209 protein-coding genes, 1 tRNA gene and 1 pseudogene (2 of these 211 running past the window's edge) are annotated in these 229988 nt (G+C 66.8%); 111 read left to right on the forward strand and 100 right to left on the reverse strand.

Annotation, left to right across the window (positions count from 1 at the left end; genetic code table 11):
* Positions 1-37, forward strand: partial view of a PAS domain-containing protein gene (locus GGR33_RS12320; protein WP_183505500.1) — the final stretch only. Its footprint begins 521 nt before the window's first position; 37 of the gene's 558 nt are visible here — the last part of the coding sequence; its start codon lies beyond the left edge, outside the window; it ends in the stop codon at positions 35-37.
* Between the two features lie 148 nt (positions 38-185).
* Entirely contained in the window at positions 186-1211 is a 1026-nt protein-coding gene (locus tag GGR33_RS12325; RefSeq protein ID WP_284212127.1) for an alpha/beta hydrolase, read from the forward strand.
* A 71-nt stretch (positions 1212-1282) separates the two neighbouring features.
* On the opposite strand, the gene GGR33_RS12330 is transcribed toward GGR33_RS12325, so the two are convergent.
* The 6 genes from GGR33_RS12330 to GGR33_RS12355 all read right to left on the reverse strand — a co-directional run bounded on the left by GGR33_RS12330 (position 1283) and on the right by GGR33_RS12355 (position 6305).
* Positions 1283-2605: a COG3904 family protein gene (locus GGR33_RS12330; protein ID WP_183505504.1), complete on the reverse strand. Its 1323-nt coding sequence runs from the start codon at positions 2603-2605 to the stop codon at positions 1283-1285.
* 200 nt (positions 2606-2805) lie between these two features.
* Positions 2806-3561, reverse strand: a complete 756-nt coding sequence (gene cobF / locus GGR33_RS12335; RefSeq protein ID WP_183505506.1) for a precorrin-6A synthase (deacetylating) — start codon at positions 3559-3561, stop codon at positions 2806-2808.
* A gap of 2 nt (positions 3562-3563) precedes the next feature.
* Complete coding sequence (locus GGR33_RS12340) at positions 3564-3923, reverse strand: hypothetical protein (RefSeq protein WP_183505508.1); 360 nt, start codon at positions 3921-3923, stop codon at positions 3564-3566.
* 503 nt (positions 3924-4426) lie between these two features.
* Entirely contained in the window at positions 4427-5272 is an 846-nt protein-coding gene (locus GGR33_RS12345) for a metallophosphoesterase (RefSeq protein ID WP_183505510.1), read from the reverse strand.
* Entirely contained in the window at positions 5272-5871 is a 600-nt protein-coding gene (locus GGR33_RS12350; protein ID WP_183505512.1) for a cation efflux transmembrane domain-containing protein, read from the reverse strand. Before GGR33_RS12350 ends, GGR33_RS12345 begins: the two co-directional genes overlap by 1 nt.
* Before the next feature lie 209 nt (positions 5872-6080).
* Positions 6081-6305, reverse strand: coding sequence for a GCG_CRPN prefix-to-repeats domain-containing protein (locus GGR33_RS12355; RefSeq protein WP_183505514.1), 225 nt, complete (start codon positions 6303-6305; stop codon positions 6081-6083).
* 335 nt (positions 6306-6640) lie between these two features.
* Between GGR33_RS12355 and croR the strand changes: the two genes are divergently transcribed.
* The 3 genes from croR (at position 6641) to crtI (ending at position 9719) form a co-directional block, all read left to right on the forward strand.
* Positions 6641-7114 carry a 3-hydroxybutyryl-CoA dehydratase gene (croR, locus tag GGR33_RS12360; protein ID WP_183505516.1) on the forward strand — a complete coding sequence of 158 codons (474 nt, stop codon included), beginning with the start codon at positions 6641-6643 and terminating at the stop codon, positions 7112-7114.
* A gap of 85 nt (positions 7115-7199) precedes the next feature.
* The gene (locus tag GGR33_RS12365; protein ID WP_183505518.1) at positions 7200-8021 is read left to right on the forward strand and encodes a TrmH family RNA methyltransferase; all 822 of its coding nucleotides are present in this window, start codon (positions 7200-7202) and stop codon (positions 8019-8021) included.
* Positions 8022-8144: 123 nt separating this feature from the next.
* On the forward strand, positions 8145-9719 hold the full coding sequence (gene crtI, locus GGR33_RS12370; protein ID WP_183505520.1) for a phytoene desaturase family protein: 1575 nt from the start codon (positions 8145-8147) through the stop codon (positions 9717-9719).
* Between the two features lie 12 nt (positions 9720-9731).
* Here crtI and GGR33_RS12375 read toward each other — a convergent pair whose 3' ends face one another.
* Positions 9732-10001: a hypothetical protein gene (locus GGR33_RS12375; protein ID WP_183505522.1), complete on the reverse strand. Its 270-nt coding sequence runs from the start codon at positions 9999-10001 to the stop codon at positions 9732-9734.
* A gap of 163 nt (positions 10002-10164) precedes the next feature.
* Between GGR33_RS12375 and GGR33_RS12380 the strand changes: the two genes are divergently transcribed.
* From GGR33_RS12380 to GGR33_RS12395, 4 genes are all read left to right on the forward strand, one after another.
* On the forward strand, positions 10165-11703 hold the full coding sequence (locus GGR33_RS12380) for a phytoene desaturase family protein (RefSeq protein WP_183505524.1): 1539 nt from the start codon (positions 10165-10167) through the stop codon (positions 11701-11703).
* 56 nt (positions 11704-11759) lie between these two features.
* Complete coding sequence (locus GGR33_RS12385; protein ID WP_183506028.1) at positions 11760-12515, forward strand: lysophospholipid acyltransferase family protein; 756 nt, start codon at positions 11760-11762, stop codon at positions 12513-12515.
* Entirely contained in the window at positions 12515-13645 is a 1131-nt protein-coding gene (locus GGR33_RS12390) for a glycosyltransferase family 2 protein (protein ID WP_183505526.1), read from the forward strand. The genes GGR33_RS12385 and GGR33_RS12390 overlap by 1 nt, the downstream gene beginning before the upstream one ends.
* Positions 13646-13788: 143 nt before the next feature.
* Entirely contained in the window at positions 13789-14391 is a 603-nt protein-coding gene (locus GGR33_RS12395) for a DUF805 domain-containing protein (RefSeq protein ID WP_183505528.1), read from the forward strand.
* A 2-nt stretch (positions 14392-14393) separates the two neighbouring features.
* Here GGR33_RS12395 and cutA read toward each other — a convergent pair whose 3' ends face one another.
* The gene (cutA, locus tag GGR33_RS12400; protein ID WP_183505531.1) at positions 14394-14720 is read right to left on the reverse strand and encodes a divalent-cation tolerance protein CutA; all 327 of its coding nucleotides are present in this window, start codon (positions 14718-14720) and stop codon (positions 14394-14396) included.
* Between the two features lie 92 nt (positions 14721-14812).
* Between cutA and GGR33_RS12405 the strand changes: the two genes are divergently transcribed.
* On the forward strand, positions 14813-15583 hold the full coding sequence (locus GGR33_RS12405; RefSeq protein ID WP_183505533.1) for an NAD kinase: 771 nt from the start codon (positions 14813-14815) through the stop codon (positions 15581-15583).
* An 18-nt stretch (positions 15584-15601) separates the two neighbouring features.
* Here GGR33_RS12405 and GGR33_RS12410 read toward each other — a convergent pair whose 3' ends face one another.
* Positions 15602-17197, reverse strand: a complete 1596-nt coding sequence (locus tag GGR33_RS12410) for a DUF2336 domain-containing protein (protein ID WP_183505535.1) — start codon at positions 17195-17197, stop codon at positions 15602-15604.
* The gene (locus GGR33_RS12415) at positions 17194-18372 is read right to left on the reverse strand and encodes a lytic transglycosylase domain-containing protein (protein WP_183505537.1); all 1179 of its coding nucleotides are present in this window, start codon (positions 18370-18372) and stop codon (positions 17194-17196) included. Before GGR33_RS12415 ends, GGR33_RS12410 begins: the two co-directional genes overlap by 4 nt.
* 129 nt (positions 18373-18501) lie before the next feature.
* Between GGR33_RS12415 and GGR33_RS12420 the strand changes: the two genes are divergently transcribed.
* Positions 18502-19113, forward strand: coding sequence for an aldolase/citrate lyase family protein (locus GGR33_RS12420; RefSeq protein WP_183505539.1), 612 nt, complete (start codon positions 18502-18504; stop codon positions 19111-19113).
* Positions 19114-19116: 3 nt separating this feature from the next.
* Here GGR33_RS12420 and GGR33_RS12425 read toward each other — a convergent pair whose 3' ends face one another.
* Positions 19117-20121, reverse strand: a complete 1005-nt coding sequence (locus tag GGR33_RS12425) for a UDP-3-O-acyl-N-acetylglucosamine deacetylase (RefSeq protein ID WP_183505541.1) — start codon at positions 20119-20121, stop codon at positions 19117-19119.
* Positions 20122-20267: 146 nt separating this feature from the next.
* Here GGR33_RS12425 and GGR33_RS12430 point away from each other — a divergent pair, with 146 nt between their 5' ends.
* From GGR33_RS12430 to GGR33_RS12445, 4 genes are all read left to right on the forward strand, one after another.
* Positions 20268-21692: a protein adenylyltransferase SelO gene (locus tag GGR33_RS12430; protein WP_183506031.1), complete on the forward strand. Its 1425-nt coding sequence runs from the start codon at positions 20268-20270 to the stop codon at positions 21690-21692.
* A gap of 104 nt (positions 21693-21796) precedes the next feature.
* Positions 21797-22714, forward strand: a complete 918-nt coding sequence (locus GGR33_RS12435) for an alpha/beta hydrolase (RefSeq protein WP_183505543.1) — start codon at positions 21797-21799, stop codon at positions 22712-22714.
* The gene (locus GGR33_RS12440; RefSeq protein WP_183505544.1) at positions 22711-24198 is read left to right on the forward strand and encodes a flavin-containing monooxygenase; all 1488 of its coding nucleotides are present in this window, start codon (positions 22711-22713) and stop codon (positions 24196-24198) included. The genes GGR33_RS12435 and GGR33_RS12440 overlap by 4 nt, the downstream gene beginning before the upstream one ends.
* A 59-nt stretch (positions 24199-24257) precedes the next feature.
* Positions 24258-24530, forward strand: coding sequence for a hypothetical protein (locus GGR33_RS12445; protein WP_183506090.1), 273 nt, complete (start codon positions 24258-24260; stop codon positions 24528-24530).
* Between the two features lie 84 nt (positions 24531-24614).
* Here the strand turns inward: GGR33_RS12445 and GGR33_RS12450 are convergent, their stop codons facing one another.
* Positions 24615-26786, reverse strand: a complete 2172-nt coding sequence (locus tag GGR33_RS12450; protein WP_183505547.1) for a glycosyltransferase family 2 protein — start codon at positions 26784-26786, stop codon at positions 24615-24617.
* Between the two features lies 1 nt (position 26787).
* Complete coding sequence (locus tag GGR33_RS12455) at positions 26788-27693, reverse strand: class I SAM-dependent methyltransferase (protein ID WP_183505549.1); 906 nt, start codon at positions 27691-27693, stop codon at positions 26788-26790.
* A 141-nt stretch (positions 27694-27834) separates the two neighbouring features.
* Here GGR33_RS12455 and GGR33_RS12460 point away from each other — a divergent pair, with 141 nt between their 5' ends.
* The 3 genes from GGR33_RS12460 (at position 27835) to GGR33_RS12470 (ending at position 30926) form a co-directional block, all read left to right on the forward strand.
* Positions 27835-28740, forward strand: coding sequence for an aldo/keto reductase (locus GGR33_RS12460; protein WP_183505551.1), 906 nt, complete (start codon positions 27835-27837; stop codon positions 28738-28740).
* Positions 28730-29455, forward strand: a complete 726-nt coding sequence (locus tag GGR33_RS12465; RefSeq protein ID WP_183505553.1) for an NADPH-dependent F420 reductase — start codon at positions 28730-28732, stop codon at positions 29453-29455. Before GGR33_RS12460 ends, GGR33_RS12465 begins: the two co-directional genes overlap by 11 nt.
* Positions 29456-29567: 112 nt before the next feature.
* A complete protein-coding gene (locus GGR33_RS12470; protein WP_183505555.1) occupies positions 29568-30926 on the forward strand; it encodes an NTP/NDP exchange transporter in 1359 nt (452 codons plus the stop codon).
* On the opposite strand, the gene GGR33_RS12475 is transcribed toward GGR33_RS12470, so the two are convergent.
* Complete coding sequence (locus GGR33_RS12475) at positions 30865-31995, reverse strand: sterol desaturase family protein (RefSeq protein ID WP_284211850.1); 1131 nt, start codon at positions 31993-31995, stop codon at positions 30865-30867. The two genes, GGR33_RS12470 and GGR33_RS12475, sit on opposite strands and share 62 nt — an antisense overlap.
* A 661-nt stretch (positions 31996-32656) precedes the next feature.
* Between GGR33_RS12475 and GGR33_RS12480 the strand changes: the two genes are divergently transcribed.
* The 5 genes from GGR33_RS12480 to GGR33_RS12500 all read left to right on the forward strand — a co-directional run bounded on the left by GGR33_RS12480 (position 32657) and on the right by GGR33_RS12500 (position 37555).
* The gene (locus GGR33_RS12480) at positions 32657-33445 is read left to right on the forward strand and encodes a Crp/Fnr family transcriptional regulator (RefSeq protein ID WP_183505558.1); all 789 of its coding nucleotides are present in this window, start codon (positions 32657-32659) and stop codon (positions 33443-33445) included.
* An 84-nt stretch (positions 33446-33529) separates the two neighbouring features.
* Positions 33530-34321, forward strand: coding sequence for an ABC transporter ATP-binding protein (locus GGR33_RS12485; protein WP_183505560.1), 792 nt, complete (start codon positions 33530-33532; stop codon positions 34319-34321).
* On the forward strand, positions 34321-35199 hold the full coding sequence (locus GGR33_RS12490; RefSeq protein ID WP_183505562.1) for an ABC transporter permease: 879 nt from the start codon (positions 34321-34323) through the stop codon (positions 35197-35199). The genes GGR33_RS12485 and GGR33_RS12490 overlap by 1 nt, the downstream gene beginning before the upstream one ends.
* Positions 35200-35264: 65 nt before the next feature.
* Entirely contained in the window at positions 35265-36227 is a 963-nt protein-coding gene (locus GGR33_RS12495; protein WP_183505564.1) for an ABC transporter substrate-binding protein, read from the forward strand.
* A gap of 5 nt (positions 36228-36232) precedes the next feature.
* Positions 36233-37555, forward strand: coding sequence for an amidase (locus tag GGR33_RS12500; protein ID WP_246413053.1), 1323 nt, complete (start codon positions 36233-36235; stop codon positions 37553-37555).
* 45 nt (positions 37556-37600) lie between these two features.
* On the opposite strand, the gene GGR33_RS12505 is transcribed toward GGR33_RS12500, so the two are convergent.
* Positions 37601-38104, reverse strand: coding sequence for a DUF192 domain-containing protein (locus GGR33_RS12505; RefSeq protein WP_183505568.1), 504 nt, complete (start codon positions 38102-38104; stop codon positions 37601-37603).
* A 15-nt stretch (positions 38105-38119) separates the two neighbouring features.
* Complete coding sequence (locus GGR33_RS12510) at positions 38120-38713, reverse strand: cold-shock protein (protein WP_210301986.1); 594 nt, start codon at positions 38711-38713, stop codon at positions 38120-38122.
* Between the two features lie 298 nt (positions 38714-39011).
* On the opposite strand from GGR33_RS12510, the gene GGR33_RS12515 reads away from it, so the two are divergent.
* Positions 39012-40031 (forward strand): acetyltransferase domain-containing protein, encoded by a 1020-nt coding sequence (locus tag GGR33_RS12515; RefSeq protein ID WP_183506035.1) that lies wholly within the window; start codon positions 39012-39014, stop codon positions 40029-40031.
* Between the two features lie 20 nt (positions 40032-40051).
* On the opposite strand, the gene efp is transcribed toward GGR33_RS12515, so the two are convergent.
* Positions 40052-40618 (reverse strand): elongation factor P, encoded by a 567-nt coding sequence (gene efp, locus GGR33_RS12520; RefSeq protein ID WP_183505570.1) that lies wholly within the window; start codon positions 40616-40618, stop codon positions 40052-40054.
* 234 nt (positions 40619-40852) lie between these two features.
* On the opposite strand from efp, the gene epmA reads away from it, so the two are divergent.
* The 5 genes from epmA (at position 40853) to GGR33_RS12545 (ending at position 45776) form a co-directional block, all read left to right on the forward strand.
* Positions 40853-41908: an EF-P lysine aminoacylase EpmA gene (gene epmA, locus GGR33_RS12525; protein WP_183505572.1), complete on the forward strand. Its 1056-nt coding sequence runs from the start codon at positions 40853-40855 to the stop codon at positions 41906-41908.
* Positions 41905-42963, forward strand: coding sequence for a lysine-2,3-aminomutase-like protein (locus tag GGR33_RS12530; protein WP_183505574.1), 1059 nt, complete (start codon positions 41905-41907; stop codon positions 42961-42963). The genes epmA and GGR33_RS12530 overlap by 4 nt, the downstream gene beginning before the upstream one ends.
* The gene (locus GGR33_RS12535; RefSeq protein ID WP_183505576.1) at positions 42963-43583 is read left to right on the forward strand and encodes a glutathione S-transferase family protein; all 621 of its coding nucleotides are present in this window, start codon (positions 42963-42965) and stop codon (positions 43581-43583) included. Before GGR33_RS12530 ends, GGR33_RS12535 begins: the two co-directional genes overlap by 1 nt.
* A 92-nt stretch (positions 43584-43675) precedes the next feature.
* Positions 43676-44485 carry a YdcF family protein gene (locus GGR33_RS12540; RefSeq protein ID WP_183505578.1) on the forward strand — a complete coding sequence of 270 codons (810 nt, stop codon included), beginning with the start codon at positions 43676-43678 and terminating at the stop codon, positions 44483-44485.
* Between the two features lie 103 nt (positions 44486-44588).
* Entirely contained in the window at positions 44589-45776 is a 1188-nt protein-coding gene (locus tag GGR33_RS12545) for an AAA family ATPase (protein ID WP_183505580.1), read from the forward strand.
* Positions 45777-45780: 4 nt separating this feature from the next.
* On the opposite strand, the gene GGR33_RS12550 is transcribed toward GGR33_RS12545, so the two are convergent.
* The 4 genes from GGR33_RS12550 to GGR33_RS12565 all read right to left on the reverse strand — a co-directional run bounded on the left by GGR33_RS12550 (position 45781) and on the right by GGR33_RS12565 (position 47615).
* The gene (locus GGR33_RS12550) at positions 45781-46050 is read right to left on the reverse strand and encodes a DUF3253 domain-containing protein (protein ID WP_183505582.1); all 270 of its coding nucleotides are present in this window, start codon (positions 46048-46050) and stop codon (positions 45781-45783) included.
* Positions 46040-46753, reverse strand: coding sequence for a DUF599 domain-containing protein (locus GGR33_RS12555; RefSeq protein WP_183505585.1), 714 nt, complete (start codon positions 46751-46753; stop codon positions 46040-46042). Before GGR33_RS12555 ends, GGR33_RS12550 begins: the two co-directional genes overlap by 11 nt.
* Positions 46754-46855: 102 nt before the next feature.
* On the reverse strand, positions 46856-47134 hold the full coding sequence (locus GGR33_RS12560) for an acylphosphatase (RefSeq protein WP_183505587.1): 279 nt from the start codon (positions 47132-47134) through the stop codon (positions 46856-46858).
* A gap of 49 nt (positions 47135-47183) precedes the next feature.
* Entirely contained in the window at positions 47184-47615 is a 432-nt protein-coding gene (locus GGR33_RS12565) for a gamma-glutamylcyclotransferase family protein (protein WP_183505589.1), read from the reverse strand.
* Positions 47616-47761: 146 nt separating this feature from the next.
* On the opposite strand from GGR33_RS12565, the gene GGR33_RS12570 reads away from it, so the two are divergent.
* Positions 47762-48556, forward strand: coding sequence for a DUF72 domain-containing protein (locus tag GGR33_RS12570; protein ID WP_183505591.1), 795 nt, complete (start codon positions 47762-47764; stop codon positions 48554-48556).
* 138 nt (positions 48557-48694) lie between these two features.
* Here the strand turns inward: GGR33_RS12570 and GGR33_RS26260 are convergent, their stop codons facing one another.
* The 5 genes from GGR33_RS26260 to GGR33_RS12590 all read right to left on the reverse strand — a co-directional run bounded on the left by GGR33_RS26260 (position 48695) and on the right by GGR33_RS12590 (position 52622).
* Positions 48695-48820: a hypothetical protein gene (locus GGR33_RS26260; RefSeq protein WP_281381158.1), complete on the reverse strand. Its 126-nt coding sequence runs from the start codon at positions 48818-48820 to the stop codon at positions 48695-48697.
* A complete protein-coding gene (locus tag GGR33_RS12575) occupies positions 48817-49062 on the reverse strand; it encodes a hypothetical protein (protein WP_183505593.1) in 246 nt (81 codons plus the stop codon). Before GGR33_RS12575 ends, GGR33_RS26260 begins: the two co-directional genes overlap by 4 nt.
* Entirely contained in the window at positions 49059-51062 is a 2004-nt protein-coding gene (locus tag GGR33_RS12580) for an acetyl-CoA carboxylase biotin carboxylase subunit (RefSeq protein ID WP_183505595.1), read from the reverse strand. Before GGR33_RS12580 ends, GGR33_RS12575 begins: the two co-directional genes overlap by 4 nt.
* Before the next feature lie 144 nt (positions 51063-51206).
* The gene (locus GGR33_RS12585; RefSeq protein ID WP_183505597.1) at positions 51207-51650 is read right to left on the reverse strand and encodes a hypothetical protein; all 444 of its coding nucleotides are present in this window, start codon (positions 51648-51650) and stop codon (positions 51207-51209) included.
* Between the two features lie 294 nt (positions 51651-51944).
* Positions 51945-52622 (reverse strand): L,D-transpeptidase, encoded by a 678-nt coding sequence (locus tag GGR33_RS12590; protein WP_183505599.1) that lies wholly within the window; start codon positions 52620-52622, stop codon positions 51945-51947.
* A 180-nt stretch (positions 52623-52802) separates the two neighbouring features.
* Between GGR33_RS12590 and GGR33_RS12595 the strand changes: the two genes are divergently transcribed.
* The 3 genes from GGR33_RS12595 to GGR33_RS12605 all read left to right on the forward strand — a co-directional run bounded on the left by GGR33_RS12595 (position 52803) and on the right by GGR33_RS12605 (position 56603).
* Positions 52803-53732, forward strand: coding sequence for a histone deacetylase family protein (locus GGR33_RS12595; protein WP_284211844.1), 930 nt, complete (start codon positions 52803-52805; stop codon positions 53730-53732).
* A gap of 154 nt (positions 53733-53886) precedes the next feature.
* Positions 53887-55392: a DUF1800 domain-containing protein gene (locus GGR33_RS12600; RefSeq protein WP_183506037.1), complete on the forward strand. Its 1506-nt coding sequence runs from the start codon at positions 53887-53889 to the stop codon at positions 55390-55392.
* 23 nt (positions 55393-55415) lie between these two features.
* Positions 55416-56603 (forward strand): DUF1501 domain-containing protein, encoded by a 1188-nt coding sequence (locus tag GGR33_RS12605; protein WP_183506039.1) that lies wholly within the window; start codon positions 55416-55418, stop codon positions 56601-56603.
* Positions 56604-56706: 103 nt separating this feature from the next.
* On the opposite strand, the gene GGR33_RS12610 is transcribed toward GGR33_RS12605, so the two are convergent.
* The 5 genes from GGR33_RS12610 to GGR33_RS12630 form a co-directional block, all read right to left on the reverse strand.
* Entirely contained in the window at positions 56707-57375 is a 669-nt protein-coding gene (locus tag GGR33_RS12610; protein WP_183505603.1) for an HAD-IA family hydrolase, read from the reverse strand.
* A gap of 175 nt (positions 57376-57550) precedes the next feature.
* Positions 57551-58630, reverse strand: a complete 1080-nt coding sequence (ribB, locus tag GGR33_RS12615; protein WP_183505605.1) for a 3,4-dihydroxy-2-butanone-4-phosphate synthase — start codon at positions 58628-58630, stop codon at positions 57551-57553.
* 17 nt (positions 58631-58647) lie between these two features.
* Entirely contained in the window at positions 58648-59757 is a 1110-nt protein-coding gene (aroC, locus tag GGR33_RS12620) for a chorismate synthase (RefSeq protein WP_183505607.1), read from the reverse strand.
* 72 nt (positions 59758-59829) lie between these two features.
* Complete coding sequence (locus tag GGR33_RS12625; RefSeq protein WP_210301987.1) at positions 59830-60801, reverse strand: lysozyme inhibitor LprI family protein; 972 nt, start codon at positions 60799-60801, stop codon at positions 59830-59832.
* Positions 60802-60866: 65 nt separating this feature from the next.
* Positions 60867-62003 (reverse strand): anhydro-N-acetylmuramic acid kinase, encoded by a 1137-nt coding sequence (locus GGR33_RS12630; protein WP_183505611.1) that lies wholly within the window; start codon positions 62001-62003, stop codon positions 60867-60869.
* A gap of 121 nt (positions 62004-62124) precedes the next feature.
* Here GGR33_RS12630 and tyrS point away from each other — a divergent pair, with 121 nt between their 5' ends.
* Positions 62125-63402, forward strand: a complete 1278-nt coding sequence (tyrS, locus tag GGR33_RS12635) for a tyrosine--tRNA ligase (protein ID WP_183505613.1) — start codon at positions 62125-62127, stop codon at positions 63400-63402.
* Between the two features lie 117 nt (positions 63403-63519).
* Here the strand turns inward: tyrS and GGR33_RS12640 are convergent, their stop codons facing one another.
* Positions 63520-67020 (reverse strand): YhdP family protein, encoded by a 3501-nt coding sequence (locus GGR33_RS12640; RefSeq protein ID WP_183505615.1) that lies wholly within the window; start codon positions 67018-67020, stop codon positions 63520-63522.
* A 143-nt stretch (positions 67021-67163) separates the two neighbouring features.
* On the opposite strand from GGR33_RS12640, the gene GGR33_RS12645 reads away from it, so the two are divergent.
* Both GGR33_RS12645 and GGR33_RS12650 read left to right on the forward strand, forming a co-directional pair.
* Positions 67164-67631 carry a peroxiredoxin gene (locus GGR33_RS12645; protein ID WP_183506041.1) on the forward strand — a complete coding sequence of 156 codons (468 nt, stop codon included), beginning with the start codon at positions 67164-67166 and terminating at the stop codon, positions 67629-67631.
* 82 nt (positions 67632-67713) lie between these two features.
* The gene (locus GGR33_RS12650) at positions 67714-69057 is read left to right on the forward strand and encodes a M23 family metallopeptidase (RefSeq protein WP_183506043.1); all 1344 of its coding nucleotides are present in this window, start codon (positions 67714-67716) and stop codon (positions 69055-69057) included.
* 81 nt (positions 69058-69138) lie between these two features.
* Here GGR33_RS12650 and prfB read toward each other — a convergent pair.
* Positions 69139-70267, reverse strand: a protein-coding gene (gene prfB, locus GGR33_RS12655; RefSeq protein WP_183505617.1) for a peptide chain release factor 2 whose coding sequence is annotated in 2 segments (ribosomal slippage) — positions 69139-70197 and positions 70199-70267 — 1128 coding nt in all. Because the reading frame shifts where the segments join, the coding sequence is not laid out codon by codon here.
* A 1142-nt stretch (positions 70268-71409) separates the two neighbouring features.
* On the opposite strand from prfB, the gene GGR33_RS12660 reads away from it, so the two are divergent.
* Positions 71410-71811, forward strand: a complete 402-nt coding sequence (locus GGR33_RS12660) for a ribosomal maturation YjgA family protein (RefSeq protein WP_246413056.1) — start codon at positions 71410-71412, stop codon at positions 71809-71811.
* Between the two features lie 146 nt (positions 71812-71957).
* A complete protein-coding gene (locus GGR33_RS12665) occupies positions 71958-72512 on the forward strand; it encodes a hypothetical protein (protein ID WP_183505619.1) in 555 nt (184 codons plus the stop codon).
* Between the two features lie 397 nt (positions 72513-72909).
* On the opposite strand, the gene GGR33_RS12670 is transcribed toward GGR33_RS12665, so the two are convergent.
* Both GGR33_RS12670 and GGR33_RS12675 read right to left on the reverse strand, forming a co-directional pair.
* A complete protein-coding gene (locus GGR33_RS12670; protein WP_183505621.1) occupies positions 72910-74580 on the reverse strand; it encodes a lysine--tRNA ligase in 1671 nt (556 codons plus the stop codon).
* A gap of 124 nt (positions 74581-74704) precedes the next feature.
* Positions 74705-75694, reverse strand: a complete 990-nt coding sequence (locus GGR33_RS12675) for a transporter substrate-binding domain-containing protein (protein WP_425488778.1) — start codon at positions 75692-75694, stop codon at positions 74705-74707.
* A gap of 118 nt (positions 75695-75812) precedes the next feature.
* Between GGR33_RS12675 and GGR33_RS12680 the strand changes: the two genes are divergently transcribed.
* Positions 75813-77648: a glycosyltransferase family 2 protein gene (locus GGR33_RS12680; RefSeq protein ID WP_343068495.1), complete on the forward strand. Its 1836-nt coding sequence runs from the start codon at positions 75813-75815 to the stop codon at positions 77646-77648.
* On the opposite strand, the gene GGR33_RS12685 is transcribed toward GGR33_RS12680, so the two are convergent.
* The 11 genes from GGR33_RS12685 to GGR33_RS12735 all read right to left on the reverse strand — a co-directional run bounded on the left by GGR33_RS12685 (position 77555) and on the right by GGR33_RS12735 (position 92390).
* The gene (locus tag GGR33_RS12685) at positions 77555-78145 is read right to left on the reverse strand and encodes an SCO family protein (RefSeq protein WP_183505622.1); all 591 of its coding nucleotides are present in this window, start codon (positions 78143-78145) and stop codon (positions 77555-77557) included. The two genes, GGR33_RS12680 and GGR33_RS12685, sit on opposite strands and share 94 nt — an antisense overlap.
* A 142-nt stretch (positions 78146-78287) precedes the next feature.
* A complete protein-coding gene (gene cysG, locus GGR33_RS12690; RefSeq protein WP_183505624.1) occupies positions 78288-79742 on the reverse strand; it encodes a siroheme synthase CysG in 1455 nt (484 codons plus the stop codon).
* A 46-nt stretch (positions 79743-79788) separates the two neighbouring features.
* Entirely contained in the window at positions 79789-82476 is a 2688-nt protein-coding gene (locus GGR33_RS12695) for a nitrate reductase (protein WP_183505626.1), read from the reverse strand.
* 188 nt (positions 82477-82664) lie between these two features.
* The gene (locus GGR33_RS12700) at positions 82665-84269 is read right to left on the reverse strand and encodes a sulfite reductase subunit alpha (protein ID WP_183505628.1); all 1605 of its coding nucleotides are present in this window, start codon (positions 84267-84269) and stop codon (positions 82665-82667) included.
* A complete protein-coding gene (locus GGR33_RS12705) occupies positions 84266-86071 on the reverse strand; it encodes a NirA family protein (protein ID WP_183505630.1) in 1806 nt (601 codons plus the stop codon). The genes GGR33_RS12700 and GGR33_RS12705 overlap by 4 nt, the downstream gene beginning before the upstream one ends.
* 12 nt (positions 86072-86083) lie before the next feature.
* Positions 86084-87334 (reverse strand): NAD(P)/FAD-dependent oxidoreductase, encoded by a 1251-nt coding sequence (locus GGR33_RS12710; protein WP_183505632.1) that lies wholly within the window; start codon positions 87332-87334, stop codon positions 86084-86086.
* 177 nt (positions 87335-87511) lie between these two features.
* A complete protein-coding gene (locus GGR33_RS12715; RefSeq protein ID WP_183505634.1) occupies positions 87512-88309 on the reverse strand; it encodes an ABC transporter ATP-binding protein in 798 nt (265 codons plus the stop codon).
* Between the two features lie 11 nt (positions 88310-88320).
* A complete protein-coding gene (gene ntrB / locus GGR33_RS12720; protein ID WP_183505636.1) occupies positions 88321-89190 on the reverse strand; it encodes a nitrate ABC transporter permease in 870 nt (289 codons plus the stop codon).
* The gene (locus GGR33_RS12725; protein ID WP_183505638.1) at positions 89190-90479 is read right to left on the reverse strand and encodes a CmpA/NrtA family ABC transporter substrate-binding protein; all 1290 of its coding nucleotides are present in this window, start codon (positions 90477-90479) and stop codon (positions 89190-89192) included. The genes ntrB and GGR33_RS12725 overlap by 1 nt, the downstream gene beginning before the upstream one ends.
* A 322-nt stretch (positions 90480-90801) precedes the next feature.
* A complete protein-coding gene (locus GGR33_RS12730) occupies positions 90802-91806 on the reverse strand; it encodes a CmpA/NrtA family ABC transporter substrate-binding protein (RefSeq protein WP_183505640.1) in 1005 nt (334 codons plus the stop codon).
* The gene (locus GGR33_RS12735) at positions 91803-92390 is read right to left on the reverse strand and encodes an ANTAR domain-containing response regulator (protein ID WP_183506049.1); all 588 of its coding nucleotides are present in this window, start codon (positions 92388-92390) and stop codon (positions 91803-91805) included. The genes GGR33_RS12730 and GGR33_RS12735 overlap by 4 nt, the downstream gene beginning before the upstream one ends.
* 315 nt (positions 92391-92705) lie before the next feature.
* Between GGR33_RS12735 and GGR33_RS12740 the strand changes: the two genes are divergently transcribed.
* The 8 genes from GGR33_RS12740 to GGR33_RS12775 all read left to right on the forward strand — a co-directional run bounded on the left by GGR33_RS12740 (position 92706) and on the right by GGR33_RS12775 (position 103998).
* Positions 92706-93332: a hypothetical protein gene (locus GGR33_RS12740; protein WP_183505642.1), complete on the forward strand. Its 627-nt coding sequence runs from the start codon at positions 92706-92708 to the stop codon at positions 93330-93332.
* Between the two features lie 137 nt (positions 93333-93469).
* Complete coding sequence (locus GGR33_RS12745; RefSeq protein ID WP_183505644.1) at positions 93470-95344, forward strand: glycoside hydrolase family 15 protein; 1875 nt, start codon at positions 93470-93472, stop codon at positions 95342-95344.
* 22 nt (positions 95345-95366) lie between these two features.
* Positions 95367-97442: a transketolase gene (gene tkt / locus GGR33_RS12750; protein WP_183505646.1), complete on the forward strand. Its 2076-nt coding sequence runs from the start codon at positions 95367-95369 to the stop codon at positions 97440-97442.
* A 240-nt stretch (positions 97443-97682) separates the two neighbouring features.
* The gene (locus GGR33_RS12755) at positions 97683-100505 is read left to right on the forward strand and encodes a bifunctional transaldolase/phosoglucose isomerase (RefSeq protein ID WP_183505648.1); all 2823 of its coding nucleotides are present in this window, start codon (positions 97683-97685) and stop codon (positions 100503-100505) included.
* Positions 100506-100668: 163 nt separating this feature from the next.
* Positions 100669-101679 (forward strand): phosphogluconate dehydrogenase (NAD(+)-dependent, decarboxylating), encoded by a 1011-nt coding sequence (gnd, locus tag GGR33_RS12760; protein ID WP_183505650.1) that lies wholly within the window; start codon positions 100669-100671, stop codon positions 101677-101679.
* Positions 101680-101688: 9 nt separating this feature from the next.
* Positions 101689-102420 (forward strand): 6-phosphogluconolactonase, encoded by a 732-nt coding sequence (gene pgl / locus GGR33_RS12765; RefSeq protein WP_183505652.1) that lies wholly within the window; start codon positions 101689-101691, stop codon positions 102418-102420.
* A gap of 154 nt (positions 102421-102574) precedes the next feature.
* Positions 102575-103078, forward strand: a complete 504-nt coding sequence (locus GGR33_RS12770) for a hypothetical protein (RefSeq protein ID WP_183505654.1) — start codon at positions 102575-102577, stop codon at positions 103076-103078.
* Positions 103079-103197: 119 nt separating this feature from the next.
* On the forward strand, positions 103198-103998 hold the full coding sequence (locus GGR33_RS12775) for a DUF1194 domain-containing protein (protein ID WP_183505656.1): 801 nt from the start codon (positions 103198-103200) through the stop codon (positions 103996-103998).
* On the opposite strand, the gene GGR33_RS12780 is transcribed toward GGR33_RS12775, so the two are convergent.
* From GGR33_RS12780 to GGR33_RS12790, 3 genes are read right to left on the reverse strand one after another with little or no spacing between them, the layout of a single operon-like run.
* Positions 103995-104588 (reverse strand): DsbA family protein, encoded by a 594-nt coding sequence (locus GGR33_RS12780; RefSeq protein ID WP_183505659.1) that lies wholly within the window; start codon positions 104586-104588, stop codon positions 103995-103997. The two genes, GGR33_RS12775 and GGR33_RS12780, sit on opposite strands and share 4 nt — an antisense overlap.
* Before the next feature lie 12 nt (positions 104589-104600).
* Complete coding sequence (locus tag GGR33_RS12785; RefSeq protein WP_183505662.1) at positions 104601-105695, reverse strand: 2'-deoxycytidine 5'-triphosphate deaminase; 1095 nt, start codon at positions 105693-105695, stop codon at positions 104601-104603.
* 43 nt (positions 105696-105738) lie between these two features.
* Complete coding sequence (locus GGR33_RS12790) at positions 105739-106197, reverse strand: hypothetical protein (protein ID WP_183505664.1); 459 nt, start codon at positions 106195-106197, stop codon at positions 105739-105741.
* A gap of 114 nt (positions 106198-106311) precedes the next feature.
* On the opposite strand from GGR33_RS12790, the gene apaG reads away from it, so the two are divergent.
* The 3 genes from apaG to speG all read left to right on the forward strand — a co-directional run bounded on the left by apaG (position 106312) and on the right by speG (position 108498).
* Positions 106312-106704: a Co2+/Mg2+ efflux protein ApaG gene (apaG, locus tag GGR33_RS12795; RefSeq protein WP_183505667.1), complete on the forward strand. Its 393-nt coding sequence runs from the start codon at positions 106312-106314 to the stop codon at positions 106702-106704.
* Between the two features lie 61 nt (positions 106705-106765).
* On the forward strand, positions 106766-107932 hold the full coding sequence (argE, locus tag GGR33_RS12800; RefSeq protein ID WP_183505669.1) for an acetylornithine deacetylase: 1167 nt from the start codon (positions 106766-106768) through the stop codon (positions 107930-107932).
* On the forward strand, positions 107929-108498 hold the full coding sequence (gene speG / locus GGR33_RS12805; RefSeq protein WP_183505672.1) for a spermidine N1-acetyltransferase: 570 nt from the start codon (positions 107929-107931) through the stop codon (positions 108496-108498). The genes argE and speG overlap by 4 nt, the downstream gene beginning before the upstream one ends.
* A 61-nt stretch (positions 108499-108559) precedes the next feature.
* Here the strand turns inward: speG and GGR33_RS12810 are convergent, their stop codons facing one another.
* From GGR33_RS12810 to GGR33_RS12825, 4 genes are all read right to left on the reverse strand, one after another.
* On the reverse strand, positions 108560-109645 hold the full coding sequence (locus GGR33_RS12810) for a hypothetical protein (RefSeq protein ID WP_183505674.1): 1086 nt from the start codon (positions 109643-109645) through the stop codon (positions 108560-108562).
* 215 nt (positions 109646-109860) lie between these two features.
* Positions 109861-110475, reverse strand: a complete 615-nt coding sequence (gene eda / locus GGR33_RS12815) for a bifunctional 4-hydroxy-2-oxoglutarate aldolase/2-dehydro-3-deoxy-phosphogluconate aldolase (protein ID WP_183505676.1) — start codon at positions 110473-110475, stop codon at positions 109861-109863.
* Positions 110476-110604: 129 nt separating this feature from the next.
* Entirely contained in the window at positions 110605-112428 is a 1824-nt protein-coding gene (edd, locus tag GGR33_RS12820) for a phosphogluconate dehydratase (RefSeq protein ID WP_183505679.1), read from the reverse strand.
* A 125-nt stretch (positions 112429-112553) separates the two neighbouring features.
* Positions 112554-113582 carry an Hsp33 family molecular chaperone gene (locus GGR33_RS12825; RefSeq protein WP_183505682.1) on the reverse strand — a complete coding sequence of 343 codons (1029 nt, stop codon included), beginning with the start codon at positions 113580-113582 and terminating at the stop codon, positions 112554-112556.
* 285 nt (positions 113583-113867) lie between these two features.
* Here GGR33_RS12825 and GGR33_RS12830 point away from each other — a divergent pair, with 285 nt between their 5' ends.
* Genes GGR33_RS12830 through GGR33_RS12840 form a run of 3 tightly spaced genes read left to right on the forward strand, consistent with a single transcriptional unit; the run spans position 113868 to position 114956 of the window.
* Positions 113868-114197 carry a hypothetical protein gene (locus GGR33_RS12830; RefSeq protein ID WP_183505684.1) on the forward strand — a complete coding sequence of 110 codons (330 nt, stop codon included), beginning with the start codon at positions 113868-113870 and terminating at the stop codon, positions 114195-114197.
* 1 nt (position 114198) lies between these two features.
* Positions 114199-114675, forward strand: a complete 477-nt coding sequence (locus GGR33_RS12835) for a DUF3828 domain-containing protein (RefSeq protein WP_183505687.1) — start codon at positions 114199-114201, stop codon at positions 114673-114675.
* A complete protein-coding gene (locus GGR33_RS12840) occupies positions 114672-114956 on the forward strand; it encodes a hypothetical protein (RefSeq protein WP_183505690.1) in 285 nt (94 codons plus the stop codon). The genes GGR33_RS12835 and GGR33_RS12840 overlap by 4 nt, the downstream gene beginning before the upstream one ends.
* A gap of 15 nt (positions 114957-114971) precedes the next feature.
* Here the strand turns inward: GGR33_RS12840 and gmk are convergent, their stop codons facing one another.
* The 7 genes from gmk to GGR33_RS12875 all read right to left on the reverse strand — a co-directional run bounded on the left by gmk (position 114972) and on the right by GGR33_RS12875 (position 123095).
* On the reverse strand, positions 114972-115643 hold the full coding sequence (gmk, locus tag GGR33_RS12845) for a guanylate kinase (protein ID WP_183505693.1): 672 nt from the start codon (positions 115641-115643) through the stop codon (positions 114972-114974).
* A 148-nt stretch (positions 115644-115791) separates the two neighbouring features.
* Positions 115792-116667 carry a YicC/YloC family endoribonuclease gene (locus tag GGR33_RS12850; protein WP_183505696.1) on the reverse strand — a complete coding sequence of 292 codons (876 nt, stop codon included), beginning with the start codon at positions 116665-116667 and terminating at the stop codon, positions 115792-115794.
* A 141-nt stretch (positions 116668-116808) separates the two neighbouring features.
* The gene (gene mltG / locus GGR33_RS12855) at positions 116809-118215 is read right to left on the reverse strand and encodes an endolytic transglycosylase MltG (RefSeq protein WP_183505699.1); all 1407 of its coding nucleotides are present in this window, start codon (positions 118213-118215) and stop codon (positions 116809-116811) included.
* 141 nt (positions 118216-118356) lie between these two features.
* Positions 118357-120144 (reverse strand): hypothetical protein, encoded by a 1788-nt coding sequence (locus GGR33_RS12860; protein ID WP_183505702.1) that lies wholly within the window; start codon positions 120142-120144, stop codon positions 118357-118359.
* Between the two features lie 14 nt (positions 120145-120158).
* Positions 120159-121373 (reverse strand): glycosyltransferase family 87 protein, encoded by a 1215-nt coding sequence (locus tag GGR33_RS12865; RefSeq protein ID WP_183505704.1) that lies wholly within the window; start codon positions 121371-121373, stop codon positions 120159-120161.
* Between the two features lie 13 nt (positions 121374-121386).
* Positions 121387-122091 (reverse strand): class I SAM-dependent methyltransferase, encoded by a 705-nt coding sequence (locus GGR33_RS12870; protein ID WP_284211522.1) that lies wholly within the window; start codon positions 122089-122091, stop codon positions 121387-121389.
* Positions 122092-122105: 14 nt separating this feature from the next.
* On the reverse strand, positions 122106-123095 hold the full coding sequence (locus GGR33_RS12875) for a glycosyltransferase family 2 protein (protein ID WP_306484323.1): 990 nt from the start codon (positions 123093-123095) through the stop codon (positions 122106-122108).
* Positions 123096-123285: 190 nt separating this feature from the next.
* On the opposite strand from GGR33_RS12875, the gene GGR33_RS12880 reads away from it, so the two are divergent.
* Positions 123286-124788: an NAD(P)/FAD-dependent oxidoreductase gene (locus tag GGR33_RS12880; RefSeq protein WP_183505707.1), complete on the forward strand. Its 1503-nt coding sequence runs from the start codon at positions 123286-123288 to the stop codon at positions 124786-124788.
* A gap of 47 nt (positions 124789-124835) precedes the next feature.
* On the opposite strand, the gene GGR33_RS12885 is transcribed toward GGR33_RS12880, so the two are convergent.
* The 8 genes from GGR33_RS12885 to GGR33_RS12920 all read right to left on the reverse strand — a co-directional run bounded on the left by GGR33_RS12885 (position 124836) and on the right by GGR33_RS12920 (position 131830).
* Complete coding sequence (locus GGR33_RS12885) at positions 124836-125672, reverse strand: alpha/beta fold hydrolase (RefSeq protein WP_183505709.1); 837 nt, start codon at positions 125670-125672, stop codon at positions 124836-124838.
* Between the two features lie 247 nt (positions 125673-125919).
* On the reverse strand, positions 125920-126081 hold the full coding sequence (locus tag GGR33_RS12890; protein WP_183505712.1) for a hypothetical protein: 162 nt from the start codon (positions 126079-126081) through the stop codon (positions 125920-125922).
* Positions 126082-126190: 109 nt separating this feature from the next.
* Entirely contained in the window at positions 126191-127453 is a 1263-nt protein-coding gene (gene fabF, locus GGR33_RS12895) for a beta-ketoacyl-ACP synthase II (RefSeq protein ID WP_183506055.1), read from the reverse strand.
* A 95-nt stretch (positions 127454-127548) separates the two neighbouring features.
* The gene (locus GGR33_RS12900; RefSeq protein WP_147045707.1) at positions 127549-127785 is read right to left on the reverse strand and encodes an acyl carrier protein; all 237 of its coding nucleotides are present in this window, start codon (positions 127783-127785) and stop codon (positions 127549-127551) included.
* A 271-nt stretch (positions 127786-128056) separates the two neighbouring features.
* Complete coding sequence (fabG, locus tag GGR33_RS12905) at positions 128057-128797, reverse strand: 3-oxoacyl-[acyl-carrier-protein] reductase (RefSeq protein WP_183505715.1); 741 nt, start codon at positions 128795-128797, stop codon at positions 128057-128059.
* 11 nt (positions 128798-128808) lie between these two features.
* Positions 128809-129741 carry an ACP S-malonyltransferase gene (fabD, locus tag GGR33_RS12910; RefSeq protein WP_183505717.1) on the reverse strand — a complete coding sequence of 311 codons (933 nt, stop codon included), beginning with the start codon at positions 129739-129741 and terminating at the stop codon, positions 128809-128811.
* A gap of 136 nt (positions 129742-129877) precedes the next feature.
* A complete protein-coding gene (locus GGR33_RS12915) occupies positions 129878-130474 on the reverse strand; it encodes a carbonic anhydrase (protein WP_246413058.1) in 597 nt (198 codons plus the stop codon).
* A 282-nt stretch (positions 130475-130756) separates the two neighbouring features.
* Positions 130757-131830 (reverse strand): HD-GYP domain-containing protein, encoded by a 1074-nt coding sequence (locus GGR33_RS12920; RefSeq protein WP_183505723.1) that lies wholly within the window; start codon positions 131828-131830, stop codon positions 130757-130759.
* Positions 131831-132127: 297 nt separating this feature from the next.
* Here GGR33_RS12920 and rpoZ point away from each other — a divergent pair, with 297 nt between their 5' ends.
* The 4 genes from rpoZ (at position 132128) to GGR33_RS12940 (ending at position 136644) form a co-directional block, all read left to right on the forward strand.
* Positions 132128-132541 carry a DNA-directed RNA polymerase subunit omega gene (gene rpoZ, locus GGR33_RS12925; protein ID WP_183505725.1) on the forward strand — a complete coding sequence of 138 codons (414 nt, stop codon included), beginning with the start codon at positions 132128-132130 and terminating at the stop codon, positions 132539-132541.
* A gap of 175 nt (positions 132542-132716) precedes the next feature.
* Complete coding sequence (locus GGR33_RS12930; protein ID WP_183505728.1) at positions 132717-134963, forward strand: RelA/SpoT family protein; 2247 nt, start codon at positions 132717-132719, stop codon at positions 134961-134963.
* 73 nt (positions 134964-135036) lie between these two features.
* On the forward strand, positions 135037-135627 hold the full coding sequence (gene pyrE, locus GGR33_RS12935; protein ID WP_183505731.1) for an orotate phosphoribosyltransferase: 591 nt from the start codon (positions 135037-135039) through the stop codon (positions 135625-135627).
* Positions 135628-135972: 345 nt separating this feature from the next.
* Positions 135973-136644 carry a LabA-like NYN domain-containing protein gene (locus GGR33_RS12940; protein WP_183505734.1) on the forward strand — a complete coding sequence of 224 codons (672 nt, stop codon included), beginning with the start codon at positions 135973-135975 and terminating at the stop codon, positions 136642-136644.
* 4 nt (positions 136645-136648) lie between these two features.
* Here the strand turns inward: GGR33_RS12940 and GGR33_RS12945 are convergent, their stop codons facing one another.
* The 3 genes from GGR33_RS12945 to dapA form a co-directional block, all read right to left on the reverse strand.
* Positions 136649-137218, reverse strand: a complete 570-nt coding sequence (locus GGR33_RS12945) for a peroxiredoxin (RefSeq protein WP_183505737.1) — start codon at positions 137216-137218, stop codon at positions 136649-136651.
* A 45-nt stretch (positions 137219-137263) separates the two neighbouring features.
* The gene (smpB, locus tag GGR33_RS12950; RefSeq protein ID WP_183505740.1) at positions 137264-137737 is read right to left on the reverse strand and encodes an SsrA-binding protein SmpB; all 474 of its coding nucleotides are present in this window, start codon (positions 137735-137737) and stop codon (positions 137264-137266) included.
* A gap of 78 nt (positions 137738-137815) precedes the next feature.
* Positions 137816-138712: a 4-hydroxy-tetrahydrodipicolinate synthase gene (dapA, locus tag GGR33_RS12955; protein ID WP_183505743.1), complete on the reverse strand. Its 897-nt coding sequence runs from the start codon at positions 138710-138712 to the stop codon at positions 137816-137818.
* Positions 138713-138896: 184 nt separating this feature from the next.
* Here dapA and GGR33_RS12960 point away from each other — a divergent pair, with 184 nt between their 5' ends.
* Positions 138897-141239, forward strand: a complete 2343-nt coding sequence (locus GGR33_RS12960) for a lytic transglycosylase domain-containing protein (RefSeq protein WP_183505744.1) — start codon at positions 138897-138899, stop codon at positions 141237-141239.
* Between the two features lie 18 nt (positions 141240-141257).
* Here GGR33_RS12960 and GGR33_RS12965 read toward each other — a convergent pair whose 3' ends face one another.
* Both GGR33_RS12965 and GGR33_RS12970 read right to left on the reverse strand, forming a co-directional pair.
* Positions 141258-142520, reverse strand: a complete 1263-nt coding sequence (locus GGR33_RS12965; RefSeq protein ID WP_183505746.1) for a Zn-dependent hydrolase — start codon at positions 142518-142520, stop codon at positions 141258-141260.
* A 32-nt stretch (positions 142521-142552) separates the two neighbouring features.
* A complete protein-coding gene (locus GGR33_RS12970) occupies positions 142553-143032 on the reverse strand; it encodes a DUF2721 domain-containing protein (protein ID WP_183505748.1) in 480 nt (159 codons plus the stop codon).
* A 43-nt stretch (positions 143033-143075) separates the two neighbouring features.
* Between GGR33_RS12970 and GGR33_RS12975 the strand changes: the two genes are divergently transcribed.
* A complete protein-coding gene (locus tag GGR33_RS12975; protein WP_183505750.1) occupies positions 143076-143591 on the forward strand; it encodes a hypothetical protein in 516 nt (171 codons plus the stop codon).
* On the opposite strand, the gene GGR33_RS12980 is transcribed toward GGR33_RS12975, so the two are convergent.
* From GGR33_RS12980 to GGR33_RS26545, 7 genes and pseudogenes are all read right to left on the reverse strand, one after another.
* Positions 143569-143853 carry a hypothetical protein gene (locus GGR33_RS12980; protein WP_183505752.1) on the reverse strand — a complete coding sequence of 95 codons (285 nt, stop codon included), beginning with the start codon at positions 143851-143853 and terminating at the stop codon, positions 143569-143571. The two genes, GGR33_RS12975 and GGR33_RS12980, sit on opposite strands and share 23 nt — an antisense overlap.
* The gene (locus GGR33_RS12985) at positions 143850-145790 is read right to left on the reverse strand and encodes an OmpA family protein (protein ID WP_210301988.1); all 1941 of its coding nucleotides are present in this window, start codon (positions 145788-145790) and stop codon (positions 143850-143852) included. Before GGR33_RS12985 ends, GGR33_RS12980 begins: the two co-directional genes overlap by 4 nt.
* A gap of 189 nt (positions 145791-145979) precedes the next feature.
* A complete protein-coding gene (locus GGR33_RS12990) occupies positions 145980-147611 on the reverse strand; it encodes a porin (RefSeq protein WP_183505756.1) in 1632 nt (543 codons plus the stop codon).
* Between the two features lie 424 nt (positions 147612-148035).
* Positions 148036-149853: an ABC-F family ATP-binding cassette domain-containing protein gene (locus GGR33_RS12995; protein ID WP_183505758.1), complete on the reverse strand. Its 1818-nt coding sequence runs from the start codon at positions 149851-149853 to the stop codon at positions 148036-148038.
* A 43-nt stretch (positions 149854-149896) separates the two neighbouring features.
* Complete coding sequence (locus tag GGR33_RS13000; RefSeq protein WP_183505760.1) at positions 149897-150121, reverse strand: hypothetical protein; 225 nt, start codon at positions 150119-150121, stop codon at positions 149897-149899.
* Between the two features lie 175 nt (positions 150122-150296).
* On the reverse strand, positions 150297-150611 hold the full coding sequence (locus GGR33_RS13005; protein ID WP_183505762.1) for a polyhydroxyalkanoic acid system family protein: 315 nt from the start codon (positions 150609-150611) through the stop codon (positions 150297-150299).
* 133 nt (positions 150612-150744) lie between these two features.
* A pseudogene (locus GGR33_RS26545) lies at positions 150745-151026 on the reverse strand (septal ring lytic transglycosylase RlpA family protein); the annotation flags it as partial.
* Positions 151027-151708: 682 nt separating this feature from the next.
* Between GGR33_RS26545 and GGR33_RS13015 the strand changes: the two are divergent.
* Complete coding sequence (locus GGR33_RS13015) at positions 151709-152914, forward strand: site-specific DNA-methyltransferase (RefSeq protein ID WP_183505764.1); 1206 nt, start codon at positions 151709-151711, stop codon at positions 152912-152914.
* A gap of 57 nt (positions 152915-152971) precedes the next feature.
* Here the strand turns inward: GGR33_RS13015 and mutY are convergent, their stop codons facing one another.
* A complete protein-coding gene (gene mutY / locus GGR33_RS13020; RefSeq protein WP_183505766.1) occupies positions 152972-154216 on the reverse strand; it encodes an A/G-specific adenine glycosylase in 1245 nt (414 codons plus the stop codon).
* Between the two features lie 137 nt (positions 154217-154353).
* Here mutY and GGR33_RS13025 point away from each other — a divergent pair, with 137 nt between their 5' ends.
* The 12 genes from GGR33_RS13025 to GGR33_RS13080 all read left to right on the forward strand — a co-directional run bounded on the left by GGR33_RS13025 (position 154354) and on the right by GGR33_RS13080 (position 162285).
* Complete coding sequence (locus tag GGR33_RS13025) at positions 154354-154704, forward strand: DUF1428 domain-containing protein (protein WP_183505768.1); 351 nt, start codon at positions 154354-154356, stop codon at positions 154702-154704.
* A 124-nt stretch (positions 154705-154828) separates the two neighbouring features.
* A complete protein-coding gene (locus GGR33_RS13030) occupies positions 154829-155317 on the forward strand; it encodes a DUF721 domain-containing protein (protein WP_183505770.1) in 489 nt (162 codons plus the stop codon).
* Positions 155318-155411: 94 nt separating this feature from the next.
* A complete protein-coding gene (locus GGR33_RS13035) occupies positions 155412-156065 on the forward strand; it encodes a DsbA family protein (protein WP_183505772.1) in 654 nt (217 codons plus the stop codon).
* A gap of 168 nt (positions 156066-156233) precedes the next feature.
* The gene (locus GGR33_RS13040; RefSeq protein WP_183505774.1) at positions 156234-156599 is read left to right on the forward strand and encodes an AtpZ/AtpI family protein; all 366 of its coding nucleotides are present in this window, start codon (positions 156234-156236) and stop codon (positions 156597-156599) included.
* A gap of 114 nt (positions 156600-156713) precedes the next feature.
* Positions 156714-157499, forward strand: a complete 786-nt coding sequence (locus tag GGR33_RS13045; protein WP_183505776.1) for a F0F1 ATP synthase subunit A — start codon at positions 156714-156716, stop codon at positions 157497-157499.
* 54 nt (positions 157500-157553) lie between these two features.
* A complete protein-coding gene (locus tag GGR33_RS13050) occupies positions 157554-157781 on the forward strand; it encodes a F0F1 ATP synthase subunit C (RefSeq protein WP_007566773.1) in 228 nt (75 codons plus the stop codon).
* Positions 157782-157893: 112 nt separating this feature from the next.
* Positions 157894-158475 carry a F0F1 ATP synthase subunit B gene (locus GGR33_RS13055; protein WP_183505778.1) on the forward strand — a complete coding sequence of 194 codons (582 nt, stop codon included), beginning with the start codon at positions 157894-157896 and terminating at the stop codon, positions 158473-158475.
* Positions 158476-158507: 32 nt separating this feature from the next.
* Entirely contained in the window at positions 158508-158993 is a 486-nt protein-coding gene (locus GGR33_RS13060) for a F0F1 ATP synthase subunit B family protein (RefSeq protein WP_183506059.1), read from the forward strand.
* 67 nt (positions 158994-159060) lie between these two features.
* On the forward strand, positions 159061-160110 hold the full coding sequence (locus GGR33_RS13065; protein WP_183505780.1) for a saccharopine dehydrogenase family protein: 1050 nt from the start codon (positions 159061-159063) through the stop codon (positions 160108-160110).
* Positions 160111-160331: 221 nt separating this feature from the next.
* A complete protein-coding gene (locus tag GGR33_RS13070; RefSeq protein WP_183505782.1) occupies positions 160332-160520 on the forward strand; it encodes a DUF1192 domain-containing protein in 189 nt (62 codons plus the stop codon).
* An 80-nt stretch (positions 160521-160600) separates the two neighbouring features.
* On the forward strand, positions 160601-161527 hold the full coding sequence (locus GGR33_RS13075) for an ABC transporter ATP-binding protein (protein WP_183505784.1): 927 nt from the start codon (positions 160601-160603) through the stop codon (positions 161525-161527).
* Complete coding sequence (locus GGR33_RS13080; protein ID WP_183505786.1) at positions 161524-162285, forward strand: ABC transporter permease; 762 nt, start codon at positions 161524-161526, stop codon at positions 162283-162285. Before GGR33_RS13075 ends, GGR33_RS13080 begins: the two co-directional genes overlap by 4 nt.
* Here the strand turns inward: GGR33_RS13080 and GGR33_RS13085 are convergent.
* The 4 genes from GGR33_RS13085 to GGR33_RS13100 form a co-directional block, all read right to left on the reverse strand.
* A complete protein-coding gene (locus GGR33_RS13085) occupies positions 162282-162698 on the reverse strand; it encodes a hypothetical protein (RefSeq protein ID WP_183505789.1) in 417 nt (138 codons plus the stop codon). The genes GGR33_RS13080 and GGR33_RS13085 overlap by 4 nt on opposite strands.
* A gap of 274 nt (positions 162699-162972) precedes the next feature.
* Complete coding sequence (ada, locus tag GGR33_RS13090; protein ID WP_425488779.1) at positions 162973-164079, reverse strand: bifunctional DNA-binding transcriptional regulator/O6-methylguanine-DNA methyltransferase Ada; 1107 nt, start codon at positions 164077-164079, stop codon at positions 162973-162975.
* Between the two features lie 128 nt (positions 164080-164207).
* Entirely contained in the window at positions 164208-165134 is a 927-nt protein-coding gene (locus tag GGR33_RS13095; RefSeq protein WP_183505792.1) for a DNA-3-methyladenine glycosylase family protein, read from the reverse strand.
* A gap of 106 nt (positions 165135-165240) precedes the next feature.
* Positions 165241-166191, reverse strand: coding sequence for a histone deacetylase family protein (locus GGR33_RS13100; RefSeq protein ID WP_183505794.1), 951 nt, complete (start codon positions 166189-166191; stop codon positions 165241-165243).
* Positions 166192-166377: 186 nt separating this feature from the next.
* On the opposite strand from GGR33_RS13100, the gene GGR33_RS13105 reads away from it, so the two are divergent.
* From GGR33_RS13105 to GGR33_RS13115, 3 genes are all read left to right on the forward strand, one after another.
* Positions 166378-166454, forward strand: a tRNA-Met gene (locus GGR33_RS13105).
* Positions 166455-166968: 514 nt separating this feature from the next.
* Positions 166969-167313: a hypothetical protein gene (locus tag GGR33_RS13110; RefSeq protein WP_183505797.1), complete on the forward strand. Its 345-nt coding sequence runs from the start codon at positions 166969-166971 to the stop codon at positions 167311-167313.
* A gap of 6 nt (positions 167314-167319) precedes the next feature.
* Positions 167320-167913 carry a hypothetical protein gene (locus tag GGR33_RS13115; RefSeq protein WP_183505799.1) on the forward strand — a complete coding sequence of 198 codons (594 nt, stop codon included), beginning with the start codon at positions 167320-167322 and terminating at the stop codon, positions 167911-167913.
* 101 nt (positions 167914-168014) lie between these two features.
* On the opposite strand, the gene GGR33_RS13120 is transcribed toward GGR33_RS13115, so the two are convergent.
* Both GGR33_RS13120 and GGR33_RS13125 read right to left on the reverse strand, forming a co-directional pair.
* Positions 168015-168845, reverse strand: a complete 831-nt coding sequence (locus GGR33_RS13120; protein WP_183505801.1) for an FkbM family methyltransferase — start codon at positions 168843-168845, stop codon at positions 168015-168017.
* A gap of 142 nt (positions 168846-168987) precedes the next feature.
* A complete protein-coding gene (locus GGR33_RS13125) occupies positions 168988-169938 on the reverse strand; it encodes a hypothetical protein (RefSeq protein WP_183505803.1) in 951 nt (316 codons plus the stop codon).
* An 18-nt stretch (positions 169939-169956) separates the two neighbouring features.
* Here GGR33_RS13125 and GGR33_RS13130 point away from each other — a divergent pair, with 18 nt between their 5' ends.
* The 6 genes from GGR33_RS13130 (at position 169957) to GGR33_RS13155 (ending at position 177283) form a co-directional block, all read left to right on the forward strand.
* Positions 169957-170430, forward strand: coding sequence for a hypothetical protein (locus GGR33_RS13130; RefSeq protein WP_183505805.1), 474 nt, complete (start codon positions 169957-169959; stop codon positions 170428-170430).
* Between the two features lie 573 nt (positions 170431-171003).
* Positions 171004-171981, forward strand: coding sequence for a UDP-glucuronic acid decarboxylase family protein (locus tag GGR33_RS13135; RefSeq protein WP_183505807.1), 978 nt, complete (start codon positions 171004-171006; stop codon positions 171979-171981).
* A complete protein-coding gene (locus GGR33_RS13140) occupies positions 171981-172763 on the forward strand; it encodes a WecB/TagA/CpsF family glycosyltransferase (protein ID WP_183505809.1) in 783 nt (260 codons plus the stop codon). The genes GGR33_RS13135 and GGR33_RS13140 overlap by 1 nt, the downstream gene beginning before the upstream one ends.
* 451 nt (positions 172764-173214) lie before the next feature.
* On the forward strand, positions 173215-174216 hold the full coding sequence (locus GGR33_RS13145; protein ID WP_183506063.1) for an NAD-dependent epimerase/dehydratase family protein: 1002 nt from the start codon (positions 173215-173217) through the stop codon (positions 174214-174216).
* A 174-nt stretch (positions 174217-174390) separates the two neighbouring features.
* Complete coding sequence (locus GGR33_RS13150) at positions 174391-175863, forward strand: exopolysaccharide biosynthesis polyprenyl glycosylphosphotransferase (protein ID WP_183505817.1); 1473 nt, start codon at positions 174391-174393, stop codon at positions 175861-175863.
* A gap of 130 nt (positions 175864-175993) precedes the next feature.
* Positions 175994-177283 (forward strand): glycosyltransferase family 4 protein, encoded by a 1290-nt coding sequence (locus GGR33_RS13155; protein WP_183505819.1) that lies wholly within the window; start codon positions 175994-175996, stop codon positions 177281-177283.
* A gap of 51 nt (positions 177284-177334) precedes the next feature.
* On the opposite strand, the gene GGR33_RS13160 is transcribed toward GGR33_RS13155, so the two are convergent.
* Positions 177335-178594, reverse strand: a complete 1260-nt coding sequence (locus tag GGR33_RS13160) for a right-handed parallel beta-helix repeat-containing protein (protein WP_183505821.1) — start codon at positions 178592-178594, stop codon at positions 177335-177337.
* Positions 178595-179557: 963 nt separating this feature from the next.
* Here GGR33_RS13160 and GGR33_RS13165 point away from each other — a divergent pair.
* Positions 179558-181735 (forward strand): GumC family protein, encoded by a 2178-nt coding sequence (locus GGR33_RS13165; RefSeq protein WP_183505823.1) that lies wholly within the window; start codon positions 179558-179560, stop codon positions 181733-181735.
* Between the two features lie 223 nt (positions 181736-181958).
* Positions 181959-183251 (forward strand): lipopolysaccharide biosynthesis protein, encoded by a 1293-nt coding sequence (locus tag GGR33_RS13170; protein WP_246413060.1) that lies wholly within the window; start codon positions 181959-181961, stop codon positions 183249-183251.
* Positions 183252-183295: 44 nt separating this feature from the next.
* Here GGR33_RS13170 and GGR33_RS26420 read toward each other — a convergent pair whose 3' ends face one another.
* Together GGR33_RS26420 and GGR33_RS13180 are read right to left on the reverse strand one after the other, a co-directional pair.
* A complete protein-coding gene (locus GGR33_RS26420) occupies positions 183296-184642 on the reverse strand; it encodes an O-antigen ligase family protein (RefSeq protein ID WP_183505827.1) in 1347 nt (448 codons plus the stop codon).
* Between the two features lie 97 nt (positions 184643-184739).
* The gene (locus tag GGR33_RS13180; protein WP_183505829.1) at positions 184740-185945 is read right to left on the reverse strand and encodes a glycosyltransferase; all 1206 of its coding nucleotides are present in this window, start codon (positions 185943-185945) and stop codon (positions 184740-184742) included.
* A gap of 492 nt (positions 185946-186437) precedes the next feature.
* Between GGR33_RS13180 and GGR33_RS13185 the strand changes: the two genes are divergently transcribed.
* The 3 genes from GGR33_RS13185 (at position 186438) to GGR33_RS13195 (ending at position 190554) form a co-directional block, all read left to right on the forward strand.
* Positions 186438-187532, forward strand: a complete 1095-nt coding sequence (locus tag GGR33_RS13185) for an NAD-dependent epimerase/dehydratase family protein (RefSeq protein ID WP_183505831.1) — start codon at positions 186438-186440, stop codon at positions 187530-187532.
* Between the two features lie 236 nt (positions 187533-187768).
* A complete protein-coding gene (locus tag GGR33_RS13190; RefSeq protein WP_183505833.1) occupies positions 187769-188926 on the forward strand; it encodes a DegT/DnrJ/EryC1/StrS family aminotransferase in 1158 nt (385 codons plus the stop codon).
* Positions 188927-189198: 272 nt separating this feature from the next.
* Positions 189199-190554 carry a UDP-glucose dehydrogenase family protein gene (locus tag GGR33_RS13195; protein ID WP_183505835.1) on the forward strand — a complete coding sequence of 452 codons (1356 nt, stop codon included), beginning with the start codon at positions 189199-189201 and terminating at the stop codon, positions 190552-190554.
* A gap of 243 nt (positions 190555-190797) precedes the next feature.
* Here the strand turns inward: GGR33_RS13195 and GGR33_RS13200 are convergent, their stop codons facing one another.
* Entirely contained in the window at positions 190798-191916 is a 1119-nt protein-coding gene (locus tag GGR33_RS13200) for an AraC family transcriptional regulator (protein ID WP_183505837.1), read from the reverse strand.
* Positions 191917-192194: 278 nt separating this feature from the next.
* Between GGR33_RS13200 and GGR33_RS13205 the strand changes: the two genes are divergently transcribed.
* Together GGR33_RS13205 and GGR33_RS13210 are read left to right on the forward strand one after the other, a co-directional pair.
* A complete protein-coding gene (locus tag GGR33_RS13205) occupies positions 192195-194228 on the forward strand; it encodes a right-handed parallel beta-helix repeat-containing protein (protein ID WP_183505840.1) in 2034 nt (677 codons plus the stop codon).
* Positions 194229-194338: 110 nt separating this feature from the next.
* On the forward strand, positions 194339-196102 hold the full coding sequence (locus GGR33_RS13210; protein ID WP_183506065.1) for a type I secretion system permease/ATPase: 1764 nt from the start codon (positions 194339-194341) through the stop codon (positions 196100-196102).
* Here GGR33_RS13210 and GGR33_RS26425 read toward each other — a convergent pair.
* The gene (locus GGR33_RS26425) at positions 196083-196313 is read right to left on the reverse strand and encodes a hypothetical protein (RefSeq protein ID WP_343068516.1); all 231 of its coding nucleotides are present in this window, start codon (positions 196311-196313) and stop codon (positions 196083-196085) included. The genes GGR33_RS13210 and GGR33_RS26425 overlap by 20 nt on opposite strands.
* Between GGR33_RS26425 and GGR33_RS13215 the strand changes: the two genes are divergently transcribed.
* Positions 196261-197514, forward strand: a complete 1254-nt coding sequence (locus tag GGR33_RS13215) for an HlyD family type I secretion periplasmic adaptor subunit (RefSeq protein ID WP_343068514.1) — start codon at positions 196261-196263, stop codon at positions 197512-197514. The two genes, GGR33_RS26425 and GGR33_RS13215, sit on opposite strands and share 53 nt — an antisense overlap.
* A 26-nt stretch (positions 197515-197540) precedes the next feature.
* On the opposite strand, the gene GGR33_RS13220 is transcribed toward GGR33_RS13215, so the two are convergent.
* On the reverse strand, positions 197541-198404 hold the full coding sequence (locus tag GGR33_RS13220) for a LuxR C-terminal-related transcriptional regulator (protein WP_183505844.1): 864 nt from the start codon (positions 198402-198404) through the stop codon (positions 197541-197543).
* A gap of 518 nt (positions 198405-198922) precedes the next feature.
* On the opposite strand from GGR33_RS13220, the gene GGR33_RS13225 reads away from it, so the two are divergent.
* Positions 198923-200209, forward strand: a complete 1287-nt coding sequence (locus GGR33_RS13225; protein ID WP_183505846.1) for a polysaccharide biosynthesis/export family protein — start codon at positions 198923-198925, stop codon at positions 200207-200209.
* A gap of 310 nt (positions 200210-200519) precedes the next feature.
* Here the strand turns inward: GGR33_RS13225 and GGR33_RS13230 are convergent, their stop codons facing one another.
* A complete protein-coding gene (locus GGR33_RS13230) occupies positions 200520-201305 on the reverse strand; it encodes a LuxR C-terminal-related transcriptional regulator (protein ID WP_183505848.1) in 786 nt (261 codons plus the stop codon).
* 1085 nt (positions 201306-202390) lie between these two features.
* Between GGR33_RS13230 and GGR33_RS13235 the strand changes: the two genes are divergently transcribed.
* Positions 202391-202828, forward strand: coding sequence for a hypothetical protein (locus tag GGR33_RS13235; protein WP_183505850.1), 438 nt, complete (start codon positions 202391-202393; stop codon positions 202826-202828).
* A gap of 128 nt (positions 202829-202956) precedes the next feature.
* On the opposite strand, the gene GGR33_RS13240 is transcribed toward GGR33_RS13235, so the two are convergent.
* The 4 genes from GGR33_RS13240 to GGR33_RS13255 form a co-directional block, all read right to left on the reverse strand.
* Positions 202957-203199, reverse strand: a complete 243-nt coding sequence (locus GGR33_RS13240) for a DUF6894 family protein (RefSeq protein ID WP_183505851.1) — start codon at positions 203197-203199, stop codon at positions 202957-202959.
* A gap of 683 nt (positions 203200-203882) precedes the next feature.
* Entirely contained in the window at positions 203883-204089 is a 207-nt protein-coding gene (locus GGR33_RS13245) for a hypothetical protein (RefSeq protein ID WP_183505853.1), read from the reverse strand.
* Positions 204090-204525: 436 nt separating this feature from the next.
* The gene (locus GGR33_RS13250) at positions 204526-205449 is read right to left on the reverse strand and encodes a response regulator transcription factor (RefSeq protein ID WP_183505855.1); all 924 of its coding nucleotides are present in this window, start codon (positions 205447-205449) and stop codon (positions 204526-204528) included.
* On the reverse strand, positions 205442-208813 hold the full coding sequence (locus tag GGR33_RS13255; RefSeq protein ID WP_284211538.1) for a hybrid sensor histidine kinase/response regulator: 3372 nt from the start codon (positions 208811-208813) through the stop codon (positions 205442-205444). Before GGR33_RS13255 ends, GGR33_RS13250 begins: the two co-directional genes overlap by 8 nt.
* Before the next feature lie 326 nt (positions 208814-209139).
* Here GGR33_RS13255 and urtA point away from each other — a divergent pair, with 326 nt between their 5' ends.
* The 16 genes from urtA (at position 209140) to ureG (ending at position 224857) form a co-directional block, all read left to right on the forward strand.
* Positions 209140-210399, forward strand: a complete 1260-nt coding sequence (gene urtA / locus GGR33_RS13260) for an urea ABC transporter substrate-binding protein (RefSeq protein WP_183505857.1) — start codon at positions 209140-209142, stop codon at positions 210397-210399.
* A 96-nt stretch (positions 210400-210495) separates the two neighbouring features.
* Complete coding sequence (gene urtB, locus GGR33_RS13265; protein ID WP_183505859.1) at positions 210496-211422, forward strand: urea ABC transporter permease subunit UrtB; 927 nt, start codon at positions 210496-210498, stop codon at positions 211420-211422.
* Positions 211423-211432: 10 nt separating this feature from the next.
* Positions 211433-212602: an urea ABC transporter permease subunit UrtC gene (gene urtC, locus GGR33_RS13270; RefSeq protein WP_183505861.1), complete on the forward strand. Its 1170-nt coding sequence runs from the start codon at positions 211433-211435 to the stop codon at positions 212600-212602.
* Between the two features lie 7 nt (positions 212603-212609).
* Positions 212610-213395 carry an urea ABC transporter ATP-binding protein UrtD gene (urtD, locus tag GGR33_RS13275; RefSeq protein ID WP_183505863.1) on the forward strand — a complete coding sequence of 262 codons (786 nt, stop codon included), beginning with the start codon at positions 212610-212612 and terminating at the stop codon, positions 213393-213395.
* A gap of 5 nt (positions 213396-213400) precedes the next feature.
* Positions 213401-214147 carry an urea ABC transporter ATP-binding subunit UrtE gene (urtE, locus tag GGR33_RS13280; RefSeq protein ID WP_183505865.1) on the forward strand — a complete coding sequence of 249 codons (747 nt, stop codon included), beginning with the start codon at positions 213401-213403 and terminating at the stop codon, positions 214145-214147.
* A gap of 10 nt (positions 214148-214157) precedes the next feature.
* Positions 214158-215213, forward strand: coding sequence for an alpha/beta fold hydrolase (locus tag GGR33_RS13285; protein WP_183505867.1), 1056 nt, complete (start codon positions 214158-214160; stop codon positions 215211-215213).
* A gap of 106 nt (positions 215214-215319) precedes the next feature.
* The gene (gene fmdA, locus GGR33_RS13290) at positions 215320-216549 is read left to right on the forward strand and encodes a formamidase (RefSeq protein WP_183505869.1); all 1230 of its coding nucleotides are present in this window, start codon (positions 215320-215322) and stop codon (positions 216547-216549) included.
* Positions 216550-216551: 2 nt separating this feature from the next.
* Positions 216552-216881, forward strand: a complete 330-nt coding sequence (locus GGR33_RS13295; RefSeq protein WP_183505871.1) for an FmdB family zinc ribbon protein — start codon at positions 216552-216554, stop codon at positions 216879-216881.
* Positions 216882-217070: 189 nt separating this feature from the next.
* Positions 217071-218441, forward strand: a complete 1371-nt coding sequence (locus GGR33_RS13300; RefSeq protein WP_246413061.1) for a carbohydrate porin — start codon at positions 217071-217073, stop codon at positions 218439-218441.
* Between the two features lie 76 nt (positions 218442-218517).
* Positions 218518-219570, forward strand: a complete 1053-nt coding sequence (locus GGR33_RS13305) for an aliphatic amidase (RefSeq protein WP_183505875.1) — start codon at positions 218518-218520, stop codon at positions 219568-219570.
* A 261-nt stretch (positions 219571-219831) separates the two neighbouring features.
* Positions 219832-220626, forward strand: a complete 795-nt coding sequence (locus GGR33_RS13310) for an urease accessory protein UreD (RefSeq protein ID WP_425488782.1) — start codon at positions 219832-219834, stop codon at positions 220624-220626.
* A 64-nt stretch (positions 220627-220690) separates the two neighbouring features.
* Positions 220691-221311, forward strand: coding sequence for an urease subunit gamma (locus GGR33_RS13315; protein ID WP_183505879.1), 621 nt, complete (start codon positions 220691-220693; stop codon positions 221309-221311).
* Positions 221312-221313: 2 nt separating this feature from the next.
* Positions 221314-223041, forward strand: a complete 1728-nt coding sequence (ureC, locus tag GGR33_RS13320; RefSeq protein WP_281381159.1) for an urease subunit alpha — start codon at positions 221314-221316, stop codon at positions 223039-223041.
* A complete protein-coding gene (locus GGR33_RS13325; RefSeq protein WP_183505881.1) occupies positions 223041-223523 on the forward strand; it encodes an urease accessory protein UreE in 483 nt (160 codons plus the stop codon). The genes ureC and GGR33_RS13325 overlap by 1 nt, the downstream gene beginning before the upstream one ends.
* A 31-nt stretch (positions 223524-223554) precedes the next feature.
* Positions 223555-224232 carry an urease accessory protein UreF gene (locus tag GGR33_RS13330; protein ID WP_183505882.1) on the forward strand — a complete coding sequence of 226 codons (678 nt, stop codon included), beginning with the start codon at positions 223555-223557 and terminating at the stop codon, positions 224230-224232.
* A 10-nt stretch (positions 224233-224242) separates the two neighbouring features.
* Positions 224243-224857 carry an urease accessory protein UreG gene (ureG, locus tag GGR33_RS13335; protein WP_183505884.1) on the forward strand — a complete coding sequence of 205 codons (615 nt, stop codon included), beginning with the start codon at positions 224243-224245 and terminating at the stop codon, positions 224855-224857.
* Between the two features lie 272 nt (positions 224858-225129).
* On the opposite strand, the gene GGR33_RS13340 is transcribed toward ureG, so the two are convergent.
* Together GGR33_RS13340 and nikR are read right to left on the reverse strand one after the other, a co-directional pair.
* Positions 225130-227202 (reverse strand): TonB-dependent receptor, encoded by a 2073-nt coding sequence (locus tag GGR33_RS13340; RefSeq protein WP_183506071.1) that lies wholly within the window; start codon positions 227200-227202, stop codon positions 225130-225132.
* Positions 227203-227373: 171 nt separating this feature from the next.
* On the reverse strand, positions 227374-227820 hold the full coding sequence (gene nikR, locus GGR33_RS13345; RefSeq protein WP_183505887.1) for a nickel-responsive transcriptional regulator NikR: 447 nt from the start codon (positions 227818-227820) through the stop codon (positions 227374-227376).
* A gap of 306 nt (positions 227821-228126) precedes the next feature.
* Here nikR and GGR33_RS13350 point away from each other — a divergent pair, with 306 nt between their 5' ends.
* The 3 genes from GGR33_RS13350 to GGR33_RS13360 all read left to right on the forward strand — a co-directional run.
* On the forward strand, positions 228127-229197 hold the full coding sequence (locus tag GGR33_RS13350) for a PAS domain-containing sensor histidine kinase (RefSeq protein ID WP_183505889.1): 1071 nt from the start codon (positions 228127-228129) through the stop codon (positions 229195-229197).
* Positions 229194-229814, forward strand: a complete 621-nt coding sequence (locus GGR33_RS13355) for a response regulator transcription factor (protein ID WP_183505891.1) — start codon at positions 229194-229196, stop codon at positions 229812-229814. The genes GGR33_RS13350 and GGR33_RS13355 overlap by 4 nt, the downstream gene beginning before the upstream one ends.
* A gap of 133 nt (positions 229815-229947) precedes the next feature.
* Positions 229948-229988, forward strand: the beginning of a protein-coding gene (locus tag GGR33_RS13360) for an amidohydrolase family protein (RefSeq protein WP_343068508.1). 1261 nt of this gene lie beyond the right edge of the window; 41 of the gene's 1302 nt are visible here — the first part of the coding sequence; the start codon lies at positions 229948-229950; its stop codon lies beyond the right edge, outside the window.

Genomic DNA, 229988 nt, shown 5'->3' on the forward strand with positions numbered 1-229988 from the left:
CCGCCTCGTGCCCGATGCCGGCGACGTTCGGCACTGACGCCGCATCGAGCAGCGGGTCCATCCCAGGACTACCGGCTTGGTCTGGTCGGCTGTACACCAGAGCGAATGGTCAGGCCCCGATCAGAGGGCCGGCTCCGGAGGTTCATATGCCGAAACGCTGGTCGAGGGTCTTTGTAGCGGCTGCCGTGTCGAGTGGCCTCTGGCTCGCCATGGCGGCGTTCGCACCAGCTGTCCGGGCCGAAGCCTCGGAGATCGTCACCGAGGAGATGATGGTCCCCGCCGCGGACGACGGCATCAGCCTCTACGTTCGCAACAAGCACCCCGCGGGAATGTCCAGCTTCCGACCGGAGCGGACTCTGCTCTTCGTGCACGGCTCGACCTACCCGGCCGAGACCTCCTTCGACTTACCGCTCGGCGGTCGCTCCTGGATGGAGGAGATCGCAGGACAGGGCTACGACGTCTACCTCGTCGACCTGCGCGGCTATGGGCGCTCGACGCGCCCGCCCGAGATGTCGCAGCCTGCCGAGGCCAACGGACCGATCGTTCGCACCAAGACGGCGGTGAAGGATGTCGGCAGCGCCGTCGACGCCATCCTCAAGCGCCGCGGCCTCCCGAAGCTCGACCTGATGGGATGGTCTTGGGGCACGACCATCATGGCGAGCTACACGACGCAGTATCCCGACAAGGTCTCACGTCTCGTCCTCTATGCCCCGCAATGGCTCCGCACATCGCAGGGTCTGATGACGACGGGCGCGGGGCCCCTCGGCGCCTATCGCTCGGTGACGCGGCAGACGGCGCGCGACCGCTGGCTGTCCGGCGTTCCTCAGGACAAGGCGGCGGGCCTCATCCCGGCGAGGTGGTTCGAGCAATGGGCCGACGCGACCTTCGCCACCGATCCGGACGGCGCGAAGGCCGAACCAGCCGTGCTGCGCGCGCCCAACGGCACCATCGCCGACGCCAAGGACTATTGGTCCTCGAACAAGCCGGTCTACGATCCCGCCAAGATCGTGGTCCCGACGCTGCTGATTGGTGCGGAATGGGATCGCGACTGCCCGGCCGCCCTTCGCCAGGCACTCTTCCCGCTGCTCGTGAATGCGCCGACCAAGCGCTACGTCGAGCTCGCCGAGGGCACCCACACGATCCTGATGGAGAAGAACCGGCAGGAGCTTTTCCGGGCCGTCCAAGCCTTCCTCGACGAGGGCTCCCGCTAGGATCATGCTGCGCCTTGATTGAACCAATCAAGGCGCCGAAAGTAACGTCGATACAATGACTAGCTTATGCGCTAAGGCGCCGCCGAGGCTTCCAGGGACGGGCGCGGCGCGGCGGCGGGAACGATCAGGCCGCGCAGCGCCGCAGCCGCCACGTGCCGGGGGAGCGACAAGGCCTTCGCATAAACCGCACGCAGGGATGCGCAATCGGCGGGGGCCGAGGCCAGCATCGGCCGCAGTACGTCTGCGGCGAGTGCCATGGTGTCGGGCGCAGGGCTTGCGTCCTCTCTCTGCGCGAGACTCCGAAGGATCAGGGTGCGCAGTGCGAGGTCCGCCGCCGCGTCCTGGCCCTCGCCCGCATGAAGGGCCTGATGGGCGAGGACGAGGTCGGCATCGGTGCCGATGGCGGTGCAGGTCGCCGGGCTCGTCCCGGCCATCTCCATGGCCTTCAGGAGATGGCGGCCGAGGGCGACGATGCTGCGGTCGTCGGCGTTGCGCATCGCCCGCGAGACGGCGCGGGCGGCGAGCCGCTTCAGGCCCTCGAAGGCCTCGGCCTCGGAGCGGCCGCTGCGATAGCCGTCGAGATACCAGGCGGCGATGCCGTCGACGATCTGCGGCGCCCGCTCCTCGAAGGCCTGAAGCAGGTCGAGGTTGCGCAGCACGGTTGCGCGGGCATGGGCCGCGTCGTCGCCGTCGTCGAGGGTCGAGTCGGGGAAATGCCCTGCATCGACGATCCGGTTCGCGACATGGGCCGCGATCAGCCGGTCGGCATCGGGAAACCACATGTCCGTCGAGGCGACGTCGAGCGCGGCCTGGGCGAAGTCGGGCGTGACTCCTGCCGCGACGTAGGCGGCGCGCTCCGGCGATCCGTCCGTGCGGAAGGCCTGGCCGAACAAGCCGGCCTCGTAAGGAGCGTGGAAGCCGAGCCGCGAAGCCGGCATGATGAAGCGCTCGCGCCCGCGCACGAAGGCGAGCGTGCAGGCGGAGACGCAGTAATCGGGCACGTAGGTGGCGATCCCGTGCCGCGCGATCGCCGCGCCGATCGCCTCCCCTTCGTCGACGAGGCCGCCTTCGCTGGTGAGATGGATGCGGGTGACGCGCGGGTTCTCGGCGAGCAACTGCGCGAGCCGGTCGCCAGCACCCTCGGTCAGCTCTCCGGAGAGCCGGATATCCGTCCCGCCGGGGCCGAGCACGATCCGGGTCTCGGTGGCCGGGAGGTCGGTGCCGAGCCGCGATTCGAGCTCCAGCGAGAGCCGGGCGTAGATGCCCAATAGGCCGGTCTCGGCCGGTCCCAGCCCACTGCGCAGATGCGCCTGGACCACGCTCGCTGCGCCGAGGCAACCGAGCGCGATTCCCGCCAGTCCCAATCCGCATACGACGCGCCAGGCTCTCGCCATGACCTGCCCCCAGATGGCTCGATGGTCGCCAAGACCACGGCCAGTCTTCATTGCTGCATCGGCTAAGCAAGGGCCGCGCCGCGACGTTTTCGCGGCCGGACGCACGTCGTGGATGGGCTGTGTCGACTGAGATACGTTTTATCAAACGAACAGATCGTTCTACATGAGGGCCGAGAGAAGATCGCTTCGACGGCGGGCCCTTATGTCGCAGGCCGGCTTAGGCGATAGATGTCCATGATCCAGCCGTGGCGCACCCTCGCCTCTCGGCGCGTGGTGCGAATCAGCTCCGCCACGTCGCCGAGCCGGCCGCTGACCAGCAACTCGTCGGCGGTGCCCAGATAGGCGCCCCACTGGATGGTCAGGTCCGGGTCGAGCCCGTCGAAATCCACCTTGCCGTCGAGCATCACCACGGTCGCGCCGTCCGCCGACAGGTCTTGGGCGAGGCGGCGCCCCGTGGTGATCGTCACCGGTTCGCCGATGCCGTTGAGCGGGATCTGGTGGCCGGCGGCGAGCGCCTGGACGCTGGTGATGCCGGGGATGACTTCGCAGTCGAAGGCGAGCCGGCCGCGGGCGCGGATCCGCGCGATGATCCTGAGCGTGCTGTCGTAGAGCGAGGGGTCGCCCCAGACGAGGAAGGCTCCGCTCTCGCCCTCGCCGAGATTCGTCTCGATCAGCGTTTCGTAGAGTTCGGCCCGGGCCGCGTGCCAGTCGTCGACGGCCACGCCGTAATCCGCGGGCGAGCGATCGCGCTCGGGGTCCGAGGCCTCGACGAAACGCGGCGGTTCACCCTCGATGAAGCGCTCGCAGATCTCGCGGCGGATGCGCAGCAGCTCGGCCTTGGCGTCGCCCTTGTCGATCAGGAAGATCGCATTGGCCGCATTCAGCGCACGGACCGCCTGGAGAGTGACGTGCTCGGGATTGCCGGTGCCGATCCCGATGACGAGCAGTTTTCGCAAGGTCAGCGGCCGAACCAGGAGGCGACCGGATCGACGACGTAGGAGGCTGCCGACGAGATCCAGGCAAGCGCGCGGGTGGTCAGGCCACGCTTGTGCGCGCCGTCGGACGCGGCGGTGCGCGCCGACAACTCGGCGGCGACATAGGCATCCTCCTCCGTCTTGCAGGCAGCGAGGGCCGCGCGCTCGGCGGCGCGCTTCTCGATGCTCGGCGCCTGACCGGAGAAATGCTGGCGAACGCAGCGGTGCCAATCCCCACGCAAGCGATCGAGCCCGGCCTGCTCCTGCGCCAGCACGGGCGAGCCGGCGAGCCAGCCTGCGACGACGAGGGACGCAAGGGGGACGGGCAGTTTCGAGCCTCTCATGACAGGCCTCCTGCGATCCGATGGATCAGCACCGAGAGCCGGCTGGTGTTCCCGGCTTGTTCTCAGATCCATGAGAGCAGGCAGTACGTGATTTGGGTAACGAAGGCTGTAACCCGGATGCGTCAGCCGATCCCGGGATGAGCCAGTGCGCGGGCGTGCCGCGTCAGCCCACGAGCGCCGTGACGCAGGTGCCGAGCAGCGTCACTAGGCCGATCATCACGATGAACCTCAGATCCTCGAAGCGCTCTCTCATGACCCTCTGCCCTCTCCTCGAGCGGCACGCTGGCAACCGCTCATCAAGCTCAATGACCGGTTAGCGGTTTTGCTAAAGTTGCCCCGTGCGCTTCGTCACCAGAACCCACATGGGACTGGGACGAACACTTCGAAACACGGTTGCCGAACGCTGAATCACGGCTTTGGTTACAGCGGTATCCGCACAGATTACTCCCACTCCCCTCGCCTCATCCTGAGCGTCGCAGAGCTTGGGTGAGATCGTCGCGCCCCTACCCCACCTCAACCCGCACTTCGGGCGAAAACGTCTTACCTTCCACGGGGTTGGCCACCCAGCGGGTGCGGCCGACGCGCAGGTCGTGGCCCGCGTGGAAATGACCGGAAATCCAGGCCTGTGGACGCAACTCGTCGGGCAGATCCTCCAGCACCGACGTCGCGTAGAAAGCCGGCACCCACCAGGGCACGCCGGGTGCATCGCGAAACGCGTCGGCGGCGAGCGGGCTCGGCGGGTGATGGGTCACGGCGACCGTCGGGCCGACATGCGGCTCGGCCAACGCTGCCAGCAGAGCCGCCTTCTGTGTGAGATGCGCCCGCATGGCGTCCTCCGGCGACCAGGACGAGCCGTCGGCGTTGCGGATCGAACCGCGATATTCGCGCGAGCCGGTGACCGGGTCGGTCATCCGCGCAGCCGCGTAGGCCACCGGATCCTCCGGGCGATCGGGCGTGTCCGAGTTCAGCCAGCGCCCGGCGAGCGACCAATCGCTCCACAAGGTCGTGCCGACGAAGCGCATGCCGTCGATCACGACGCTCGCCGCATCCTCCAGCAAGTGCAGGCGGGTTCCCTCGCCAGCCAGACGCGCGACTTCGGCGCGCAGGGCGGCGAGCAATTCCGGCGCGGTGCGGCCGTCGCCGGTCGGGGCGTAATGCTCGTGGTTGCCCGGGACCAGAACCACGGGCCGGCCCGCAGCGAGCGCCAGCACGGCCGCGAGCCCCTGTTCGGGATGGCCCTCGAACAGGTCGCCGGCGCAGACCAGGACGTCGAATGGGGCCGAGGGCCGAGGGATCAGGTCGGGCCGGCGGCGTTCGAGATGCAGGTCGGAGATTGGAAAGAGCTGCATCACGCGTCCGCCGCAGCCCGACGCTCAGCGCGCGCGGCTTTGAGGATGTCGAAGGCGGAATCGGCGTTCAGGATCGCGATGCCGATGCCGACGAGGAGATCCGGCCAGGGCGAGAGCGTCGCCGCGGTGGCGAGACCGGCCAGGATGATCGCGATGTTCGCCGCCACGTCGTTACGGGCGGAGAGATAGGCCGCCTTGGTCAGGCTGCCGCTCCCGCCGCGGTGGCGGGCGAGCATGACGGCGCAGACGAGGTTGACGAGAAGCGCGCCGAGCCCGGTGAGCGTCAGCGGTAGGGGGGCGGGCGGCGCCATGTCCGCCACCTTGTTCCAAGCGGCCCAAGCGGCCCCGATCGCCGGCACCAACAACATGAAGGCGAGCCCCGTGCCGAGCCGCGCCCGGTTGCGCAAGCTCCAGCCGAGGCCGGCGAAGATCAGGAGGTTGATCGCCGCGTCTTCGAGGAAGTCGAGGCTGTCGGCGATGAGCGAGACCGAGCCGATCGTCAGCGCGACGGCGATCTCGATGCCGAAATAGGCGAGGTTCAGACCGGCGACACGGACGACGACCGGGCGTAGCTCGGCCGCGGAGCCCTGTGCGTCCATGGAGGCTTGCCTCGTCCCGGCGGCGCCAGCGCCGCCGGGAGGCCCCTAGAGCAGGCCGCGAAAAAGTGGAAACGGTTTTTCGCTGAGAGCCTGCTCTGGCTGATGGAATCGATCGTCTTGTCCGCGTTTCGATGGAGTCCATCGAAACGCAGTATGATCGAGCGGCCAGGCCGCCTGGGAGCAATCGCGCTCCGGCGGCGTGGGCTTACTTACCAGCGGCGCCAGCCGGGACGACCGTAGCGGCGCGGGCCGTAACCGCCGTAGTAGCGCGGGCCGGGCCGCGGGCCGAAGAAGCGCGGGCCATTCGGGCGGCAGACGCCGTAGGGGTTGGGATGGAAGCCGGGGCCGCAGCCGAACCTGGCTTCGGCGGCGCCGCTGCCGGCCAGCACGGTTCCGAGGGCCAGCAGCCCCAAACCAGCGAATTTCCAGGTCATTTCGTTCTCCTCGATGATGGCCACGGACCGGGGCCGACAGCGCCTTGCGCCTGCGCACTCCCGGCCCGTGTCTCCGGCAGTCGCCGTCGTCCGGAAACCGCCGGGCAGGCACATGGTTCGGTCGGGCGCGAAGTCGAGGGCTTGACGGCCAAGCTTCTTCGCAAGCGACCGTGCCACCTGGGAGCCGATCCGCGATCCGCGTAGGACTGCGCAATCATGCGCGAATGAAGCCGCGGCGTCGTACGAATGGCGCACTGGATTTGCGAGGCATCATGTGCGAGGCCAAAGCTTTGCCACGCTCGCATTCTTCGCGGCGGCACAGGAGACACTCAGCGATGTTGCCCGAACTTCGTATTCTGTATTTTGAGGATCTGGAGGTCGGGCTCACGGAGACGCTGAAGAAAGAGATCTCGTCCTCCGACGTGGTGGGCTTCGCCGAGATCACCGGCGACCGCAATCCGATTCACCTTTCCGAGCACTTCGCCGCGCGCACGCCCTTCGGGGCCCGCATCGCCCACGGCCTCTACACGGCCGGTCTCATCTCTGCGGTGCTCGGCACCCGCCTTCCCGGCCCGGGGGCCGTCTATATCAGCCAGACGCTCAACTTCCGGGCACCGGTGCGCATCGGCGACACGGTCGAGGTGATCGTCGAGGTGGCCGAGTTGATCCCCGAGCGACGCCGCGCCCGCCTGTCCTGCACCTGCAAGGTCGGCGACGAGGTCGTGCTCGACGGCGAGGCCCTGGTGAAGGTGCCGAAGAAGGAAGAATCCGACCCGGCCAGCATGCGCATGGGCGGCGGTAGGGCCTGATTGGGCTTCATCATCCGCCGTCATTCCGGGGCTCGCTTCAGAGAGAACCCGGAATGACGGTGGAGGAGAAAAGGCATCCGCCAGGATGAGCCTAAGCCCCGAAATCTTCATCGACGATCCCGCCGACCCGCGGCTCGCGCCCTACGCGGCGATCCGTGAGCGGGATCTCGTCGGGCGGCAGGGGCGCTTCATCGTCGAGGGAGAGGTCACCCTGCGGCTGATGCTGTCGGCCGCCTCGCGGTTCCGGACCGAGTCGATCCTGCTGCTTCCGGAGCGCGTGGCCGGCCTCGCCGATCTCCTCGGCGCCCTGCCCGATCCGCCGCCGGTCTATTGCGCGGCGCGTGCGATGATGAGCGCGGTGGCGGGCTTTCCGATCCATCGTGGCGTGCTCGCCGTCGGCCTGACCGGGACGCCGCCGGAGCCGGATGCGCTGATCCCGGCACTGCCCGAGCCGGCGACGGTCCTCGCCCTCGTCGGGTTGACGAACCACGACAATGTCGGCGGCCTCCTCCGCAACGCCGCTGCCTTCGGGGCGGATGCGGTGCTGCTCGACCCGGAGACCTGCGATCCGCTCTACCGTAAGGCGATCCGCGTCTCGGCCGGCGCGGCGCTGACTGTGCCCTTCGCCCGCGCGGCCAGCGCAGATGCGCTGCTCGATCTGGCGGAGCGCCACGATCTCGTGCCGCTGGCGATGACGCCGGGCGCCGAGCACGACATCGCCGATGCCCCCCTGCCCGCCCGCGCCCTGGTTCTGCTCGGCAGCGAGGGGCCGGGTCTCGCCCCTGCGCTGATGGCGAAAAGCCGGACGATCCGGATCGGGATGGCGCCGGGCTTCGACTCGCTCAACGTCGCCACCGCCGGCGCCATCGCCCTGCGCGAACTCTGGCGGGCGCGCCGCAGGGTCTGACGAGCCGGCGAGAGGCTGCAGCCGAGCGTTGCGTTGTGCGCGACATTGCGCTGCAATTGCCGCAGGGCGGACCGGGACCGAGATCACGCAGGCGAAGGTTGGCTTCGAGGAGGGCGGACGACGTTGCTTCAATCTGGTGAGGGGTTGCGGAGCCTGTCAGGCCGTCGCGTCGCGGTGGTCGGCGCCGGCCCCGGGGGCCTCGCCACCGCCCTCCTGCTCGCCAAGGCTGGCCTCCACGTCACGCTGTTCGAGCGCGACGAGGCGGTGGGCGGGCGCACCAAGACGGTCGAGGCGCCCGGCGGCTACCGCTTCGACATCGGGCCGACCTTCTTCCTCTACCCGCAAATCCTCGCCGACATTTTTTCCAGTTGCGGCGAGCGGCTCGAGGATCACGTCGAGATGCGGCGGCTCGACCCGATGTACCACCTGCTCTTCGAGGGTGAGGACGGGCTGTCGGGCGAGATCCGCGCCACCAGCGACGAGGGCCGGCTCCAGGCCGAAATCGCGCGCATCGCGCCCGACGATGCCCGCAACCTCCCCGCCTTCTTCGCCGAGAACCGGACCAAGCTCGACCGGTTTAAGCCGGTGTTGGAGCAGGCCTTCGATCGCTTCTGGTCGATGGTAAGCCCGGCCATGCTCACGGCACTGCCCCATCTCCATCCGAGCCGCAGCGTCGATGGCGACCTCAAGCGCTACTTCGCCGATCCGCGGGTTCGCCTCGCCTTCTCGTTCCAGACCAAATACCTCGGGATGAGCCCCTTCCGCTGCCCGAGCCTGTTCACGATCCTGTCGTTCCTCGAATACGAGCACGGGGTCTATCACCCGGTCGGCGGATGCGGCGCGGTGTCGGAGGCGATGGCCGGGCTCGCCCGGCGGCTGGGCACTGACATCCGCCTCGGCGCACGGGTCGAGCGCGTACTCTTCGAGGGCCGGCGCGCCTCGGGCGTGGTGGTTGACGGCGAGACTTTCAACGCCGACGCGGTGGTGCTGAATGGTGACTTTGCCGGAACGATCCGCGACCTCGTGCCGGAGACGCATCGCCCGCGCTGGCGCGACCGCAAGGTCGAGACGGCGCGTCTCTCCTGCTCGACCTTCATGATGTATCTCGGCATCGAGGGCGCGATGCCCGAGGGGCTCGGGCACCACTCGATCCTGCTCGCCAAGGACTATCAGCGGAACATCGCCGAGATCACTGGCGGCACGCTGTCGATACAGCCCTCTCTCTACGTGCAGCATGCCGGCTTCACGGATGGCGGCATGGCGCCGCCCGGCCATACCGCCCTTTACGTTCTAGTGCCGGTACCGAACCTGCGCTCGGGCATCGACTGGGAGCGCGAACGGCCGGCCTATCGGGCGTTGGTGCTGGAGCGGCTCAAGCTGCTCGGTCTCACTGATATCGAGAGCCGCATCCGCTACGAGCGTGTGCTCGACCCGCGCGACTGGCGCGAGGAGTTCGCGGTTCACGAAGGCGCGACCTTCAACCTGTCGCACGACCTCGGGCAGATGCTTTGGTTCCGCCCGCATAACCGGTTCGGGCCGGGGCTCTACCTCGTCGGCGGGGGCACGCATCCAGGCTCTGGATTGCCGGTGATCTACGAGGGCGCGCGGATCTCCGCACGCCTCCTCATCGAGGACCTCGTCGGCGCGAGGGCACCTGCCCTCCGGGAATTGCCGGACACCTCGCCGCTGGCGACGTGAGGGGCCGTGCCGCTACTTCGTCCCGCAGCCGATGCAGATGCCCTTCATGATCTTGTCGTCCCGCTTCATCTGATCGCTGCGCGCCTCGCGGGACTCGGCCCGGTCTGGAGCGGCGGCCGCGCCGGGCGGCTTGGTCTGGCCGACGGCGCTGGTGTTGGGGGCGGTCAGGGTGGATGCCGGCCCTCCGCCGGTCCCGGTCTGGTCGACGGATTGGGCCAGGGTTGGTGCAGCCGTCGAGGCGGTGATCAGAAGGAAGGCAGCGGCGATGGATCGCGCGGACATCGGAAACTCCTCGTTTCTTCCATCAACGTCCGAGCGCGGCGGGAAAGTTCCTGCACCCCCGGTCTGATGCGCGGCGGAGTCTCGCGTTGACCGGTTCGATTCCGTTTCTAGCTTCGCGTGAGTGCCCGGCCGATCGGCCGGGCTCGAAGGGGTGGCCTCGACCATGAGCAGCGGTTCTTCGGTCGCGGTGATCGGCGGCGGTTTGGGCGGTCTGGCCTCGGCCTGTGTCGCGGCGGCGCGTGGACATCGCGTCACGCTCTACGACAAGAATCCCTGGCTCGGCGGCAAGGCGGCTGTGCTGCACGAAGGCGGTTTCCGCTTCGACATGGGGCCGACGATCCTGACCGTGCCCCGCGTGCTGGAGCGGATCTTTGCCGAGGCCGGCCGCAGCGTGCACGATGCCTTGGATCTGCGCCGGCTCGATCCGCAATGGCGCTGCTTCTTCGAGGACGGCTCCCGCATCGACCTCGTCGAGGACGTCGAGGCCATGGCCGCGTCGATGGACCGTTTCGCCCCCGGCCAAGGCGTCGGCGACGGTTACAGAAAATTCCTCTCGATCTCCGAGACGCTGCACGGCGTCAGCGAAAGATTCTTCTTCTGGAAGGCGGTGCAGGACCTCTTCGACACGATCGACATCCGCGCCAACATGAACCCGGCGACTTTGCGCGACGTGCTCTCGCTGCGCATGCATTCCACCGTTGCCGGCACGATCCGCGGCAAGGTGAAAGATGCCCGGCTCGCGCAGATGCTCGACCATTTCGTGCAGTATGTCGGCTCCTCGCCCTACGGCGCGCCGGCCGTTCTCTGCGCCATCGGACACATGCAGGTCTCCGAGGGTGTCTGGTATCCGATGGGCGGTACCCGCGCGGTGGCGGAAGCCTTGGCGAAGCTCGCCACCGATCTCGGCGCGACGATGCGGCCGGCCGAAGAGGTGAAGGGCCTCGACATTCGCGACGGCGTGGTGCGGGGCGTCCGCACGGCCGAGGGGACCACCGCCTACGACGCCGTGATCTCCAACATGGATTCCGTGCGCACCTACCGCGAGCTCGTCGGCGGCGATGTCGGCAAGGCTTACGACGCCAAGACGTTCGAGCCGGCCTGCTCGGGCGTGGTGCTCTATCTCGGGCTGAACCGGCGCTACGAGCATCTCGGCCATCACGACTTCGTCTTCTCCCGCGACCCGGAAGAGGAATTCGACTTCATCTACCGGAAGGGCGAGCCGGCCCCGGATCCGACTGCCTACCTCGCGGCGCCTTCGCGGACCGATCCCTCCGTCGCGCCCGAAGGCGGCGAAGCGCTCTACGTCCTGGTGCACACGCCATATCTGCGCCCGCACCACGATTGGCAAAAAATGTTTCCGGCCTACCGGCAGGTGATCCTGGACAAGCTCAAGCGCTGCGCGGGCATGCCCGACATCGAAGAGCGCATCGTCGTCGAGCGGCACCTGACGCCGCAGGACATCCACGAGCGCTATCACGTGCTGAACGGCGCGATCTACGGGCTCGCCTCGCACGGGCGGATGATGGGTGCCTTCAAGCCCGGCAACCGGTCGCGGGAGGTGAAGGGCCTGTATCTCGCGGGCGGCGCCGCCCATCCGGGGCCGGGCATGCCGATGGTGATGATGTCCGGATGGATCGCCGCCGACGCCCTCGACTCCGACCTGAAGGCGGGCGCCCGGCCGGATCTGCGCAGGAGCGCGTGAGCACGCCGTCCCGTCGCGCTCCCGCCCCGATGCGCTCCGAGCGCGTCTGGCGCTTCATGGCAGCGGTGTTCGCGCGCTTCCTGCGCCGGCACATGAACGCCCTGCGGCTGGCGCGCTGGGGCGCGCCGCGTCGGGTCGATCATCCCGGACCGCTGGTGATCTACTGCAATCACCCCTCCTGGTGGGATGCCGCGGTGCTGATCCTGCTGGCCGACCGGCTGTTTCCGGGGCGGCCGATGTTCGCGCCCTTCGATGCGAAGATGCTGGAAAGATACGGCATCTTCCGCCGGCTCGGTGCCTTTCCGGTCGACCTCGAGTCGCGCCGCGGGGCCGCGCAGTTCCTGGTCTCCGCCCGCGCGGTGCTGGCTGAGCCGGGTCATATGCTCTGGATCACCGCGCAGGGGCGCTTCTCCGACGCGCGCAGCCGTCCGCTCGATCTGCGGCCCGGCATCGCGCACCTCGCCGAGATCGCGCCAGAGGCGCTGTTTCTGCCCCTCGCCCTCGACTACGCCTTCTGGGACGAGCGTGGCGCCGAGGCCTGCTGTGCCTTCGGCGAGCCGATCGCCGCCCGCGATCTGCTGCGGCTCAGCCGCGGCGAGCGGTTGGCCCGGCTCGAAGCCGGGTTGACGGCGACGCTGGACGCGCTCTCCGCCGACGTCATGGCCCGCGATCCCGCCCGGTTCGTGCCGGTCATCGAGGGCGCGCGCGGGATCGGCGGGGTCTACGACCTCTGGCGCCGGGCCGTGGCCCTGGCACGTGGCCGGCGCTTCGATCCGGCCCACGGCGCGGCAGAGGCCGAGCGGAACCCGTGATGCTCTCCCTCGCCCTCCTCTGCCTCGTCCTGGCGCTGCTGCCGGCGGTTCTGGCCGCCGTGAACATCCGGTGCCTCGCCGCGCCCGAGCCGATGCCGGGCGCGACGGGGCTCGTCTCGATCCTGATCCCGGCTCGGAACGAGGCGGCGATCATCGCCGGCACCGTCCGCGCGGCGCTGGCGAGCGAGGGCGTCCCGATCGAGGTGCTGGTCGGCGACGATCACTCCACCGATGCGACGGATGCGATCGTGAGCGAGATCGCGGCGCATGACACACGCGTGCGGCTCGTGGCGGTACCGGCCCTGCCGGCGGGCTGGACTGGCAAGAACAACGGGTGCGCCGCCCTCGCCGCAGCCGCACGGGGCGAGCGCCTGCTGTTCATCGATGCCGACGTGACGCTCCACCCTCATGCCGCCGCCGCGCTTTCGGCTCATGCCGAGCGCAGCGGCGCGGCATTGGTCAGCGGCGTGCCGCGCCAGGTGATGCGGAGCCTGGGCGAGACTCTCACCGTTCCCGCCATCAACTTCCTGCTGCTCGGCTTCCTGCCGATCCCGCTGATGCGGCAGCGTCCCGATGTCTCGCTCGCGGCGGCCTGCGGCCAACTCGTGATGGTCTCGGCCGAGGCCTATCGTCAGACCGGCGGCCACGGCGCGGTACGCGCCTCGTTGCATGACGGCGTGAGCCTGCCCCGCATGCTCCGGGCGGCGGGTTTTCGGACCGACCTCGTCGCGGGAACGACCTTGGCCGATTGCCGGATGTATTCGCGGTTCGGCCAGGCATGGGCTGGCTTCTCCAAGAACGCCCACGAGGGCATGGCGACGCCGCGCGCCCTGCCCATCTGGACGATCCTGCTCTTCGGCGGTCATGTGCTGCCCTGGTTTCTGCTCGCGGTGGCGCTGGTTGCAGGGTTGCCGGCGGTCGCGCTGACGGCGCTGGCCGCGGGCCTCGTCTCCCTCGGAACGCGGGCCGCGATCACACGGGCTTGCGCCGAACCGCTCGCGACGATCCCCCTGCACCCCTTCACGATCGCCATGGCGCTGGCGATCCAATGGACGGCTTTGTCGCGGGCGGCGCGTGGCAAGGCGCCGACGGCGTGGAAGGGCCGGAGCTATCCGGTTGGACCACGCTGAAGCGGGCCGCAGCGATCCCGTCGAAGCCGGTCGCGATGGTCCGCGAACCCGTCGAAACGCGACCTGAAGCCCCGTTTCGACGATCGGATTAAGCAAGCCGTCCCATCCCGCGATCACGCTTCGTCGCGATGATGGGTGGCGCGATGTTTTGGGCTTTGTTCGGATTCAGCGGGCGATTGGGCCGCCTCGCCTTTTTCGGCTGGAGCATGATCGTCGCCTCGGTCGTCGGGGTCGGCGTCGCTCTCGCGGCGTTGGGTTTCGTCGCCGGCCTCGCAAAAGGCTCCGGCGATACGCTCGTCGGGACTGGGCTCTGCGTGGCCGTCGGCGTGATCCCGATCGTCTGGATGACCACGGCACTCACCACGAAGCGCCTGCGCGATGCTGGTTTTCCTCCGAGGCTCGTGCTGCCTTTGATGTCGGCTTTTTCCGCCTACGAGGCGATGGTGTTGTCACCGCAGACAGGTGGCGACGCCCTGCTCTCCGGCATCCTTGACGGACATCCGGCCGGCCTCGCGGTCAAAGGCCTCTTCGCAGGGGTCCTGCTGTTTTGGCCGAGCGCGGGGGAGACAGCCGAAGGGGATTCCGGGGCCAAACGGCGAAAGGGCGAGGCGTCGTGGCACGAGCGTGCGCTCCGCATCGCCTCCGAGCCGCTGCCGCCGCCGGAACCGGTACGCGTGATCCCGGGGCCTGCCTCCGCCCCCGCATCGCCCGTCCGCACGTTCGGCCGTCGCGGCGTCGTAGGCTGACGTCAGTCCGCGCCGCCGGTCTCGGCCAGGATCCAGGCCGCCGTATCGGGATCGGCGCCGCTGACCGGCAGATGCAGGATGATCGGCGTCTCGTAAGGATGGCGGGCCTTGAGCGCCGCGCTCAAGGGCTCCGCGAGGCCTTCGCGAGTTTTCAGGATGGCCACCACCTCGTGCCCGCGCTCGATCGCGCCTTTCCAGGCATAGACCGACTCCATGCCAGGCAGCACGTTCACGCAGGCCGCGAGCCGTTCGCGCACGAGCGCTTCGCCGATGGCGAGGGCCGTCTGCGTATCCGGCAACGTGGTGTAGACGAGGAGCGGGCGCTCCATGCTATGCCTCTCTTCCAAGATGCGTCCGGCCGCGAGTGAGACCTCGCGCCTTCCCGGCGTCAACAAGGTTCGAAGGCGGATCGACGGTTTCGATGGCGTCGCGTTTCTCCCGGATCGCCTTCGTCGCGAGCCCGACGCCCGATGCCCGCGAGGCGGCCGAGGCGTTGATGCGCCGCTACGACCACGTCACGCCTGAGGAGGCCGACGTTGTGGTGGCGCTCGGCGGCGACGGCCTGATGCTCCAGGTGCTCCACCGCTTCATGGACGGATCCAAGCCGATCTACGGCATGAACCGCGGCACCGTCGGCTTCCTCATGAACGAGTTCCGTGAGGACGCGCTGATCGAGCGGCTGGAGAATGCCCAGCGCAGCGTGATCCATCCGCTCTCCATGGTCGTCACCGACACGGAGGGTCGCACGCACACGGCGCCGGCGATCAACGAAGTCTACATGCTGCGCCAGACCCACCAGACGGCGAAGCTCCGGATCTCGATCGACGGCAAGGTGCGGCTGCCGGAACTCATTGCCGACGGCGTCCTCGTGGCGACGCCCGCCGGCTCCACCGCCTACAATTTCTCCGTCGGCGGTCCGATCCTGCCCCTGAACGCGCAGCTTCTCGCCCTGACGCCGATTTCCTCGTTTCGGCCGCGGCGCTGGAACGGCGCCCTGCTGCCGAACCACGCGCGCATCCACGTCGAGGTGCTGGAGGCTGCGCACCGGCCGGTGGCGGCGGTGGCCGACCACACCGAGTTCCGTCGGGTCCGTACCGTCGAGACCTGGCTCGACCACGACACCGACCTCGTGCTGCTGCACGATCCCGGCCACAGCCTCGACGAGCGGATTCTTCGCGAACAGTTCGGCTGATCGCGTCTGGCCGTGCGGTCAGGCGGCCATACGGAGTCGGTCTGTCCGGTAGCTCGCCATGATGCTCTCGGAGATCAGGCTCTCGACCAGGTCCGGGCCGTCCTGCGCGACGGGTTCGCGCGAGGGAACCGCCACGAGCATTGGCACCTGGGTCGTCTCCTCGGCCGCTGTCACGAGTTCGACGGCCGGCGCTTTGCCTTGGTCCGGCACGGGCTCGCGACTTGCCAGGAAGCTCGCCATCAGTGCGTCGGAGAGCCCGTCGAGCACGGCATCCGTCGTCTCGGCCTGGCGGCGCTCCTGCTCTGCGCGATAGCTAGTGATGATCGCTTCGGGCAGTTCGTCGAGGACGCGGGAGATCCTGTCCGAGACGGCCGTCTCGTCTGCCGATGGCATCGCGGGAATGGCCACGGCCTCCGGCAGGAAGCCGGCGCTGCGGCGATCGTCGGCCTCGATGCGCAGCATCTGCTCGCGCTCGGGCTCGTCCGCGAGAGAACGGGCGTGCTGGCGAGCCTCTTCGCGAGCGGCTTCGGCCTCGAAGCGGGCGAGCAGCGCCATCAGGCTGCGGCTCTCGGCGAAGGGCATATCCTCGCAGGCCGTCAGAGCGCGCTCGATCATGCGACGCGCCAGTCGGGCGCCCTCGATCTCGGCGCCGCCGGTCGCGGCCTCGCGCCAGGCCGAGAGCGCCGCCTGGATCGCCGGCAGCAACAGGCTGGGCAGTCCGGCACGGCGGTGCAGGGCGGAAAAGCCGGCGCCGCGCGGCTCGAACATCAGCCCCGCGACCCGCGCCCGGCTCAGGCCCGAGAGATCGGCGAGCGCGGCCTCGGCGAAGGGCATGCGCAGGGTCAGGATGGCGCGCAGGATCAGGCCGGCATTGAGCTGTCCCTGCGCCCGCACGTGGGAGACCAGCCGCGCCAGGCCGGCCTCGCCCGCCTCGTCGCTCAACGACAGGGCGGCGCAGTCGCGCGCCTCGCGATGGACGCGATCGCCGCGCTCGCGGCTGAGCCAGCCGCTGGCGAGACCGAACGAGGACAGGGCCTCGGCGACGCGCGCGGCGAGCGCATGGCGTACCTCGATGCCGATGCCGGGCCGTGCGAGCAGTGCCTCGCGCAGGCGGGCGTCGTCGCCGTGGCGCTCGACGATGCGCAACAGCGCGGCGATGCCGACCTTGGCGTAGCCGTTGCGGGCAAGGACGATCAGCGACGGGGCGCCCGCCACCTCGGCCAGTGCGGCGGCCACCGGCATCGTGATGTCGGCGCGGCCGGCGATGGCGCTGCGGGTCGTCTCGCAGCCGATCGCGGCGCAATCGACGAGATCGGCATCCATCAGAACCGGCGAGCGCGCGAGCACCAGGCAGGCGATCTCGGGCTGGTCCGAGGCGAGCGCCACGATGAGCGGGCGCGGCGCGGAGGGGGATGCGGCGCAGGCCTCGGCCAGCGCGCGGCGCACCAGGGCCGAGCCGTCGTCGAGAAGGGCCAACAGGGCGGTCTTGGCTTCCCAGGCGGCCTCGGGGGCGAGGTTGCCGTGGCAATAGGCCCGGCCCAGGGCCGCGGCGGCCTCGGCGCGGCGTTCGGCAGAGGCGGTCTGCGTCGAGAGCAGGAACTGGCGAAGGGTCATTGGCCGTTCCGAAGTCCGAGGGTGGAGAGGAGGTCGAGGAAGCCGCCGGAGCCTGCCTTGGCGGGCTGGGTGACGGCAGAGGTGTCGGTCGCCGCCTGCTCGTCGGCTAGCGCGGCCGAGGCCGCCGCGACCTGCGCAGGCGCCGGCTGTGCGCGCTGCTGCAGCTGCAGTGCCGAGGGACGGCGCGGCGGCAGCGGCACGAGGATCGGTGCCGTCGTGGTGGCGGCGCCGGCCGAACCGACGGCTCCGATCGAGCCCGTGGTCTCGGGCTCGGAGGAGGCTGTGGTTGCCTCCCCATCGGAGCGCGGGAAATAGGTCGGCGCGCTGCGCGCCGTCTCGGTGCTCGTACCGCGGCTTTGCCAGAGCTTGGCCACGCCGGCCGAGATCGCGCCCTGGCGCCGGTCGGTCTGGAACAGGCTGCGCAGGCCGTCGTCGAGCGAGGCATAGGCGGTGGGGGCCTCGGGCACGCTCGCCGTGCCGGCGACCGCGGTCTGGCCTCCCGCGGTGCTGGTGGAGAGCATCGCGTAGAGCTCGGCCGAGCCGCGCGCGCGGCCCGCCTTGTCGTAGAACAGGTTGCGGTTGGAGGCCGCCGCGTCCGGCAGATCGCTCGCTGCGGCGCGCGCGGGACTGACCTGGGCCGAGTTGATCAGCGTGGCGGCACCCTTCGCCCCGAGCACATGCGCCGCGTAGAGGTCTCCGCTGGTCGGCTCGCGGCCGAGCGACGCGCCGAGCGTGTCGCGGTTGCGCTGGGTGAGCGCGCCGGCCATGGCCGTGGCGACGCGCGGATCGCGGCGCAGGTCGAGGATCTGCTGCTTCGTCGCGGCGTCGGCGACGCTGAAGGTGCCGTCGGGCCGCGCGGTGATCGCGTCGGCATAGGAGGACAGGCCGAGCTTGGCCCCGGCCGCCTTCATGGTGCCGAGCCAGGTCTGGTCGATGAACTGGAACAGCCCGCTCGCCGAGGAGGTCGCGGCCTTGGCCGTCGGGTCGAGCCCCGATTCACGCTTGGCGGTGGCCAGAAGGTATTCGAAGCCGACGCCGCTGGATTCGGCGCCGCTGCGGATCGCATCGACCACCGATCCGTTCGCGGTGCTCGCCGTGCCCGTGACCGTGCGGCCGCCGCCGGCGGTCGAGCCGGTGTCGCGGGTGCCGACGGGGGCATTGGTGAACAGGAACATGGATGATGTGGCCGGGCGGCCTAACGCTGTGCCGCATAACGGACTTTCCTGCCGTTATGGTAAAGGAAGCTTGAAGATCGGCGGCCGGCCTGCGTCCCGGTTCGGCGCGGGATGGGGCTGGGGAGCGGCGTGCGGGCCTATCTGATCGCCGACGGCATCGACGAGCCAGATCTCTCGAGCGCCGATGCGTGGGTCGTCGACGTCCGGCTCGCAATGACGGAAGGGGCGCTTGGACAGCGCAGGGTGGCTCTCCTGTTGCGCATCGCAGGGATCGACCTCGACGGATTGCCGGAGCCGCGCCCCGACGCGATCCTGCTGCCGGCGAGCCATGGGCGCGAGATCGCTCATCTCGGAGCTCGGCTCGCGGTACACGAGGCCGAGCACGGGCTGGCCGACGGCAGCATCGGCATCGTTGCCCTCATCGACAGTGCCGCCGGCGTCCTCGGCGCGGGGAGTTTCGCAGGGGCGAGTCCGAGGCTCCGCGGCATCGGCTGGGATGCGGTCCTCGCGACGGAGCTCGGCGCGCAACCGGTCACCGCCGAAGGAGACTGGAGCCCGGTGCTAGCTCAGGCGCGCGCCATGGTTCGCCTCGCGGCCGCCGCAGCAGGAGTCGAGGCGATCGAGGCGGCGTATCCCGGCGAGAATTCTGGAAAGGTGATTGCCGCCGCTCGCCGCGACGGTTTCACCGCGATGTTCGCCCGCGACGCGCTCCAAGCCCGACTCATCGGGGCCGGTCCGTGAGCCCTATGCCTCGACGACCTCGTAGGCGTCCGGGCTCTGCATCAGCGTGGCCACGAAGGCGTAGGTGAGCTTGTGGGTCGGCCGGTGCGCGACGATCCGGCCGACGAGGGGTCGGCCGGCAAGGGTCAGGTCGCCGAGCAGGTCGAGGGCGTTGTGGCGCACGCGTTCGTCCGGGAAGCGCGCTCCGCCGAGCACCCAGGGTCCGATCTGGATCGCGGCGCGTCCAGGCCGGACGCCGCGTAGCACCGGCTCGCCGCGCGGATGCGCCATGCCGGCTCGGATCTCGTCGGTGAGCGCCGTCGGCAGATCAGGCCACGCCGCGTTCGCCGCCGGCTCGCCGGTCCGCTCGACGGCTGTCTGCCGTCCGATCGGCCGCAGCAGCGGTGCCATGAGCCGGTTCGTTACCGGGCCGAAGGTCCAGAGCCGACTGACCTGGCCCGAGGAGCGGCTGGCCGCCAGCTCCGTGACGAAGACCTTGTCGGTCGGGGAGCCCCGCCAAGCCTGCACGCCGCCCGCGTAGTAGGACTCGCAGGTGACGTCGAGTTCCAGCGCCGCTGCCGGCTCGGCCCTGACGAAACGCTGGCCCATCGCCACCTGGATCGGCTGGGTGATGCGGAGCATGCGGCGCGACGAGGTCTGGATGGCGATGCCGGCCTGGGTGATCGCTGCGCACCAGTCGCGCGCACTGCCGTCGAAGATCGGCATCTCGCGACCCTCGATCCGCACCAGCGCGTTGTCGACGCCGAAGGCCGAGAGGCTGGCCGCGAGGTGCTCGATGGTGCGCAGGGTAGTGCCGTCGGGCAGCCTCAGAGCCGTATTCAGCCGGCTCGGCGCACGGTTCTCGTGCGACAGGCCGACCGCGCCGGCTCCGGCGACGTCGAAACGAATGCCGTGCCCCGGCGGCGCCGGGGCGACGGTGACGCGGGCGAACCGGTTGGTGTGCAGGCCGCGCCCGGAGACCGAGAACGGCGCCGCCAGGGTCGCCTCGAAACGCTGATCGACGGGCACTCCGCGCCCCCGTATGTGTTTGCCTTCGTCTTTATGCGAACCACGCGGTTTGTCGCCTGCGAAAACTGCAGACGACTTCGCGGGTTGACGGTCCGGCCCAACCGGCCGACGTCGTCTTCGAAGCCCTTCAATGGAGCACGAAGCCCCTGCCCTCTCCGAATCCCTCGCGCCGCCACGCCGATCTCGGCCCGGACTTCTACGACGTGGTCGCCGCCGCGCGGTTTCCGCAAACCGTCATTCGCTACCGCAACCAGCCCTGGGCGCAGCGTGTCGGGCTCGACGGGCTCCCGGAGGCGGAGTGGATCGCGCATTTCGGACGGTTCGAGCCGCTGCCCGGCAGTCTCGAGGCGCCGCTGGCGCTGCGCTACCACGGCCATCAGTTCCGCTCCTACAATCCCGATCTCGGCGACGGGCGCGGCTTCCTCTACGCGCAGCTCCACGACCTGAGTGACCGGCGGCTCCTCGATCTCGGCACCAAGGGCAGCGGCCAGACGCCGTGGTCGCGCGCCGGAGACGGACGGCTGACGCTGAAGGGCGGCGTGCGCGAGGTGCTGGCGACCTCGATGCTCGAGGCGCTCGGCGTCTATACCTCGAAGTCCATCAGCCTGATCGAGACCGGCGAGGCGCTGGAGCGCGGCGACGAGCCCTCGCCGACCCGCTCCTCGGTGCTGGTGCGCCTGAGCCATTCCCACATCCGCATCGGCACCTTCCAGCGCTTGCTGGCGCTGGGGGAGACTGGGAACATCGAGCGGCTCGTCGACTACGTGGTGGCCACCTACTACCCGGAGATCCGGGAGGAGGCCCTGGCCGACCAGACGATCGCCTTCTTCGACGCGCTGATCGCGCGGGTGGCGCGGATGGGCGCACAGTGGATGGCGGCGGGCTTCGTGCACGGCGTGCTCAACACCGACAACATCAACGTCACCGGCGAGAGCTTCGATTACGGCCCGTGGCGGTTCGCACCGACGCATGATGCGGGGTTCACCGCCGCATATTTCGACGAGTACGGGCTCTACAGCTTCGGCCGGCAGCCCGAGGCGCTGTTCTGGAACCTCAGCCGGCTTGCGGAGTGCCTGATTCCGCTCACCGAGCAGGCGAGGCTGGAGGCGAGTCTCAAGGGCTTCGGTCCGGCCCTGCAGGATGCCTTCGCCGACGCGATCCTGTTCCGGCTCGGGCTGGCTCGCCCGAGCGACGAGCAGACCCTCCACCGTCTGGTCTCGGCCTTTTGGAGCTTCATGGCCAAGAGCCATGTGCCGTTCGAGCAAGCCTTCTTCGACTGGCGCGGCGGCCTCGCCAGCGAGGCGCGGGCGGCAGCGAGCCCGGCCGCGTCCTTCTACGCGGGCGACGATTTCAGGCCGGTCCACGCCGCCCTGCAGGACCTGGAGGCGGCGGAGGACGTCCGGCTCGGCCATCCGTATTTCGCGGCAAAGCCCTGCACCATGCTGATCGACGAGGTCGAGGCGATCTGGAAGCCCATCGCCGATCACGACGACTGGTCGGCCTTCGTGGCGAAGCTGGCGGCGATCGACGAGATGGCCGATGCCTACGGCACGCGTCCCGTGCCCGCCTGAGGCGGCCTCGGCAGCTTGTGTTTGGGTGGTCCGAAACCGAGCCCGCATGCGATAGGTAGACCGAGCTGGCGCGCGAGCACGATCGCGGCTGGAGCGGTCCGACCATGGCGAGCCTTCGCGCACATCTTCTCGATCTGGTGGCCAGGTTTCGCGTCAAGGCGCGGCTCGGCCACTCACCCGACATCGCCCGTATCCGCGTGGTGTTCGACCAGAACTTCATGCAACCCTCGCCGAGCGCGGTGTTCCATCCGGGCGAACTCGGCGGCGTGCCGGGTGAGTGGGTGAGGCCGCGCAAGGACACCGAGGCACGGCGCCCTCACCTGCTCTACCTGCATGGCGGTGGCTTCGTCGGCGGCTCGCCGCTCACCCACCGCACGGTCACTGCGGCCTTCGCCCGGGCGGATTTCCGGGTGTTCGTGCCGGATTACCGCCTCGCCCCGGAGCATCCCTTTCCAGCGGCCCTCGACGACATCGTCGCGGCCTGGACCGCCTTTTCGCACGAGGGACCGGCGGCGGTGGCCGGCGATTCGGCGGGGGGCAACCTGGCGCTCGCCCTGATCGTCGAGGCGCGCCTTCGCGGTTTGCCGGTGCCGGCCGCCGCCGCCCTGTTCTCGCCGGCCAGCGACCTCCTCGGGCGCGGCGCCTCGTTCCGGTCTAATCTGCACCGGGACGCGATGTTCACGCCCGGCGTCCTGGCGAGGCTGATTGCGGCCTATCTCGCCGGAGCCGACCCCCGTGATCCGCGCGTCTCTCCGATCGAGGCCGAATTCTCCGGTTTTCCGCCGCTGCTCGTCCATGCGGCCGAGCGCGAGCTGCTGCGCGACGACGCGATCGCCCTGACGGAGCGGGCACGTGCGGCCGGCGTGCCGGTCGAGCTCGCGCTCTGGCCCGTCGTTCCGCATGCCTGGCAGCTCGCCGACAACTACGTGCCGGAGGCGCGGCGCTCCATCGAGACGGCGGCTCGCTTCCTGCGCCGGGAGGTTAGGGCCGCCGCCGCGCTGCCGGAGGAGGCGACGGCGTGAGCGAGCCTCTCGATCTCCTGATCATCGGTGCCGGCTTCTCGGGGCTGGCCATGGCGATCCGGGCAGATCGAGCAGGGTTCGCGAATTTTCTGATCCTGGATAAGGGGACGAGCGTCGGCGGGACGTGGCGCGAGAACACCTATCCGGGCGCGGCCAGCGACATCCCCTCGCATCTCTACGCGCTCTCGTTTGCTCCGAACCCGGATTGGACGCGGCTCTATCCGCAGCAGCCGGAGATCGAAGCTTATCTGCAGGGGCTCGTCGCAACCTGCGGCCTCACCGATCGCCTGCGCCTTGGGACCAGCGTGACGAGCGCTCGCTGGGATGAGGCTGCAGGGTGCTGGCGTGTCGAGACCAATCGCGGGACCCACGTCGCCCGCATGCTCGTATCGGCGGCGGGGGGCCTGCATCATCCGGCGGTACCGAATATCCCCGGCCTCGACGGCTTCTTCGGACCGGCCTTCCACACCGCCCGTTGGGACCATTCCTGCAACCTCGCAGGCCGTCATGTCGCGGTGATCGGCACGGGGGCGAGCGCCGTGCAGATCGTGCCGGAGATCGCCGGCCGAGTCGCATCGCTCACGCTGTTCCAACGTTCGCCACCCTGGATCCTTCCGCGAGGCGACCGTGCCTACACGAACCGCGAGCGAAGGCTCTTCGCCCGGATGCCGCTCGTCCGCCGGCTCTATCGATCCAAGCTCTTCTGGGAGCACGAGATCCTTGCGTTGCTCGGCTTCGTCAGGGTCTCGTTGATCACGGCTTTCGGCGAGCGGCTCGGGCGCCGGCATCTGCGGCGCTCGGTGAGCGATGCGCGCCTGCGCGAAAAGCTGACGCCGAGATACCGGCTCGGCTGCAAGCGGGTGCTGTTCTCCGACGTGTTCTATCCCGCCCTGGCGCATCGCAACGTCTGCGTCGTCACCGAGCCTATCCGTGAGATCCGGCCCCACGGCGTCGTCACTGCGGATGGCTGCGAGCATGCCGCCGACGTCTTGATCCTCGCCACGGGGTTCGACGTCGAGCGCAGCCTGGCGGGCATCCCCGTCATCGGCCGCGAGGGCGTCTCCCTCGCCGAGGCGTGGCGTTCCGGCATGGATGCCTACCAGGGCATCGCGGTGCACGGCTTCCCGAACTTCTTCCTGCTGCTCGGGCCGAACACGGCGCTCGGGCACAACTCGGTGCTGCTGATGATCGAGGCCCAGGTCGCCCACATCCTCGATGCGCTGCGCCATCTCGGGCGAAACCCCGGCCATGTCCTGAACGTACGCCGCGATGCGCAGGAGCGCTTCCGCGCAGCGATCGATGCCCGCATGGCCGACAGCATCTGGACGAGGGGTGGCTGCCGATCCTGGTACCTCGACGGCGCTGGGCGGAACCGCACGCTCTGGCCGGGCTCCGTCATGGCCTATCGCCGCAGCGTCATGCGGATGAAGCCGGCGGATTACGACGCCAGTTCAGGAGAGGTCGGAACGAAAAGGATTCGATGAAGCTTCGCCATGCATCTTCTGACCGCTTCGCGAGTTACAGTGCACACAAGGAGACACCGATGACGATTCTCGCGTCCAAATCCGTGCTTGCGGCGACCGTCGCGGCGAGCGTTCTTCTCGCTGCCGGCTCGGCCTTCGCCATGGGCGGCGGCAACAGCAGCAGCGGCAGCGGCCTTTCGCCCTACGCCACGGAGAGCGGAAACGACCGCTCGGCCGGCGTGAACAACGGCAACTACGCCCCGTCGCGCTACAACTACTACCGCCGCGCCTACGGTCCGCGCGACGTGCCCTACGGCGAGCGCGGCCGCCGTTACGAGGGCTATCCTTACTGATCGTCCTCTGCGGCTCGACCGGAAGACCATCGCATCGGGCGCGGCCGTCATTGCCGCGCCCGATTGCGTTGACGGTGCGCCCCGTCAGTTCAGCCGGAAGTTCGCTTTCGCCCGCGACAGGTTGAGGTTGTAGAACGGGTCGCGCGAGAGCTGCTTGCTCCAGCGCTCGACCATCACCTTGGTCTCTCCCTCGAACCGCTTGCGCTTCTCCGGCGTGTCCTCCTGGCCCCGGCTCTTCGATTCGTGGTGGATCAGCACCGCGTGCGGCGTCCAGATCACCTGATAGCCGGCCTCCGTGGCGCGCAGGCAGAGGTCGATGTCGTTGAAGGCGACGCTGAGCCGCTCGGCATCGAAGCCGCCGATCTCCTCGAACACGGCCTTGCGCATGGCGAGGCAGGCACCGGTGACCGCAGAGACCTGCTGCGCGACGACCATGCGGGCGAAGTAGCCCGGATCCTCGCGCTCGATGCCGAGATGGCTGTGGCCCGCGATCCCGCCGGCACCGAGCACCACGCCGCCGTGCTGCAGGGTCCAGTCCGGGTAGAAAAGCTTGGCACCGACCGCCCCGACATGTGGCTCGGCCGCAATCGAGACCAGCTCGCGCAGCCAGCCCGGCTCGACCACCTCGATATCGTTGTTGAGGAACAGCAGAACCTCGCCGCGTGCGGCCCGTGCCCCCTCGTTCGAGAGCTTCGAGAAGTTGAAGGTGCCGGGGCTCGGCACGACCCGCACGCGGGGATCGTCGGCATAATGGGCGAACAGGGCCGCCGTCTCGGGCTCCACGCTGCCATTGTCCACGATCACGGCCTCGATCGCGGCGTAGTCGGTCTTGGTGAGCAGCCCGTCGAGGGCAACGGAGAGCAGCTCCGCCCGGTCGCGGGTCGGGATCACCACCGAGACCAGCGGCGCGGGCTCGGGCAGGGCACGGATCATGCGGTTGAAGCCGGCCGGCCCTCGCTCGGCCCGGTGGCGCCATCCGCGCCGGGCGATGGTCTCGTCGAGCGCGCGCAGCCGCGTCGCCTCCGCCGTGGCCAGGGCCGCATCCGAGAAGGTGCCGGAGCCGATCGCCGCGCGCCAGTGATAGAGCACCTTCGGGATGTGCAGGACGCGGTCCGGCGCCAGGTCGTCGGCGATCCGCATCAGCAGGTCGTGGTCCTGGCTGCCCTCGAAGCCGGCGCGCAGGCCGCCGACGCGCCGGATCAGATCGGTGCGGATCACCGTGAGGTGGTTCAGGTAGTTCTGAGCGAGCAGCAGCTCGGGATTCCAGTCCGGCTTGAAATGCGGCTCGAAGCGCTTGCCCTTGGCGTCGACCTTGTCCTCGTCGGAATAGATCAGATCGAGTTCGGGATCGGCGACGATCGCGCGGGCGACTTCCCAGAGGGCGTTTTCCGGCAGCAGGTCGTCGTGGTCGAGCAAGGCGCAGAACGAACCGGTCGCGCGTTCCAGGGCGCTGTTCGTGGCGCGTGAGATGTGGCCGTTCTCGCCCCGCCGGATCAGCGTGATGCGGGGCTCGGCGGCGGCGGCGCGGTCGAGCACGGCCGCCACGCCCGCCCGGGTCGACGCGTCGTCGGCGATGCAGAGCTGCCAATGCGGGTAGAGCTGGCTCCGTACCGAGGCGATCGCCTTCTCCAACACGCCCGGATCGGGGTTGTAGACCGGCATCAGGATCGAGAGGGCCGGCGGCGTGGACCAGCCCGCCATTTCGGCCTTCATGCGGTCGCGGTCGGCCGCCGTCACCGTGTCGAAGCGGGCGATCCAGTCGTCGTAGCCGGCGAGCGCGCGCGGCTGGACCGCCGCCTCCAGCCGGTACTTCGCCCTCAGCCGCTTTCGCACCAGCCGCCACAGGCCGGCCTCGGCGACGAGATGGGGCCGCCGCATCAGCCCCGTGGCGATGAGGCCGCCGAGTTGGGGCTCGGCGAGTTCGAGGTTCGTCAGCGGCGGCAGGACGTCGTCGAAGGTCGGCGCGAGTTCGAGGTGCCGCACGGTCTTCGGCAGCAGCCCGGTCCAGCTGAAGCGGCCGTTGCCGTCCGCCGAGAGCGCGAGCTGCGGCTTGTAGCTGCCCTCGCTGAGCCCGGCGCTGAGCGTCACCCGGCTGAAGGCGGCACTGGTCGGGTCGAGGAAGCTCACGCGCACGAAGCGCAGGCCGAGACCCTGGCCGTCGAGGCCGATGATGAGGCGCAGGCCGCTGCCCTCGACGGGCAGCGTGACCGGGGGCAGGCCGCGGCGGATCAGGCGCGCCGTATCGGGGAGGGTCATGTCAGGCGTGCGAATAGGCGAGATCGTAGGCGTCGCCCGCCTCGGCGTCCCAGGCGACCCGCGCCGGGCCGGTCTTCTCGACGAGGCAGGCCGTGGCGAGGAACGCCTGTTCGTGCTCGATATCCACCGTGGATCCTCCCCCGGCGAAGACCGGCACCGTCATGGCCTGGATGTCGTAGCCCGTCCCGATCACGGAAAACCCCGTATGGCTGCTGAACAATCCGCGCCAGCCGTTCTCGGAGAAGCGCCAGAAATCCCAGGGCTCTTCGTGCAGAGGCCACATCGGGTGCGACTGGATGTAGGCGAGGCCGCCGACGGGCATCACCGCGTTCATCTCCAGGGCGACCTTCCAGGGCATCAGCAGATGTTCGAACACCGAGACGGAAAACACGTAGTCGAAAGGCCCCTCGACGTGGCGCGACAGGTGGTGCGCATCGCCGACCACGTCGACGTTCGGTCCCTCCTTCACGTCCAGGCCGCGATAGTCGATCGTGGGCGGAAACAGTCCCCGGTACGAATGGCCGCTGCGCGCCCGCGAACCGATCTCGAGAAGCGGTCCCGGCGCGGCGGCGACGCGCGCGCGGAACTGGTCGAGCAACTCCCACATCGAGCGCCGGCCCTGGGGCAGCGCGGCGGCGTCTCTCGGGCCAGTCACGCGTCCGCCGGGCCAGCGTAGGCTGAGGTTCCCGTCCGGCACGGTCGGCTCCTCCGTCGCCGCGGCGAGGCGGAAACCCCAACTGCGCGCGCGCTCGCCGAACAGCGTCACGAGATCGCTTCGCGGCGACCGGGCGGCGCATGTCGCGAGCTTGGTCTTGCCGAGATAGAGGCTCGGCAGCCGTCCGTCGGTCCAGCCGGTGACGACGATGCATCCACGCACGATGGCGAACGTGTCGATTGCGTAGCGCATCCTGCTCCTTCCCGAACCGCCGCCAGATAGCCGGACTCGTCGGGTCGGATCAATTTCGGCGGATAGGGCAGCGTGAATTGGCCGCCTCCCCTCTCCCGCGATGCGCCCCATTTACCCTGCGCCATCGCGGAGAAAAGGCTCATGCCCATCGACCGACGAACGTTGCTGGCCGCCGGCGCTCTCGCGCCGCTCCTCGGCCGAACTTCCTCGGCCGAGGAGCCGCTGCTGCTGCGAAAAATCCCCTCCTCCGGCGAGGCGCTGCCGGCCATCGGCATCGGCACCTCGCGCCGCTACGAGGTGGAGCCCACACCCGAAAAGATCGCGCCTCTGCGCGAGGCGGTGGAGCGCTTCGTGGCCTTGGGCGGTCGGGTGATCGACACGGCACCGAGTTACGGCACGGCCGAGGACGTGCTCGGCCAGATACTTCCGGAGGGCGGCCTTCGCGAAAAAGTGTTCCTGGCCAGCAAGGTGTCCGAGCGCGGCAAGGGCGCCGGACTCACCCAGATCGAGCGCTCGTTCCAACGCATGAAGACCGATCGCATCGACCTAGTCGCGGTCCACAACCTCATCGACATCAATACCAATCTCGCGATCCTGCGGGAGCTCAAGCGCCAAGGCCGCATCCGCTACGTCGGCGTCACGGTCTGGGTCGATGGCCAATATCCCGACCTCGAAGCGGTGATGAAGCGCGAGACGCTGGACTTCATTCAGGTGAACTACGCCATCGACAGTCGGCTCGCCGCCGAGCGCATCCTGCCGCTGGCCCGGGACCGCGGCATGGCGGTGATGATCAACGTGCCGTTCGGTCGCGACAGGCTGTTCGGCGCGGTGAAGGGCAAGCCGATCCCCGACTGGGCGGCGGCCTTCGGTTGCGCGAACTGGGCGCAGTTCTTCCTGAAATACGTGATCGCCGACGAGGCGGTGACCTGTCCGATCCCCGGCATGGCCAAGGCGGCCTATGTCGAGGAAAACGTCGGCGCCGCGCGAGGACGCCTGCCTGATGCCAGCGAACGCAAGAAGATGGAGGCCTTCATCGATGCCGTTTGATTCCTTTCGGATTTTTTCGCGGGTGGCTGCCCTCGCGGCGCTGGCGGTGGTGGCAGTGACGCCGGTGATGGCCGAGCCAAGTCCCAAGAAAATCGGGATCATCGGGGCCGGCAAGATCGGCAGCACCTTCGGCACGCTCTGGGTGAAGGCGGGCTACGACGTGCTCTTCGCCTCGCGCCACCCGGAGGAGTTGAAGCCACTCGTGGAACAGCTGGGACCGAAGGCACATGCCGGCACGCCGGCCGAGGCCTTGGCCTATGGCGACGCGGTGTTCCTGGCGGTGCCCTACAAGGCCTATCCCGAATTTGGGAAGGAAAACGCGGCCGCGCTCAAGGGCAAGATCGTGATCGACGCCGGCAACGCCACGGCCGCCCGCGACGGCGCCGAGTTGCGCGACGAGGTCGACAAGAACGGCATCGGCGTGACGTCGCAGAAGTATCTGCCCGGCGCCCGGATCGCGCGGGCCTTCAACGCGGTGAACTTCAAGGTCTTCGAGAAGAATGCCGGCCGGCCCGAACCGCGCATGGCGATCCCGATTGCCGGCGACGATCCGAAGGCGATCGAGACCGCGCGCACCCTCGTCAGCGATGCCGGCTTCGACCCGGTGGTGGTCGGCGAGCTCGAGGCTGCGAAGAAATTCCAGATGGGGCAGCCCGGCTTCGGGCTCGAACTCACCACGCCGGAGCTAAGGGAGAAGCTTGGGGTCAAGCCTTGAGCGAGGTGAGAGTCATCCGGCATTCCGGGGCTCGCTGGAGGCGAGAACCCGGAATCCATGATCGACCGTTGCGCCCAGTCATGGATTGCGGATTCCGCTACGCGGCCCCGAAATGACGAGAGAGGAAGTTAGCCGTCAGCCGGCGCACCGGCCCCTCCTGGCGCGCCTGGTCGACCTCCGGCCCAGCGAAGGGCCAGCGCTGGCCTGGTCCTGGGCCTACATCTTCGCGATCTTGGCGAGCTACTACGTGCTGCGCCCGATCCGCGACCAGATGGGGATCGCTGGGGGACTGGAGAACCTGCCCTGGCTGTTCCTGGCCACGCTGATCGGCATGCTGGCGTTGAACCTACCCTTCGCCTGGCTGGTGAAAAGCCTGCCCCGGGCCCGGTTCGTCCCCCTCACCTATCGATTTTTTGCCGGCAACATTCTTTTGTTCGCCGTGGCAATCTTCCTGTCCGATCAGGAGTCTCTGGTCTGGATCGGTCGGGTGTTCTTCGTCTGGCTGTCGATCTTCAACCTCTTCGTGGTCTCGATCTTCTGGGCCACCATCGTCGACGTGTTCTCCACCGAGCAGGGCAAGCGCCTGTTCGGCTTCATCGCGGCCGGAGCGACGCTCGGCGCGATCTCGGGCTCGGCGGTGACGGCGACGCTCGCGAGCCATGTCCCGACCTGGGCACTGCTCGTCGCCGCCGCTCTCCTCCTGGAAGTGGCCGTCTTCGCCATGCGCGGGCTGGCGCGGCTGTCGGAGCGGCTGCACGAGGTGCCGGGCGAACGCGCCACCGAGACCATCGGCGGCAGCACGCTCGCAGGGATCAGGCGCACCTTCGCCTCGCCCTACTTGCTGAACATCGCGCTGTTCCTGCTGCTGTTCTCGGTCACCTCGACCTTCCTGTATTTCGAGCAGGCCGGCATCGCCAAGCGCAGCTTCCCCGACAGGGCGGCCCAGACGGCGTTCTTCGCCAGCGTCGATCTCGCCGTGAACGTGCTGACGCTCGTCATCCAGTTCTTCGTCACCGGGCGGATCATCAAGGCGATCGGCGTTGGGCCGACGCTCGCCCTGCTGCCGGCGGCGAGCGTTCTGGGCTTCGCGGCGCTCGCGGTCTCGCCGAGCCTCGTCGCGATCGTCGGCTTCCAGGTGTTGCGCAGAGCCGGCAACTTCGCCATCGCCCGGCCGGTGCGCGAGGTGCTGTTCACGGTCGTCCCGCGGGACGACCGCTACAAGGCCAAGGCCTTCATCGACACCGTGGCTTATCGCACCGGCGACCAGATCGGCGCCTGGTCCTATGCCGGCATCGGCGCGCTCGGCCTCGCCGGGACCTGGGCGGCGATCCTGGCGGTGCCGCTCTCGATCGCCTGGCTCGTCAATGCACTCTGGCTCGGCCGGGCGCAGCGCCAGCGCGAGGCTGAGATCAGCGTTGAAACGGATACAGAAACTGCCGCCAGTAGCCGCGCGGCACTGGGTGTCCCTTGATGCCGTAGCCCTTGGGCCAGCGTCCCTCGGGCATGTGATGGGTCCCGAAGATCTTGTCGATCACCGGGAAGTGGATCGCGAAGTTCACGTCGATCGCCTCGCGTTCTTCGCCATGGTGCCAATGGTGGAAGCGCGGCACCACGACCAGCTTCTCGAGCCAGCCGAAGCTCCCCGAGACGTTGGCGTGGATGAAGGCCGAGTAGACGTAGACGATCAGGATGTAGGCCTGGATCGCGGATTCCTCGAAGCCGAGCACGAACATCGGCGTCGCGGTCAGCGCGCGTAGCACCACGATCTCGACGAAATGCATCCGCGCCCCGGCGATCCAGTCGAGCGACTTCGCCGAGTGGTGCACCGAATGGAAGCGCCAGAGCGCCGGGATGCGATGGAACATCCGGTGGACCCAGTACTGCACCAGATCCGTGAACAGCATGATCAGGAGAAGCTGCACCAGCCAGGGCAGGCCGCCGAAGAAGCCCTGGATCGTGCCGAGATCGGTGTTCTCCTTCATGAAGCGCGAGGGCGCGAGCGTCAGGAAGGTCAGCACCTGCACCAGCAGCGATGAGACGAAGTAGTAGAACAGGTCCTCGCGCCATTCCTCGCGCAGCAGCACCTGGTCGCGGTTGCGCGGAAACAGCCGTTCCAGGGGCACGAACAGAAAGCCCATGAACAGCACGTTGAGCACGAAGAAATCGAGCCCGAGGAAGGCGCCTTCGAGCTTGAACGAGGCATGGGTCGGCAGGCTGCCGATGAAGGAGGCGAGCAGCGTCGCGGCCATCGCCGTGAAGCCGAGCGTCTTGTCGGGCCGCAGGGCGAGGCTCAGTGCCGAGAGGACGTAGCCGGTGATCAGCACCAGGTAGAGGAACGGCCGGAACAGCGCGCTGTCGCGGACCATCGCCAGTTCGGGCGTGGTCAGCAGATCGGGATTGCGCAGGGCCACCACCATCAGGGTGGCGGTGACGGCACAGAGCAGCGCCGCCGATCCGGAGAGCCAGCCCGACCCGAACGGCCGTTCGGAGCGCGGTTGCTCGAGCTCGGCCACGAGGTTCGACAGGTAGGTTTTCAGCACGGCGCCCTCCCCTGGCCCGGAGCATCGGGCCGCCGTCATCCGCAAAGTTCGGCGAAGCGAGTGTCGGGGTGGAATCGGGCGGTTCGTGGGCTTCGGCGACGGTCACGGCGAGCCACTGTGCGCACTCGCGAAGCGCAACGTCCGATCGGCATTTTAGCATTTGTCTGAGACGGATCACGGATGCGTGATTATTGCTAACGAATCAATTCAAATCAGTTCAATTGAAAATAAACTGGATAGGATAATGTCGAATAAGGCGAAATCACAGATAAAAAAGAGCATGGATCTGTGCGACGAAGCTAGAAGTGAAATCGAAAGCAGCTGCTCGTTTCGACTAAGGGTGTTGTTCGACATGATCATGATCGAACTGGCCTTGGAGCTGGTGAGGCATTGTCGTTCGGAGTGAGTTTATCGAACTACAGATCGTTTCAGCCTGATCGTCCCCGCTCGGCGTGAACGGCACAGCGGTCCCGCGTCTCGGCGGGGCCGCTGTGCCGCGTGCGGCTGCGCGATGTCGATGATCTCGCCCGACCGGATTCGGGCTTTCGACTAATGTCCAGATTGCCCTGTCAATCCTTCGGGGTACCATCACGGTATTCCGAAGCGTCTATTGTCGCGCGTCAAAATATTCGTACGGGAGGATTTTTTAGGAGATTGCGCCATGAAAATGATCGCGGAAGCGGGTCTGTATCCGGTGTTGGAAACGGCGGGCGACATGCTCGTCAGGCGTCTCGGCGCGGTCGCAGACCTTACGGCGGGCGAAGTCCAGGCACTGCATCGGCTGAGCGGCGACTTCATCGCGGTCAAGGCGCTGCAGGACATCCGCTTGGAGGGAGACGAGAATCCTTGCCTGTACTTCCTGGCCAGGGGCTGGATCACCAGCAGCATCTGCCTCGCGAACGGGAAACGTCAGGTCGTCGCGGTCCATGTCGACGGCGAACTCATAGGGGCGTCGAGCCTGCCCTTCCTGCACGCCGTCGATACGCTGACTCCGCTGACGGATTGCCTGATCAGCCTGATCCCGTCTGCCCAGCTCGGCGCGATCTTCGCTGAGCAGCCGCGCCTGGGCGGTTTTTTCTTCGTGGCGGCTCAACGCAAGCGCGTCGCCCTCATGGACAACCTGCTGATGCTGGGCCGGCTCAGTGCCAGGCAGGGTTTCGCCGCGTTTCTCCTGACGCTGTTCGATCGCAAGGCGGGATCGCCCGAGGCCGGACGCCAGTCGATCTACATTCCGATGAATCAGGACCAGTTTTCCGACGTCCTCGGCATCAGCGCGATGCATGTCAGCCGCACGATCAAGTCCCTCGAGCTGGACGGGTACATCACGCGGACGGGCCGGACCTTCCATTTCGTCGACCTGCCGAGGCTCAGGAAATTCGCCAGGATGCCCGAGCGATCGATCAATCGGCGACTGAGCTGGCTCCCGCACCCCGAGGCCGGCCGCGCCTGAGGCCGAGGCAGCGTACCGGCCTTCCAAATTCTGTATGCACTTGGCCCGAGGCTTGCTGCGTGCTGCTCCGTAAGAGGAGTCGGCATGACGGCGAGCAACGTTCAACTGCGCCTGAACGGCATACGGAAGGCCTTCCCCGCCAAGGGAGGCCCAGTGCCCGTTCTCGACGGGCTGACCTTCGACATCCACGAGCGGGATTTCGTCTCGATCATCGGCCCATCCGGCTGCGGCAAGACCACGGTGTTCAACATCGTCGCGGGGCTGATCGAGCCCGATAGCGGCGCGATGTTCTTCCGCGGCGAACCGGTTTTCGGACTGCGCGGCCGGGTCGGCTACATGATGCAGAAGGACCTGCTGTTTCCCTGGCGCACGGTCCTCCAGAACGTGATGCTCGGCTTGGAGATGAAGGGCGTCGACCCGCGCCAGGCCACGGATACGGCACGGGACTACCTCGCGCGCTTCGGTCTCGGCGGCTTCGAGAACGCCTATCCCAAGACCCTGTCCGGCGGCATGCGCCAGCGCGCCGCCCTGATCCGGACCCTGATCATGGACCCGGATATCCTGCTGCTCGACGAGCCGTTCTCGGCGCTCGACTACCAGACCCGGCTCTATCTCGAAGGCGTGCTGCTCGACGCGGTCGAGACCTTCAACAAGACCGTGGTGCTCGTCACGCACGACATCGACGAGGCGGTCGCGCTCTCGAAGCGCGTCGTGGTGCTCGGTGGCCGGCCCTCGCAGGTCAAGAACGTCCACGAGATCGAGCTCGGCGACCGCTCGCCGATCGGCGCGCGCAGCGACCCGCGCTTTTCCGAATACTTCCACGCCCTCTGCGGCGAACTCGACATCCAGACGCGCACCCGAGCGGAGGCTGCCTGATGACCACGCAAGCCCTGAAAAGCGGCACCCGCACCGTGCCCTCGAACCGGAGCATCAGCATGCCGCGGCGCGGTCCCGGCCCCATCGCCCGCGCCATCGACACGCGGCTCGGGCGCGGCTTGATCCAGCTCGCTGCGGTTGCCGTTTTTTTCATCATCTGGGAGATCGCGGTCGACGCGGCGTGGCTCGATGCGTTCCTGGTCGGCGCGCCGTCGGGCATCTGGCAGGTCTTCCGCACCAGCCTGATGGATGGCAGCCTCCTCACCGATACCTGGTACACGCTGATCGAGGCGATCCTGGGTTTCGTGATCGGCACGGCCCTCGGGTCGCTGGCGGGCCTCTCCCTCTGGTACTCGACCCTGGTGGCCCGGATCGTCGAGCCGTTCATCGTCGCCATCAACTCGGTGCCGAAGATCGCGCTCGCGCCGATCGTGATCCTGTGGTTCGGCACCGGCTTCATCTCGAAGGTCGCTCTCGCGGTCTCGCTGACCGCCCTCGTCGCCCTGATCGCCGCCTATCAGGCCGCGCGTGACGCCGACCCAGACCTGCAGGCGCTGCTCGCCTCGATGGGCGCCTCGAAGAACAAGGTCTTTCGCTCGGTGATCGTGCCGTCGACCCTGCCGGCGATCATCGGGATGTTCCGCATCAATATCGGCTTCGCGCTGGTCGGCGCGGTGGTCGGCGAGTTCATCTCGTCCCAGCGCGGCCTCGGCCACCTGATCTACAACGCCTCGTCCCTCTACGACCTCAACACGGTCTGGGCCGGGCTGTTCGTGCTGATGTTCGTCGGCTTCCTCCTCTACCACCTGATCGACTTCGTCGAGCGCCGGATCCTGCCCTGGAAGCAGATCTCGACCGCCGGACAGGTCCAGGTCTGAGCCGCCCTCACCTCTCGGCGGCCCGGATCGGGCCGCCTTCCTTCCCCCTCTCCCCCGGGTTCTCGATGTTGAAGTCCTTCCGTTCCGCGGCCCTCCTCGCCGCCGCGCTCGCCTGCGCCACGCCGGCAGCCGCCGCCAACCTGAAGGCCACGGTCTCCCAGGCCTTCCAGTCGATGCTCTACCTGCCGCTCTACGTGGCTTTGGACGAGGGCCTGTTCGAGAAGGCCGGCATCGACGTCACCAAGGAGACGGCTGGCGCCCCGAGCGTCGCCCTCTCGGCGGTGATCTCGAAGAGCGCCCAGTTCTCGCTGCACGGGCCGGAATGGACGGCTGTCGCCGCCTCGAAGGGCGCGCCGGTCAACATCATCTGCAACGTCGTCAACGGCGCCGCCGTCTGGATCGCCGCCGCACCCGACTTCCCCTTCAAGGAGGCGAAGGATCTCAAGGGCCAGACCATCGTCGCCGGCCTGATGCCCACCACCAGCACCTCGCTCTTCCTCAAATACCTGAAGGAGAACGGGATGACGAAGGACGACGTGAACATCACGCAGGTCCAGATCGGCACCGAGCCCGGCCCCTTCCTGGCCGGCCAGGCCAAGGTCGCGGTGATGTACGAGCCCGGCCTCGATCAGGCGGTCGCCAAAGGCATGAAGGTGCTCGTCGGCTTCCCACAGCATTACGGCGCCTATGCCTTCTCGGCGATCAGCGCCCGCAAGGACGTCGACCCGGCCACCGCGCAGGCCTTCGTCAACGGCCTGCAGGCGGCGCTGGTCCTGATGAAGACCGACCAGGCCAAGGCGATCGCCGTCGCCAAGAAGGAGTTCCCGACGCTCGATCCGGCCGTGGTCGAAGCCGCGGTGAAACGCATGATGTCCGAGAAGGTCTACCCGGAGACCGCCGACATCAGCCCGGACGCGCTCAAGGTCGGCCTCGACACCCAGATCGCGCTCGGCAACCTCGCGGCCCAGCCGGACTACGCGACCTTCGTGCGGCGCTCCTTCATCGAGAAGGCGATCGCCGGAAACTGATGACGATGGAAGCGCACACTCTCGGCCTCGTCGAGGCCGCCCGCGCGATCCGCGACGGCCGCCTCGACGGGGCGGCCTATCGTGCCGCTCTCGTCGAGCGGATCCGCCGGATCGACCCCGAGATCCGGGCTTTCACCTGTCTCGCCGATCCCGATGACGCTGCGACGGGGGCCGGCCCCCTCGCGGGCATCCCCGTGGCGGTGAAGGACATCTTCGCGACGAGTGGCCTGCCGACCACCAACGGCTCGCAGATCTATGCCGATCGCATTCCCGATGCCGATGCCTGGGTGGTGGAGCGGCTGCGCTCGCTCGGTGCCTCTGTGCTCGGCAAGACCGTGACCACGGAATTCGCCTGGCGTCATGCCGGACCGACGCGCAACCCCTGGAACACCGCCCATACGCCCGGTGGCTCCTCGAGCGGTTCCGCTGCGGCCGTGGCTGCGGGGCTGGCGCCGCTGGCGCTCGGCAGCCAGACCTTCGGCTCCGTGATCCGGCCGGCCGCCTTCTGCGGCGTCGTTGGGCTGAAGCCGAGCTACGGCGCCATCCCCCGCATAGGCGTCCACCCGCTGGCGCCATCCCTCGACCATGTCGGAGTGTTCACGCGCTCGGTCGCGGACGCGGCCTTCGCCCTGTCTCTCCTGACCGCCGTCAGCGATGCCGATCCGCATGGGCGGCCGCTACCGGGCTTCAGCCTCGACACGGCGCTGGCGCCGCTACCGGCCCCGCGCCTCGCCTTCGTGAGGACGAGCCAGTGGGATGTGGCCGATACCTCGCAGAAGGCGCTCACCGAGACAGCGGCCGCGCGCTTCGGGGCCGCGGGAGGCGTCGTCGAGGACGTGGTGCTGCCCGCGTCCTTCGTGGGGATGTGGGAGGCCGCACGAACCATTCTGGCCTGCGAGGCCTCCGCGATCTTCGGGCCGCTGGCGGAGCGCTACCCGGATCTGATGAGCGCCGTCCTGAAGGAGCTCGTCGCCGAGGGGGCCGCAATCGCCGCACCGGCCTACATCGATGCCCTGCGGTTGCAGGCGCAGCTTCGCGAAGAACTAGGCACCGTTCTCGTTGGCTTCGATGCGATCCTGACGCTGCCCGCGGCAGGACCGGCCCCGGAAGGCCTCGACTATACCGGCAACCCGGCCTTCTGCGTGCCCTGGACCTTCCTCGGCGTCCCCGCCGTAAATCTTCCCGCTGGACTGCACGACGGCATGCCGCTCGGCATTCAGCTGGTCGGCCGGTATCGCGACGACCTGCATCTGCTACGCGTGGCGGCCTGGTGCGAGACGATCCTCGATCACCACACGGTGCCGAGCCTCGCCGCATCCGGCCCGTAAAGGGCCGGACCAGCGAGATCCCGGCAACCGGCCTCGCCCTGATGATCAGGGCCTGCCCTTGAACATGGTGTGCTCCACACGATCCCCCGGCCGGATGCCCAGCTTCGCCGCCGTGCCGGCATTCACCTCCAGCACGGCGAGCACCGGCTCGCCCGAGGGGATGACGCGGGTGGAGAACGGCTCGGTGTCGGAGGCGACGCGGGCGACGGTGCCGTCGGCGCGGATGAAGACCATGTCGAGAGGCAGGTAGGTGTTCTTCATCCACATGTTGACCTCCTGCACCTGCTCGAAATCGAACAGCATACCTCGGTCCGCCGCCAGTGACTTGCGGAACATCAGACCGCGGCCGCGGTCGGAATCGGTGCGCATCACCTCGACCTTGAAGGCGTGGCGGCCGTTCTTGGAGGCGATGGACAGTGGCTCGGTGCGGGCCGCCGCCATGTCGTCGACCGGTGTGACGGCGCGGGCCGAAGGGGCGAACTGAGGCGCGGCAAGCAGGGCGGCGGCGAGGGCGAGGACGGCGCGGCGGCGGAGCGGGCTCGAAACCATGGGCAACGGATACCGTCAGTGAGAGGCCGGAAGCGCCCCATCGACGAGGCGGACTTCCGCCGCCATAGCACCCTTCGAGCCGTCGCCGTAACGCACGAGCACGGTGTCGCCCGGCTTCAACTCGGCGATACCGTAGCGGCGCAGCGTCTCCATGTGCACGAAGATGTCCGGCTTGCCCTCGCCGCAACTGACGAAGCCGAAGCCGCGCAGGCGGTTGAACCACTTCACCACCGCCGTCTCCAGCCCGCTCGTCGGCGTCACGCTGACATGGGTGCGCGGCATCGGCAGTTCGGAGGGGTGGGTAGCGGTCGACTGGTCGAGCGAGACGACACGGAAGGCCTGCCAGCCGCGCGGCCGCTCCACGGCTTCCACGACGACGCGCGCGCCCTCGCTGGCGTTCTGGTGGCCGTCGCGGCGCAGGCAGGTGACATGGAGCAGAACGTCGGGCGAGCCGTCATCGGGAACGATGAAGCCGAAACCCTTGGAGACGTCGAACCACTTGATCCGGCCGGAGACCTCGATGAGGTCGAGCGGGCGCTCGGCTTGCGCCTCGTCCGACACGGATGCCGTCCGCTGTTCAGCCTCTGCGATCCCGTGATCGTTCGACATGTAAGCAACCCGAACCGAACCGAATCACGCCTCCGCGATTCGAACGACAGGTTAACAAAGTCCAGACTCGGCGGAAGCCCGTTCTCGGGGCCACGAGGCGGCCGAACATTGCAATTTCTCGCGATTCGGCAGTCTTGCCACAGTCATGCTTGCAGGACTTTGTAATGGCTACATGGTGCCGCAGGACGACGCGCCGGTCCTCGTCGAAGACGAGGCGCGGTCGGTCACGATGTCGAGAGCTGTTTGGCGCGAGGGCCGGGCATCGCTCGTCCCGGGCAACGATGCTACGCGCAAGTCCATGCACGACGCCACCCCTGCCCGCGCGGGCGACCAACCAGCGGACACCGGCCGCCCTCGCGCGCGCCTCGACGTCATCGACGCGGTCCGCGCGGCGGCGCTCGTCGCGATGGCATCGTACCATTTCACTTGGGATCTCGGCTTCCTGCGGCTGACGCCGCTCAACGCCGCGCTGACGCCGCCTGGGCGCGTCATCGCTCACCTGATCGCCGGCAGCTTCCTGCTGCTGGTTGGGATCAGCCTGGTTCTGGCCACGCGCAACGGCCTGCGCTGGCGGCCCTACCTGATGCGGCTCGCCCGGATCGGCGCCGGGGCGATCCTCATCACCGGCATGACCTACTGGGTCATGCGGGACGGGTTTATCTTCTTCGGCATCCTGCACTGCATCGCCGTATCGAGCGTGCTGGCGCTGCCGCTGCTTCTGATGCCGAGGCGCGCGGGCATCGTGCTGAGCACATTGCTGAGCATCGGTTTGATCCTGGGCAGCGTCACGCTGCGCGCATCCTTGCTCGACGAGCCGGCGCTCGCCTTTCTCGGGCTCGCCCATCTGCCGCCGCAGACGAACGACTGGGTGCCGCTGTTTCCGTGGTTCGGGATCGTCTGCGCGGGGATCGCTCTGGGCCGGCTCGGCCTGCCGGCCTTCCTGCGCTCGCCGCTCGCCCGCTGGCGGGCCGAGGGCCGGCTGGCGCGTGCCGCGACCTTCGCGGGGCGGCACAGTCTCGCTTTCTACCTGATCCACCAGCCGGTTCTGTACGGGCTGGTTTACGCCGTGGTCAGCGTGACGGGACCGCATCCGCGAGCGGGCGTCGCCGAGTTCCGCACGGAGTTCGAGGGCAACTGCACCCGCACGGGCGGCGCGCGGGAGGCTTGCCATGTCGCGAGCAAATGCATCGCCGACGTCCTGCGCCGCGAGGGCCTCTGGGGAAGCGGCCGCCCCTACACCCTGGAGGAGCGGGCCAAAGCGCAGGGCTTTGCCCGGCAATGCTACGAGGCGGCGGAGGGCACCGCCTCCCCGCCGTAAGCCGTCACTGAGCGAGAAAACTAGTCCTTGGCACGTTCGACGTAGGAGCCGTCGGCCGTCATGATCACGACGCGCGTGCCGGTCTGGATGTGCGGCGGCACCGTGGTCTTCACGCCGTTCGAGAGCATCGCCGGCTTGTACGAGGACGAGGCCGTCTGGCCCTTGGTCGTCGGCTCGGTGTCGACGATCTCGAGCGTCACGCGCGCCGGCAGCTCGATGGTCAACGGCACGCCGTTGTGCTGCGAGAGCATCACGGCCATGCCCTCCTGCAGGTAGGGGGCGGAGGAGCCGACCACGTCCTCGGGAACCGCGATCTGCTCGTAGTTCTCGGGGTTCATGAAGTGAAACCCCTCGGCGTCGTTGTAGAGGAAGGTGTGCTCGCGATCCTCGACGAAGGCGCGCTCGACCTGCTCGGTGGTGCGGTAGCGCTCGGAGACCTTCACGCCGTCGGTGATGCGGCGCATGTCGAGCTGGGTCACCGGGGTGCCCTTGCCGGGGTGGATGTTCTCCGCCGTCAGGATGACGTAGAGCTTGCCGTCCTTGTCGACGACATTGCCCTTGCGGAGCGTCGAGGCGATCACCTTCACGAGCGTAGACCTTGTTTTGTCGAGGGCGCCGGGCCGATGCGGCGACGCCGTAGCGAAATATCGCTGCAGCCCCTACCGCATCCGCCGCCTTCGTGCCAGCCGAGACCCGTCAATCTGGAGCACGCCGCTTTTTTCTGCGAAACAGCAGCATGCTCCAGCTCCTTGTTGCCGCATGATGTTTTCGGGAAACCTGTTCCCACTTTCCCGCATCATGCTTTGTAGAGCCGGCGCAGCGTGAACCCTCCCTCCCCCTGGTGGCAACCGCAGGTCCATGCGGATCGGCGCCCGCTGCTGATGGCGCGAAACCGCATCCAGGCGGCTCTGCGCGCGCATTTTTCCGCGCAGGATTTCGCCGAGGTGGAAGCCGCTTGCTTGCAGGTCTCGCCGGGCAACGAGGCGCATCTCTCGGCCTTCGCCACCGAGGCGATCCAACCCGATGGCGGGCGCGAAAAACTCTACCTGCACACATCACCGGAATTCGCCTGCAAGAAATTGCTGGCGGCCGGCGAGCCGAAGATCCTCAGCATCGCCAAGGTTTTTCGCAATCGCGAGCGCGGGCCGCTGCACCATCCCGAATTCACGATGATCGAGTGGTACCGCGCGGGAGAGGGCTACGAGACCCTGATGCGCGACTGCGCCGACCTGCTGGCGCTCGCCGCCGGGACGGCCGGTGTCACCCGCCTCGCCTATCGCGGCCGTGAGGCCGATCCCTTCGCCGAGTTCGAGCGCCTGACCGTCGCCGAAGCCTTCATGCGTCATGCCGACATCGATCTACTGGCGACGCTCTCGGACGACGGCCAGACCGATCGCGACCGGCTCGCTGCCGCCGTTGCCGCGCGAGGCCTGCGCGTCGCCTCGGACGACACCTGGGCGGATCTCTATTCCCGCATCCTGGTGGGGCTGGTGGAGCCGCATCTCGGTGACGGGCGCCCGACCATCCTCTGCGAATACCCGTTGAGCGAGGCGGCTCTCGCCCGGCCGAGCCCCTACGACCCGCGCGTCGCCGAGCGTTTCGAGCTCTATGCCTGCGGCGTCGAACTCGCCAACGCCTTCGGCGAGCTGACGAATCCGACCGAGCAGCGCCGCCGCTTCGAGGCCGAGATGGACGAGAAGGCGCGCGTCTACGGCGAGCGCTACCCGATCGACGAGGATTTTCTGGACGCCCTCGCGATCATGCCGGAGGCCTCGGGCATCGCGCTCGGCTTCGACCGGCTGGTGATGCTCGCCACTGGCGCGCCGCGCATCGACGACGTGGTCTGGACGCCGGTCGCCCGGAGCGTCGCCTCGTGACCCGGCCCCTGCGAAGCCCCGCCGATCTTGCCCGCGCTGGCCTGGTGCGGCCCGAGGACCTGCCCGGCCTGGAGGCCGTAGCGGCGCGCTACGCCGTTTCGCTCTCGGCCGACCTCGCCGAGCTGATCGACCCGGCTGATCCGTCGGACCCGATCGCTCGCCAGTTCATTCCCCGTGCGGAGGAACTGGAGACGACGCCCGGCGAGATCGCCGACCCGATCGGCGACGCGGTGCACGAGCCCCTGCCCGGCCTCGTCCATCGCTATCCCGACCGCGTGCTGCTGAAGCCGCTCCATGTCTGCCCGGTCTATTGCCGCTTCTGCTTTCGCCGCGAGATGGTCGGCCCAAGCGGCCTCGGCACGCTGAGCGATGCCGAACTCGCGGATGCCTACGCGTATATCGCGGCCGATCCCGGCATCTGGGAGGTGGTGCTCACCGGCGGCGATCCTTTTGCCCTGTCGCCGCGCCGGCTCGCCGTGATCGCCGAGGCGCTCGATGGGATTCCGCATGTGAAGGTGCTGCGCATCCATACGCGCGTGCCGGTGGTCGATCCCTCGATGGTGAGCGAAGCGCTGGTCGCGGCGCTCAAGCGCTTCACCGGTGCGGTCTTCGTGGCGCTGCATGCCAACCATCCGAAGGAATTCACACCGGCCGCACGCGGGGCCATTGCCCGGCTCGTCGATGCCGGCATTCCGATGGTCAGCCAGAGCGTGCTGCTCCGGGGCGTCAACGACGATCCCGAGACGCTGACCGCCCTGATGCGCGGCTTCGTCGAGAACCGAATCAAGCCGTACTACCTGCATCATGCCGATCTCGCCCCGGGCACGAGCGGATTCCGCACGAGCCTGCCCGAGGGCCAAACGCTAATGAGGGCGCTGCGTGGAAAGCTCTCCGGACTGGCGCAGCCGACCTACGTCCTCGATATTCCCGGCGGCCACGGCAAGGTGCCGGTCGGCCCGGGCTATTGGCGCGAGAGCGGCGACGGCCACCACGTCACCGATCCGGCCGGTGTCGAGCACGCCTATCCGCCGAAAGAGCAGAGCGAGGACGAGTGATGCGGCGTCTGTGGGGACGGGCGAATTCCGTCAACGTGCAGAAGGCGATCTGGGGACTGGAGGAGGCAGGGCTTCCCTACCAGCGGGTCGATGCCGGAGGCGCCCACGGCGTCGTCAACGAGCCCGCCTACCGCGCCATGAACCCGACCGGGCTGGTGCCGACGCTCGAGGAAGACGGCTTCGTCCTCTGGGAGTCGAACGCGATCCTGCGCTATCTCGCCCGTCTGCCCGGCGCGCCGCTGGCACTGACTGCTGATCCTCGCGCCAGCGCCCGAGTCGACCAATGGCTCGACTGGCAGGCCACCGCCTTCACCCCGGGCATGCGCGACGCCTTCTGGCAGATGATGCGGGTGCCCGAGGGCCAGCGCGACCTGAAGGCCGTCGAGGCCTCTCGCGTCACGACCGAGAAGGGCGCTGCCCTGCTCGACCGGTATCTCGCCGGCACGGCCTTCGTGGCGGGCGACAGCTTCAGCATCGCCGACATCGCCGTCGGCTGCGCGGCCCATCGCTGGCTCAACATGCCGCTCGAACGGGACGAGCGCCCGCATATCGTGCGCTGGTATCAAGTGATCGCGCAACGCGGGGCGGCCTCGGCCGTTCTGACGGTGCCGATCAGCTGAGCACCCGCCGTGGCTCGGGAGCGGCGCCGGATGATGCCGCGATGAGCAACGCCCCCTCGCCCGAGCCCTCCCGTCCACGATCCGGAAAAGTCATGTTCTTCCCGCTCTCGAAGATCATCTTCTTCCTGATCACCCCATCGAACTTCTTCATCCTGGTCGGGCTGCTCGGCTGCCTGCTCCTGTTCACCCAGGCGGCGGCACCGATCGGGCGAATCTTCGCGATTTTCGGTTTCCTCGGGCTGCTCGCCGGCGGTCTCTCGCCGCTTCCGATCTGGACGATCCTGCCGCTGGAGGAGCGGTTTCCCGCCTTCGTCGATGATGGGCGCCCGATCACCGGCATCGTCGTGCTCGGCGGCGGTCTGATGACGGGGATCTCGGCCGAGCGCGACCAGCTCACGCTCAATGACGCGGGCGAGCGCCAGCTCGCCCTCGGCGACCTCGCTCGGCGTTATCCGCAGGCGCGGCTCGTCTTCTCGGGCGGGAGCGCCAGCCTCACGGAGGGCGCGGTCACCGAAGCCGGCACGGTGGGCCGCTTCGCCGAGTCGCTCGGTGTGCCGCGCGACCGGCTGATCCTGGAGGAGCGCTCGCGCAACACGCGCGAGAACGCGCGGTTCACCGCCGAGCTGGTCCAGCCGAAGCCGGACGAACGCTGGCTGCTCGTGACCTCGGCCTGGCACATGCCGCGCGCCGTCGGCTGCTTTCGCAAGGTGGGATTCCCGGTGACGGCCTATCCGGTGGACTACCGCACCGCCGGCTCGCGCGACGTCACACGCTTCAACACCTTCGCCTCGGACGGGCTGCTCGAACTCGATCTCTCGGTGAAGGAGTGGATCGGGCTCGTGGTCTACAAGCTCGTCGGCTACACGGATGACTGGATGCCGGCGCCGGAAAAGTCGCCTTGAAGCCCTGGCGCTAGAGGCCGACGCTCCCCATTTCGGGCGGCTGTGCTCGATCGAGGGGCAGCCCGCCGGCCGGTAAGCCGTGTCGCCCTTTCAGGAGGCCGGCATGACCGATCTCGTCAGCCAGCTCACGGCGCTCTCGACGAACCAACTCCTCGTCGCCGGCATCGGCACGACGATCGCCGCCTATCTCGCCCTGCAGGCGACGCGGCTCGCCGCCGGCCTGAAGACTTTCATCGGCAGCCAGATCTTCTCGACGCTGACCGCGCGCTCGAACGGCGCCTCCGTCGAGCGCCTGACCGGGCTCGTCGCGCGCCATCGCCTCCATGCCTGGGGCCGCAGCTACAGCGTCACCGAGGACAACGCGCTGACGGTCGGCTACGGCTCGGGCCTCGCGCGCTGGCGGGGAATCTGGGTGTTCTACAACCTGCGGATCGACGAGAACGCCAAGACGTTCCAGGTCGTGGAGGTGCTTACTCTCGCCTTTCTGACCCGCGACCGCACCGCGATCCGCCGCTTCCTCGACGAGGCGCTCGACGACGCGATGCAGGATCGCGGCACCATCGACATCCACCACCGTTCGACCAGCGGCTGGCAGGCGATCCGTCGGGCCAAGCGGCCGATCGAGACCGTCTTCGCCAACGGCGCGATGAAGGCCGAGCTCATCGAAAAGGTGCGCTGGTTCCTCGCCAACGAGGAGTGGTACCGGCGGCGCGGGCTAACCTACAAGCTCGTGATCCTGCTGCACGGCGAGCCCGGCACCGGCAAGTCGAGCCTGATCCAGGCCATCGCCAGCCACTTCAACCGCGACCTCTATTGCGTCGACAGGCTGGTCGCGCTCGGGCCGGAAATCGGCCGCTTCAAGAACGGCATTCTCGCCATCGAGGATATCGACACGCTGGGCTCGCTGAACCGTGAGTCGGGGGAGACTGCGCCTGCGACCACCGGCGACGCGAAGGCCCTGCTGCATGGCGTGCTCAACACCCTCGACGGGCTCGGCACGCCGCACGGGCTGATCACGATCATCACCACGAACCATGTCGAGGCGCTCGATCCGGCCATGGTGCGACCCTGCCGCATCGACCTGCGACTCGAGGTGAGCGCCCTCGACTACGACGCCTTCGCCGAGATGGTTGCGTCGTATTTCGAGGGTGCCGTTCCGGTGCTGGCGCGCGCGGCCTACCTGCCACAGACGGGCGCACGCCTGCAGGAGATCTTTACGGGCGCTGGTTCGCCGGCAGAGGCGGAAGCGGCCGTCCAGAGGCGGTGCATCCGGCTCTCGGAAGCCGCCTGACGAATCAGTCCTCGGCCGCCGCCGGCCCGAGCCGATAGATCCCGCGAAAGTCGTCGGGATCGGTCACCGGCTTGCCCTTGCGCAGGATCGCGATGCGGCCCTCCTTGGTGAGCCGCACGGCGACGCGGCGGACCGGCTGCATTAGCGGCCCCCAGCCGTCGGGATGCGGGCCGCCCAGCGCGCGGGCGACCTCGGACGGGCAGCAGGTCTTGCCCGGCCCGCGCGCGGCGACGAGATCGAGCATCGTCTGCTCGATGGCTGCGTCATCGGCCATCGCGGGGCTCCTCGTCGGCGAGCAGGGCGTTGCGGATCTCCGAGGCGAATTGCCGGCGCCACATCACGACGACGCAGGCCGCCGTCGAGACGATCAGCACCGGGGCGCTGACGAACCAGCCGAGATAGGCCAGCGCGAAGAAGAAGGCCCTCTGGCCGCGGTCGAAATGATTGCCGGCGGCGATGTTCATGGCGGCGGCGCGGTGCGCGGCCTTCTGCATGGTCTCGTAGTCCACGCCGGACCCCTTCGGCGGCACCGCACCGATCAGGATCGCGCCGTAGTTGAACAGCCGGTAGGCCCAGGAGAACTTGAAGAAGGCATAGACGAACACGATGGCGAGCCCGGCGACCTTCACCTCCCAGGTCGCCCGCGTCGTCGCCACGCCGAAGGGCAGCGAGCCGAACAGGCTGAGCACGTCGTCGCCCGAGCGCGACAGGGTCAGCACAGAGCCGAGCGCGATCAGCGAGGTCGAGGCGAAGAAGGCGGTGCCGTTCTGGAGCGAGGCGTTGATCGTGGTGTCGACCACGCGGTTGTCGCGGCTGATCAACTGCTCGGCCCAGATCCGGCGCTGGCCGTGCATGATCCGGCTCAGGCTGCGATGGCCCTTCCGGCCCTGCACCGCATAGCCGTAGGTCAGCCACGCGCCGACGAAGAAAACCAGCCCAACGAGGTCGAGCGGCGAGAAGGCGCTGAGATCAGGCATGGCGTCGGGCGGCACCGGCTCCGGCGGGCGGGCTCATGAAGGGGCGGCTACAGAGCGCATGCCGGCACGGCAAGCCCCTTCGGCGAGAATCGCGGGAGGGGCTCAATCGGTCACCTCGAAGTGTTGGCCCGGAACGGGCTCCGCCGCAGTGACGTCGATCCCCTCGACACGTGCCGCTGGCGGTCCATCGCGGCACTCGTCGACCAGCGCATCGACCGCTTCCGCCGCGCCGGAGAAGACACCCTCCACCGCGCCGTCGTCGCGGTTGCGCACCCAGCCGGCGATGCTGTGATGCCGGGCACGCTCCTGGGTCCACTTCCGGTAGAAGACGCCCTGGACACGTCCGTGGATCACCACGTGGATCGACTTGGTCTCGCTCAATGGGCTGCTCCGTTGTTCACCCGACCACCTAGCACGGTCCCCGGGGCTGTCAGGCCCGCGCGCGCCGCAGCCAGCCGTGCATTTCCTGGATGTATGGTCCCGGCAGTTGCGCGGCCTGCGCCGCCGCGAGCACGTCTTCCAGATAGCCCGGCCGCGGAATGCCGGGCGCGGTGCTGCGGCCGAAATAGATCAGCGCGCGCTTCACGCCGCCCGGCGTCGTGATGGGCTGGCTCGCCTTGACGTAGAGGCCGCCGGCCACGCCCTCGTAGCGGTCGAGCGCCGGCACGTCGGAGAGCGACAGGTCCCAGAGCACGCCCCAGACGGTCGAGCCCTTGGCGCGGATCACCGAGGCATAGCCCTCCTTCATGATGATGAAGCGGTGCCCGTTGAGCCGCCCTCCCCCGATCAGCCGGGATTGCGGGCAGCGTGCCGCCATCGCGGCCGCATCCATGTTGGCGCCGTAGGCGAAGTAGAGCGGCATTGCAGGCTTTGGGCTGAGGTCTCGGCTAGGTGCGGATCGCTGTACGAAGGAGCGAGCGGTCCTGTACAGTCGGAGACCGATAGTCCTGCACGAGGCTTGCCAATGCGTCGCTCGATGAGTCCGATCGATCAGGGACGTACCCGCTGATGGCCGGCTCGATCCGCGTCGGCGTCGGCGGCTGGACCTTCGAGGAGTGGCGCGGCGGCTTCTATCCGAAGGATTTGCCGAAGACGAAGGAGCTCGCCTACATGGCCGAGCGCCTCACCGCGATCGAGATCAACGGCACCTTCTATCGCGGGCAGACGCCCGCGATCTTCAAGAAGTGGGCCGGCGATACCCCGGAGGGTTTCCAGTTCTCGGTGAAGGCCTCGCGCTTCACGACGAGTCGGCGCGTGCTGGCCGAAGGCGCCGAGTCCGTCGGCAAGTTCTTCGACACCGGACCAACGGAGATGGGCGACCGGCTCGGGCCGATCCTTTGGCAGCTCCCCGCCACCAAGAAGTTCGACCGCGACGACATCGCGAATTTCCTGAAGCTGCTCCCGGCCGAGCGTGACGGCCGGCGGCTTCGGCACGTCATCGAGGCGGGTCACGAGAGTTTTGCCGACCCGGCCTTCGTCACCCTGCTGCGCGAGGCCTCAGCGGATGTCGCGCAGGTGGTGCTCGACGATCCCGATCACCCGACCATCGCCGACGTCACCGCGGATTTCGTCTATCTCCGGTTGCAGAGGAGCCGCGACATCGAGACGGGCTATTCGGCGGATGATCTCGATGCCTGGGCGAAGCGCCTGAAGACCTATGCCGATGGCGGGGTGCCCGACGACCTGCCGACGCTGAGCGGCGACACACCGAAGAAGCAGAAACGCGACGTGTTTGCGTTCTTCATCTCGGGCGCAAAGGCGAGAAACCCCGCAGCCGCGATGGCGATGATCGAGCGGCTGTGAGACGGCTCTCCGGCCGTCATTGCGAGCGCAGCGAAGCAATCCAGGGCTACACCCGCGACGCTGGCCCGTTGGCCCTGGATTGCTTCGCTACGCTCGCAATGACGGACAAGCGTATGATCTGATCGACTGGAAGCGGCGCTACTCGCCCGGTGGTTTGCGATCCAGCCGCTTCCCGGCTCGCTCGTTCGCGAGCATGGCAAGGTAGGCCGCCGTCAGGACGAAAGCCGGGATCACGAACGTGACGAAGATTTGGCCGGAATTCATGGCCGGATACTCCGCAGAACGTTTCTGCCGACCCAATGTAGTCCTGTTCCCGCGCCGAACCAAAGAAGCGCAAAGGCCGCGCTCCCGAAGTTCAGCGGCGGAGCGTTGGGGACGCCGAAACTCACGGCGGTGATCGGTGTCACGACGCCAATCACGATGAAGGCCACAGCGACGTTGTTCAGCCCCGTCGCCAGCAGCTTGGTCTGCTCATTGTAAGCGGCGTTATCGCTTGGCGCGCTCAAGCGAACTCCAAAATCACCTCGTCGACCGCCAGGCTGTCGCCCTCCTTGGCCGCGATCGTAGAGATCTTGCCGTCGCGCTCGGCACGCAGGACGTTCTCCATCTTCATGGCCTCGACGATGGCGAGCGCCTCGCCGACCTTCACCTCCTGGCCTTCCTCGACCAGGATCTGCTTCACGAGGCCCGGCATCGGGCAGAGCAGCTGCTTGCCGGAATCGCCGGTCTCCTTGACCGGCATCAGGGCGGCGAGTTCGGCCTCGCGGCGGGTGTAGACGCGGGCGTTCGCCGCCGCGCCGGCATGCTGCAGGAAGACGCCGTTGAGCACGCCGCGGACCTGGATCGCGACCTGCTCCTCGCCGACTGTGCCCTGCCAGACCGGCTGACCGGGGCGCCAGTCGCTGCGCACCGGCGTGATCGTGCCGTCCTCACCCGTGACGACGAGCTCGTTGCCGACGGTGGAGACCGTGACGTTGAAGCTCTGGTCGGCGAGCTGCACCACGCGCTCGCGCTCGAAGTTCAGGAGGCCCGGATCGCGCATCTGGCCGGAGATGCCGCGCTTGCGCTGGTTGAGCTTGTGGTCGATCGCGGCCGCGACGGCCGCGAGGCGGTGGGCGACCTTGCCTTCCGGCACCGGGGCCGCGAAGCCGTCCGGGAATTCTTCCTTGATGAAGCCGGTCGAGAGCTCGCCGCTGCGCCAGCGCGGATGCGCCATCAGCGTCGCCAGGAACGGGATGTTGTGGCGGATGCCGTCGATGGCGAAGGCGTCGAGCGCGGTGCCCTGCGCCTCGATCGCCTCCAGGCGCGTCGGCGCCCAGGTCACGAGCTTGGCGATCATCGGATCGTAGTGGATCGCGATCTCGCCGCCCTCCTCCACGCCGGTATCGTTGCGCACGATGGCGTCGCCGACCGGGCCTTCCGCCGGGGGCTGGTAGGTGGTCAGCCGGCCGATGGAGGGCAGGAAGTTGCGGGTCGGATCCTCGGCATAGACGCGGCTCTCGACGGCCCAGCCGTTGAGCTTCACATCCGCCTGCGCCATCGGCAGCTTCTCGCCTGCGGCGACCCGGATCATCAGCTCGACGAGATCGACCCCGGTGATCATCTCGGTGACCGGATGCTCGACCTGGAGCCGGGTGTTCATCTCGAGGAAGTAGAAGGACTTGTCCTGGCCCGCGACGAACTCGACGGTGCCGGCGGAATCGTAATCGACGGCCTTGGCCAGCGCGACGGCCTGCTCGCCCATCTTCTTGCGGGTCGCCTCGTCGAGGAGCGGCGACGGGGCCTCTTCGATGACCTTCTGGTTGCGGCGCTGGATCGAGCATTCGCGCTCGCCCAGGTAGATCACGTTGCCGTGCTTGTCGCCGATGACCTGGATCTCGATGTGGCGCGGGTCGACGATGAACTTTTCCACGAAGACACGGTCGTCGCCGAAGGAGGATGCGGCCTCGGACTTGGCGCGGTCGAAGCCTTCCTTCACCTCGCCGGCCGACTCCGCGATGCGCATACCCTTGCCGCCGCCGCCGGCCGAGGCCTTGATCATGACGGGGTAGCCGATCTCGTCGGCGATCTTCACGGCGTGCTCGGCGTCGGTGATCACCCCTAGGAAGCCCGGAACGGTCGAGACGTTGGCCGCGGCCGCCGCCTTCTTCGATTCGATCTTGTCGCCCATGGCGGCGATGGCGCCGGGATTCGGACCGATGAAGACGATGCCGGCCTCGGCCAGCGCTTTCGGGAAGGACTCGCGCTCGGAGAGGAAGCCGTAGCCCGGATGCACGGCCTGGGCGCCGGTCTGCTTACAGGCGGCGATGATCTTGTCGATGACGAGATAGGATTCCGAGGCCGCGGGGGGGCCGATATGGACCGCCTCGTCCGCCATCGCGACATGGACCGCATCACGGTCGGCGTCGGAATAGACCGCTACCGTCTTGATGCCCATCCTGCGGGCGGTCTTGATGATGCGGCAGGCGATCTCGCCCCGGTTTGCAATCAGGATCTTGTCGAACATCACAGGCCGCGTTTTGGGAGGAAGCGTCATCGTTCGGAGGCCCGGACGGAGCCGGGCCGTAGTCCGATAAAGCACTTGCCCGGCCGGCGAAAGCTTTGCCGGCCCCTATGTTAAAGTGAATACAATTCAGCGGTTTTCGCCGCCTCAGGCCGCGAGCGCGAAGCTGTGGGAGCGGGTCGCCGCAGGCCGGCGCGTCCAGCGGTTGGCTTCGAGGGCGAAGGCCATCATGCCCTCGTCGGTGGTCTCGGCCTCGCGAACGATCTCCATCGCGATCCGCGCACCGGTCGGTGTCGGGCCGGTGCGGCCGGCGATCGAGGCGACGAGCCAACCCGCCATCTCGCTGTCGATCCGGCCATGAGGCGTCTCGCTCCAGACCGCGAAGTCGACGACCAGGGCGGCGAGCAGGTCGGCGAAGCGCGCATCCTTGTCGGTCACGGCCCGGTCGAGGGCGAGCAGCAGGTCGACTTCGTCGCGATGCTCCAGGCCGTTTTCGAGGCGCTCATCGCGCAGAATGCGCACGTCGGCATGGCTGATCGTGCCGGCGGCGACGGTACGGTTACAGAAGAGTTGAAGTGAAAAGTTGCTCATGGCTTGATGTCTCCCCGGCATTTGTTTTGCCGGTCTCTCGTCCCTGTGTGTCTGCACTATGGGGGACGCTGTTACCTTAAGAAGTTAACGGTCATATCTGAATGGAATTTCAGGTTAAGGCGTCATCACGATTGGTGCTTTCGAAATCGTGACCATCTTCACGTGCATTTTCAGCGTCTTGCTGCTTCGCGATGATGCCGCGGGCGATCTGGACGATCCGAAAAGCAAAGCGGGGCGGCACTCTCGTGCCACCCCGCAAACTCCGTTTCCGATCTCGATCCGCTCGGCTGCGGGCTACAGGACGACGACCTTCGTGCCGATCGGGACGCGATTGTAGAGGTCCATCGCATCCTCGTTGAGCATGCGGATGCAGCCCGACGAGACCGACTGGCCGATCTTCTCCGGCTCATTGGTGCCGTGGATGCGGTAGAGCGTGTCCTTGCCGTTCTGGGCTAGGTAAAGCGCGCGGGCGCCGATCGGGTTGAGCGGGCCGCCCTCGAGGCGATGCGGCAGGTCGGGCTTGCGCTCGAGCATCTCCTTCGGCGGGTTCCAGTCCGGCCATTCGAGCTTGCGGTCGACATTGGCCGTTCCCGACCAGGAGGCGCCTTCCTTACCGACCGAGACCGGGTACCGCATCGCCTTGCCGTCGGCCATGATCAGATAGAGCCGCTTCTCGGCCGTCGCGACGATCACCGTGCCCGGCTTCTCCTTCGACGGATAGTCGATGACCGTGCGCAGGAGCGCCGGGTCGTTGATCTGGGCGGCTGGCGCCAGCTTCAGCCATTCGCGGTCGCGCTCGGGGCCCGGCGGGAAAAACGGCGGCGGCGGGGGCACGGGCATCGTGCCGCCGACGGCATTCGGCGGAGTTAGCGCCGCGAGCTGCGTCGGGGGAAGCTCGGCCCGCTGCGACATGCACGCCGTCAGCGATGCAGTCAGCGGAACGAGGGCGAGAAGCTTGAGGACGGAACGCATGTCGTGATGGCCCGGTAGTCGGAGTGCCGGTGTGGTCGGTGCTAAATTGCCGAGCTTCATGGCCAGGACTGTGGCAAGCTGCCCCTGTCGAGCGGGACAGTGGCGCATTTGCTGCCTTTGTTGCCGGGAAGAGACAGGGCCCATGCCTGAGCCCGCACGTCGCTCGCCGGGAGGATGATCGTGACCACGCTGTACGTGAGCCACCCCAGCGCCCTCGACCACATCGTGCCGGACGGCCACCCGGAACGCCCGGCCCGGATCCGTGCCGTCGAACGGGTGCTGGAACAGGAGCGCTTCGCCGCGCTGGTGCGCGGGCTCGCTCCGCGGGCCGAGCTGGCCACGGCCGAGCTGGCGCACCCGGCCGAGTTCGTCGAGATGATTGCCGAAGCCGCACCCACGGACGGCTTCGTGCAGGTCGACTCGGACACGCTGATGTCGCCGGGCACGCTCTCGGCGGTGCTGCACGCCATCGGCGGGACGAATCACGCCGTAGATTCCGTGATGTCGGGCGAATGCGCCAACGCCTTCGTCGCGATGCGGCCGCCGGGCCACCATGCCGAGCGCGCCACGCCGATGGGCTTTTGCCTGTTCAACACCGCCGCTATCGCGGCGCGCCACGCCCGCAAGACCCATGGCGCCAGCCGCGTCGCCGTCGTCGACTGGGACGTGCACCACGGCAACGGCACCCAGGACATCTTCTGGGACGACAAGGACGTGATGTACGCCTCGACGCACCAGATGCCGCTGTTTCCCGGCACCGGCGCCGCGAAGGAGCGCGGCAACCACGACACCATCGTCAACGTGCCGCTGAGCGCCGGCGACGACGGAGCGATTTTTCGCGAAGCCTTCGAGGCCGGTATCCTGCCCCGGCTCGAGGCCTTCGCCCCCGACCTGATCATCATCTCGGCGGGATTCGACGCGCACCACCTCGACCCCCTGGCCAATTTGCGCCTCACCGAGGCGGATTTCGGCTGGGCCACGCGCCGGCTGATGGAGATCGCTGACAAGCGCGGTGGCGGCCGTGTCGTCTCGGTGCTGGAGGGCGGCTACGATCTCGACGGGCTCAGTCGCTCGGTCGCGGCTCATGTCGATGCGCTGATGGGGCGGTAGGCGAGCGCCTCTACGCTCTTCGTCCTCCCACCAATCCCCTCATCCTGAGGTCTGTTGGGTGGAAAGACGGATCGAATCCGTGATCAAGCCGAACTTGCGGTTGCCGCAATCCGGGCTGAATCTGCCCCGGCTCGCCACCGGGACTTCGCCCGCGATGATCCGTCCGCTGCGCTGCCTCGCTGCCCTCGCCCTGCTCGCGGGCTCGGCCGTGTCGACTGCCGCAGGACCGGCCGACGATGCGGCCTTCGTGGATGCCTTGACCTGGGGCATCAGCCCGTCGAGCTTTTCGGAGTTTCGCGCCAAGGGGCGTGAGGCGTGGCTGCGCGAACAGCTCCATTCGCCGGCCCAGCCGCGGCTGCCGGCGGTGGTGCAGGCGCAGGTCGATGCCCTAGCGCCGAAGAGCAGCCTGTTCGACCGGATCGCGGCGCTCCAGGCGCAGGGCAAGGAGGCCAATGCCGAGCCCGACCCGGAGGCCAAGCAGAAGTCGCGGCAGGCGCTGCAGGCCTCGCTCAATGCCAGTGTGAAGGATGCCGCCTCGGCGACCCTGCTGCGCGCGCTCTACAGCCCCGACCAGTTGCGCGAGCGCCTGACCTGGATCTGGTTCAACCGCTTCAACGTGCATCTCGGCAAGGCGAACATCCGCGCCATGGTCGGCGACTACGTCGACACCGCGATCCGCCCGCACGCCCTCGGGCGCTTCCGCGACCTCGTCGAGGCGACCCTGCGGCACCCGGCGATGCTGCGCTACCTCGACAATGCCGACAACGCGGCCGGGCACATCAACGAAAATTACGCCCGCGAGCTGCTGGAGCTGCACACGATGGGCGTGGGCACCGGCTACACGCAGGGCGATGTCGAGAACCTCGCCCGCATCCTCACCGGAATCGGCATCGATGCGCGGCCGGAGGCCCCGAAGATCAGGCCCGAGCGGCAGGCCGATCTGGTGCGGGCCGGCCTGTTCGTCTTCAACCCGAACCGGCACGATTACGGCGACAAGGTCTTGCTCGGCCACACCATCCGCGGGCGCGGCTGGGCCGAGATCGGCGAGGCCCTCGACATCATCTGCAGCCAGCCGGCGACGGCCCGCAATGTCTCGCGGGGGCTGGCCCGCTCCTTCATGGGCGCCGAGCCCTCCGGTGCGCTGGTCGACTATATGGCGGGCGTCTTCGCCAAGAGCGGCGGCGACATCCCGACCGTGCTCGACGCGCTCGTCCATTCGCGCGACTTCGCCACCTCCGCGACGGCCCGCTTCAAGGATCCGATGCGCTACGTGCTGTCGGCGGTGCGCCTCGCCTATGACGGCCGCCCGATCCTGAACACCGCCCCGATGCAGGGCTGGCTCAACCGGCTCGGAGAGGGGCTGTTCAACCGCACCACGCCCGATGGCTACCCGCTGGACGCAGCCTCCTGGAGCGGGCCGGGCCAGATGACCACGCGATTCGAGATCGCCCGGCAGATCGGCTCGGGTTCGGCCGGTCTGTTCAAGGCCACGACGCCGGATGCGTCCGAGGTGCCGGCCTTCCCGTTGATCCAGAACGAACTCTATTTCTCGACACTCGCCGCGACGCTCGGCGAGCCGACCCGCGCCGCGCTGTCCCAGGCGGTTTCGCCGCAGGACTGGAACACGCTGTTCCTGTCCTCTCCCGAGTTCATGCGGTGAGGCCGGGCATGAAGGATCTCGCCATGGACCGTCGCGATCTCATCCGGGCGTCCCTGGCGCTGGGGCTCTCCACGGTGGCCGGGCGTGTCTGGGCCGCGCCGAAGGCCGATGCGCGACTCCTCGTCGTCTTCCTGCGCGGCGCCTACGATGCGGCCAACGTGGTGATCCCGACCGGCAGCGAGTTCTACTATCGCTCCCGTCCGAACCTCGCCGTGGCGCGGCCCGATCCGAACAACCCTGCCGCCGCCCTGCCGCTCGATGCCGATTGGAGCCTGCATCCGAGCCTGCGCGACACCATCCTGCCGCTCTTCGCCAAGGGGCAGGCCGCCTTCGTGCCCTTCGCCGGCACGGACGACCTCACCCGCAGCCATTTCGAGACGCAGGACACGATCGAGCTCGGCCAGACCGTCGGCAGCGGACGCGACTACAATTCCGGCTTCATGGCGCGGCTCGCGGCGGAGCTGACACGCGTACGCCCCATCGCCTTCGCCGAGCAGATGCCGCTGATTTTTCGCGGGGGCGACACGGTGCCGAACATTGCCATCGCCCGCGTCGGCAAGCCCGGCATCGACGACCGGCAGGCCCGGCTCATCACCGCGATGTACCAGGCGACGCCGCTGGCCTCCTCGGTCAGCGAGGGATTTCGTGTGCGCGACGAGGTCTATCACTCCATCTCCGAGCACCAGGAGCAGGCCGATCGCGGCGCAGTGTCGCCGAAGGGATTCGAGCTCTCCGCACGCCGTATCGGCCATCTGATGCGCGACCAGTTCAACCTCGGCTTCGTCGATGTCGGCGGCTGGGACACCCACGTGAACCAGGGCGCCGGCACCGGCTACCTCGCCGATCGGATTGGTGAGCTCGGCCGCGGGCTCGCGGGCTTCGGGCAGGAGATCGGACCCGCCTGGAACGATACCGTCGTGGTCGTGCTCTCCGAGTTCGGCCGCACGTTTCGCGAGAACGGCAACCGCGGCACCGATCACGGCCACGGCAGCGTCTACTGGGTGCTCGGCGGCGGCCTCAAGGGCGGCCGCATCGCCGGCCCGCAGGTGAAGGCCGACGAGGCCCACCTCTTCCAGAACCGGGATTATCCGGTGCTCACCGACTACCGCACGCTGCTCGCCGGGCTGTTTCAGCGGCTTTACGGGCTCGACCAGACGGCCCTTAGGCGGGTGTTTCCGAGCGTGGACCCGACGGACCTGGCGCTGATCTGACTGCTCTGCCGTCATCGCGAGCACAGCGAAGCAATCCAGGGCCAATGGGCCGACGTCTGCGGGTGTGGCTCTGGATTGCTTCGGCTTCGCCTCGCAATGACGGTCAGGGTCGCTCGAAAACCTCGAGACCTTCGGCCGTCGCGCGCACGGTCAGGCGCTCGTAGTCCCGCTGCTTCGGGTGGCCGCTCGCCAGTGGATGGCTATGCGTCGCCGTGACCACCAGCGCGGCGGCTTCCGCGGCATCGGCAGCCGCGAGGCCAGCCGGTGAATCTTCGAAGACGAGGCAATCCCGCGCCGCCACGCCGAGCTTTTGCGCGCCGAGAAGGAAGCAATCCGGCGCCGGCTTGCCGAACTCCACATCCTCCGCGGCGATCATCAGAGGGGGCAGCGGCAGGCCGGCTGCTGCGATGCGCCGCTCGGCCAGCAGGCGCGGTGCCGAGGTGACGATGGCCCAGCGCTCGCGCGGCAGGGCGGCGAGGAAGGCCGCCGCTCCCGCGATCGGCGTGATGTCCGAGACGTCCTCCATCTCGGCCCGCATGATCGCGTCGGCTTCGGCCACCGGATCGACGCCGGGGAGGCCGAGCCGGGCGATGGTCTCCACCGTGCGCACGCCGTGGATCGTCGGCAGGAAGGTTGCGACGTCGAGACCGTGCCGTTCCGCCCAGAGCGACCAGACCCGTTCGGCCGAGGCTATCGAGGTCAGGATCGTCCCGTCCATGTCGAACAGGAACGCGGCGAAGGCGCGCCCTGGGAACAAAGGGCGTTCGGTCATGGGAGTTTTCCAGTTATTCGAAGAGCGCGCCGCAATCCCTCTCCCCTCTGCGGGAGAGGGTGGCCCGCGGAGCGGGTCGGGAGAGGAGAGAGGCATTTCCGGAGAAGGCGTTCCCCTCTCCCGCCTCGCATCCGCGAGGCACCCTCCCCCGCAGAGGGGGGAGGGTTTTGCCCTGTCACCCCTCCAGCGGCTCGTCGCCCAGATGCTCGATGCCGAAGCCGGACAGTCCGACATAGGCGCGCGAAGAGGCCGAGAGGTTGCGGATCGAGTGGACGCCGAGATCGCGCAGGATCTGCGCGCCGAGGCCGACCTCGCGCCATTGACGCACGCGCTGGGCCTCCGCGCCCTCGTCCGCATAGCGCGAGAGCGGCACGCCGGCGGTGCCATCGCGCAGATAGACGAGCACGCCCCTGCCCTCGCGGGCGAAGCGGCGCATCACGCAGTCGATCTGGCCGCCGCCCTCGATCACGTCGGCGACGACGTTGGAGCGGTGCAGGCGCACCAGCACGTCGCGTCCGTCGCCGATCTCACCGTGGACGAAGGCGAATTGCTGGATCGTCTCGAAGGGCGTGACATAGGCGTAGCCGGTCATCGCGCCGTGCTGGGTCTTCACCGGGAAGCTGCCGACGCGCTCCACCAGCCGGTCGCGCGCCTGGCGGTAGGCGATCATCTCGGCGACGGAGACGCGCTTCAGGTTGTGCGTCTCGGCGAAGGCGTCGATCTGCGGCCCCTTCATTACGGTGCCGTCGTCGTTGGCGAGCTCGCAGATCACGCCGACCGGCGGCAGGTCGGCGAGCTTGCAGAGGTCGACGGCCGCTTCGGTATGGCCGGAGCGCATCAGCACGCCGCCGTCGCGGGCGATGAGCGGGAAGACGTGGCCGGGGCGCACGAAATCGGCCGCGCCCATGTTGCCGTTGGCCAGCGCGCGCACCGTGTTGCAGCGCTGCTCGGCGGAAATGCCGGTGGTGAGCCCGTGCTTCACGTCGACGGTGACGGTGAAGGCGGTGCCGAGCGGCGCATCGTTCGAGGCGACCATCGGCGCGAGGTTGAGCCGGCGGGCCTCCTCCAGCGTCACCGGCGCGCAGACGATGCCGCAGGTGTTGCGGATGATGAAGGCCATCTTCTCCGGGGTGCAGAGCGAGGCTGCGACGACGAGGTCGCCCTCGTTCTCGCGGTCGTCGTCATCGGTGACGACGACGATCTCGCCACGGGCGAAGGCCTCGACGGCCTCGGAGACGCGGGAATGGTGGGTCACGTTGAACTTCCGGTGTTTCAGGCGCCGCGGACGGGTTCGCCGACCTGCCCCCGATGGCGCAGATAGTGATCGGCCAGCACACACGCCATCATGGCCTCCGCCACCGGCACGGCGCGGATGCCGACGCAGGGGTCGTGGCGGCCCTTGGTGACGATCTCGACGTCGCGGTTTTCGCGGGTGACGGTGTTGCGCGGGGTCAGGATCGAGGAGGTCGGCTTCACCGCGAAGCGGCAGATGACCGGCTGTCCCGTGGAGATGCCGCCCAGGATGCCGCCGGCATGGTTGGCGAGGAAGGTTGGCGCGCCGGCATTGCCCGAGCGCATCTCGTCGGCATTCTCCTCGCCACGGAGCGCCGCTGCGGCGAAGCCGTCGCCGATCTCGACGCCCTTCACCGCATTGATCGACATCATCGCCGCCGCGAGGTCGGCATCGAGCTTGCCGTAGACCGGGGCACCGAGGCCGACGGGCACGCCTTCGGCCACCACCTCGATCACCGCGCCGATCGACGAGCCGTCCTTCCGGATCTCGTCCAGGTAAGTCTCGTAGAAGGCGGCCGCCTTGGCGTCGGGGCAGAAGAAGGGGTTCTGCCCGACCTGCTCCCAGTCCCAGTTCGCCCGGTCGATGGCGTGCGGGCCCATCTGCACGAGGGCGGCGCGGATGGTCACGCCCGGCAGCACCTTGCGGGCGATGGCGCCGGCGGCGACGCGGGCCGCCGTCTCGCGGGCTGAGGAGCGCCCGCCGCCGCGATAATCGCGAAAACCGTACTTGGCGTCGTAGGCGTAGTCGGCATGGCCCGGACGGTAGCTGTCGCGGATCTCCGAATAATCCTTCGAGCGCTGGTCGGTGTTTTCGATGACGAGGGCGATCGGCGTGCCAGTGGTGAGCTGGCGGCCTCCGGTGCGATCATCGGAGAAGACGCCGGACAGGATCTTCACCTGGTCGGGCTCGCGGCGCTGGGTGGTGAAGCGCGACTGGCCCGGCTTGCGGCGATCGAGCTCGGCCTGGATCTCCTCCGCCTCGATCGCGAGACCGGGCGGGCAGCCATCGACCACGCAGCCGAGGGCGACCCCGTGGCTCTCGCCGAAGGTCGTGACGCGAAACAGGTGGCCGAACGTGTTGTGGGACATCGTGGCGCCCGCTCTAGCGCGGCAGGCGAGGACGCACAAACACGATGGTGCATGGCGCGACTGCGCCGCCGTTCAGCGCGGCGGCAGCGGCACCTTGGACAGCTTGTTCAGGTCGTTGATCGGCAGGTCGCAGCCATAGACGCCCTCGGCGTAGGGACCGACCGAATACTGCCCGAAATAGACCGAGGCCTGCTGCTCCTTGAACGACCAGTTGGCGAGATCCTTCACGATCTCTGAGACCTTCTTGGCGAGATCGGGATCGTCGGCATCGTCCCCGGCGCCGCGCTCGACCTTCTCGGCCTTGATCTGTTTGACGCAGCGTTTGTCGATCTCGGCATGAGCCTTCGCGTCGAACAGGTCCGAAAAGGCGACGATACGGCCCGTGCGCAGGTCGACGTGGATGCCCGTGCCGCTGGCACCGCCATGGGCGCCCCCGCTGTAATCGTAGCCGGTGGACCAGATCGAGATGAAGTCGGGCGAGGCGTAGGAGATCGACCAGTTCTCCTCGTGGCTCCAGCTCCGGTCGTCCGGCTCGTCCTTCTTCAGGTCGATCTTGGCAGCCGTCTCGTCGGCGCGGGCGTTGAGGAGCCGCTCACCGGGCGTGGCCGGATCGGCGAATTTGTAGAGCTGCACGTCGACGTCGACCTTGTCGCGGCTTCCCGTCTGGCGAACGAAATACGGGATCAGGCGGCTCTTCGGTCCGGGACCGGATTCCGGCCGCGCCGTGAGGACGCCCGTGCGCGCACCGTTCGAATCCGCGGCGCAGGAGGCGGGCGTCTTCTCCTTCCCGCAATTCTCGTTGCGCTGCTTCAGCCAGGCGCGCTGGTCGTCGAGCGCCGCCTGTTTCTGCGGCCCACTGAGGCCGGCGCGCAGGGTGTTGAAAGCCGATTCCATGGCATCGTCGGAAGCCTTGGCGACGGGATCGGCGCAAATCGCCTTTTCCATTGGCGTGCCGGCCTTGGCACAGTCGAAGGCCATGGCGGGCGCACCGCCCATGAGCACGAGCCCGAGAGCGGCGACACACGTGCGAAGCTGCAATCTCATTCTGGCGATTCTCGTCCGATCGGAGGTGAAGCGTAGCCTTTGCGGCGAAGCCGGGCGAGGTCGTTTCAGCGCGGACGGGCCAGCACGCCGCCGGAGATCGCCTCGCCGACGCCGGTGGTGCTCGGGAAGGTGATCGGCAGGCCCTTCAGCGAGCGCATGGCGAGATAGGCGAAGGCCTGGGCTTCCAGGAAGGCCGAAGACCAGCCGATCGTGTCGGCCATAAGAATCTCGGCATCGAGCAGGGAATTCAGCAGCCGCATCAGCTCGCCGTTCTTGGCGCCGCCCCCGGCGACGACCCAGCGCGTCGGCCGCTCCGGCGCGTGGTCGAGGGCGAGCAGCACGGCGCGCGCGGTGAAGGCGGTCAGCGTCGCGGCGCCGTCCTCGGTGGAGAGCTGGCCGGCGAGCTTGTGCGAGAACCAGTTCCGGTCGAGGGATTTCGGCGGCTTGCGCGCGAAAAACGGGTGCTGGAGCAGCCAGGCCAGAAGCTGGTCGTCCGGCCGGCCGCGGGCGGCGGTGCGGCCGCCATCGTCGAGGTTCTTGCCCTCGCGCTCCTGCATCCACTCGTCGATCAGCGAATTGCCCGGCCCGGTATCGAAGGCGACGACGCCGCCCCCTGAATCGATCAGCGTGGCATTGGCGACGCCGCCGATATTGAGGATGCCGAACGGCCCTGCGAAGCCGGCGGCCTCGGCCAGCGCCTTGTGGAAGATAGGTACCAGCGGAGCCCCCTGCCCGCCCGCCTCGATATCGGCGCGGCGCAGGTCCGAGACCACGGGGATGCCGAGCCGGTCGGCGAGCGCCTGTCCGTCGCCGATCTGGATCGAGATGCGGTGCTGCGGACGGTGGATCACGGTCTGGCCGTGGAAGCCGACCACCTCGATGTCGGCGGGCGTCAGGCCGTTGTCGGCGAGAAAGCGCTCCACCGCCTCGGCATGGGCGCGGGTGACGAACGCCTCCGCCTCCGGCAAGCGGCCGGGCCGGTCGGTGGGCAGCACGACGCTCTCGGCATCCTTGGTGGCGGCGCGCAGCAGCGTGCGCTCCTCCTCCTCGTAGCCGCGGTATCCGGTCGGCCCGAGGGGCTCGAGGAAGTTGTTGCGGCTCTTGACGACGTGGACCGCCTCGCCGTCGGTCTCGATCAGTGCGACGTCGACCCCGTCCAGCGAGGTGCCGCTCATCAGGCCGATCGCGCGCTTCATCGTCATGCCCTCACGCCCCGTGCCTTTCGCCGGCTGCCCTGTTAAGAGCCGGCCCATCCCCGATGCGGGGAGCTAGCATGCTGGCGGCGATCCTGTCGCGCCACCCCCAACCCGAGACCGATCCGATATGAGTGCCGCCGAGAGCTTCTCGCCGAAATCCGACTTCCTGCGGGTGCTGACCGAGCGCGGCTATATCCACCAGACCTCCGATCTCGAAGGGATCGATACGGCCGCGGCCGAGGGCCGGCTGACCACCTATGTCGGCTACGATTGCACCGCGGGCTCGCTGCATATCGGCCACCTGCTCTCGATCATGATGCTGCACTGGCTGCAGGCGACCGGGGCGGGCAAGCCGATCGCGCTGATGGGCGGCGGCACGACCCGCGTCGGCGACCCGTCGGGCCGTGACGAGACCCGCAAGATCCTGACGATCGAGCAGATCGAGGAGAACAAGCGCGGCATCGGCAAGACCTTCGCCAAGTTCCTGACCTTCGGCGACGGCCCGGGCGAGGCGCTGATGGTCGACAATGCCGAGTGGCTGACGAAGCTCAACTACATCGAGATGCTGCGCGACATCGGCCGGCATTTCTCGGTGAACCGCATGCTGTCGATGGACAGCGTGCGCATGCGCCTGGAGCGCGACCAGGAGCTGTCGTTCCTGGAGTTCAACTACATGATCCTCCAGTCCTACGACTTCGTGGAGCTGAACCGGCGCTACGGTTGTGTCCTGCAGATGGGCGGCTCGGACCAGTGGGGCAACATCGTCATGGGGCTCGACCTCGGGCGCCGCATGGGCACGAAGCAGCTCTACGCCCTGACCTGCCCGCTGCTCACCACGGCCTCCGGCGCCAAGATGGGCAAGACCGCCGCCGGCGCCGTCTGGCTCGATGCCGAGATGCTGTCGCCTTACGATTACTGGCAGTTCTGGCGGAACACCGAGGATGCCGATGTCGGCCGCTTCCTCAAGCTGTTCACGCTGCTGCCGATGGACGAGATCGCCCGGCTCGCCGCACTCGGCGGCGCCGAGATCAACGAGGCGAAGAAGACGCTCGCCACCGAAGCCACCGCGCTGATGCATGGCCGCGAGGCCGCCGAGGCCGCCGCCGAGACGGCCCGGAAAACCTTCGTCGAGGGCAGTGTCGCGGCGGATCTGCCTACCGTCACCGTCTCGGCCGATCTGCTCGATGCCGGCATCGGCGTGCTCACGGCCTTCGGACCGGAATTCGCCAAGCTGGTGCCGTCGACAAGCGAGGCGCGCCGGCAGATCAAGAGCGGCGGCCTGCGCGTCAACGACGCTCAGATCAGCGACGAACGCTCGGTGCTCCGCACGGCGGACCTCACGTCCGACGGCGTGATCAAACTCTCCTTCGGCAAGAAGAAGCACGTGCTGTTGAAGAAGGGCTGATCGCTTCCGCCGTCATTGCGAGCGTAGCGAAGCAATCCAGAGCCACATCCGCAAACGTCAGCGCGTTGGCCCTGGATTGCTTCGCTACGCTCGCAATGACGGCAAAGCGTTCGAACGTCAGCGCTCCGGCAGCCCGTTGGCCGACGCGTCCGAGCCCCCGCCTCTCCCCGCGCCGAAGAGCTGGCGCAGGAAGCCCGGCGCGACGGCCGAGAGCGGATTGACGCTCACCGTCGGCTTGGCGATCGCGCCGGAGACCGCGAAGTTCACGCCGAACAGGCCCTCGTTGCGGTCGCCGGCGAGCAGCGGGCCGACGATCGGCACGTGGGCCACCACGTTGTTGAGGGCGTAGAGCGGCACGAAGGTGCCATCGATCTGGGTGCGCTCCTTGGCCGTGTCGAGCCAGCCGCCCATGGTGAAGCCCATGGCGGCGTTGGAGATCACGGCATCGGAGAAGCTGATGCGGGCACCGCTGCGCTGGAAATTCGCGCGCATCCGGTCGAAGCCGACGTCGCTCGCCGCCGCGACACGGCGCCCGCGGGCATCGACGGCATCGCCCGCGGCCGGGCTCGACGCCATGATCCGCGACAGGGCGGGCTCGTCGCGCAAGACGAAGTTCTTGACCTTGACGCCGCCCGCCTGCGGCCCGTCGTTCAGGAACAGGCTCAGGTCGAGCTTGCCGCCATACATGCGCTTGTAGACGTCGAAGAAGCGGAGCGTCGCGCCCGAATCGTCGGACTCGACTTGAAGCAGCGGCTGTCCTCGCTCGGGCTTGATGCTCGCGGTCAACGGAGCGCTGCCGAACCGGCCCTTGACCTGCGCGTTGCGGATGTCGCCGTCGCGCATGGTGAGCTTGAGGTTCGCGTTGGTCAGTACCTCGCCGTTGTATCCCGTCAGGATATTGAGGGCGATGTCGGCCTCGACGTCCTTGCCGTCCTTGTCCTTGCCCTTCTTCGAATCCGGGCTGGTCAGCGTCTTCAGGAACGGCCGCGCATCGGCCACCTGGCCCTTCACCGCGACCCTATAGACGCCGCTGGAATGATCGACGGAGACGCGCATGTCGTCGCCCGGCGAGAGCTTGAGGCTAGAGATCTCAGCCCGGTCGAAGCCGCCGTCGGCGGTGATGGCCGCGCTGCCGCGAGCGAGTGCGGGGGAGGCGTCGAGGACGATGTCGCGCAGGTCGGAGCCGCCGCTCTGGTTCTCGGCCAGGGTGAAGGCGAGCTTGCCCGGCTTGCCGGCGGCCTTCGACCAGCCCGGCAGCAGGCCTTCGATGCCGGCCTTGGTGAGGTCGGCTTCGACCCGGATCGGCGGCTTGCCCGGGCCCGGCCGGCCGATCGGCACGGTGAGCCGCGCTGGGATCGGCCCGCTGAGCTGGGGCGCCACCGGGAAACCCTTCTTGGCGCGCAAGGTCTCGTCGAGGACGAGCGAGACCAGCGCCTCGCCAGGCGCGCCGGGCTTGGGCTGCCGCAGGTCGATCGTCAGCGGCGCGCCGAGCACCCGGCCGTCGCCCTTCATGGTGAAGCCGCTGCGGTCGTAGTTCAGGGCGAAGCGGCCCTGCTCGAAGCGCTCCTTGCCGAACGCCTTGTCGACGGTCAGGTCGGTCAGGGCGCCGTTCAGCGTGACCGGGATGTCGGCGATGTCCGGCACGTGTTTGAGGTTCAGCGGGAAGTCGATGCGCAGGTCGGCGCGGCCCTTGATGTTGGCCGGGTCGAAATCGGTGCCGGAGAGGCCTTTGAACATCTTGGTCTGGAGCAGGGCGGCGATCGCATCGGCGCCTCCGCCGAGCCGCAGGCCGATCTGCGCGAGCACGTTGCCCGGCTGAGGGTCGCGGACGGTGAACGACCCGTCGCTGATGCCGAGCGTGCGGTTGTCGGCGAGGCGGATATCCGCGCTGGCCCCGTTGATGGTGGTCGAGCGGCCGGTAATCACGCCCGTCAGCCGGGCATGACCGATCGGCGGCGCGTCGCGCGACACCGTGAGGCCTGCCCCCGAGACCGCGACGTCGACATGCAGGGACTTGTCCGGCAGGGGCGCGCCCTGCAGCGCGGATGCCATCTCGGCACCGCTCAGATCCACCACGATCTCGGTCGCGTCGACCTGGCCGCCGACCAGATAATCGACGAGATAGTAGCGCACGGCCGGCGCCACGTGCTCGGGCCAGAGCCGGAGAGCGAGGCGCCCCTCGGTATGGTCGGCCTTGATCCGCAGCGTGACGCCGTCGTCGTCGCGGCTCGTGCCGATGGTGCCAGTGATGGTGCCGTTGAGCTTCTCGCCGCGCATCGAAAACTCGTCGATGCTGATGCCGCCCTCGCGGCCGGTCAGGTGCCCCTTGATCTCGGCGACCTTCACGGGGGCGTCCGCAGGGGTCGCGCCCCGCAGGACGGCGTTGCTGCCGCCGAAGCTGAGGGTCCAATCGGTGGGCGCGCCGTTCGGGCTCTGTGCGAAGGCCCCCTGCAACTGGACGCTGTTTCCGGCGCCGGCATAGTCCAGCGAGTCGAGCTTCAGGGCCCGGTTGGCTTCGTCCCAGCTCGCCGCCGCGTTCAGCGTCTCGATGGTGACCGGGTTGAAGTCCTTCTCCTCGATCAGCAGGTTGCCGGCGCTGGAATGCACGCCGACCTTCATCGACTCGATGCGCCCGGCATTGATCGCCACGTCGGCGGAGCCCGAGACCTTCAGGTCGGTCTCGACCGGCAGCTTGGACATGCCGCCGAGCAGCAGCATGTCGGTGACCGGCAGGTCGTCGAGGGTGATGGTGCCCGAGCGCCGGCCGCCGCCTTCCTCGTGGACGTCGCCGCCGAAGCGCCACTCGCCGTGCGGGCCGTCGATGCGCAATTCGAAGATGCGGGCGTCGCGCGTGGCATCGCGGCGAAAGAGCCCGTTGACGCGCTCGAACACTGCCCGCTCGCGGGCGTCGTCGTCGATCAGCGTCAGGCGTCCATTGGTGATCTTGGCCCGATCGAGGGCCCCGACGACTCCGGCGGAATCGAGCACCACGCCGAAGATCGATGCGACGGCGGCCGAGACCGGCGAGACGGTGCCGCGGGCCGGGTCCACGCTCGGCAGGGTATGGGGCTTCACCGCCGCCGTCTCGGTCGGCGAGGAGGCGGCGAAGGCGATCGAGCCGTCGCGATGCACGAGGGCCGTCATCCGCAGGTCGCGGAACTCGATGGAGCGCGGCTGCACCGAGAACTTCATCAGCCCCCATGTGTCGATGCTGACCACGGCGAGCGGCGCGCTGACGACGAGCGCACCGTCCGGATTGAACACGTCGAGCCCCGCGACGCGCAGGGCCAGCGAGTTCTCGGAATCGAGCTCCAGCGAGCTGTCCTTGAGATCGACCCGCCATCCGGGGCCGATGCTGCCGGCCAGCCCCGCAGCGACGCGCTCGGACATGCCCTCGATGTGCAGCGGCCCCTGTGACAGCCGCAGCACCGCGAGCCCCGTGCCGAGGCCCAGCAGGAAGACCAGCAGGACGGCGCCGATCATGCACCTGCGGCGGACGCGGCCCGACGCCTTGCGCGGCCGTTCCGGCGGCGTCTCAGGCCCTCGTGCGGGCTTGCCGGTCGCAGCTTTGCCGGTCACCGCTTCCTCGAGGAGCGAGTGGGCCGTTTCCTGGTCCATTCATCCTTCGCCGCTGGATCGGTCAACGCGCCCGGGATAATCGAGCGGAATGCCTTGGGTCTGATGCGCCGGTCGGGTGCCATGCCGACTCTGCAGAGAGCATGCCCCGAGGGACACGATCAATCAGCCGAAAGGAAGGCATGATGCCGCTCGAACAGGGTCAAAACGCCCCCGATTTCACCTTGCCGGGCGCCGGAGGCGAGACGATCGCACTCGGCGGGCTGAAAGGTCGCAAGGTCGTGCTGTATTTCTACCCGAAGGACGACACCAGCGGCTGCACCCTGGAGGCCCAGGGCTTCAACGCGCTCGGCGACGCCTTTGCCGCCGCCGGCGCGACGGTGGTTGGCGTCTCGCCTGATTCGGTGAAGAGCCACGAGAAGTTCCGCGCGAAATACGGGCTGACCTTCCCGCTCGCCTCCGACGAGGCCAAGGGCATGCTCGAGGCCTACGGCGTCTGGGTCGAGAAGAGCATGTACGGGCGCAAGTACATGGGCGTCGAGCGCACCACCGTGCTGATCGACGGCGAGGGCCAGATCGCGCGGATCTGGCCGAAGGTGAAGGTGCCCGGCCATGCCGACGAGGTGCTGGAGGCAACCCGCGCCCTCGGCTGAGACAGTGGCGCCAGGGCCGTTTTGTCGGTTCCTTAACCTTGACGATGTGTGATGGGGGCACCTGTCTTCACCGTTCGGCGTGATGCGTCCCATCTCACCATCGACCTCTCCAGCTGACGGCGCGGCCCGGCGCCGCGATCGTCTCGGCCAGACCCCGGCGCCCCGCCGGAGCAGGCTCGCCCCCGCCCTGGCCGTGGCGCTCTGCGCCAGCACGGTCTGGGCCGGCGCGACGACCTACTACATCGTGTTTCGCGACGAGACGCTCGGCCGCTTCTTCGCGCAGGTCCGGACCGTCGAGCTCGCCTATCAGGAGCGGCTCGGCGCGCTGCAATCGCAGGTCGACCAGACGGTCTCGGAGCGGATCAGGAGCCGCGAGGGCTTCGAGAGCCGGCTCGGCGCGCTCGCCGAGCGGCAGGCGCTGATGGAGCGGCGCCAGGGCATTCTGGCGGCGCTCGGTGCCCCGGAGCCCGAGACCACCGGTTCGATCCTTACAGTGCCGACGGAGCCGACCCCCGCGGCGCAACTGCCCCAAAAACCCTTCCCCACGCCGGAGCCATCCGATGCCGGCGGCAGCTTCGACCTGCGCATGCGCGGTGGCGACCGGGTCGAGGCGCCGGAGCGTCGACTCGGGCTTCGCCTCGCTCGCCTCAACGGCCGGCTCGACCAGCTGGCCGAGAGGCAGTCGGAGGTGCTTGGCGATCTCACCGCCACGACCACCCGCACCATCGGACGGCTTCGCAGCGTGATCGCGCGGGCGGGTCTCGATCCGAGCCGCTTCGACAAGCCGGAGCGCGGCGTCGGCGGCCCGCTGGTTCCGCTGACGGGCGATGCCTTCGATCGCGCCCTGGCGGAGGCGCAGCGTTCCGGCGACGAGGAGCAGCGGCTGCGACGGACGGTCGCCACCCTCCCCTTACGCAAGCCGCTCGCCCAGGACGCCGTCTACACCAGCACGTTCGGCGCCCGTCTCGATCCCTTCACCCGCGGGCTGGCGCTGCATACGGGGATCGACATGCGCGCCGAGCACGGCGCCCCGGCCCGCGCCACGGCGGCGGGCCGCGTGACGGTGGCCGAGCCCAATGGCGGCTACGGCAACATGGTCGAGGTCGACCACGGCCACGGCCTGGTGACGCGCTACGCGCATCTGGCGAGTTTTTCGGTGACGCCCGGCCAGCGGGTCGAGGCGGGAGCCGTGATCGGCCGCGTCGGCTCGACGGGACGCTCGACAGGCAACCATCTGCATTATGAGGTTCGGATCGACGGCGAGCCGGTCGACCCCCAGCGCTTCCTCAAGGCCGGCGCCAGCCTCGCCGAGACGGTCGCGGATGCCGAGCCGGCGGCGGATGCGCAGGACCGGGACGGGCTGTCCTCCGACTCCTGGATCGCCTGGTCGAAGGCTCAGTTGCAGAAGCTCGGGCCCGGCCGTTAGGCGCTCAGACCCCGGGTTCGGCCCCTCGCGCCGGCCCTTCAGCCGTCATTGCTTCGCTGACGCTCGCAATGACGACGAGGATCAGTCGATGTCCTCGACGACCTCTGTCGCCCCATAGAGCCGCTGCGCGAGAGAGGCCTCGATGAACGGATCGATGTCGCCGTCGAGCACCTCGTCCGGGTCGGTCGATTGCGTGCCGGTGCGCAGGTCCTTCACGAGCTGATAGGGCTGCAGCACGTAGCTTCGGATCTGGTGGCCCCAGCCGATCTCCGTCTTGGAGGCGGCCTCCGCATTGGCCTTCTCCTCGCGCTTCTTCAGCTCGGCCTCGTAGAGGCGGGCGCGCAGCATGTTCCAGGCGGTCGCCCGGTTCTTGTGCTGCGAGCGCTCCTGCTGACAGGCCACCACGATGCCGGTCGGGTTGTGCGTGATGCGCACGGCCGAATCCGTGGTGTTGACGTGCTGACCGCCGGCGCCGGACGAGCGGTAGGTGTCGATGCGGCAGTCCGATTCCTTGATCTCGATCTCGATGCGATCGTCGATCACCGGATAGACCCAGACGCTCGCGAAGCTCGTATGCCGGCGGGCGTTGGAATCGTAGGGCGAGATCCGCACCAGGCGATGCACGCCGGATTCGGTCTTGAGACGGCCATAGGCGTTGTGGCCCTTGATCAGGAGCGTGGCGCCCTTGATCCCGGCCTCTTCGCCGTCGGTCATCTCGACGATGTCGACCTTGAACTTCTTGCGCTCGGCCCAGCGGCCATACATGCGCTGAAGCATGTTGGCCCAGTCCTGGCTCTCGGTGCCCCCAGCGCCGGCATGGACTTCGAGATAGGTGTCGAAGGCGTCGGCCTCCCCCGAGAGCAGCGTCTCGACCTGCCGGCCGGCCGCTTCCTTTTCGACGGCGCGGATCGCGTTCTCACCCTCGGTGATGGAGGCCTGGTCGCCCTCCATCTCGCCGAGCTCGATCAGCGTGGCGCCGTCCTCGAGCGCCTGCTCCAGCTTGCGGATGGCAGTGACGGCCTCGTCGAGCTGCTGCCGTTCGCGCATGACTTTTTGCGCGGCTTCGGCGTCATTCCACAGCTCGGGACTCTCCGAGGCTGCGTTCAGCTCCGCGAGACGTTTATCGACGGTATCCCAGTCAAAGATGCCTCCTCAGCAGCCCTATAGACTGCTTGGCGGCATCCGAGCTCTGCTCGATCTCGGCGCGCATCTTGGGGTGAACTCGTGTGCGGTGAAGGCCGGGGTGATACCGGGGGCTCTGCGCGGTGTAAATGGCGCTGCCGTTATTGCGAGCGCAGCGAAGCAATCCAGGGCCAACGCACGAACCGTTGAGGATGTGGCCCTGGATTGCTTCGCTGCGCTCGCAATGACGCGAGTGGTTTTTTGATCGTCCTCAAGGACAACCATCGTGCGGAGCTGTCCGCATAGCAGACGAAGTTGGCGATTGTTTCCGCTCAACTTCGGCCGCCGGTCACGTCCAGTATGGCGATCTGCGGTTACGTCGCTTGCAACCTGCTCAGAGAGCCCATGATACAGCGTGGCTGGGTTATGTCCTTCGCTCTCTCTGTGGCCTTGGTTCTTGGATTGGCCGGGGTAGGTCTTGCTGCGACTTGGGCCATGGTGCTCAGCCTAAAGGCTGAAAATCCATTCTGGCGCAGTGCCGCGAACCACTATCGCACGACAATACCGGCCGGGATCCGCACGACCGCATTGCTGGGCTACGGCTCGAAGTACCTCGACACATGTGGAGGATTTGCATTTCGCTTGGATGGTGACTTTGCCCTGTCGCTCGAGCAGGACGGTCTCGACAGGTTGCAGGCGGTAACCCTATCGCCCCGCAGTAGGGAGGGCGTTCGGCTCACATACGAACCGTGGCGACCGACACCGCTACCGATAGACTGGCTCGGGGACGGCCGGTGGGCGACAGGCATGGGCTGCTTCGCAGACGACGATCGCCTGTTCGATAACAGAGCAGTATATGATACTGTCGAGGGGCCCGGTGGATTTTATACATCTTCGAAACAATTTCAGATTGTGATATTTCCTAGGCAAAAGCTCTTGGTGTCGACGCATCTCAAGTAAATCGGCTGCAGTGACGGAGGATTTGCCACAATCACTATCCGACGTGCCGGAGGCCATCGCGCGCGAGAAGCAGATCAAGGCGGCTTCGCGGCGCAGGAAGCGGCCGTTGATCGAGGCGATGAATCCGGGCTGGTCTGATGGACTGCGCGCAGTCGGAGCCGACACTGTTGTGAGGCCCGGTGTGGCAAGACCCCGTATCCGAGCGTCGACGCCTCGAGCCGAGACCGCCGGCGCCGGCGAACACGCCGGACCGGCCGAAACTTGCGAGCAATGATGCCGCCCCTCCTCCGTCGCCGGCTCGGGCTCCTCGTCGCAACATTCGCCGTCATCGCACTGGGAACGTCCCTGAGGGTGATTCCGGTCGGCCTGTCACCGGGCGTGGTGAAGTACGGCGGCAGCGTGCTCTGGGGCGCGATGGTCTACGGGATCGTCGCTTTCCTCATGGCAGGCGCGCGCACGCGAATGGCGGTCGCCGTCGCACTGGCAGTCGCGACCGCGGTCGAAGGGCTTCGCCTCTACCACACGCCCGGCCTCGACGCGTTCCGACTGACCCTCGCCGGCCAGCTCCTGCTCGGACGGATCTTCTCGGGCTGGAACATCCTCGCCTATGCCGGCGGCATCGGGGTCGCGGCCTGTCTCGATCGGCACCTGCGCCGGATCGCCAATCCCTGAGACTCTCGCGCTGAACGAGCGCCGCTCTCAGGGCAAGTTATGCACAGTGTTGGAAATTCTGTGGATGACTAAATCAATATCCGCACATGCGAATACAATTTAGCCCGAATCCGCCCACTCACATGCCGTGACGGGAGGTGAGGCACATGCAGAATTCGCCCGATGATATTTCGTGTCAGATTTTGCGAAAACTGATCGTTCTGCTCGAGAAGCAGCCCGATGCGGCGCCTGAGATCTGCTCTTTCCTCCTGCGGGAGGGCCTGTTCGAGATCGAGATCGCAGCTTTGGTTGGCGGTGCGCCGCCTCGCACCCTGGACCTCGTCCAAATCGCGCACGATGTCGTCCTGACCGCCGACAGGATTTCGCAGGCTGGGGCCGGAAAGGATGGTGCGCCGGCGATGGCCGAGCCAGCCGGAAGCGAGGACGGCGCGAGCCAGCCTTCTCCACCGATTCACGCCTCGGACTTCATGCCCCTGCCGATCCAGGCCGCGAAGATGAAGGCGGCGCCCGCCACGGCGATCGGTGCCCCTACGAAAACGATTTCGACAAGCGTATCCGACATCGCGCCCCGCCCCCACGAAGCGGGCCAACTGCATCATCGGAATGGCGACGCGTCGGCCAGAACCAAGAGTACGACGTCGCGCCGCTCGCACAATGAAGGGCGACTTCTGCACGAGAAAAGATTTCGGCCTGTTGCTTGAAGGTCAGCGCCCCTGAAGGGGCGCTCGTCGACACGCTTCCGCGGGAGCGGCCAAGCTCCTGGCGCATGCGACGACGCCGATGCGTCGCCCAATGCAGCCTTCGTAGGCGCGCGAAGATTCCCTGAGCGCCGCGACGTGGGGCGGCAAGCGCCAAGTCGGGGCCTAATCCGGTCCCATCACGCGAGGCTTGCCCGACGCGGCATTCCTCCGATATAGGAATATTAGCAAATCAGCGGCGCGCTGTCCAGCTGATTCTCGGTGGCGTCGGCCCATGCGAGTCGAAGCAGTGCCGTTGCCGGCCGTGGGACGGCTTGGGACAGGCGGGACATCCGTCCCACTTATCCGGTCTTCCGAACGGATCGATCGGCCGGAAACGGGCTGAGAAGGCGGCCCGTTTTCAGGCCTCAGTGCCGACGAATGCGCCCTCCAGCGCCTGCCCGATCAAGGCCCGAGTCTCCGCCACGCCGTAGAGCGCGATGAACGAGCCGAAGCGCGGTCCCTGCGCCTCCCCGAGCAGCACGTTGTAGATCGAGGCGAACCAGGTCTTGGCGACGCCGGGCCGGCCATCGGGGCTCTTCGACTTGCCCGAGAGATCCGGGAAGTGCCGGCGGCCGACCTCGTAGACCACCGCCTGCAGCGCCTCCGGATCGGCCGAGCCTTCGTGCCCTCCCAGCGTCTCCGAGAGGTCGGCGAGCGCCGCCCTCTCCTCCTCCGTGGCTGCGCGGTATTGTTTCTGCGGGCGCACGAAATCGCGGTAATAGGCCAGGGCCCGGTCGACGAGGGCGGCGAGCCGCGGATGCGTCTGCGGCCCGACATCGGGCGCATAGCGGCGGATGAAGCCCCAGAGCACGTCGGGCGTCTCGGCATTGGCCACCGAGACGAGGTTCAACAGCATCGCGAAGCTCAGCACCGTGCCGGCGGCATCGATCGCCTCGGGTGCCGGCGGAGTCCCGGCATGCAGGTGCCAGACCGGGTTGCCGAGGCGCAGCTTCGCATCCTGCCGCGGATAGCGGCCGAGGAAGTTGTCGTACTCGTCGACGTTGCGCGGGATCACGTCGAAGAAGAGCCGCTTCGCCTCGCGGGGCTTGTTGTACATGAACAAGGCCAGCGAATCCGGGGTGCCGTAGGTCAGCCACTCGTCGATGGTCAGGCCGTTGCCCTTGGACTTCGAGATCTTCTGGCCGTTCTCGTCGAGGAAGAGCTCGTAGTTGAAGCCCTCCGGCGGCTCAGCGCCGAGCGCGCGGGCGATCTGGCCCGAGAGCTTCACGGAGTCGATCAGGTCCTTGCCGGCCATCTCGTAATCGATGCCCAAAGCCACCCAGCGCATGGCCCAGTCGGGCTTCCATTGCAGCTTGGCGTGGCCGCCGGTGACGGGCGTTTCGTAGGCCTCGCCCGTCGCCGGATCGCGCCAGACGATGGTGCCGGAGGCAGGCTTCACCTCGTCGATCGACACCTGCATGACGTGCCCGGTGACCGGGTGGATCGGCAGGAACGGCGAGTAGGAGGCCGAGCGCTCGGCACGCAGCGACGGCAGCATGATCGCCATCACCGCCTCGTAGCGGTCCAGCACGAGGCGCAGCGCATCGTCGAAGAGGCCGGCCTTGTAGCACTCTGTCGCCGAACGGAATTCGTAGTCGAAGCCGAAGGCGTCGAGGAAGCGGCGCAGCTCGGCGTTGTTGTGGTGCCCAAAACTCTCGTGGGTGCCGAACGGGTCGGGCACCTTGGTGAGCGGCAGGTTCAGCGCGGACGTGAGCTGATTCTGGTTAGGGACGTTGGTCGGCACCTTCCGCAGGCCGTCCATGTCGTCAGAGAAGGCGATGAGCCGGGTCGGCACGCTGTCGTTCGTCAGCACGCGGAAGGCATGGCGCACCATCGAGGTGCGCGCGACTTCGCCGAACGTGCCGATATGCGGCAGGCCCGAGGGTCCGTAGCCGGTCTCGAACAGCACCTCGGATTTGGGCTTGCGCTCCAGCCGCGCGACGAGCTTGCGCGCCTCTTCAAAGGGCCACGCGGCCGCCGTGGCGGCAGCCTCCACAATGTCAGGGTCGAGAGCGAGCGGGGCGGTCATGGCCATATGGTCTTGGCGGAGCGCCCTCGGAAGAGCGCTGAGGAACTGTGATCGAGCCGGTCTACCTACGGAGCGAGCCAGACACGGTCAACGCGGGCGCCCCGTCACGACCGAAGCGGACGTTTCAGAACGGGCTCACCGGAAAGAACCGCAGGTAGAGTTCTGCGTATTTGCCATCGTCCCAGACACGCTGGAGCGCATCGTCGAGGGCGCGGTTCAGGGCGGCGTCCTCCGAGCGCGTGACGAGGCCGATGCCCTCGCCGAAATAGCGGTTCTCCAGGTAGTCGCCGCCGACGAAGGCGCAGCAGCGCTCGGAGTCCTGGCCGCCGATCCAGAGAGCGAGGTTGAGCCCGTCGGCGAAGACGTAGTCGATCTCCCCTCGCCTCAGCGCGGCCTCGGCCGAAGAAAGGTCGGGGAAGGGTTTCAGGACCGCGGCCGGGAAGAAAGTCTTCACATAGGCTGCGTGCGCGCTGTTCTCGATCACTCCGACGCTCTTGCCCGACAGGGCCTCCGCAGACGGGGCAGGCAGCCCCTTATCGCCCCGCGCGACGAAACGCGCTGGCCAGCGGAAATACGGACGCGTCGCCAGGAAACGGGCGCGTAGGGTCGGCGTCAGAGGGATCGCCGCGGCGACGACGTCGCCCTGCTTGTCACCGAGGGCATCGAGCAGCGTGTCGAAGCGGCGCGCCTGCACGGTGCATTGGATCGCCAGCCGCTCGCAGACCGCGCGCGCCAGCTCCACAGAGAAGCCGGTCGGGTTGCCGTCGGGTCCGGCGAAATGCAGCGGCGGAAATTCGTCGTCCGTGAGGAACCGGACCGGGCGGCCAAGCTGTGGCGCCTCCACGCGCTCGCCGCGGGCGCGGGGATTCCAGAAGTTCGGGATCGCGACGGAGGGGCTCGGCGGCCGTGACTCAGGTGCGGCGGGAGCCTGCGCCTGTGTTGAGTCTGCCGCACCGGCCAGCAATACGGCGAGGGTTAACAAACCATGCACAACCAGAGCGCGCACGGCGCTTGCCCATGACAAGCGGCTGCGATGGCTTTGGGGAACGGAGGACGAGATCGGGCTCACCCTGCCTCCGTACCATACCGTCGAGCCCCTCGGGAGCGTCCTCATGGCGGTCCTCGACAGGTCCATCGTGGCACGGGGCGCGCTAGGCGAAGAGCCGGCGGCGGAAGCCGTCGTGCTTCCGCGCGAGATCGGATTCCTGCTCGCGCATGGCATGCCTTACCGGGTGCTCGCCGACGCGGCGGAAGCGGCACGCCTGTGCCGCGCTGATGCCTTGACGACACTGCTCAACACCGGCGCGATCGACGAGGAACGATACTATCGCGCCCTCGCTCTCTCGCTCGGCACAACGTTCGTCGACGACGTGCGGCTCTACGACGGGGTGCGCCATGCCGAGGTACTGGACGTCGAGGCTACTCCGTTGGCTCGGAAGTTTTGGCCCCTCGTCGCTGTGGCCCCGCGCGGACGTGCCGTCGCACGCCTTATGGACACTTGGAACCAGTGCAGCGTCCAGCCGGCCATCACCACGCCCATGCGGTTGCGTCATGCCGTATTCGCGCAGCGGGCGGATGAGATCGCGACCGAAGCGGCAGATGGCCTGAAGCAGCACCATCCGGAATGGTCATGCCGCCCAGGTCCGACGACGAGAGACCTCATTCTCGTTGGAGTCATGGTCGGATTGGGATTTCTCTTCACGAGCTTGCCGAACGGATTCAGCATGAGTCTGCTCGCACTTACCCAACTTGCGACCGTTGCGATGCTGATGGTCCGCTTCTGTGCCGTTGCAGTACCTTCGAGCCCGGAGCCCTCACCCGAGCTTCGTCTCCTGAACGACGCGGCACTCCCGACCTACACCGTCCTGGTCGCGCTCTACCGGGAGGCCAGCGTCGTGGAGCAACTTGTCGGATCGTTGAAAAGTCTCGACTATCCAGCGGCGAAGCTCGACATCAAACTTCTGCTCGAAGCCGACGACGTGGAGACGGCCGAAGCCCTGCGGTCGATTGCCTTGCCGCCGTGGTTCGAGATCGTGACGGCGCCTCCGGGCCTCCCCCGAACGAAACCCCGGGCGCTCAACATCGCGCTACCGCTGGCCCGCGGCCGCTATCTCGTGGTCTACGATGCGGAGGACGTGATCGAGCGACAGCAGCTCAAGCTCGCCGCGACGCTGTTCGCCCGAGCCCCCAAGACGACGGCGTGCCTGCAGGGGCGACTCGTCATCGACAATTACAAGGATGGCTGGCTGACGCGGCTCTTCGCCATCGAGTACTCGGCCCTGTTCGACGTACTCGGACCGGCCCTTGCCGCGTGGCGAATGCCGACGCCGCTGGGCGGGACGACGACACATTTCCGCACGCGCGTCCTGTGTGAACTCCGTGGTTGGGACGCCTGGAACGTCACCGAGGATGCGGATCTCGGGATGCGTCTGGCGCTCGCTGGCTACCATGTCGGTGACCTGCCGAGTGACACCAAGGAGGAGGGCCTGCGGCTGGTGAAGCCTTGGCTGCGCCAGCGAACGCGCTGGATGAAGGGATTTCTGCAGACGAGCTTCACCCATCTTCGAAATCCTGCCGAGACGGCCGGGCGGCTGGGGCCGCTCGGAAGCCTGTTCGCGCTCACGCTTCTGCCGGGGACCGTCTTATCCGCTTTGGACGGTCTATCAGCTGGTCGTCGGGCCGACTGTGGAGACGGGCCTGCTGGCAGAGCTCACGAGTGTTGGGACGAACGTGGTTTTCATTGGCGGTATCATGGCGATGCTGCTCCCGGCGCTGCTTGCCTGCTTGCGCCGCCGCTGGTTCGGGCTGATGCCATGGGCGCTCCTGCTGCCGTTCTATTTCGGCTTGGTCAGCGCTGCGGCCTGGCTCGCGGTCTTCGAGCTGGCCCGGCATCCGCACCGCTGGAACAAGACCGAGCATGGGCTGGCCCGCACCTCGCGCAGTGGCGCCCGGCTGACGCGCCGAGCCTCCGGGCTCAGATCCGCTTCGCCAACTCCGCGGCCGCCTCCTGCGGCGGTCGCTGCAGGTTGAGGGCGGTGACGAAATTGTTGTTTGCGTCCATGATGTAGACGAGTGCCGTGTGCTCCATGACGTAGCCGCCGGACTTGTCCTCGACCTTCTTGGCATAGCCGCGATAGGCCTTGAGCGCGGCGGTAACCTGTTCGGGCGTGCCGGTCAGGCCGGCGATGCGCGGGTCGAAGCTCGAAAGGTAGTCCTTCAGGGCGGCCGGGTCGTCGCGCTCGGGGTCGACGGTCACGAAGGCGACCTTGAGCTTGTCGGCCTTCGGGCCGAGGGCGGCGAGGACGTCGGTGATCTGCTGGAGCGTTGTCGGGCAGACGTCCGGGCAATGCGTAAAGCCAAAGAATATCAAGTGCGTAGCGCCGGCGAAGTCGCGCTCGGTGAGGGTCTTGCCGTCCTGGTTCACCAGGGTGAACGGTCCGCCGACTGCGCTGGTCGCAGCGGGTCGGCTCTGCGGCACGAGGTAGACTACGGCGGCGGCCGAGAGCAGCAGGATGCCCGCCGTGAAGGCAAGAAACGGCAGGAGGATACGCGACTTGGGCTGCATGAGTGAGGTCCGGCGCCGGGGGGCGCAGCTCTAGCCGGACGAGCCCCATGACGCCAAGCGCCCGGCCCTGCGGCCTGTCGCCATCATGGGCAGACCGTGGCTCGCGTCATGGCTCGCCTGGAGGGCAGCCATGGCTCGTTAGTCAGACCGCCAGCCGATCCGTCGCGGTCTCGACGATGGCCGCGGCCCCGCGCCGGCCGAGCGCGTCGCCGACCATCAGGATCGCGGGCCCTTCGAGGCCGGCCGCCTCGATCCGCGCGGCGAGGTTGGCCGCGGTGCCGGTGACGGTCGCTTGCTCAGGCCGGGTGGCGTTGAACACGACGAGCGCGGGCGTCGCCGGGGCGAGGCCTTCGGCGATGGCGCGCTCCAGCAGGACGCCGAGGGTGCGTTTGGGCATGTAGACCACGGTGGTCACGCTCGGATCGGCGAGCGCGCCCCAGTTCAGGTCCTCGGGCAGCGCGCCGCGGCGGTCGTGGCCGGTGACGTATTGCAGGCGGCGCGCCGCGTCGCGATGGGTCAGCGAGATGCCGAGAGCGGCGGCGGCGCCCTGCGCGGCGGTCACGCCCGGAACGACGGCGCAGGGTACCCCGGCGAGCGCGCAGGCTTCCAGCTCCTCCCCGGCCCGGCCGAAGACCAGGGGGTCGCCGGATTTCAGGCGCACCACCTGCTTGCCGGACTTGGCGAGCGAAATCATCAGCGCGTTGATGTCGTCCTGGCGGCAGGAGGGACCGTGCCCGGTCTTGCCGACGAGCATGGTGCGGGCCTCGCGGCGCGCATAGTCGAGGATCTCGCGGGCGACGAGATCGTCGTAGAGGATGACGTCGGCATTGCGGAGCGCCCGCAGCGCCTTGAGGGTCAGGAGCTCGGCATCGCCCGGCCCTGCCCCGACGAGGGTCACCGCGCCGCCCTTCGGGGCGGCCTCAGTCTCACCGAGCAATTCGGCGAGATCGGTCTCGGTGGGCGCGCGGTCGGGCTCGGCGAAGGCGCGGTCCGTGAAGCGCTCCCAGAAGCCCCGGCGTTCGGCAAAGCCGTGGAAGCGTTCGGTGACGCCGTCACGCCAGTCGCGGGCGGCGGCGACCCAGCGGGCAAAGCCGCGCGGCAGCATCGCCTCGATGCGCGCCCGCACCGTCTGCCCGAAGACGGGGGCCGCGCCCTCGGTGGAGATGCCCACCACCAGCGGCGAGCGGTTGACGATGGCGCCGAATTTCACATCGCAGAGATGCGGCCGGTCGACGGCGTTGACGATGGCGCCGCCCGCGCGCGCGGCCGCGACGAAGGCGATGCAATCGTCCTCGTCCTCCATCGCGCCGATGGCGAAGGCCGCGCCCGCCAGATCCTCAGGCGTCCAGCCGCGCTGGTGCAGCGTCACCGAGCCGGCGGCGATCTCGCCGGGCACGGCCAGCAATTCCTCGCTCGGTTCGGCGGCATAGACGTCGACCCGCGCCCCGGCGGCGGCGAGCAGCTTCACCTTCCAGGGGGCGCCGCCGTTGGAGCCGGCGAGCACGGCACGCTTGCCCTGCAGCGGCACGAAGACGGGCAGCACCGCCAGCGGCTCGAGGCCGGCGCGGGTTTCGCGGGGTTGGCGGGGCGTGCTCATCGCGGTCAGCGGGGGTCTCGCTCGGGAAATCACGCGGAACGTGACGTCACGCAGCGTCGCGCGCAAGCGTTGCGGGCAGCAGCTTGCGGATCTCTGGGATGCACGAGCCGCAATTCGTGCCCGCCTTGCAGGCCGCGCCGACCTTCTCGACCGAGCCGGCCCCGGCCGCGATGGAGGCGGTGATGACGTCGAGCCCGACGCCGTGGCAGGCGCAGATTACCGGCCCGGCCGAGGCCGTCTGCGCCCGTCCAGAGAGCAGGGAGCGTCGATCGACGGCCTCGATCTCGGGAGCGGCAAAGATCTTTTTGGCGAGCTCCCAATCGGGCCTGCGCTCGCCGGCCTCCACCGCGAGACAGGCCGTCAGGCGGCCGTCGCGATAGACGGCGAGCCGGTAGAGCCCGCGGGCGTGGTCGGAATACTCGGCGATCTCGTGGCCCGGAAACAGCCCGCGCAGGGCCAGAGCCACCTCCCGCGAGCCGTCCTGCGTCGCGAAGATCAAGCCGGAGCCGCTCTGCACGGTCGCCCGCGCCCACCACCAGCCGGCCGGCGCGGGCATGGTGGACCGGGTCAGCAGGTAGCCGCGCGAGCGGTAGGCGACGGGCTCGACGGAGGCCGGCGTCGCCTTCAATTCGGGTTGGCCCGAGACCGGGTCCGGCACGCCGCGCACTAGCGCGACGACGCGTCCGTTGGAGGCGGTCATGTCGCTCCAGTGCATGGGCGCGAACATCGTGCCCCGCTGCGCGCCGTCGGTGACCGCGATCTCCAGGATCGCGCTGGCATGATCGGTGGTCACGCGGGCGAAGCCGCCATCGGTCAGGCGATGGCGCGCGGCGTCGTCGGGGTGGATCTCGAGGAACGGCGCGGCGCGGTGGGCCGAGAGGCGCTGGCTCTTTCCGGTGCGCGTCATGGTGTGCCAGTGGTCGCGCACGCGGCCGGTGTTCAGGATCATGGGCCGCTCGGCGGTGGGCGCCAGCGCCAGGGCCGGCGGCTGCACCGCGACGAAGCGGGCGCGTGCGTCGAAGGTGTAGAATCGCCCGTCCGCGAAGAGCCGCGCCCTGCCCTTCCGGGGATCGGCGGAGCGCTTCGGCAGCGGCCATTGCACGGGCGGCGCGGCGTCGTAGCCGCGGTCGCTGAGGTCGGCGAGGGCGCCGAGATCGAAGTCGCGGCTGCCCTCGTTCTCGAAGGCCGAGAGCGCGGCATGCTCGCGGAAGATCTGTGCGGCGGAGGTGTAGGCGAAGGAGGCGCCGTGGCCGAGGCGGTTGGCGACGTCGCTCATGATCGCCCAATCGGCCCGTGCCTCGCCGGGGGCCTTCAGGAAGCTGCGCTGGCGCGAGATGCGCCGCTCGGAATTCGTGACGGTGCCGCTCTTCTCGCCCCAGGCATGGGCCGGCAGCAGCACGGTCTTCGTCGCCGTGGCCCGCGCCGTGTCGGTCGTGGAGAGAACCTCCGAGACGACGTAGAGGTCGAGCCCGGCAATGGCCTCGCGGATCGCGTCGGCGCGCGGCATCGAGACGAGCGGGTTGGTGCCCATCACCCAGAGCGCCTTGATCTTGCCCCGGGCGATGGCCTCGAACATCGCCACCGCCTTCATCCCCTCGCCGGTGATGATGTTGGGCGCATCCCAGAAGCGGCGGACCCGGTCGACCTCCTCCGGGGCGAAATGCATGTGGGCGGCCAGCATGTTGGCCAAGCCCCCGACCTCGCGGCCGCCCATCGCATTGGGCTGGCCGGTCAGCGAGAACGGCCCCATGCCGGGCTGGCCGATCCGCCCCGTGGCGAGGTGGCAATTGATGATCGCGTTGCCCTTGTCGGTCCCCTGCGCCGACTGGTTCACGCCCATGCTGAAACAGGTAACCACCCGGCGGGTGCGGGTGAACAGCTCGAAGAAGGCCAGCACGTCGGCCTCGGGCAGGCCCGTTGCGGCCGCCGTGGCGGCGATGCTCGGTGCGATGCTCTGGGCGCGTTCCAACGCGGCATCGAAGCCGGCCGTGTGCTCGGCGACATAGCGGCGGTCGACGGCGCCCTGCGTCGCGAGATGCACCAGGAGGCCCGAGAACAGCGCCGTATCGGTGCCGGGCCTCAGCCCGAGATGCAGGTCGGCCTCCTCGCCGGTCTGGGTCCGGCGCGGATCGATGGTGACGATCCGGGTGCCGCGCTTCGCCTTGGCATCGGCCATGCGGCGAAACAGGATCGGGTGGCACCAGGCGGTGTTGGAGCCGACGAGGACGAGGAGATCGGCCTCGTCGAGATCCTCGTAGCAGCCCGGCACCGTGTCCGAGCCGAAGGCGCGGCGGTGGGCCGCGACCGCGCTCGACATGCAGAGCCGGGAATTCGTGTCGACATGCGGCGTGCCCAAAAAGCCCTTCGCGAGCTTGTTGGCGACGTAATAATCCTCGGTGAGGAGCTGGCCAGAGAGATAGAAGGCGATCGAGTCCGGCCCGTGCCGCTCCGTGATCCTGCGCAGGCCGCCCGCGACGGTGCCGAGCGCGCTCTCCCAGGACACGCGCGCGCCATCGACCATCGGATGGAGCAGGCGGTCATCGAGATCGAGGGTCTCGCCGAGCGCCGAGCCCTTGGAGCAGAGGCGCCCGAAATTCGCCGGATGCTCGGTGTCGCCCGCGACACTGGCTCCGCCCTTGCCGTCCGGCGTGGCCAGCACGCCGCAGCCGACCCCGCAATAGGGGCAGGTCGTCTTCACGACGGGGGGGATGGCGTCGGACACGGGCACGGTCATCGCGTGATCCTCGGCTGGCGTTTCGGGGTCGGGAGCAGCAAGAGTCGGGCCGGTGCCGTGCGATCCTCTCCCCCTTGCGGGGAGGGGTAAGGGGTGGGGGGTGGTGCAGGAGGCGCTGCAACGCCTTATCCTGGCCGACCCCCACATCCACCTCCTCCCCGCAAGGGGGAAGGAGAGCAGGTCGCGCCTCAGTAGACGTCCGCCTGATACCGCCCGGTCTTCTTCAGGTTGGCGAGGTAGGCCACGGCCTCGTCGGGATTCTTGCCGCCATGCTCGGCGGCGACGTCGATGATGGCGCGCTCGACGTCCTTGGCCATGCGCTTGGCATCGCCGCAGACGTAGAAATGCGCGCCGCCCTCGAGCCACTTCCAGAGGTCGGCGCCGTTCTCGCGCATGCGGTCCTGGACGTAGGTCTTCTCCTTGCCGTCGCGGGACCAGGCCAAAGACAGGCGGCTCAGGATCTTGTCGTCGCGCAGCTTGGTCAGCTCGTCCTTGTAGAAGAAGTCCGAGGCTTGGCGCTGGTGGCCGTAAAAGAGCCAGTTGCGGCCCGCCGCCTGCGTCGCGGCGCGCTCGCGCAAGAAGGCGCGGAACGGAGCGATACCCGTGCCCGGCCCGCACATGATCACGTCCTTGGACAGGTCTTCCGGCAGGGCGAAACCATGCGCCTTCTGCAGGTAGATCTTGACCTTGGTCTGCTCGGGGATGCGCTCGCCCAGATGCGTCGAGGCGACGCCGAGGCGCAGGCGCGAGCGGTGGTTGTAGCGGACCGCGTCGACGGTCAGCGAGACCTTGCCGACATCCATCTTCGGTGAGGAGGAGATCGAGTAGAGCCGCGGCTGCAACTCGTCGAGCGACTCCAGAAAGACCTCGGCATCGGGCCGGGCGCCGGGGAACTTGTGGAGCGCGCCGAGCACGTCGAGATAACCGGCATCGCCATCGGGGTCTTCGCCGGCAGCGAGCGCCTGCGCCTTCTTCCGCGCCTCGCCGGAGGTGAGGAGCGAGAGGAGCTGGTACAGCCCGTCCGGCGCGGCACCCAGCGAATAGTCGCTGAGCAGCGCGTCGCGCAGGGTGCGGCCGGCGATGATCCGCTCGGGGCGGGCGCCGAGCTCTGCGATCACCGCGTCGACGAGCGCCGGAGCGTTGGCGGGAAACAGCCCGAGGGAATCGCCGACCACGTAGTCGATCGGCGTGTCCTTGAGGTCGATCTCGATATGCCAGGTCTCCTTCTCGCCGCCCGGCGCGTTGAGGCGGGTGCGGGACAGGAAGGTGGCGTGGACCGGGTTCTCGCGGCAGAAGCCGAGGGGGCCGAGCTCGACCTCCTGCTTCGGCGCATCACCGGCATCCGCCGGGGCGGGAGCGGCGCCGCCCGAGGCGCCGAACTCCTCGTCGAGCTTCTTCAGCATCCGGAGGGTTTCCTTGCCCCCGGGCTGGCAGAGATTTAGTCGCTCTTCCTTCTTGAGGAAGATCGCGTTGGCGTAGTCGGCGCAGTTGTAGCCGCACTGCCCGCAATCCTGCTGGGCCATGGCGGCCATCAGCTTCTGCGGCTCCGGCCGCTCCTTGGCCATGTCCATGCGGTCGGCGATGGCCATCGCCGGATCGTGCCAGGGCGCATCGTCGTTGTCGGCGAGCTTCGGCCCACCCGAGGGGCCCTCCCCCGGCGCGAGCGCCGTCGCGCCCTCGACGGCGGGGCCGAGCAGGGCCGCGAAGTACCCCGACAGCCAGGCGCGCTGGTCCGGATCGAACGGCGCGGTCTCGGGGATCAGGACGAGCGGGGGCGAGACGTGCTGGGTCATGCTGCGGCCTTGAGAGCAGGCTGGTCTTCGGCGGCGTCGCGCAGGGCCTCCGGCCCCTTGCGGGCGGTGAAGGCCTGGAAGCTCTCGTCCTTGCTCTCGCGGAGCGCGAGATAGGTCTTGAGCAGGGCCTCGACCCGGCCCGGGCAATCCTCGGCCTTGATCGCCTTCCAGATCTCGGTGCCGATCTTCGGGTTCTCGGCGAAGCCGCCGCCGACCACGATGTCGTAGCCGTCGACGGTGTCGCCATCCTCGCCGACCGAGACCCGGGCGCCGATCAGGCCGATATCGCCGATGTAGTGCTGGGCGCAGGAGTGGTGGCAGCCGGTGAGGTGGACGTTCACCGGCACGTCGAGATGGATCACCGTGCGCTCGACATGCGCGGCGATGATCATCGCATCGCCCTTGGTGTCGGCGGCGGCGAATTTGCAGCCGTTGCTGCCGGTACAGGCCACGAGTCCCGAGCGGATGCCGGCGGCCTTGATGGTGAGCCCCAGCGCCTCGACGCGGCTCTCGACCTCGGCGACCTTGGCATCCGGGACGCCGGAAAAGATGAAGTTCTGCCAGACGGTGAGACGGATCTGGCTGTCACCGCACTCGGACGAGATCTTGGCGAGTTCGCGCATCTCGCCGGTGGTCATCTTGCCGACCGGGAGCACTACGCCGATCCAGTTCAGGCCCTCCTGGACCTGCTTGTGCACGCCGACATGGCTGAACCGGTCGGTGATCTTGCGTGGCGCGACGTGCTCGGGGGCGACGCGGTCGAGCTTGCGACCCAGCTTTTCCTCGACGGCGGCGAGGTACTTGTCGAAGCCCCAGGCATCGAGAACGTATTTCATCCGCGCCTTGGCCCGATTGGTGCGGTCGCCGTTCTCGATGAAGACGCGGATGATCGCGTCGGCGACCTGGTTGCACTCCTCGGGTTTGAGGACGATGCCGGTGTCGCGGGCGAGGTCCTTGTGGCCGGAGATGCCGCCGAGCACGAGCCGCATCCAGACGCCGGGTTCGATTCCCGCTCCCTCCGCCACCTCGACCGCCTGGAAGCCGATATCGTTGGTCTCCTCCAGCACAGGCATGACCCCGCCGCCGTCGAAGGCGACGTTGAACTTGCGCGGCAGGCCGTAGAGCGAGCGGTCGTTGACGATCCAGTTGTGCCAGGAGCGCGCCAGCGGGCGGGTGTCGAGCAATTCCTGCGCGTCGATGCCGGCGGTGGGCGAGCCGGTGACGTTGCGGATGTTGTCGGCGCCCGAGCCGCGCGCGGTGAGGCCAAGATCGGTCAGCCCGTCGAGGAAGGGCTGGCCATGCTCCGGCGTGATCTCGCGGACCTGCAGGTTGGCGCGGGTGGTGACGTGCGCGTAGCCGCCACCATGGGCATCAGCGAGGTCGGCGACGCCCGCGAACTGCCAGTGATGCATGATCCCGTTCGGGATGCGCAGGCGGCACATGTAGTGGGTCTTGTTCGGCGCGAGCCAGAACAGGCCGTGATAGCGCCAGCGGAAATTGTCCTCGGGCTTCGGCTGGGTGCCGGCGGCCGCCTCCTTGATCAGGCGGTTATGGCCCTCGAACGGGTTCTCGGCGCGTTTCCACTTCTCCTGGTCGCAGAGCTTGCCGCCATCCTTTACGGTGCGGTCCTGCGCCTTGATGTGGATCGCGTCAGGCCCGGTCGGTTCGGCCGGGGGCCCACCGGTGCCACCGCCGATGGCGAGGCCACCGGTCAGGCGGGCTGCGGCGATGCCGGAGGCGAAGCCTTCGAGGTAGCGCTTCTGCTCGGCGTTGAAGTCCTGAGCGATGGATTCGTCAGCCATTCCTGGCGTCCTTCACGCTGCTAGGGATGTCTTGGTGGGGGTGGCGGCGGGCGTCCCGAACATCAGGTCGTCCCGGTCTTCCGCGGCGAGGGCGACGCCGGTGCGGATCAGTTCCTTGCACCGTGCCTGTTCGGAGATGTCGCCGACGAAGAGCGCGCCGGTGAGCCGGCCATCCTCGATGGTCAGCTTGCGGTAGAGGCCGGCGGCCGCATCGTGCAGCACGACCGCCTCGGCGCCGTCGGGCGTATCGACCACGCCCGCGGAGAACACGGGCAGGCCCGAGACCTTGAGGCTCGTCGCCAGGGAGGTACCGCAATAGGCCGCCTCCTCGCCGATGAGATGCCGCGAGAGCACGTCGGCCTGCTCATAGGCCGGCTCGACGAGGCCGTAGGCGATGCCGCGATGCTCGGCGCATTCGCCGAGCGCGAAGATGTTCGGATCTGACGTCGTCATCCGGTCGTCGACCTTGATGCCGCGCCCGATCTCGAGGCCGCATTCCTGCGCCAGCGCGGTCGATGGCTTTATGCCCACCGACATCACCACGAGGTCCGCCGGCAGCACGGTGCCGTCTTTGAGGACCAGGCGCTCGACGCGGCCATCGCCCTCGATGCAGGCGGTGTTGGCCGAGAGCAGCATTTTTACGCCGCGCGCTTCCATCGCCGCCTTCACCAGGCGGGCAGCGTTGTGGTCGAGCTGGCGCTCCATCACCCGGTCCATGACGTGCAGCAGCGTCGTGTCGACGCCGAGCCGGGCAAGACCGACGGCCGCTTCGAGTCCGAGCAAGCCGCCACCGATGACGATGGCCCTGGCATGTTCCACGGCGGCCGCCCGGATCGCGGCGACGTCGGCGAAGTCGCGAAACGTGACGACTCCGGGGAGGTCGGCTCCCGGCAGCGGCAGCCGGATCGGCAGCGATCCGACTGCCAGCACCAGCCTGTCGAAGGGCAGCACATGGGTCTCGCCGACGACAACCAGCCCATTCTCCCGGTCGATCGTCGTGACGGGCGCGCCGGTGATCAGGCGGATGCCGTGCTCGGCGTACCAATCGAGTCCGCGGAAGCCGCAGGCTGCCTCGTCGACCTCCCCGCCGAGCAGTGAGGAGAGCAGCACGCGGTTATAGGCGGCGACCGGTTCGGCCCCGACGACGGTGACGTCGAAGCGACCCGGCGCGCGTTCCGTCAGCCGCTCCAGAAAGCGGAGCGAGACCATGCCGTTGCCGACGACGACGAGCCGTTCCTTGGTCTGGGCAGACGATGCGTCCATTGGACTGGCTGCGTTTATCCCATCCAGCACCTCATCCCGAGGCGCCGGAGCGAAGCGGAGGCCTCGAAGGAGGGCTCCAGATGCCGCCCGCGATCCCTGGAGCCCTCCTTCGATGCCCGCTGGCGCGGGCAGCTCAGGGTGAGCTCAAGGGCGGGGCGGCGCGGTGACGTTGCTGCCTCAAGCCGCGAGGGCGGCGGGCTTGGCGTGGCGGGCGTAGAGGAATTCCAGCACCGCGGCGCGGGCATGGACGTAGGCGGCGTCCTCGACGAGCTCGAGCCGGCGGCGCGGGCGCTTCAGCGGAACCTCGAGGATCTCGCCGATCGTGGCCGAGGGGCCGTTCGTCATCATCACGATGCGGTCGGAGAGCAGCACGGCCTCGTCGACGTCGTGGGTGATCATGATGACGGTGTTTTTCAGCCGCATCTGGATCTCCATGATCGAGTCCTGGAGATGCGCGCGGGTCAGGGCGTCCAGCGCCCCGAACGGTTCGTCCATGAGCAGCACCTTCGGCTCCATGGCGAGCGCGCGGGCGATGCCGACGCGCTGCTTCATGCCGCCGGAAATCTCGGCCGGACGCTTGTCGGCGGCGTGCATCATGTTCACGAGAGCGAGGTTGTGCTCGATCCACTCCGCGCGCTCGGTCCGCGACTTCTTGCCCTTAAGCACCTTGTCGACGGCGAGCGCCACGTTTTCGCGCACGGTAAGCCAAGGAAGCAGCGAGTGGTTCTGGAAGACCACGGCGCGGTCGGGACCGGGCGCGTTGACCTCTTTGCCGTCGAGCAGGACGACGCCGGTCGAGGCCTTGAGCAGGCCGGCGACGATGTTGAGCACCGTCGACTTGCCGCAGCCCGAATGGCCGATGATCGAGACGAATTCGCCCTTAGCGATGGTGAGGTCGACCTCGCGCAGCACCTCGGACGTCTTGCCGGCGCGGGTGAAGCTGATGCCGACCTTGGAAAGATTCAGGTGGGACATACTCGTTCTCCTCAGGCTGCGCTGGTGCCGCGGGTCACGAGCGCACCCACGCCGGCCACCAGCCGATCGAGGAAGAAGCCGATGATCCCGACATAGACGAGGGCGACGATGATCTCGCTGATGTGCGACGAGTTCCACGCGTCCCAGATGAAGAAGCCGATGCCGACGCCGCCGATCAGCATCTCGGCCGCGACGATGGCGAGCCAGGACAGGCCGACGCCGATACGCAGGCCGGTGAAGATGTACGGCGCCGCCGAGGGCAGCATGATCTTGTAGAAGAACTCGATCGGGTTCAGCCGGATGACCGCGGCGACGTTGCGGTAGTCTTGCGGAATGTTCCTGATGCCGACCGCTGTGTTGATGATGATCGGCCAGATCGAGGTGATGAAGATCACGAAGATCGCGGAGGGCTGACCGTCACGGAAGGCGGCGAGTGAGAGCGGCAGCCAGGCGAGCGGCGGGATCGTGCGCAGCACCTGGAAGATCGGGTCGAGGCCGCGCATGGCCCAGTCCGACTGACCGACGAGCGTGCCGAGCAGGACCCCGGCGACGACAGCGAGCGAGAAGCCCAGCGCGACGCGCTGCAGGCTCGCCGAGAGGTGCCAGAACAGGCCCTTGTCGGTCCCGCCATTGTCGAAGAACGGATGGGCGATGATGTCCCAGGCTTCCGTGACCACGCGTGAGGGCGACGGCAGGCCTGCGGTCGGCGAGGAGCACAGCACCTGCCAGAGCAGCAGGAAGCCGGCGAGCACCACGATGGGCGGGATCACCCGGGCGCAGACCGCCCGGATGCCCTTCATCGTCACGAAGGGGCCGCGGCTTTTCGCGGCTGCCTTGGCGGCCGTGCCGAGGCTGGTGGAGAGAGCGGAGCTGGATGCCATCACGCCACCTTCTTGATGCCGAGGCTGGAGAGGTAAGCGGCCGGATCGGCTGGATCGAAGACCTTACCGTCGAAGAAGGTCTCCTTGCCGCGCGAGGTCGAACTCGGCATCGCGGTGACGCCGAGCGCCTTGGCCGCATCCTTCCAGAGGTCTTCGCGATTGACCTTCGCGATCAGCGACTTGCCGTCGAAATTCGCGTCGTACTTACCCCAGCGGATGTCCTCGGTGATGAACCAGAGGTCGTGCGACTGGTAGGGATAGGAGGCGTTATCGGCCCAGAACTTCATCGCGACGGGGCTGTTCTCGACGACGCGGCCGGTGCCGTAGTCGAACTTGCCCTTCATCCGGTCGATCACATCCGCAACCGGAACGTTGATCCACTGGCGCTTGGCGACGATGGCGGCCAGCTCTTCCTTGTTCTCGACCTTCTCGCACCATTGCTGGGCTTCCATCACCGCCATCAGCAGCGCCTTGGCGGCGTTGGGATACTTGTCGACCCAGGCCGACCGCATCGCGAAGGACTTCTCCGGGTGGTCCTTCCAGAGCTCGCCGGTGGTGAGCGCGGTGTAGCCGATGCCCTGGTGGATGAGCTGCTCGTTCCACGGCTCGCAGACGCAGAAGCAGTCCATCGTGCCGACCTTCATGTTCGCCACCATCTGGGCGGGCGGCACGACGATGGTCTCGATGTCCTTGTCGGGGTCGATGCCGCCGGCGGCGAGCCAATAGCGGATCCAGAGATCGTGGGTGCCGCCCGGGAAGGTCATGGCGGCCTTGATCGACTTGCCGGACGCCTTCTTGGCGTCGAGCAGGGCTTTGAAGGGCTTGGTGTCGACGCCGATCTTGGCGTCGATGTACTCCTTCGAGACCGAGATGCACTGCCCGTTCAGGTTGAGCCGGGCCATGATGTACATCGGCACCGGCACGTTGTTCTGCGTCACGCGGCCGGACGAGATCAGGTAGGGCATCGGCGTGAGGATGTGCGCGCCGTCGATGCCGTTGCCCTCGGAGCCGAGCACGAGGTTGTCGCGCGTCGTGCCCCAGGAGGCCTGCTTCAGCACTTCGACGTCGGGCATGCCGTACTTGGCGAAAAAGCCCTTCTCCTTGGCGACGAAGAGCGGGCCCGCGTCGGTCAGCGCGATGAAGCCGAGTTTGGCGCCCTTGACCTCGGGACCCGCGCCCTGCGCGAAGGCGCCGCCGGGAAGTGCAGTACGCGCGGCGGCGGCCAGCGCAAGGGCGCCGGAAGCGCCCTTCAGAATGCCTCGACGGGTGCTGCTGCGATCGAAGTCCATGATGTCCCCACGCCTCGCCGCCCTCACGGCGGTCGAACAAAGAAGGCCGCTGGTCGAGATCGTCCGCGCGATGGAATCGCGGGTGGATGATCCGGATCAGCGGCCTTGCTGACGGCTAGAAACCCGTCGCCGTTGACGGATGCGAGGGTGGTCGCACGATCCGTGCCAACGTGATCGAGTTTTTATAAGTTATTGATTTGTATGAATTAAAAAGCAGCGCCTCAAGAAGGCGTGATTGTTGTTGCCGCAGAAAGTGCGCTGCACAAAAATAAGGCGGGTGATGCTTCTTGCTGCAATGCGGCAGGCTGCGCCCGCCGATTGGTCAAGCTTTGTGCAATATGGGCCGGTAGAAGACTCTCGCAGCCTCGGCCGTCTGAACCGCATCCGAGACCTGACCCGAGGCAGCCATCTGGCGGGCCAGCCAGAGCGCGTGCTCCGGGCGGGGGGCCTGCACGTCGGCGCCGAGCCGCAGATAGTCGGGATCGGTTCGGCGCGTCCCGGCCGTATCCACGACGAGATGGCCGGTCAGGGAGCGCCGGATCAGGTCGGTCTCGCGCCCGAGGCCGCCTTTTTCCGAGAGCAGCCCAGCCAGTTCACCGACATTGGCTGGATCGCCGCACCAGATCCCGGCGCGCGTGACGGCGTGCACCAGCGGTGCCAGCGCCTCAGCCTGCCCTGCATGCACGGCGAGCACCTTTTCCGGGCAGTCGGGCACGATCTCGCAGCCGAGGGCGGCGATGCGCCCGAGGCCTGCGGCGACCGCGATGCTGTTCCACGGCGCGCCGACGCAGAACCCGTCGATCTCGCCGCGCGAGAGCGCATCGACCGTCTGAGGCGGAGGCACCACCACGATCCGGACCGTCCGCTCCAGATCGATGCCGCCGCGCTCGGCAAAGATCCTGAGCTGGTAGCTGTGGCAGGAGAACGGGTGCACGGTGGCGATGCTCAGCGGCCTGCCCTCCCGGGCCCGCGCAAGGGCGAGGCGGCCGAAGGCCGAGGCCACCGCATCGAGGTCGTCGGCCTCCGGCGCCATCGCCTCCCAGAGAGGCAGGGACAGGGTGATGGCGTTGCCGTTGAGGTTCAGCGCCATCGGCGCCACCAGATCCGCCTGGGGACCGGATAGGCCGAGCCGGGTTGCCAGCGCCAGCGGCGCCAGCATGTGGGCGGCGTCGAGATAGCCGAGTGCCAGCCGGTCCCGCAGGGTCGCCCAGGACGGTTCGGGGTGGAGCACGAGCTCGATCCCCTCATCGCGGGCGAAGTCGAGTTCGGCCGCGGCCAGAACCGGGGCGGCGTCCGTGAGCGGGACGTATCCGAGATCGACCCTCATCCGAGCAGATCCGCCGCGGTGACGATCGCCCGGGCGATGTCGATGATCTTGCGCTTCTCGTTCATGGCCTGCTTGCGCAGGAGCTTGTAGGCCTCATCCTCGGAGAGACCTTTGCGGCTCATCAGAATGCCCTTGGCCCGGTCGATCACCTTGCGGTCGGCAAGCTCGCTCTTGGCCTCCAGCAGCTCGCGCTGCAGTCGGGCGAAGGCGTTGAAGCGCAGGATCGCGATGTCGAGGATCGACTTGATGCGCTCGGTGCGCAGACCGTCGACGACATAGGCCGATATGCCGGCATCCACCGCCGCCTGCATCATGGTGGCGTCGGAACGGTCGACGAACATCGCCACGGGCCGCTCCGCGTGCCGGGCGATGCCCGACATCTGCTCGAGGATATCGCGGCTCGGGCTCTCGAGATGGACCACGACCACGTCGGGCTTCAGCGCCGCGACCCGCGCTTGCAGATCGGGTCCGTCGGCGACGACGACTACCGTGCCGACCCCGGCGGCGCGCAAGCCTTCTTCGAGGATTGCGGCGCGCGCGCGACTCGGATCGATCACGGCGACGGTGAGGCTGGTCTCGGTCATCGAGGCCGGATGCGGGGTGGCGGGGTGGCGTTGCGGTAGCGTGGCGGCGATCGGATGTGCAAGCCGCGTGCCCGCGGCCATGGCAACGTCCGAGAGGGGCAACCGGCTCTTCGACGAGCCGCGAGCCATGCATCTTCGCTTCCTAGGCCAAGATCGGCCCGCCGACGTCTCCTTGGGCCGAAGCGCTTTGACGAAGGTGCGGCTCTCTGGCGGCACTGCGAAAGCATTTGTTTCACGGCGGAGACGAAACGGCCCCGGTTCCGCCGCAAACCAGACGGCAAATGCTGGTTCGAGGCGAACCGGAGGCTTCAGCCGATGAGCGCATGTGCCCCCCGTGATCCCGGAGTGGAAACGCTCTCGGCGGCGCGCGGATCGGCCTTGCCCTTCCTGCCGACGCTCCTGACCGCGTTCGCCGTCGGCCTCCTGTCCCTGCTATGCAGCCCCTCCTCCGCTCCGGTCGCGCCGGCGGCCTCCGTCGTGACGGCGGAGGTCTCCCCCGCCGGCGCCGACGGATTCCATCCAGTGCTGCCGGGATCCGAGACGGCGCCCGCCATTCCCGCGGCCCTCGCCTTCGCGCGATTGCATCCGCTGACCTTGCATGCCCCGCAGCTTGCCGAGACCAAGGCTCCCGCGACACGTTCCACACGCTCGGCTTCCGCGAGCCGTCGCGCCTGCACCGGGCCGCGCTGCGTCGAGACGCGACGCCTCGAAACGGCGGTGCGGACGCCACCGGCCAAGGCAGCTTCCGAGCCGGAGTCGGCTCCGGCATCGATGCGTGCCCAGAGCGAGGCGGACGAGGACATGTTGCCCACCGGCGCCCTGCCGTTCGCCGCGACCGCGGCCTCCTGGGTCGATCGCGCCCGCAGCATCGGAGGCAGCGTCGGCAACGGCGCCGCCTCGCTCGGTGGCTCCGTGGTCGAACTGCTCGCCAGCGCGCGCTGAGCCGGCTGTCGCGCAAAGCGGCTCTGACGGCACTGCAACACAGCTCGGCGTCAGGAAAGCGTGAGTGGGCTGGATCGCTCCGAAACCGGCCCTAACTCGGGTCTGACGGCCCGGAATGCGCCGTTGCCCGAGGTTCCATGGCAGGTCGGATCGAGGATTACGCGCTGATCGGCGACGGGCGCACCGCGGCCCTCGTCGGACGCGACGGCAGCATCGACTGGCTGTGCTGGCCGCGCTTCGACGCCTCCGCCCTGTTCGCGCGGCTACTCGGCACCGAGGACCACGGCTTCTGGAAGCTGGCGCCGGTGGCCGAGAATGCCGAGCAATCCTGGCGCTACCGCACCGGCTCGCTCGTCCTCGATACCTACCACACCACCCATGCCGGCGAGGTGCGCGTCACCGACTACATGCCGGCGGCCGACGGATCGCACCTGATCCGCCTCGTCGAGGGCCGCAAGGGCCGGGTCGCCATGCGCATGGATCTCGCCGTGCGCTTCGACTACGGCTCGTCCACCCCATGGGTGTCACGCAACGAGCTCGGCGACCTGCGCGCCATCTCCGGCCCGCACAAGGTCGTGCTGCGCACTCATGCGCCGCTGCGGGGCTCCGGCAACACCACGGTCAGCGAATTCACTGTCCACGAGGGCGAGAGCGTCTGGTTCGTGCTGAGCTACGGCGCTTCGCATTGCGAAGACCCGCCGCCGATCGAGCCGCGCAAGGTGCTCGCCGAGACCAACCGCTTCTGGCGCGAATGGTCCGACCGATGCGCTACCGGCACGCCCTGGGACGCAATGCTCAAGCGCTCGGCGCTCACGCTGAAGGCTCTGATCTACCGGCCGACCGGCGGGATCGTCGCCGCGCCCACCACCTCCCTGCCGGAGGATCTCGGCGGGGTCCGCAACTGGGACTACCGCTTCTGCTGGCTGCGCGATTCCACCTTCACGCTGATGGCGCTGATGGATTCGGGCTTCATCGAGGAGGCCCGCGCCTGGCGCGACTGGCTTCTGCGCGCCGTCGCCGGCAGCCCGGAGCAGGCCCACATCCTCTACGGCATCGCCGGCGAGCGCCTTCTGCCCGAGATCGAGCTCGACTGGCTGCCGGGCTACGAGGGCTCGCGACCGGTGCGCGTCGGCAACGCGGCGATCGAGCAGTTCCAGCTCGACGTCTACGGCGAATTGTTCGACGCGCTCTACCAGGCCCGCCAGCGCGGCATGCTCGGCGACAAGGACGGCTGGCGGGTCGGTCGCGCCATCCTGGGCCACCTCGAGACGGCCTGGCGCGAGCCGGACGAGGGCATCTGGGAGGTGCGCGGCGGCCCGCGCCACTTCGTGCATTCCAAGGTCATGGCCTGGGTGGCCTTCGACCGGGCGATCCGCAGCCATACCGAGGAGGAGAGCCCCAACGCCCCCCTCGCCCTCTGGCGCCGGCTGCGCGACGAGATCCATGCCGAAGTCTGCGAGAAGGGATTTGACAAGCAGCTGAACAGCTTCGTTCAGTCCTACGGATCGAAGGCGCTCGATGCGAGTGTCTTGCTCATCGCCCATGTCGGCTTCCTGCCGCAGGACGATCCGCGCGTTGTCGGCACCGTCGCGGCGGTGGAGAAGCACCTGGTGCGCGACGGCTTCGTGCTGCGCTACGAGACCGTGGACGCGCAGGGCGGCAACGTCGATGGCCTACCGGGCAACGAGGGCGCCTTCCTGCCCTGCACCTTCTGGTATGCCGACAACCTGATCGGCCTCGGCCGCCGCGACGAAGCGCGCGCGATCATCGAGCGGCTGATCGGGATCTGCAACGACCTCGGGCTCGTTTCCGAAGAGTACGACGTCAAGCGCAAACGCCTGGTGGGGAACTACCCGCAAGCGTTCACACACGTTGCACTCGTGAACACGATCCTCAATTACAGCCGCGCGGAGTCGCCGGAGGCGAAACGCGGCGCAGCCGAGGCGGACGACGTCGAGGATGAGGACGAAGAGACGTCCTCGGCCTCACCGGCCACCGCCCTGCCGCTATGACGAAATTGGGAAGACACACGGTATGAGCGGAGCAGACACCGTCGCCAAGAGCGGCTTCAGCGAGAGCGACCAGCTCGCGATCAACACGATCCGGACGCTCGCCATCGATGCGGTGCAGAAGGCGAATTCCGGCCATGCCGGCGCGCCGATGGGCCTCGCGCCCGTCGCCTACACCGTTTGGAACCGCTACCTGCGCTACGATCCGGCCAACCCGCACTGGCCGAATCGCGACCGCTTCGTGCTGTCCTGCGGCCACGCCTCGATGCTGCTCTACGGCCTCCTCCACCTCGCCCGCGTGGCCGAGAAGGACGGCGGCAACGCCCCGGCCATCTCGCTCGAGGACATCAAGCAGTTCCGCCAGCTCGACAGCCGCACGCCGGGCCATCCCGAGTACCACTTCACCACCGGCGTCGAGACCACCACCGGCCCGCTCGGTCAGGGTGTCGCCAATTCCGTCGGCATGGCGATGGGCAGCCGCTTCCTGAACACCCGCCTGAACAAGCCCGGCCTGCCGCTCTACGAATTCGACGTCTACGCGATGTGCTCGGACGGCGACCTGATGGAGGGCGTCGCCTCGGAGGCGGCCTCGATCGCGGGGCATCTGCGCCTGTCGAACCTGTGCTGGATCTACGACGACAACACCGTCACCATCGAGGGCCACACCGAGCTCGCCTTCTCGGAGGAGGTCGCCACCCGCTTCCTCGCCTATGGCTGGCAGGTGCTGCGCGTGGCCGACGCCAACGACGCACACGCCATCGCGGCTGCGCTCGACACCTTCAAGGCCTCGCACGACCACCCGACGCTGATCATCGTCAAGTCGATCATCGGCTATGGCGCACCGACCAAGCAGAACACCTCGAAGGCCCATTCCGACGCGCTCGGCGAGGAAGAGGTCAAGGGTGCCAAGCGCGCCTATGGATGGCCCGAGGACAAGCAGTTCTATGTGCCTGACGGCGTCTACGACAGCTTCGCCGACGGCATCGGCAAGCGCGGCGCCGCGCTGTTCGCCGAATGGCAGCGGCTCCACGACGAGGCCAAGAAGGCCGATCCGACGCATGCCGAAGAGCTCGAGGCCTTCCTCGAAGGCCGGCTGCCCGAGGGCTGGGACAAGGACATCCCCGTCTTCCCGACCGACGCCAAGGGCCTCGCCACCCGCGAATCCTCGGGCAAGGTGCTCAACGCCATCGCCCAGCATGTCCCGTTCATGCTCGGCGGTTCGGCAGATCTCGCGCCGTCGAACAAGTCGAACCTCACCTTCGAGGGTGCCGGCTCGCTGACCCCGCTCAACCCGGGCGGCCGCAACGTGCATTTCGGCGTGCGCGAGCACGCCATGGGCTCGATCGTGAACGGCCTCGGCCTCGTCGGCCTGCGTGCCTACGGCGCCACCTTCCTGGTCTTCGCCGACTACATGCGCCCGCCGATCCGGCTCGCCTCGCTGATGGAGCTACCGGTCTTCCACATCTTCACGCACGATTCGATCGGCGTGGGCGAGGACGGTCCGACTCACCAACCGGTGGAGCAGATCCTCTCGCTGCGGGCGATCCCGGGCCTCGTCACCCTGCGCCCGGCCGATGCCAACGAGGTCGCCGAGGCCTACCGTGTGATCTTCTCGCTGAAGAACCAGCCGGCGGTGCTCGCCTTGTCCCGCCAGCCCCTGCCGACCTATGACCGCTCCACCTTCGGCGCGGCCTCGGGCACGGCCAAGGGCGCCTATGTGCTGGCCGATTGCGAGGGCACGCCGGACGTTCTGCTGCTCGCCTCGGGCTCCGAGGTGCAGCTCTGCGTGTCGGCCTGGGAGACCCTCAAGGCCGAGGGCGTGAAGGCCCGCGTCGTCTCGATGCCGTCCTGGGACCTCTTCGAGCGCCAAGACCAGACCTATCGCGACTCGGTCCTGCCGCCGCAGGTCACGGCCCGCGTCGCCATCGAGATGGGAACGGTGCTCGGCTGGGACCGCTACGCGGGCTCCGCCGGCACGGTGATCGGCATGCACAGCTTCGGCGCCTCGGCACCGATCAAGGACCTGCAGAAGAAGTTCGGCTTCTCGGCCGAAAAGCTTCTGGAGGCCGCCCGCGACCAGATCGCGCGGGGAAAGAAGTAGAGGCTTCGGCACCTCCCCGTCATTCCGGGGCCGCGTAGCGGAACCCGGAATCCACGATGGGGCTCGGTGTGTCGGGTGGATTGCTCGCCTCTGGCGTGCCCCTCCGGGTCCGGGCTCTCGCCTGTGGCGAGCCCGGAATGACGATGGTGTTCTCGGCGGCGGGAAAGCCCTGCCGCCGGTCGGTCCGGCGCCCTATCTCTGAGGGCGCGGATGGAACGAGATTTCTGAGGATCGGTCGACATGAACGCGCTCAAGGCCCTGCACGACGAACAGGATCAAGCGGTCTGGCTCGATTTCGTGGCCCGCGGCTTCATCGCGAAAGGCGATCTGAAGGCCTTGGTCGAGCGGGACGGCTTGCGCGGCGTGACCTCGAACCCGGCGATCTTCGAGAAGGCCATCGGCCACTCGGCCGAGTACGACGACAGCCTCAAGGCTGTGCTCGACCAGGGCGATGCCCGGGTCATCGACCTCTATGAGGGCCTCGCCATCGCCGACATCCAGGCGGCCGCCGATGTGCTCCGCCCGGTCTGGGAGGCGAACAAGGGCGCGGACGGTTATGTCAGCCTGGAAGTCTCGCCGTACCTCGCTCTCGACACAGAGGGCACGCTCGAAGAGGCCCGGCGCCTGCACAAGGCGGTGCAGCGCGACAACCTGATGGTGAAGGTGCCGGCGACCCCGGAGGGCATCCCGGCGATCCGACAGCTCACCGCTGAAGGCATCTCCATCAACGTCACGCTGCTCTTCTCCAAGAGCACCTACGAGACCGTCGCCCAGGCCTATATCGACGGCCTCACCGAATTCGGCGCCCGGGGTGGCGACGTCTCGCGGGTCGCCAGCGTCGCAAGCTTCTTCATCAGCCGCATCGATTCCCTGGTCGACAAGCTGCTCGACGAGAAGGGCGATTTCGACGACCTCAAGGGCAAGGTCGCGATCGCGAACGCCAAGCTCGCGTACCAGTCCTACAAGCGCCTCTTCGCTGGTTCCGACTGGAAGGCGCTTGAGGGCAAGGGCGCCAATGCGCAGCGCCTGCTCTGGGCCTCCACCGGCACGAAGAACAAGGCCTATCCGGACACGCTGTACGTTTCCGAGCTGATCGGCCCCAATACCGTCAACACCATGCCGCCCGCCACCATGGATGCGTTTCGCGATCACGGGCAGGTGCGCGCCTCGCTGGAGGAGAATGTCGGTGAGGCCGAGGCCGTGATGGCGCGCCTCGCCAAGGCCGGGATCGATATCGAGGCGGTGGCGCGGCAGCTGGTCGAGGAGGGCGTCCAGCTCTTCGTCGACGCCGCCGACGCCGTGCTCGGCGCGGTGGCGGCCAAGCGCGCGGCGCTGATCGGTGCGCGGCTCAACGGTCATGTCTGCAAGCTCGGCGACGTCCTGCAGGGCGGGACCGACAAGACCATCGAGGCCTGGCGCGCCAAGGGCCTCATCCGCCGCCTCTGGGCGCACGACAACACCGTCTGGACCGGCCGCGACGAGGACAAGTGGCTCGGCTGGCTGCGCATCGTCGAGGACGGCCTCGCCAAGCTCGGCGAGTACGAGAGCTTCGCGCAGGAGATCCATGGCGAGGGCTTCACCGATGCGGTCGTGCTCGGCATGGGCGGGTCGAGCCTCGGGCCGGAGGTGATCGCCGCCACCTACGGCGAGCGCGACGGCTGGCCAAAGCTGCGCATCCTCGACTCGACCGATCCGGACCAGGTGCGCGCCGTCGAGGCCGCGGTAAACCTTGAGAAGACGCTCTTCATCGTCGCCTCGAAGTCGGGCTCCACCCTCGAGCCCAATGTCTTCCGCGACTACTTCCTCGGCCGCATGAAAGAGGTCGTCGGCGACAAGGCCGGCCGGCATTTCGTCGCCGTGACCGACCCTGGCTCGGCCATGGAGAAGGCCGCCAAGGACGACGGCTTCCGCAAGATCTTCTACGGCGTGCCGCAGATCGGCGGCCGCTACTCGGTGCTCTCGGCCTTCGGCCTCGTGCCGGCCGCCGTGGCCGGCGTCGAGATCGACGAGTTCCTGGAGAGCGCGCACATCATGGTGCGCTCCTGCGGTCCGGCCGTGCCGCCCGCCAACAATCCGGGCGTGCGCCTCGGCGCGGCGATCGGCTCGGCGGCGCTCGAACATGGCCGCGACAAGGTGACGATTGTCTGCTCGCCGGGTGTGGGCACCTTCGGCACCTGGGCCGAGCAGCTCATCGCCGAATCGACCGGCAAGGAGGGCAAGGGCGTCATCCCGATCGAGGGCGAGCCGGTCGGCGTGCCGGCCGTCTACGGGCGCGACCGCTTCTTCATCTACCTGCGCCTCGATGGCCGAGCCGATCCGCAGCAGGACGAGGCGGTGCGGGGCCTGGAGAGCGAAGGCCATCCGGTGGTGCGCATCGACCTGGAGAAGGTCGAGCAGCTCGCCCAGGAGTTCTTCCGCTTCGAGATGGCCACCGCCGTTGCGGGCGCGGTGCTCGGCATCAACCCGTTCGACCAGCCCGACGTCGAGGCGAGCAAGATCGAGACGAAGAAGCTCTTTGCGGCCGCCGAGGAGACTGGCGCCCTGCCCGCCGAGACGCCGCTCTTCGAGGACGAGACCATCGCCCTCTACGCCGACACGGCCAACGCCGAGGCGCTGAGCCAAGGTGAGGGCGGCGTCGAGGCGACGATCGCCCGGCATCTCGCTCGGCTGAAGGAGGACGATTACGCCGCTGTCCTCGCCTATATCGAGCGTAACGAGGCCCACCACGCGATCCTTCAGCCTGCGCGGCTCGCGGTGCGCGACGCGCGGAAGGTCGCGACCTGCTTCGAATTCGGACCGCGTTTCCTTCACTCGACGGGGCAGGCCTACAAGGGCGGCCCATCGAGCGGCGTCTTCCTGCAGATCACGGCTGATCCGTCGCAGGATCTACCCATCCCCGGACGCAAGCTCGGCTTCGCCACGGTGATCGCGGCCCAGGCGCGCGGCGATTTCTCGGTGCTCGCCGAGCGCGGCCGCCGAGCGCTCCGCGCCCACATCAAGGGCGGCGACGTCGAGGCGGGCCTCAAGCGCATCGCCGCGGCGATCAAGGAGGCCGTGGCTTAAACCGCTCTGTCCTCTCGCCGCCCGTCATTCCGGGTCCGCGCAGCGGAACCCGGAATCCACGACCGGGCGCGACGTCGAGCGCGGCATCACGGATGAGTTCCGGGTTCTCACCGTCGGTGAGCCCCGGAATAACGAACGTTGGCTCAAGGTAAGGATGCGGCTGATGCAACTCGGCATGATCGGTCTCGGCCGGATGGGCGGTAACATCGTCCGGCGGCTCCTGCGCAACGGGCATAGCGCCGTCGTCTTCGACAAGGATGCCAAGGCCGTCGAAGCGCTTGCCTCCGAGGGCGCGACCGGCGCGTCGAGCCTCGAAGATCTCGTGGCCAAGCTGGAGAAGCCGCGCGCCCTCTGGGTGATGCTGCCGGCTGGCCGCATCACCAACGAGACCCTCACCGCCCTTCACGACCTGATGGAGGCGGACGACATCATCATCGATGGCGGCAACTCGTTCTACCAGGACGACATCCGCCACGCCGCCGAGCTCAAGGACAAGGGCATCCACTTCGTCGATGTCGGCACCTCCGGCGGCGTCTGGGGCCTGGAGCGCGGCTACTGCATGATGGTTGGCGGCGACAAGGCGGCCGTCGACCGGCTCGATCCGATCCTGAAGACGCTGGCGCCGGGCCGTGGCGACATCCCGCGCACCCCTGGCCGCGAGGGCCGCGATCCGCGTGCCGAGGAGGGCTACATTCATGCCGGCCCGACCGGCGCCGGGCACTTCGTGAAGATGATCCACAACGGCATCGAATACGGCCTGATGCAGGCCTATGCCGAGGGCTTCGACATCCTGCGTCACGCCAACTCGGAAGAGGTCCCGGACTTCCGCCGCTACGATCTCAATCTCGGCGACATCGCCGAGGTCTGGCGGCGCGGCAGCGTGGTCTCGTCCTGGCTCCTCGACCTCACGGCCTCGGCACTGGCCGGCAACGAGAATCTCGACGGCTTCTCCGGCTTCGTCCAGGATTCGGGCGAGGGCCGCTGGACCATCAATGCCGCCGTCGAGCAGGCCGTCCCGGCGGACGTGCTCTCGAACGCCCTCTATCGCCGCTTCCGCTCGCGTGACCACGACAGCTACGCCGACAAGTTGCTCTCGGCCATGCGCAAGGGATTCGGCGGTCATATCGAGGGCGCGCCGGGTCCGGCCATGGGGTCTTCCGGCGATCGCAAATAGGCCTCGGCGATGATCGCCCTGCCCCCGAACACGACGCTGCTTCCCGACGCCGAAGCGACGGCGCGGGCTACCGCCGACCATCTCGTCGACATCGCCGAGACGGCGACGGGCGAGCGCATCGCAGTCTGCCTGTCCGGCGGCTCGACGCCGAAGCGTCTCTATGAGCTTCTGGCGAGCGAGGCCTACGTCTCCCGCCTGCCCTGGTCGCGCCTGCACTGGTTCTTCGGCGACGACCGCGTTGTGCCGTGGGACGATCCGCTGAGCAACGTGCGCATGGTGCGTGAGGCCTTCGGCCACGGCGCGACTCTGCCGCCGACGCATTTCCATTTCATCCCCTCCGACGAGGGGGCGGAGATCGGCGCGCGCGCCTACCAGCGCACGCTGCAGGACTTCTACGGCGACGAGACGCTCGATCCGATCCGGCCGCTCTTCGACCTCGTCTTGCTCGGCCTGGGCAGCGACGGCCACACCGCCTCGCTATTTCCCGGCAAGCCGGCGGTGGAGGAGCGCGTCGCCTGGGTCGCGGCGGTGCCGGAGGCGGGCATGGAGCCATTTGTCCCGCGCATTTCGCTGACCTTCCCAGCGCTGGCCTGCTCCCGCTCGGTACTCTTCCTGGTGAACGGTGCCGCAAAGCGCGATCCGCTCTCGCGACTCGCGACCGGTGAGGATCTGCCCTCCGGCCGCGTTGCGAGTTGCGGTCGGCTGCAATGGTTCATCGACGAGGCCGCTGCCGGCGTTTGATCTGTGGCCCGCTGGCATCGGCCGGCGAAATCCCATGCCGCGCAGCCGTTTCCCAATGCGGCCGCCGGCGGCAGCGTATCAGCCGCCTCATTTTCGCCTCAGCCGCTAACGGGTTGTTGATGCGGATACTTGGGCGCCGGCGGGAGATCGCTTCATGTCGAGACTGTTCGGGCGCTCCGCACGCATCGTTCCCGGTCCCCTGAGGCCCGTTGCCGTGGCCGGCAATGGCACGGTGCCGATCACCGTGCTCGCCCTGACGGCAGCCCTGATCGCCGCCGGTCTCGCCTTGATCCCGCATGTCTCGCAGCAGCGGCCGGCCGGCTCGCCTGCAGCGGCGGAGATCGCACAGTCCGTATCCACGCCCGCTCCGGCGAAGCTACGTGACGTCGCCGACATCCCGCTGGACGTCATCGCCCCTTCCGACATGGACGAGCCTGCCCTCGCGGCAGTCCCAGCCGAGCCATCGACGGCCTCCGCCCCAACCGCACAGGCGGCGCCGGTCGGCGATCAGGCACTGTTCCAACTCGACGCGTTGCCGGTGCTTCAGGCCGATGGCCCCGAACTCGACCTCGGCACCTCGACGGCGAGTCCGGCCGCAAAGCCAGCCTCGCGGCGGAGCCCGGTCACCCGCGGGGGGGCCGTCGGCGTGGCTCACTGAGGCGGTCCGCAGACTGGTAGAGCGTCCGTCCGTCGAAAGTCGTCTAGCTCTGGGCGCCGGACCCGTGCACCCTCCCCCCCTCGGGCGATGGCCTTGCATGGTTTCGGAGATTCTCGTCGATGCGGTTCGGATTGGGTGGGTTGGCTGGCGCTCTTCTGTGTGCGTCAGCATTCGTCGCGCCGGTCCGTGCCGCGGACAGTGTCGCCACGGCCCTCGTCGTTTCGGTCGACGTCTCCAACTCCGTCGACGAGCGGCGCTACAAGCTGCAAATGGAGGGCATCGCAGAGGCGCTGGAGGATCCCGCCGTCATCGCGGCGATCACCGGCAATCCCGGCGGGATCTACTTCTCGATGGTGACCTGGGCCGACACGGCACGCGTCGCCGTCGAGTGGCGTCGCATCGCGTCGAAGGCCGATGCCGCCGCTGCCGCCGCCCTCGTGCGGATCGTGCCGCGCATGCAGGGCAACTTCACCTGCCTCGGCGGCATGATGCGCACGGTCGCGGCAAGCGTGGTGCCGAGCCTTCCCATCCAGGCCGACCGCACCGTCGTCGACGTGTCGGGGGACGGCATCGACAATTGCATGGACCCGGAGGATCTGCGCGACCAGCGCGAGCGGCTTCTCGCCACCGGCAGCACCATCAACGGCCTCCCGATCCTGGTGCCGGGCGAGAACGATGTGGTCGGCGTCGGCGCCTTTCGCGCGCCCGGCTACGGCCTACGCGAGCTTCCCAAGGGGACCTACCGCGAGGGCACGACGCTCGACCGCTGGTACCGCGAGAACGTCGTCGGCGGCCCCGGCGCATTCCTCATGGCCGCCCATGGCTACGGGGACTTCGCCCGCGCCTTGAGGCAGAAATTCGTGCTGGAGATCAGCGGGCTGCCGGCAGAGAAGGCCGGTTCGGCGGTGGCGAGCCGCTAACGACTCGCTGCGCCTCCGCGCGCCAACGCTGCGAACTCCGAAAAATTCTCCTCGTCGAAGCCACCCACGACCCGGCGGCCGCCGACGAGGATGGCCGGCACGGCCGTCAGGCCGAGCGCGCGCGCATGAGTATCATTGCGGACGAGCTGCGCAGTGATGTCGAGTGCGTGATCGGTCGCGTCGGCATCGAGCCGGGCCATGTCGATCCCGGCCCCTTGCAGAATCGCGCGCAATTGGTCCTGAGCCAGGCGACGCCCGGGCGCGCCCATCAGCGCGCGATGGGCCGCCTCGTAGCGGCCCTGATAGGCCGCCGCCAGGGCGAGGCGGGCGCCGGCGACGGATGCCTCGCTCAGGACCGGCCAGTCCTTGTAGACGAGGCGGACTCGACCATCAGCCTCGACGAAGCGGCGCAGCTCCGGCTCCGCGCGCCGGCAGAATGGGCAATTGTAGTCGAAGAACGCCAAGACGAGGACGTCGCCAGCCTCGCTGCCGCCGTGAGGGGCCGCCGGATCGTCGGGCTCGACCGTGCCAGCGCGGGCGAGCGCTGGGCCGGCTGCGGCGAGGATGGCAAGGAAGGCCCGGCGCTTCATCCGGGCATCCTATCAGCAAAAGTGCTTCGAGAGCTTAAGTCCCTGCGCCTGATAGTTCGAGCCGGCTCCCGTGCCGTAGAGCGCTTCCGGCGTCTCGGCCATGCGCTCGTAGACGAGGCGGCCGACGATCTGTCCGTCCTCCAGAAGGAAGGGCACGTCGCGCGAGCGCACTTCGAGCACGGCCCGCGCACCGGCGCCACCCGCCGCGGCGTAACCGAAACCCGGATCGAAGAAGCCCGCATAGTGCACCCGGAATTCGCCCACGAGCGGGTCGAACGGTACCATCTCGGCCGCGTGGTCGGGGGGCACCTGCACCGATTCCTTCGAGGCCAGGATGTAGAACTGGCCCGGATCGAGGATGAGCGATCCGCTGCCATCGGCCGGCAGTGGCTCCCAGAACTCGGCGGTCTTGTGCGCGCCCGGCCTGTCGACGTGGATCAGGCCGGTATGGCGCTTGGCGCGGTAGCCGATCAGCCCGTCGAAGCCGGCGAGATCGACTGAGACCGCGACGCCGCCGGTGAAGGATGGCGAGGCCGCGCTGACCAGGGGCGTGCGCGCGTGCAGGGCGACGAGCTCGGTGTCGCTGAGCCTCGGCTCGCCCCGGCGGAACCGGATCTGCGACAGCCGCGTGCCTGTGCGGACCAGTACCGGGAAGGTGCGCGGCGAGATCTCGGCATAGAGCGGGCCATGGTAGCCGGCCTCGACCTGATCGAAGGCAGCGGCCCGGTCGGTGATGACGCGGGTAAACACGTCGATCCGGCCGGTGGAGCTCTTCGGATTCGCGCTGGCGCAAAGATCGCCGGGCAGCGCGAGACGTTCCTGCACCTCGGCAATGTAGACGCAGCCCGTCTCGAGCACGGCACCGACCGTGAGATCGACCGGATGCAGCGCCAGCCCATCGACGCAGGTGCCGACGGTACGCTCCCTGCCCGGCAGGAAGCTCGTGCGGACGCGGTAGGCGCGGGCGCCCAGACGCAGGTCGAGGCTCGCCGGCTGGATCTGGTCCGCTGCATAGGGCCGCTCTGGTTTGATCGCGCCCGCCTCGGTCAGGGCGGCGATACCGCGCGCCGAGAGAATGCCGTCCTGCGCGGCCGCACTGCCTGTCATCGTTCGAGCTTGTCCGAACTGGCCCCGGAGGGCGCTGGAGAGGTCATGACGGGTTCTGGGGTCCTACCCCGGAATCGCGCGTCTCCGCCCCGGTATGAGACAGGACGCTGCGGATGAAGGAGAGGCGGGCGAGCGCACCGATGGCGATCAGCCCTGCGATCAGGCTCGCGACGAGCGGAAACCGGCCCGAATCCACGAGCGGCAGCAGCGCCAGGACGGCGGCGGCGAGCCCCGGCATCGCGCCGAGCGGCAGAACCAGCGAGGGCAGCCCGCCCATCGCCAGCGCGAGCCCAGAGCGCCGCGAGAGCGCCGCCGCAGCCAGCCGCGAGGCGGCGTCCAGCGCGATCGCGGCGGCCAGGGCGAGGGCCGCCGGTCCGTTCGCGACGGGCGCCTGCGCGAGGAAGGCCGCCGTCACCGCGAGCAGCGCGGCGGACCCGAGGCAGTAGGAAAGGGAGGCGTCGGCAACTCGAGGATGCAGGGCCTGGGACGAGGCTTGCGCCAAGAGAACTCCGACGTACTTAGTCGCGATTGACGGGACTCCGGGCGCCACGTACCACGAGGCTCTTCGGTTGTCGCGTCACCGCTTGCGGTGGGCAGGGGGGAGACTGTTCCGGCGATGTACAAGGCCGAGACCCGCGGCATCACGGTGACCGTCGAGCCTCGCTTCGTCGAGGAGGAATCGTCTCCCGGCGATAGCCGATACTTCTTCGCCTATACGGTCGAGATCGTGAATAACGGTCACGAGAAGGTCCAGCTGCGCTCGCGCCATTGGCGCATCATCGACGGACACGGCGCCTGCCAGGAGGTGCGCGGGGCCGGCGTTGTCGGCAAGCAGCCTTTTCTCGGTCCGGGCGAGTCGTTCAGCTACACCAGCGGTTGCCCGCTCACGACGCCGGACGGCCTCATGGCTGGCAGCTACACCATGACGATCATTGGCGGCGACAGCTTCGAGGCGGAGATCCCGGCCTTCTCGCTCGATTCGCCGCATGTCCGCCGCAGCGTCCACTGAGGTCGTGGCGCAGGCGCTTTCCGAGGAAGTGGATGCCAGTTCGTCGCGAGAGAGCGCGACAATGAATACGGGCCGCCGCTACACCACCCTCGAACTTCTCGAACGGCTCGTCGCTTTCGACACCGAGAGTTCGAAATCCAACATCGCCCTGATCGATTTCGTCGCCGGCTACCTGGACGGCTGGGGCGTCCCGTATGTGCGTGTGCCGAACGCAGCCGGCGACAAGCAGGCGATCTTCGCAACCCTCGGGCCGATGATCGACGGCGGTGTCGTGCTCTCGGGCCATACCGACGTGGTGCCGGTCACCGGCCAAGCCTGGACCTCCGACCCCTTCGTGCTCCGCATCGCCGACGGGCGTGCCTATGGCCGCGGCTCCGTCGACATGAAGGGGTTCGATGCGCTGGCGCTCGGCCTGGTGCCGCAGGCGGTGGCGACCGATCTGAAGCGGCCGATCCACATCCTGCTGTCCTACGACGAGGAGATCTCCTGCCTCGGCGTGCTCGACACCATAGCCCGCTTCGGAATTGACCTGCCGCGCCCGGGCGCCGTGATCGTCGGCGAGCCGACGGGGCTCGAGGTGGCTGACGCTCACAAAAGCGTGGTGACCTACGACACGGTCGTGCATGGCCACGAGGCGCATTCGTCCAAGCCCTCGCTCGGTGCCAACGCAGTGACGGCCGCAGCCGATCTCGTATCCGAGCTGAACCGAATCGCCGACGCGATGATCGAGCGGGGTGACGCCTCGGGCCGGTTCGATCCGCCGGCAACCACTGTGCATGTCGGCGTCATCCAGGGCGGCACGGCGCGCAACATCCTGGCCAAGACCTGCGCGTTTCACTGGGAGTTCCGCGGGCTGCCGGATCTCGACATGGCCGAAATTCCCCGCCTGTTCGCCGAGGCGACCGATCGGATCGTCGCCAACCGGCTCAACCGTTACGGCGATTACGGGCACATCGAGACCGAGGAGGAGGTCTCGGTGCCGGGCCTCGCGCCCGATCCGGGCTCGGAGGCCGAGACGCTGGCCCTCAGGCTCGCCGGGCGCAATCGCACCATCTCCGTCTCCTACGCCACCGAGGCCGGGCGCTTCCAGCAGGCGGGATTGCCGACGGTGGTGTGCGGACCGGGCTCGATCGACCAGGCGCACCAGCCCGACGAGTTCATCACCCTGGCCGAACTGGAGCGCGGCGAAGCCTTCATGAAGCGCTTGCTGGCGGAGTGCGCGGCATGAGTGCGCGGCGGTCGGCTGGTCCGGTGAAGCTGAGGCCGCTGGAGCGCGAGGACCTGCGCTTCGTGCACCAGCTCAATAACAACGACAGCATCATGCGCTACTGGTTCGAGGAGGCCTACGAGTCCTTCGCCGAGCTGCAGCAGCTCTACGAACGCAACATCCACAACCAGACCGAGCGGCGCTTCATCATCGCGACGGAGGCGGACGAGCCGGCCGGGCTGATCGAGCTCGTCGAGATCAACCATCTGCACCGGCGCTGCGAGTTCCAGATCGCGATCCATCCCGGCTTCGAGGGCCGCGGCTACGCCTGGAAGGCGACCCGGATCGCCATGGACTACGCCTTCAGCGTCCTGAACATCCACAAGCTCTACCTGCATGTCGATAAGGACAACACGCGGGCCGTGGGCATCTACGAGCGCTGCGGATTCAAGCCGGAGGGCGTGCTGCGCGACGAGTTCTTCGTGAATGGCCGCTACCGCGACGCCGTGCGGATGTGCCTGTTCCAGCCCGACTACCTCGCCCAACGCGGCGGTGGCGACGTCAACGAGCCGGTGCTGAAGACCTGATCGCAAAAGAGAGGGGCCGTTCCCGGCCCCTCTCCATTCGTCAGACGCTTAAGCGTGCAGCTCAGTTGCGGCCGCCGCCAGTACCGGCTCCGGCACCACCACCGGCTCCGCCGCCCTTGCCCATCGCACCGCCGCCAGCGCCCATGGAGCCGCGGCCGCCGCCTGCATTGCCGGCACCCGCGTTACCACCGCTGGCGTTGCGCATACCGCCACCCGTATCGCCCTTGTCGGAGGCATTGCGGATGCCGCCGCTGGCCTTGGTGTCATTGCCCGCGTTGCGCATGCCGCCCTCGTTTCCGCGGCTCATGCCCTTGGCACCCTCGGTCTGCTCGGCACGACGTCCACTGCGCTCATCGCGACCGCGGACATTCTCACGGGTCGAGACGCTGGTGCGGGTGGAGACACGGTCACGCTCGAAGCCGCCATGGCCGCCGATATTCACCGACAGGCGACGATATTCGGGTGAGCCATAGAGCACGCGCTGACCGCGAATGGTCACGTAGCGCTCACGGGTGCCGCCACGACGCTCGGTGACGATCAGGCGACGGTATTCCGGCGAGCCGTAGATGACGCGCTGACCACTGACCATCACGTAACGCTTGCCGCGGGTGCTGCTGCGTTCCGTGACGACGAGCCGGCGATACTCGGGCGAGCCAAAGACCACGCGCTGACCGGCGATGAAGACGAAACGCCCGCTGCGGCGACCGCCATCGACATGTTCGCGCGACGAGGTGCGGACATCGACCCGGCTGCTGCTGCGCTCACTGAAGCGTTCGTTGCGGCCGCCGCGCTCGGCTCTGTCGCCACGGCCACCGCGATCGTCGCGCATTCCGCTGCCGGGCTCGTTCGTCGCCGCCTTGCCTGCGCTACGGCCGGGTTCAGCCCCGGCGCTCCGGCCCTCCGACGCTCCGCCGGCTGCGCTGCCCCTGTCGGCTCCGCGAGAGGCCTGCGTGGCGCCCGCACCGCCGCCCTCACCACGAGAGGCTGCCGCACCGCCGGCAGCGCCGCCACCATTGCGGCCGCCGCCCATGGTGGACTTTTCGGATCCACCGCCCGCATTGCCGGCGCCGGCAGCGCCGCCACCCTGCTGGGCATAGACGGACGTGCTCAGCAGAAGTGCTGCCAGACCAATCGCAACTCTCTTCATCAGACGTTCCTCCAGGTTCAAATCTGGGTTCGAAACGTCAAAAGAGCGAAAAGGGTTTCGATATTTTTGGATTTATCGATTTTGATCTCAAGTGCAGCGCAAGCTTGACCTTATAAATTGCACTGCAATCGCGATCGGTTCCATTTTTTGGCTCGGATCATCTTCGCAATATCTCGATGAAGGGAACGACGCAGTCAGGCACGCCGCCGTTCGCCTCAGCGCAGGCGGCTGGCCATTTCCGCGGCCTTTCGGATCGTAGCCGAATCGGGCGTGCCGGCCGGTACCACCCAGCTTCCACCAACGCAGAGCACCGATGGGTGCGCGAGCCAGTCCGAGGCCGTCGTCTCGGTGATGCCGCCGGTCGGGCAGAACCGCACGTTGCCGAACACCGCCGCCAGCGCCTTCAGCGCCTTCAATCCGCCGGAGGCCTCAGCCGGAAAGAACTTGAAACGATCGAGCCCGTGGTCGAGCCCGCGCATGATGTCTGCGGCGTTGGCCACGCCCGGCAGATAGGGCACGCCGCTCTTCTGTGCGGCCTCGGTCAGGGGCGCGGTGAGACCGGGGCTGACGATGTATTTCGCGCCGGCCGCGAGCGCCGCGTCGAGGTCCTTCGGATTCAACACCGTGCCGGCACCGACCACCGAGCCCGGCACCTTCGACATCTCGCGGATCACGTCGAGGGCCGCGGGCGTGCGCAGCGTGACCTCGAGCGCGACGAGGCCGCCGCTCACCAGCGCCTCGGCGATCGGCGCGGCATGGGCCACGTCCTCGATCACCAGAACCGGGATGACGGGGACGGATCGCATCAGCGCGTCGATGTCGTTGGCCATAAGTGTCTCCTCGTCAGATCGATCTCGACGTCATTGCGAGCCGAAGGCGAAGCAATCCAGGGCCACGCACGCAACGGCAGCCCGTTTGCTCAGGATTGCTGCGCTGCGCTCGCAATGACGAGACTTCGGTCAAAGCCCTGCGGCCGCCAGCATCGCCGAAGCGCCCTGCTCCGCCCCATCGGCGCCGTGGCGCATGAAGGCGAAGAGCTCGCGGCCGGTGCCGAGGCCTGGTGGGGGCGCATGCGCGTCCTCGCGGGCATCCCATTCGGCGGGATCGACCAGCGCTTCGAGCACGCCTTCCTCCGCCGAGAGCCGGATCACGTCCCCGTCGCGGATGCGGCCGATCGGGCCGCCACCGACGCCCTCGGGGCTGAGATGGATCGCCGCCGGCACCTTGCCCGAAGCACCCGACATCCGCCCGTCGGTGACCAGCGCGACCTTGAAGCCGCGATCCTGGAGCACGCCGAGCGGTGGGGTGAGCTTGTGGAGTTCCGGCATGCCGTTGGCGCGCGGACCCTGGAAGCGCACCACCACGATCACGTCCTTCTCCAACTCGCCGGCCTTGAAGGCGGCGATGACGTCGTCCTGGTCCGAGAAGACGCGGGCCGGGGCTTCGATCGTCCGGCGCGAGGCGTCGACGGCGCTGGTCTTGAAGGTGGCGCGACCGAGATTGCCTTTCACGAGCCGCATACCGCCATCGGGCTGGAACGGGGTGGCAGGCTTCCTCAGCATCGTGGCGTCGAGGCTGTCCGCGACGGCATCCTCGTAGACGAGATCCTCTCCCGACAGCTTTGGGTCGCGGGCATGGTCGCGCAGGCTGGCGCCCGAGACCGTCAGGATGTCGTCATGCAGCATGCCGGCATCGATCAGGCTGCTGATGACGTAGGACATGCCGCCCGCCGCGTGGAAATGGTTCACGTCGCCGGCGCCGTTCGGATAGACGCGGGCGATCAGCGGCACGGCGGCCGAGAGCCGGTCGAAATCCTCCCAGTCGACGATGATGCCTGCGGCCCGCGCCATGGCTGGGAGATGGATCGCGTGGTTGGTCGAGCCGCCCGTGGCCAGCAGCCCGACGATGGCGTTCACGATCGCCTTCTCATCGACGCAGCGCCCGACCGGCCGGTAGTCGTTGCCGCCCCAGCCGATCTCGGTGAGCCGATGCACGGCACCGCGCGTGACTGCCTGGCGCAGCTTGGTGCCCGGATTGATGAAGGAGGCGCCGGGCATGTGCAGGCCCATCACGTCCATCATCATCTGGTTGGAATTGGCCGTGCCGTAGAAGGTACAGGTGCCAGCGCCGTGATAGGAGGCGGACTCGCTCTCCAGGAGCTCGGCGCGGCCGACCTTGCCCTCGGCATAGAGCTGCCGGATGCGCTGCTTCTCCTTGTTGGCGAGACCCGAGGGCATCGGGCCGGCCGGCACCAGGATCATCGGCAGGTGGCCAAAGCGCAGGGCACCGATCAGCAGGCCCGGCACGATCTTGTCGCAGATGCCTAGAAGAAGGGCGCCCTCGAACATGCCGTGGCTCAGGCCGACGGCGGCCGACATCGCGATGGTGTCTCGGGAAAACAGCGACAGTTCCATGCCGCGCTGGCCTTGGGTGACGCCGTCGCACATGGCCGGCGTGCCGCCCGCCACCTGCGCGGTGGCTCCCACTTCCCGTGCAAAAACCTTGATCTGGTCCGGGTAGCGCCCGTACGGCTGATGGGCCGAGAGCATGTCGTTATAGGCGGTGACAATGCCGATATTCATCGCCTTGCCCGCGACGATCGCCTTCTTGTCCTCGCCCGAGGCCGCGAAGCCGTGGGCAAGGTTCCCGCAGGCGAGCATCGGGCGATGGACGCCCGCCTCGCGCTCGCGCTCGATCAGGTCGAGATAGGCACGGCGCGTGTCGCGCGAGCGCGCGACGACACGCTCGGTGACGGCTGCGATCTCGGGATGAAGGTCGGCCATGCGATCCAAGCCCTGCTCGAGGAGCCGGCGCGGGCTGCCGACCACGCTCGGGAAGCGATGGCCGGCCTGCTGCGCCGCAATGCTGCGCCTAACATGGAACGGATCCAGTCAGGCGGACACCCCCGTCAGTGCCGGCTCTCGCTCGTCCCAGACGCAGCCCCGGTCTCACCCTGGGCCTCGGCGGGATCCACGACGTAGTGGCGCGAGCAGAATTCGCAGGTGATGCCGATCTTACCGTCGTCGGCGACCATGTCGCGACGCTCCTGGTCGGAGAAGGACCGGATCATGCCGAGAACCCGCTCGCGCGAGCAGCGGCATTGCTCGACAAGCGGCTGCGCCTCGAAGACGCGTACGCCGCGCTCGTGGAAGAGCCGATAGAGCAACCGCTCGCTCGACACGGCCGGATCGACGAGTTCGTGATCCTCGACCGTGGCGGCCAGAGAGCGCGCCTCGACCCAGGCATCGTCCTCCGGCAGCGTGGTCTCGTCGAGCCGCTCGTGCCCCTCCGGCGCGTCGCCCGGATCGAGATCGGCCTGGCGCATGCGCTCGGGCGAGGAGGGCAGGAACTGCATGAGCAGGCCGCCGGCCCGCCAGCGCTGCTCGCCGCCCTCGACCTGCTCGGCCACTGCCAGTCGCACTCGCGTTGGGATCTGCTCGGACTGGCGGAAGTATTGGTGCGCGGCCTCCTCCAGCCCCTGCCCTTCCAGCGCGACGACGCCCTGGTAGCGGCTCTGGGCCGGCCCTTGGTCGATGGTCATGGCGAGATGCCCCTCCCCGATCAGGTCGGCGGCCTTGGCCCTGGCGCCGAGCGCCTCAACGCGCGATGCGTCGAACCGCGCCGTGGCACGTACCCGATCCGGCGCCTCGAAATCGACCACGATCATCCCGACCGGGCCGTCGGTCTTGGTCTGGAGCTGGAATCGGCCCTCGCCCTTTAGAGAGGAGCCGAGCAGAGCCGTCAGCGCCGTGGCTTCTCCGAGCAGGCGCGCTACCGGATCGGGATAACCGTGCCGGCGCAGGATGGTGTCGATCGACGGGCCGAGCCGCACGGCGCGGCCGCGCAGGTCGAGCGGCTCGACCGAAAACGGGAGAATGGTGTCGTCGCCGCCTTCGAGCGTGATGGCGGATTGTGCCGGGGCCTGACCTGAACTCATGACGTCTCCGTGGGCCGGGTCTCTGCGGATGGCGAGATCGTCGGCATGAGGCAATCCCTCGTGCGGATCCGCGACGACGGGGTCGCCATAGCGAAAGCAAGGGGATCGGCGCAAATCCTGCGCGACCCGGAATATGGGTGGCGATGACTATATTTGCGACGTTTCACGCCGGCCCGAGAGTTATGCGCGATGATTGGGCCGCTGCAGCAATGACACCGGCGGCAAGCCGTGCTTCTAGGTCTCAGACGCTGCGGGCTCCCTGCCCTAAGGTCCGGAGTTCCTTGGATGAAATTGCTCACTCTCGCGGCGTCGGCCGCAGTTCTCTTCGGCCTTGCCTCACAGTCTGCCCGGGCCGAGACTCCGGAGGAGATTGCCTTCGGCTTCGGCCAGTTCACGGGCGCGGCGACCTTTTGCAAACTCCCGAAGGACAAGGTGCAGGCGGTCGCGGCCGGTCTCCTCGGCACCGCCGGCATCGACATGAGCGGCCCCGGCCCGGAGATGACCAAGTTCAAGGAGGGCGTGACGGACGGCGTGCGCTCCATGCAGGCGCCCGACGCGTCCTCCTGCGAAGATGTCACGACGGCCTTCAATCAGGCCTACGAGAAGCTCCAGTAACGTGCGGCGTCGCCTCGGCCTCTGCCTGCTCGTTGGCGCGAGCCTGCTGGCAAGCGCTCCGGCCGGCGCGGCCGAGACCGGATCGCCCGCGGATTTTCTGCGGGCGCTCTACGCCCATTATCCGCTTCGATCCGGCAAGGCGTCTCCCGTGACGGATCAGCCGAAGGCGTGGCTCGCCGAGCCGCTCCTCGGTCTCATCCTGCGCGACCAGAAGACGGCGCGCGACACCGGCGAGATCGCATCCCTCGACTTCGACCCGGTCTGCGCCTGCCAGGATGACGCGGGGCTGAAAGGCGTCGGCATCACGGTTCAGGGCGAGGAGGCGGCTCAGGCCAAGGCCACGGTGAAGTTCCGCCTCGGGGGCGCCGTCGCGGTCCGCTACGATCTCGTGAAGACCGATGCCGGCTGGCGCGTCGCCGACATCCACACGAAGGACGTGCCGAGCCTCGCGGCTCTCCTGAAGGATGCCCAGAAATGACGTCGCCGACGCGCGCACGGATCACGTCGATGGCGATCCGCCTCGTACTGCTCGCAGTAGCACTGACCGCGCCCTCATGGGCCCGGGCTCAATCCTGCACGGCCGAGATCGGCCAGCGCGAGTCCCAGCAACTGGTCGAGCGATGCCTGGAGGTCTCTCCGGCGACGCGGCCGCCCTGCAACGTGTCGAATGCCTGCTCTCTCATCGAGAGCGAGATCGTCCGCGGCTGCCGGATCGTGGCCGAGGACGCGCCTCGCTGGTGCGCGGATTACGGGCAGTAAGCCGCCGCGTGCCCGTCAAACCAGGCTCGCGGGCTCTGCGAGCATGCCGTCGACGAAGCCGGTGAGCCCGGTGCGGCGCACCCGCTTCAGGCGCTCGGCGGCGACGATCGATTCGAGGGCGTGGAAGGATTCGTCGAGGTCATCGTTGACGATGACGTAGTCGTATTCGACCCAGCGCTGCATCTCGTTGCGGGCATTGGCGAGCCGCTTCTCGATGGTCGCCGGGGAATCCTCGGCCCTGCGCTCCAGGCGGTGCCGCAGCTCCGAAAAGCTCGGAGGCAGGATGAAGACCGTGACGACGTCGTCCTCAAGGTGCTTCCTGACCTGACGGGTGCCCTGGTAGTCGATGTCGAAGATCATGTCCCGGCCCTCGGCCAAGGCCTGCTCCACGGGGCTGCGCGGTGTGCCGTAGAAATTGCCGTGGACCTCGGCCCATTCGAGAAGGCCGTCGCGAGCGCGCAGGTCGTCGAAGGCCCTGCGGTCGATGAAGTGGTAATGCCGCCCGTCGATCTCCGAGGGGCGGCGCTCGCGGGTCGTCACCGAGATCGAGAGGTCGAGGCCCCAGCCGCCGGCATTGGCGATGTTGCGCGTGAGCGTGGTCTTGCCCGCGCCCGAGGGCGAGGACAGGATCAGCACTAGGCCGCGTCGCTCGATCCGGCTTGGGGTCGGTGCGGTCTTCTGCTTCATCGGTCCTTCACCGCGGACGTGGTCTCGGCCTTAGAGCAGGCTGCGAAAAGTGGAAACGGTTTTTCGCGTGAAGCCTGCTCTAACTCTTTGAATCGATCATGTTTTCTGCGTTTTGATTGGTTCAATCAAAACGCAGCATGATCCGGCGTCACTCGACGTTCTGCACCTGCTCGCGGAATTGCTCCACCACGGCCTTCAAGTCGAGTCCGATCCGCGAGAGCGCGATATCGTTGGCCTTGGCCGAGAGCGTGTTGGCCTCACGGCCGAGCTCCTGCGCCAGGAAATCGAGCCGCCTGCCGATGGCTCCTCCCTTGGCGAGCAAGTCGCAGGCCGAAGCGAGATGCGCGCGCAGCCGGTCGAGTTCTTCCCGCACATCGGCCTTAGCGGCGAGCATCACCGCCTCCTGATGCAGTCGGTCCGGATCGAGAGCGCCGTTCTCCACGAGCGATGCCACCGCCGCGGCGAGACGCCCGCGCACCGCCTCCGGCTTGCGAGACGGGCAGGAATCAGCGGCCTCGGTGAGGCGCTCCATCTCGGCGAGCTGGCCGCCGATGATGGCCGCGAGCTGGCGCCCTTCGGTGGCGCGCATCTCGACCAGGTCTGAAACCAGGCGTTGCACGGCCGAAGCGAGGTCGCGATCGAGGGCATCGCGGTCGGTGCCAGCCTCCTCCTCCGACTCGATCACTCCCCGGATCCCGAGAAGGCCGTCGAGGGTCGCCGGCCCGAGGCCGGCTGAAAGCGGGACACGAGCGACGGCTGCCGCGAGATCCGCGAGCAGCGCTTCGTTGATGCGCACGCGCGGTGTGGCTTCCGGCCGGGTCAGGTTGAGCGAGAGCTGGCACTGGCCACGGGCGAGCGCCTTCTGCAAGGCCGCCCGAGCCGTCTCTCCAGGACCGTCGAAGCCGCCCGGCACGCGCACCCGCACGTCGAGCCCGCGTCCGTTGACGGAGCGGACCTCCCAGACCCACTGCACCGGCCCGGTGGTTCCGGCGGCGCGGGCGAAGCCCGTCATGCTGGCGATCATGGTGCTGTGCGCGGCCTCGTCTCGGGGCGAACTCTTCGTCTCGCCTAGGGGAGCCGGCTCATAGCACCCGCGCAGTGCTGGCCCAAGATGGGTCCGGCAGGACGCGAGCGCTGAATGACGGGTGGCAGAATGGCCGCCCGATCAGGGGTTCTTCAGCTGCGGAACCGTCTTCGGCGACGTCAGGTCGTAGCTGCGGTTCTTCAACGGATCGAGCTTGGTACCCTCGGAGGCATCGAAAGCCTTCGAGCGCTGCCCGTTCGTGCCCATGGTCGAGGTGTCCGCCGCGAAGGTCGAGTTCGAACCTGGCGCGTAGGCCGAGGCGCGGCCGGGTTGGCCTTGCGCCGCAGCGTTCGGATCGCCGGCGCCCGGGTCCAGCTTGTCGACGCCGCCGGCATCCGGCTGCGGCGATTGCTGGCGAGCGCGCTCGACCTGGCGCCAGCGGGTCACGTTGCGCTGGTGGCCTTCGAGACTGTCGGCGAAGGCGTGACCGCCGGTGCCGTCGGCGACGAAGAACAGGTCCTTGGTGCGGGATGGGTTGGCCACCGCTTCGAGGGCGGCGCGGCCCGGATTGGCGATCGGTCCGGGCGGAAGGCCCTCGATCACGTAGGTGTTGTAGGGCGTGGCGCGTTCGATCTCGGAGCGCTGGATACCGCGCCCGAGCGTGCCGCGGCCGCCGACGAGACCGTAGACGATGGTCGGGTCGGATTGCAGCTTCATGCGCTTGTTCAGACGATTGACGAAGACGCCGGCGACGCGCGGGCGCTCGTCGGCGCGGCCCGTCTCCTTCTCGACGATGGAGGCCAGCGTCACCATCTCGGCGGGGGTGCGCACCGGCACCTCCGTGCTGCGGCGCATCCAGATCTGATTCAGCACCTCGCGCTGCTTGGCGCGCATCAGGTTGACGATCTGCTGGCGAGTGGCGCCGCGCTCGAATTTGTAAGTATCGGGCAGGAGCGAGCCCTCAGCAGGGATCTCGTTGATCTCGCCGGCGAGAACGTCGTTCTCGTTCAGGCGTCCGACGATCTGTTCGCTCGTCAGGCCCTCGGGGAAAGTGATCGCGTGCTGCACCTGCCGCCCGTTGGTCAGCGTCTCGACGGTGTCGTCGATGCTGGCATGGGCCTTGAAGACGTATTCGCCGTGCCTGAGCGGGCCCTTGCCACGGAAGCGCGCGGCCAGCTCGAACAGCGTGGTGTGGTCGATGACGCCCTCGCGGCTCAGGGTCTCGGCGATTTCGCTGGTGCCGCTGCGGCTCGCGATGACCACGACCTTGTCGTTGGCGAGCGGACCCGGCTCGCGGAATTCGCGCGTCACGATGGTCAGGCCGATCATCGCACCGATGGCGAGCACCACAGCCAGCGTCAGGAGGCCGCTGACCATTCCGAGAAAGCCGCCGCGCTCGCGCTCGGGCTGCTCGGGCGGCGGCGGCGCGGCGGTGGGCTTCAAGGCCTCGCTCGGGCTGCGCGGCGCGAGCCGCTGCGGCAAGGCCGGGCCGCCCTCTTCCTCGGAGGCCGCCGGCGAGGGCGGAGGCGTCTTGCTTCTGCGGAACATCGAAAACCCTGATCTCGTCTCGCGCGTCGGGCCCGTGGTCGAGACGGGCCGGATGGACGCGGGCGCGAGCGGGCACTCTGATGGGATTTTGTGGCGAAAATCGAGTGTCGGCGGCCTCGCCCACCCGTCCAGGCCGGCCGATCAGCGAATCCGCCAGGCCTTGAGCGGCGACCCATCGAGCGGAACCGGCTCGAGCCAATCCGCGGTCTCGCCGTGGACGAGACGGGCCGCGAAGCCTTCGTCGTCGGTGGCGGGGCACAGGACGAGATAGGCCGCACCCGTCGCTGCGGCCTGCCGGCGGATCTCTTCCTGCGTGCCCTCGCTCACGGCGATGCCGGCGATCAGCCCGGCGGTGGCGCGATGGTAGGGGGCGGCGACGATGGAATGGGGGGTGTAGGCCAGGAGATAGGGACCGAGGTCGATCGCCGCGAGCACGGTACCCATTGGCTGCGCGCCGAGCGCAGAGAAGGCGGCGGCGTCCTTGCAGCTCTTCTCGCCCGTCCCGGCCTTTTGGGCGGTTGTCGCCGGCGACGCCATGTCCTCCCCAAGCCGGCCGACGGAGAGCCAGGCACGGCCATTCAGCAGAAGGACCGAGGCGAGGAGCGCGATCCGGGCCATCCGTCCGGCCGGCGTCGTGCCGGAGAGCGGGAGAGCCCGATCCAGGCAGATGCCCGCGATGATCGGCACGATGCCGGAGGCAACATAGGCACCGCGGAGCTGCAGGCAGGTCTGCACGGCGCCGAGCGCGAGGAAAAGGCTGGCGATGGTCAGCGGGCGCCGGTGGGCGGCATCGGTCGCGGCGAGCACCACGGCGGCGACGGCGGCGGCGAATAGGGCTGCGGTCAGGCCGAGCGCTTCTGCGGGGGTTGCGCGCACCAAGGTCCAGATCGGCATCATTTCGCGGACCTGATCGAGCCAGCGCGTACGCACGAGGTCGGGCATGCCCGGGAACGGACCGTGCAGGCAGATCGGGAACAAGGCCGCGAACCCGGCGATGCCGAACAGGCCGACTCCAACGGTCAGGCCGAGGCGAACTGCCTTGCGATCCGGGTTCAGCACGGCTGCGGCCAGCGCGGTCAGGCCGCCGATCCCGGACAGCCAGAGCCAGGGCGGTGAGAGTGCGTCGCAGGCGTTGGCGGACCACAGTTCGGGAGCCGTCTGAATCCCGAACAGCAGTGTCGTACCCGCCGTGAGGGCGAACCCGAACCCGGCCAGGGCCGGCATTGCCGCGCGTGCGGACAGGCACCAATCCGCGACGACGATCAGGCCGGCGAGGGCGATGGCCGGGAGCGCTTCGAGTCCGACGGCCAGCGAGGCCGCCGCGAGAGCACCGGCGATCGCACCGCTTCGCCACGAGCGCACGGGCTGCATCAGGCACAGGCCAACGCCGAGCAGGAGGATCACTTGAATATTATGGTGGTCGATGCGCCCGGGCGTGAACTGGATCGTCAGCCCGAGGGTCTGCGTCGCCGCGAAGATCGCGAAGATCGCGGCGCGGCCGTTGAACAGGCCGCGCGTGCCGCGCGCGAGCACCAGCGCGTAGACGAGGAACAGCAGCGGCGGCCAGAACGCCGTGGTGATGCGCTCGGCGAGCGAGGTCCCCACGAGCGGCGTCAGCACGCCGATCGCGGCGGCGAGCGGCGCGTCCACCAGCCGCGACCAGTGGCTTGCGACGCCGGCGGGCGGCAGGAAGCGGTGTTCGACCATGTCGAACCAGGACTGCCCGGCGACGAGGTCACGCACCTCGACGAGCCGCATGGCGTCGTCGGTATCGCCGAGATGGAGTGTTTGCAGGGCGCCAGTGAGGTCGCCGGTGCCGTACAGCGTGAGCAGGCCGTAGGCGGCTAGTCCCCAGGGCAGCCACGGACTATCGACCAGGCTGCGGCGCTGGGGGGCGTCTTCGCTTGCGGCGACGGAAGGGGCGGCCATGGCGCGGTCCCCCCTCACGCCGCGGCCGGAGCGAGCGACCGAGAAGTGGCAGGCACGGGCTTGGCGATCTCGTGCAGGATGGTCAGGTAGAGAGCGATCAGCGCGAGCGATGAGATGCCCATCCCGATCATGTTCAGGGGCATCATCAAAGCCGGGATCATCCAGGCGGCCAGCAGCCGCCGGTTCGCCGTCGGATCGGGCACGGAAGCGCAGATCCGCCAGACGATCACGGCTGCGACGGCCGTGAGGTCGTAGTTGAAGGCGTAAGGCGTCAGCAGCGGCACGGCGCAGACGACGAGCGCCGTTCGCTGGCGGACGTCCCGCGAGCGGCGCACACCCCATACGGTCGCCGCGAGCACCGGCAGCGAGACCGCCGCCTGGAGCGCGAAAGCCGCCTGCGAGGGCAGTCCGAAGGTCCGTGCTCCGGCATAGACCGAGGCCATCATGTAGGTGAAGAAGCCCTCGAAACGCTCGAGAATCGCGAACTGGAAGGCGCTGACGGTGGTGAAGTAGGCCCGCCACGGCTCCAGCCCAAAGACGGCCGCAGAGACCGCGACCAGCGCGATCGCGGTGAGGCTCGCCGAAGCGATGGTGCGCCAGGCACCCAGCGCGATGAGCACGAGGGGCAACACCAACCCGAGATGGGGCTTGTAGGTGAGCAGGCCGAACAGCAGGCCCGCAAGCCAGGGCCGCTTCTCGAGGCAGAGAAGGCCGCCGAGCAGGAGCAAACCGGTGAGGAAGCCGTTCTGTCCCCCAATCATGTTGATCAGACAGGCCGGAGACAGCAGCAGCAGCAGCAGGGCGCGCAGTCGCTCGGGGGCGGGAACCTGGCTCAGCGTCACGGCGGCGAAGGCGCCGAACAGCAGAAGGGTCCAGGCAGCCAGCGCCGCGGGATACGGAAGCTGCGCGAAGGGCCACAACAGGAGGAGCGAGAAGGGCGGATAGCCCCAGTTGTGGAAGGGGAGCGGGGTGCCGAAGACCCGGCCGATGGCCTCCGCATAGGCCGTAAGGTCGAACAGCGTCGTGAGCTCGCCATGGAAGGCGAGGCGCGGGCCGACCCAGTTATTGATGAAGTCGCGTCCGACCGGGTAGCCTGTCACGTCGAGGCCGTTCCCGGCAGGCCAGTAGAATCGCACCGTGATCGGCAGAACGGCAAGAAGGCCGAAAACGGCGAAAGCGGTGTTCGGAAACCGCGGCCGGACGGCAGGTCCGGAGAGGCCCGGGTTCATCACTGCGGCGACCTCACGCGATGTGCAGGTAGAGGTTCGAGCTGAATGGGCCGAGCGGAAGCCCGGTGTGGCCGATCTTCGCGACGCGTCCGGCCGGAACAGCCTGCGCCAAGCGCGCGCGCGTCATCAGGATGAGGTTCTCCTCGCGGGTCCAGTCGGCCTTGCCGAGCAGGCGGCAGGCGAGCCGAAACCCGGCATCCGTGAAATGCAGGAAAGGAACGGCCGTGTGGTGCTCGATCGGAAAGAACCGGTGAGGCACGGTGACGAAGACGCTGCGGGCGACCCGGCACATCTCCGCGAGCATCAGCTGCTGGTTCCGGCGGCTGCCGACATGCTCCAGCACGGCATTGGAGACCGCCGCGTCGAAGCTGTCATCGGCGAAGGGCAGCCGGCAATCGTCGGAGACCTGCCGGTAGGCGATCTCGGGGTAGGCTTCGCGAAAGGCCTCCGCTGAGCCGAGCCCGACCGCAGTGATGTTGGCCCGGTGCGGATAGGTCCGCTCCAGCACGTTCGCCGCATCGTTCAGGACGTCGGAAACGCCGACGTCGAGGATCGTGCTCTCGGGGCGTGGCCGGCACAGGCGCAGAAAGTCGGCGTGGATGCGGTCGCGAGCGGCCGCGACGATCCGCTCCGCGAGCGAGCTCGGCGGGGCGACCTCGTAATATTTTTCGTCGCGCAGCGATGCGCGGGGCGTGAGGTCGAGAACGTCGGTGGGCACGGTCGATCGCCTCGTCAGGTGCCGTTCGGGGCCGGCAGGTCGAGGTAGCGCATCCGCTTGAACTCGCGCTGGCTCGTGCAGACGGCGTCGACGATGATGCCGCAGGTCAGACTCATGAAGGCAAGCTGGATCAGGGCCGCGGCGAGCACCGCGGTCGGGAGCCGCGGCACCAGACCCTGCTCCAGATAGGTCGTGACGATCGGCAGCCCGAGGGCGATGGCGGTGTTGGCGAGGACGGCGGCGAGAATTCCAAAAAAGCGGAATGGGCGCAGAGTCTTGTACATGCGCACGATCTTCACGAGGATCTTTGCGCCGTCGCGATAGGTGTTGAGCTTCGAGCGTGAATCGGCCGGCCGCCGCCCGTATGCGATCGGGATCTCTTCCGCGGCGAGGCGGAGGTCGAGCGCGTGGACGGTCAGCTCCGTCTCGATCTCGAAGCCCGAAGAGGTGGCGGGAAACGACTTGGCGAAACGGCGCGAGACGACGCGGTAACCCGACAGGATGTCGGTGAAGCCCGCCCCGAACAGCCGTTCGACCAAGCCGTTGAACATCCGGTTGCCGAAGCGGTGACCGCGCGGAAAGGCGCCGTCCTGGCCGACCCGCACGCCGACCACCATGTCGACGTTCCGAGTCACGAGCGCGTCGATCAGGCGCCCCGCTGCGGTCGCGTCATAGGTCAGGTCGGCATCGGCGAGCACGTAGAGGTCGGCGTCGATGTCGGCGAACATGCGCCGCACGACGTTGCCTTTGCCCTGGCGCCGCTCGTGCCGAAGCACGGCGCCGGCAGCCTGCGCGATCTCTGCCGTGCGATCGGTCGAGTTGTTGTCGTAGACGTAGATCGTCGCGCCCGGCAGCGCCTTGCGAAAGCCGGCGATCACCTGCGCGACCGTGTGCTCCTCGTTGAAGCAGGGCAGCAGGATCGCGATCGACTTGTTCCGCGAGAACGAGGCCTGCGGCAACAGGCCGTTCAGCTCTTCGCGGATCCGTTCCGAGCTTTGCATCATCGCGGGCTCTCCAGGCCTGCCCTCTCAGGCGAGCCCGGGTCAAATTAGCCTGCGAGCGTTAACGGAATGCGAGCGCACCGGGCGTTTCGGCCCATGCAGGTGAGGCAGCGTTTACCAATCCGCGTCTACAACACGGAGAGTATCGACCTGAGGTCCGCCTCGGGCTCGCCTGCGCCCTTCGGAGTCCCTGATGAGCCACCACACCGAGACGCTGGTCATCGGCGCGGGACCCGCCGGGCTCACGGCGGCCTATCTGCTGTCGAAGGAGGGCCGTCAGGTCACGGTGCTCGAGCGCGACCCCGCCCAGGTCGGCGGTATCAGCCGGACGGTCTCGCACGAGGGCTATCTGTTCGACATCGGCGGCCACCGCTTCTTCTCGAAGTCGAAGGCGGTCGTGGATCTCTGGGACGAGATCCTTCCGAACGATTTCATCGAGCGCCCTCGCCTCTCGCGGATCTTCTACAAGGGCCGCTACTACGCCTACCCGCTCAAGGCCTTCGAGGCCCTGAAGAATCTCGGCATCCTGGAGAGCGCGGCCTGCGTCGCCTCTTACGCCTATGCCCGTATCCGGCCGGTGAAAGACCCGAAAACCTTCCACGAATGGGTGCGCAACCAGTTCGGCGAACGGCTGTTCTCGATCTTCTTCAAGACCTACACGGAGAAGGTCTGGGGCATGTCCTGCGACGCGATCTCGGCCGACTGGGCCGCACAGCGCATCAAGGGCCTCGACCTCGCCTCCGCGGTGATCGATGGTCTCGGCCGCTCGCTCGGCCTACGCCGCCGGCAGCAGGCCGGAGGCCCGGTGATCAAGACGCTGATCGAGAGCTTCCGCTACCCCCGCCGCGGCCCCGGCATGATGTGGGAAGCCGCCGCCGACAAGACCCGTGCGAATGGCGGCCGCGTGCTGCTCGATCGTGGCGTCGAGCGCCTGTCCTACGAGCCGCGCACCGGCATCTGGACGGTGACGGCACGGCTCGGCGACGGCAGCCTTGAGACCCATACCGCCCGCAATCTGGTCTCCTCCGCCCCGATCCGCGAATTGGTGGACTCGATCCGCCCGACCCCGCTCTCGATCTTCAACGCCCGCGCCCTGAAATACCGCGACTTCCTCACCGTCGCCCTGATCGCCAAGGCGCGCGAGGACTTCCCCGACAACTGGATCTACATCCACGACCCGTCGGTGATGGTTGGCCGGGTGCAGAATTTTCGCTCGTGGTCGCCCGAGATGGTACCGGACGAGAGCCGGACCTGCCTCGGCCTCGAATATTTCTGCTTCGAGGGCGACGGTCTCTGGAATGCGCCGGACGAGGAACTGGTGGCGCTCGCCAAGCGCGAGATCGCGCAGATCGGCCTGATCGCCGAGGACGACGTGGTCGATGCCTGCGTCGTGCGCCAGCCCAAGGCCTATCCGGTCTACGACGAGGACTACAAAGCCCATGTCGACACGATCCGTCGCGACCTGGAGCGGGCCTATCCGAGCCTGCATCTCGTCGGGCGCAACGGCATGCACAAGTACAATAACCAGGACCACGCGATGATGACCGCGATGCTGACGGTCAAGAACATCCTCGCGGGCGCGCGGGTCTACGACACCTGGTGCGTGAACGAGGACGCCGAATACACCGAAGCCGGCGTCTCGGGCGCCCACGAGGCTCTCGCCAGCGAGCGCCACGTGCCGCGCAGGGTGGCGTGATCTCCAGGTCCGACGCTCGCGGTTGCCCGTCGAGCGCCTAGTCGTCCTCAACCCCTGACGAAGGCCAGCAGGTCTTCGTTGATGACCGCGGCATGCGTTGTCAGCATGCCGTGCGGGTAGCCGGGATAGGTCTTGAGCGAGCCGTTCACGAGCAGTTTCACCGAAAGCCGCGCGCTGTCGTCGATCGGCACGATCTGATCGTCTTCCCCGTGCAGGACGAGCGTCGGGACGGTGATCGCCTTGAGATCCTCGGTCTGGTCGGTCTCCGAGAAGGCCTTGATGCCATCGTAGTGGGCCTTGGCGCTGCCCATCATGCCCTGGCGCCACCAGTTCCGGATCACCCCCTCGTCGATCGTCGCACCGGGACGGTTGAAGCCGTAGAACGGCCCGGTCGGGACATCGAGGAAGAACTGCGCCCTGTTATCCGCCAGCGCCTTGCGGAACCCATCGAAGACCTCGATCGGCAGGCCGCCGGGATTGCCGTCGGTCTTGAGCATCAAGGGCGGGACGGCGCTGACGAGAACCGCCTTGGCCACGCGTCCCTGCGGCTCGCCGTGCCGCGCGACGTAGCGCGCGACCTCTCCACCTCCCGTGGAGTGGCCGATATGGACGGCGCCCCGCAGGTCGAGATGCTGGACCACCGCCGCGGCATCCGCCGCGTAGTTGTCCATGGTGTGCCCGTCCCAGACCTGCGCCGAACGGCCATGGCCGCGCCTATCATGGGCGATGACCCGGTAGCCCTTCGACAGAAAGAACAGCAGCTGCGCGTCCCAGTCGTCCGCCGAGAGCGGCCAGCCGTGATGGAAGACGATGGCTTGCGCGTCCCTCGGCCCCCAATCCTTGAAGAAGATCTCCACACCGTCCTGAGTCGTGACGAAGGGCATTGCTGGAATCCTTCCCGATCGGCCGCGGCGACAGACTCGCCTGCTCGACATTCGGCTGCCGACCCGGGACGATTCAAGAGAATTCAGTCGGCATGCGTACCGGGAAACGGCGCATTGAGGACCGGTTGGTCCGGGGCGCGCCGGCATGAGGCCCGTGAACGATCGGCGTGCGCGAGCGCAAAAAAAGACCCTCTCCTCGGGTGAGGAGAGGGTTCGTGTCGCCCTGAAGGCGAGAGGGGGTGAGCGGTCAGTGACCGCCGCCACCGCCGCCGGCGCTGTTCGAGGTCGGCTTATTGTTCTCCTCCGCATTGCCCGAGGCGGCCGAGGAGCTGTGCGGGTCGCGCCCCTGCGCCAGAGCCGGCCCGGCCAGGCTGAGGGCGAGAGCTGTGAAGACGGCAAGCTTACGCATAGGTTTTTTCTCCCTATCGATGAGGAGAAAGAACAGATCGCCGGAGGGATAGTTGCCCGACCGTCCCACCACTGTCTGGCATCGTACCGAAGACGGAAGGCGGCGTGGTCTAATCGACCCGGCGCATCACCAGGGAAGCGTTGGTGCCGCCAAAGCCGAACGAATTCGACAGGGCGACGTCGACCCGCTTGCGCTTGGCTTCGTGGGGCACGAGGTCGATCGCGGTCTCGACGCTCGGATTGTCGAGGTTGAGGGTCGGCGGGATCACGCCGTCGCGGATCGCCAGGATCGAGAAGATCGCCTCGACGGCGCCAGCCGCACCGAGAAGGTGTCCGATCGCGGACTTGGTCGAGGACATCGCGACCTTGGAGGCGGAATCCCCGAGGAGCCGTTCGACGGCCTTGAGTTCCAGCTCGTCGCCGGCCGGCGTCGAGGTGCCGTGGGCGTTGATGTAGTCGATCTCGGACGGGGCGATGCCGGCGCGCTTCAAAGCCGCGACCATGCAGCGATAGCCGCCCTCGCCTTCCGGCGCGGGCGAGGTGATGTGATAGGCGTCGCCCGAGAGCCCGTAGCCCACCACCTCGGCGTAGATCTTGGCGCCGCGCGCCTTGGCGTGCTCGTACTCTTCCAGCACGACGACGCCGGCACCCTCGCCCATCACGAAGCCGTCGCGGTCCTTGTCGTAGGGCCGGGAGGCGCGGGTCGGCTCGTCGTTGAAACCGGTGGAGAGCGCGCGGCAGGCGGCGAAGCCGGCGAGCGCCAGGCGGTTCACCGGTGATTCCGTGCCGCCGGCCACCATCACGTCGGCATCGCCGAACGCGATCAGCCGGGCGGCGTCGCCGATGGCATGGGCGCCCGTCGAGCAGGCCGTGACCACGGCGTGGTTCGGGCCCTTCAGGCCATGCTGGATGGAGACCTGGCCGGAGGCGAGGTTGATGATCCGGCCGGGGATGAAGAACGGAGAAATTCGCCGCGGGCCCTTCTCGTGAAGGGTGATCGAGGCATCGTAGATCGTGCCGATGCCGCCGATGCCCGAGCCGATCAGCACGCCGGAGGCGCATTGATCTTCCTCGGTCTTCGGGTGCCAGTCGGCATCGTCGAGCGCCTGGCCGGCAGCGGCCACGGCGTAGATGATGAAGGGATCGACCTTGCGCTGCTCCTTCGGGTCCATCCAGAGATCCGGATTGAACGTGCCGTCGGAACCGTCGCCGGTGGGAACCATGCAGGCGATGCGGCAAGCGAGGTCGTCGACCGGAAAGGTCCCGACCTTCACGGCGCCGCTGTCTCCGGCGACGAGACGGCTCCAGGCATGCTCGACGCTGGCTCCCAGCGGCGACACGATCCCCAGCCCCGTCACGACAACCCGACGCATCATGCTATCCCGAACCGATCTCCGTCATCACCGGAAACGCCCGGAGCGGGAGACCGGTTCGACCCGCCCGGGCGCAAGGACCCCTGTCTCTGGCCTCAGGCCGAGTTCTTCTCGAGGAACTTGATCGCATCGCCGACCGTCTGGATGGTCTCGGCGGCGTCGTCCGGAATCTCGACGTTGAATTCTTCTTCGAACGCCATCACCAGCTCGACGGTGTCGAGGCTGTCGGCGCCGAGATCGTCGATGAAGTTCGCGCCCTCGGTCACCTTCTCGGGCTCGACGCCCAGGTGCTCTACGACGATCTTCTTCACGCGCTCAGCGATATCGCTCATCGTTTTTTGTCCTCGTCTTCTCAGATCGATGGTGAAGGCGCCGTGGCCACCCGTCCCGCTGATGGGGATCTTGTCAGGCGGCCGGTGTCCGATCGCGCGTGTTCTCGCAAGCCGTAACCCGCTGAACCGTCAACTCCCCTCGCACGGCTGAGCCGGGTGTTAACACAGGGTTTCCGCTCTGGCGAGACCCGGTTCAGAAAGCGTTCATCGGCGTGGTTTCCAGGTCGTCCAGGCGCTGATTTGGATGCTGCGGAGTGCCCGAAACCAGCCGTCAGATCATCGCCATGCCGCCGTTGACGTGCAGCGTCTGGCCGGTGACGTAGGCGGACTCGTCGGCCGCCAGGTAGACCGCCGCCGCGCCGATCTCGGCGCCCGAGCCGAGGCGCCCCATCGGCACGCGGCCCAGAATACCCTCGCGCTGTTTCTCGTTGAGCGCGTCGGTCATGGCCGAAGCGATGAAGCCCGGCGCGATGCAGTTCACGGTGATGTTGCGCGAGGCCACTTCCGCGGCGAGCGCCTTGGTCATCCCGACGAGGCCGGCCTTGGCGGCGGCGTAGTTGCCCTGGCCTGGATTGCCCGTCGTGCCGACCACCGAGCCAACATTCACGATGCGGCCGTGGCGGCGCTTCATCATGCCCTTCACCGCGGCGCGCGAGAGGCGGAAGGCGGCGGTGAGGTTCACGGCGATGACCGCGTCCCACTCGTCGTCCTTCATACGCATGAAGAGGTTGTCGCGGGTGATGCCGGCATTGTTGACGAGGATGTCGAGGCCGCCGAGCGCGGCCTCGACCGCCGGGATCAGCGCCTCGACGGACTCCTTATCCGACAGGTTGGCCTCCACCACCGAGACCCGCTCGCCGCCGAGTTCGGCCGCGAGCTCGTCGAGCACCGCGCGCCGGGTTCCGGACAGTGCCACGTGCGCGCCCTGGGCGTGGAAGGCGCGGGCGATGGCGCCCCCCAATCCGCCGGTGGCGCCGGTGACGAGGGCCTTGCGGCCGGTCAGATCGAACATGGATGCTGTCCTCAAGCGTAGGCGGCGACGTCTTCGGCCGTGCCGATGGCATTGGCGGCGGCACCCGGCGCGATGCGCTTGACGAGGCCGGTCAGCACCTTCCCGGCGCCGAGTTCGTGGAAGCGATCGACACTGGCGGCGGCCATCGCGGCGACGCTCTCGGCCCAGCGCACGGTGCCTGTGACCTGCGCCACCAGCGCTTCGCGGATCGCCTCCGGATCGCTCAGCGGGCCTGCGGTGACGTTGGCGTAGACCGGCACGGACGGCGCGCGCATCGAGACTGCGGCCAGCGCCTCGCGCATCGCCTCGGCGGCGGGCCGCATCAGGGTGCAGTGGAAGGGGGCCGACACGTTGAGCAGGATCGCGCGCTTCACGCCGCGCGCCTGCGCGATGGCGATGGCGCGCTCGATGGCCGTCTTGTGACCCGAGAGCACGACCTGGCCTGCCCCGTTGTCGTTGGCGACGCCGCAGACCTGACCCTCGGTGGCCTCCTCGGCGATGGCATGGGCGGTGGCGAGATCGGGGCCGATCAGTGCGGCCATGGCGCCCTCGCCGGGCGCTACCGCGCGCTGCATCGCCTCACCGCGGATGCGCAACAGGCGGGCGGTGTCGGCAATGGAAAAGGTGCCGGCGGCGGCGAGCGCCGAATATTCCCCGAGCGAATGGCCAGCGACGAACGCCGCGTCGCGGGCAAGGTCGAGTCCTTTCTCCGTTTCTAATGCGCGCACCACCGCGAGGCTTGCCGCCATCAGCGCCGGCTGCGCGTTGGCGGTGAGCGTCAACTCCTCGGCCGGCCCCTCGAACATGACGCGCGAGAGGCTCTGATTGAGGGCATCGTCGACCTCGGAAAAGACGTGCCGGGCGGCCGGTGATATCTCAGCCAGCGCCTTGCCCATGCCGACGACCTGGCTGCCCTGGCCGGGGAAGATGAAGGCTCGGGTCATGTCGCGTCGTCCTCCGTCTTGCCGCGCGCCGCGCCCCTGCCGATGATTGGCCGGCGCCGCTTAGAGGCGCGGCGCACTCGCATCGACGGGGGCGGGTGTCAACAATGCAACGCACAAGGCAATCGACCGCGGCCTCTCATCCTTTGTCAAAGAAAGCCACGTTGCCACTGTCCAGGCTGTACGACGCGCCGACGATGCGCAGGGCCTTTTTCGCCAACGGATCGATCAAGGAGGGTTCGGAGGCCGTACGCAGTCGCGAAACGATCCGCGAGACGTTGGCGCGCACGGCGTTCTCGATCAGATCGCCGGGCTTGTCCTTGACCGAGAGCACGGCCGGGACGATCGGCTCGATCATCCGGCCGATCGCGCCGGGATAGACGGTGTTGTTCTTGACGACGTCCACCGCGGCCTGCACGGCGCCGCAGCGGCCATGGCCCATCACCAGGATCAACGGCACGCCGAGCTGCGAGATCGCGTATTCGATGGAGCCGAGCGCGGCGGTATCCACCGTGTTGCCGGCGTTGCGCACGATGAACAGCTCGCCGAGTCCGCGGCCGAACAGGATCTCCGGCGACACGCGCGAGTCGGAGCAGCTGACCAGCACGCAGAACGGCGTCTGCCCGAGGGCGATCTCGATACGGCGCTCGCGACCCTGGACGGCGCGCACCGGGCTGTCGGTGGCGAAGGACTGATTGCCGTCCTTCAGCGCCTTCAGCGCCTGGTCGGGAGTCATGTCGGTCTTCTTGCTGCTCGGGCTGGCGGCGAAAGCCGGCAGCGGCAAAGAGGTCGCCGCAAAGCACCCGACCCCCAGAGCGCAGCCACAGCCCAGAAACGTCCGACGGTTCATCGATTGCATCGTGCTCGCCTTCCCAACGGGCCAGACGCGGGCCGGGACGACCGGCTCGCCCGCCTCGCCGCAGCTCCGTCCGATGAGGACGGACGGACCGGTGGCAATCATCCGCCGGGGATCGGTCACATATCGGTGATCGGCTGCCGGAGATGACCGGTCGGGATGTCAGGCCGCGATCGGATGTCGGCAATCCGTGCTGACCGACTTCGCAAAGGCGGCGACGAGGCCGTCCTCCAACTTACCCGTCATGCCGTGGAGGATGCGCAGAGCCTCCGCCTCGGGCAACGGCTCCTTGTAGGGGCGCCGCTCGATCAAGGCCGAGTAGATGTCGCAGATCGTCAGCAGCCGGACCGGGTCGGCGATCGCATCGCTGCTCAGACCATCGGGATATCCCGAACCGTCGAGCATCTCGTGATGGTGACGCGTGACAGCGAGGGTGATCGGGTCGCAGTTGCCCGAGGCGAGCAGGATCTCGTGTCCGATCGGGGCGTGGGTACGCATCACCCGGAACTCGTCCGGATCGAGCCGGCCCGGCTTATTCAGGATCTCGGGTGGGATCCGGGACTTGCCGACGTCGTGCACGAGGGCCGCGCGCACCATCAGATGCGAATCCTTGCTCGACAAGCCGAGCGAACGAGCAAAGCCCGCGGTCAGCCCAGCGACGAGCAGGCAATGCTGAAAAGTAACGTCGTCATGCGCACGCACGACCTCGAGCCAGCCGGTCAGGCCGCCCTCCTTCACCGCGTTCATGACGGGGTCCAAACCCTGTTCGACCTCCTGCAGGTCGATCTGACCGCTCGCGGCCGTCTGGAACATGGTGTTGATCAGGGTGCCAGTGCGGGCGATCTGCCGCTGCACGACCAGTTCGGAGACTGTCGCATCGGGACGGATCTGGCGAAACAGGGCTTCGACCACGGTTTCGGGATCGAGCAGGGCCGATAGGCAGGCCGTGGCGCCGAGCGCCTGCGCCTCGCGGACCGTCGAGGCCGCGCTGGTGCGGACGAGATGGATGCAGGGGAGCCGCCTCCCTTGCAGGCGGCGCAGCAGCAGGGTGAGGCAGCGCCGCGCCTCAGGTTGAGCGAGGTTCACATTGACGAGGATGCCGGCGGTGTCGTCGATCCCGACCCAAGTCTCGTCGACGCCTGCCAGCCGGCATTCCGTGACCGCCTCGACGGCACTGGCCAAGGCACGGTCGCGATCGGGCCGGTCACTCAGAACGATGACGCTGCCGGTTGCCAAGGAGTGCCTCTCTCGATGTCCATTCCGGAGGCTCGGGCTCAGGCCCGGGACAGGAACCTTAGCGCCAGCATTGTTGATGAGACGTTCCCAGAGCGGGGTGAGTAATAAAAAATGCACGTGACATGAGCAATATTTCTCCGGTAGCGAGCCGCTGGTCGCGGACGAGGACCAGGATCGAGCCCGGCGCGCGCGCCTGCTGGCCGCCTTTCACACCCGCTTGTTGCACGGCCGCATCGGGTGTAAGGAGCCCGTTCACTCCGCAACACTCCGTACGCCTTTGGGAAGGAGCCGCTCCGCATGGCTCGCGTCACCGTCGAAGACTGCATCGAGAAGGTCGAGAACCGGTTCGAACTGGTGCTGCTCGCCAGTCATCGTGCGCGCCTCCTCGCCTCCGGCGCCCCGCTCACCGTGGATCGCGACCGCGACAAGAACCCGGTCGTGGCCCTGCGTGAGATCGGCGACGAGACCATCACGGCCGACGACCTCAAGGAGCAGTTGATCCACTCGCTGCAGAAATACGTCGAGGTCGACGAGCCGGAGGCCGAGACTGTGCCTTTGTTGTCGAGCTCACCGGCTGCCGCTTCCGTGGCGCCGCAGTCCAGCTCGAACGACGACAGTGAGGTCAGCTTCGACCGCATGAGCGAGGAAGACCTGCTCCGCGGTCTCGAGAACCTCGCCCCGCCGACCGAGACGGACGACGAGGGCGATTGAGACTCAGGCCTTTCTCTCAAGCGATTCAGAAAGCCCGGCCGCGAGGCCGGGCTTTCTCGTTCCGAAGCAGGCGCGACTCCATATCTGCATCGATGCGTCTGGCGCTCTGCGGCGTGATGCGAGAATACTCCCCTCCCGGTGATCGGGCCTCGATGGCGGAAGGTTGTTTCGGCGGATGATGCGCCAGTACGAACTCGTGGAGCGGGTCAAGCGCTACAATCCGCACGCGAACGAGGCTCTGCTCAACCGCGCCTATGTCTACGCGATGCGCGCCCACGGCACCCAGAAGCGGGCCTCGGGCGACCCGTTCTTCGCGCATCCCCTGGAAGTCGCCGCGATCCTCACGGACCTACGGCTCGACGACGCCACCATCATTGCCGCGGTGCTGCACGACACGGTTGAGGACACCGCTGCGACGCTGGAGGAGATCGGCCGGCTGTTCAGCCCCGAGATCGGCGCGCTCGTCGATGGCCTGACCAAGCTCAAACGGCTGGATCTGGTCTCCAAGCGCGCAGTCCAGGGTGAGAATTTCCGCAAGCTCCTGCTCGCGGTGGCCGAAGACGTGCGCGTGTTGCTGGTGAAGCTGGCGGACCGGCTCCACAACATGCGCACCCTCGGCTTCATGCCCGCCGAGAAGCGCGCCCGCATCGCGGAGGAGACTCTTGACATCTATGCCCCGCTGGCCGGCCGCATGGGCATGCAGGAAATGCGCGACGAGCTGGAGGATCTCTCGCTCCAAAACCTCAAGCCGGAGGTCTACGCCACCATCACCAAGCGTCTGGAGGCCTTTTCCGAGACCTCCAAGAGCCTGATCAAGACTATCGAGAAGGACCTCACCGCGCGGCTCGCCGCCCAAGGCATCCCGGCCGAGGTGAAAGGAAGGCTGAAGAAGCCGTTCTCGATCTGGTCGAAGATGGAGCGCAAGTCGGTTGCCTTCGAGCAGCTTTCCGACATCGTCGGCTTCCGGATCGTCGTCGCCACCACGCCCGAATGCTACGGGGCGCTGGGCGTCGTCCATACGAGCTGGCCGACCGTGCCCGGCCGCTACAAGGATTACATCTCGACCCCGAAGCAGAACGACTACCGCTCGATCCACACCACGGTGATCGGCCCGAAGCGCCAGCGCGTCGAGCTGCAGATCCGCACGCGGGCCATGGACGAGATCGCCGAATACGGCATCGCCGCGCATGCGCAGTACAAGGATTCCGGCGAGGACGACGAGGGCGAGAGCCATCCGCGGCTCGCCACCGAGAGCGGCGCCTATCAGTGGCTGCGCCGTACGATCGAGCTGCTGGCCGAAGGCGATTCCCCTGAGGAGTTTCTGGAGCACACCAAGCTCGAACTCTTTCAGGACCAGGTTTTCTGCTTCACGCCGAAGGGCCGCCTGATCGCCCTGCCCCGCGGGGCCACGCCGATCGACTTCGCCTACGCGGTCCATACCGACGTCGGAAACAGCGCGGTCGGCGCCAAGATCAACGGCCGCATGTCGCCGCTGCTGCACGAACTCGCCAACGGTGACGAGGTCGAGATCGCCCGCTCCGATGGCGCCTCGCCGCCGGCCGCCTGGGAATCGCTGGTCGTCACCGGGAAGGCGCGCGCCGCCATCCGCCGGGCCACCCGCGCCGCCGTGCGCCGGCAATATGCCGGGCTCGGCCGGCAGATCCTCGACAGGGCCTTCGAGCGGGCGGGTAAGGCCTTCACCGAGGAGAAGCTGCGGGGCGCCCTCCCTCGCCTCGCTCGCGCCTCTGCCGACGACGTCTTCGCCGCGGTGGGACGCGGCGAGATGTTCTCGGGTGACGTGGTCAAGGCGGTCTATCCCGACTTCAAGGACAGCCGCGGCACCGGCTCGCCGGGCTTGCCCGCACCCTCCCAGGGCGGCGCCGACGGTGCGGGCCGGCTCAGTCGCAAGGACCAGACGATCCGGCTGACCTTCGCCGAAGGTTACGCGGAGGCCGTCGGCGCCGGGGATGGCGGCATCCCGATCCGCGGCGTCGCCGGAGACCTGCCGGTGAGCTTTGCGCCGAACGGCGGAGCTGTGCCCGGCGACCGCATCGTCGGCATTCTCACGCCCGGCGTCGGCGTCACCATCTATCCGATCCAGTCGGCCGCACTCGCGGATTTCGACAACGAGCCGGAGCGCTGGCTCGACGTGCGCTGGGACGTCGAAGCCGGCTCTAGCGAACGCTTCCCTGCCCGGTTGATGGTCGAGTCGATCAACGAACCCGGCGTGCTGGCTCAGATCGCTCAGGTCATCGCCGACCACGACGGCAACATCGACAACGTCAAGATGACCCGCCGGACCCAGGATTTCACCGACATCGTCATCGACCTCGCCGTCTGGGACCTCAAGCACCTCAATGCCATCGTGGCCGAGCTGCGGGCGAAGCGCTCAGTGAGCCGCGCGGAGCGGATGAACGGGTAGCCGGCGGCCTTGCCTCGCCAGCCGCGCCTTGCGAGAAGCAGGCCGTTCGCCCCTTCCCGAAAGCCGTGCCCGCATGACCCATGAGGACGTCCTCGAAGAGTTCCGCTCTGCCGGCGCGCTGCTTCAGGGGCACTTCGTGCTCAGCTCCGGCCTGCATTCGCCGACCTTCCTTCAGAAGATGAACATCTTCTCGGACCCGCCGCGCACCGAGCGCCTGTGCCGCGCTCTGGCACAGGTGATCACGGCCCGGTTCGGCCAGGTCGACATCGTGGTCTCGCCGGCGATCGGCGGCATCGTGCCCGGCTACGAGACGGCCCGGCATCTCGGCGCCCGCGCGATCTTCGTAGAGCGCGATCCCGGCGGACCGTTCCAGCTGCGCCGCGGTTTCAGCATTCCCGCCGGCAAGCGCGCCGTGATCGTCGAGGACATCGTCACCACCGGTTTGTCAGCCCGCGAATGCCTCGCCTCGCTCGCCGGCGAGGCCGGCGAGGTGGTGGGAGCGGCCTGCCTGATCGACCGCTCGGGCGGACGCGGCGAGATCGGGCTGCCGATGGTCACGCTCGCCGCCCTCGATATCCCTACCTATCCGGCGGATGCACTGCCGCCCGAACTCGCGGCCCTGCCTGCGGTGAAGCCTGGCAGCCGGGCCATTCCGACGACCTGAACCGCCCGAACTTCGGTCAAGAACTTGAAGTTGTTTGGTAAGCCTTCATGCACCGAGATACGAGGGTGGCCCCTTCGTCTCGACGATAATCTTGCCTTCGCTTGACAGACAGGCTGCGGTTCTTCAGAAATATTACCGTCGATTGCGTCTGTTTTTCTGCGCGAGAAAGATGATTTTCATTTCGAATAATCTCATCGTAGCATTCTGATAGCTTTTCAATGCAAGATCTGCCGTATTAGCTTGGTCGCTGGCAGTTTTCGTAGTCGGTTGAATGTTTTCGTTGCCGGTCTCACGCGAGGCGGCCCATGACCAATCCCATTGCTTTGAAATCAACGGATATTTTGAATGCCAGCACAGCAGCGCAGCGCCCTCTTCATTGATGGCGCTAATCTCTACGCCACCACCAAAGCCCTCGGCTTCGACATCGATTACAAGCGGCTTCTGAAAGAATTCCAGGCGCGCGACAATCTTCTTCGCGCTTTCTACTACACGGCCATGGTCGAGGATCAGGAATATTCTTCGATCCGGCCGCTGATCGATTGGCTCGACTATAACGGCTATCGCGTCGTGACGAAGCCGGCGAAGGAGTTCACCGACTCGGCCGGACGGCGCAAGGTCAAAGGCAACATGGACATCGAGCTCGCGATCGACGCGCTCGAGCTCGCTCCCCACATCGACCACATGGTTTTGTTCTCCGGCGACGGAGATTTCCGTTCGCTGGTCGAGGCGATGCAGCGCCGCGGCGTGCGCGTGACGGTGGTCTCGACCATCCAGACACAGCCGGCGATGATCGCCGACGACCTGCGCCGGCAGGCGGACGAGTTCCTCGACCTGACCCAGATCATCAATCGCGTCGGCCGCGATCCCGGCGAGCGCCCTGCTCGTCCCGCGGGCGGCGACAACGGCCGCCGCGAGTTCGCCGAGCGTGGTGCGCCGCGCGGAACAGCCCCAAACCCGGGCCTGGAAAGCCGCTACGGGATCCGTCAGCCAGGCGACGAGGACCCGGTGGAAGCCTGACGGCTCACGCCTGCGCGTCGAGCCAGGCGATGACCTGCTCGGCGCTGCGGTTCGGTGGAAACACCGGGTAGAACGCCTTCGTGACCACGCCCTCGTCAATGACGAGGGTAAGCCGCTTCAACAGCAGCGTGCCGTTGGCATCGAAAGTCGGCAGCCGCGCTGCCAGCGCGAAGGCGCGGTGCAGGTCGGAGAGCAGCCCGTAGGGCAGGTGCAGCCGCTCGGCAGCCTCCTTCTGGTAGGCGCTCGATTGTGTCGACAGGCCGTAGACCTGCGCGACGCCGCGCTCGATCAGGTCGCCGTGCCGGTCGCGGAACTCGCAGGCCTGGGGCGTGCAGCCCCTGGCGCCGGGGATCGCGTCCCAGTCTGCGACGAGGTTCGGCTGTCCCGGCTCGCCGGTGCGGGGATAAGCGAAGACCACCGTGCGGCCCGGCAGCCGGGCCAGCGAAACTGTCGTGCCGTCGGTTGCCGTCAACGCGACGTCCGGCAGGCGCAGCCCCGCGAGGTGATTGGCGGCGCCGTCATCAACGGGCACCGGCAGGTCGGCGGGAAGATCAGCGAAATTGGGGGTGGCCACTCTGCTTTCTCCCTACGGTACTCCAACGAACGACGGTGGGCCGACTCAGCCCTTGTCGCGCATGAGCCGCGCCTTGTCCCTCTGCCAATCACGCTGCTTAGTCGCCTCGCGCTTGTCGTGATTCTGCTTGCCCTTGCCGAGGCCGAGTTCGACCTTCGCCCTGCCCTGCTCGTTGAAATAGATCTTGAGCGGGACCACGGTCATGCCCTGGCGCTGGGTGGCGCCGATCAGCTTGTCGATCTGGCGGCGGTGCAGGAGCAGGCGGCGCGGACGCTTGGGCTGGTGGTTGAATCTGTTGGCTTCGAGATATTCTGGGATGTTGCAGTTGAACAGCATCAGGTCGTTGCCCGACGGCCCGGCATAGGACTCCCCGATGGTCGCCTTGCCGTTTCGCAAGGATTTCACCTCGGTGCCAGACAGCGCGATGCCGGCCTCGATCACGTCCTCGATCGCGTAGTGGTAACGCGCCGAGCGGTTATCCGCGACGACCTTGCGGTTGGGATCGGACTTGGGGGCCATGATGTGAGCGGTGCGATCTGCGTCTGAGCCAAGCTGCCGGATATGGTGTCGAAAGGCCCGTCCGGCGAGCCTGTCGCCTCAGTCCTCGATCAGCCCGGCGAAGCGAAGCGCCGCATCGACGGCCTTCTTGCAGCCTTCGGTCGGCGGCACCATCGGCAGGCGAACCTCGTCCGACATCAGGCCGAGGCGGGCGAGGGCATACTTCGTCGGCACCGGGTTGGATTCGTAGAAAAGGGCGGCGTGCAACGGGGTCAGGCGATCCTGGATCGTGAGCGCCTTGGCGTAGTCGCCCGCCAACGTCGCCTCCTGCAGATCGGCGCTGAGGCGAGGGGCGACGTTCGAGGCGACGGAAATGCAGCCCTTTCCGCCATGCGCGTTGAAGGCGAGCGCCGTCGCATCTTCGCCCGAAAGTTGGATGAACTCTTCTCCCATAGCGTGGCGTTGGAGACTGACGCGGTCGATCTTGGCGGTCGCGTCCTTCACGCCGGCGATGTTCTTGAGTTCGAACAGGCGCGCCATCGTGTCGACGCTCATGTCGACGATCGAGCGGCCGGGGATGTTGTAGATGATGATCGGGATGCCGACGGCGTCGTTCACCGCCTTGAAGTGGGCATACATGCCCTCCTGCGTCGGCTTGTTGTAGTAGGGCGTGACCGTGAGCACGGCATCCGCGCCCGCGGCCTCGGCATGACGGGCTCGCTCCACGGCCTCGATGGTCGAGTTCGAGCCGGCGCCCGCGATCACGGGCACGCGCCCTGCGGCCTGCTTGATGCAGATCTCGACCACGCGGTCGTGCTCCTCGTGGCTGAGCGTCGGGCTCTCGCCGGTGGTGCCGGTGGGGACGAGCACGTGCGTGCCCTGTTCGATCTGCCAGTCGACGAACTTTCGGAAGGCGGCCTCGTCGAAGGCGCAGTCGCGGAACGGCGTCACCAACGCGGTCATCGAGCCTCTCAGGCGCGAACGGGTGTCGGTCATCGTGCTGGTCCCAGCCGTCTCGTGAAGTGCCGCTCTTTCGCCGCCGCACGGCGATATCCCCAAACGGGGCCGGCAGACATAGGCGCTCGGCCACGGCCGCGCAAACCCTTCGCGGACGCAGTTAATGCCTTCTTAACGCAGGAGAGGCCAGCTTAACGTTTGGCCTCCCGACTCGGGGTGAACCATGGCGGTCTCTGATCGACCTCGCCTTGCGCTTCTCGCGCTCGTCCTCAGCGGCGGCGTGGCTTTCGCCGCGCCGGTGCACGCGGCCGAGGCCGTTGAGCCGGTCGCAAAAGCCGCGGTGCCATCGAGCGACGCCAATGCCAGTTCCGACCGTTTGAAGGATACCGCGCCGACCGATCCGGTCGCCGCCGACGCGCTCAGGGTTGAGCCGTCGAAGAGCGAGGCCTCCAGGGGCGAGGGCGCGAGCGATGCGCCGCTGCCCGCCGGGGCCAGCGCCTACGCCTCGACCGATACGGACATCCCCCTCGCCTTCCCGCTGCCCGACGCCTCCGCCTCGCCCGCCGCCCCGGTGCCGGAGGTGCCGGACCCGGCCCGCGCGATGTTCGCCGGCGACACCGATCTCGGCCAACTCCGCCAGGCGATCGATCTCTATCGCAAGGGCAAGTTCGCGGACGGCGACCGCCTGCGTGACGGCTTCAAGGATCCTGCCGCCCGCGCACTCTGCGAATGGGTGGCGATCCGCGCCGGCACGGGCGTCGACCTCAGGCGCATCACGGCCTTCCTGCGTGACAACCCGGGTTGGCCGGCCGGGCCGCTGGTGCGTCGACGCGCCGAGGAGCGGCTCCTCGCCGAGAAGAAGGCTCCTGAGCAGGTCCGCGCCTATTTCGCCTCATCGAAGCCGGAGAGCGCCCCGGGCAAGCTCGCCTTGGCGCTGGCCTTCAAGGCCGACGGACTCGATGCGGATGCCGCCGATCTGGTGCGCGATCTCTGGCGTGGCGACAGCTTCGGTCGTGCCTTTGAGACCAAGGTGATGGAGGCCATGCCCGGCATCCTCACCACGATCGACCACCGCACCCGCATGGAACGCGCCCTCCTCAAGGAGGACTGGGAGATGGCGGGCCGTGCGGCTGGCTATGCCGGTGGCTCCTATGCAAGCCTGGTCAGGGCGCGCCGCGTGGTCGAGGCCAAAGGCTCCGGCGCACCCTCGGCGCTGAACGCCGTGCCGCCTTCCCTGCGCAACGATTCGTCCTTCATGCTCTCGCGGGCCCAGTACTATCGCCGCGCGGAAAAATTCGAGGAGGCGGCCAAGATCCTCGCGGCCGCGCCGACCAATCCGGACGTGCTCGTCGACGGCGACGAATGGTGGGTCGAGCGCCGCATCGTCGCCCGCAAGCTGATCGACAAGGGCGACACGAAGACCGCGTTGGCAATCGCGAGCGGACATTCTGCGCGCACGGTCGAGAAACGCATCGAAGCGGAGTTCCATGCCGGCTGGATCGCCCTGCGCTTTGCGGGCGATGCGAAGACCGCACAGGCGCATTTCGCCAAGGCTGCGGGGATCGCCGAGACGCCGATCTCGATCGCCCGCACCGCGTATTGGGAGGGTCGTGCCGCCGATCAGCTCGGCGAGGCGAGCGACGCCAAGGTCTTCTACGAGCGCGCCGCCGCGCAGCCGATCGCCTATTACGGCCAGCTCGCTCGGGCCCGGCTCGGCCAGTCGAGCCTCGACCTGCGCCGTGCTGCCGACCTCGACGGCGATGCACGCAAGGCCTTCGATGACCGCCTGTTCGTTCGGGCCCTGAAGCTGCTCACGGCGGCCTCGATGAAGGATCTGGCGCTGCCGCTCTACATCGATGCGGCGAAGTCGCTGACCAACGAAGGCGAGCTGAACGCGCTCGGCGACGTCGCCACTCAGATGCGCGATGCCCGTGCCCTCGTCTCCCTCGGCAAGCTCGCCACGCAGCGCGGCCTCGCGCTGGACGCGCATGCCTACCCGACCATCGGCATTCCGGATTACGAGGCCTTCGTCGCGGTGCCGCAGGTCGAGCGTGCGATGGTCTTCGCGATCGCGCGGCAGGAGAGTCAGTTCGACCCGCAGGCCCAGTCCGGCGTCGGCGCGCGCGGCCTGATGCAGATGATGCCGCAGACGGCACAGCGCACGGCCAAGCGCGTCAGCACCGCCTTCGAGACAGGACGGCTCACGAGTGATCCAGCCTATTGCGCGCGGCTCGGCCAAGCGCATCTTGGCGAGCTGATGGAGGATTGGCGCGGCTCCTACATCCTCGCCTTTGCCTCCTACAATGCCGGCGGCGGCAACGTGAAGAAATGGATCGACGCCTACGGCGATCCGCGCAAACCCGGTGTCGATCCGATCGATTGGGTCGAGCGCATCCCCTTCACAGAGACGCGCAACTACGTGCAGCGGGTGATGGAGAACCTGCAGGTCTATCGCAACCGCCTCGCGGCCAAGGGCGACGGCCGCAGCACGCTGCTGATCGAGCAGGACCTCGCCCGAGGGGCTCGGCCGGCGGCGAGTGCCGAGGCGATGCCCGTCGCTCGGTAAGCTGGGCGGCCGGTCTCCTCAGCCCGCCGCGCCCGTCTCGTCAGTTGCCCGGTTCGCTAGCGCCATTACCGTCTGGAGAAGCACGTTCGCTCCGGCGGTGCAGTCGCCCTCGCTGGCCCATTCCGATTCGTTGTGGCTGACGCCGTCGCGACAGGGCACGAAGATCATCGAGGTCGGCGCCTTCATGGCGACATTGCAGGCGTCGTGGCCCGCGCCCGAGATCATCCGGCGCGAGGTCAGGCCGAGAGCCTCCGTTGCACGCGCCACCGCCCCGACGATGGCGGAGTCGAACGGCACCGGCTCCTTGCGCCAGATGCGCTTGAACTCGCTCGTCAGTTTCCGCCCCCCTGCGATCTCGTCGAGGCTCCCGCGCAGCTCGGACTCGATGGCGTCGAGCGTCTCAGAGCGCGGATCCCGCAGGTCGAGAGTGAAGGCCACGCCGCCCGGCACGACGTTTCGTGAGGGCGCCGCGATTGTCGCCTCGCCGATCGTCGCGACGGCGCTAGGGCCGTGGGCCAAGGCGATCCGCTCTGCTGCCAGGCAGAACTCGGAGAAGCCGAGCAGCGCATCGCGCCGGCGCGTCATCGGTGTCGTGCCGGCATGGCTCTCGAAGCCGGTGATGGAGCCGTCGAACCAGGCGATCCCCTGCCCGCCTTCGACCACGCCGATCGCTGTCTCCTCGGCCTCCAGGATCGGCCCCTGCTCGATATGCAGCTCGACGAAGGCTCCGAATGCGCGCGCGCCGACGCGTTCCTCACCCACGCTGCCGATCGCCTGGAGCGCCTCGGCGACCGTGACGCCGGCCGCGTCGCGCCGCGCCAGGATTTCATCGGTCGTATAGTCGCCGGCATAGACGGCTGAGGCCATCATGGCCGGGGCGAAGCGTGAGCCTTCTTCGTTGGTCCAGTTGATCAGGAGCAGGGGTGCCTCGGTCTCGATGCCCGCCTCGTCGAGGGTGCGCATCACTTCGAGGCCGGCGAGCACGCCGAGGATGCCATCGAACCGGCCGCCCGTCGGCTGGGTGTCGAGATGCGATCCGAAGGCGACCGGCTTCGCGCTAGCGTCGCGGCCCCGCCTCAGCGCGTATTGGGTGCCGAGATCGTCCGTCGAGACGGTGAGGCCGGCTACCTCGCAGGCTCGGCGGAACCAGTCACGTACCTGACCGTCCGCGGGAGAGAGCGTGAGGCGGTTCACGCCGCCCGCCTGCCCGGGGCCGAATTGTGCGGTCTCGTGGATGGTGGCCCAGAGCCGCGATCCGTCGATCCTGAGATTGCTGGTCATGCCGCTCGTCCGTGCTGTCGGGCTGGTTGGGATCACCGCGTCTGCTTCGCCACGGCGTGATCCTGCTGGCGGTCGACCTCATCGCGAATCCCGTGCCCGGCCAGCACGATCTCGCCGATGAACGCGGCGATGGCGCCCGCGGTGCAGACCAGGGCGATGCCGAAACAGGTGAAAAGCACGGACGTGGTGGTGGCTTCGCGCAAGACGCCGACGAACAGGGTCAGCACCGCGATCACCGTCATGATGCCGCCGGCGGAGGCGAGCAGCACGGCGGCGTCCAGCACGAAAGACCGCCGGCGCAGGAAGGTGAGCTGCGCACTGAGCCGGCGTGCCTCCTCCGGGCCGGCGCTGCGCAGGCCGATCGCGGCGAGGTCGACCTTGTCCGCGACGCGTCCGAGGCGGGTCGAGAAGACGTTGAGCAGGGTCGCCAGCGCCGTGAGCAGGAAGGCCGGCGCGAGGGCGACCTGGATGATGTGGGCGATGTCGTCGGGCGCGGGGGCGGACGTGGGCATGATCCGCAGATAGGCCATGGCGGGGCGCGCTCAAACAGGGCCTATGGTGCCGCCTGACGTTGCGACACGCGCGACCGGGCCGAACATGTTTCAGGTGATGTTCCAGGGCGATCTCTTCGCCGACTACTTCCAGGTCTACCTGCACGACGCGGATCATCCGGAACTCCCCGACGATTACACCGCGGAATCCATCGCGCGGCGCCTCATGGCGGGGCCGTTCGGGCTGATCCTGCACACGGCGCGCAATATGACGGTGCCCGTCTGCGTCGAATGGCATGCGGAGCGGCCCGAACCGGAGCTCGAGGCGTTCCAGCACGTCGCCGAAGCCGGCGTCGCCTGCCCGACGGGACGCCTCGTGCTGGCCGGGCTGACCGACGACGTGGCCACGGCGCCCCGCCTCGCCGTGAGGCCGGGTCCGATCGCGGTGCGGGCGAGCTTCGCCGGGCTCGACACCCTCGACGATTCGGGGCTCGAAGGCGACGACCGCTACCTCGTCCAGCTCTGGCCGGCGCAGATGCCGGAGGGCGTCGCCGTGCTCAAGCTCTGGCCGGGCGCCTGAGCAGGCGTCCTGTCCCGCCGGCGAGGCATCCCGCGAGATAGGCCGCGAGCATCGGCAGCGCGGTCTCGACCCAGAGGCCCGCCTGCCCCGGCACGACCTGCGCGACGGCGAGGCCGCCGAGTACGGCCAGAAGCCCCAGGAGCGAGGCGGAGGCGATCAGGCTCGGCCGCCCACGCGGCAGGCCCGTGAGGGCGCCGATGCAGGCTCCGAGCAGGAGCGCTCCGGCGAGGCCGGGCCACAGGGCGGAGACGAGGATCGTCATGAGCGCAGGGCCAAGCCGATGCCCTGGCGATCGCTGAGCGGCGCAATGCCCTGGGCCGCCAGCGCCCGATCGGGCGAGACGCCCGCCTTCAGAAGGTAGTCGACGACCGCCGCGGCCCGCGCGGCGGCGAGGTCCGGCGCTGGCTCCGGATCCTTGGCGGCCTGTGCCGGCTCGGACGAGGAAGCGGGCTTCGCCTTGTCGCCCGGCTTGGCCGCGCCCTTCGGCTGCGCTTTATCCATCGCTTTGACTTTATCCGCTTTCACCTTGTCGGATTTGTTCTTTTCGGCTGCGGCTTCCGGCAGGACGGGGGGCTTGGGCGGAGGCGTACCCGCGGGATCGAGATGGCCGAGCACCTCGACATGCTCCGTCCGGCAGGCCTTGGCGATCTCGGCGACGGCGTCGAGCACGGGATAGAAATCCGGCTTGAGCTCGCTGCTGCCGGGGGCGAAGCGCAGGGTATGGCCGGTTACGCGTTCCGAGAACAACCGGGCGCAGGTTGCAGCATCGTAGGCGGGCTCGGCGTCGCGCGACGACACCGTGGCCGTACCCTGCCAGCCGGGCGGAAGCGCCCTCCGCAAGTCGTCGCTCGCACGGCGCGCGCTCTGCGGATAGAGGCTCTCGCCGCTCAGCCGGATCGACGCGTCGGCGAAGTCCAGCTCGCCGCTCGCCAGGGTCGAGAGCGGTCCGAGGGAGCCGGTGAGGGCGGTGCCGAACTGGGCCGGGGCGCCCGACGAGATCCGTGAGCGGTCGATGATGGTCTCGCGCAGGAAGCGCAGGCGCAGGGCGGCGTTCAGGCGCTCGCGGGCCGCGCGGTCGGGCAAGTAGCCGGAAAGGGTCACACGCCCGGGCTCGCGCCGGATGCGGAACGGGTAGGGCGACACCGGCCGGATCTGGAGGTCGACCGATCCGGCGGCGATTCCGACCGGAAGCCCGTCGCGCATCGCCGTCTCGGCCTCGCTGGCCGCCTCTTCGTCGCGTGCGACGCCGGACATCGAGAGGCGGCCCCGCTCGAATCGGACCGAGCCTTCGCGGATCAGGCCCGTGAGCCGAATCGCGGTCTTGGGCAACTCGGCCGGGTCGATCGCCGGATCGAGGCCGCGGGCGGGCAGCAGGGTGTCGACGACCGTGGCGCGTGTCCCGGTACCGGGCTTGTCGTCGGCCCCGAGCGATGCGGCCATTCCGACCGCCTCTGCCCGCGCCGCCTCCGAGGCGACGTTGCCTCCGAGCGCGATGGTGCCGTCCGGCCTGCGTTCGACGGAGAAGCGGAAGTCGTCCACCCGCGGCGGTACGATCCCGGAGGTGTCGAGCGCGAATCCCTGCGGCGGCCCCGCGGAGAGAGCGGCCTCGTAGGCTGCCGGATCGGTGGCCTCGCCTTGTATCGACAGCGTCGTGCCGTTGATCGCCGCCACGGCGCCTGGCGCGAATCCGCGGAGGGCGCCGACGAGATAGGAAGCCGCCTCGGCATAACCCTCCGGGCCACCGCGTGCCGCCCTCGCCCGGTCGCGCAGGGTCGCATTGGGCGGCAGGGCGGGTGTGAGGCGAGAGGCGAGCGCAGCCGCACCGATCTCGACCGGGCGGTGCCCGCCGGTCTCGATCTGGTCCGGCGCGGTGCGCGTCGCCGTCCAGATGAAGGGTGAGACCGTCTCGATCAGGCCGGTGCAGTCGTCGAGCCGCCTCAGCGCGCGGATCGCCCGGAGCCGCGTCAGCGCCGACTGACGCAAGGCGGCATCCGTGGTTTCGCCGAGCGCCAGCAGGTCGCGACCCTGGACCTCGACGCGCAGCCAGGGCTCCGGCTCGTCTCTGCCCGTCTCGCGTACGATCGCGGTACTCTCGGCACGTAGCGTATCGTCGATCACGGGCACCGCCACGATCGTCGCACCGGCCCAAAGCAGGACTAGGACCGGCAGCCCGGCGAGCCAGCCTAGGCGGTGTCGCACGAGGGATGGGGCGGTTGCGGACGTCACGAGCCTCGAGAACCCTCGATTGCGGCGAGGCCAGCAAAGCGGGCTGATGACGCGACCCGTGCCCCCTTTTCACGTCAAGATGAAGGCTGAGCGGTATCCAGGCACAAAAAAACCCCGGCCGAAGCCGGGGTTGGAGGTTCGTTGGTAGTAGGTCTGCGAGACTTAGAAGTCGCGCTGGACGCGGACGCGAGCCTGGAAGGTGTCCTGGCCGGAGACCAGACGACCCGTGTCGCTGTTGAGCACGCGCTGACCGTTGAGGGTGTCGACGCGGATGTACTGGCCCTCGGCGCCGATATCGAGGTCCTTCACCGGCGACCAGATCAGGCTTGCGCCCGTGACGACCTGGGAGGTGTTGACCAGGGTCGAGCTTGCATTCAGCGCTGCCGGGTTGGCGGTCGGCAGACCACTGATAGCGGTGCCACCGGCGAGACCGCGGAGACCAGCAACTGCGCCGCCAGGCTGATGCATCTCACCGTACGAGCCGTACACGGCCGAGCGCCACTGCGGCGTCCAGTAGTGCAGGTACGAGGCGACGACGGTCCAGCTGGTCGACAGCTCGAGCTTGCCGGTGACCGGGTTGATCACGGCGTCGTTCATGTAGACGTTCCACGGGCCACCGCTGACGATGCCGGTCGCCTGGGTGTAGCGGCCGATATACGAGGTGTAGCCGGTGTAGTTGGCAGCGCCTTCGCCGTAGGCACCCTGCAGGTACAGAGAATCGCCGGGAGCGATGAAGGGCAGGTTGAACTTGGCGCCGCCCTGGATGGCCCAGCCGTAGTCGGTCTGCGCGCCTGAGGAGATGCCGCGAGCCGCGAGAGCGCCAGCGGCGCCGACAGCGGTGATGGCAGCCTGGCCAGGATTCGTGGTGATGGTGCCGAGGAAGCCGCCGGTGTTCACGTCCTTGACGGCACCCGAGATCTGGAGCGAGCCCCAGGGCTGGTCGTAGCGCAGGGCGCCGACGAAGTCGGGCATGCGCGAGCGCTGCACGACGTCGACGTAGCCGACGTTCGCAACCGCACCGGTCGGACCGAAGTTCAGGATGACCGGGCTCGGAGCGTTGGTGCCGATGCCGAGGAAGGTCTGGCCGATCGTGTTGGCGTTGGCATTGATGCTGCCCGGCAGCGCGCCGCCGTTCGAGTAGATCGGGTTCTTGCGGAAGTTCGGGTCTTCCATCGACACCGTCGCCGAGAAGCCTTCACCGAAGGTCTTGGTGTAGGCGAACAGGTTGGTCGAGGCCTGGTCCGAACCGAGCGACGAGCCGATGATCTCGAAGTCGTGGGCGTAGAAGTCGAAGAACGACGAGGCGCGACCAGCAGTCAGGCCGGCGAACTGGATGAAGGCCTTCTCGGCCTGCACGTAGTCCTGCACACGGTTGTAGGCATCCTGGCCGGTGCCGAAGAAGGCGTTGCCGATACGGGCCTGGGTGCCGGAGGCCATCTTGCCTTCGCCGGTGGCGCTGGCGGCTTCGAGGCGGGCGAAGGCACGCAGGGTGCCGAAGTCGGTCTGGGTGCGGGCATCGACGTTGATGCGCAGCAGGCCGCGGAACTGGGAGGTGTCACCGCTGGAGCGACGGTTCGGGCTGGTGTTGATGCCAGCCTCGCCGCGCGCACGTCCCGAGACGCGCAGGCAGGTGTCGGTGCCAGGAATGTAGAAGAAGCCAGCGCCGTAGGCGCCGCAAACACGAACGTACTCGATCGGCGCGGCCTTCTTGACCGGGAGATCGGCTGCCTGTGCACCTGCGACCGCGGTCAACCCCGCCGCCGATCCCAGGAGAAGGCTCTTGATGAGCTTCATTGTGGAAACCTCCGAAAGTTTCGAGACCCTTGGGATCGGACTTTGTTGTTGGCCGCCGCATCCCCCGGAGGAGCACCGCGAGCCTCGTCCTTTTTCCCTTAGTGGTTCGGCCCTCCCCGCAGAGGCATCGGCCAGACCAACGACGAGGTTTTTGTCTCTGTCGCAGTGTCACCATGCGGGAGCGTGGCCGTACGAGCAACAGACTTCGGCCTCGTAGAGCCGTTGCAAACTGGCTTCCCGAAAAGCTGTTGCCCGTCCGCAACGCTTTGTTCGCGCTGGAAAACAACTTCTGCTGCGCAGGAGCGCTCTTCTGCAATTCTGTTCTTGGCGACGCGCTTGCCGTTGCCGATGACATGAGCCGCCGCAAGGTCAGTCGCCGGCCGCCGCGAGTCGAACCCTAGTTTCGACTTCGACGTAGGACGGTTCAGGAGGTCTGGGCTTCCCGCAGCATCTCGAGCGTCAGCCAGCGGTCCTCGGCGGCGGCGTGCTCGGCCTGGGCCGCCGCCAGCATCGAGCTGGCCTTCTCGAATCGAGCGGGGTCGCGCGCGTAGAGACTTGGGTCGTCGAGCACGCCCTGCAGGCGTCCCATGGCCGTTTCGAGTTCGCTGATCCGGGCGGGCAGGGTCTTCAGCTCGTGCTGCTCCTTGAAGCCGAGCTTCTTCCGCGCCGGTTCGGCGGCCCTCGGCTTGTCCGAGCCCGCATCGTCGCGCTGAGGGCGCTCGCGCGCCGGCACGGTGAGGGCCTCGACCCCCCTGCCCCTCTGGGTGAGCATGTCGGAATAGCCACCGGCATATTCGGTCCAGCGGCCCTCGCCTTCCGACACCAGAACGCTGCCGACGACCCGGTCGAGGAAGTCGCGGTCGTGGCTCACCAGAATCAGCGTGCCGGAATACTCGTCGAGCATCTCCTGCAGGAGGTCGAGGGTCTCCAGGTCGAGGTCGTTGGTGGGCTCGTCGAGCACCAGCAGATTCGAGGGCTGCGCCAGGGCGCGGGCGATGAGCAACCGGTTGCGCTCGCCGCCCGACAACACCGAGACCGGAGTGCGCGCCTGTTCGGGCGTGAATAGGAAGTCCTTGAGGTAGCCGATGACGTGGCGGCTGTGGCCGCCCACCATGATGCTGTCGCCGCGTCCCCCCGTGAGCACGTCGGTCACGGTCATGGTCGGCTCGAGGGTGGCCCGGGCCTGGTCGAGCAGCATCATCGAGAGGTTGGTGCCGAGTCGCGCGACTCCTGAGTCGGGCGCGAGCTTGCCGGTCAGCAGGTTCACCAACGTGGTCTTGCCGGCGCCGTTCGCCCCAACGATGCCGAGCCGGTCGCCGCGCGTCACCCGGATCGAGAGATCCTGCACGATGGTACGCTCGCCATAGGCCTTCGAGATGCCCTTGGCTTCGACCACGAGCGTGCCGGAGGCTTCTGCCTCGACGGAGGTCATGGTGGCGGTGCCGACCGGGCGGCGATCGTCGCGGCGTTCCTTGCGCAGTGCGTGCAAGTTGCCGAGACGGCGCACGTTACGCTTGCGCCGTGCGGTGACGCCGTAGCGCAGCCAGTGCTCCTCGTCGGCGATCTTGCGTTCGAGCTTGTGCCGGTCGCGCTCCTCCTCCTCGAAGAAGTTGTCCCGCCAGGCCTCGAATGCGGAAAAACCCTGGTCGATCCGACGGGTCACGCCGCGGTCGAGCCAGACCGTGGAGCGCGACAGGCCGGACAGGAAGCGGCGGTCGTGGCTGATCAGCACGAGCGCGGCGCGAGTGCGGCCGAGTTCGCCTTCGAGCCACTCGATCACGGGCAGGTCGAGATGGTTGGTGGGCTCGTCCAGCAGCAGGATGTCGGGCTGCGGCGCGAGCGTCTGGGCCAGAGCCGCACGCCGCGACTCACCGCCCGAGAGACTTTTGGGGTTTTCCTCCCCGGTGAGCCCGAGGCTCTCGACGAGGTAGCGCGCGCGATAAGGGTCGTCGCCGGGGGCGAGCCCGGCCTCGACATAGGCGAGCACGGTCTCGTGGCCCGACAAGTCCGGCTCCTGGGCCAGATAGCGAATCGTCGTGCCCGGCTGCAGGAAGCGCACGCCGCGGTCGGGTTCGACCAGGCCGGCGGCGATCTTCATCAGCGTCGACTTGCCCGAGCCGTTGCGACCGACGAGGCAAGCGCGCTCGCCAGGCGCGATCGCGAGTTCGGCCGATTCGATCAGCGGGGTGCCACCAAAAGTCAGCGCGACGTCTTTGAGGGTAAGAAGCGGAGGAGCGGCCATGGCCGGGCCTTAACCCGGCCCGGGGCCATGGCGCCAGAGCGGTTCAAGCGGTGGGGTTGGCCGGGCCGGTCGGGGTCGGCTGCGAGGGCGGCGGCAGCGGCACCTCGACGGGAGCCTCACCGGGCGACTCGGCCGGCGTGTTGCCGGGTATCTCCGGCGCCGGGCTCGGCGTGGGCACCTGCGGCGGATCGTAGGGCGTGTCCGGCGGTGCGTTGGGCGTCGGTGTCTCCGGGATCGGCTGTTCCGGGATCGGGCCGGGATTCGACATACGCACTCCGATGACGCTGGCGGAGAGACGCCGTCGGCGCCTCCGGGTCCGACGCAAACGGGTGCCGGGTTAGGCTTGTTCCGGGATTCGTCGAGCGGCCTTAGATACGGGGTCTCGAAGGCGTTGCGCTGCATCACCGCCGGCGCGCGGTCGCCTTTGCCGGCTCGCGCCGGTCCTACTTCTTGGTGAGGAGCTTGGTGCCCTCGTCGCCGACGATGCGCTGGAGCTTTTCCGCAAAGAACGAGAGCAGCAGCGGCAGCCGGACTTCGAGCCGAACCATGTCGGGGTGGACGTCGATCTGGCCATCGACCTTCTGGCCCATGGCGCCGACGCCGAAATCCAGCCGGTCGCCCGTCCAGGCCAATGTCTCGACCTTGAGGCCGCTCTTCTCGAGGAAGGCTTTGCCCTTCTCGGTGCCATCCTGCAGGCGGCGCTTGGCCTCAGCGAGTCCGAGCTCGTGCGGGATCTCCATCACCAAAGGCTTCGCCATCGCTCGACGCAACTCCCTGTCAGCGCGCCGGCCGCCGGGCCGAAGCGCTCCTTCAAAATGGGAACCGGCCGGCGTCTCGACAACGCCAGCCGGTCAGGTCCTCGTGAGCGACGATGGTGTCAGGGCGACGCGATCAGCGCATCACCGACATCGAGACATAGCTGGTGCCCGTCATACCGATGGCGCGGGCGGCCCCGGCAGCCAAGTCGATCTGACGGCCGCCGACGAAGGGGCCGCGGTCGTTGATGCGCACGACGACCGAGCGGCCGGTGGCATTGTTGGTCACGCGCACGCGGGTGCCGAAGGGCAGGCTGCGGTGGGCGGCGGTCAGTGCGCCCGAGTTGAAGCGCTCGCCGCTGGCCGTGCGGTGGCCCTGGAAGCCGGGGCCGTACCAGGAGGCATTGCCGCCCGAGGCGTGGCGGAAATGGCGCGCCCGGCGGGACGCATGGGAGGCGTGGCGGCCGCGGTGGGCCGAACGGATGCGGTGGCCGTGATGCGCGTGACGGGCGAAATGGACGTGATGTCCGCCGGCGTGGAAGCCCGCATGCCCGCTCCGTGCTTCGGCAGGTGCAGTCAGCGTCAGCGCGCCGAGCACCAGGCCGAAGACGACCATAGCGGTCCGAGTGACAACGTTCATGTGCGATCGCTTTCCCTTGTTGTTGCGAGCGCCGTGGAAAATGAAGCGGAAGGCGGCCAAATTACGACGTCGTTTGTGCGCCGCGACAAAGCGACCTGAACGGCTATTAACATGAATATCGCTGACCAAAAGCGGTTGAAGTATTCGGAAAGACGAAAATGTTTAGCCTCTGCGAGAGGGTGCCATCGCTCGACTTGATCGGCAAGCATTCATAAATTGCGATCGTGGAGCAGACGATATCTGGCGATTATTGTTTCACATGCACGGGTGAGGCGGTACGGTTGCGACAGTTGCGGGGCTCGCGCGCCGGCTTCTGGCGTGAAACAGCGCAACCTGTGCGCCATCCACCCGGCAAAAATTGCAGCCCCAATTCGAGACGCAACGTCAAATTTTAGGGGAACCCCGCCTTTACCCTAGCTGGGCCATTGTCCGGTGGTCAGTCGCGTAACCGGTGTTTGCCATGGCTTCCCCGCGTACCGCGGTTGCTGGCGCCACCGCCCGGGTTCAGGTCTCGCGTTCCGGGCGGGCAGCGTCAGCGCCGCGGATGGGTCTCGCACCCTCCGTCCAGCGTCTTCCCACCATAGTCCCTCTCGACGAGATCCTGGTCGGCGATTGCATCGCCTCCATGAACTCGCTGCCGCCGTCGAGCGTCGACTGCGTTTTCGCGGATCCGCCCTACAATCTCCAGCTCGGAGATGCAGGCCTGCTGCGTCCCGACCAGAGCCGCGTCGATGCCGTCGACGACGACTGGGACAAGTTCGCCACCTTCGAGGCCTACGACGCCTTCACCCGCGAATGGCTCACTGCCGCGCGCCGTGTGATGAAGCCGAACGCAACCCTCTGGGTGATCGGTTCGTACCACAACATCTTCCGGGTCGGCAGTGCGCTTCAGGATCTGGGTTTCTGGATCCTTAACGACATCGTCTGGCGCAAGGCCAACCCGATGCCGAACTTCCGCGGAAAGCGCTTCACCAATGCGCACGAGACCCTGATCTGGGCCTCCCGCTCTGCGGAATCGAAAGGCTACACCTTCCATTACGACGCGCTGAAGGGAGGTAACGAAGACCTCCAGATGCGCTCGGACTGGTTCATCCCGCTCTGCACGGGCGAGGAGCGCCTCAAGGGCGCCGACGGCCAGAAGGTGCATCCGACGCAGAAGCCCGAGGCCCTGCTCGCCCGCACCCTGCTCTCGGCTACCAATCCCGGCGACGTGATCCTCGATCCGTTCTTCGGGACCGGCACCACCGGCGCCGTCGCCAAGCGCCTAGGCCGCCGCTTCATCGGCTGCGAGCGCGACGAGACCTACGCCGAGGCCGCCCGCGCCCGCATTGACGCGGTCGAACCGCTCTCCACGGCGGCGCTGACCATCGCTACGCCGAAGCGTTCGGAGCCGCGCATCCCGTTCCTCAGTGTGCTCGAGGCAGGGCATCTGCGCGCCGGCGAGACGCTGATGGACGACCGCCGCCGCTTCAAGGCGACGGTGCGACCCGACGGCAATCTCAGCGTCGGACCGGTCCAGGGCTCGATCCATAAGGTCGGTGCGTTGGTGCAGGGGCTTCCCGCCTGCAACGGCTGGACCTTCTGGCATGCCGAGCGCGCGGGCAAGCTCGTCGTGATCGACGATTTCCGCAGCGCCTATCGCAGCGCGAACACGGCTGCGGAGTAGCGCTATACGAACCCTCTCCCCTCTGCGGGAGAGGGCTGTTGCTGTTTGGCGATCAGCCTAACTCTTCCGCGTCGCCTTCGGTGGTTTCTTCACGATCCGCGCCAGATCCGAGGGACGTGTCCGCGGCGGTTTCGGAATCGGCGCGCGCCGTGGCGGCGGCTCCGGCTCGGACGGTGTCGCGAGATCGACGGGCGTTTCCGCCTTCGGCTCGGACACAGATGATGCAGCCTTCACCTCGAGGGCATGCGCCAGCACCTTCTTCATCACCCCTGGCAGCGGCTCCGCATCGAGCCCGGCCCGCGCCGTGAAGCGCATCCCGGCCGGCGCTCCCGCTCCTGACGCGACCCGCGCAGAAAACACCGTCAGCTCCAGAGGAAAATGCGTGAAGACGTGCTTCACGATGCCCGGCAGCCGCTTCCAGCGCGCATCGAGCGGCGCGTCGAGCAGGCCTTTGGCCGGGTCGTAGTCGTGCGTCCAGGCGGAGGTCGGCGGTTCGGCCATGGAGCCGAGTAGGCCTTCGGGCGGCCGGGTCCGCAGCAGGATGGCCTCGTCGCCGGCCCGCACCACCACGAAGGCCGCCCCCTTCCTGAGGACACCCTTCTCCTTCTTGATCTTGCGCGGAAACGTCTCCTGCAGCCCCTCGGCACGGGCCACGCACGGTGCCATCCAGGGGCAGAGCGCGCAGGCGGGGCGCTTAGGCGTGCAGATCGTCGCTCCGAGATCCATCACGGCTTGCGCGAAATCGCCGGGCCGGTCGCGCGGCACGAGAGCGAGGGTCAGAGCGCGAATCTCGGGCCGGGCGGCGGGCAGCGTCGTCTCGATTGCGAAAAGGCGGGTCATCACCCGCTCGACATTGCCGTCCACGGCCGCCGCCGGCCGGTCGAAGGCGATCGCGGCGATGGCACCCGCGGTATAGGCGCCGATGCCGGGGAGCTTGCGCAGCCCCTCCTCCGTATTCGGAAAGGCGCCGAGGGCGGCGACCGCCCTGGCGCAGGCATGAAGGTTTCTCGCACGCGAGTAGTAGCCGAGCCCCGCCCAGGCCGACATCACCCGCTCCTCCGCCGCTGCGGCCAGCGCCGCCACGTCGGGAAACAGTTCGAGAAATTTCGAAAAATACGGTTTGACCGCCGCGATCGTGGTCTGCTGCAGCATCACCTCGGACAGCCAGACCCGATACGGGTCCGGCCGCTCGCCCGGCAGTGCCCTCCACGGCAGCACGCGGCGATGGCGGTCGTACCAGACGAGGAGGTCGGAGGCGTTCGGGCGGCCAGGCGCGCGGGATTTCTGTGCGGGCGCTGGCATGGGAGAGGTCTTATCGGCAGCGCGGGTCACGGCAAAGGCGGCATCGTCTCAACGCGAAAAAGATCGCGCGCCGTGTCGGGAAAGCGCCTCCTCGACCGTCTTACCTCGGTGCGATCGATCGCAGCCAGGAGACTTTCATGCCCTACGTCGACGGTTTCGTAATCCCTGTGCCGAAGGACAAGATCGAGGCTTACAAGGAGTTGGCGCACAAGGCGCGGGACGTCTGGATGGAGTACGGTGCGCTGTCCTTCGTCGAATGCCTCGGCGACGACGTGCCCTATGGCGACCTCACCTCGTTCCCCCGCGCCGTGCAGCTGAAGGAGGACGAGATCGTCGGCTTCTCCTGGATCGTCTACGAATCGCGGGAGAGCCGCGACGCTGTGAACGCCAAGGTCATGGCCGATCCGCGCATGCAGCCCGGTCCCGGCATGCCCTTCGACGGCAAGCGTATGATCTTCGGTGGATTCGTGCCGTTTCTGGAGGTCTGACGGCCCCGGAATGAGGTCGAGAAAAATGGCGTAGCTTCCGCGAGGCCCAATCGAGCGACGCGCGGCCTGCCTTGCGGTATGATCGAGCGGCGGCGCGATCGGCGCCGCTCTTCAATGAATGATCATGGCCCGCGCCAAACCGCTTGCCGAGCTGATCGAGGCCTGTATTGGGCCGGCCTTCGCCGCGCAGGGCTTCGCCTCGACCGACATTCTCGCGGCGTGGCCCGAGATCGTCGGCGAGCGGCTTGGACGCGCCTGTCAGCCGGTGAAGCTCGAATGGCCGCGGCGCAAGCGCACTGATGCTGACGGACCGACGGAATCCGGCACCCTGGTGGTACGCGTCGAGGGCGCCTTCGCGCTCGAACTCCAGCATCTCGCGCCGGTGGTGATCCAGCGGATCAACGCGCATTACGGCTGGGCCTGCGTCGGCCGCATCGTGATGAAGCAGGGCCGGGTGCATTCCGGGCATCGTCGGCTCTCGCCAGCCGTGATCGATCCGGCACGGCGGGGGGAGGTCGCGCTCGCGGTCTCGCGCATCGAGGAGGACGGCCTGCGCGATGCGCTCGACCGCCTCGGCATCGCGGTGGTCGCCTCGGTTGCCGGCCGGCGCTGATGCCGCACGCCTCCGCGAGCGTCTTGCCTTCGACCGTCCGCAGTTCTACCGGACGCCCATCGAGAGTGTTCTCTCAGCGGAGCTTGCCATCGCCATGATCACCCGGCGCGACGTTGTGAAACTCACTGGTCTCGCGGTCGGCGCGGCCGCGCTGCTGCCCCGCCTGTCGGTTTCCGCCATGGCCCAATCGGCCGATGCCGCCGCCCTGATGGAGGCCGGTCCCCTCGGCGACGTCTGGCTCGGACCGGCGGATGCCAAGGTGACGATCATCGAATACGCCTCGATGACCTGCCCGCACTGCGCGCATTTCCACAAGACCACCTTACCGGTGCTCAAGGAGCGGTACATCGACACCGGCAAGGTGCGCTTCACCCTGCGCGAATTCCCGCTCGACCCCCGCGCCACCGCCGGCTTCATGCTCGCCCGTTGCGACGGCAACGAGAAATACTACCCGATCACCGACCTGCTCTTCGATCAGCAGGAGGCCTGGGCCTTCGTGCGGCCGCCGGAGAATCCGCTCGACGCCCTCGAGAAGCTGCTGCGCCAGGCCGGCTTCAACAAGGAGAAGCTCGATAGCTGCCTCGGCAACAAACAGACCTTCGCCGGCATCAATGCCGTCAAGACCCGGGCGCTCGACGTGCTCAAGGTCGAGTCCACGCCGACCTTCTTCATTAACGGCCAGAAATTCGCCGGGGCCATGACCATCGAGGACATGGAAAAGGTCATCAAGCCGATCCTCGGGGCCTGATCGGAAGGCACGTCGCCGACGGCCTAAAATTCCGAAAATCTGCTGATTTTGGAATGACTTGAGTGAAAGCGTGGCCGCCTTGACTCACAAGGGGGGCAAAACTATGGTGCGCCCCGTTCGAAGGGCGGCCGAACGGTTCCCCTCGCTTCCGCCGGTGTGAGTAGCCTCGTGAGCGGCAACGAAACAGGGCGCGGGGGCGAAGGGTCCAAGTCGGTCCCCGGCGACGATCTCTCCGAGAGGCTGAAGCGTCTCGAGACGCAGCTCGAACGGAAGCGGCCATCGGTCGGTCCCGACGCTTCGGCGCGGTCCGGTCGCAGCGACGGCTCCTCCATCGGGCAAGCAATGCGGCTCTCGACGGAATTCGTCGCGGGCGTGATCGCCGGCGGGATCCTGGGATGGCTCTTCGATCGGTTCCTCGGCACTGCGCCGTGGGGGCTGGTCGTGTTCCTCGTGCTGGGCTTCGTCACGGGGATCTACAACGTGATGCGCCTGAGCGGGTTCACCGGGCAGGCGGGCGGAAAAGACCCGCAATAGGGCATTTTGCGCCGAAACGACGCCGGGGGTCTTGAGACTCGGGGCGCATCGTGTATGGCCACGCGCACAGAACGGCGTGGTCGCCGGCATGAAGGACAAGGGGCGGAACAAGGCATGGCGGGCAGCATCGACCCGGCGCACCAGGTAGCGTTGCGACCGGACCCGATCCATCAGTTCGAGTTGCATTCCCTCGTGCCGTTCGGGCACATCGGCAATCAGCAGATCGCGTTCACGCAGTCGGCGCTCTACATGTTCGCCGCCGTCGCGGTCATCGCGCTGATCACCATCGTCGCGACTTCGTCCCGCTCGATCGTCCCCGGCCGCCTGCAGTCGCTGGCCGAGATCTTCTACGAGTTCATCGCCGACACCGTTCACCAGGCCACCGGTGACGAGGGCAAGCGGTTCATGCCGTTCGTGTTCTCGCTCTTCATGTTCGTGCTGATCCTGAACCTGTTCGGGATGATCCCCTACGCCTTCGCGGTGACCAGCCACCTCATCGTGACCTTCGGCCTCGCCTTCCTGGTGATCTGCGTGGTCGTGGGCTTCGGCGTGATGAAGCACGGCACTCACTTCTTCGGCCTGTTCGTGCCGTCGGGCGTGCCCAAGCCGCTTCTCGCGCTTCTCGTGCCGATCGAGATCATCTCGTTCATCTCGCGTCCGATCAGCCTCTCGGTGCGTCTCTTCGCGAACGTGCTCGCCGGCCACATCGCGATGAAGATCTTCGCCTTCTTCGTCGTCGGCCTGCTCTCGGCCGGTGCGTGGAGCGTGCTCTCGCCGCTGCCGCTCTTCCTGACGATCGCGCTGACCGCGCTCGAATTCCTGGTCGCCGCTCTGCAGGCCTACGTCTTCGCGACGCTGACCGCGATCTACCTCAACGACGCCCTTCACCCCGGCCACTGAGGCCGGCTTCTCCCGCCCTCACGAACAATCAGATCAAGGACTCAGGAGCTTCTTATGGATCCCGTCGCTGCGAAGTACATCGGTGCTGGTCTCGCCTGCCTTGGTATGGCCGGCGCTGGCATCGGCCTCGGCAACCTGTTCGGTCAGTTCCTTGCCGGCGCCCTTCGCAACCCCTCCGCTGCCGATGGCCAGCGCGCTACCCTGCTCCTCGGCTTCGCGCTGACGGAAGCGCTCGGCATCTTCTCGCTGCTGATCGCCCTGCTCCTGCTCTTCGCCGTCTGATTTCTTTCGGGGCACTGCCGTTTCGGGTTTCGGCCCGGAGCGGCAGGTCTCCTGACAGACGCGTAGGCGCTCCGCTGGTCGGAGCCGGAACACTCCGTCACCGGACGAGGCCATGGCCGAGCACAAAGCCCTTACGACACCGCCTGCCAACTCGGACGTCAAAGCCGTCCCGGCTCACGGCGCTCACACCGAGCAGCCCTCGCATGGCGGCGCCTTTCCGCCCTTCGAGACCCATACCTTTCTCTCGCAGCTGATCTGGCTCGCGATCTCCTTCGGCCTGCTCTACTACCTCATGGCCAAGGTCGCCCTGCCCCGGATCGAAGCGATCCTGGAGACGCGCTCCGGCCGTCTCGCCTCGGATCTCGACGAGGCCCAGCGCATGAAAACCGAGGCCGACGCCGCCGGCGAGGCTTACGAGAAGTCTCTGCGCGACGCCCAGAACAACGCTCAGAGCATCGCCGGCGAAGCCCGCGCGCGGCTTGCCGCCGAATCCGACACGCGCCGCAAGGACAAGGAAGCGGAGCTCAACGCCAAGATCGCCGCCTCCGAGACGACGATCCGCGAGAGCACCGCCCGCGCCATGGGCAACGTCCGCGACATCGCCGGCGAGACCGCCGCGAGCATCGTCGAGCGTCTCACCGGCCACGCGCCGGACAAGGCCAGCCTCGACCGCGCCCTCGACGCCGTCCACTGATAGATCGCACGTAAGGACTTGTGACCGGCATGGTGATGACCGCGGAATTCTGGGTCGCCGTCGCTTTCGTGATCTTCGCCGCGATCGTGTGGAAGGTCGGCGGCTTCGGCATGATGACGAAGGGGCTCGACGGCCGCGCCAAGCGCATCCGTCACGAGCTCGACGAGGCCAAGCGCCTGCGCGAGGAGGCTGCCGCCGTCCTCGCCGACTTCAAGCGCCGCCGCGCCGAGGCCGAGAAGGACGCCGAGCGCATCGTCGCCGAGGCGCATGAAGAGGCCAAGCGCATCGACGCCGAGGGCCATGCCCGCCTCGAGGACTACATCGCCCGCCGGACCAAGTCGGCCGAGCAGAAGATCGCCCAGGCCGAGACCCAGGCCGCCGCGCAGGTCCGCGCCGCTGCCGCCGACGCCGCGGTGAAGGTCTCCGAGACGCTCCTGCGCGAGCGTCTCCAGGGCCAGTCGGCCCAGGACCTCGTTAAATCGAGCCTCGGCGACGTGAAGACCCGTCTTCAGGCCTGAGCGAAACGGGCACCGCGATCGAACGAGCCGCCTCCGGGCGGCTTTTTCATTTGGGAGGAATGCCCGAATGAGCACGTTCCTGATCTACGGTGCCACCGGCTACACGGGGCGTCTCTGTGCGGAGCATGCTGTCGCGCGCGGCCTCCGCCCCGTTCTCGCCGGCCGCAGCGCCGAGGCCGTGCGGAGGTTCGCCGAGGGCCTCGGGCTCGAATGGCGCGCCTTCGGCCTCGACGATCCAAAGGCAGTTCGCGACGGGCTCGCCGGCATGACCGCCGTTCTGCACGCGGCAGGTCCGTTCTCGGCGACCGCGCTGCCGATGGTCGAGGCCTGCCTCGCGACGGCCGCGCATTACGTCGACATCACCGGCGAGATCGACGTGTTCGAGGCGCTCGCCGCCCGCAGCGGCAACGCGGAGGCCGCCGGGGTCATGCTGCTGCCGGGCGCTGGCTTCGACGTGGTCCCGAGCGATTGCCTCGCCGCCCACACGGCGGCGCGCTTGCCCGGCGCCACGCATCTGCACCTCTCGATCGGCGGCTTCCAGGGCATCAGCCGCGGCACCGCCAAGACCATGCTTGAGGGCGTGGCCTACGGCACGCGCGTCCGCCGGGGTGGCCGCATCGTCGGGATCGCCGACACGCCGCGTGCCAGCGCCGATTTCGGCTCCGGTCCACGCCCGACGATCGGCCTCGGCTGGGGCGACGTTGCGACCGCATGGCACGCGACCGGCATTCCGAACATCGACGTCTTCTTCGAGGCCTCTCCGGCACTCGCGCGCGCGGCGGCGATGCCGCGGATTCTGAAGCGCCTGCTGGCGGCCGATCTCAGCCAGCGGTGGGTCAAGCGCGGCATCGAGCGCCGGCTACCGCCCGGCCCGACGCCCGAGGCACGGCTCCGCTCGGAGTGCCTCTTCCTGGCTGAGGCCTGGGACGCGCAAGGGCGCCGGGTCGCGACCCGGATGCGCACGCCCGAAGGCTACACCCTGACGGCGTCGACCGCCGTGGAGATCGCCCGTCGCTCTGCCGCCGGTCAGGCGAGGCCGGGATATCAAACGCCGGCAACGGCTTACGGCACCGACTTCATCCTGTCTTTCGAAGGGGTCGAGCGACGGGATCTTTGAGAATCTTTCGCCCGTCATTCCGGGGTCGCGCAGCGGAATCCGGAATCCACCCGTGAGCGCGGCGCCGGAGGACCGTCGAGGCCACTCGTGGATTCCGGGTTCTCGCCTACGGCGAGCCCCGGAATGACGGCCGGTGTCATGGCCGGGTGGACGAATGATGTCCCCACCCGCTATGCCCCCGGCACTTTCCTGCAGGGAGCGGCCAGCCGGTCGACCGAGGCATGCACGACGAGGATGTTCGGCCACGCAAGCCTGCAAGCCACGAGATCGGGCAGAAGCTCGACGAACTGTCCGTCGGCGATCTTGTCGAGCGCATCGCCCTGCTCCGTACGGAGATCGAACGCCTGGAGGCGGCAAAGCTCGCCAAAGAGGCGGCCCGTAATGCGGCGGGCTCGATCTTCAAGAGCTGATTCGCACCCGCCGTTTGTCCCTGCCGTGCTATCGGCGGCGCGACCGTCATCGCGGCCCCTCCCCCGACATGTAGGCCGCCATGCAGCCGATCATCACCATCTCCGGTCTCTCGAAGACCTATGCATCCGGCCTGGCCGCGTTGAAGGACGTGAACCTGGAGATCCGCCGCGGCGAGATCTTCGCGCTGCTCGGCCCCAACGGTGCCGGCAAGTCGACGCTGATCAACATCGTCTGCGGCATCGTCACGCCGAGCACCGGCACGATCACCGTCGACGGGCACGATATCGCGACTGACTACCGTGCCGCCCGCAGCCTGATTGGGCTGGTGCCGCAGGAACTGACCACCGACGCCTTCGAGAAAGTGTTCAACACGGTGAGCTTCAGCCGCGGCCTGTTCGGCCTCGGCAAGAACCCGGCCCATATCGAGCAGGTGCTGAAGGACCTTTCGCTCTGGGAGAAGCGTGACAGCCGGATCATGCAACTCTCGGGCGGCATGAAGCGCCGGGTTCTGATCGCCAAGGCGTTGAGCCACGAGCCCAAGATCCTGTTCCTCGACGAGCCGACGGCCGGCGTGGACGTCGAACTGCGCCAGGACATGTGGCGGATGGTGCGGCGCCTGCGCGACTCGGGCGTCACCGTGATCCTCACCACCCACTACATCGAGGAGGCGGAGGAGATGGCCGACCGGGTCGGCGTCATCCGCAAGGGCGAGCTGGTTCTGGTCGAGGAGAAGGCCGAGCTGATGCGTAAGCTCGGCAAGAAGCAGCTCACGCTTCACCTCCCCGAGCCGCTCGCCGCGATCCCCGAAGACCTCGCCGACCATCATCTCGAGCTCGCCAAGAACGGCTGCGAGCTGATCTACACCTACGACACGCGCGGCGGCCGCACCGGCATCACGGGTCTGCTCACCGACCTCGCGGCCGCAGGCATTCGCTTCCAGGACATCGATACGAGCCAGAGTTCCCTCGAAGACATCTTCGTGGATCTGGTGAGGGACGCCGCATGAACCTCCCCGCGATTCAGGCGATCTACAAGTTCGAGATGAACCGGTTCTGGCGCACGGCTCTGCAGAGCATCGTCGCGCCCGTGGTCTCGACCTCGCTCTACTTCGTCGTTTTCGGCGCCGCGGTCGGCAAGCAGTCCCAGATGATCGACGGCGTGCCCTACGGTGCCTTCATCGTGCCGGGGCTGATGATGCTCTCACTCCTCACGCAGAGCATCGCCAACGCCTCGTTCGGGATCTACTTCCCGCGCTTCTCCGGGACGATCTACGAGCTGCTATCGGCGCCGGTCTCGCCCTTCGACATCGTGCTCGGCTATGTCGGCGCGGCGGCGACGAAATCGATCCTGATCGCGCTGATCATCCTGGGCACTGCGGCCTTCCTCGTGCCGCTGCGCATCGATCACCCGATCGCGATGCTGTTTTTCCTGATCCTGACGGCGGTGACGTTCAGCCTGTTCGGCTTCGTGATCGGGCTCTGGGCCGACGGCTTCGAGAAGCTGCAGCTCGTGCCGCTTCTCATCGTGACCCCCCTCACCTTCCTCGGTGGCAGCTTCTACTCGATCGACGTGCTGCCGACCTTCTGGTGGGTGCTGAGCCACGCCAATCCGGTCGTCTATCTGATCAGCGCCTTCCGCTGGGCCTTCTTCAGCAAGGGCGACGTCGGCGTCGCCATCAGCATGGGAATGTCGGCGTTGTTCCTGGCACTCTGCCTGGCGGCGGTGACCTGGATGTTCAAGACGGGGTACCGGCTGAAGAGCTAGTCCCCTCGGGCAGAGAAGGCGCGCGAGGGCGGTCCGGCGAGATCGAGCCGGCCGTAGGATGGGGCCAGCAGGCCGAGCACCCGCTCACGCAATCCCCGCGGAGCCGACAGCACCCGCACGCGCGTCGGGACCGGCGCGACCCGTTTCACCAGCCTGAGCATCGCGTCGAAGGCCCGCCGCAGATTGTTGGGATTCGGCTCGACGCTCGCCGCCTTCAGAGCCGCCGCCGCGTCCTGCCAGAGCTGGGCATGCGGGCCGTGCCGGGCATCGTCGATGCCGTGGCGGTTGAGCGCGGCCAGTCCGTCCGGCACCGTGGTGATGACGCGGGTGCCGAATTCCGGCCGAGTGGGATCGAGCCAGACGACCACGGGCGCGGGCAAGGTTTGTGATGCTTCCGTGACGAGTTCGGGCACGAGAGCATCTCCTTTTGCAGACTTGCCTTCGAACACGTCCAGTTTGCTATCCATGCTGCTGTGCATATCAAGGCTCACGAGATCAAATGCCCCCAACCGTGAACAGAAAAACGCTGAAAGGGGTTTCTGTCAGATCTGAGAAAGATCTTTGATCGAGCCTTGATTCATTTCCAATAACCGATTTTTAACTGTCGGCTCTCGTTGCGGCGCCCTAGGCCGTCATCGCGAGAATCGGGGGCTGCGCGCGGGCGGCTCTCGGAGGGATCGGCGGCCATCACGTCGGCTCCCGCTTCGCGCCCTCCCGATCGAGGAGATCACGCTTGCGCGCGACACCCCAGCGATAGCCCGAGAGCGAGCCGTCGGAGCGCACCACCCGGTGGCAGGGAATCGCCAGGGCAAGGGGGTTCGCCCTGCAGGCCCGTGCGACGGCGCGCACCGCCGCGGGCTCGCCGATGGCCTGGGCGACTTCCTTGTAGGTCGCCGTCGTTCCGGCCGGGATGCGCTTGAGGGCTTCCCAAACACGCTGCTGGAAGGCCGTGCCGTGGATGTCGAGCGGTAACTCGACCCTGCGTCCCGGCGTCTCCGCCAGCTCGATTACCCGAGCCACCAGCGCCTCGAAACCCGCATCGCCGCCGGTCAGCTCGGCATGCGGGAAACGATCCTGCAGGTCGCGCAGCAGCACGTCCGGATCGTCGTCCATCATGATGGCGCAGACGCCCTTCTCCGTGGCGGCGACCAGAATCTGCCCGAGCGAGCACGGCCCGACGGCGAAGCGGATCTGCGCCCCCGTGCCGCCCTGCCGATAGGCTGTGGGACTCATGCCGAGCCGCTCGCCGGCATCGGCGTAGAAGCGGCTCGCGGCGTTGTAGCCCGCATCGTAGACCGCCTCGGTGACCGTGCGGGCCTCGCGCAGGCCCGATGCCACGCGTTCCGCACGATGGGCGCCGGCATAGGCCTTGGGGGTCACTCCGGTGATCCGCTTGAAGGTGCGGTGGAAGTGGAAGGGGCTCATCGCGGCGGCCTCGGCGAGCGCATCGAGGGCGGGCGGCGTCTCGGCCTCCTCGATCAGCCGGCAAGCGCGGGCGACGGCCTGAGCCTGGAGGTCTTCGCGGGACGCCTCGTTCGGCCGGCAGCGCTTGCACGCCCGGAAGCCCACTGCCTCGGCCTCCTCGCAGGTGTCGTAAAACCGAACGTTCTCGCGCTTGGCGCGCTTGGCCGGACAACTCGGCCGGCAATAGATTCCCGTGGTCTTCACCGCGGTGACGAAGCTGCCATCGGCCGCCCTGTCAGCGGCGCTGAAGGCGGCCCAGCGGGCCTCGTCGCTCGTGTCCATGGGCGGGGTGCTGCGCGTCGGGGCGCGCTCGTGTGCCTGGGCCTGCATCGCTCGGCTCTCCCTCTTGGATGGCGTGACGGCGTCCGCGACGCCTTCGATATGCCCATCCTGACGCAGGGTCCGGCCCGATACATCCCGGCGCTTGCTCGGCAATTTTTCGGTGCTTCTGCCGCCTCTCATCGCTCGGCCTTCGCCAGGAGGCGCGCCGCCTCCATCTCCGCATCACTCGCCCAGAGATGCATCGCCGCATAGGCCCGGTAAGGCCGCCAGGCTTCCGCCCGCGCCAGCATTTGCTTCGGCGTCGGCCGGCCGGAACCGGTATCGAGGGCACGCATCAGGCCGATATCGGCGCTGGGAAAGGCGTCCGGCTCCTTCAGCGCCCGCATCGCGATGTAATGCGCCGTCCAGTCGCCGATGCCGCGCAGGGCCTTGAGGCGCAGGGCGGCCGTCTCTAACCCCTGCCCGACGGAAAACAGGTCCGGCTCGGCGATCACGGACGCCGCCACCGCGCGGATCGCGGCGCCCCGTGCTCGCGGCATGTTCAGCACGAGCGAGATGTCCGCCTCGACGAGGTGCTCCGGCGCCGGGAAGACATGGCTGAGCCCCGTCCCATCCAGTCCCGCTAGCGGCGTGCCGAAGGCGGCGACGAGCTTTCCGGCAAGACGCGTCGCGGCGGCCACCGAGACCTGCTGGCCCAGGATGCCGCGCACCGCGAGCTCGAAGCCGCTCCAGGCGCCCGGCACCCGCAAGCCCGGCCGCACGGCGACGAGAGGACCGATCACCGGCTCGCCGTCGAACCGCGCGCCGACGGTCAGCGGATCGATGTCGAGATCGAATAGATGGCGCAGCCGTGCGGCGATCGCCGGTATCGATCCGGCATTGGAAAACCGGATCTCGGCCGCCAGCGACTCGCCTTCCGAGGAGGGTCGTATATCGACCGTACCGTGCCAGCCCTCGACCGAGACCGTCCTGGCGTAGAGACCGGTTTCCGCCCGCTCGACGCCTGGAATCGCACGGGCGGCCAGGAAGCCGTGGAGGGCCTCCCAGTCGTAGGGCGCCCGATAGGGCAGCGTAACGGCGGTGACGATGCGATCCTGGCTCATCGGCGCGACTCTCGCGTCGAGCCGGCGCCCTCCGCAAGCCCGTGCCGGATCGAAGGGTCGGAGGAGGCTTTCAGCGAAAGGCGGTTTCGACCCGTTCGCGCCTGTCCTAAGCGGCGCTCTCCATCAGAGCCTCGACGTGTACGGCGGTCGATCGGCCGAGCGCCGCGAGGTTGTAGCCGCCTTCCAGCATCGAGACGACGCGGCCGCCGCAATGCCGGTGTGCGGCCTCGTTGATCACGTGCGTCGCCCAGGCGAAATCCGCCTCGTTGAGACGCAACTGCCCGAGCGGATCGTCCTCATGGGCATCGAACCCGGCGGATATCACGATGAGGTCCGGCCGAAAGGCATCGAGCGCCGGCAGGATCGCCTGCCCGAAGGCCTCGCGGAAGATCTCGCCGTCGTCGCCCGCGCGCAACGGCGCATTGTGGATGTTGCCGACGCCGCGCTCCGAGACGGCGCCGGTGCCCGGGAACCACGGCATCTGGTGGGTCGACCCGAAGAACAGGCTGTCGTCGTCCCAGAAGACTCGTTGAGTGCCGTTGCCGTGATGGACGTCGAAATCCAGCACCGCGACACGCTCCAGGCCGTGCCGCTTCTTCGCGTAGAGAGCCGCGATGGCCGCGCTCGAGAACAGGCAGAAGCCCATCGCGCGGCTCGGCTCGGCGTGGTGGCCGCAGGGCCGGACCTGGCAGAACACGTTGCGCACGCCCGAATCCGGATCGAGTACGGCGTCGACGCCGCGCAGGCCGGCTCCCACGGCGCGCGAGGCAGCCTCGTAGGTGCCCGGCGACATCACCGTGTCGGGATCGAGATGGGCCGGCAGTGCCGCGCGATTGGCGGCAACGCTCTTGATGCGCGCAAGATAGTCCGCCGGGTGCGCGAGCAGGATCTGCTCGTCGAGGTCGTCGCGCAGCGGGGCCTCTTCCCGGCGCAGGCCCGCAAAGGCGGGATCGGCGAGCGCGCGATCGATCGCCTCCATCCGCGCGGGCCGTTCGGGATGGCCCTGGCCGGTATCATGCGCCACGAAAGCGGGATGGGTGAGGAGCAGCGTCTGCATGAAGACCGTCGCCTTTGCCTGTGCCCCTCCCCTACAATGGCGCCGGGTATCTGGTCGATAATATTTTACTAGCCGGACGCCGCGCGAACCGCCCCAGCATGCGTTGACACCGCCGAGCCGGATTCCCTATATCGCCACTCTCCGGCCGACGACCGTGTCTCGACATGGTTGCCGGCTGCGATGCGTGGCGGGGTAGCTCAGTTGGTTAGAGCAGAGGAATCATAATCCTTGTGTCGGGAGTTCAAATCTCTCCCTCGCTACCATTCATCTCGATAGATCAGGCCGAATACTGGAAGCAACGATCGAGCCGATAGGCTCCTGGATCGCGCTCGGGCCGCAAAATCCATAGCATCGACCGGAGCCGAGACCGAACCGTGCCGAGCGCACGATGGTCGGGCATCCCGAACTCTGACAGAGGGTCGATGCCATGCCTCTAGGCCGATCACTGTCGCGAACTTGCGGACAGCGAACCTAGCTGGCGCGCCGGCAATTCGCATGATGGCAGACGGCAAAGCGCGCGACATGGAGAACGCGCCAGTTCGCAGCCGAGTCGGCGCGGCGCAATGCCATTTCGCATAAGGCCTTTAGGGTAGCCGATACCCCTTCGTATCGGCTCGACCTCAGCCGGCGATGGCATACGATCGCTGTGCTCGGCGTCGCTCCTCGATGTGCAGCGCGAGCGAGGATACTCAAGTATTCGATGAGCGTCTCGTATCGCGGCCGTTCGAGTCTTCCATCCTATTCTAACAACATCGTCGTTTAGGATATGGTTGATCCATGCAGATAGAGAATTCACGACATCGAATTTTTTCATCCTGCGACGAGCCCGATCAGGACATCACCGTACAAGCGTGCGATTTTTTTCTTGCGAAAGAGGCCTATGAAGAAACGCTGCGTCGCGTTGACGGGCTTCTCAAACAAATGCCCCGCGTGCCTCAATTGCTGAGCCGTAATCATATCCTGATCGAGATTATTTATAGAATCCAGAATGGCGTGAGTTGCAAAGATTGCCTCGTGGCTTACGGCTCGAAACTGATCGTCACAGGTTCTGAAAACAACGGGCAGAACCTGTTAGGGTTAGACGGGAAGCGCTGTCATGTGGGCGCTTCTGAGGAGCAGTGACACGGGTTGAGCCGCCTGAGAGACCAGTTCGCGGTCGCCGAACGGCTCCGCGGCGCCGCCATTGAACATGTCCAATTTGAGCTGCGCTCTGACCTCGACGGTCTTCAAAAGCTCGCGCGCCGGTTCGTCGTCGATCTTTCGAAGGGCTTGGGCGAGTTCGGAATACGCCTCGCCCAGAATCACGAAAGCAAGCTGTGCAGCAGTGCTCGTGGGTTGGTTGCCAACATCGAACATCGGACAATCCTCATTCATTTCAATATTGAACAGTCTACAACGTGTCCTCTGTATTGTGTCGAATCTGAGATGCGCGCTGACGGCGCAAAATCCACGGGGATCTTCCTGTGGATACTGAGTTTAAGTTCGCAGCGGGGCCAAGTCGCAAACTGGCGACTCAAAAAGCCGCGGCATCGGCCGATGATGCGTCCTGGCGTGCATGAACCGGAGCGGGTCGCCGCCCTGCAGTTCCGGAGCAGACGGTTGTGGCGAATGCAGGCTGCCATCAGGTTGCCGGGTGCTGCTGGAGCGGCCGTGTCGCTTTGGGCCGGATTATCGCGCACGGATAAGACCCAATGGACGTGCTTGGCCGCCATCGGCGATTGACGCTCACCTGAGCTGCTTCGATACAGATCGAATTCGGGTTCAGAGCCGGTGACGAGCTGGAATCACAGCCATACTTCAGCCGGAACCAGCTCAAACACCTATCAGTGCGTAACCTGCACCATCCTGCGAATACGATCGAGTGCCGTTCGATGGATCGCGTAGATGTTTTCGGTCTTGTCGTGCATCGGAACCAGCTTGTTGGATTGCGAGTCGAAATCCATCAAGCAATAGTCATGGCTCTCCAAATAGGACTCGATTTTCAACGTGTCTTCGGAGCGCTCTATGATGACGGCTTTGGGCGGATCGTTTTGAAACAGCCCGTCAGCGCCTTGCAGAACCAGATAGTCGGCACCTTCGACATCGATTTTCAGAAGCGCGATTTCTCCCGCATCACAAATCTCGTCGACTCTGATGAGCTGCAGCTCTATTGTTTTTTCACCTTTGACCGAGAGTGAATTTCGAGCGCTGTTTTTATTGATGTTAAACATCGAAATTCCGGACACATTCGATACACATCTGTTGTGAACGGTGATGTTTGAAATATTGTTGCGTTGAATGTTTCCATTCAAAAAGCGGTACGTATCGGGATCGGCCTCGATGGATTCGACCATCCCGCCGGGTCCGACGAGTTGCGCTCCCATGATGCTATGCGTGCCGATATTTGCTCCGATGTCGATAAATCGATCGCCGGGTTTTAAAAATAACTGCATGAAAATGAACATTTCATCGGCTTTGCTTCCGAAGTACGACACCAAACGCGCGATGCCATCGGATGTCCGTGCGTGTATCGTAATATCGTCGAGCTGCAACGTTACGCTGTCTTTCATGTATTTCTGATATTGCCACGCCAACACCCTCGAGCATGTCAAAAGCGGTTGAGCGCGAAATCCGGGATGACGCAGAAGCCATATGATCTGATCGAGATGGCGCATATCAATTACGACCCATACAGAGACCTTGTTCTAGAAATATCTTGTACGCTCAGTGCGTCGGATCTCGTCGGATTTTCGTGCTAGTTATCGAAATTCCTCGTGCGGCGATTTGGTGGTATCGGTGCGCCGCGTTCGCGAACCGTCAGGACGCGCAGAGCTCCAGCTCCGGTCGCTCGATGAGCTCAGACCGTCGCAAGTCCTCGATCATCCCCGCCGTGACCTTGCTGCCGACGTGGTTGTGGTAGAGCCAGATGCCGTCCAGGCGTCGCTTGTAGCTCGGCTCGCCTCCGACTTCGCTTCCGATGCGCATTCCGGACCCGAGGCCGAACGAGAATAGGCCGCGGATCAGCCGTCCGTCCTGCCTCATCGGGCGTCCGCAGTCGTCGGTGGTGAGGCCGTGCTGGTCTTCCGCCAGTTGCAGGATCTCTCCTGTCTGATCGCGGATAATCGGGAGAAGTGGCCGATAGCCGAAACACGTCACGATCGCCGCCACGTCGGGAATTTCTCCGGCGAGGCTTGTCTCGCTGCAGCCGACGGCGACATGCCTGGTCTCGATCTCGACAGGGTATGCGTCGAGCCGGTGCGTTCCGAATACCGCCCGCGCCACCTCGGCCGTTCGAAAGCGCAAGCCGCCGAGCCTGTTCACTCGGCCGCTCAGCGGACAGACGTCCTCTTGAGCATCGACGACATCGCCGAACGCTGCCGCTTCCATCAGGTCGCGATAGTAGAATCGCGGGGGCGTCCGATGAGCGATGATGATGCGTGAGAGGCCAAGCCGGTCGGCGACCTGGGCCAACCGCTCCACGACCGAGAAGGCGCTGTGCGAACTGCCGGCGACAACGATCGTGCGCTTCTCTCCAACGAGCGGCCCAAATCGCGAGATCAGTCCCGCATCGGATAGCTGCAAGACCGAGTCGGAGAGCATGATCGGCATGGTGTCGGGTAGATCGCAGCGGAACAGCGATCTCAGGGCGCCGACGGTTTCGGGCTCCTGCCTCCCACCGAGATTGAGAACGACAGAAGCGACGCGTGCCGTCATCGAATCGCCGGATGGCCCCCTCACCTCGACAGTGAAGGTGCCGTCCTCACGCACGCTCACTGTCTCGACGCGATGTTCGCGCTGAAGCGAGATGCGATGGTGCTGCGCGAGGTCGGAGACGAGCATTTCGGCGGCATCCGAAAGGCAATCCGACACGAGATCGAGATCCGGAGCCTGCCCGCTCAGCGACTCGAGCTGAGCGATGGTAGGGGATCGCTGCCTGAGCCGCGCCATCCCCTCCGGGAGGAGTTTGTCGCAGACGCATTCCAAGATGACGTCAGCCAGCGTGTTCGATGGAATTCTGTACTCGGAAAGCGTGCCGCACCCGAGCGATCGGCTGCGCTCGACGATCATGATGCCTTGATCCGCAACGTCGGCAATCTCTCCCGTTTTGGCCAAGCTGAACAGCAGACCCGAATTGGCAGGGCCGAATCCGCAGAATGCCAAGCTGAAGTCCAGTCTCTGCATCGAAGATCACCATTTCTGGAGATGACCTGGCTCGAACATGCATCGAGCCATGGCAAACATTCAATCGACAGACGCTAATGCACTGACTGAGGCATTCGGCGCACAGCCGCTCAGTCGTACCGCGCATACGCGTTCACGCAACTCTCAACTCTTGCTACGAATTCGACGCAAAAAACTCAGTAATGTTGCGGAACACTGCGTACGCTCATCACGGTACGGAATTATTAAATCATTAATCCGTCAATGGAGAAGGGAAGCAGTATATTTTTGTGAGCAAATTGGACGTAATCAGAATTTGCGCGATTGTTTCTGTGGTCGACTGTGCCGCATTCGTGGGTGCCGTCAAACGGGAACGGTCCGTTCGACGGCGGTCCTATTCCATGAAAGGCCTCGGGCGAGCGCGGAAACACGTCCGTATCCTATCGGGATTAGTACGAGAGTAGCGATTTCGTGGCGCACCACTCTCCCGATGCATGTATTGCTATCTCGCTAGATGCAAGCAAGTCTCGGCTTTGTCAATAATTCCAGTCAGTAAATGGAATTGACTTCCGTCACAGCGTCATCACCCCTCGATCGAATATTTGGAAACTTCAAGGGGCCGGTGACAGCCAACATTTCGCCTCGTCGATATCTCGAATCCGGAGTGCCATTATGAGAAAGCGCGTTCTAGTCACGGGAGGCGCCGGATTCGTCGGTTCGCATTTGTGCGAGCGGCTCCTGAAGGAGAAGAACGATGTTCTGTGCGTCGACAACTTCTTCACGGGGTCCCGTAACAACGTCGCGGACTTGCTCTCGAACCCATCGTTCGAGTTGCTTCGCCACGACGTGACGTTCCCGCTCTACGTCGAGGTGGACGAGATCTATAATCTCGCCTGCCCCGCATCGCCGATCCATTACCAGCGCGACCCCGTCCAGACCACGAAGACTAGCGTCATGGGCGCGATCAACATGCTCGGCCTCGCGAAACGGCTGAGAGCGCGCGTTCTCCAGACGTCCACCAGCGAAGTCTATGGCGATCCGGACGTGCACCCGCAGCCTGAGGATTACCGCGGCCGGGTCAGCATCACAGGCCCTCGGGCTTGCTACGACGAAGGCAAGCGCTGCGCGGAGACCCTGTTCTTCGATTACCAGCGGCAGCATCGGTTGCAGATCCGCGTCGCTCGGATCTTCAATACCTACGGGCCTAACATGCATCCGCAGGATGGACGCGTGGTGTCGAACTTCATCATCCAGGCGCTGACCGGACAACCGATCACCCTATTCGGCGACGGCCTCCAGACGCGCTCCTTCTGTTACGTCGACGACCTGGTCGAAGGGCTCGTGCGACTGATGGCGATGGAGTGCGAGACCGCCAAGCCGATCAATCTCGGCAATCCGACCGAGATCACCGTCACGGAGCTTGCGCAACGCATCATCGAGTTGTGCAATTCGCGCTCGGTGCTGGAGTATCGCGCGCTTCCCCAGGACGACCCGATGCAGCGGCGCCCCGATATCACGCAGGCCCGCGAGCACCTGCACTGGAAGCCCAAGATCGATCTGGACGACGGGTTGCGGCGGACCATCGCCTACTTCGATGCCTTGTTGTCGCGAAGCCAGCCGGCCGTGCACCAGCTTCAGAAGGCCGGCTAGTGAGCGCGCCGGCTTTCCTCCCCCGGGTCGACATCCTCGGCGTCGGCGTCAGCGCGATCGACATGAAGGATGCGGTCGCAACCATCGACCGCTGGATCCGTCAGCGTCAGAAGCATTTCGTCTGCATCACCGGCGTCCACGGCGTCATGGAATGCCGGCGCGACAGCGACCTGCGCGGCATCCACCGCGCCGCCGGAATGGTGACCCCCGACGGCATGCCTCTGGTCTGGATGGCGCGCCGTCTCGGCTTCGACCGTGTCACGCGGGTCTACGGGCCCGACTTGATGAGGGAGGTCAGCCGGCTGTCTCCCGAGCGCGGGTATCGTCACTTCTACTTCGGTGGCGGCCCCGGGCTGGCCGAGGCCCTCCAGGCTCGCCTGCGCCAAACCTGTCCCGGCATCGACGTCGTCGGAACGCTGAGTCCGCCCTTCCGTCCCGTGACCGACGAGGAGGACGACGCCATCGTCGAGGCGATCAACGCGGCCAAACCCGACATCGTCTGGGTGGGCCTCAGCACACCAAAACAGGAGCGCTGGATGAGCGCCCACCGCGAACGTATCGATGCTCCCGTGATGATCGGTGTCGGCGCGGCATTCGACTTCCTCGCCGGCACCAAGCGGCAGGCGCCTCTCTGGATGCAGCGAAACGGCCTGGAATGGGCGTTCCGACTCATTACGGAGCCACGGCGCCTGGGTCGTCGCTACGCGACGATCGTCCCGCATTTTCTCGTCCTGGCCGGCGCGCAGCTGGCATTCGCTCGCAGCAAAGCGGCGCGCACTTAGACCTCTTCCCATCGAGAACTTGCGCCTATCGAGTTCCGACGGGACGTCGAGAACGCAGTGGTGACGCAGCGCCGTCGACCGGCGCTGCCCAGCCCAAGGCGGGCAGTCACCTTGGCTGCCCGTGCGCGGCGCCATCGGTCCTTTAGCGATCGATCACCCGGCCTCGAGCTGCGCCGGATCGACATCGCTTCCTCCTGAATACTGGTCCGGCAACGCAAGGCTGCGCAACGGCACTGCGTATTTTCTGCTGAGCCCTGTCGAGAACAGGCTTGCGCCGAGTGCGTCCGCAGATTGATGCGCCGACACAGCAAGTATGGACTGCAATATTCGGAGTAACGAGCAATTTCGGACGACCCCCATCGGCGAGGAGGGCGTAATACGCGTTAGCAATAGTAATTTCTCGGCCCCCAAAACACAGTCTGATCGATTTTTAGATACGGGGAGAAATGCAATGGCTGTTCAGCGGGTTCTTGTGACCGGTGCCGGTGGTTTCATAGGGCACCATCTGGTGAAGTTTTTGAAAGACAAAGGTTACTGGGTTCGCGGCGTCGATATCAAGGAGCCCGAATACGAGGCTTCGGCTGCAGATGAGTTCTACGTTCTCGATCTTCGCGTGCCGGAATCCTGCGACGTTGCAGTGACCGGCATGCAGGACATCTACCACCTGGCCGCCGACATGGGTGGTATCGGATACATCACCTCGTCTCATGCGGGCATCACCCTCAACAACACCAAGATCAATGTTCACATGATCGATGCGGCGCGGAAATTCGGCGTCGAACGGTTTCTGTTCTCGTCGTCTGCCTGCATCTACCCCCAATATCTACAAAAGGAAGCCGATGTGACTCCGCTGAAGGAGGACGACGCCTTCCCGGCAGACCCCGAGGAAGGATACGGCCTCGAGAAGCTCTACATGGAGAAGCTTTGCCAATACTTCACCGAGGACTACGGGTTCGAGACGCGGGTGGTCCGCTTCCACAATGTCTACGGCTCGCTCGGGACCTACGACGGCGGCAGGGAAAAAGCGCCGGCCGCGATCTGCCGCAAGGTCGCCTTGAGCCAGGACGGCGGCGAGATCGAGATCTGGGGCGACGGCCTGCAGACGCGCTCCTTCATGCATGTCGATGACTGCGTTGAGGGCATCTACCGGATCATGCAGTCCGGCTATCACCTGCCGCTGAATCTCGGAACGGACGAGCTGATCTCCGTCGACGGCCTCGTGGATCTCGTCAGCGACATCGCCGGCAAGCGCTTGGTCAAGCGCCACGATACGTCGCGTCCTCAGGGCGTGCGCGGCCGTAACAGCAACAACAGCCGGCTCCGGGAAGTCCTGGGTTGGGAGCCGCGGATCACGCTCGCGGAAGGTCTCGTGCCGACCTACCACTGGATCGCGAAGGAACTCGAAGCCCCGGCCAAGGCCCCGATGGCCGCCGCGGCCGTCGCCGCGGAGTAGCCGCACCCCGCCCTCCCGGCTCGGCATCGGCGGTTCCTCTCGCGCAGCCGATGCCGAGCCGACCAAGTCCGATCGCCGCCGTAGCGTCTGCGCGCCGCGGCGGCCTGCCCGACAGGCCTCGATCTTAAATGCCTTGCGCTGGAAGACCTCGCTCTCGTTCGGAGATGCCGTGAGATGAGCACGACTGTTGCTGGGCCTGAGGTCGACGCATCGGCCGTGCACGCCCTCATCCAACCGGAACGGAAAGCTTTCGACACGGCGGTCACGGCAGGGTTCGTCCGGCGGGGCAAGGTCATTGTTGTTCTCTTGGCGACGGACGCCGCTGCGGCCACGATCGCGGTGGTCGCCGGATCGACCTTGACCGGAGGAGGACCGTTCGGCGGCCTGGACGTCGTCGCGCTCCCGATCCTCGCATGCCTGAGCTTTGCTGCCGCCGGCCTCTATGGCGGCTACGGTCCGAGCCCCGCCGAGCGCCTGCGGCTCCGAACCTACTGCGTGCTGGCCGTGACGGCGGCCAGTCTCGTTTTCGCAGCCGGTCTCGGCGCCACTGCGGGGACGGTTGCCGGAATCGCATTGATCGGGCTCCTCCTCCTGGTCCTCGGATTCTACGCGGAGGTCGCGGCCAGAGGCTTCCTGATCCGCAGGGGGCTCTGGGGCGCCAAGACGGCGATCGTCGGCATGGATGCCTGCAGCCTCGCCCTCGCGGACGCCCTTCTGGCTCAGCCGGAACTCGGCCTGAACCCGGCCGGCTTCGTCATCGGCTCCGAAGAGACTTTCGACAGTCGAGCCCAGGCCAAGCTGCCGATTCTCGGCTCGATCGAAGACGCGGCTCGTCACGGCGACATCGAGGTCGCGATCGTCTGTTCCTGCGTCGACCTCGTGCTGAACGATCTCGCACGACCTGGCCCGCTGCCGTTTCCCCGGGTCGTCGTCGCCCAGCAGGCGCCGGATCTCCAAAGCCTCTGGACGCAGACGCGAACCCTCGGCAGCGTGCTCGGTCTCGAATTGCGGCGCGACCTGTATCGTCGGCACAATCTGCGCATCAAGCGGTGCGTCGACACGCTCCTGACCTGGCCCGCTTTCCTGCTGGCGGCGCCGCTGATCGCGGGGCTCGCGATCGCGATCAAGTTCGTCGATCCCGGACCGGCCTTCTACGTGCAGCAACGGGTCGGCCGGAACGGCAAGCCGATCCAGGTCCTGAAGCTCAGGAGCATGTTCATCGACGCGGAGCGGCGGCTGCAGGACCATCTCGCCGCCGACGCGCAAGCGCGCAGCGAGTGGCAGCGCTTCTTCAAGCTCTCGCGCGATCCGCGGATCCTGCCGAGTATCGGTAACTTCATCCGCCGCACCAGCCTCGACGAGCTGCCACAACTCTGGAACGTCGTCCGCGGCGAGTTGAGTCTCGTCGGGCCTCGCCCCTTCCCATCCTATCATACGGCCAGTTTCGATACCGGATTCCAGGCGTTGCGGCAGACCGTTCCGCCAGGGCTGACGGGTCTCTGGCAGGTTTCCTCGCGCAGCGACGGCGACCTGGCCGTCCAGAAGAGCCAGGACAGCTTCTACATTCGCAATTGGTCGATCTGGCTCGATTTCTACATCCTGCTCGCAACCGTCCCGGCCGTCATCAGCGGCTCGGGTGCGCGATAAGGCGTCGAGAGTGCTGCCTCCTCCGTCATCGTGGCGCGGGGTTGGAGCGGGCCCGGCATCGGCAGCGCGATGTCTCTGGGGTTCGTCCCGACTCGCACGTCGAAGAACTCTTCCGGCCGAGGTGAACCGAATGAAGATCCTGATGAGCGCGTTCTCGTGCGGTCCCGGTCAGGGCTCCGAAGCGGGCATCGGCTGGAACTGGGCGCTCGAGACGGCGCGTCTCGGCCACGAGGTCACGGTGATCACCAGCACGGAATTCAGTCCGCTCATCGAGGCCGAGGTGGCCTCGGGTCGTCTGCCGCCGAACCTGACCTTCCAGATCTTCATGCCGGGCTGGCTCACGAAGCTTCGCGACCGCGGCCTGCGTGGCCGCTTCAAGTCGATGACCTGGTTCTTCACGAATCTGGCGTGGCAACTGGTGCTGCCGTCCCATGTCAGGAAGCTCTACCCGGATCTCGATTTCGATCTGGTGCATCACGTGACATTCGGGACGATCCGGCATCCGACCTGCCTCGGCGGGCTGGGATTGCCGCTGGTCCTCGGACCGCTCGGCGGCGGTGAATCCGGTCCTGCCCATCTCAGGCGCGGTCTCGCCCCCTTCGACCGGCTGGCGGAGGGGATGCGGTTGCTCCACACGTGGACGACGCGTTTCGATCCGATCTCCCGGAGCGCTTTCGCGGATGCCTCCGTCATCATCGTCCGCACGGACGAGACCAAGGCCGTCCTGCCGACGCGCCTCTGGTCGAAGGTCGTCTGCAACCTGGGAATCGGCGTCGAGCCGCAAGGCCGCGCCGGGACAGTGCCGCGCCGTGACGGTGATCCGCTTCGCGTGATCTTCGCGGGACGGCTCCTCGCGTGGAAAGGCCTGCATCTCGGCCTGGAGGCCGTGTCCGGCGCGCGGCGGGCGGGTGCCGACATCCGCCTGACCGTGGTCGGAGACGGCCCGCAGAGGCGGCGGCTTCAAGAACAGGCCGACCGGTTGGATTTGGGCTCGACGGTCGAGTGGCGCAGCGAGATTCCCCGCAGCGAATTGCTTGCGATCTACGAGAAGCAGCATGCCGTGCTGATCCCGAGCCTGCACGATTCGGGAGGGATGGCCGTGTTGGAAGGGCTCTCCCGAGGGCTCCCCGTGATCTGTCTGGCGCTCGGGGGACCGGGGGTCATGATCGACGACGCCTGCGGCCGCGCCGTGTCCGCGAATGGCTCGCAGGCGGAGGTCGTCGAGCGGCTCCGGCGCGCCCTCCTCGAACTCGCGGATTCGGAAAATCTGCGGTTGGGCTTGAGCAGAGGCGCCCTCGCCCGCGCCGGCGAGTTGTCCTGGTCGAGGCTTGTGAAGCTCGGATACGACGACATCGCCGCCCGGCTCGGATTGAGCAAGCCGGTCGCCCCGCGAGCCGAGCCCGCGCGCCAAGTCGCTTGAGTGGGTGAACGCGGTTCTCGCGAGAAATAGCGGTTTTGCCGGCTGCCCTGGCTACTGGACCTCCGCCCCGAGTTTCACAGCACCGTTCCGTTCCTGGCCCAACCGACGAAATGCGTCGAAAGTCACGGGATCGCGCCCCCAGACGAAGCTCGGTGGCGTATTGGCCGGCGCGAGATAGGTATTGCCGTCGAAGCTGTTGTTGCCGGCTTCGATGATCGAGCCGTTGGGCGAGAGCCGGTCCGTATCCGTGACGCCGCCGGCGTCGCCGTCTCCGCTGAACACGATCCGGTTGCCGTGAACGCGGTTGCCCGTCGTCCGATACAGGCCACCGCCCAGCTTCTCGCGGCCCTGGTCGATCAGCATGATCGCGTGGCCACCGGGCCTGACCGCAATCTCGTTGTCGGTGACCTCGACACCCTGCGAGGCGGCGATCTGAATGTCGGCATCCCAATACCACGGGGTGCCGCTCGTCCCATTGAAACGGACCTTGTTCCGGCGGACGACCCCGCTGAAGGAGATCTCGTAGAAGATGCCGGCCCCCTGATTGGATTCCACCAGATTGTCTTCGATGACCGCATCGCGGCAGTTGATGTCGCACCAGATCCCGGGGCCGTCGTTCCGATAGACGTGGTTGCCTTTCACCGTGACCCACTGGGCCTCCGTGATCTTGACGCCGCCAGCCTCCCAGCCCGGCTCGAAACCCGCGGTGTTGTTCTCGAAGATCCGATTGTTCTCGAAACGGATCTGATGACCGTGCGCCGCTGCGCCGAGCTGACCATTCCCGTGAATGACGTTGTCGCGCACGATCCCGTTTGTCCCGACCGACACACCGAGCCCCGCATTGAAGCGGATTTCCGAACGTTCGACGCGCCATCCGGTCGCCCGATCTCCCCGAATGGCTCCGATCTGCGCGGGCGAGTCGTACTTCTCGACGATGAGGCCGCTGATCCGCACATCGGGAGACTGACTCTGGAACGCGGTCGCGACGACGCTCGCCTCGACCTGCCGCCCGGTTGGGTCGTCCGCCATCAGCAGACGCCCGAGAGCAGGCTCCAGAAGGAAACGACCGGGGCCGAGCTCGGCTTTGGTGAGCACGCGGCGAAGCGGCTTGTCGCCGAGAAACAGCCAAGGCAACGGCGAGCAGACCGCGCCCTTCCGGCATTCGCCGGAATGCGGCCGCAGGGGCAGCATCACGGGGGTCGCCCAGAACGGCCCCACGCGCTCGAAGGGGCCGAGAATCCGCGCGCCGTTGAGGATACTTCCCGGCTCCCCGACGAACGTTTGTCCCGGCAGCGGCGCGACCTGCTGCATTCGATGCAATCCCGCGCCGATGCACACCGTGCCGCCGGGACCGGCGCGAAGGGCCGCCTGTTGGATCGACTCCCCGACCGGCACGCGGATGGCCTTCGTAGGGCACGACAGCTCTTTGGGAGCGCCGTCTTGGGAGAGTGCCCGATGCGGAGTGGCAGCGACCAGGATCGGTACCAGGCAGGACGCGGCGAGGACACCGCGTCGCCTGGAAAAATTGGCAGGACTGCCGAGGGCGAAGCAGGGTCGCGCCGTCTCCGACGTTCCTCGCGGCGGAGAGCCCGGGCGGCTGGGCCCGTGGTCTCGGGAGCCCCCGTCGGCCGGACGAGGCCCGTTGCGGCTGCTGGTCCGAAGTCCTGGCGGTCGATCAGACGCGCAGCGAAAAACCAGCCATGGAGCGCTCGGCAGAGCTTCGATCCGCAGCGTCATGTGTGATCGCGCTGTTTGCGGGCGTTTCGCATCATGTCCGACGGTGTGGCGTCTCGTGCTCCGCGCATCCGAGGCCTTCAGCCGCGGGCATTCTGCGCGTCAGTCGCGGCATGCTCAACGCCACCTATCGGAGTAATACCAATTCGAACGATCGATGATTTATGATTTTGTTGCAGATATATTTCAGTAGATTGGCAGAATGTCATATTACCAAACACTATTTTACATATATATAATGTAAACTGATTCTAGATATGTATTCACTAAGAAAAAACTGAGAAAGACCGTCGAGCGAGCGGGCATCATTCGAACTCCGAATTTCTGATGGACTCGACCAAAGGATGGAGGCAGCGGTCCCGCACATGTTCAAAGAGGCTATCGAACTAGTCCCGGATCGTCTGTTCACATCAGCGCGGAAGCAGGATCGAATGGATCGTCGATCGTCGTCCTGCCAGATCATCTGCCGGGCTACTTCGATGAAAATACTTGTGACGACGAAAGCTGATCTACGCAGTTTATACGGAAGGCTGGGATCGAATGAACCGGACCGTGGAGCAACCGAGCCGCAGTGTCAGCTTCCTGATCCGCCAGACCTCTGAGGGTCAAACACTTGGTATCGTTGCAGCAGCTCGACGATATTGGCGCCTGATCGCAGCACTCGTTGCGGTGGCCTTCGTCATATCCGCCGCGGTGAGCTTGATGCTCCCGAACAAATACGCCGCCGAGGCGCTGATCCAGGTCGAGCTCGGGCGGCCGGGGGCGCAACAATCCGCCCAGTCCATCACCGCGACACTCGAAGGCTCTGCGATCGTGGAGAGCGAGGCCCGCGTGTTGCGCTCCAATTTCATTGCGCAACGGGTCGTCAAGGATCTCGGTCTCAGCGAGGACCCTGCGTTCGCGCCGCGGCCGACGCTGTTGTCGCGGCTGCACTTGCGCGCAGAGGTGACCGATCCCGAAAAAGTCACGGAAGCGATCGCCAAGGAACTCTCGCGCAACTTGAGCGTGACGAACGATTCCCGCGCTTACCTCATCTCCGTCACCTACACGTCGACCGACCCCGAGCGCTCGGCGCAGATCGTGAACGCGTTCGTGGACGCGTATATGCGCAATCGCCTCGACATGGGCGTCGCATCCGCCGAGCGGACGAGCGTCTGGCTTCAGGAGCAGGTTCGTTCGACGCGCGCGGCGCTCGAACAAGCTGACTCTGCCGTCGAGCAGTATCGGCAGAAGACGGGTTACATCGAAGGCACCGCGAACGCTCCGAATCTCGCGCAACAGGAACTGCGGGATGCCACGACGCGGCTCGGCACCGCTGTTCAGAATCGCCTGGCCGCCGAAGCACGGCTGACGCGAGCGCGAGAGGCTTTTGCTGCGGGAAGCGTTCCCTCTGCGCAGGACCTCGCCGGGGCGCCGGTCGTCCAGAGGATGCTCGAAGCGGTCGAGACGGCCAAGCGTGACTTTCAGAACGTCGCCCAGATGGGACCTCGCCACCCGAACTACCTGAATGCCAAGGCCAACCTCGACGGCGTCGAGGAGCGGCTTCGCAAGGAGGTGGAGCAGGCCATCGGAAACCTGGAGGCCGACCTTCGCACGGCGCTCGGGGACGAGACTGTCCTGTCCGCCCAAGTCGAGACGCTGAAGAAGGGCGTCATCGAAGCGATGGGGCGCGAGACCCAACTCATCAGCATGCAGGCCAGCGCCTCGGCGATCCGCGAGCGCCTGAAGCTGCTGAACGACGGCTACGCGCAAGCCGTCGCCCTGGCCGGGATGAAGTCGTCGACGTCTCAGGCTCTTGTGCGGGCCCAACCCAACTCCCTGCCAAGCGCTCCCAACCGCGCCTTCATCATCGGACTGTCGATCCTGGGCGCGAGCGCTGCCGGCCTCGGCGCTGCCGTCCTCCTGGAGCGACGCAACACGGGATTCCGGTCGGCCACCGACCTCGTCCAGGACGCCGCCGTGCGCTGTCTCGGCATGGTGCCGAGGATCGACGGCAGCTCGACCGCGGGCGAGATGCGCATGTTCGACGAGGCGGTTCGGCTCGTCGGTGCATCGCTCGGCTGGTCGCGCTCGTCCATCTCCCCTCAGATCCTGCTCGTCACCTCGGCAGTGCCCCGAGAGGGCAAGTCGCTGCTCTGCACGGCGCTGGCGAAGTCCGTGAACGGTCGCGGCCAGCGAGTTCTCGTGATCGACTGCTTTCCCGATGAAGACGATCAGCAGGACGATCGCATGTGCTTGAGCGATGCTGTGCTCGGCGATCAGCAGCACTTCCTGGATCGCCGCGCCAACACAGATCTCACCGTGTTGCGCGGCTCGTCGGGCGGCAACCTCCGCGACCTCTACGCGACGACTGCCTTCTCGGGCTTCATGGACCTCGCCCGCGAGGCCTTCGATCTCGTGCTGATCGAAGCGCCGCCGGTGCTGCTGTTCCAGGAATCGATCACGCTCGCTCACCATGCGGATGCGACCGTCCTCGCGGTGCGTTGGAAGCAGACGCCGCGGGACACGGTGCTGGCCGCGTTGCAGCGTCTCCAGGAGCAAACGGTGCGGGTCCGCGGGATCATCCTGACCCAAGTCGATCTGAACGACCATCGGCACGATCGCGTCGTCGACCAGTGCTATCACTACAGCCAGTACAGAGAGCTGTACGAAAGACGGGCCCGGACGGCACAGACGCCAGGATCGGCACCCATGCAGATCGACCTGAAAGCGTCCTAGTGGCCCGATCCGGAGGCTCGAGGAATACGAGCCTCCGGAGACGTAAGTCCGCCGCTCTCGTGATGGTGGTTCGACCGTTCTCCGAGAGCCGGCAGCAGCCGTCGGGATCGATCCACGAGAATTGCTTTCGCCGCCAAGCCGGAACCAGCCGATGCAGACAAGCGCATGTTCCGTGGATGCGGATGCCGGTTCGACACGGCCGCCGGGGAGGCTGAAATCCTTCTTGGCCAGGCCCGGACTGGCGGCGAGCGCAGGTCGCATCCTGTGGCCCGTGGTCGATCAGGGCATCGCGAGCCTCGGCGGATTTCTCCTCACGATCGCGCTCGCCCGGACGCTCGCACCCAACGAGTACGGCAACTTCGCCCTGTTCCTCGGCGTACAAATGCTTCTGTACACGGCGATCTCGTCGCTTGTGTTCTACCCGATGTCGGTGCTCTCGAACGTCTCCAGCGCCGAACGCAGCGTGCAGCTGATGAGGGCGAGCCTCGCCCTGCTGCTCTTCCTGTGCGTGCCGGCCATGGCCTGTCTCTGCCTCGTCGGCGTCCTGTTGGGCCGCACCGATGTGATCCTTCCGGTCGTCACCTATTTCCTGGCGTGGCAGGTCCAAGAGACGTTTCGCCGTTGCCTGTTCGCGGAGCTTCGCTTCGCTGCGGCCGTCCCGGGCGAGATCATCAGCTATCTCGGTCAGATCCTCATCCTGCTCTGGCTCTACCGGCAGGACGGTCTCACGCTGGCCAGCGCGCTCTATGCCATGGCGGCCACGTCGGGTCTGGCTGCGATTCTGCAGGCCTTCCAATCCGGCCTGATCTCGCGCTGCCGCGCCGATCTCGACCTGCGCAACATCGCTGGCAGCTTCTTCGCTCTGGGACGATGGTCGTTGGCCGGCAATCTCGCCGCGGCCCTGCGCCTGCAGGCTGTGTTCTGGTTCCTCGCCGCCCTGTCGGGGAACGTCGTTCCGGGGCTTCTCCTGGCGTGCATCAACATCGTGAACATCTTGAACCCGCTCATCATCGGGCTCAGCAACGTCATCCCGCAGGTGACCGCGCGCGCTCATCTGCGCGGCAAGATCGAGGCCTTGCGGGCGGCGCGGCCCTTCGCGCTCTCGGGATTGCTAATGGCGATCGTCTTCCTCGCGGTCGTCGCAGCCGCTCCCGAGCGGGTGCTGAGCGCGATCTACGGGTCCGGATCGGTCTATGCCGATCTGGCGACCCCCGTCCGGCTGCTCACTGTCGGAGCGGTGATATCCTACATCGCGGACATGATCTGTTCGTACTTCCACGGGGTCTCCGCGGTCAGGCAGGCGATGATCGCGAACATGGCCGGGATGATCGCCTCCGTCGTCACCGCCGCGCCTCTGATCATCGGCTTCGGCCTGAGTGGGGCCTGCATCGCTCTAGGCATCGCGAATGCCGTCCGCGTGCTCGTCTCGTCACTGCTGCTGCACCGCTTGGTCGCCGACGAGCTGTCGTCCGCCGAGCGCAGCCCGATCGAGCCGGGCATCGCCGCCGTGCCGTAATCGCGGAGGATGCCGGAGACCGTGTTTCGCGCGGCCGGCCCGGCTCAGCCCTCGCGTTGCCGCTCGCCGGAGGCGTGCTCGGAGATCAGCCCCGTCCGGAACATCATGCTGGCACCGATCCCGAAGCCGAACAGGCACCAGAACCAGATGCCGACCATCGGACCCTCGAGCGAGACGTTGAAGGACGCCTCGATGATGATGGCGGCACCGTAGCACGCGAGCCAGATGAAGATCTTTGCCCAGCGTGACTCGTTGCGACGTTGCGCGAGCAGCATGCTGCGGATGAGCATCGTGAACCAGGTGCCGCACAGGGCGACCCAGAGGAGGAAGCCCGGCACGCCAGCGCGGGCCAGAATCGTCATGCTCCCGTTGTGAGGGCTTCGCAGTCCCTCGGTGATCGCCCAGAGCTGGTAGCCGTCCTCCATGGCGATGTTCACGCCGAAGCCTTTGCCGGTCCAGAAATAGGGACCGTTGAACGTGTAGTCCTGGATCGTCGACCACCAGCGTGTCCGGAATTCCTTCGTGGCTTCATAGTTCGAGGCATCGCTCACCCCGAGGATGCTCTTGAAGCCCTCGATGATCTGGTCGGGTCCGATCACGCGGCCCTCGGGAGCGATGTGAACGTTGATGTCCAGCAGGGACGCGACCATCAGCGCGACGGCGGCGAACCCGAGCACGGGCAAGAGCTGCCGGATGCGACCGCCGAGGATGGCGGATGCGAAAATGGCGACGATGCAGGCCAGCATCGCCCCGCGGCTCGACGTGACCATGACCATGCTGATGAGGAGCATCGCGACCCAGAACCGCGAGAAACGTCCCAGACCGAGGATCGCGAAGGCGGCCGCCCCCGCGAGATGCGTGGCGATCGCCCCAGGGCTGAGGTCGATCACTTGGAGGCTCGTCCCTGGGATCAGCATCTTGGACAGGGACAGCGCCGCGCAGCCTCCGCCGATCAGCGCGTAGACCCGGATGAACGCGTGGTAGGACGCGAGGGCTCGATCCAGACGACCCGGATCCTCGAGCAGCAATCCGATGACGATGAAGCAGAACACGCCATAGGTGATGATGACGCTGTCGCGAAGCGCGTCCGGGCCGTAGGTTCCGATGTAGGGGACGGTGCGGAGCACGACCCATGCGATCAGAACCAGCAGCATTCGGGACGCCGGGGTCGCGACCGATGCCAGCCAGCACCCCGATCGAACGAACGTAAGGAGGCCCACGACGAGCAGGATCTCACCGATGTAGAGCGGTGGAACGCCGATATACGCGAAGGTCTTGCCCACGATCGCGTATCCGCCGAGCAAAACACACAGCGCGCCCACGTAAGTGTCGTTGAACGTCCGCGATGCAGGCTGGGCGAGATCGAAGGATCTGACGGTAGACTGGGTCACGGCCCGCACTCCATGGCCTGTGCTCGCCTCTCGGCGCGGGAAGGAAGCGGCGGCCGGCCTGGCGAGACCGGTCCGACGCGAGAGCTGCTGGACCGGCCTAGGTGAGGGCCAACTCCGGCGGCTGCGAGCTTTTGACCGCGATCTGCTTGCGCGCCAACGATGCGACGGCCTCCTCGTAGATCGAGAGGAGATGGCTCGTGGTCGGGGCCTCGCTCCATTTCTCCTCGTATTTCTGACGCGCGGCGTCGCCCATTCGGCGTGCCATAGCCGGGTCGGAGACCAATCGCATCATGGCCATCGCCAGATCGGCGGCATCTCCGGGCTTGGTATGGATTCCCGTCACGCCGTCTTCGATGACTTCGGCGAGGGAGCCGATGCGCGAGGCGATCACCGGCGTGCCGGAGGCGAAGGCCTCGACGATCACCATCGGCAATCCCTCGTACCAGACCGAGGGGACGATCATCGCAGCCGCGTCCGCCATGGCCGCCCGGACGCCGCTCGGATCGCACTGGCCGACGTACTCGACCTCGGCCGACTGCTCGACGAGCGACTGCAGCGGGCCTTGGCCCAGGACCTTGATCGGACAGCCGGCCATCCGTGCCGCCTTTACCAGCACGTCGACGCCCTTCTCGTAGGTCAGGCGGCCGACGAACAGCAGGCCGCGACGCTGAGCGGGGCCGACGCCAGGATCTGCCAATCCGTTCGGCTTTGTCTTGATGCGTTCGCCCGGTAAGCCCGCCGCAATGTAGCGCGAGCGCTCGAACTCGGTCAGCACGATGAACCGGTCGACGTGTTTCCACCAGGTGCCGAGACTTTTGTGCCGCTGAACCGAGTAGGCGACGGCCAGCGATCCGAGCACGGAGCCGCGATAGCAGCGATGGAGTACGGCGTGATAGGGCGACTTGGTGATGCAGATCTCGCAGGGTGCGCCGTTTCTGTTGAGCGTCGCGCCGGCGCAGATCACACGATAATTATGCAGGGTCTGGACCGTCGGGATGCCGATCTTCTGCAGAGCGGCATGGACCATCGGCGAGATCATCGGGAAGAAATTGTGGATGTGGACCACGTCCGGGCGAAATTCCCGGGCGACATCGACGATGGACTTGATCATTCTCGGTGAATTGGTTGCCGAGAACGCTGCCTGCACTTTGTCTGTGAAGGACTCGATCGCCTTGTTGCTCACCATGAACAGCTGGACGTCGTAGCCGGCCCGCTTGAGCGCATTTTCTTCCTGGACCACGACGGAGTCTTCTCCCCCGTGCTTCTGATACTCGTTATGAACGATCAGCACTTTCCGGATCATGCCGAGAGCCCCGCATGTTTGTAGGCAACCGCCACGATAACAGAATATTTTGCTTCTGGAGGTAGCTATACTTTATAGACATGTCTGAAACCGAGCTCGGTGAGCGCTTTTTGCTGCGGCATCGCAGCTCCAGCGCCTGCGAGCAACCCGTGCTCGCTTAGGTTTCGGCTACGACTCACGCGCGGCAAATCGGGGCCGCCCTGCATGCAGGAATCGCGATGAGCGAGCGACGCTGACTGCGTGACCGTCAAGTCTCTGCATGGCAAATGCCCGCGCAGTCAGCTCCATGCGCTTCTGGGCTACGCCCTTCGTGCTCGATCGTCGAAATCTGTCATCCACGATGGTGTACACTTTTTATTTCTACGTAATACCATCGATTGATTGAGTTTAAACTTCCGTTATGAGTAATAAATCAGCGTAAGTCTTGATGTTGCACTTCGCTGATCTGCAAACTCCAGGCTTTCAGGGAGCTATCAATAACGGAATTGCACCATGCGCGAGAGAATAGCTGTGACGGGCTCGGGCGGGTATATTGGCTCGGTCATGGTCAGGGGGCTGCTCAAAAGCGGCTATCGGGTCAAAGCCATCGATATGTACTTCTTCGGGAAGGAACCTCTGGCGCAGTATTCCGATCATCCTCGTCTCGAGATCGTGAGACGCGACATCAGGTCGGTCACCCCGGCTGATTTCGAGGGCTGCGACGCGGTGATCGACATGGCCGCGTTGTCCAACGACCCATCGGGCGATCTCGATCCCGAGCTCACGAAGTCGATCAACGAGACTGGGCGAATTCGGGTCGTCAACGCGGCCAAACAGGCGGGCGTCCGGCGGTATGTGTTCGCGAGTTCGTGCGCCGTTTACGGCGCTGGGCAAGAGATGTTCCTTACGGAAGAGGCGCCGCTGCGCCCGCTGACGGTCTACGCTCAGACCTGCACGCGAGCCGAAGCGGCGGTGCTGGCCCTGAGCGACCGTCATTTCACTGCGACGGCGATGCGGAACGCGACGGTTTTCGGCCTATCGCCACGCATGCGGTTCGATCTCGTCGTCAACCAGATGACGCTCGACGCCGCGAAAGAAGGTCACCTCAAGATCGGCGGTGACGGATCGCAGTGGCGGCCCTTCGTCCACGTCGGAGACGTCGTGGGAGCCTTTCTCAAGGCCTTGCGCGCACCGCACGACGTCGTTGCCGGACAGGTCTTCAACGTCGGCTGGGACAACCGGCAGATCCTCGACGTCGCCCTCGCCGTCAAGAACCTCTCGCCGCGGCCCTGCTCGGTCGAGTTCTTGGACTCGAAAGCGGACAAGCGGGACTATCACGTCGATTTCTCGAAGATCCGCAACGTCCTGAATTACGAGCCCAGCACGAGCATCGAAGACGGCGTCGTCGAGATCGCGACGGCGCTGGCGAGCGGCAAGCTGGTCGAGTCTCCGAGCTGCTACACCGTCAGATGGTATGCGAGGCTGATGAACGAGGCGCGCAACCTGCTGCAGGCTCCCCTCGAGGAGGTGGCGGATTTGGCGCCGATCGGCGCGATCGTCGCGGATGCCGAGCTTCGTGAGGCCTCTGCTCAAGCCGCGATGATCTGATCATCCGTCGCCATGGAGGCGACAGTCGTCGGCCTCTGCGTTCGAACAGGCGCACTGGCCTCGACATCGCCATCCGCATCAAAGCCGGATCGAGAGCACGCCACGGATCGGCTCTCGATCCCCGACCTCGCGGGGAGACGATCTCCCGGTCGTCGAGGTCGTCGCCGGTTATCTGCATACCCCTCGCCGCCCCGGTTCCCGTCACCGCAGGTGCGTCGATTTCCAGGAGGTGAAGTATGGCCGTTCCCTTCTACCGACACTCCCTCACGCCCGAGGCCGGCGCGCGCATCGCCGAGGTGCTGGCGAGTCCGTTCCTGACGACGGGCCCCCAGGGCGCGCGCGTCGAGGAAAGGCTGCGCGGCTTCTTCGGCGTCGATCATGCCAAGCTGACGTCGAGCTGGACGCAAGGGGCGATCGCAACCCTCCTCGCCTACGGGATCGGGCCGGACGACGAGGTGATCGTTCCGGCCATGACCTTCGCGGCGACCGCGAACGTGGTCCGGCTCGTCGGCGCAACGCCCGTTTTCGTGGATGTCGACCCATCGACGTTGCTGATCAATCGGGGACTGGTCGCTGCGGCGCTGACGCCACGGACGCGCGCCGTCATCCCAGTCCACCTCTACGGCCAGATGGTCGACATACCCGCGCTACGAAAGGTGCTTCCGCCCTCCGTGCGCATCATCGAAGATGCCGCGCACTGCTTCGAGGGCAGCCGGTTCGGGCGCCGCCCGGGACAGGACGGCGACGCCGCGATCTTCTCCTTCTACGCGACCAAGAACGTGACCTGCGGCGAAGGTGGCGCGGTGATCACCAACGATCCCGAACTCGCGAGGCTGCTGACGCAGACGGTGCTGCACGGCATGTCGGCCGGCGCGGCTCAGCGCTTCCAGGGTGGCTCTTACAAGCACTGGGACATCGACCGCCTGGGGACGAAAGCCAACCTTCCGGACCTGCTGGCGGTGCTGCTCGAACCTCAGATCGACACCGTCGAAGAGCGGCTCGTGAAACGCGAGGCCCTCAGCCTGCGCTACGAGAAAGCGCTTGCCGGCACGCCCTTCACCTGGCCGACGATCGCACCGGGAGCCGTCTCCGCGCGGCACCTTTTCCCGATCCATATCCCGGGCGACGGTCGTGACGCGGTGCTCTACGCTCTCGGCCAAGCCGGCATCGGCGCGACGGTGAACTATCGAAGCGTTCCGTCGCTCACCTACTACCGCTCGACCGTCGAGGCGCCGCTCGTGCCCGTGTCGCAAGCCTGGGGCGAAGGCACCCTCTCTCTGCCGCTTTTCCCGGACCTTCGAGAAAGCGAGCAGGACGAGGTTTTGGCCGTGCTGCTCTCGCTGGCCGACGAGATGAGCTTAGCCAAGCAGCCGCACAGAGCCGCGGCCGAGTGAGCTGCAGCGGCGATCGGTGTCCCGCTGATGGGACGCGATCGATGGATGGCGCTGCCAAGATTTGGCAGCCCCTGAGCCGAGGCATGGCATCCAAGATATTCGAGAATGACAAATATCATTCTGAATAAACTTCTTGTTAGTACTTGTAAAATCAGTACTATTACGAGTTTTACAGAATTAAACTCTGTGTGATGACTTTATAGTTCGTTTTTTTCGAGTTCACATGTGGCTGCATTGCGCAGGCCTCGTCGCACCAACAGGAGGTCATTACGATGCGTGTCGCAATCATCGGCTCTGGGTATGTGGGCCTCGTGACCGGCGCTTGCCTTGCGGATTTCGGTCACCGCGTCGTCTGTATCGATCGCGACGCGAGCAAGATCGAGGCGCTTCAGCGAGGCGCCATCCCCATCTACGAACCGCAACTCGCCGAGTTGGTCGCCAAGAATGCGATCGAGGGCCGATTGACCTTTTCGACCACGGTCGTCGACGCCGTCGCGGATGCCGAAGCGGTCTTCATTGCAGTGGGAACGCCGGCGCGGTCTCGAGACGGACAGGCGGACCTCACCTTCGTCCTGGACGCGGTCCGTGACGTCGCGGCAGCGCTCCGCGGCTACACGGTCGTCGTCGTCAAATCGACCGTTCCGGTCGGGACGGGCGACAATGTTGAACGTGTCATTCGCGAGGTTCGTCCCGAACTGGACTACGCCGTGGTCTCCAATCCCGAATTCCTTCGCGAGGGTGCCGCGATCGCCGACTTCAAGCGGCCCGACCGCATCGTTGTAGGCGCCGAGGACGATCGAGCCCGGGACGTGATGGCGGAGATCTACCGCCCGCTCTTCTTGAACAAGGCGCCGCTCCTGTTCATGGCACGACGCAGCGCCGAGATGACGAAATACGCGGCCAACGCGTTCCTGGCGACGAAGATCGCCTTCATCAACGAGGTCTCAGACCTGTGTGAACAGGCTGGCGCGGATGTGCAGGAGGTCGCGCACGGGATCGGCCTCGACAAGCGGATCGGCAGCAAGTTCCTTCACGCGGGTCCGGGTTTCGGCGGCTCCTGTTTCCCCAAGGATCTTCAGGCCATGATCAAGATGGCGCAGGATCACGGAGCGCCTGCACGGATCATCGAGACCGCTGCCGCGGTGAACGATCAGCGCAAACGCGCCATGGCTCGGAGGATCATCCGTGCGTGTGGCGGGATCGTCCGTGGCCGAACGATCGCGATGCTCGGTCTGACCTTCAAGCCCAATACGGACGATATGCGCGAGTCCCCGGCGATCTCCATCATCACGGCTCTGCAGGATGCCGGCGCGCGCATCCGTGCCTACGACCCGGTCGGCATGGACCGTGCCCGCGAGGTCCTCGACGACGTCGAGTATTGCCGGGATGCCTACGACTGCGTGACCGGCGCGGAGGCCGTTGCGATCGTGACGGAATGGGACGCATTCCGAGCGCTCGATCTCGTCCGCATCCGAAGCCTGATGGCGCGGCCCAATCTCATTGACCTGCGCAACATCTACGGGCCAGAGCAGGCCGACAAGGCCGGCTTCCGCTACGTCGGTGTCGGTCGAGGGAAGGCCAGCATCGTCGACCACGAGCCGCGCGTGCCGCTGGCCCTGGTCGGATAGTCGAGATCGTCTTGGAGATAACCCCTGACCGATCGCTCGGTCAGGGGCCCGTTGCTTCGTAGCGTCCGTCTCGACGAAGGCGGGCACCGACGCCGAAATGTGCCAGTCGCAACGGCCTCGATCTTGGCGTGACGGCGCGACAGCGCAATCCACCCTGTCGAGCTAACCACAAAGCACGGCCCCGTCCGAATGCCCGTATCGCTGCGGACGACCATTGCCGACGAGGCCGGGACTCAGCGTGCTCTAGTGACGTCCTCCCAGCCGGCCGTTCGTCTGATCGCGATGCAACAGCGCCTCGGGCGATTCCGATCTCAAGACGTGCGTCCGTCTCAGCTGGCTCGGTGACATGCCCGTCCAGCGGCGGAAGGCGACGACGACGGCGCTGGCTTCCCGATACCCGAGATGCCACGCGATCTCGGAAATCGGGATCCCCTTGATCTTGATGTAGTGGATTGCGAGCTCTGCCCGCAGCTCATCGAGGATCGCGCTGAACGTCTTGCCCTCGTAGCTCAACCGCCGAGACAGGGTGCGCGTGCTCATCCCGAGATCCTTGGCGATATTCGCCATCGTCACCGTTCCGTGGGAGAGCCGTGGCGCCATGGCCTTCTTGACGCGCGACCACAGGATCGCCGGCTCCCAGCGCGTCGCTTCTACGAGAGTTTCGAAGTGTTGAAGAAGATAGATGTGAAGATACGGGTCGGATGTCGTTAGTTTTGCATCCGACAATTGAATTTCGAAGTCGATCCGATTTTCGGAAGCATCGTAGTCGATGGGTATCGGAAAACCCCTCTGGGCCGCGGTGGTGCCGTCTTGCTGCGGTTGCCTCAAGCTGATGGAGATTGGCGTCGTTGTTTCCGGGACGCATGAGGCCACCAGTCGGTAGATCGTGAGGAGCCAGAATTCGGAAAGCTGGCGATCGAGTTGCCGGTCGGGCTCCGCATGCCCGACGGCGACCGTCACGGCGATGTCCGAGATCCGGTAGGAGCCGTAGAGGCTCGGATCGTCGGCAGATCCGAAGCGCTCGAAGCACCTCAATGCTTCTCCCACGGTCTCGGACGAGATCATCAGGTAGAAGAGCAATCCGAGCTCGCGCAGATCGTAATCCTGCGCCAGATGCAGCCCGAAGGATGCGTCCTGAAGCGCATCGGCGGCTGCGTTCACGAAGACGGCTTGCGCGTCGGCTCCGGAGACGGCGTCGGGATTCTCGGCGGCAAAGTCCGACAAGCCGGACTGCCGAAGCAGTGGCTCAGGATCGAGCCCTGCCTGAGCCAGACGCTCGATGGCGAGTCGAACCACGGTACCGCCGACCGACGCACGGGGCGGGAGGATGGGGCCGGGAAGCGTCACCGAACCTCCGTACATCGCTCGAAGTCCCGGACGTTCTGGCCGTGAATACCGCGTTCATGGCGCGCAAGAACAATTCCAATAATCGCTCTGGAGCCTTTCGGCGCGCTGTCGCGATCATCTGGCGAGTCAAAGCAAGACAACGCAGGCAGAGCCCGCGTATCAAATGGCCAAGCCGCAGGCATGAAAATCCCTATCAAACATCAGTCCAATAGAGCGGTCTGCGCAGCATAAAATCCCAATCTGGGACCAACTACCACGACTATTCAAGCCGCAACATCACGTGGAGTGCAATAGTGGCATCACAGTCATTCGGTACTACTTCGCTGACCAAGCCCGCGGGCGCGATCTCGGTTCCCGTCGGCGCGGATCTGCAGAAGTTGGTCGACTCCTCTCCGGCCGGATCGGTGTTCTGGATCGAGGCCGGGGAGCACCGCATGCAGTCGGTGACGCCGAAGGACAACGACCAGTTCCTCGGCGAGCAGGGAGCCGTGCTGAATGGGTCGAAGTTGATCACGGATTTCAGCAAGGACGGACAGAATTGGGTCGCGAGCGGCCAAACCCAGGAAGGCTTCAGGCAGGGCACGGATGAGGGTGCGCCGGGTGCCGAGCGCGCGGGCTATCCGGAGACGTTCTTCATCGACGACAAACCCCTGACGCCCGTCGATTCCTTGGCTCAAGTCGCGCCTGGTAAGTTTTACTTCGATTACGCTGCAGACAAGATCTATTTTCAGAACGATCCGACGGGCCACAAGGTCGAAGCGGGCGTCAGCCCGTTCGCCATTGGGGGAGCTGCCAAAGGTGTCGTCGTCCAGAACCTCGTCGTTGAGAAATACGATGTCCCGGCACAAGCCGGAGCGATCGGATACAATTCTTCCGCCGAAGGCTGGACGATCCAGAACAACGAAGTGCGCCTGAACTACGGCGTCGGTATTTATTCCGGCTCGAACGGTCAGGTCAAAGGCAACTACGTTCACGACAATGGACAGATGGGTCTCGGCGCGAGTGGAGACAACGTCCTCATTCAAGGTAACGAGATTGCCCATAACGGCTATTTCTCGGGGATTAACCGGGGATGGGAAGGTGGCGGCGCAAAATTCGCCGAAACCAATCACCTAACGGTGAGTGACAACTATTCGCACGACAATAACGGTTACGGTCTATGGACTGACATCAACAACATCAACACGCTCTACGACGGTAATACCGTTACCAACAATATTTCGGGCGGTATCAACCACGAAATCAGCTACGACGCCACGATCCGCAACAACGTCGTCACAGGGAACGGCACCGAGGGCACGGGCTGGCTTTGGAACGGCGGTATCCAGATCCAGAACTCTCAGAACGTCGATGTCTACGGCAATCATGTCGATGCGTCGGCTGGCGGAAACGCCATCTCGCTGATCCAACAGGATCGCGGAACGGGAAGTCACGGGCCGTGGGTAACCACCGGCAACTCAGTGCACGACAACGTCATCGTCGACGGAACGCCGGGCAGCGGTGCGTCGGGCTCCATCGCGGATTACGACCAATCCGGGCTGGCCGCGGGCGGCAACACCTTCAACAACAATCAATATTACGTTTCCGATCCGTCTGGCGACCACTTTGCCTGGACGAACGGTTTTTACGACTGGAACCAGTATCGTCAGGTATCCGGGCAGGATGCCAACAGCACGCTTTCGACGGGAAATCCGGGGGCTCCGGCGATTCCGAGTTCGGCGGCGAGCACGAGCGCTCCGGTTGTCTCGGACCCAGATCAAGCGAGCACGACGCCTGCCGCCGCGCATACCGACCCGGTCGCGACCACCGATCCGTCAACACCCGTCACCTCGCACACCGACCCCATCGTCGTGCCGTCGACAGGAACCGTCGCGACACCCGTGACTGCCGATCCGTCGACGACCTCCAGCCCAGTGACCGCGGTATCGTCCGATCCGGAAACGCAGGCTAGCGGCTCCGGAGAATCCTCTACCGGCGCTGCCGTCACGCCCACGCCGGGTGCCTCCGCGGATCCGGTTTCGTCCACCACCGGAGCATCGGCCGCCGCGCATGACGGGTCAGCATCTGGAAGTGCGCATTCTTGGGCAAGCCACTTCTTCGGCGAACATCACGGTTCGTCGATGCTTGCCGCCCTCCAGGGGCACGGCTCGTCTGGATCGCAGCCCGAGATCGGCGGCCAATTCTTCAAGAACGTCCTCCAGCAGTACCATGACCTGGCGAGCCAGCATGGGGCCGGGCACACGCAGCTCGACGGCAACGCGGTCGGGGAGCTGTTCGACCAGCTCCATCACGCCAAGATGGGTGACCATTCCAGCTTGGCGATGTGAGACGTCCCCCCTCCCCCGATCTTGTCGGATCGGGGGAGCTTGGCGACCGCGCTGCTCGACTGACGTCCAGGACCTGAACATCCTTGCTGCCCAAACATCACGATCCGGAAATGGCCTCCGTGCTCGGCGGCTACCGTCGGGCAATCATCGGGCTTGCCCTGATGAGCGGCCTCGTCAATCTGCTTTATCTCACCGGTTCGTTCTTCATGCTCGAAGTCTACGACCGGGTCATCCCGAGTCGTAGCATCCCGACCCTGATCGGATTGGCGATTCTCGCCTTGGCGCTCTACGCCTTCCAGGGCGGCCTCGAGATCCTGAGGGCACGCGCCCTCGTTCGAGTCGGCGCGACGCTCGACGAGGCACTCAGCCCTCGCGTCTTCGACACTGTGGTGCGTGCACCGCTCGTCGGAACCATGCCTGGTGACGGCTTGCTGCCGGTGCGCGATCTCGATGCGCTCCGCACCTTCCTGAGTGGCCCGGCGCCGGGGGCGCTGTTCGACCTGCCTTGGATGCCGCTCTATCTCTTCATCTGTTTTCTGTTCCATCCGCTGATCGGCATCGCTGCGCTTTTCGGAGGCGTGGCGCTCGTCGCGTTGACGCTGATCACGGATCGCATGACCCGTGAGCCCGCGCAGAAGGCGACCGGCTTCGCCGTGCGCCGGAACGGTCTGGCGGAGGCGGGGCGGCGCAACGCCGAAGTGCTGGCGGCACTCGGCATGCAGGCCGTTTTTGCGCGCCGCTGGTCGAAGGCTAGCCGCGACTACCTTCAGACGCAGCAGATCGTGGCGGATGTCGGCAGCGGCCTCGGGGCCTTGTCGAAGGTGTCTCGTCTCGCGCTGCAGTCCGGCGTCCTGGCGCTGGGAGCCTATCTCGTCATCCGGGGCGAGGCCTCGTCCGGCATCATCATCGCGAGTTCGATCCTGGTTTCTCGCGCTCTCGCACCGGTCGAACTCGCCATCGCGAACTGGCGCAGCTTCGTCGGAGCACGGCAGAGCTGGCATCGCCTGGACCACCTCTTCGCGACGCTGCCTCCACTGCCTGAGCGCAACGCGCTGCGGCCCCCAACGCGTACGCTGAGCGTGCAATCGCTCAGCTTGGCACCCCCGGCGGTCCAGCGCGTCGTGCTGCAGGACGTCAGCATCGAGCTCGAAGCCGGCAATTCCCTCGGCATCATTGGCCCGAGCGCCTCGGGGAAATCCTCGCTGGCGCGCGCGATCGTCGGCGTCTGGAGCCCGCTCAGGGGGCATGTGCGCCTCGACGGAGCGACCCTCGACCAATGGTCGAGCACGATCCTCGGCAGGCACATCGGTTATCTGCCCCAGGAGGTCGAGCTATTCGACGGGACCATCGCCGAGAACATCGCGCGATTCGACCCGGACGCCTCCCCTGAAGCCATCATCAAGGCAGCCGAGGCCGCCGGCTTCCACGACGCGATCGTGAACATGCCGGACGGCTACGATGGTACGATTGGCGAGCGCGGCGCGCGGCTTTCCGCCGGCCAGCGCCAGCGTGTCGGGCTGGCAAGGGCGCTCTATCGCGATCCGTTTCTCGTTGTGCTGGATGAGCCCAACGCCAATCTGGATGTCGCGGGCGAGAACGCCCTGTCGGCTGCGATGATGAGCGTGCGCCAGCGCGGCGGCATCGTCATCGTCGTCGCCCATCGCCCGAATGTCCTCGCGACCGTCGACCTGATTCTCGCCCTCTCCGATGGGCGAGTCGCGGATTTCGGTCCGAAGGACGAGGTTCTGCGCCGTCTGCTGCGTCCGGCCCCCGTGCCGACTTCGGACCGCTCGGAGGGCAAGAGGCCACCGCTAACGGGTGGTGGGCCGAAAGACATCCACGGTGCGCCGATGATCAGGCAGGTGCGCGCATGAAGGCCGTTCGCCTCCCCGCATGGAAGCCGAACGGGCGATGGCTCGCCATCGTCGGGCCGAGGGTCGTCCAGGCCCGCGCCTTGGCGACGACCTTGATCACGCCGCCCGCCAGCCCGACCTCCGCGCATGCGTCGCTGAACCGGCAGATCCGGGCCGCGATGATCCTGGGTGGCGTGCTTGTCTTCGGTATCGGCGGCTGGGCCTGCTTCACCTCGCTCGCCGCCGCCGTGATCGCGCCGGGCCAGATCGTCGTGCAGTCCGAAGTTAAGAAGGTTCAGCACCCCGTCGGCGGCGTCGTTGGCGCCCTGCTGGTGCGCGAGGGCGACCGCGTCAAAGCCGATCAGGTCCTGGTGAAGCTCGACGACACCCAGATTCGCGCCAATCTCGACATCATCGTCAAGTCCATCGACGAACTGACGGCGCGGCGAGTGCGGGGTGAGGCGGAGCAGCGGGGCGCCGACCACCCCGCCTTCCCTCAGGATTTCCTGGCCAGAGCCAAGACGGATCCTACGGTCGCTCATCTTGTCGAGGGAGAGACGGCGTATTTCAAAATCCGCCTCGCCACGCGCGAAGGACAGAAGGCCCAGCTCAAGGAAAGGATCGCGCAGCTGCGCCAGGAGATCCTCGGCTTGGGCAATCAGAGCGGCGCGAAGGATCGCGAGATGGCGCTGATCCAGGACGAGCTGGTCGGCGTACGCGAGCTTCGCCAGAAAAACCTCGTGCCTCTCTCGCGTCTGACGGCGTTGGAGCGGGAAGCCGCCCGGCTGGAAGGGGAACGAGGCCAGCTATTGGCATCGACGGCGCAAGCCAAGGGCAAGATCAGCGAGTTGGAGCTGCAGATTCTGCAGATTGATCAGGATATGCGCTCCGAGGTTGCCAAGGATCTCGCCGAGATCCGCGGAAAGATGTCGGAAGCCGTCGAGAAGCGCGTCGTGGCCGAGGACCAGCTGCGGCACATCGATCTGCGCGCGCCTCAGGACGGCACCGTGCATCAGATGGCCGTCCATACGATCGGCGGCCTGGTGACCCCGAGCGAGCCGGTCATGCTGATCGTGCCGCAAGCGGACTCCCTCGCGGTCGACGTGAAGATTCAGCCGCAAGACATCGACCACGTTCACGTCGGGCAACTGACCGGCCTGCGCTTCTCGGCCTTCAATCAACGGACGACGCCTGAAGTCCGCGGATTCGTCGATCGGGTTTCACCCGACGTGACGCATGACGGGAAGACGGGATCGTCGTTCTACACCGCGCGCATCGCCATTCCGGATATCGAGCGCCAGCGGCTCGGACGCGTGAGCCTGATCCCCGGAATGCCGGTCGAAACGTTCATTCGGACCAGCAAGCGGACGGTCATCTCCTACTTGACCAAACCGCTCACCGACCAAGTCGCCAAGGCTTGGCGCGAGAACTGAGAATCCGCCGGATCCAAACGAACTCGTCAGAGCCAGAACGGTGCGTCCGCACCGTTCGAGAGCTTCAAATGCCGCGGACCTTCCGCCCCATTCGAATGATGCTCGGGTTGTTGGTCGACGGTTTCGCCTAGGTCGATCTCAGCCAAATGGTTGAGGGCCCAGATCGCCGCCTGCGTTCGGTTCTGGACGTGAATCTTGCGGAGAATGGCTTTGACGTGGACCTTGACCGTCGCCTCGGCGATATCGAGCTTGAGCGCGATGATCTTGTTGGCCTCGCCGAGAAGCAGGCATTTGAGGATCGCCAGCTCACGTTCCGAGAGCTGATAGCCCCTGGGACTCGAATGGAGCTTGGGGGCCTGCTCGGGTTCCGAGCGCGCCATCTCCGGCTTTTCGGGCGAATGTCTGCCGGCGAGGGTGCCGAGGTGGAAGGCGCCCGCCGGAATCACGCGCTCACCGAGCATCACGAGTTCCAGCGACTTGATGAACGTGTCGGCGCTGATGGTGCGCAGGAGAATACCATCGGCTCCGGCCTTTAGCAGGTCGATGATGTCCTCGAACCTGTAACTCTGCTCGCTGCAGACCACCCGACAATCGGCGTAGGTCGCCTTCAAGCTCGTGATGTCGGCGATGGCCGTCTCGATGCTGTTCTGCGTGCAGAGCAGCACCAGATTCGGCGCCTTGTAGACGTGAGATGCGGACGGAAGTCCGGCGACGGTATCGGCTCTGATGACGACGTTGAACCGGGTCTGCGCCAGGATGTGATTCAAGCCCTCGCGAAACAGGACGTTGGGCTCGATCAGGGCCGTCGGGACGAGGGAGCCCGTTTGCCGACGACCGCCGGAGCGGCCCCGTGCGGTTGCACCGCTCGCCTTGCGCTTCTCGATTGTCATCGACGCCGCCTCACCGTTCGAATGCCCGATCTACAGTCAACTTACGTCGTCCGGATCGGACCCGCTTGTCTCTTGGGGCGGATCTCCCAATCTCAAAAGTACTATCTGCTGATAAATTGCACGAAGACTGTTTTAATCCCCCAAGGCGCAGCTTGATTAAGTTTTACGCACAAGTTTCGATGGCAGCCTATGAATCTATCAAATGATCATGCCGGACGACAGTGAGAATGTAGGCAGAGTACCTGTCCGCCTGGCCTGGGCAGGTGGACTCGCTCATTGAGGTCTACGGCGAACGTCGTTGCCTGCCGCTGTTTCGATGAGCCCTCGGCACCTGCTCGGCAGCCGGAATCCCTCCCCGCGTGAAGTCCGGCGATTGCTCGAGCCACCAAAATTAGACGATGGGGATTAGTTCGAAAGCGGGTTCCATTAGTGCCAAAGCCAATGCGCTCGCCCGAGCACCTTCGGATACCGTCGTCTCAAGTGAGAGATGTGTTGTCTCGACGGGAGCGGTGAGCTGCATGACCGATTTGATGGATCGATCCGGCCTGAAGCGACGAGCCTGTCATCTCGGCGCGCTGCTCGTGATGGTCGGGCTCGTCGACCCAGCCGTCGCGCAGGATGCAAATTACCGCCTGGCGCCCGGCGACCGGGTGGCGGTGTCCGTGTACGGCCAAGCTGACCTATCCGGAGAATTCGGGGTAGGCGGCGGCGGCAGTCTGTTTCTCCCCCTCATCGGCGAAGTCTCCGTCTCGGCGATGACCTTGCCCGAGGCGCAGAAGCAGATTTCCGAGCGTCTCGGAGATGGTTTCCTCCAGCGGCCCGTCGTCAGCCTCCGGATCACGGAGATGCGTCCGATCTATATGCTGGGCGATGTCCGCCTGCCCGGAAGTTATCCCTTCCGGTACGGCTCCTCAGTGCTCAGCGGCATTGCATTGGCCGGGGGCTTCGGTGTCCCGGAGCAGGCACAAATCAACCTGCGAACGGAATTTCTGGCCGCAGACGAACGCGTAAGGGTGCTCGAAGCCAATCGACGTTTGTACTTGATCCGGCGGGCAAGGCTCGAGGCGCAGCGACAGAACCGCAATAGCTTCGAAGCGCCATTCGACCCGCCAGATGAAGGAAGCGTCGGCCATATCCTCGCCGAGGAGCGCGATATCCTGACCGCCCAACAGGGGGCTTTGTCTCAGGCGGTTCTGTCGCTGCAGGCGCAGAAACCGCGGCTCGAGGCGGAAATCGCCGGAGTGCGTGCGCAGCGCGCGTCCGAGGAGACTCAGCTCCAGCTCATTCAATCGCATATCGAAGACTATCAGAAGCTCATGGCGAGCGGCTTGGCTCGCCGCTACCAAGGCATCGAGTTTCAGCGGGAAGAGGCGCGCAACCGGGGGGCGATCGCGCGGATGAATTCCGATCTCGCGCGCCTCGATCTGGCTCTCGGCGACCTCGTATTGCGGCTCCAGGAGACCAAGGACGCCTACTACCGAAAGGTCATGTCGGAGCTCCAGGACGTCACCACCCGCCTGGTCGAGACGGAGACGCAACTACCCATCGTCCGTGAGATCCGCGAAGCGAAGCTGCAAAGCGGTGGAACCCTCGCAGCATTCAGTGGTGCCCCCCTCAAACGGAAGGTCTTTGTCACCCGAGTTCAGGACAAGGCTCCCGCCACGTTCGAGGCCACCGAGAGCACGCTCCTCGCACCCGGGGACATCGTCGATATCCGACGAGAACCAGCAAGCCCGGCGCTTCAATCGAACGCGGCATCTTTCGGGGACCGAGCCACGCAGCGTGTTTCCGAGAATCGGCCGTGATGCGGATTTCGACTTCGTCGTGAGGCGTTCGATCAACGGAGTTGCACTCTCGAGTGCCGGCGCTGTGGCCACCCCGCGACGGCGCTGAGTCGCCTCCAACGCCCCGCGCTCAAGTCTGCAACCGGATGAAGTGAGCCGCAATCGCATCTCGCGGCCGAGCCGCGCCTTGAGCGCTTTTCCGGATCCCTGCGCGACCCAACTCTAAAACACGCCGAAGGCTATAGCGCGACGACTAAACACGACAGCAACGCGTGGTTGCTGTCGTGTCGTCCGGCGATCGCGCATCAATATGATCGAAATTTGAAATCGATCAATAATGTTCTGCGCTGGAGAGTGCAGCGTTGTCCGAGGGATAATTGGCCAGCGCCCAGATCGCTGCCTGTGTTCGATTGCGAACGTTGATCTTGCGCAAGATTCCTTTGACGTGAATCTTGACCGTCGACTCAGCGATATCGAACTGGCGCGCAATCAACTTATTGGAAGCGCCGTCCGTCAAACATTTCAGAATGTCTACTTCCCGGTTGGAGAGTGGCCAGGATTGACACGGAGCACGCGTGTGGCTGCCATCATCGACCGGTTTGACCGCCGGCGGCCCGCTCGGCCGAGTGATGAAGCGGGATACGAAATCCATCGACAAGACACCGCTGTCGCCGAGAACGACGTCGAGGGCACTGACGAGGGCTTGAGACTTTATTCGATTACACAGGTACGCGTGCGCTTGAAGCTCCATCGCGGCCTCGAGGTGCGCACAATTATGCGTATCGACAAAAATGACGATGCGCGCGGCGTGATGGGTAGCTCTGAGGGCGGATACGGTGTCCGGCAAATCGGGCTCGAACGTCGGATCCGTAATCAGGATGAGCTGGGGCTTGCTCGGCAAGGCCAACTTCGCATCCTTCAACACGGCCGCCTGCGATACATGACGGAAGCCGTGCTGGTTCAACACTTGGCGCAAGCCAACATTGTGGATGTCGGATTGCCCAACGATGTAGATAGGAACAGAAAGCGAACTTTCCGTTCGCGTCCCTATTGAACCTCTGAGTCCAGTTTCAGTGCTGGACGATCTGCAAGGCGCGTTCTCGAAGCGATTGTGCATGTCAACCTCACAGGGTCGGAAGCCGAATATCCTTTTTGAAACAAACGAAAAACCCAGATGAATTTACATATTAGTTTTGTTGCGATTTTGTATAATTATCGCCGCTGCGCCACGATTTGTCCACAAATTATCGTCATAAGATCGGCGAATATTACTTAGTAAATAAAGTCATGAAATCTCTCGCCTTCATCCTAGATTATTGTCAAATGCTGCCTTTGGTTGCTTGTCTCGCAAAAGTACGCCTGCCGGGAGAGCGCAATTGAATGCGAGATGATTTAGTGTAGTTTTGATTTGATCATGCAAAATATCGCACAGCTCAACACCGCATTCGATCTGACGATGTTTTGATAAAGCACATTCAAAGTCTTCCGTTCGGTAGGGACAGCCGAAGCAGCAATCATTCAGCAGCCGGCCGGCAAAACTTAACTTTATCCGAAAACTGACGGAAATATCTGACGTTGTTGCGGGTGAATCCAAATCCATATTTTCTGATTGGACAGACGATTCTGCCTTGCCTAGCAGTGATGAAAACCCATTTGGTAGTGATAAAATCTTAGGTAATCATATTGTCTAAAAATCGCCTGATGGAAAAATTGGAAGATCCTAACTGGCGGCCCTGGATCCTGCCTCCAACGTGTCGGCAGCCTTACAGTTATCCTTCGGTTTGGATCATTCGCCTCGGCTGGGCGCATCCTTCGCTCGTCGACCCACGCAAGCTCCTGCCAGAGGTTGAGGAGGCGGGGTTGTTCTGGAGGCCTCATGATGGCGAACGCCAGCAAGATGAGCCTCGGGGCAAATGGCTGGCTGAGCTGGGCAGATTGCATTGAGAAAGTTCGCCAGTTCTCCTGCGAGATGAGGTGGCGCGGCAGAACGCTCACTGCAACGATGCCCCAATTCCGATCGATCGTCTTTGAGCCGCGACGACGGCCACTCCGTCATCGGAAGACATCCTGCCGAGCGGTGGCTCCTTAGCTGGTGGGTCAGCGATGAGGCTGAATAATTAATACCAAATAGCCTGAAGGTTCTTCGAACAAAAATCCAAGTGATCTGATTTCTGAAAGGAGGTAAAGAAGAGGTCTTCCGTTATGAAATCAATCCTCACGATTACGGCAACGCTGCTGATGTCGATGGTTGCTGCCTCGGCACAGGACGTCGACCCGCAGGCGACATTGGATCGATTGCATTCGGCGCCAAAGCCAAGCGGTCAAAATGATCTTGATACGCAAGCTCTGGCGTCAGCTCGAAGAGCCAAAGCAGATTCCGCGATGGAACGAACCAACGGTCTTTGGCAGTCATGGGTCGTAGCCATCTGCCAAGGATGCGGCGTCAGAGAGCGTCAGTACACTGCGGAAGACGATAGAGCGTTGGAAGACAGGGCGGGATGGCGTTCGCCCGTCTATGCGAAGAAAGAGCCGCGCTCCAGCAAGACGATTGCCGCGAGCATTGTCGTCAGACCGTTCGCCATGTTGGAGGAGGGAAAGCCGGCCATTGTGATCGTCAAGCGTGCCACAACCCAGCCGTGAAAATCTTTCCAGCGTGGCGAGCGTTTTGGTGAGCTTTCTCTTACAGAGACGATATTTGAATGTTGCTACAAATGCCAGCATGAGTATAAAAACGCTAAAATATATAAAACTATAGAAACAATGCTTGCTTAGGATGCCGTTTGTAGCATCGGCTGCATGAGCGGCAACCGTCTCAACTCGATCCCGGCGGCATCGCGGATCACGAGTTCCCACTCGGAAATTGTGCTGTCCAGTGCGTCTTCTTCTTGAATCTCGCGAATGGCATCCATGGCGAGTACGGTTGCTTGTTGGATATCGCTCGCCTCTGCCCCAACCAAATCGCTGATATGGTCGTGACGGCTCTCCAGGTCGAAGCGAAAGCGAGATGGCATGCAACCTCCGAAGTTTGACGACCCTTACGGCTTTCCAAAGGCTGAACGCTGACACCGCCCTATGCCAAGCGTCGCTTAGACAAATCTCAATGATCTACTCTGAACAAAATCTATATGAATTTCGGCCGATGTCGCAGAACAACAACTGCTTGTAACCAAAATATCTTTCCAATGGACGATGCCAATTTTCACATTAATGTGATTTGCGACAATTTGTGGTTGCCGTGTCGGAGGACACGAACGTGCTGGAGATTGAATAGACGGCAATCTATCGAGGCTTGTCGAGCGCTGACCACGGAGGCAAAGAGATTGGCAAGTGCGTTTTGCCGACTTTCCGTTCCCGCGTTGTGAAACTGATCGGCTCCCACGTGGTGGCCCAGGTCTGAGGCGGAGGTGACAACCCCTCCGGGAATAACCTGGCCACAGGCGGCACGCTGAGCCGCGCTTCAGAACCGAGACGACCCGAGTTTCGTACGGGCTACCGGAACGCATGAGCGGGCTAAATTGGCGTTGGGCAATCCGCGAGGACATTGATGGCCTCGAGGTGAGACATCCGGGCCACCGCTCGCGCATGCTGATTCTCGAATATTTGATTTGGCGTCGGTTTCTGCCAGTATTTGCCGTAAATGGGATTATCCCTTTTGATGTCGCGAGGGGGCGACATGGACATGGCCTGCTTTGGACTATCCGCGGGCGGCGTAGCCGGGCGTTTCGGCGCCTCGAATCCGTAGGCTGCCATGGGTCGGCCAAGGCATGACGATCTCGACTGCTCCATTTCGGACAAGCTGATCGCATTGATTGAGGATGTTCGAAGCACCGCTCAGTGCGGCCGGCATGATCTTGTTCTTGAACGACTGACGAAGATCGACCGTGAAGCGGCCGACGCTCATGAGCCGCTTGGCGTTCGGCTGCTCATCCGAGCCACTCGCGAAACGTTGGACTGGCGGGAGGCCTTTTCGAACTCGAGGAGACGCACCACGGGCGGCGGCGACGCGTTGGCGGCTGATCCGTGGTCGCCGGGGCCTCAACGGTGAAGGCGGAGCCGCGGGAGACGCTCGTTCAACAATGGCTCCGCGAAAACGGGACGGATGATGAGCGGCCGGCTGCTCTGAGAATTGTGCTCGTCGGCGCAGCCAGAGGGGCGGCAATCGGTCTTGGGCTGATTGCGATCGGCGCCGCGTGTCTTTGGTTGAGATGGCTGCCCTAACTAACGGAGCAACTCCATGGGGAGCTGCCGTTACGCCATCCGATCAGGCTGGCACCTGATGTGGCTTACCCGTCGATGCGGACACCGAACCCTCGAATCGACGGCTGTGCCCAGCGCTTTCAGCCGAGATCTTGCAGGAGCCGCGTGGCAATCATCGAGGCCGCCGTTCGATTCTCGACCCCGAGCTTGGCATAGACACCTTCGAGGTGTTTAGTGATCGTACGCGGGCTCAGCGTCAGAATCTCGCCGATATCGCGGCTCGACTTTCCCCGCGAAAGCCAGAACAGCACCTCGGCCTCGCGTGCGGTGATCGGCAGGCGCTCGCGCAGGATCTCGACGCCCGCTGCGGCAGCGTCGCGCGACAAGCGCAACAGAACCTCGTTGCCGCTGCTTCCCACGAAGCTGATCGAATAGCGCACTCCGGAAGCGCTGGTCAGAGTGAAGGGCGCGGTCTTGCCGGTCTCGAGGCAATCCTGCACCCACGCGCGACCAGAGGTCGGCAAGCCACTCTCGGTTGCCCCGTCCGATCCGAGCGCGTTAAGCATCTGGGCCGCCTGCGGTGTGGACCAGAGCATTCGCCCGGCCGGATCGACTGCGAACAGGCTGCGCCCGGTTGTATCGAGCGCAGCGCGCAGGCTCTGCGCCGCCCGTGCGCCGGCGAGGTGGACCCGGATGCGCGCGAGGATCTCGTCTGGCGCGATGGGCTTGGTCACATAGTCGACGCCGCCCGCCCCCAGCCCCTGGACGATATGCTCGGTCTCGGCGAGCCCCGTCATGAAGATGATCGGTACGCTTGCGATCGCAGGCTTCGCCTTGAGCCGGCGGCAGGTCTCGAACCCGTCCATGCTCGGCATCACGGCGTCGAGCAGGATGACGTCGGGGGTAATCTCGTCGACGAGGGTGAGCGCGGCCTGACCCGACACCGCCACGAGGACGGTGGCTCCCGAGCGCTCGATCGCTTCGGTGAGGAAGCTCAGCGTATCCGGCGAGTCGTCCACGACGAGGACTGTGTCGCGCTGAACGGGATGCGTCGCCTCAGGCATCGGCGGCTTCCTCGAGAACGCGCATGTAGGTCGGCAGGTCGTAGGCCGCGACGAGGCTCTGCAGGCGCGCGGCGAAAGCGGCCGCGTCCGCGTCCTCGCGGGTGATGTCGGCGAGCTTGGCTTCGATGGCCCGGACATGGCCGATGCGGCCGAGCCGTATCAGCTCCTCGACCGCCTGCCGGTCCGGCAGCGCAACGGGCGGTCTCGGTGCCTCCGACGGCGCGGCCGGCGCCGCTTCCATCCAGTCGAGATCGAGCAGCCGGGTGAGCTGATCGATGAAGTCGCGCAGATCGAAGGGCTTGGCGATGATGGCGTCGTGGGGAGCATCTGCGCCGCGCGCGGGGCTGATCTCGTGGACGTTGGCGGACATCATGGCGATGCGCAGCGAAGGCGCGAGTGAGCGCAGTCGTTCGGCGACCACCCAACCGCTCATCCCGGGCATGGAGATGTCGAGGAGAACCAGGTCCGGCGGCTCCGAGCGGCACAGGGCGAGGCAGGCCGCTCCGTCCGACGCCTCGGCGACGTCGATCCCCAGGGGCTCCATGACGTCGCGCATCAGGACACGGTGGGCCTCGTCGTCGTCGACGATCATCACCTTGCGCCGCCGCCCGGCATAGTTGCGCGCGGTCGCCTTCGAGACCGGCGATGCGGCGATGGCGGCGGATCCCGCGGCCGGCCGCGCGACCGAGGACAACATCAGGCGAACCTGGAAGCGCGTGCCCTTCCCGACCTCGCTCTCCACGGTGATCTCGCCGCCCATCACCTGCGCGAGCAGGTGGGCGATCGTGAGCCCGAGACCGGTGCCCGGCGTGTTGCGCGCGGCGGCGATCGACCCGCGTTCGAAAGGCTCGAAGATCCGTTGCAGATCGTTCGGATCGATGCCGAGCCCGGTGTCGCTGATCACGAAGACCATGACCTGGTTCCGGTACCTCAGGTCGAGTCCGACTTCGCCGGAGGGTGTGAACTTGATCGCATTTGAGAGGAGGTTGAGCAGGATCTGCCGCAACCGCTTCTCGTCGGTGGCGACGACGGCGGGAAGACTCTCCGGCCGGGTAAACCGGAAAGCGAGCCCTGCAGCCTCGGCCTGAAGCCGCACCATGTCCACGATCTGGTCGAGAAAGTCGGCGAGCCTGATCTCGTTGCGATAGACCTGCAGGCGGCCGGCTTCCATCCGCGAGATGTCGAGAAGCCCGTCGATCAGCCCCGACAGGTGCTGCGCGCTGCGCCGGATCACCTGGACCCCGCGCCGCCGCGGGGCTGGGATTTCCGGGTCGACCTCCAGGAGCTGGGCGTAGCCGAGAACGGCGTTCAAGGGCGTGCGGAGCTCGTGGCTGATGCCGACGACGTAGCGACTCTTGGCGAGGTTGGCGGCCTCTGCGGTCTCCTTGGCCTGCTGCAGCTTGGCGTCGGTGATCCTGTGGGCGGCGATTTCTCCTTCGTAGAGGGCAGTCTGGCGGGCTGTCTCCTCCTGCGCGACGCGGCGGCTCTCATGCGCCAGGACGAACAGCCAGGCGACGACGCCGAGGATCACGATCAGGATGAAGAACACGCTCGTCAGCGCGGCCCGCAGGCTCTCCCTATGCTCCGGATGGGCGGCGGCCGCGCCAGCATGGACGATGCCGAGGATCAGCCCGACCACGGTGACGAGGCACAGCATCAGCGCGAGGTAGCGGCCGAGCGGCGCGCCGATCCAGGCGGCTGCACCGGCCGGAGCGACCCGGCCCAGCGCATCGCGGGCCTGTGCCTCCAGCCGCCCGTGCGGCTTGCACATGTCGCGGCAGCGGGCGTCGAGCGAGCAGCACAGCGAGCAGATCGGCCCCGAATAGGCCGGGCAGCGGGCCATGTCCTCGGCCTCGAACGGATGATCGCAGACGCGGCAGACGATCTCCGAAGTGGTCCACCCGGTCTCCGGCAGGCGGGCGAGATAGCGCCGGCCCCCGGTGGCCCAGGCGATGGCCGGGGCCGCGCCGAAGGCCACCGCCAGCGCCAGCATCGGCGCGAACGGCTGGACCATGGTCCCGAGCATACCCGCATGAGCCAGGCAGCCGGCCAGCAGCGACAGCGCCATCGCGCCCGCACCGACGGGGTTGATGGCGTAGAGATGCGCCCGCTTGAACTCGATTCCCGGCGGCGAGAGCCCGAGCGGCTTGTTCACGGCGAGATCGGCCGCGAGGGCGCCGACCCAGGCCGACACCACGCAGGCGTAGAGCGGCAGGGTGCTCTCGATGGTCCTGTCGATCCCGAGCTCCATCAGCAGGAGCGCGATCGCCACGTTGAAGACCAGCCAGACTACGCGGCCCGGATGGCTGTGGGTGAGCCGCGAGAAGAAGTTCGACCAGGCGATCGAGCCCGCATAGGCGTTGGTCACGTTGATCTTCAGCTGCGAGACCACCACGAACAGGCCGGTCAGGGCCAGCGCGACACCGGGCGAAGCGGAGACGTAGCCGAAGGCGACGGCGTACATCTGGGTCGGCTCGGCGGCACGGTCCGGCGGGACGCCGTGGTTCAGCGCCAGGACCGTCAGAAAGGCCCCGAGCAGGATCTTGAGCATGCCGGGCACGATCCAGCCCGCGCCGGCGAGGAGCACGGCGGTCCACCAGCGCCAGTCCCCTCGTCCGGCCGGCGGCGGCACGAACCGCAGGAAGTCCACTTGCTCCCCGACCTGGGCGAGAAGCGCCAGCAGGATGCCGGTCGCCAGGCCGAACAGCGCCGGATCGAAACCCGCACCCGCGCCGTGCGATCCGGGAAAGGTCAGCAGCGCGTCGAGCGACGGAGGTCCGGAGATTGCGATGAAGACGAGGGGCAGCAGGTTGAGGCCGATCCAGATCGGCTGCGTCCAGAGCTGGAAGCGGCTGATCAGTCGGATCCCGTAGACGACGAGCGGGATGACCGCGCCCGCGCTCACCACGTATCCGAGCCAGAGCGGCAGGCCGAAGCAGAGCTGCAGGGCGAGCGCCATGATCGCCGCCTCGATGGCGAAGAACAGGAACGTGAAGCCCGCATAGATCAGCGAGGTGATCGTCGAGCCGAGATAGCCGAAGCCGGCCCCGCGCGTGAGCAGATCGATGTCCACGCCGTGGCGCGCCGCGTAGATCGAGATCGGCGCAGCGGTGACGAAGATGATCAGCCCGACGACGAGCACCGCGGCAAGGGTGTTCGTGAAACCGGTGGACAGAACCAGCGTGCCGCCGATCGCCTCCAGCGCCAGGAACGAGATCGAGCCGAGCGCCGTCTGCGCGATGCGAAACGGCGACCAGCGCCGCGCCGCCTTGGCGGTGAAGCGCAGCGCGTAATCTTCCAGCGTCTCGTCGGCGACGAACCGGTTGTAGGCGCGCCGGATCGGCAGGATCGGCCGGGTGTTCACGCGCCCATCCCCCGGCGTGCCCGTGCAGCCGCGTGCGTCATCGGGATCGGTGGCGTGGGTCGAATGGACCGAGAGCGATCATGGATTCGGGATGTGCCGTGCCTGGGCCAGGACGAGCTTGCAACGAGCGTGCCGGCCCGGCGCGCGCCTGACAATCCTTGTATCCAATCGTGTCGCGAGACGCACGGTATGAGGAGAGCGCAGCGCTCGACATACGCAAAACAGCGTATATGCCGCGGCGCAACATCGAGCCTAGCCTTGGTTCACTCGAGCACGGCCGCCGACTGGCAGAGCCAAGCCGATCCGAAGACAGGGGTTCAGGCACGATGGCGGACGAAACGGAGAAGGGCCTGGAATCGGCCCTGCGGCGCAGGCTTCTCATGGGCCTCGCGGGGCTTCCCGCACTGGCCGTCATGCCGCGGATGGCCTTCGCGGCGACTCCCCCGACCTCCGCCGTCAACACGACGGGCCTCGCGGTGACCGATACCGAGGTCACGGTCGGCATCCTGCACTCGGCGACCGGCACGATGGCGATCTCGGAGACGGGTTCGATCCAGTCGGAGAAGCTGGCGATCGAGCAGATCAACGCCGCCGGCGGCGTGCTCGGCCGCAAGATCAAGGTGATCCAGGAGGACGGCGCCTCCGACTGGCCGACCTTCGCCGAGAAGGCCAAGAAGCTCCTCGTCAACGATCACTGCGCGGCCGTGATGGGCTGCTGGACCTCGGCCTCGCGCAAGGCCGCGCTGCCGGTCTTCGAGCAATATAACGGCCTGCTGTACTATCCGACGTTCTACGAGGGTCTCGAGCAGTCCAAGAACGTCATCTATACCGGCCAGGAGGCCACGCAGCAGATCCTCGCCTCCCTCGACTGGGTCCACAAGGAGAAGGGCGCCAAGAGCTTCTTCATGGTCGGGTCGGACTACATCTGGCCGCGCACCTCGAACAAGATCGCCCGCAAGCACGTCGAGAACGTGCTCAAGGGTACGGTGTCGGGCGAGGAGTACTTCCCCCTCGGTCACACCCAGTTCAACTCGGTCATCAACAAGATCAAGCTCAAGAAGCCCGACGTGATCTGGGTCGACGTCGTCGGCGGCTCGAACGTCGCCTTCTACAAGCAGCTCAAGGCAGCCGGCATCGACCTGAACAAGCAGGTGCTCCTGACGATCTCGGTCACCGAGGACGAGATCGACGGCATCGGCGGCGAAAACATCGCCGGCGCCTATTCCTGCATGAAGTACTTCCAGTCCCTCAAGAACCCGAACAACGAAGCCTTCGTGCCCGCCTTCAAGAAGATGTGGGGCGAGAAGACCGTCATCGGTGACGTGACGCAGGCGGCTTATCTCGGCCCGTTCCTGTGGAAGATGGCGGTCGAGAAGGCCGGCTCGTTCGACGTGGACAAGGTCGTCGCGGCCTCCCCCGGCATCGAGCTCAAGACGGCGCCGGAAGGCTACGTGAAGATCCACGAGAACCACCACCTCTGGTCGAAGACCCGCGTGGCGCGAGCCAAGCCCGACGGGCAGTTCGAGCTGGTCTACGAGAGCCCCGAGCTGATCGAGCCCAACCCCTTCCCGAAGGGCTACCAGTAGCCGCCCTGCCGCCCCTCCCCCCTCGCGGGGAGGGGCGATGACCCGTTTGGCCCCCATCTTGCTGCGTTGCCCGCAGTTTCCGCCGGAGCCCCCGTCATGTTCGGTGAATATTCGCTCGGCGACCTCAGCTCGATCTTCGTGATGCAGGGCTTCGCGGGTCTGATCTTGTTCTCGGTCTACGTGCTGATGGCGCTCGGGCTGGCGATCATCTTCGGGCAGATGGGCGTCATCAACATGGCCCATGGCGAGTTCATGATCCTGGGCGCCTACGTCACCTATCTGTGCTCGACATTCTTTCAGAACCACCTGCCGGCGTTGTTCCCCATCTACTTCTTCCTCGCGATGATCCTCGCCTTCATGGCATCGGGCGCGTTGGGAATGCTGGTGGAATGGGCGCTGATCCGCCACCTCTACAAGCGCCCGCTGGACACGCTGCTCGCGACCTGGGGCCTGTCGCTGATGCTGCAGCAGGCCTACCGGTCGATCTTCGGTGCGCGCGAGGTCGGCGTCGAGCTGCCGTCCTGGCTGATCGGTTCAGTTCAGGTCACCGATTCCATCGAGATCCCGATCAACGGCTTGTTCGTCATGGCCGTGACGGTGCTGATCACCGTCGGCGTGGCCGTGCTGATCTTTCGATCGCGCTTCGGTCAACAGGTTCGTGCAGTGATGGCGAACCGGCCCATGGCGGGCGCGGTCGGCATCGATAGCGAGAAGGTCGATCGCTACACGTTCGGCCTCGGCTGCGGCATCGCCGGTGTCGCGGGCTCCGCCTTCACGATGATCGGCTCGACGGGGCCGACCTCGGGTCAGCTCTACATCGTCGATACCTTCCTGATCGTGGTGTTCGGTGGCGCGGCCAGCCTTCTCGGCACCATCGCTTCGGCCTTCTCGATCTCCCAGACCCAGTCGACGCTGGAGTTCTTCCTCTCCGGCTCGATGGCCAAGGTGCTCACCCTGCTCGCGGTGGTCGGCATCCTGATGCTGCGGCCGCAGGGCCTCTTCACCCTCAAGGTTCGGCGCTGAGGTCTTGATCATGACGAACCCTATCCAGAGCCTGACGAAATCCGTGACCGTGAACGACAACCCGTTCATGAAGCCGATCGAGTGGCTCAGCCTCGCGCTCCTCGTCGTCGTGATCCTGGTCGTTCTGCCGGCGACCCTCGACGCCTTCAGGTTGAACCTGGTGGGCAAGTATCTCACCTACGCCTTCGTCGCGCTCGGCCTCGTGATCTGCTGGGGCTATGCCGGCATCCTGTCGCTCGGCCAGGGCTGCTTCTTCGGCCTCGGCGGTTACTGCATGGCGATGTATCTCAAGCTCGAAGCCTCGAGCATCGAGAACACCAAGATCCAGTCGACGCCGGGCATTCCCGACTTCATGGACTGGAACCAGATCACGTCGTTGCCGTGGTTCTGGAAGCCGTTCCAGAGCCTGCCGCTGACGTTGATCCTCGTCATCGCCGTGCCCGTGCTGTTCGCCTTCGTGATCTCGTTCGCGATGTTCAAGCGTCGGGTCGGCGGCACCTATTTCGCCATCATCACCCAGGCCATCGCCGCGATCCTGACGATCCTGATCGTCGGCCAGCAGGGCTATACCGGCGGCATCAACGGCATCACCGATCTTCGCACGCTGCACGGCTGGGACATCCGCACCGACAGCGCCCACAACATTCTCTACTTCGTCAATGGCGGCCTGCTGATCGGCTGCATCCTGATCGCCCAGTTCGTGAAGAAGTCGAAGCTCGGACGCATCCTGGTGGCCATGCGCGACAAGGAGGATCGGGTCCGCTTCTCCGGGTACTCGGTGGCCGGGTTCAAGGTCTTCGCCTTCTGCCTCGCCGCAGCCTTCGCCGCGATCGGCGGAGCGATGTTCACCCTGCAGGTCGGGTTCATGTCGCCGTCCTTCGTCGGCATCGTGCCCTCGATCGACATGGTGATCTACGCGGCCGTCGGTGGGCGCATGTCACTGTTCGGCGCGATCTGGGGCACGCTGCTCGTCAACTGGGCCAAGACCAGCTTCTCGGAGAGTTTCCCCGACCTCTGGCTGTTCGGGCTCGGCGCACTGTTCATCCTGGTCGTGCTCGCCTTCCCGAACGGGCTCGCAGGGATCTGGCGCGAGCATCTCGAGCCACGCCTCACCCGCCGCGTGAAGGCGCTCCGTGCGCCGGCTCCGGCAATTATCCCCCAAAGCGCTCCGGCCGAGTGAGAGATCCATGAACGCCGCGCTTCTCCCCTCCAGCATCATCGGCGCCAATCCTGACGCTCCCGAGTATCTGCTCGCGGTCGATGCGCTCACCGTCTCCTTCGACGGCTTCAAGGCGGTCAACGACGTCTCCTTCTACGTCGATCCGAACGAGATCCGCGTCATCATCGGCCCGAACGGGGCCGGCAAGACCACGGTGCTCGACCTGATCTGCGGGCGCACCCGCGCCAGCGCCGGATCGATCAAATACAAGGGGCAGGAGCTTACCAAGCTCACCGAGAGCGCGATCGTCCAGGCCGGCGTCGGCCGCAAGTTCCAGACGCCCTCGATCTACGACGACCTGACCGTGTTCGAGAACCTGGAGATCTCGTTCCCGCGCGGGCGCTCGGTCTTCGGCGCGTTGACCTTCAAGCGCGACGCGCAGGTTCGCGACCGCATCCACGAGATCGCCGAAACGATCTTCCTCAAGGACCAGCTCCTGGAGCGGGCCGAGTTCCTCAGCCACGGCCAGAAGCAGTGGCTCGAGATCGGGATGCTCCTGATCCAGGACCCCGAGCTGTTGATGCTCGACGAGCCGGTGGCCGGAATGAGCGTGGGCGAGCGGATCAAGACCGCCGAACTCCTCAACCAGATCATCGTCGGGCGCTCGGTTCTGGTGATCGAGCACGACATGAAGTTCGTCGAGGACATCGCCCATCGGGTGACCGTGCTGCACCAGGGCAAGGTGCTGTCGGAGGGCTCGATGGAGCGGGTCAAGAACGACCCCAAGGTCATCGAAGTCTATCTGGGACATTGAACGCCATGTTGCAGACGGCGCCGACCACACTCCCTCCCCCCGTGATGCCCGGCGAAGCGCCGATCCTCGCCATCGAGGATCTCCACGCCGCCTACGGCCAGAGCGAGGTTCTGCATGGGCTGAACTTCACCGTCGCACCCGGCGAGATCGTCGCGGTGATGGGCCGGAACGGCATGGGCAAGACCACGCTCATGAAGACCATGATGGGGATCGTGCCGGCGAAATCCGGCTCGATCCGTGTGAACGGGACCGAGCTCACCGGCCTCAAGAGCCATGCCCGCGTCGCCCAAGGCCTCGCATATGTGCCGCAGGGCCGGATGATCTTCTCGACGATGACGGTGCAGGAGAACATCGAAACCGGATTGACGGTTACCGGTACCCGCAAGGTTCCGCAGGATCTCTACGACATGTTTCCGGTTCTGCTGGAGATGAAGGGCCGTCGCGGCGGCAACCTCTCCGGCGGCCAGCAGCAGCAGCTCGCCATCGCCCGGGCGCTCGCGAGCAAGCCGAAGGTCCTGCTCCTTGACGAGCCGACGGAGGGAATCCAGCCGTCGATCATCCGCGAGATGGGTCGGACCTTGCGCAAGATCCGCGACGATCGCGGCCTGTCGATCGTGTTCTCCGAGCAGGTCCTGAGCTTCGCGCTCGACGTCGCCGACCGGTTTCTCGTCATGGAGAACGGCGAGATCGTCCACGAATCCCTGCGCGCCGACATCGACGAGGCGCGGGTCGCCCGCTTCCTGTCCGTCTGACGGAGAGCCCATGTCCGACTACGAGATCTTCGAACTCGGCAACATCGTCCTTCAATCGGGGCTGACGCTCCGCGACGCCCGGCTCGCCTACAAGACCTACGGCACGCTCAACGCCGCCAAGGACAACGTCATCGTCTACCCGACCTGGTATTCGGCCAACCACAAGGACAACGAATGGCTGATCGGCGAGGGCATGGCCCTCGACCCGAGCAAATACTTCATCATCATCCCGAACATGCTCGGCAACGGCGTCTCGTCGTCGCCGAGCAACACGCCGGAGCCCTATGATCGCGGCCGCTTCCCGCGGGTCACTGTCTACGATCAGGTTCGCCTGCAGCACCGGCTGGTCACCGAAAAGTTCGGGATCGAGCGGATCAAGCTCGTCACCGGATGGTCGATGGGCTCGGCCCAGTCCTTCCAGTGGGGCGCGTCCTATCCCGACATGGTGGAGCGCATCCTGCCCTTCATGGGTGCGGCGCGCTGCTCGCGGCACAACTTCGTCTTCCTCGAGGGCGTGAAGGCGGCGCTGACGGCGGATGCCGCGTTCAAGGACGGTTTCTACGACGAGCCGCCGAGAAAAGGTCTGCGAGCGATGGCGCGGGTCTATGCCGGCTGGGGCTTCTCGCAGACCTTCTACCGCAAGCAGCTCGACATGAAGCAACCGGAGCGGCCCTTCGGCGGAAGGCCGGCGGACGTGCCCTGGAATTACTCCTCGCTTGAAGACTTCCTCGTCTACTTCTGGGAAGGCTTCTTCCTGCCCAAGGACGCGAACGATCTGCTCTCGCTGCTTTGGACCTGGCAGCACGCCGACATCTCGGGCGATCCGCAATATGGCGGAGATTTCGAGAGGGCGCTGGCCGGCATCAAGGCCAAGGCGATCGTAATGCCGGGCTCGACTGATCTCTACTTCCCGCCGGAAGACAGCGAAATCGAAGTCGCCCACATGCCGAACGCCGAGTTGCGCGTCTGCGTGAGCGACTGGGGCCACTTCGCGGGCGACCCGCGCGGAACCAGCCCCGACATCGCCTTCGTCGACGCCGCGCTCAAGGAGCTGCTCGCCAGCTAGCCGGCTCGGTCCCGAGCCACCTCCGACCACACCTCACGCGCGAGTGGAAAACACCGCTCGCGTGAACGGAAAAACACGCCTTCGTCCAGGAAAGGGAGCGAGAACGATGCCCGAGACGCTGATCAAAGTCGATCTCAGCCAGTCGGCCTACGACAACGACATGGTGCACAATCGCTGGCACCCCGACATCCCGATGGTCGCCTACGTGAAGCCGGGCTCCGACTTCATCGTCGAGACCTATGACTGGACCGGCGGCTTCATCAAGAACAACGATTCCGCCGACGACGTGCGCGACATCGACCTGTCGATCGTGCACTTCCTGTCCGGTCCGATCGGCGTCGAGGGAGCCGAGCCCGGCGACCTCCTCGTGGTCGACCTGCTCGACATCGGCGCCAAGGCCGAGAGCCAGTGGGGCTTCAACGGCTTCTTCTCGAAGAAGAACGGCGGCGGCTTCCTCGACGAGCACTTCCCGCTGGCCCAGAAGTCGATCTGGGATTTCGAGGGCATGTTCACCAAGTCGCGCCACGTGCCCGGCGTGCGGTTCCCCGGCCTGATCCATCCCGGCCTGATCGGCTGCCTGCCCGATCCCAAGATGCTCGAGACCTGGAACACCCGCGAGAAGGCCCTCTACGACACCAACCCGACGCGGGTGCCAGCGCTCGCCACCCTGCCCTTCGGTCCGACCGCGCATATGGGCCGCCTCAAGGGCGATGCGAAGGATGCCGCCGCGGCGACGGGCGCCCGCACGGTGCCGGGGCGCGAGCACGGCGGCAATTGCGACATCAAGGATCTGTCGCGCGGCTCGAAGATCTATTTCCCGGTCTACGTGCCGGGCGGCGGCCTCTCCATGGGCGACCTGCATTTCAGCCAGGGCGACGGCGAGATCACCTTCTGCGGCGCCATCGAGATGGCCGGTTGGGTGCACCTCAAGGTCGAGATCATCAAGGACGGTATGGCGAAGTACGGAATCAAGAACCCGATCTTCAAGCCGTCGCCGATCACGCCGAAATACGACGATCACCTGATCTTCGAGGGCGTTTCCGTCGACGAGTACGGCAAGCAGCATTACCTCGACGTCACCGTCGCCTATCGCCAGGCCTGCCTCAACGCGATCGAGTACCTGAAGAAGTTCGGCTATTCGGGCGCGCAGGCCTACTCGATCCTCGGCACCGCCCCGGTCCAGGGGCACATCTCCGGCGTCGTCGACATCCCGAACGCCTGCGCGACCCTCTGGATTCCGACGGGCATCTTCGACTTCGACATCAATCCGAGCGCTGCCGGTCCGACGAAGTACCTCGACGGCTCGATCCAGATGCCCCTCTCGCCGGATCTGTGATCATGCCCGTCTACGATTACTCCTGCGAAACCTGCGGGCCGTTCACGGTGCTGCGCCCGATGGCGCAGTACGCGGACCCGCACGACTGCCCGGATTGCGGCGGCACGTGCCGCCGCGCCTTCCTCACCGCCCCCCGGATTGCGGGCATGGATGCAGGCCTGAAGGCGGCCCACGCCACGAACGAGCGCAGCCGCCATGAGCCGCGACGCTCCAGTCGTCATGGCGCCGGCTGTAGTTGCTGCAAGAATACAACATCGTCTGGCACGAAAAGTGGTTCGTCTGGCACGGCGAAAAGCTTTCCGGCCGCGAGGCCTTGGATGATCAGCCACTAACCGAAGCATCTTCTCGGCACATCTTCGGAAATATAGCGCGCAGAAGCTAGTTTCCGTCGTTGTCACAACCTATGGGGTCTCACGATGACGAGCGCGAAGCGTTCTCAAGACAGTAGTATATTGCCGTTTTGCCGAAAGAATAGGCGCTCTTGGAAGGCGGCAGCCGCGTCGGCGCTCCTGCTTGCCGGGATGGGGGGCGTGCAGGCTCAGACGGCGTCTGCGGTGGGCAAGTTCGTGGGCAAGACGCAGGCGCGCACCGATCCGGCGATCGCCGAGAAGGCCGCGGCGGCTCCGGTGCGGGTCGGCCCCCTGGCCGATTGGGCGAACGGCATGGCCGCGGCCGGCTTCACCTTCGACATCAACATGTACGACTTCTACCAGGCCAATCCCTCGGCCGGCCTGCGGCCCGGAAACCAGTCCAACTCGGCTTATTTCGTGCTGAGCATGACCGCCGACATGCAGAAGCTCGCCGGCATCGCGGGCGGCTCGATCAACTTCACCGAGACCTTCTTCGGCCTGGTGCGTAACACCAACCTCGCCGGCGCCATCGGCGACACCACGATGGGCTACCAGCCGCCCTTCACACCCAACGACACCCGCCTGTCGCTGCTGACCTACCAGCAGAAGCTGCTCGACGACCGCCTCGTGGTCGAGTTCGGCCGCACCCATCCGGGCCGCTATTACGGGCTCCCGAACTGCAACTCGATCAATACCTGCTTCCAGGATCTGTTCTACTTCAATGCCGGCTTCACCTCGCCGCTCTTCGCCGTCTGGGGCGGCAACGTCTCCTACAAGCTCTCGGAGAACACCTACATCCAGGCCGGCGCCTTCACCGTGAACCCGGGCACCAACTTCCTGTCCGGATACGACTGGGGTTACGAGCAGATCGCCGGTGCGCTGGTCATGTCGGAGATCGGCTACAAGACCGACTACACCCAGGAGGCCTATCCGACCCGGATCTCGCTGACCGGCTTCTACAACACCGCCGATCACGACGATAACTTCCGCACGATCTTCGGCACGGCCAAGGGCCTCAACCCCGGTGCCCCGGTGCTGCAGAGGCAGGGCACCTCGGGCATCGTGCTCACCGCCAGCCAGACGGTCTGGCGCGCCGATGGCGGCCTCGAGCTCAACCCGCATCCCACGGCGCTGGTGCTCTACACCGGCACCGGCGGCGCCCTCGACTCGACGATCCCGATCCAGTTCAACTCGTTCTTCGGCGTCATGCTGCAGGCGCCCGACCAGAGCCGGCCGAACGACACCTACGGCCTGAAGATGAACTACCAGAGGATCGCCGACGACTACGCGACCTTCCTGTCCCAGGCCAACCTGACCGCAGGCGGCACCGGCCGGGGCTTCTCTCGCGACAAGTTCATCTTCGAGGCCAATGCCCACTTCGACTTCGGCCGCGGCATCGCCCTCGAGCCGGCCGTCCAATACCTCGTCAACGGCAACAGCTTCTTCGATCCCTACACCGCGCGCCGTCCCAAGGACGGCTGGTACGGCGGCTTCACCCTCATCGTCCCCATCGGAACCCTCCTCGGCCTCGCGCCAGGCTGAGGGCGACACAAAGGCAAAGAGCCGAGCCGCGCAGGGCGTGCGGCTCGGCGGTCAATCAAAGCCAGGGAGAAATGCCATGATGCACGGTGACATCTCGTCGAGCAACGACAGCGTCGGCGTGGCGGTGGTCAACTACAAGATGCCACGCCTGCACACGAAGGCCGAGGTCATCGAGAATGCCAAGAAGATCGGCGACATGATCGTCGGAATGAAATCCGGTTTGCCGGGCCTCGATCTCGTGATCTTCCCCGAGTACTCGACGCACGGGATCATGTACGACGCCGCCGAGATGTACGAGACGGCGTCCGCCGTGCCCGGCGCCGAGACCGAGGTCTTCGCCGAGGCCTGCCGGAAGGCCGGAGTCTGGGGCGTGTTCTCGCTCACCGGCGAGCGCCACGAGGAGCACCCGCACAAGGCTCCTTACAACACGCTCATCCTGATGAACGACCAGGGCGAGATCGTGCAGAAGTATCGCAAGATCATGCCCTGGACGCCGATCGAGGGCTGGTATCCGGGCGACCGCACCTACGTGTCGGACGGCCCGAAGGGCCTCAAGATCAGCCTGATCATCTGCGACGACGGCAACTACCCGGAGATCTGGCGCGACTGCGCCATGCGCGGCGCCGAGCTGATCATCCGCTGCCAGGGCTACATGTATCCGGCCAAAGAGCAGCAAGTGCTGATCTCGAAGGCGATGGCCTTCGCCAACAACACCTACGTCGCCGTCGCCAACGCCGCCGGATTCGACGGTGTCTACAGCTACTTCGGCCACTCGGCGATCATCGGCTTCGACGGCCGCACGCTGGGCGAATGCGGCGAGGAGGAGATGGGCATCCAGTACGCCGCACTCTCCAAGTTCCTGATCCGTGATTTCCGTGCCAACGGCCAGTCGGAGAATCACCTCTTCAAGCTGCTGCACCGCGGCTACACGGGCATGATCAACTCGAAGGAGAACCGGCACGGTATGTCGGAATGCCCATACGACTTCTATCGCCGCTGGATCGAGGATCCCGACGCGACCCGCGACGCGGTCCGGGCCATCACCCGGTCGAGCGTCGGCACGGAGGAATGCCCGATCGAGGGCATCCCGTTCGTCGGCAAGGGCGACGGGCCACCCGACCCACGCTGAGCGGCCGGCGCCGTGACGCCTGCATCCCATAGCGTCAGGCGGGTTCCCGTTCGTTGCCGCAACGACCGAGGCTTGCCCCGCGGCCACTCGGGCTTAAAGAAGGCGCAGGCAGGCGGCATGGGACCGGACGGCGGGGAGCGCGGCCTGCCCTCTCGCCATCGCCGATCGGTCGACGCCCGCACCTCCCCGAGGAACCGAACCATTCACGCCCCGCGGCCGCCCTCGATCCCGCCTGTTCCAAAGCGGCAGCGCTCGCACGGGATCGTGGATCTCCACGTCGGACCGGCCGGGATCGGTGGCCCGACGCGGGTACGCGACCTCGCCGAGGCCGGCCCCGCCCGCATCCGCTTCCCGCGGGAAGCCGGGACGATGGAGGGCATCCTCGTCAACACGGCCGGCGGCATCGCCTGCGGCGACGACTTCGCCATCTCGGCGCGGCTCGATCCCGGGGCGGATCTCGTGCTGACGAGCGTCGCCGCGGAAAAGGTCTACCGGTCGGACGGTCCGATCAGCACGGTGCGCAACGGCTTCACGCTCGGCTCCGCTGCACGCCTCGCCTGGCTTCCTCAGGAGACGATCCTGTTCGACGGCGCTCGCCTGCGCCGGCGGCTCGAGGCCGACCTCGCGGAGGATGCCGCGCTTCTCCTCGTCGAGATCGTCGCCTTCGGACGCGCCGCGCGGGACGAAACCCTCACCGAGGCCTTGTTCGAGGATGTCTGGCGGGTGCGCCGTGGCGGCCGGCTCGTCTTTGCCGACACCGTGCGCTTCGACGGCGCCGTCGGCGCTGCCTTGTCCCGCGCGGCGATCGGCGGCGGCGCGCGCACCATGGGCACGATCCTCGATTGCGCTCCTGGCGCCGAAGCCCGGATCGAGGAGGCCCGCGCCTGCCTCGACGCGGCGATCGCTGGCGGCGGCATCGAGGCGGCTGCGAGCGCGTGGAACGGCCATCTCACGCTGCGTCTTCTCGGCGCCGAGGTCGGCGCGCTCCGGGGCGTCGTCGCCCGCTTCCTCGCCGTCTATCGCGGAGCGCCGATGCCGCGCGTCTGGCAGACCTGACGGGTAGCGTCAGACGCCGCCGCGTGCATGATCCGCCTCAGGGCTCGAAGTTGGGACAGCACCCTTGCTCCTCACACCGCGTGAAAAAGACAAGCTTCTCGTCGCCATGGCCGCGCAGGTCGCGCGCAACCGGCTGGCACGGGGTGTGACGCTCAACCATCCGGAGGCGGTGGCGTTGATCACCGACTTCGTCGTCGAGGGCGCCCGCGACGGCCGCTCCGTCGCCGAACTGATGCAGGCGGGCGCGAACGTGCTCACCGCCGACCAGGTCATGCCCGGCATCGCCGAGATGATCCACGACATCCAGGTCGAGGCCACCTTCCCCGACGGCACCAAGCTCGTCACGGTCCACCATCCGATCCGCGGCGCCCCCTCCCCCGACGTGCCGGGCACGGTGACGACGCAGCCCGGCGATATCGTCTTCAACCAGGGCGCCGAGCGCGTCGTCGTCGAGGTCGCCAATACCGGCGACCGGCCGATCCAGGTCGGCTCGCACTACCACTTCTACGAGGTGAATCCGGGCCTGCGCTTCGAGCGAGAGCGGGCCCGTGGCATGCGCCTCGACATCGCGCCGGGCACCGCCGTTCGCTTCGAGCCGGGCTCGACACGGGAGGTGACGCTGGTGCCGCTGTCGGGTGAGCGAAAGGTGTTCGGGTTCCGCGGCGGCGTGATGGGGGAGCTCTGACGATGGCGAATCCCATGAAACCCGCCTCCCTGCCCCGCGCCGCCTATGCGGCCATGTTCGGGCCGACGGTCGGCGACAAGATCCGCCTAGCCGATACCAGCCTGGAGATCGAGGTCGAGCGCGACTTCACCACCTACGGCGAGGAGGTGAAGTTCGGCGGCGGCAAGGTGATCCGCGACGGGATGGGCCAGTCGCAGGTGACCAACCGCGACGGGGCCGTCGACACGGTCATCACCAACGCCGTGGTGCTCGACCATTGGGGCGTCGTGAAGTGCGACGTCGGGATCGTGCAGGGCCGGATCTTCAAGCTCGGGAAAGCCGGCAATCCGGATATCCAGCCCGGTGTCGACATCGTGGTCGGGCCGGGCACCGAAGTGATTGCCGGTGAAGGAAAAATTCTCACGGCCGGCGGCTTCGACAGCCACATCCACTACATCTGCCCGCAACAGATCGAGGATGCGCTCTGCTCCGGCGTCACCACCATGCTCGGCGGTGGCACCGGACCTGCGCATGGTACGCTCGCCACCACCTGCACGCCGGGTCCCTGGCATCTCGCCCGGATGATCGAGGCGGTGGACGGCTTCCCGATGAACCTCGCTTTCGCGGGCAAGGGCAACGCCTCGGTACCGGGAGCCCTGGAGGAGATGGTGCGCGCCGGCGCCTGCGCGCTCAAGCTCCACGAGGATTGGGGCACGACGCCGGCCGCCATCGATACTTGCCTCTCGGTGGCCGACCGTTACGACGTGCAGGTGATGATCCACTCCGACACCCTGAACGAATCGGGCTTCGTCGAGGACACCATCGCGGCCTTCAAGGGCCGCACCATCCACGCGTTCCACACCGAGGGCGCGGGCGGTGGCCACGCGCCGGACATCATGAAGGTGGCGGGGCTCGCCAACGTGCTGCCGTCGTCGACGAACCCGACGCGGCCCTTCACGAAAAACACCATCGACGAGCATCTCGACATGCTCATGGTCTGCCACCACCTCGACCCGTCGATCCCCGAGGACCTCGCCTTCGCCGAAAGCCGCATCCGCAAGGAGACCATCGCGGCGGAGGACATCCTTCACGATCTCGGCGCGCTCTCGATGATGTCGTCGGACAGCCAGGCCATGGGCCGGATCGGCGAGGTCGTGATCCGCACCTGGCAGACCGCCGACAAGATGAAGCGCCAGCGCGGGGCGCTCCCCGGCGACGCGAGTGGCAACGACAACCTGCGCGCCCGCCGCTACGTGGCGAAATACACGATCAACCCGGCCATCGCGCACGGCGTCTCGCGCCATATCGGCTCGATCGAGCCGGGCAAGCTCGCCGACCTCGTGATGTGGACGCCCGCCTTCTTCGGCGTGAAGCCCGACCTCGTGCTCAAGGGCGGCATGATCGCCACCGCGCCGATGGGCGATCCGAACGCCTCGATCCCGACGCCGCAGCCCGTGCATTACCGCCCGATGTTCGGCGCCTTCGGGCGCGCTCCCTACGCCACCGCCCTGACCTTCGTGTCGAAGGCGGCGATCGAGGACGGCCTACGCGAGCGGCTCGGCGTGCAGAAGCAGTTCGTGGCCGTGGAGAATACGCGCGAGGGAATCTCGAAGAAGAGCATGATCCTCAACGATGCCACGCCGGTGATCGAGATCGACCCGGAGACCTACGACGTGCGCGCCGACGGCGAACTCCTCGTCTGCGAGCCGGCCGAGGTCCTGCCGATGGCTCAGCGCTACTTCCTGTTCTGATGCTGCGCGCTCGAACCTTCCTCCGGGCCGACGCGCTCGCGAATGGCGAGATCGTCGACCGCGTGGTGCTCGACCATGGCGATCGCCATCGCCGCCGCATCGCGATGACGGGGGTCGGCGGCCTCGGTTTCCTGCTCGACCTCGCCGCGGCGACGGTGCTCGAGGATGGCGACCTCCTCGTCCTGGATGACGGCCGCCTCGTCTGGGTGGAGGCCGCCACCGAGACGCTGCTGGAGATCCGCGCCGGCTCGGACCACGCGCTCAAGCGGCTGATCTGGCACATCGGGAACCGCCACATCCCAGCCGAGATCGCCGGGGATGCGGTCTACATCGCCGACGATCACGTCCTCGCCGAGATGGTGCGCGGCCTCGGCGGCACGGCGGAGCCGGTAGAGCGGCCTTTCCGGCCCGAGGGCGGGGCTTATTCGGGCGGCCACGGACACGCGCACGCCCATGACGAGCATGGCCACCATCATGACTGACGCCGCCGCAGTGACGGGAGGGCCTGTCGGCATGCGTAGCGCAAGCGGCCCCCTGATTCTGATGGCATGGCTGTCGCCGACTTTTCCGGTCGGCAGCTTCGCCTATTCGCATGGGCTCGAATGGGCGGTGGAGACCGGTGACATCCGCGACGAGGCGAGCCTCGCGGCCTGGCTCGGCGACGTCCTCGAGCAGGGAGCCGGCCGCAACGACATGATCCTGGCCGCAAACGCGCATGGCGCGGCGGCCGATGCGGCGGCCCTCGCCGCGGTGAACGAACTGGCGCTGGCGCTGGCGCCCTCTCGGGAGCTGCATCTGGAGACGAGCCAGCAGGGCCGCAGCTTCCTCGATGCGACGCTCGCCGCATGGCCCTGTGACGCACTGGCGGCGATCGGCGCGGCGCTGCCAGGGCAGGTCGCGTTTCCGGTGGCGGTCGGCGCCTCCGCCGCGGCGCATGGCATGCCGCGCTACGACACGCTCTCTGCCTACGGCCTCGCCTTCGTCCAGAACCTCGTCTCGGCGGCCCTGCGCTGCGCACCGATCGGCCAGGGCGCCGGAACCCGCGTCGTCGCGGCGCTCGCCCCACGGATCGCTGCGCTGGCCCGGATTGTCGAGGATCTCGACCTCGACGCCATCGGCTCCGCGACCCTTCGGGTCGATCTCGGCTCCTTCCGGCACGAGACCCAATATTCCCGTATCTTCCGCTCGTGAGGTTGTTCCGATGTCCTTGAACGGTCCGCTCCGCGTCGGCATCGGTGGCCCCGTCGGCTCCGGCAAGACGGCGCTGATGGAGCAACTCTGCAAGCGCCTGCGCGACACCTACGACATCTGCGCGATCACCAACGACATCTACACGAAGGAGGATGCCCGCATCCTCACAGTCGCCGGGGCGCTCCCCGAGGAGCGCATCATGGGCGTCGAGACCGGCGGTTGCCCGCATACGGCGATCCGCGAGGACGCCTCGATCAACCTCGCGGCAGTGGCCGAGATGCGCCGCCGCTTTCCGCGGCTCGACCTGGTGCTGATCGAATCCGGCGGCGACAACCTCGCCGCGACCTTCTCGCCGGAACTCGCCGACATCACCCTCTACGTGATCGACGTGGCTGGCGGCGAGAAGATCCCGCGAAAGGGCGGCCCCGGCATCACCCGCTCGGATCTGCTCGTCGTCAACAAGACCGATCTCGCCCCGTTCGTCGGTGCCGACCTCTCGATCATGGAGGCGGATACCCGCCGCATGCGGGGGGTACGCCCCTACGTGTTCTCCTCGCTACGCGAGGGTCGCGGCGCCGACGAGATCGCCCGATTCGTCATCGAGGCAGGCGGCCTCGCCAAGTGACCTGCGCACCGGTTCCCTTGGCGCAGTCCGGCGCCCAACGTCGCGGCTAAGCCGAGCGACGGCCTTGCGGCTTGGTGCGGCGTGAGACGCCCAGGCCTTTTCGGGCATCACACCTGAGTCCATGGCTATGCCAGCCTTCCATCTTGCTCTGCTGCCAGCCGTGGTGACAGCCATGCGCCGTGGCGGGGGCGACCCAGAGGGCTGCGACGAGGCCGATCGAGGCGACGAAAGTCCGCATAATGAGTGATCCTTCTCGGTGATGGAGTGGGTGGTCAAAACTTGCTGGCGAGAGTCAGCCGAACGGCCGTCGGCTCGACGGGGTGGAACACGCGGTCGAAGACACCACCCGCCGGCTCGCCCGGCAGGCGAGAGACATAGGCGTAGGTGATCTGATCCGCCTTGGCATTGGTGAGGTTGAGGATATCGAGCGCCAAGCTCATGCCGGACTCGAAGGTGTAGCCAGCGCGGCCGTTGAGCAGAGCCGTCGGCTTCGAGCGTACGCTGTCGTCCTCGATCAGCGGGCGCGCGCCGAAATAACGGAAACGCAGGCTGGCAAACCAGCCGAGCGGTTCGCCGTAGGTGATGCCGGCCGAGCCGATTACATGCGGGGCTTCGGGCACGCGTCGGCCGACCGGATCGGGGTCCGTGAACCGGGCATTGGTGATGGTCAGGTCGCCTTCGAGTGTGAGCGACGACGTCACCGCATAGCGGTTGGTCCACTCGACGCCGAGGCGCCGGGTCGGCCGGCTCGGCTCGGTGGTGCCGGTGTCTCCTGCGAACAGGTTCTCGGAGGCGAAGTCGAGCTGGAACCAGGCGAGGCTGGTTTCCAGTCCGGCGATCGAGCGGTTGCGGATGCCGAATTCGTAACCCGTCGAGGGCACGACGAGGGGCGCCCGCACGACGTTGAACAATGGGCTGGTCGGATCGACCGTGGCGGTCACGCCCCGCGCATCGTTCGAGTGGAAGCCGCCGCCGTAGTTCACGTACAACTCGGTATCGGCCCAGGGTCCGAGCACGAGACCGAGTTTGGGATTGACGATCCCATCGCGCGCCTTGCCCGAATTGGCCGGAGTATCGGAGCGGACATCGGCATAGTAGCCGTCTGCGCGCAAACCGATGCTGGTGCGCAGCCAGTCGGTCCATTTCACGCGGGTGTCCAGGTAGAAGGCTGCGCTCGACTCCAGCACGCGATCGTCGAGCACGCCGGAGAGAAACCCTCGGTTGGCGGTGTTGAAGAGGCCAACCCTGATGCGGTCGGTGCGGGTCTGGACGCCGACCTCCAACTCCGCCGGCCGGCCGAGGACGTCGCCCTGGAAGATGTGCGCGACCTCGCCGCCGCCGAGCACGCGCTGGTCGAGTTGATGGAATTGGTCGCCGTCGATGGGGTTGTTGAGGAAGTAAGTGAAGTCGTTGAACAGGTTCATCTGGTAGCGGATGACGTAGGCCGAGGCCTTCGTAACCCCGGTCTCGTCCGTCTGGCTCCAGCGGCCCGAGAGGGAGAAGCGGCCGGTATCGCCGCCATCGGTCGGATTGAGGGTTCCGTAGCGGCCGATCAGGCCCTGCGCGACGGCGCGCTCGGGGATCTGGTTGGTGGCGCTCCATTTGGCCCAGTAGGCCATTCCGGTCAGCGAGAAGCCGTCGGTCTGCGTCCCCTGGCTGTAGCGGATGACGCCGTTGAGTTTGCCGAGCCGGTCGGGCACGTCCCACGGCCCGTCATAGACCTGGGCTTCGCCGGCAACGAGCAGATGGCCTTCGCCCAGGGGCGCCGAGGCGATGCCGAGCGCGCGCTTGTAGCCGAAGCTGCCGAGGGAGAGCTGAGCGAGATTCTTCTCGACCGTGTCGAGGTAGCCGATCCGCACCGAGCCGGCGGAGGCGAAATCTCCGTCGCGGGCGAAGTACGGACCCTTGTGGAACTCCAAGGCGCCGATCAGTTCGGGGATCAGGAAGTTCAGATCCGCATAACCCTGGCCGTGGGCGTGGGTGCGCATGTTCACCGGCATTCCGTCGACGTCGATCGCGATGTCGGTGCCGTGATCGAGGTTGAAGCCGCGCAGGAAGAACTGGTTGGCTTTGCCCTCGCCGGAATGCTGGGTGACGATGAGGCCCGGCACCGCTTCCAGCACCTCACCGGGCCGCGTCACGGGGCGAGCATTGAGCTGGGCGCCCGTGACGATGCCGGCGCTTGCGGCATCCACGGTTCGCAGGGGGCCACCAATCCCCAATGTGCCGCCGACATAGCCGCTATCGGCAGCGGCGGCGGCGGCGCCCGCGTCCCCCGCGACCGCGATCTCCGCCAATGTCGCTTGCTCGGCCGGGGCCGCGACAGCGACGCTCGACGACAGCATCAAGCCGCCGGCCGACGCAAGGAGCAGCAGCCTGGGGTTTGGCGCGGTCGGACGTGGGACCTGACGGGACACGGTCGGCTCTGGCGGTGAGGTCGGCGATGCCCGTTAAGGCACGCCTCGCGTATGAAAGACATACGCAAAACTCTCACTATCCGCTGTGGCCGATCTGCGTCAGCCGCTCTCTGGGAGGGGCTGACGGCGGGGCGCGGCGGGTTGCCGGGCACCTTCGGGGATGAGCTGCAGGTGACCGTATCGGACGCCGCGCTGGGTGATGACGCTGTCGGCGTAGCTCTGCATCGCGGCCGCCGATCCGCGCAGGACGGCCACCTCGAGACAGTCGTCGTGTGTGAGGTGCACGTGCATGCTGGCGATCGAAACGCCGTGGTGATGTCCTTCGTCGGTCAGCCGCCGTGCGAGGTCGCGGGTCCCGTGGCTATAGACGTAGCTCAGCGCCCCGTAGCAGGTGGCGTCGGTCGACAGGGCGGCCTTTGCCGGCGCCAGGGCATCGCGCACGATGTCACGCATGGCCTCCGACCGGCTCTCGTAACCGCGCCGTTCGCAAAGCTGATCGACGGCGGCCAGCAAATCATCGTCGATTGTGATGGTGACGCGCTGCATGCCTGTCCGATCCGGTACCCGATCTCTTCTGGTAAGCATCAGCCAGCGCTCCGAACAGGCGCAATGGCCGACACCGCACCGAAACATCGCCACTCAGGAGCGCCAGCGATGTGCCCCCCCTGTGCTCCATGGTCTCGCGCCTTTCGGCCGAAAGCAGCTTCGTCTCCGGCTATTCGGCGAGGATTACGCTCGCCGTATCGGTTTGCACCGTCGACCTCGGGACTTTGGCGACTCCTGTTGAGTCGCGCTCGCTAACCTGCGGGAGATCCTGCTAATGGAGTTGGCTGGTCTGCCGAGTGTTCAACCATGTCTGCCTCGTCCGGCCGCGATCGCTCGCTGGAGCACGCGCTTCTCGAAAATATCCCCGACATGGCGTGGCTGAAGGATCGCGAGTCGCGATACCTCGCGGTCAGCGCCACCTATCTCGACGCTCTCGGCGTGACTGGATCCGACGTGATCGGGCGACGTCCCGAGGAGATTTGGCCCGCGGACGTCGCCAAGGTCTACCTCAAGACCGACCATGCCGTGATGCGCAGCGGGAAGCGGCGGCGCTACGAGGAATCGCGGCGCGGCCCGGACGGGGTCCTGCGCTGGTACGACACCATCAAGTCGCCGATCAGGGACGAGGACGACCATATCGTCGGCACGGTCGGGATCTCGCGCGACATCACGAAACGCAAGGCCGCGGAAGCCGAACTGATCGCCTCGCGTGAGCAACTGCGGAAGCTTTCGGAATTCGAGCAACAGGCTCGCGAGCAGGAACGCGCCCGCATCGCCCGCGAACTCCACGACGAACTCGGCCAGACGCTGACCGCGATCAAGATGGATCTGGCCTGGATGAGGGACCGGCTCGGCGAGCCGGATCTCGTCGCCGCCCGCATCGAGCGGCTCATCGGCATTGCCGACCGGTCCGTGGTCGATCTGCGCCGCATCGCCACGGAACTCAGACCGCTGATCCTCGATGAACTCGGGCTACGCGCGGCGATCGAGTGGCTGACCCAGACTACGGCCGAACGCGGCGGCATTCCGATCGGTCTCGTCTTCGACGAGAAGGCGAGCTACGCGCCCGATGTCAGCACCGCTGCCTTCCGCATTGTGCAGGAGGCCCTGACCAACGTGCTCCGTCATGGCGCGGCGACCCGGGCCGAGGTGAGCGCGCGCCATGACGGCGACGCCCTGCTCATCGCGATTTCGGACGATGGACGCGGCATCGACCGCTCGTCTGCGGCGCGCGGGCGGCTCGGTCTGGCGGGCATGCGCGAACGGGCGAGGCTTCTGGGCGGCACCGTCGCCATCGAGAGCAAGGCCGGTGCGGGCACTACGGTCAGGGTGCGCCTGCCCATCGCAGGTCCGTCACGGCGAAGGCCGGCGCGATGATCCGCCTCTTCATCGCCGACGATCACACGATCTTTCGTGAGGGGCTGAAGCAGATCCTCTCGGAGCAGGACGATTTTGAGATCGTCGGAGAGGCGACCACGGGCGACGGTCTCGTGGAGCGCATCTCGGCCCTGGTCTGCGACGTGGTGCTGCTCGACCTGTCGATGCCCGGCCGCAGCGGCATCGGGCTCGTCCGGGACGTGGCATCCATCGGGGGTTCGCGCGTCGTCGTGCTCAGCATGCACGAGGAGCGGCAATACGTCATCGAGGCCATGAAGGCGGGAGCGGTCGGCTACGTTACGAAGGCCAGCGCCTCGGACCAGTTGATCGAGACGATCCGCAAGACGGCCGCGGGCGAGCGCGTCGTCAGCCCCAGTGCCTCCCAGGCGCTGATCCGGCAGATGCTGGAGCCCGAGCCGCCGCATACGGCGCTGTCGCCGCGCGAGCGTCAGATCTTCGACCGGCTCGTCACGGGCCGCTCCGTCTCGGCGATCGCCCGCGAGCTGGATGTGAGCATCAAGACCGTGAGCACGCACAAGAGCAACGTACTGCTCAAGCTCGATGCCGGAACGACCGCCGACCTGGTGCGCTACGCTCTCGCCCGCGGCCTCGCCTGATGCTGCGGTGCAGCTCGGATTAATCCGAGCCTGATCCCGGAACCGGCCGATTGCTTGCATGCCTCTTCGGCTGCCATCGTGCAGCCAGGGAGTGATCCGCCGTGCCGGCCAACGATGCCGGACAAGGACGAGGGTGCAGCGCGCCATGGACATCATCATCCGCCGAGTCCGCAT

It is taken from the genome of Methylobacterium brachythecii (assembly GCF_014196345.1).
Lineage (GTDB): Bacteria > Pseudomonadota > Alphaproteobacteria > Rhizobiales > Beijerinckiaceae > Methylobacterium > Methylobacterium brachythecii.

Coding starts and splice junctions, on each gene's coding strand:
- GGR33_RS12330 (WP_183505504.1), bottom strand. CDS start 2,605: ATGGCGAGAGCCTGGCGCGTCGTATGCGGATTGGGACTGGCGGGAATC.
- GGR33_RS12340 (WP_183505508.1), bottom strand. CDS start 3,923: ATGAGAGGCTCGAAACTGCCCGTCCCCCTTGCGTCCCTCGTCGTCGCA.
- GGR33_RS12345 (WP_183505510.1), bottom strand. CDS start 5,272: ATGCAGCTCTTTCCAATCTCCGACCTGCATCTCGAACGCCGCCGGCCC.
- GGR33_RS12350 (WP_183505512.1), bottom strand. CDS start 5,871: ATGGACGCACAGGGCTCCGCGGCCGAGCTACGCCCGGTCGTCGTCCGT.
- GGR33_RS12355 (WP_183505514.1), bottom strand. CDS start 6,305: ATGACCTGGAAATTCGCTGGTTTGGGGCTGCTGGCCCTCGGAACCGTG.
- croR (WP_183505516.1), top strand. CDS start 6,641: ATGTTGCCCGAACTTCGTATTCTGTATTTTGAGGATCTGGAGGTCGGG.
- GGR33_RS12365 (WP_183505518.1), top strand. CDS start 7,200: ATGAGCCTAAGCCCCGAAATCTTCATCGACGATCCCGCCGACCCGCGG.
- GGR33_RS12375 (WP_183505522.1), bottom strand. CDS start 10,001: ATGTCCGCGCGATCCATCGCCGCTGCCTTCCTTCTGATCACCGCCTCG.
- GGR33_RS12380 (WP_183505524.1), top strand. CDS start 10,165: ATGAGCAGCGGTTCTTCGGTCGCGGTGATCGGCGGCGGTTTGGGCGGT.
- GGR33_RS12385 (WP_183506028.1), top strand. CDS start 11,760: ATGGCAGCGGTGTTCGCGCGCTTCCTGCGCCGGCACATGAACGCCCTG.
- GGR33_RS12390 (WP_183505526.1), top strand. CDS start 12,515: ATGCTCTCCCTCGCCCTCCTCTGCCTCGTCCTGGCGCTGCTGCCGGCG.
- GGR33_RS12395 (WP_183505528.1), top strand. CDS start 13,789: ATGTTTTGGGCTTTGTTCGGATTCAGCGGGCGATTGGGCCGCCTCGCC.
- cutA (WP_183505531.1), bottom strand. CDS start 14,720: ATGGAGCGCCCGCTCCTCGTCTACACCACGTTGCCGGATACGCAGACG.
- GGR33_RS12405 (WP_183505533.1), top strand. CDS start 14,813: ATGGCGTCGCGTTTCTCCCGGATCGCCTTCGTCGCGAGCCCGACGCCC.
- GGR33_RS12410 (WP_183505535.1), bottom strand. CDS start 17,197: ATGACCCTTCGCCAGTTCCTGCTCTCGACGCAGACCGCCTCTGCCGAA.
- GGR33_RS12415 (WP_183505537.1), bottom strand. CDS start 18,372: ATGTTCCTGTTCACCAATGCCCCCGTCGGCACCCGCGACACCGGCTCG.
- GGR33_RS12435 (WP_183505543.1), top strand. CDS start 21,797: ATGGCGAGCCTTCGCGCACATCTTCTCGATCTGGTGGCCAGGTTTCGC.
- GGR33_RS12445 (WP_183506090.1), top strand. CDS start 24,258: ATGACGATTCTCGCGTCCAAATCCGTGCTTGCGGCGACCGTCGCGGCG.
- GGR33_RS12450 (WP_183505547.1), bottom strand. CDS start 26,786: ATGACCCTCCCCGATACGGCGCGCCTGATCCGCCGCGGCCTGCCCCCG.
- GGR33_RS12455 (WP_183505549.1), bottom strand. CDS start 27,693: ATGCGCTACGCAATCGACACGTTCGCCATCGTGCGTGGATGCATCGTC.
- GGR33_RS12460 (WP_183505551.1), top strand. CDS start 27,835: ATGCCCATCGACCGACGAACGTTGCTGGCCGCCGGCGCTCTCGCGCCG.
- GGR33_RS12465 (WP_183505553.1), top strand. CDS start 28,730: ATGCCGTTTGATTCCTTTCGGATTTTTTCGCGGGTGGCTGCCCTCGCG.
- GGR33_RS12470 (WP_183505555.1), top strand. CDS start 29,568: ATGACGAGAGAGGAAGTTAGCCGTCAGCCGGCGCACCGGCCCCTCCTG.
- GGR33_RS12480 (WP_183505558.1), top strand. CDS start 32,657: ATGAAAATGATCGCGGAAGCGGGTCTGTATCCGGTGTTGGAAACGGCG.
- GGR33_RS12485 (WP_183505560.1), top strand. CDS start 33,530: ATGACGGCGAGCAACGTTCAACTGCGCCTGAACGGCATACGGAAGGCC.
- GGR33_RS12490 (WP_183505562.1), top strand. CDS start 34,321: ATGACCACGCAAGCCCTGAAAAGCGGCACCCGCACCGTGCCCTCGAAC.
- GGR33_RS12495 (WP_183505564.1), top strand. CDS start 35,265: ATGTTGAAGTCCTTCCGTTCCGCGGCCCTCCTCGCCGCCGCGCTCGCC.
- GGR33_RS12500 (WP_246413053.1), top strand. CDS start 36,233: ATGGAAGCGCACACTCTCGGCCTCGTCGAGGCCGCCCGCGCGATCCGC.
- GGR33_RS12505 (WP_183505568.1), bottom strand. CDS start 38,104: ATGGTTTCGAGCCCGCTCCGCCGCCGCGCCGTCCTCGCCCTCGCCGCC.
- GGR33_RS12510 (WP_210301986.1), bottom strand. CDS start 38,713: ATGTCGAACGATCACGGGATCGCAGAGGCTGAACAGCGGACGGCATCC.
- GGR33_RS12515 (WP_183506035.1), top strand. CDS start 39,012: ATGCACGACGCCACCCCTGCCCGCGCGGGCGACCAACCAGCGGACACC.
- GGR33_RS12535 (WP_183505576.1), top strand. CDS start 42,963: ATGCGGCGTCTGTGGGGACGGGCGAATTCCGTCAACGTGCAGAAGGCG.
- GGR33_RS12540 (WP_183505578.1), top strand. CDS start 43,676: ATGTTCTTCCCGCTCTCGAAGATCATCTTCTTCCTGATCACCCCATCG.
- GGR33_RS12545 (WP_183505580.1), top strand. CDS start 44,589: ATGACCGATCTCGTCAGCCAGCTCACGGCGCTCTCGACGAACCAACTC.
- GGR33_RS12550 (WP_183505582.1), bottom strand. CDS start 46,050: ATGGCCGATGACGCAGCCATCGAGCAGACGATGCTCGATCTCGTCGCC.
- GGR33_RS12555 (WP_183505585.1), bottom strand. CDS start 46,753: ATGCCTGATCTCAGCGCCTTCTCGCCGCTCGACCTCGTTGGGCTGGTT.
- GGR33_RS12565 (WP_183505589.1), bottom strand. CDS start 47,615: ATGCCGCTCTACTTCGCCTACGGCGCCAACATGGATGCGGCCGCGATG.
- GGR33_RS12570 (WP_183505591.1), top strand. CDS start 47,762: ATGGCCGGCTCGATCCGCGTCGGCGTCGGCGGCTGGACCTTCGAGGAG.
- GGR33_RS26260 (WP_281381158.1), bottom strand. CDS start 48,820: ATGAATTCCGGCCAAATCTTCGTCACGTTCGTGATCCCGGCTTTCGTC.
- GGR33_RS12580 (WP_183505595.1), bottom strand. CDS start 51,062: ATGTTCGACAAGATCCTGATTGCAAACCGGGGCGAGATCGCCTGCCGC.
- GGR33_RS12585 (WP_183505597.1), bottom strand. CDS start 51,650: ATGAGCAACTTTTCACTTCAACTCTTCTGTAACCGTACCGTCGCCGCC.
- GGR33_RS12590 (WP_183505599.1), bottom strand. CDS start 52,622: ATGCGTTCCGTCCTCAAGCTTCTCGCCCTCGTTCCGCTGACTGCATCG.
- GGR33_RS12600 (WP_183506037.1), top strand. CDS start 53,887: ATGATCCGTCCGCTGCGCTGCCTCGCTGCCCTCGCCCTGCTCGCGGGC.
- GGR33_RS12605 (WP_183506039.1), top strand. CDS start 55,416: ATGGACCGTCGCGATCTCATCCGGGCGTCCCTGGCGCTGGGGCTCTCC.
- GGR33_RS12610 (WP_183505603.1), bottom strand. CDS start 57,375: ATGACCGAACGCCCTTTGTTCCCAGGGCGCGCCTTCGCCGCGTTCCTG.
- aroC (WP_183505607.1), bottom strand. CDS start 59,757: ATGTCCCACAACACGTTCGGCCACCTGTTTCGCGTCACGACCTTCGGC.
- GGR33_RS12625 (WP_210301987.1), bottom strand. CDS start 60,801: ATGAGATTGCAGCTTCGCACGTGTGTCGCCGCTCTCGGGCTCGTGCTC.
- GGR33_RS12630 (WP_183505611.1), bottom strand. CDS start 62,003: ATGACGATGAAGCGCGCGATCGGCCTGATGAGCGGCACCTCGCTGGAC.
- tyrS (WP_183505613.1), top strand. CDS start 62,125: ATGAGTGCCGCCGAGAGCTTCTCGCCGAAATCCGACTTCCTGCGGGTG.
- GGR33_RS12640 (WP_183505615.1), bottom strand. CDS start 67,020: ATGGACCAGGAAACGGCCCACTCGCTCCTCGAGGAAGCGGTGACCGGC.
- GGR33_RS12645 (WP_183506041.1), top strand. CDS start 67,164: ATGCCGCTCGAACAGGGTCAAAACGCCCCCGATTTCACCTTGCCGGGC.
- GGR33_RS12650 (WP_183506043.1), top strand. CDS start 67,714: ATGCGTCCCATCTCACCATCGACCTCTCCAGCTGACGGCGCGGCCCGG.
- GGR33_RS12660 (WP_246413056.1), top strand. CDS start 71,410: ATGATGCCGCCCCTCCTCCGTCGCCGGCTCGGGCTCCTCGTCGCAACA.
- GGR33_RS12665 (WP_183505619.1), top strand. CDS start 71,958: ATGCAGAATTCGCCCGATGATATTTCGTGTCAGATTTTGCGAAAACTG.
- GGR33_RS12670 (WP_183505621.1), bottom strand. CDS start 74,580: ATGACCGCCCCGCTCGCTCTCGACCCTGACATTGTGGAGGCTGCCGCC.
- GGR33_RS12675 (WP_425488778.1), bottom strand. CDS start 75,694: ATGAGGACGCTCCCGAGGGGCTCGACGGTATGGTACGGAGGCAGGGTG.
- GGR33_RS12685 (WP_183505622.1), bottom strand. CDS start 78,145: ATGCAGCCCAAGTCGCGTATCCTCCTGCCGTTTCTTGCCTTCACGGCG.
- cysG (WP_183505624.1), bottom strand. CDS start 79,742: ATGAGCACGCCCCGCCAACCCCGCGAAACCCGCGCCGGCCTCGAGCCG.
- GGR33_RS12695 (WP_183505626.1), bottom strand. CDS start 82,476: ATGACCGTGCCCGTGTCCGACGCCATCCCCCCCGTCGTGAAGACGACC.
- GGR33_RS12700 (WP_183505628.1), bottom strand. CDS start 84,269: ATGACCCAGCACGTCTCGCCCCCGCTCGTCCTGATCCCCGAGACCGCG.
- GGR33_RS12705 (WP_183505630.1), bottom strand. CDS start 86,071: ATGGCTGACGAATCCATCGCTCAGGACTTCAACGCCGAGCAGAAGCGC.
- GGR33_RS12710 (WP_183505632.1), bottom strand. CDS start 87,334: ATGGACGCATCGTCTGCCCAGACCAAGGAACGGCTCGTCGTCGTCGGC.
- GGR33_RS12715 (WP_183505634.1), bottom strand. CDS start 88,309: ATGTCCCACCTGAATCTTTCCAAGGTCGGCATCAGCTTCACCCGCGCC.
- ntrB (WP_183505636.1), bottom strand. CDS start 89,190: ATGGCATCCAGCTCCGCTCTCTCCACCAGCCTCGGCACGGCCGCCAAG.
- GGR33_RS12725 (WP_183505638.1), bottom strand. CDS start 90,479: ATGGACTTCGATCGCAGCAGCACCCGTCGAGGCATTCTGAAGGGCGCT.
- GGR33_RS12730 (WP_183505640.1), bottom strand. CDS start 91,806: ATGAGGGTCGATCTCGGATACGTCCCGCTCACGGACGCCGCCCCGGTT.
- GGR33_RS12735 (WP_183506049.1), bottom strand. CDS start 92,390: ATGACCGAGACCAGCCTCACCGTCGCCGTGATCGATCCGAGTCGCGCG.
- GGR33_RS12740 (WP_183505642.1), top strand. CDS start 92,706: ATGAGCGCATGTGCCCCCCGTGATCCCGGAGTGGAAACGCTCTCGGCG.
- GGR33_RS12745 (WP_183505644.1), top strand. CDS start 93,470: ATGGCAGGTCGGATCGAGGATTACGCGCTGATCGGCGACGGGCGCACC.
- tkt (WP_183505646.1), top strand. CDS start 95,367: ATGAGCGGAGCAGACACCGTCGCCAAGAGCGGCTTCAGCGAGAGCGAC.
- GGR33_RS12755 (WP_183505648.1), top strand. CDS start 97,683: ATGAACGCGCTCAAGGCCCTGCACGACGAACAGGATCAAGCGGTCTGG.
- gnd (WP_183505650.1), top strand. CDS start 100,669: ATGCAACTCGGCATGATCGGTCTCGGCCGGATGGGCGGTAACATCGTC.
- pgl (WP_183505652.1), top strand. CDS start 101,689: ATGATCGCCCTGCCCCCGAACACGACGCTGCTTCCCGACGCCGAAGCG.
- GGR33_RS12770 (WP_183505654.1), top strand. CDS start 102,575: ATGTCGAGACTGTTCGGGCGCTCCGCACGCATCGTTCCCGGTCCCCTG.
- GGR33_RS12775 (WP_183505656.1), top strand. CDS start 103,198: ATGCGGTTCGGATTGGGTGGGTTGGCTGGCGCTCTTCTGTGTGCGTCA.
- GGR33_RS12780 (WP_183505659.1), bottom strand. CDS start 104,588: ATGAAGCGCCGGGCCTTCCTTGCCATCCTCGCCGCAGCCGGCCCAGCG.
- GGR33_RS12785 (WP_183505662.1), bottom strand. CDS start 105,695: ATGACAGGCAGTGCGGCCGCGCAGGACGGCATTCTCTCGGCGCGCGGT.
- apaG (WP_183505667.1), top strand. CDS start 106,312: ATGTACAAGGCCGAGACCCGCGGCATCACGGTGACCGTCGAGCCTCGC.
- argE (WP_183505669.1), top strand. CDS start 106,766: ATGAATACGGGCCGCCGCTACACCACCCTCGAACTTCTCGAACGGCTC.
- speG (WP_183505672.1), top strand. CDS start 107,929: ATGAGTGCGCGGCGGTCGGCTGGTCCGGTGAAGCTGAGGCCGCTGGAG.
- GGR33_RS12810 (WP_183505674.1), bottom strand. CDS start 109,645: ATGAAGAGAGTTGCGATTGGTCTGGCAGCACTTCTGCTGAGCACGTCC.
- eda (WP_183505676.1), bottom strand. CDS start 110,475: ATGGCCAACGACATCGACGCGCTGATGCGATCCGTCCCCGTCATCCCG.
- edd (WP_183505679.1), bottom strand. CDS start 112,428: ATGGCCGACCTTCATCCCGAGATCGCAGCCGTCACCGAGCGTGTCGTC.
- GGR33_RS12825 (WP_183505682.1), bottom strand. CDS start 113,582: ATGAGTTCAGGTCAGGCCCCGGCACAATCCGCCATCACGCTCGAAGGC.
- GGR33_RS12830 (WP_183505684.1), top strand. CDS start 113,868: ATGAAATTGCTCACTCTCGCGGCGTCGGCCGCAGTTCTCTTCGGCCTT.
- GGR33_RS12840 (WP_183505690.1), top strand. CDS start 114,672: ATGACGTCGCCGACGCGCGCACGGATCACGTCGATGGCGATCCGCCTC.
- gmk (WP_183505693.1), bottom strand. CDS start 115,643: ATGAAGCAGAAGACCGCACCGACCCCAAGCCGGATCGAGCGACGCGGC.
- GGR33_RS12850 (WP_183505696.1), bottom strand. CDS start 116,667: ATGATCGCCAGCATGACGGGCTTCGCCCGCGCCGCCGGAACCACCGGG.
- mltG (WP_183505699.1), bottom strand. CDS start 118,215: ATGTTCCGCAGAAGCAAGACGCCTCCGCCCTCGCCGGCGGCCTCCGAG.
- GGR33_RS12860 (WP_183505702.1), bottom strand. CDS start 120,144: ATGGCCGCCCCTTCCGTCGCCGCAAGCGAAGACGCCCCCCAGCGCCGC.
- GGR33_RS12865 (WP_183505704.1), bottom strand. CDS start 121,373: ATGAACCCGGGCCTCTCCGGACCTGCCGTCCGGCCGCGGTTTCCGAAC.
- GGR33_RS12875 (WP_306484323.1), bottom strand. CDS start 123,095: ATGATGCAAAGCTCGGAACGGATCCGCGAAGAGCTGAACGGCCTGTTG.
- GGR33_RS12880 (WP_183505707.1), top strand. CDS start 123,286: ATGAGCCACCACACCGAGACGCTGGTCATCGGCGCGGGACCCGCCGGG.
- GGR33_RS12885 (WP_183505709.1), bottom strand. CDS start 125,672: ATGCCCTTCGTCACGACTCAGGACGGTGTGGAGATCTTCTTCAAGGAT.
- GGR33_RS12890 (WP_183505712.1), bottom strand. CDS start 126,081: ATGCGTAAGCTTGCCGTCTTCACAGCTCTCGCCCTCAGCCTGGCCGGG.
- fabF (WP_183506055.1), bottom strand. CDS start 127,453: ATGCGTCGGGTTGTCGTGACGGGGCTGGGGATCGTGTCGCCGCTGGGA.
- GGR33_RS12900 (WP_147045707.1), bottom strand. CDS start 127,785: ATGAGCGATATCGCTGAGCGCGTGAAGAAGATCGTCGTAGAGCACCTG.
- fabG (WP_183505715.1), bottom strand. CDS start 128,797: ATGTTCGATCTGACCGGCCGCAAGGCCCTCGTCACCGGCGCCACCGGC.
- fabD (WP_183505717.1), bottom strand. CDS start 129,741: ATGACCCGAGCCTTCATCTTCCCCGGCCAGGGCAGCCAGGTCGTCGGC.
- GGR33_RS12915 (WP_246413058.1), bottom strand. CDS start 130,474: ATGACTCCCGACCAGGCGCTGAAGGCGCTGAAGGACGGCAATCAGTCC.
- rpoZ (WP_183505725.1), top strand. CDS start 132,128: ATGGCTCGCGTCACCGTCGAAGACTGCATCGAGAAGGTCGAGAACCGG.
- GGR33_RS12930 (WP_183505728.1), top strand. CDS start 132,717: ATGATGCGCCAGTACGAACTCGTGGAGCGGGTCAAGCGCTACAATCCG.
- pyrE (WP_183505731.1), top strand. CDS start 135,037: ATGACCCATGAGGACGTCCTCGAAGAGTTCCGCTCTGCCGGCGCGCTG.
- GGR33_RS12940 (WP_183505734.1), top strand. CDS start 135,973: ATGCCAGCACAGCAGCGCAGCGCCCTCTTCATTGATGGCGCTAATCTC.
- smpB (WP_183505740.1), bottom strand. CDS start 137,737: ATGGCCCCCAAGTCCGATCCCAACCGCAAGGTCGTCGCGGATAACCGC.
- dapA (WP_183505743.1), bottom strand. CDS start 138,712: ATGACCGACACCCGTTCGCGCCTGAGAGGCTCGATGACCGCGTTGGTG.
- GGR33_RS12960 (WP_183505744.1), top strand. CDS start 138,897: ATGGCGGTCTCTGATCGACCTCGCCTTGCGCTTCTCGCGCTCGTCCTC.
- GGR33_RS12965 (WP_183505746.1), bottom strand. CDS start 142,520: ATGACCAGCAATCTCAGGATCGACGGATCGCGGCTCTGGGCCACCATC.
- GGR33_RS12970 (WP_183505748.1), bottom strand. CDS start 143,032: ATGCCCACGTCCGCCCCCGCGCCCGACGACATCGCCCACATCATCCAG.
- GGR33_RS12975 (WP_183505750.1), top strand. CDS start 143,076: ATGGTGCCGCCTGACGTTGCGACACGCGCGACCGGGCCGAACATGTTT.
- GGR33_RS12980 (WP_183505752.1), bottom strand. CDS start 143,853: ATGACGATCCTCGTCTCCGCCCTGTGGCCCGGCCTCGCCGGAGCGCTC.
- GGR33_RS12990 (WP_183505756.1), bottom strand. CDS start 147,611: ATGAAGCTCATCAAGAGCCTTCTCCTGGGATCGGCGGCGGGGTTGACC.
- GGR33_RS12995 (WP_183505758.1), bottom strand. CDS start 149,853: ATGGCCGCTCCTCCGCTTCTTACCCTCAAAGACGTCGCGCTGACTTTT.
- GGR33_RS13000 (WP_183505760.1), bottom strand. CDS start 150,121: ATGTCGAATCCCGGCCCGATCCCGGAACAGCCGATCCCGGAGACACCG.
- GGR33_RS13005 (WP_183505762.1), bottom strand. CDS start 150,611: ATGGCGAAGCCTTTGGTGATGGAGATCCCGCACGAGCTCGGACTCGCT.
- GGR33_RS13015 (WP_183505764.1), top strand. CDS start 151,709: ATGGCTTCCCCGCGTACCGCGGTTGCTGGCGCCACCGCCCGGGTTCAG.
- mutY (WP_183505766.1), bottom strand. CDS start 154,216: ATGCCAGCGCCCGCACAGAAATCCCGCGCGCCTGGCCGCCCGAACGCC.
- GGR33_RS13025 (WP_183505768.1), top strand. CDS start 154,354: ATGCCCTACGTCGACGGTTTCGTAATCCCTGTGCCGAAGGACAAGATC.
- GGR33_RS13030 (WP_183505770.1), top strand. CDS start 154,829: ATGGCCCGCGCCAAACCGCTTGCCGAGCTGATCGAGGCCTGTATTGGG.
- GGR33_RS13035 (WP_183505772.1), top strand. CDS start 155,412: ATGATCACCCGGCGCGACGTTGTGAAACTCACTGGTCTCGCGGTCGGC.
- GGR33_RS13045 (WP_183505776.1), top strand. CDS start 156,714: ATGGCGGGCAGCATCGACCCGGCGCACCAGGTAGCGTTGCGACCGGAC.
- GGR33_RS13050 (WP_007566773.1), top strand. CDS start 157,554: ATGGATCCCGTCGCTGCGAAGTACATCGGTGCTGGTCTCGCCTGCCTT.
- GGR33_RS13055 (WP_183505778.1), top strand. CDS start 157,894: ATGGCCGAGCACAAAGCCCTTACGACACCGCCTGCCAACTCGGACGTC.
- GGR33_RS13065 (WP_183505780.1), top strand. CDS start 159,061: ATGAGCACGTTCCTGATCTACGGTGCCACCGGCTACACGGGGCGTCTC.
- GGR33_RS13070 (WP_183505782.1), top strand. CDS start 160,332: ATGCACGACGAGGATGTTCGGCCACGCAAGCCTGCAAGCCACGAGATC.
- GGR33_RS13075 (WP_183505784.1), top strand. CDS start 160,601: ATGCAGCCGATCATCACCATCTCCGGTCTCTCGAAGACCTATGCATCC.
- GGR33_RS13080 (WP_183505786.1), top strand. CDS start 161,524: ATGAACCTCCCCGCGATTCAGGCGATCTACAAGTTCGAGATGAACCGG.
- ada (WP_425488779.1), bottom strand. CDS start 164,079: ATGCAGGCCCAGGCACACGAGCGCGCCCCGACGCGCAGCACCCCGCCC.
- GGR33_RS13095 (WP_183505792.1), bottom strand. CDS start 165,134: ATGAGCCAGGATCGCATCGTCACCGCCGTTACGCTGCCCTATCGGGCG.
- GGR33_RS13100 (WP_183505794.1), bottom strand. CDS start 166,191: ATGCAGACGCTGCTCCTCACCCATCCCGCTTTCGTGGCGCATGATACC.
- GGR33_RS13110 (WP_183505797.1), top strand. CDS start 166,969: ATGCAGATAGAGAATTCACGACATCGAATTTTTTCATCCTGCGACGAG.
- GGR33_RS13120 (WP_183505801.1), bottom strand. CDS start 168,845: ATGCGCCATCTCGATCAGATCATATGGCTTCTGCGTCATCCCGGATTT.
- GGR33_RS13130 (WP_183505805.1), top strand. CDS start 169,957: ATGTTCGCGCTGAAGCGAGATGCGATGGTGCTGCGCGAGGTCGGAGAC.
- GGR33_RS13135 (WP_183505807.1), top strand. CDS start 171,004: ATGAGAAAGCGCGTTCTAGTCACGGGAGGCGCCGGATTCGTCGGTTCG.
- GGR33_RS13145 (WP_183506063.1), top strand. CDS start 173,215: ATGGCTGTTCAGCGGGTTCTTGTGACCGGTGCCGGTGGTTTCATAGGG.
- GGR33_RS13150 (WP_183505817.1), top strand. CDS start 174,391: ATGAGCACGACTGTTGCTGGGCCTGAGGTCGACGCATCGGCCGTGCAC.
- GGR33_RS13155 (WP_183505819.1), top strand. CDS start 175,994: ATGAAGATCCTGATGAGCGCGTTCTCGTGCGGTCCCGGTCAGGGCTCC.
- GGR33_RS13160 (WP_183505821.1), bottom strand. CDS start 178,594: ATGCAGCAGGTCGCGCCGCTGCCGGGACAAACGTTCGTCGGGGAGCCG.
- GGR33_RS13165 (WP_183505823.1), top strand. CDS start 179,558: ATGAACCGGACCGTGGAGCAACCGAGCCGCAGTGTCAGCTTCCTGATC.
- GGR33_RS13180 (WP_183505829.1), bottom strand. CDS start 185,945: ATGATCCGGAAAGTGCTGATCGTTCATAACGAGTATCAGAAGCACGGG.
- GGR33_RS13185 (WP_183505831.1), top strand. CDS start 186,438: ATGCGCGAGAGAATAGCTGTGACGGGCTCGGGCGGGTATATTGGCTCG.
- GGR33_RS13190 (WP_183505833.1), top strand. CDS start 187,769: ATGGCCGTTCCCTTCTACCGACACTCCCTCACGCCCGAGGCCGGCGCG.
- GGR33_RS13195 (WP_183505835.1), top strand. CDS start 189,199: ATGCGTGTCGCAATCATCGGCTCTGGGTATGTGGGCCTCGTGACCGGC.
- GGR33_RS13200 (WP_183505837.1), bottom strand. CDS start 191,916: ATGTACGGAGGTTCGGTGACGCTTCCCGGCCCCATCCTCCCGCCCCGT.
- GGR33_RS13210 (WP_183506065.1), top strand. CDS start 194,339: ATGGCCTCCGTGCTCGGCGGCTACCGTCGGGCAATCATCGGGCTTGCC.
- GGR33_RS13215 (WP_343068514.1), top strand. CDS start 196,261: ATGATCCTGGGTGGCGTGCTTGTCTTCGGTATCGGCGGCTGGGCCTGC.
- GGR33_RS13220 (WP_183505844.1), bottom strand. CDS start 198,404: ATGACAATCGAGAAGCGCAAGGCGAGCGGTGCAACCGCACGGGGCCGC.
- GGR33_RS13225 (WP_183505846.1), top strand. CDS start 198,923: ATGACCGATTTGATGGATCGATCCGGCCTGAAGCGACGAGCCTGTCAT.
- GGR33_RS13230 (WP_183505848.1), bottom strand. CDS start 201,305: ATGCACAATCGCTTCGAGAACGCGCCTTGCAGATCGTCCAGCACTGAA.
- GGR33_RS13235 (WP_183505850.1), top strand. CDS start 202,391: ATGAAATCAATCCTCACGATTACGGCAACGCTGCTGATGTCGATGGTT.
- GGR33_RS13240 (WP_183505851.1), bottom strand. CDS start 203,199: ATGCCATCTCGCTTTCGCTTCGACCTGGAGAGCCGTCACGACCATATC.
- GGR33_RS13245 (WP_183505853.1), bottom strand. CDS start 204,089: ATGAGCGTCGGCCGCTTCACGGTCGATCTTCGTCAGTCGTTCAAGAAC.
- GGR33_RS13250 (WP_183505855.1), bottom strand. CDS start 205,449: ATGCCTGAGGCGACGCATCCCGTTCAGCGCGACACAGTCCTCGTCGTG.
- urtA (WP_183505857.1), top strand. CDS start 209,140: ATGGCGGACGAAACGGAGAAGGGCCTGGAATCGGCCCTGCGGCGCAGG.
- urtB (WP_183505859.1), top strand. CDS start 210,496: ATGTTCGGTGAATATTCGCTCGGCGACCTCAGCTCGATCTTCGTGATG.
- urtC (WP_183505861.1), top strand. CDS start 211,433: ATGACGAACCCTATCCAGAGCCTGACGAAATCCGTGACCGTGAACGAC.
- urtD (WP_183505863.1), top strand. CDS start 212,610: ATGAACGCCGCGCTTCTCCCCTCCAGCATCATCGGCGCCAATCCTGAC.
- urtE (WP_183505865.1), top strand. CDS start 213,401: ATGTTGCAGACGGCGCCGACCACACTCCCTCCCCCCGTGATGCCCGGC.
- GGR33_RS13285 (WP_183505867.1), top strand. CDS start 214,158: ATGTCCGACTACGAGATCTTCGAACTCGGCAACATCGTCCTTCAATCG.
- fmdA (WP_183505869.1), top strand. CDS start 215,320: ATGCCCGAGACGCTGATCAAAGTCGATCTCAGCCAGTCGGCCTACGAC.
- GGR33_RS13295 (WP_183505871.1), top strand. CDS start 216,552: ATGCCCGTCTACGATTACTCCTGCGAAACCTGCGGGCCGTTCACGGTG.
- GGR33_RS13300 (WP_246413061.1), top strand. CDS start 217,071: ATGGGGGGCGTGCAGGCTCAGACGGCGTCTGCGGTGGGCAAGTTCGTG.
- GGR33_RS13305 (WP_183505875.1), top strand. CDS start 218,518: ATGATGCACGGTGACATCTCGTCGAGCAACGACAGCGTCGGCGTGGCG.
- ureC (WP_281381159.1), top strand. CDS start 221,314: ATGGCGAATCCCATGAAACCCGCCTCCCTGCCCCGCGCCGCCTATGCG.
- GGR33_RS13325 (WP_183505881.1), top strand. CDS start 223,041: ATGCTGCGCGCTCGAACCTTCCTCCGGGCCGACGCGCTCGCGAATGGC.
- GGR33_RS13330 (WP_183505882.1), top strand. CDS start 223,555: ATGCGTAGCGCAAGCGGCCCCCTGATTCTGATGGCATGGCTGTCGCCG.
- ureG (WP_183505884.1), top strand. CDS start 224,243: ATGTCCTTGAACGGTCCGCTCCGCGTCGGCATCGGTGGCCCCGTCGGC.
- GGR33_RS13340 (WP_183506071.1), bottom strand. CDS start 227,202: ATGCTGTCGTCGAGCGTCGCTGTCGCGGCCCCGGCCGAGCAAGCGACA.
- nikR (WP_183505887.1), bottom strand. CDS start 227,820: ATGCAGCGCGTCACCATCACAATCGACGATGATTTGCTGGCCGCCGTC.
- GGR33_RS13350 (WP_183505889.1), top strand. CDS start 228,127: ATGTCTGCCTCGTCCGGCCGCGATCGCTCGCTGGAGCACGCGCTTCTC.
- GGR33_RS13355 (WP_183505891.1), top strand. CDS start 229,194: ATGATCCGCCTCTTCATCGCCGACGATCACACGATCTTTCGTGAGGGG.